The sequence below is a fragment of the Pontibacillus salipaludis genome (assembly GCF_014642405.1).
In the GTDB taxonomy this organism is placed as follows: domain Bacteria; phylum Bacillota; class Bacilli; order Bacillales; family BH030062; genus Pontibacillus; species Pontibacillus salipaludis.
Map to the genome: position 1 here is coordinate 1 of NZ_BMIN01000007.1, position 182,599 is coordinate 182,599.

Here is a 182,599-nt window from a genome sequence, read left to right on the forward strand (position 1 = left end):
TAGGGCTTCGTAGTTTATCTCATCGATATAAATTTCTACGTCAAACTTAGGGAAACCGCCGAGTACGGGTCCGTACGCTCGGTGGTGTGAGAGGACGGAGGTTAGTCACCTCCTCCTACTCGATTATCACATGTGATTTTTCACACAATATTATAAACAAGCAAGAAAGAGGTGCAACAACATGAATATAAACAAAGGGAATCCAATCGCCCTGTTACCCTTGTTCATTTTCTTAGTTATCTTTGTAGGGTCTGGTATAGTAACAGGTGATTTCTATTATATTTCAATTTTAATCCCAGCCCTAATTGCAGCCATTGTAGCAATCCTACAAAATCGAAAGAAGCCAACCTTCGAAAAAGTTGAGCAATTTGCGAAAGGTGCAGGCCACCCTGACATTATGATTATGGTCTTCATTTTCATATTGGCCGGTGCGTTCTCATCGGTGGCAAGCAGTATTGGTGCAGTAGAGTCTACAGTAAACTTGGCATTAACCTATCTTCCTGAGAATTTAATAATTGTTGGAGTCTTCATTATTGCTGGCTTTATCTCACTTTCTATGGGAACATCAGTTGGAACAATTAGTGCACTAGCACCAATTGCTGTCGGAATTAGTGCTGAAACAGATTTCTCTGCGGCATTATCGCTCGCAGCAGTTGTTGGCGGCGCAATGTTTGGTGACAACCTTTCCATTATTTCTGATACGACAATTGCAGCTGTGCGAACACAGAAAACGGAAATGAAAGACAAGTTTAAAGCGAACTTCTTTATCGTTCTTCCTGCAGCGATTGCGACTATTATAGTATTAATTGTGATCACTTCAGGTGGAACATCTTCTATTGATGCAGAAAATTTCAATTGGTTAAAGGTGATTCCTTATATTGGCGTTTTAGTGGGTGCGTTAGCAGGTTTGAATGTTATGGCCGTGCTCATTGGCGGAATTCTGCTATCTGGAATTATTGGAGGAGTTAGTGGAAATTACTCTCTTGATGCTTTTATGTCGAACATAACATCAGGTATTAACTCGATGTCGGAATTAATTTTCCTTACTATTATTATTGGTGGAATTGTAGCCATGATTCAACACAATGGCGGAATTCAATTTCTTCTTCACACACTTACAAAAGGAATTCGTTCTAAAAAAGGTGCTGAAGGCAGTATCGCTGGTCTGGTAGCAACTACAAACCTAGCTACAGCAAATAATACAATCGCTATTATTACTACAGGACAATTAGCGAAGAACATTGCTGACGAATATGAGATTGATTCCAGAAAGTCAGCAAGTTTACTTGATATCTTCTCTTGTACGGTTCAAGGTTTAATTCCATATGGAGCACAGTTATTAACTGCAGCCCAAATCGGAAGCCTATCACCAATAGAATTACTGCCGTATTCTTTCTATCCTATATTAATAGCTATATCCGGAATCATTGCAATCGCAATTGGATTTCCACGTTTCAAAAAAGCAGCATAACTAAAAAAAGACGGGATCCTCGATCCCGTCTTTTTTTTAGGCTCTGTTAATGTCTAATGTTAATCTTATTTCATAGAAGCCCTCTTATATGGAATACACAAAACTGAGACACTTTTTTTGTAAATGGACCGTTTCGTTTGTTGAGTGCTTGGGGGTGTCGCTGGAACGACTCGCTATCCGAACCCCCTTATGCTCTATCTCCTATAACGGAAATATCCTCTCAATATCAATTGTCGCGTATAAACGCTAAAAGGAGGCTTACATGAAATTCTCTACAACGATGATTTGCCTTGCAAATGTCTCCCTTTTTGTGAAAACAAATAATAGAAATAAAAAGAAAATCGTAAATAATGGAATGCTCATCCACTTTCCCATGTGACTCCCTCCTACACATCACGTTTTCGGAATAGTATGATCGCTACTGCGAGCGCAATACACCCGTACATAATGGTATAAAGAATCATCACATTATTAGGAGCGGATGCACTTGCAAACATCCCCTGCTGAGCAAGACTGACGGGGTTGTCTGCTGTATCAAATAGAAACACGGTCATTTTACGGTACATAGCGTCTACAGGAAAAATGAGGCTTGAAATAATACCTATATTCACAAGCGCTCCCTTTTCCATTATGGTTCCAATTTGTTCTACAAAGCCTCCTATGAAGGCAGAGCCGTAAAGGATTATTAATACAATCCCTGCATTTAGCGTTGTCATTCGACTACTTAACATGACACCTAATGTCACTAGAACAAGGGGTTGTAACATATATGTTGCTGAGGCACTTACAATTTGGCTAATGGAGAAATCAAGTGATACAACTTCGCCTCCTATGCCTTGATGCAGAATAATGATGCCCGCAAACAAAAAAGCCGCGTAAGCAATTAACAACCCTCCAAGACCAATTACTTTCCCAAACAAAAACTGTGTACGCGTTATAGGTCGCATTAGCCACGTATCGATTTGATGACTATCTATTTCACTAGCGATAGCACTTACACTAGATAAAATAGAGAGCAAAGCAACAATGAACGATGAGAAATAAAGCCCTATACTTAATAATTGAGAGGAAAATAGCTGTTGCTGCATCATTTGGTCTACGGTAGAGGCTCCAAAACTTTTCCAATCTTTAACTGCATAGTGTATAGCTACTCCATATAAAATAAGAAAGACGGCTGTCATCATCATTGTAATAAGGAAAATGCGTTTGGATACAATCTCTTTAAACGTTAACTTAGCGATGGTCCACATATCGACGCTCCTTTTCATTTACCCAATGCATAAACACATCTTCTAAATGAGGGATAACGGGTGTTACTTCATAGATTGGAAGCTTATGATTTGCCAAGAAATCAACAAGTCTTGGAATATCTTCTTCCCTCTTCAATTGATATAATGCTTTAGATCGGCCATTCACAGCTTCCTTTCTTTCTACGTTACGCACAAAGTCAGGAAAATCAAGTTTTGTAGATTCAGCTTTAGCCGAAGACATAATTTCAACCTGTGCTTCCACCATCATGAGTTCACGCCATTTCCCCTGAACGATTAGTTCACTCTTATGTACAATAGAAACATGATCACAAACTGACTCTACCTCATTGAGTAAATGACTATTCAAGAAGATGGTTTTCCCTTGATCTTTTAAATGAAGCATTAAGTCACGGACATCTTTCCTTCCAATTGGGTCAAGAGCTGATGTAGGTTCGTCTAAGAAGATCAGTTTCGGATCATTAATAAGCGCACAGGCAAGTCCAATGCGTTGTGACATCCCTTTTGAATACCCTTTAATCTTTTCTTTATCACGTCCTGTCATCCCAACGAGGTCAACCACTTCGTCGATCCGCTTCTTTCTTTCACGTATTGGCACCTTACACAATTCTGCATGACTTTCAAGTAATTTTCGACCTGTGAGCCAATCTGGGTATCGAAATAGTTCTGGCAGATAACCTACTTTTTCTCTTGATTCTGGTGTGCCAATTGGTTTCCCTAAAATCTTTCCTTCTCCACTTGTAGGGTTTAGAAGTCCTAACATGGTTCTTACAAATGTACTTTTCCCGGCACCATTTGGACCAAGGAATCCATAAACCATGCCCTCTTCTATTTCCAAAGACACATTACGTATACCAGCCTGGCCATTGTAGGTTTTCGTCAATCCTTTAGCTTCCATAACATTCATAACCATATCTCCTTTCAACAGACACGCACAAAATGGGCTGCATATAAGCAGCCCTTTATGATTATTGTGCTAAATGGTTGGCAATTGATTTTAGTTCTTGATTTGTTAGTCGAGGTTTTTCAACACCATTTTTTCCGTGAACCGTATAGGAATCTACTATATGGATGTACTCCCCTTCTTGCCACATGATTGTAGCTCCGCTATCGCTATTCATTAAATATCCTTTGTTTCCTGCGATATTCAACTCTTCTAACTCTTCATCTTCATGTTCAATGTAAGGAAGAGGTAAGGTTTCTTCTATGCTTTGAATCTGCTGAATTTGGCGCTTTACATTATAAGGAACAAACGGAAGTTCTAGTAATGTATCCTTCAGCTCTTCAACCGAAGTACCTTTAGGAACCGCAAAGGTGGGAGCGTCAACCTTTGAATAACTCACCTGTTTCTCTTCTTTTCTAAAATCGAAATTCCGTGATTCTCCAACTTGTAACGAAAACGTTTTTCCATCTAATGCTTGATCAAATTGTCGTTCCACACCGAACTGCGTTAATAAATTATTGGCTTTTGTTACATCAAGATTAAAGCTCATCTTATACCCTGGATCAATGTTTAAGCTTTCAAATGTAAATGAATCGATTTCCGGAACATCATATCCAGCTTCCTCCGCTTCTTGCACTCGGTTAAATCTAGATTGTTCACTATAACTGTTAAAGTCAGTTGTTCTATCTGAAATTCCTATTTCACCAAGCCCTTTTAATTCATAGGTTCCTTCTTCTTCCCGGCTTAGCCATTGGTCAACTTCGTTCATATCCTCTTGTGTCAATTTAACCATTTCAACCTGATTGACGCGGAACATAGATAGGAATTGATCGGCAGCAACTTGAACTTGCGGGAAAGCAAGAGATCCAAAAATTGTAGCCGCTGCCATCCCAGAAGCAATAAAACGTTTGGTTTTCGTAGTCAATTTAAACACTCCTTTTTGTTTCTGTGGTTTTTCACTATCTTGGATTACGATCGAATCATTCTTCATTTCCTTCTCCTGAATCTTGCTTTCAAATGAACGCCAGGCGGCATCTACATCGATGGGGAGATCTGATTCTTGAAACGAGGGTTCGATTTCAGACTCCAGTGCTTGTAATTCTTCTAATTCTTCACGACAAGAAGCACAGGTCTCTAAATGTTGCATGACAACCTTTTTCTCATCACGGGTTAATTCATCGTCTAGGTATGCTTGTAACATTCCGTTCTCAATACATGCCATCCCGGTCATCCCCTTTCATTTGAGAATATACATGTTTAAACCGCTTCTTTGCCCTGGCAATCAACGTGCCAACGGAGGTACGCTCAACGTTTGCTGTTTGAGCAATCTCCCCGTACTTAAAGCCTGAGAATTTCATCATTAGTAAAAGTTGGTCCCTTTCATTTAATTGAGCTAGCGCATCTTTTACTTCTTGACGGTCTTCTTTTTTCATATAAGACTCTTCTACTGAAGCCAATAAATCATTGCTATATTCGGCTTGTTTCTCTGCTTTTTTCATCTGTCTTTTTTCAGTTCGTATGTAGTTGTAAGATAAACGAACAGCAACTTTCATGAGCCAGGCCGGAATAGACTCAATGTCTTGCCAGTCAGAATGATAAAATTTCAGAAATACTTCTTGAGCAATTTCTTCTGCTGTTTGTCGATCGTGTACGATGCTTATCGTTTTCCGAACGACATTTGGATAGTATTGTTTAAATAGTTGTTGAAACTGAGCTCCTGTTGGCTCCGTTTCATTGGAGTAATTCGAATCGAACAAATTTGCTCTCACCTCCAAAGCGGCCCCTCCTTTCGAACAGCTTTCATAATAGAGACACCAAATTTATTATTTTTGTGACAGATCTATAGAAAAAAATTCAAGTAATTTCTTTTTATGTAAACCTTCATATGTCCTATTTATTATAATTCAAAAGGGTAGAGTTTTGAGCCGTTCCTGTTAACTAAAAACCCATACCCTTCTCTCTCCAGTCAATATGCTTATCTCGAATCGGGGGTTCCCCAAAAAAATCTGCTCCCTTTTCAAAAGGAGCAGATTTTCTATAGCTTTAGACTTGCTTATGTTTCATAAACTCGAGAACCTCTAAGTCAAGTTTACCATGTTCAAGAGCACGTTCCTCAAAATTCTCTCTGTGTAGAAATGAGGTAAAGGCCTTATACATAATAGATTCTACAACATTCACTGTAGGTAAGTATCCAAGCCTTTTCAATTGAAGTAAAAGTTCTTGCTTAACCTCTCCTTGGATTAAGGCAACATTCTCTTCTTTCGTAGCCCCAAAGTAAAGTTGCTGAAGGTGATAAATCCTCACTAGCTCATGAATGGGTTCGTCATGTTCATCTACTCGCAGATCAATGAAACGATCGTTAAATCCCCCATATCCCCCATTTTCTTTAACCACAAGAAGGGCTGCAGATTGCTTCCCTCGTTTATCTCCACCCGCCATCTGCCCAGCTTGGAGCGCCTGTAACAACCGATCAGCTAAAGACCCTTTACTCGATTCGAACGTAGAAGCCATTTCAGTTATGGTTTCTTCATTGACCAATATGTTTCCTTGAGCAGCAAAATTGGGGCCTGTTAAACCTCCCGCCCATTCGTAACAGGCGTCACCTGTGTAGGTAGCTGACTTTCCCTTTGCATCCACAATTCCAACTTGACGTAATCCCCTTTCAGGATCAGCTTCCGTTAGTTGTTTGACTACTTCATCAGGAGCGTAACCTTCTTCTAACAAGCGAAGCCCCTCAGGTCCAAAGGAAGGATTAGCCAGGGATTGAGTAGCAACAGCGCCAACACCAGCTTTCGCCCAGGGAACGACAGAGCCAGAACCTAAGAACTTAGACTGAACGGCAACTCCTAGCTCATTTGTTTCAGGATCGTACCCAACAATCGAAAACGTTGCAACAATAGGATTAGAAACTCTGCTCATTATTACTTCTCCCCTTCTCGTACCATAAATTAATCTAACTATAATAAATAAAATGGTCTTCTAGCAAGCACAATTTTTTAAGTATTATGTAAATTCGTAACCTTGTGACTTACATTTTAAACATTTGGTTTACGTTCTAGTAAGAATTTAAATAACAAAAGCCTGAAGCACCATGTGCCTCAGGCTTAATGTAACACTAATCCTTTTTCTCATCTGGATGGTCCTTATCCTTTTCCTCATCTTCAAAATGAGCATCGATTGGACCTTTTTGCTGTTGTTCTTTTTTCTTCTTCCGCTTCAAGCGCTGCACAATCTTCTTATAATTCAATGTAAACGTCTTCGGTTCATAATGCTCTGAAGCACGGATGTCTTCAGACGAAGCACGCATAAAGGACCACGCTAGCATAACCATAATAAATAGTAGCGGAAACCCTCCAACTATGGCAGCTGTTTGCAATGTTCCTAGTCCACCAAGGAACATTAAGACGAGTGGCATAAGACATAGAGCAAATGCCCAGAAGAGACGGTTCCATCGTAAAGGCTCGTCTTCTACCTCTTTTTGAACAACAGATGCTAAAATGTAAGAACTTGAATCAAATGTCGTTGCTAAGAATATAATCGCTAAGATGGTGAAGATAAAGATCATAAACCACGCCATTGGAAGCTGACCAATGATCTCAATAATCGCTTTTGGCGCACCTTCTTCATTCAATACATTAATAACATCAAACTCTCCTGTAAGTTGCATATGCAGGCCGTAGTTTCCTATGATTCCAAAGAATAGTATACTCCCAATCGTTCCATAAATGATGGTGCCAAGAATCATTTGTCGTATAGAACGACCTCTTGAGATCTTAGCTACAAATAGACCAACGAAAGGTGCATACACAAGCCACCATGCCCAGTAAAAAACAGTCCAGGATTCAGGGAAGCTTGTTTGTTCATATGGCCCGAGCGCATTATATGGCTCAGTCCATGTACTCATATGAAAGAAGTTATCAAGCAATAACCCAATGCTATTCGTAGTCGTTTCTGCCATAAACCTCGTAGGACCGAACATAAACACAAATGCTAATAGAAAGATTGATAACCATAAATTAAGATCACTTAAAACCTTTATCCCTTTTTTCAACCCACTATATGCACTGATTGCAAAAATAAGCGTAACAATGGCCAGGATAGCGGTCTTCATGACCATGTTTACAGGTATCCCTGTTAATTCATTAATTCCTTCAGCTATCATTGGAGTACCTAGAGCCAACGTAGTCCCTGCTCCACCTAACAACCCAAACATAAATAAGATATCGATTGCTGTCCCCACAGGACCGCTGGCAAGATTCCCTATAAGTGGTCTTGTGGCTTCACTAACTTTTAGCACAGGCTTCTTACGTACATAGTAAAAATAAGCCATTGGTAGTGCAGGAAGTGTATAAATGGACCATGCAATCGGTCCCCAATGAAAGATTCCATACGTACTTGCCCAGGCAATTGCTTCTTGTGTCCCTGGTTCCACACCGAATGGAGGGCCTTGATAGTAATACGCCCATTCAATCGTACCCCAGTACAGAATACTTGATCCAATCCCGGCACAGAACAACATACCCGCCCAAGAAAAGTTATTAAATTCAGGCTTTTCCCCAGCATCACCTAATTTAACACGCCCATTGTCGCTAAAAGCAACATAGATAAGAAAGAAGAAAATACCTAATCCGACAAGTAAATACAACACCCCAAAATTAGTCGTTACAAATGTATTCGCCTGATTAACGTACTCGGCTCCTTTTTCCGGGAATAGAACTAGCGGAATCGTAACTAATAACAATAGTATAAAAGCCCCTAAAAACGTAGGCCAATCCATTATTCCTTTTTTCATGGTCGTATCTCCTTTGATGTTAGACTTTCACACTTAAGATGTTCTAGGTATGAAAGTTTCATGCGTGGATCTATTTACTCTTCACGGTCCTGCTCCACATGGGTTTCATCTGGCCCTTTTTTCTTCTTCTTTTTCTTTCTAACTCTTTTCACATCCTCAAAGTCAATATGGATGGCTTTGGGTTCATATTCTCCTGCATCCTTAATATCCCCTGTTGAAGCCCTCATGAAGGAAATCGCAAGTAAAATCATAATAAATATGAGCGGAAACCCTCCCACAATACTTGCAGTTTGAAGCGCAGATAGGCCCCCTAAAAACATAAGGACAAGAGGCATTAAGCATAGTGCAAATGCCCAGAATAAGCGATTCCATCGTAAAGGTTCACCTTCTACCTCATTTTGAACAACAGAAGCTAGAATATATGAACTCGAATCAAATGTAGTAGCTAGGAAGATCACAGACAGAATGGTGAACAAAGCAACCATAACAAATGATAATGGTAAAGTGCCTATTACATCGATAATCGCTTTAGCTGGTTCATTATTTTCAAGAACAGATATGACGTCAAACTTTCCGGTTAATTGCATGTGTAAGCCGTAATTTCCGATGACTCCAAAGAAAAGAATACTCCCTGTAGAACCGTATGCAATCGTTCCGAGCACCATTTGCTTCAGCGTACGTCCTCTAGAAATTTTGGCAACAAATAACCCGACAAATGGCGCATACACAAGCCACCATGCCCAGTAGAAAATCGTCCAACTCTCCGGAAATCCTGTACGTTCATAAGGACCCAGACTGTTATAAGGCTCTGTCCATGTGCTCATTCTAAAGAAATTATCAAAGATTAACCCAATACTATTAAGTGTGGTCTCGGCGATGAACTGAGTAGGACCAAAAACGAATACAAAAGCAATTAGGAAAATTGATCCCCATAGGTTTATATCACTTAACACTTTGATCCCTTTATTTAACCCGACATAAGCGCTGACAGCGAAAATCGTTGTACACACTAGTAAAACAATTGTTTTAACAAACAAGCTTACTTGAAGACCGAATAAATTCTCTAATCCATAAGCAATCATAGGAGTTCCAAGAGCAAGTGTTGTAGCTGCTCCCCCTATTAATCCAAACATAAATAAAATATCAATCAGGTTCCCAATGGGTGTATCTGCCAATTTACCAATAACAGGCCTAGTTGCTTCACTAATCTTCAATACTGGCTTCTTACGCACATAATAGAAATAGGCAATTGTTAAAGCAGGTAGCGAATACATCCCCCATGCAATCGGACCCCAGTGAAACATTCCATAAGAGCTTGCCCATAAAACCGCTTCTTCTGTTCCTTGTTCTATACCAAATGGAGGACTCTGATAGTAATAAGCCCATTCAATTGTTGACCAATATAAAATACTTGCTCCGATACCCGCGCAAAAAATCATGCCCGCCCATGAGAAATTATTAAACTCAGGCTCTTCATCCATGTCACCTAGTTTGATTTTGCCTTTTTCACTAAAAGAGACATAAAGCATAAAGAATAAGATTCCAAGGCCTGCTATTAAATAGACAACTCCAAGACGTCGAGTCATAAATTCATTCGCTATATTAACAACCTTGTTTCCTGATTCCGGAAAGACAACTAACGGGACTGAAACTGCTAATAATAAGACAAGTGCACCAATAAACGTTGGCCAATCAATTTGTTTGAATTTCATGTACACGCTCTTCCTTTCGAAACTGTTTGCCTTTATCTTGAGCGAAGGAGGTTTTTTTATTCTCTCGCTAAACGATAACGAAAATCATTCTCATAATGTTTGCGCATGCGGGTTTACACATACCTGCTACCGTGTTACCTTATCATGTGGAAGGAAAGACACCTTGAATATTCAACATTTAGAAGTAAACGAGTGGAACGAATAGATTTGCGCATTTGCATAAAAAAAGCCATTTATCCCTTATAGGTGAACATGGCTTTTTTTCATGCCTTCCAATGAAATTTAAGGAGGAACTTATATGAATACCATCATCAAGTCATTGGTAGCGCCCCTTATCGCTTTAGGAATCTTTGCATTTGGCTTACCTTCTGTACACGCTGAAGAAATTGCAAATGTTGAGGAGAAACAAACAGACCTACAAGAGGAACGTGCTGTTAATGGCGCTTCTCTTCCTATAAAGAAATTAGAAGTAGACAAGAAGAAAACCGAATTTGCCCGTTATCATACAACAAAGCAAGAAGAGCAATCCCCTTCAAACGTGGAACGCACTGTTCACGTTGAGGCTACAGCTTATACCGCTCACTGTGATGGCTGCATCGGAATCACAAAGACAGGCATCAATTTACTCGAAAACCCTAATAAGAAAGTGATCGCAGTAGACCCAAATGTTATTCCATTAGGATCAGAAGTGTACGTTGAAGGCTATGGTCGTGCCATCGCTGGTGACATCGGCAGTGCGATCCAAGGCAACCGTATTGACTTATATATGAAAGACCACAATGATGCTATGGACTACGGACGTCGTCAAGATATTAAAGTAGAGATTCTATCCTCATAATAAAAAGCTCCCTAATAAGGGAGCTTTTTTTGATACATATTTATTTTTATGAGATCCATCCTATAATTTAGGAGGTGCTACTATGAATGATCACCAGAAAGATACAAATCAACCGACATTCGATGAGCTGAGTGACCGTTTCATCGGAGAAGCAAATGAGCAACCATCCCTTTCTATGAAGACCAACTTAGACCCAAAAGATGTCACCAAAGACAACCCTTATTTCGATAAAACGAAAAAGCACACGCCAGAAGAAATCGAGTCATTTAAGAAATTCTTTCAGTAAAAAAGGTTGTAAAGTTAAGAAGACGCCCACTAAGTAAAATAATGACTTCTTTCCTTAAACATCATGCAAGCACAAAAAATCCCGTCACTATGGACGGGATTTGGATTAATCGATAATTTGAAGGTCTTTAGGGTACTTGGTCAATGTTTCAAAACCATTTTCAGTAATGAGTACATCATCTTCTATTCGAACTCCACCTACTGTAGGGTCATAGATTCCAGGTTCGAGGGTGTAGGTCATTCCGATCTTCAGTTCATCTTCATTTAGATGACTCATAGAAGGGAATTCGTGCACGTTTATGCCGAGTCCATGTCCGATACGGTGAGGGAAAAGATGACCGAATCCTGCTTCTTCAATGACATCACGAGCGATTTGATCCAGGTCTCCGATTCTAGTACCCGGCTTACTGATGTTAAGAGAGGCAAGTTGAGCTTCTAGAACCGTTTCGTAGATCGTTCGCTGTTGTTCGGATACGGAGCCATACACGACGGTTCTTGTTATATCAGATGTGTAACCTTCTAACACCACTCCTAAATCAAATAGAACAAAGTCGCCTTTTTGAAGCGTACGATCTCCAGGATTTCCGTGTGGCTGACCGGACTTCTCTCCGAAAAGGACCATTGTGGAGAAAGACATTTCACGAATACCTTTTTTCTTTAATTCATACTCGATTTTAGCGAGAACTTCCATCTCAGTAATGCCTTCTTGTAAGGCTTCAACGCCAACTTTAACGCCATAGTCAGCCATTTCAGCTGCACGACGCATGATGTTTATTTCGTTCTCATCTTTTACAACACGCATGTTGTTAATCGCCTTTTCAACAGATTGCGATGTAGCATCTGGGAATAGATTGAAAAGAGCCTGGCTTCTACTAAACGTTAAAACTTCTTGCTCAAAAGCGATCCGTTCAACCGATTTTAGTGAGCGTTTTAGAAGGGCAGCTTTAACCATTTCCCACGGGTTTTCATGATCGGCATAGCCAAGTACTTCATAAGGCCATCCCGCATCTTTCACTTGACCTACTTCCATTCCTGGAACAATAAAGAGAGGTTCAGCTTCCTTAAATACAAAAAGCCCCATTAATCTCTCATGTGGATCTGTATGGAAATCCGTAAGATAAAACACATTTTCTGTAGAGTTGAAGAAAGTGACATCTACCGACTCTACTTCCATCCACTCTGTTAATTGTTGTAAGCGTTGCTTCATTTTTTCACTCTCCCTAAGCTGATTTTGCAAGGTCAGATGAATGCTTCTGTGTACTCAAAGTAACGATGATTAGAAATAGAATCGCTACCGGTACAGCAATGACTACACTATTTAGCTCAAATGGCTTTTGCAAGACAACTTCCCAAACCAGTGTCGATGTTACCCCGGCGATCATGGATGAAATACCACCCGCTGCTGTGACACGCTTCCAGAAGAATACAGCAAGAACTGCAGGTGTTATACCTGCACCATATACGGTATAAGCATACATTTGAACAGCTAGTACACTTGGGAAGTACGTAATTATGACAAATGCCAGAACTCCTAATAGAACAATAAACCCTTTTGTAATACGCAATTGCTTCTCATCAGACGCTTTAGGATTGATATAGTTTCTATATATATCATACGTTAGATTAGTCGCTGCCGAAAGTAAATAAGAGTTCCCTGTTGTGATAATGAAGGAAGCTGCTGCAGCAAGTAAAATTCCCCCGATTGCTATAGGCATGACTGTAGTTGTTGCCATCAATGCCATACCCGGATCAATTTCAGGGAAAAGTGACCTGGAAGCAAATGCGATAAGAGAAATGGCAGGTGAAATGACAATCATCGCTATTAGCCAACCAATTTGGGCTTTTTTAGAGGATTGATCACTCTTAGATGAAGCCAATCGTTGGTACATGTTCTGATCACCCAATAATAAGAAAAGCGACGGAAGTAAGTAACCGAGTAATTGGATTGTAGATAGTCCACCTGTATTGCTCATATGTGTTTCAGGTACATTTTGAACAATTTCATCCCAGCCACCAGCTATGATAAAGATCGTTGGAACCGTAATGAGTAATCCGCCTACCATAAGAAATCCACTTAACGCATCCGTTTGTGAAACAGAACGTAAGCCACCGATCATGGCTAGGAAGATAATCAAAGCCGCACCGATCATGGTACCTGTTTCAACCGTCATTCCTGTTGTAAGATTTAAAATGAAACCGAATCCCTTCATCTGATAAGAAACGATTCCTACATAAGCTAGAATAATAATGACACTTGCTATATTACGTGCTGACTTTCCATATTTCGCTTCCAAAATTCCTGATACCGTATATTTACCGAACGCTCGGATTTTCGGAGCTACGATGTATAGCATAATGATACCAAATAGTGTCGGAACCATTAGCATAAAGGATGGAATAATGCCATAGCTGAATGCCATGGATGTTTCTCCTCCTGAGATACTTCCACTTCCCGTCCAAGTAGCCAGAAGTGTCCCCATTAGCACAAAGGGTCCCAGACTCTTACCTGCGAGAACAAAATCCTCTGTTCCAGAGACTTTCTTAGACATGAATACCCCAATTCCTATCATAAGAAGGGCATATAATCCAATAAACCATAATAATGTTGGATCTTGTTGTAGTTCCATAAGTTTAGTTTCCTCTCCTGCTTGATCATTTTGATTTGACTAAATCTGTTAGCTTTAAGCGTATACTTACGCGCGCTACTTATGTGAACTGTGTGGAAATTAAGAATTGCTGTTTTCCGATCCGGATCTGTAGAAAACAAAACGAAGATTAATAATTAGAGGAATCAGGTTCATTTACCCTGATTAAAGCGGTACTCTTGCTTATGTCTTCGCTTCACATAAGAACAATTGCTATTAAATCTACCATAATTTTTTGAAAAGCAAAAATGCCTTTATATCAACGTTTTTTGTGATATTAGACCAATTTTAAAGAGTTCCCATTTATTTACACGACTGTTGATTTCATTCATTATGCACACTCCAGGAGTTTTTTTACTGATAGAAATATTCTGAATTATGTTCTGTTGCAACATAAATAAATGATTCAAATTACCCACAAACCGAAAAACTATTTGCGGCTTATTTACTATTAACTGAAACTTAATTTAACAAGGATCAACAGAGCGGCTAGGGAAAACTAGTCGTTCAGAATCCTCCCATTCTCTCCATTACGATAAATGTCACTAAATTCAGGCATTTTTTGTTACAAATCTGACATGTTTGACATATCTTTGACTTATAAATGTCATCGTTCTTTAATGGGTTTTTAGAACTAGCCCTGCTATACTCATCTCAGATACTAAAGGAGGATGATTGATGATGAAAAACATCATGACGACAACGGTCTTGTTCCTCATTGCCTTTGGATTTATCAGTATTCTTATTTCAAATCATCAAATAGTACAAGCCCAGTCAGCTGAGATCAAAGAACAAAGTAAAAACGATAACAACCTACTTTACCAAGATCATGACATAAATAAGCAAATCACCTTACAAAAGAAAAATGGAGTTTCTAGGTTCCTACAAACCTCGGCAGAGACACATACCTCTTCGAAAAAGGGGAAAGCCATTGAACAAAAAAAGGCATACACAAAAGAAATTACAGTAGAAGCAACAGCCTATACAGCTCATTGCGAAGGTTGCAGCGGCATAACTAGAACTGGAATCAACTTATTAGAAAATCCAAATTTAAAAGTCATTGCCGTTGATCCAAATGTCATCCCATTAGGTACTAAAGTTTATATAGAAGGTTATGGAACGGCTGTGGCAGGAGATATCGGAAGTGCAATTAAAGGAAATCGAATAGATATCTATATGAAGGATAGACAGGACGCATTGGACTATGGAAGAAGAACAATAAAGATTAAAATCATATCTTAACTTAGGGAGGACATTTATATGTTCTCCTTTTTTTATTCTATTTTGGAATTTAACTTCGTACATACCAAAACTCATTAAAGAATCGCACAAAAAAACACCCTTCTCTTGAACGGTGGTAAGGTTAAAACAAATTATGTAAAAGAAAGTGCCTGCTTGATCTTATACTGGTATAACGAGCAAGATGTAACTTTCTATGAATCGAGTTCATTGCTACACAGGCACTTCTTTAGATTTCGTAAGCATGAATGTAGAATCCTTCCTTATTGGTTACTTATTTCTTCTTTTTCTTTTTTGCTCTGGCTCCCATCTTTCCTTTTTTAGCAGCGTTTGTGTTCTGAGTTGTTGTGTTGCTTGCTGTTAGCTCTTGGCTGTTTTGATAGTCTTTCTCGAATAGCTCGCGAGCTTTTGAAAACATGATGGTCATAGTGTGACCCTCCTTAATAATTTCTTACAAAAGCATTTCCCTGCATTTCCAGAGCTAAAACTTCCGTTTACAATTTTCATTGTACTCCCTGAAACCTACGTTTGTAAATGATAAAACTACATTTTTATTAATAATCATTTTAAACTGTACAGATTAAATTACGTGTATAACCTGATTTTTTTAACCCTCGTATCCACTGTCATTTCAACGGTTATAGGTACTTTCTCAATTCGTAATATTTTTGTCATAAATGTGTGAAACTATTCTCAATTAGAATAACCTTTTTCCGCGTTAAAGCATTAAAAAAACAAGGCAATATTGGACTCATTTTTTATAAAATTAAAAGAACCTGACATCCAAATTATGACAGGTTCTTCCATTTTTATAATTGAATCGTTTGAGGGTCTTCCCCTTCCACATTCATTAAGCGAATTTGCGTGGGTTGAATATCTAAGACAATATAATCTGGATCCTCTGGTCCTTTAAACCAATGCTTCATGTATTCGTTCCATAACTTTTCTTTTAACTCTTTTGAATCATTAATAACTGCTTTACCCTCTACCTCAAGGTATGGATCTTCAAACCCTTTCCCATCATATCCTAGCAAGACATGCACATAAGGATTTTGTTCAATCTCCTCAGCTTTGTGTGTATCCTTATCCGTCGCTGTATAAAGGTGCAAGTCTTCATTATGGAATGTCATATAACGTGAATGTGGTTTATTTTGTTGGACCGTAGCAAGGGTGCCAACTTTATGATGCTCCAGAACCTCTAGAATTTTATCTTTTACTTGTTTTTCATTCATTTCCAAGGACTCCCTTCATCATTTGCTTCTTAGGTAGTGTTCCTGATTTTTAGTTAATTTAAACAAGTCAGTTGGCTATTTAAGTATGATTTCATTCTTTTAGAACACCCTAATACCAAATGATGAACGAAGGAGTGGAGAAATGAAATTTCTATTATCACGTCGGTTCAGAATAGGCTTAATTGTGTTTAGCTTTATTCTATTCCTAGCTAGTTCTTGGATAAATGCTCAAACGATCCCTGAGGATTATGGAGCTAAAGGAGCATTAAAAGATCCTCGTTTAACTTACGAAAAAGCACTAGAATATGCCATAGAAGACGAATACTTAGCCCAAGAGAGATACACTAAAGTCATTCAGAAATATGGGCAAGTCTTCCCCTTCCCAAAAATTCAAGAGGCAGAAAAGAAACACATCGAAGCACTCAAGCGCCTTTATACTAAAGCAAACTTGAGTATCCCAGAAAATCAAGCAAAACAATATACCGTTATGCCAGCCTCTATTAAAGTAGCCCTTCAACAAGCCGTACAAGCTGAAATCGATAACATCGCTATGTATAACCGTTTTTTAGAAATTAAGAACTTACCTCCAAATGCTACGAAGGTTTTTACTAATTTACGAGACGCTTCAAAGAAACATCTCGTAGCTTTTAACTTTGGGCTCTCTCAGCAGCAATAACGTTGAGGACAAACTTGTAATAAAGTTTGTCCTCTTTTTATTCCAAATGTCTATTAAGTCTGTTCTTTCCTATAAAACTTATTAGAAAAGGGATATAGAAGAATAATCATTTTTTGTCACATTTTGTCGAATTCATGGTATAGTTATATCAGGAAAAGCATAGGTCTTATGCTCTATTAACTATTTGATTTAATGATGGAGGATGTTTACATGTATAGTGTCATGTTAGTTGATGATTCGAAGCTTACCCGGTCTTTTTTAAAGGACCAGCTTACTAACTCTAACTATCATGTTATTGCCGAGGCTGCTGATGGACTTGAAGCTATCGAATTATTCCGATTACATAAACCGGATGTAACGATTTTAGATATCATTATCCCCTATTACTGTGGGATGAGCTGTTTACGTAAGATGTTAGAAATAGAACCAAAGAGCTCCATTATAATGTGTTCATCTATCGGACAACAGTATCACATTAAACAATCGCTCTACCTTGGAGCTAAAGATTATATTGTGAAACCTCAATTTAAATCCTTAAAACCTGTTCTAGACAACGTAATCTCTTCTGTATAAAAAGAGCTTGGAATTCCAAGCTCTTTTGTTTGAATAAAGAAAGATTAATTGTTTTGTCTTTGTCTGAATTGAGCTCGCACTCTCTCTAAAGTTAGATACGATGTCTGCCTGATTGTCCAATCGGCTGCACTTAAGTAAGAAGATGTTCCCACTCCAATAGAAAACATTTGGGTTGAAAGAATTGCCTTGAGTCCGGCTTCTCCATCTTCAATAGCCACGCAATCTTTATGCGCTATCCCTAACCGATCGGCTGCTGTAACAAATATTTCAGGGTCTGGCTTTCCATTCCTTAAGGACTTCGGATCCATAATGACATCAAAGTATGAAGTTAAACCTAATTGATGAAGTACAAATTCTGCATTTGAACTTGCTGACGCTAAAGCCATGGGAGTTCTATCATTTGCTAATTCCTGAATGAAATCTTTCATACCAGGCATCAAGTCATCTTCTGTCAATTGAGCAATTAATTGTTGATAATTTCTATTTCTCCATTCACCAAGCTCAACCATCTCTTCATTCGTAAAAGACTGATCAGAACGTTCTGCTAACATTTGAATTAACTCCATTCGAGGTCTTCCTTGGTAAAGAAGGTTATCCTCTTCTGTAAATGAAATGTCGAGCTTTTCAGCAATGGGTAGTGTCGCCTTATGATAAAGGGGGACCGTGTTCACAATCACACCATCCAAGTCAAAGATTACTGCTTTAAATGTCATATATGAAACTCCTTTACTGCCAATAACTAATCTTGAAGTAGCGTACAGTAACTTTGATAAAAACGCAAGAAGAACATGAGCCATGCTTATTACTCACACATGGCTCATGTTCAATAAAATGTAATCAGTTATATCGTTTAAGTTACCTTAAAATTCAGCACAATTGCATTGTTTCAGGGCAAATACTTAAGTAGGTCTTCTATTGCAATAGTAGTAGATTCATCATGTACAGCTGTTTCCTTTGTAAGGTCTATAAGATCTACAGCGCTCAGGACGGTCTTTTTGAAGGGGAATAGAATCATTACAGATAGGAACATAAAACATAATCCAACTCTGAACATTTCTTTCATACATAACCCTCCTCCACATCCTTTTTATATTAAATGCCCCTTATATAAAAGGATAAAACCTTTAATTTAGCCTTTCCACATCCTCAGATAACTTCACCACTAAAGCATCACAATAGTTTCGCCACGAACTTACGCTGTCTTGGTCCATCGAACTCGCAAAAATACACTCCTTGCCAAGTACCAAGGACTAACTCTCCATCTGATATGATCATTATTTCAGAAGAGCCAACTGTACTTGTTTTTAAATGCGAAGCTGTATTGCCTTCCCCATGAAGGTCTTCCGGATGTTCCCAAGGGTACACTTCATCTAACCTTCTAAGAAAATCAGTCTTCACATCTGGATCTGCATTTTCGTTCACTGTAATCCCTGCTGTTGTATGTAAAGAAGAAACGACAAGTACTCCTTCTTTTACTCCAGATGCTTTTACATAGTTGTTTAGTTCGTTTGTTATATCAACCATCTGATCATGTTCAGTCGTTCTTACTGTAAATGTCTTCATCCATTATCACTCCTTATTCTTTATGTAACCGTTATTCCCAAAAAGAAACCTCGAAGTTTTTTCGTGACTTCCGATAGAATTTCTCAGGATTTTATTTCACCCTTAAATGCAAGGAAGGCTATAAGTTTTCATGATTTACAAACACATTCATTCATATTATTATACGAAAAGGATTTAATTCATAGTAAATAGATGAGAATTGAGGTGTATCGCAAAATGGAAACAATGACAGCTAAGAGTCGTCCTTTCACAACCGTGACTTCTACACTAAACCCAGTTCAAAAGCCACTTGTGACGCTAGGACTTCTTGTTTCTATAATTCTATTCATAACTTCTGTATCGATCGGAGGATGGGCGCAGGGTGTTCTTTATGTTGTTGGGATGGCCCTTGGACTGACGTTATTACATGCCCGTTTTGGATTTACGTCAGCTTTTAGACGATTAACATCAGTCGGGAATGTTCAGGGGCTGCAAGCGCATATGGTCATGCTTGCAGTTGCAACAACCTTATTTGCCATTATCTTGGCTACAGGATTCAGCTTCACTGGAGTTACGCCATCAGGATATGTCTTTCCTGTTGGGATGAGCGTTGTCTTCGGGTCTTTCCTATTTGGTATCGGGATGCAACTTGGAAATGGCTGTGCTTCTGGTACACTTTATAATGTCGGAGGCGGAAAAGCTTCCTTATTTGTTACGTTAATAGGATTTATTGCTGGTTCAGTACTTGGCGCGTATCACCTTCCTTGGTGGACAAGCGAAGCAATGCCTGGGCTCCCCGCTATATCATTAGCTGAATCAACCGGTTTTGGTTATTTTGGAGGCTGGTTGTTCCAAATTGTCCTTTTTGCAGGAATTTACGGACTGACTGTACGCTATGCTCGTAAGAAAAACCCACCGCAAATGAAACCACTCCCAACCGTAAAGGGATGGAAGAAACTTGTGCGAGGTTCATGGCCTTTACTTGTAGCAGCCGTTGTATTAGCAATTTTAAATGCCATTACCCTTTCTGTCCGTGGTAACCCATGGGGTATTACATCAGCCTTTGCTCTTTGGGGTTCAAAAGCCCTTATGGCAATTGGAGTAGATGTAAGTAGTTGGGGCTATTGGTCTGGTAAAACAGATCAACTCACTAATAGCGTCTTTCTAGATTCTACAAGTGTTATGAACTTTGGCATTATCATCGGAGCGTTCATCGCAGCAGCTGCTCAAGGTTCATTTAAACCACAACGCTTCAAACCCGGTATTTTCTTCGCTTCCTTAGTAGGTGGCGTTATGATGGGATATGGTGCACGACTTGCTTTTGGCTGTAATATCGGTGCTTACTTTGGAGGCATTGCTTCTATGAGCCTTCATGGTTGGGTATGGATGATTATGGCCCTTGCTGGGACCTTCCTAGCATTATTTATTAGACCACTATTTGGATTGAAGAACCCAAATCCTAAAGATTCTATGTGTTAAAGAGAGTGAGCTAAATCATGGGCGATTTAGCTCACTCTATTGTGTGTGTGACCGTTACGATTATAAGTGCTAGGGCAGGCTTGGGGACCACTCGCTTTCCTGCGGGGAGCTGGGAAGCCTCCTCAATCGCTACGCGCTTTCCGGGGTCTCCCCTAGGCTCCTTACCCCGCGGGAGTCTCGCAGTCCCCAAGCCTGCCCTGACGCTAATTAGGTGAACGGACCAGCTTATTATAGTTGCTCTTGAGCCCCCTACCTCACAAATTTGGGGCGTTTCCGTCTCTCCCCATTTGGCAAAGGTGGGCCTGGAAATTGCGAGACTCCTGCGGGAGAAAGAGGTAGCCGAGACCCCGCAGGGTGGTTTTCCCGAGGAGGCTCGACAGCTCGCCCGCGGAAAGCGAGTGATTTCCAGGCCCACCTTACTCTCTATTCAAGCTGACGGAAACCTCTCTCCATCCGTCGCAAAACATCTCTGTCTCAACTTCAATCCTTCCATATAAAGCGGCTTATATGGAACAACACTAAACATTAACAGAGCCTTTTGTTAAAGATTCGAGATTAATAAATAGGGGTAGGATACTTCCAAGTACCTTAGGCACCTATAAGTGCGTACTTTATCGCACATTAGATTAATGAGATAATAATGGACAAAATGATAATTAATGGAGGTTCTGTACATGAAAGCTCTTTTGTTAGAAGGAAAAAATCAGTGGCAAAACATGAAGGTTGAAGATATAGAAACCCCTACTCCTCAAAAAGGAGAAATACTTGTTCGCAATAAAGCTGCTGGCTTAAACCCAGTTGATTATAAAACGGCAACGAATGGACTTTCAGCATGGGAATACCCTCACATTCTAGGTGTTGATGCGGCCGGAATCGTAGAAGAAGTTGGCGAAGGTGTGACTACAATTCAAAAGGGAGATCGTGTAGTGTATCACGGTAATATGTCGAAAAAAGGTACATTTGCAGAATACACCGTTACCCCAGCCCATACAGTCAGTCATCTTCCTGAGTCCATTTCGTTTGAAGATGGAGCTGCTGTACCGTGTGCGGGTTATACAGCTTATCAGGCACTCATGCGTAAAATGCATGTACAACCAGGGCAAACAATTTTAATTCATGCTGGCGCTGGTGGTGTTGGTGGCTTTGCCATTCAACTGGCTAAACAAGCCGGATTAACAGTTATCACAACTGCTTCTGCCTCTAATCATGAATTTGTACAATCACTCGGTGCAGATTACGCTATTGATTATAAGCAAGAAGACTTTGTAAAGAAAACTCTTGAACTTACTCAAGGGAAAGGCGTTCATGCTGTTCTTGATACCGTAGGTCGTGATAACGCAACACGTTCACTTGACACCCTACGTTTCAACGGTCAGATTGCCTTTATCGCAGGGCCTCCTGACATTACAAGTGCACTTGATTTCACGAAATCATTCTCGTTCCACCAAATTGCACTTGGCGGAGCTCACTTAGTCGACAACATTGAAGAGCAACAAGACCTCGCCTTAATGGGTCAAGAAATGTTCCAACTTATTGAAGAAGGATCGATTTCAACATTACTTGAGAAAGCTGTCCCGCTTGAAGATGTCCCACAAGCACTAAATGATCTATCAAAGCGTCACGTAACAGGAAAGATTGTCGCATCTATTTAATCGCAAAAGGCCAGTCTCTTTAGAAGAGACTGGCCTTTCTTATATTCTTTTTAATTTTTTTAAGATCAATTTCTCTAATGCGCTCCACGGTAAAATAGTCTTAGCCTTCACCATTCCTTTAACACCTTTACCGACTGGATAACGCAGATTTCTAATCATCTTCCTATCGGCTAACTGTGATATGAGATCAGCTACCTCTTGAGGGTCACCAAGTGAATCTTCCCCGTTTTTTAATTCTTGCTCAATGCGTTCCATGTAATCAAAATAAGGTGAATCTTTCTTCAGGGACTGCTCAGTTACCACTCTACCTGAAGACCAAATGTTCGTCCGATAAGACCCGGGCTCAACCAAAGCCACATCGATACCAAACGGCTTCACCTCAAGACGCAAACTTTCACTATACCCTTCTAGTGCGTACTTAGATGAAACATAGGGAGACAAACCAGGGAAACCAAACAGTCCACTAATGCTGCTTACATTAATGACTTTCCCAAACCTTTGCTGTCTCATAAGAGGCAACACCGTTTGAGTGACTCCCATAACACCAAATACATTCGTCTCAAACTGGTCTCGGTATTCGCTCATTTGAATTTCTTCACTAAAACCACCAAGAGCGAATCCCGCATTGTTAACAAGAACATCACAGCGCCCTATTTTCTCTATGTAATATTGAAAGTCTCGGATCGATTCTTCTTTCGTTACATCCAAAGGCACAGGAATAATCTGTTTATACCACTTTTCATTTTGAAATGGTTCAAAAACTGACACCTTGCTAACATCCCTCATTGCCGCAAGCACAACGTATCCCTGCTTAGCTAAATTGACAACCGTCAAAGAACCAAATCCACCAGAAGCTCCAGTTACAACAGCCACCTTTGATTGAACCATAATCACCATTCCTTTCTACTATTTAATGTGCAGGCGTGGTGCCTAGGACCGTACGGATAAGACAGCTTTTTGGAAAAGGCGATTAGCCTTTGAAAAAAGCTGTCTTATCTCGCTAGGTCCTCCATGCCGGAACTGGATAGGCTCCCCAGCTCCCCGCAGGAAAGCGAGTTGTCCCCAAGCCTGCTCAAGCACACTTTACAATAACAGACACACAAACTCAGCTACTAGTATCAAGAATACTACTCTTTTATTCAGCAGATATAGAAAAAGAGGTTGTTCTACCAACCTCTTTTTCTCTCATTTATGGATTCATCATGTCTGTAACTTTACCTGTCTTCTTATCTACGTAATACCATCCCATAGTCGCGGTATGTGAGGTCCCGTCCTGTTTTACGAGTTCGTATACGTGAACAAGATATTTACCGCTTTCTTCATGGTCAATTTGCACTTTAACACGATCATCACTAGATTTGATACCTAAATGGTTTCTTACTGCTTGAATAGCTTGTTCCTCAGCTACCTGTTTTGCCTCGGCTGAGTCTTCTTGAATATAAGTGGTTTGAATATCATCCACGACCCATTGAGTTCCGTCATGAACCACAATATAGTTCACTTTGCTATTCCCTTCCATCTCATCTGATTGATTCTGGATTACATGAGAGGTCGTATCATTAACACGCTCAATCGATACTGGCTGATCCGGGTTTAAGAAACTTGGGGCGCTTGAAGGGACCACATAAAGCTTCCCATTTTCTTGCCGTATGTAGTACGACATGAATTCATCAGTCAGTGATTGTGACATCGCCGTCTTAAACTCTTCCTCAATCTCCTGAAGAGAGGAATAATCTTTGATCATTAAGTTATCGTCTGTATTTTTAATGACGTCGAAGAATACTTGTTTATATTCATTGACAACAGCTTTTGCTTCTTGTGATGTTAAGTCTGCAGGCACTTGTTTTTGGTCGGGCTCATCTTTGGCTTGATCCGTCTGTTTATCTTCATCAGTGCCCGATGATCCGTTATCCTGGTTTTTCTCCTGCTTTGTATCATCTATTTTATCTTCTGAAATTTCTTTGTCAGCTTCCTCACTGTCTTTTGAAGCATCATCATCTGCTTTCTCTTTCGGTTCTTCTTTGTCTTTTTCCGAATCTTTGTCGGCTTCCTTGTTGTTATCTTCTTGTGTTTCTTCTTGCTCCACTTCTTTTGAATCACTATCTTTTGTCTCTGTTTCTTGGTTAGCGTCAGATGTACACCCAGCTAAAATCATCATTAAGGCTAGGCTTGTTGCCCATATATATTTCATTTTCATTCTCCCTTTACCTGGTCTTAAAATAAAGGCTCTGTTAATGCTTAGTGTTGATTTCATTCCACATAAGCCCCCTTATTTGGAACACTCGAAGCTGAGACACATTTGTGAAGATGGGTCCGTTACACTTGTCGAGTGGTTGGGGTGTATGGGGAACGACTCGCTTTCCGCGGGCGAGCTGTCGAGCCTCCTCGTTCGCTAGCGCTCTCTGTGGGGTCTCGTCGACCTCTTTCTCCCGCAGGAGTCTCCCCGTTCCCCATACACCCCTGGCTATGTTTATACGAACGGCCCTGCAGCTTGAGAGAGATTGGGGGTGGAGAGCAACTTTATATGGCATGCTTCCGTTACTCCATATATGGCAGAGGTGGTTCGGGAAATTACGAGACTCCTGCGGCAGTAGGAGCCTCATTAGTAAAAGAGGAAGTTCGACTAAGACCGTCACGTCCTGTGACAACGTCGAACGACCCCACGTCGTGTGGGGCCGCGGAAAGCGAGTGATTTCCCGAACCGCCTTACTCTCAAATAACGCAAACGGAAACATTCTCTCAGTTTCGAGTCTTCAACAATTCTGCCCTATTCTTGAACAAGCTTATTTTAAAGAATAGCAACAGCAAACTTTAACAGAGCCAAAATAAAAATAGCGAGGCGAGATCATCGCCTCGTTTCTTTATCCGAAGAAGAAGTCTAGTATGTTTCCACCTGCTGAAGCTTCTTTATTATAAAATTCAGAGTAACCACAGTTCTTGCAGTAAACGACTAAGAATTTATTATTTTGAACATCAAACATCTTCGCAAGTCCAGCTCCTGTCATGGCTACTTCTTTCTTCCCTGCATCTGTACTTCCACATTTAATACAACCTTTATCACTCATATAGCTGCACTCCTTCATTTTAGTTTAATCTACTTGTATGTACGATTACATCCTTCGTTGGTTTCATCTTTTAGATATTTTAATAGAAAAAGCCTTAAGGAAGGATCCCTCAAGGCTAATTCATTAAATTGAACTCTTTAAATTACTATCGCGATGATGGCGATCCATTGCAAGCTGAAGCAGTTGGTTAATAAGTTCAGGATAAGGAATACCGCTTAAGTCCCAAAGTTTAGGATACATACTGATTTTTGTGAAACCTGGTAATGTATTCACTTCGTTAACGACAAGTGAACCATTCTCCTTCAAGAAGAAATCAACACGTGCTAACCCTTCACACTCTAGAGCCTGAAACGCATCGACAGCCGCTTCGCGTACTCTCTCCGTTGTATGGTCATCAAGTTTTGCAGGTAATTCTAACAGTGCTCCACTCTCACTAATGTACTTCGTCTCATAAGAGTAGAAGTCATCTCCTTGTGGGAGGATCTCACCCGGAACAGAGGCTTTTGGATGATCATTACCTAACACGGCAACTTCGATCTCCCGACCATTGACAGCTTCTTCAATAATTAATTTCGTGTCATATTGAAAAGCTTCTTCGATCGCTTCGTAAAATTCTTTCTCATTACGTACTCTACTTACACCAACAGATGAGCCTTGATTAGCAGGCTTTACAAACATCGGTAAGCCTAAGCGCTCTTCTACAGCTTCGAAAGAGATATCTGGCTGCTGCGGTTGTTTAAACGTAACCCAGTCTGCAACTTTAATATCTGCATCACGAAGCAGACGCTTCGCTATATCCTTATCCATACATAGCGCTGAACTAAGTACATTAGGTCCTACATAAGGAATGTTTGCAAGACGAAGCATCCCTTGCATACTTCCATCCTCACCCAGCGTACCATGTACAATCGGAAATACAACGTCTAGTTCTCCAAGGCTCTCTACCGTTGAAGTGCGGATTAGCTGATCATGATCTTGCCCTGGTACAAGAGCAATGCCTTCATTAGTTTTATTCAAAGCAATATTTGCCGGGTCTTCTTCATTCAATAAATAGTGGCTTGGCTCACTTAAATGCCATTGGCCGGTTTTATCGATTCCGATAAGCGTTACATTATATTTATCTTTGTCGATTGCATCAACGATATTTTTTGCAGATTGTAAGGATACTTCATGTTCAGAGGATTTCCCTCCGAAGATTACCCCAACGTTTAGTTTGTCACTCATCAAAATCGCTCCCTTTTTATGAATTTCTTACGTTTATTCTATTCCCTGAAATGATCGGATATGTAACACCGCTTTTCTATTATAGCCTATATAGGTCCCTGAACATGAGATGCCAGTTCAAATGATAAGAAAGCAAGCGGAACATAGCAGTCGCCCCAAAAAGCACATACAATTGGAACGTACTCTCATAGTCAATAATTCCAATCGCTAATAGTACACCGGCCATCATGGCCCAGACCGCATAAATCTCTTTATGTAATACCATTGGTCTTCTTTGAGCTAATACATCACGCGCTACTCCTCCACCAACACCTGTAATAATGGCTGAAAATACAACAGCACCAAATGGAAGATTCGCTTCAAGTGCAAACATTGCACCTTGAACAGCGAAGGCAGAGAGTCCAATAGCATCTAAGTAGACGTTCCATCTGTCCCAAAACATGACCCAGCTTTTTGGAAAGAAATAGACGATTGCAATGGTTCCAAGAGCCACATATAGAAACATACCCTGTTCCCACACATGTACAACATCAATTTGTAAAAATAAATTTCGAGCAATACCACCAACGAACGGCGGTGCAAGGCCCAAAATGAAAACACCAAAAATATCATATCGCTCACTTAGTGCTACAATCGCCCCACTAAAGGCAAACGCAGCAACTGCGATTACATTTACAATCTCCCAAGCCATTCACCTAAATCTCCTTCCACAAACGTACCTCAATCATAGAAAAACCAGCATAAAAATTCAATAAAAACTTTTTATGCTGTCTCTGTTACCATTTAGTGTGGAAAAGATCGTTACAAAGAGAATAGGGATGAGCAAGGCCCAAAACACATAGGGAACGCCGAAACTTCCAGCTCCCCACCCTAACAAAGGACCACTGATGACAACAGAACCTTGATTAAAAAACATGCGGAAGCTCGCCATTCTACCATGGTACTGTGATTCGGTTGCGAGCTGTTGAACGGTTTGCAACAAAACTCGGATCCACGTTGTTCCTATTCCAATGGCGAACACACCAATAAAAGCTCCTACCATATACGAAGACGAGGCTAGAACAGAAAGACCAGCTCCGACTACAAGTAAAGAGATACTCGTTACATAAGATCCAAGTTTTCTTAAAATAAAGGCTCCTCCAAATCCAGCTACAACCCCTCCAATTGATAAGGTAGCATCAAGCCAGCCGTAAATAGTGGCAGAAACTCCAAGGACGTCTTTTGCATAAACAGATAAGAACGCAATCGTGGAATGAAAGACCAATTGACCGACAAACATGATAACAAATAACCTTTTTAAAAGAGCGTGTTGTTTAAGGTAGAGTAGCCCATCTTTAAAGTCTTCCCATCCCGATTGAGTAGACGTTTTTCTCTTTTCTCCTATTGCAGAAACTGTACCAATGGCCAGTAAAGCTATCCCATACGCTACACCATTCCACATAAGAGCGCCACTTGTCCCTATCCATCCGGTTACCATCCCACCGCTAGCGGCTCCAGCCATACTGCCTATAATCGCATAAGAAGCTGAAAGAGAATAAACCCGAGGAAGTTCTCCCTGAGAAAACAACTCCGCGACAAACGCCTGGATAGCAGGTCTTAGCAACGACCCCATCGCTTGTAAAATCATATGAATCATAAAGATCAGAGGCACAGCTATCTCTTCTTTCGCAACAGCTCCTCCTAGCACAAGGACAGCAATCAGGGATATGAATAAAGACAAAATAATAAGAGATTTTCGATTAAACCTGTCAACGAGGACACCAAATACCATATTTAGTAACAAACCAGGCAGGAAACCTAAACTGACGAGAAGACCAGTGTAAAAGGCATCCTCTGTAGCCTGGTATAAATACCACGTAATAATGACAAAATACATGGTTCTTCCAAATTCCGCTCCAAAATAAGATAGATAGATTTTGCCTTTTACCATTCCTCCCCCTCCCTTTACTCCTTAGTACAAAGCACCATCCACTCATCTATAGCAAAGGACATAAGTCTATTTTCTTCCACTTTCATTTCAAAATACTTTTTCACCTCTTGATCTGCCCCAACCATCATCTGATGAATTTCCTCTCTCTCATACTCATCATCTATCATGCGACTCACCCATTCATTGAAAGGGAGTGTTTTCTTTCTTAACGACTGCTTTTGAATTTGTAAAAGAGAATGTTTCATAAGCGACTTCCATTCTGAAATAGGAAGCGCACGCTGGTGACTGCAGTCCCTCTTCTTCTCAAAATTATTATAAAAGTCCGCTATCTCATCGTGTTCAGAAGAAACATTATCAATAAGAACAAAAGCTCCTCCTTTCTTTAACACACGAGCTACTTCTTGAATAAATCGTTCAGGGTTAGGAAAATGGTGGGCCGCAATCCGGCATATAACACTATCAAATGATTCATCCAAAAAAGGTAACTCTTCTGCATCTGCTACGACCGCATCAACATTTTCATATGCTTTTAGATAAGTCGCTGCAGCATGTAGCATAGGCTTTGTAAGGTCGCTAATCACTACACTTTTTACCAATGGAGCTAAAGTACGGGCAACATGTCCTCCTCCTGTCGCGATATCGAGAACTTTATCTGTCTTATGAGGCTGCAACCAATCCACCATCATGGGAAGATCTTCACCTGTCGCGTGGGTAGTACTGGTAACATAGCGGTTTGCATACTTCCCAAATTGTTCTTGCACATTTCGTTTCGTGTCCATCATCATTCCCCCTTTGTTCTATACTTTTACTATATTCAATTTATCGAATTAGGAATAATACTAAGTTATAATAAAAAGTGATAACGATTTCTTATATCATCCTAGGAGGTGAACCTATGAAGCTAGAAGATTATGAATTAATTGTTCATCTATCCACAATCGGGACTGTCCGAGGCGCTGCCAAGCACTTATATGTATCTCAACCAGCCATCACACAACGTCTCCGCTATATAGAATCTTATTTTCAGCACCCTTTATTTGTACGAACTTCAAAGAAGCTATTGCTAACACCCGTTGGTGAGCAAGTTGTAGAACACGCACAAAAAGTAATGGAAAGAGAAACTGAACTTCAAACCCTTCTTCAATCATATGGAGATCAGATTTCCGGGACGTTATCGATCGGAGCTTCATCTATTGTGAGTCAGCAATTTTTACCGAGCTTACTCGAAACGTACACCGCCCTTTATCCTGATGTAAAAATTGATTTAGTTACAGGATTAAGTGAAGACCTTAGGAATCCTAATCAGAACTTTCATGTCCGCCTTATTCGTGGCAAAGAGATGAAAGATGGAGAAAACATTCACTTATTAAGCGACCCCCTTTACCTGTATGACACAAAGCCATTTGCATCTGGAAAAGAACGTCCTCTTATTGCATTCAAAAGTGATTCAACATTTCATAATCTAGTGGATGAGTGGTTCTTGTCTCAGCCCTCTTTTAAACCAATTAAGAGCATCCAAGTGGATCAAATTGAAACGTGTAAACAGTTCATGAAGAAAGGACTCGGGATGGCCGTTCTACCAAAAAGTGTCGTTTCAGAAGAACTTCATCAGTATCCACATCTCCCGTTGACACTTGATAACGAGCCTCTTAGCAGGGAAACGTGGTTATGTTTTCAAAAAAATGTCCGTACTTTACCTCAGGTGGATCGGTTCATCCAACTTGTTCAAGAATCAAATTTTACATAAGCTCCTTCCGTTCTAAGAAGACTTTCTATAACAAAACTCAAAGTTAGAGTTTGATGACTAAACAAAAAGGCAGCACCCCAATACTAGGGATGCTGCCTTTTTTAAATGAAATATGCGACTGTCTATAGTTTGAATCCAGACAAATTGTAGTTCACTGACTCAAATCATTACAGATCTGTCTTTGAAATATACCAATCAATGTATTCTATGCCTTCTTCTTGAGATCGTTTGGCTGCTTCTTCTTGTGTTTTCGGTGGTGAAACGACCGCTTTATCCCCTTCTGTCCAGTTAGCAGGTGTTGAAACACCATGCTCATCTGTCGTTTGCAGGGCTTTCACAAGGCGAAGAATTTCTTGCATGTTGCGCCCAGTTGTCAATGGATAATAAATAATAGATCGGATCTTTTGCTTATCATCAATGACGAATACAGCGCGGCTCGTTTCCACTTGGCTTTCCCCCGGCATAATCATGCCGTATTTCATAGCAACTTGCTTATCCAGATCAGCTATAACCGGGAACTCGATCGTGGTATTGAAGTTTTCTTCGATACTTCTAATCCATGCTATGTGGGAGGGAACGCTATCGACACTTAAGCCAAGCAATTCTGTGTTCATTTCTTTTAATTCTGGATAGATCTCTTGGAATGCTACAAATTCTGTTGTACATACGGGAGTAAAGTCAGATGGGTGAGAGAATAGAACAACCCATTTTCCTTTATAATCTTCAAGACTCAGGTTCCCCCGGCTCGTAGCAGCCTGAAATGATGGCGCCTCATCGCCAATTCTTGGCATCGTATACGTTTGTTCTTGATTTTCTTGTTCCATACATGGAAACCTCCTTTACTATGATTACAACCACTGTACTCATTCCTCAACAAGGCCTCATTAAACCTATTCCACCAAAAATAAACAATTATACCCATACACCTATGAGCATAATCAGTCATAAGCTTTCATTTACGAGTAATTTCTATTACACTAATCCTATACAACGAAGAGAAAGGTCGTTTCAATATGAAATCTACTACACGTTTTTTCTGGACACTCGCCCTAGCATTTTTACTAGGGATTTTCACATCAGCTTTTGAATCTCCATGGTGGGTAAATCTAATCGGGGTGATTATCATCGTTATGGTGATGTCGTTTATTTCGAATCGGATGAATCGTAACGAACAATAGATTGGTTTACACATGCTATATCTCTGAGGAAATAGGGGCCGTTACGTCAATTGAGTGGTTGGAGTGGCTTGGAAACGACTCGCTTTCCGCGGGCGGCCCCACACGATGTGGGGTCGTTCGACGTTGTCACAGGACGTTACGGTTTTAGTCGAACTTCCCCTTTCTTTTTAGAGCCTCCTCGTTCGCTGGCGCTCTCTGCGGGGTCTCGTCAACCTCTTTCTCCCGCAGGAGTCTCCCCGTTTCCAAGCCACCCCTTACTATATTTCGTACTAACGCCCCCACTGCTTGAGCGCTACATAGAAAACCATGTGCATGCTTCCGTTACTCCTGATATGGCAAGGTGGGCCTGGAAACTGCGAGACTCCCGCGGGCAGAAGGGCCTAGTCTAGTTCTGGCGTGGAGGACCTAGCGAGTGGTTTCCAGGACCACCTTCCGCTCAACTGCAAACGGAAACAAAAAACGAGTATGAAATCTCCAGGATTTCATACTCGTTTTTTTACGGATTGATTAATCGATTGATGTTTTTAAACTCAAGCTCATTAAATTTATGATGCATAAGGTCTTCGTTAATGGAAAGTACAGCTTCTTCAAGAGAGCATGTGACGTCGACTTCACAGTGGATGCGGGCTAGTTTTCTTGATAAGTGAAGCATGTCTAGGTCTTGTTCGATCTTCGTGCGCTGTGCTTTCGTTAAGGTATCGAGATTTTCAAGCAGTCCTTCAATTGTTTCGTGCTTTTGCAGTAATTTTAACGCTGTTTTCTCACCGATTCCTTTAACACCAGGGTAGTTATCGCTACTATCGCCCATAAGTGCTTTTAAATCAATCATTTGCTGAGGTGAGATGCCTTTTTCATCACTAAACGTTCCATGCTCATATTCTGCAAAGTTGCCGTAGCCTTTCTTCATAAGAATGACTTTTACGTTATCCTTTAGAAGTTGTAAAGTGTCCTGGTCTCCGGTTAGAATAAGCACTTCATTCTCCTCACTATATACGTTAGCAAGTGTGCCCATTAAGTCATCAGCCTCATAGCCTGTGATACCAACATTTGGAATGTCCATTGAAGCTGTAACTTCTTTAACAAGTTCAAACTGTGGGATCAATTCAACAGGAGCCTCTCCCCGATTTGCTTTATATTCTGGATATAAATCGTTACGGAACGTATGACTTCCCATATCCCAGCAACAAATGACGTGACTTGGTTTATATTCGTTCGTCGCTGCAAATAAGTGCTTCACAAATCCGTACACGGCATTGGTCGGCACTCCTTTACTATTGACCATGTAATATCCACTCATCGCAGTTGCATAAAAGGCCCTAAACAATAACGCCATTCCATCTACGAGCAATACTTTGTTCTTTTCCATGTAACCGTACTCCTTCTACTCATTTCTAATTTACTAGTATAACAAAAAATAAGTTCGTGCGGACAAGTACGTTGTGGAAATGGCGCTGGCATAATTCTCCCTTCGTAATCATATTTTACAGTAACATCATGAAAGAAGGAGGGAGTTTGTTGAGAGTTCCCGTCATACCAGTCCTTCTGTTTGCTATTTATGTATCGTTGCTTGGAAACCATATTGTGCAAAGTTTTTTTAACCAAAGTGTAGCTCCGCAAGAAGAACAGCAACTGTTCCCTTATTTATGGGATGATGATAAGAAGATGCAAGGTCAAGAACCTGAAGAAGGTTCTTTTTTTATTTTTTTTAAGGACGAGATCTATAATTCTAGTAAACGGAATATTGGAATTATTTGTAGTGTCTTGTATACTTCTAAAGAATCTTCCTTTACGAAAGGATGAAAGTAAATGTGGACTAGGCAACGAATCATGTTTTTTTCTTTCCTCATCCTGATCTTTATAATGATATTTTTCTACGCTGAACGTCAGGAAGACACCGAGGTAATGAGGGCAGCATCAGAAGGACGTGCACAGATCCACCTTCATGCTCTCGCAGCAGGCCAACATCTTTATACCGCCCTCCATCATACAGACGATGAAAAACGGTTCCTAAAAGAGATCGAAAACGGAGCGATCTATTTAAAAGAGACTAAGGTGTGGACGGCGTTTTATAACAAGTTTTATAGGGGACAAATAGATCGTTTTAATGTGAAAGAATTCAACACATATTTAGAATCCCTTAAACTGGACAATCTCTTTAATATGGAATCTAATCACCCTCAACACACAGAGTTAGTTCAAGACCTATACGAACAATTTATTAATCAATACGGAGACTTTATGTACGGAGGACAAGTAAATGATTTTGAAGATCTGATTCAACATAACTATGAAACTAAACATAGTAATGTAACACACTAATGTGATGAAGCGTGCCAGACACCCTTTCTTGCTCTAAAGCATTAACGGGTGTCTGGCACGCTTTTGTTGTTTAAAGCATTCACTTCCCCCTCATGCTTAGGCCTGTTAGGAAGGAGAGCATGGTGTGGACGGCGGCTTTGATAGTGAAGTCACCGACGTCTTTTGTAGGATCGAGACAGACGATGTCCATGGCTTTTACATGGGGAGATGTTCCGGCTAATGTGACCGCTTCGAACAGTTCATCCGTTCTCATACCTCCTGGCGTAGAGGCTGGTGCTGCAGGTCCTTGTGTCATGTCTAGGACATCCATATCGACCGTCATATAAATCGTATCGACTTTTTCTGAAAGCTTTTTAATTGCTTCATTGACCACTGACTCCACCCCTCTCCTCCTTGCTTCCCTCATCGTCACATATTGTAAGCCAACTTGATCGGCATATGTTTTTAATGACTTCACATTAAAGAATCCGTGCAGCCCAATGTTATAAACATCTTCCCCTTTAACCGTCCCACTTTCGATTAAGTTCCTAACAGGAGTGCCATTAGCTGGTCCAAACGTTTCGAGATCCCTCAAGTCAAAATGAGTATCAAATTGGAGGAGGCCAATTCGATTATGAGGTTCAGCTCGTTTCAATCCTTTAATAAGCATGGCTGTAATGGAATGATCTCCCCCAAGGGTCAGAGGGATCGTATGAGGATGAATTTTTCGCCCCGATTCCATAGCTTCTACAACATGCCTATGGCACGTTTCAATATCCGTGACATGTTGACGTGTATCACCAAGGTCGACAACCCTTAACGCTGATAGATCTATGTCGTAATCAATATTATAGGTTGAAAACGACTTCCAGGCTCTCCGCATAGCATCAGGATTTTCGCTCGCCGCAGAAGCACTAATCGAAGATCTGCTAAGGGGTACCCCGAGAATCGTCACATCAACATTGGACCAGTCCATATCGCCTTCGTCTGGAATCGTTTGGATCCATTCATGGACTTTAGGATCTTCATTTACATTCCTGTTCCATTTAAAAGACGGACGCTCTAACTGAGGATACGGGTAGTTCATCATACGAGAGCTCCTCCTTTCACAACCACCTCCCCAGCTTTAATGACTGTATCTGTATGATTCACTCCATAGCGATACTGTAATTGCATAAAGTTAGGCGTGTTATGAAGGACTACATCTGCTTTTCTACCTTCTGAGAGGCTCCCTGCTAGATCCCCCCGACGAATCGCATGCGCGGCATTCACAGTTGCTGCATTTAACACTTCAGCAGGAGTCATTCCCATCTTCAAGCAGCCAAGGTTCATAATAAGAGGAAGAGAAACCGTCGGAGAGGAGCCTGGGTTGCAATCGGTTGATAGTGCTACAGGTACCCCTCTGTCAATCATGGCTCGACCATTTGCGCTATCGGCCATTAAGAAAAAGGCTGTACCAGGTAATAACACACCAATTACACCGCTCTCAGCCATCCTCCTTATCCCTTCATCAGAAGCACGAAGCAAATGGTCAGCGGAAACGGCACCTACTTCAGCAGCAAGCTCAGCCCCTTTGTAAGATTCAATCTCATCTGCATGAATTTTAGGATGAAGACCATACGCCTTGCCTGCTTCTAAAATGCGCTTTGATTGTTCCGGTGTAAATACCCCACGTTCACAGAATACATCATTGAATTCCGCTAACCCTAATTCAGCAACTTTCGGAATCATATGATCTATAACGAGGTCTACAAAGGCGTCCGTATCCTCTTTGTATTCGGGTGGTACAACATGAGCCCCCATAAACGTACGAACGATATCAATTGGATGATCATTGTCTAGCTCGCTAGCCACTTTAAGCTGACGCATTTCCACCTCAAGGTTCATCCCATAGCCACTCTTAGCTTCCACTGTCGTCACTCCATGCAACAGGAATTGATCTAATCGCTTATAACTTTCCCTATATAGTTCTTCCTCACTGGCTTCCCTTGTTGCTCTTGTTGTGGCGTGGATGCCTCCACCTGCGTTCATAATTTCCATATATGTCTTTCCATTTAAGCGCATATCAAATTCATTCTCTCTCGTCCCCGCGTGAACAAGATGCGTGTGAGGATCAACAAGGCCTGGTGTAACGAGTTTGCCTCGTGCGTCGATTACATCCGCTTCTTCCATACGGCTACCGAATTCCTCCACCAATTGTGCATCAGTCCCGACACGTTTTATGACCCCTTCTTCGATCCACACACTTCCGTCCTCGATTACATTCAGGACATTCATGGCCTCTTGAGTGAGGGGGTCTCCTTGACCTTTCTGACCTGCGATTACTTGGCTTGCACGTCGAATAAAAATCGGTTTCATATCCGTTCCTCCTTCTATTGATCTAGCATTGGGATGTGTATACCTTTACCTTTTGCCGTCTGAATGGCCAGATCGTATCCTGCGTCAGCGTGTCTCGCTATGCCCATGCCAGGGTCTGTTGTTAACACCCGCTCTAATCTTGCTTCTGCGTCTTTCGTTCCATCAGCAACAATGACCATACCGGCGTGGATGGAATATCCCATTCCTACCCCACCCCCATGATGAACAGATACCCAGCTAGCTCCGCCTACACTATTAATCATTGCATTTAAGATTGGCCAATCTGCTACAGCATCACTTCCATCTTTCATCCCTTCTGTTTCTCTGTTAGGGGAAGCTACAGACCCTGAATCTAAATGATCTCGACCTATCACAATTGGAGCTTTTAGTTCTCCACACCTGACCATATCGTTAATGATTTTGCCAAATCGCGCTCGTTCGCCGTAGCCAAGCCAACAAATCCTTGATGGCAGACCTTGAAACTGTATTTTCTCCTGGGCCATTTTAATCCAATTACACAAGTGTTTATTTTCACTGAACTCCCGTAAAATTACTTCATCTGTTTTATAGATATCTTCAGGGTCACCAGATAACGCCACCCACCTGAAAGGACCTTTCCCTTCACAAAATTGAGGACGAATATAAGCAGGGACAAAGCCAGGAAAGTCAAAGGCATTCTCTACACCTTCCTCTTTGGCCACTTGTCTGATGTTGTTTCCGTAATCAAATGTGATAGCTCCCTTGTTCTGCATCTGAAGCATCGCTTCCACATGCTTCGCCATCGATTTCTTAGAAGCCGCCACGTATGTCTTTGGATCATCTTTACGCCATGAGTTCGCCTTATCAAGAGAAGTAAATTCGGGGACGTATCCATTCAGTGGATCATGAGCGGATGTTTGATCAGTCAGAAGATCCGGGATGAATGAACGATTAAGCATAGTAGGAAGGAGTTCACACGCATTCCCAAGCACCCCAATTGACATAGCCTCCCCTTTTCTCTTGGCTTCCTGTGCCATTTGAATCGCTTCATCCAATGTTTCAACCATTGTATCGACATAGCCTGTATTAAGGCGTTTTTGAATCCTTGAGCGATCCACTTCAATGGCAATACAGACGCCACCGTTCAACGTCACAGCCAGAGGTTGCGCGCCCCCCATGCCACCAAGGCCAGCTGTCACCGTAATGGTTCCTTTTAAAGATCCACCGAAATGTTGCTTAGCAGCTTCCGCGAATGTTTCATACGTCCCCTGCACAATCCCTTGACTCCCAATGTAGATCCAACTGCCAGCTGTCATTTGCCCGTACATCATGAGTCCCTTTTGGTCTAACTCATGGAAATGGTCCCAATTTGCCCAGGCTGGAACGAGGTTAGAATTCGCGAGTAAAACGCGAGGCGCGTCTTTATGGGACTTAAACACTGCCACAGGTTTCCCTGATTGAATGAGCAACGTTTCATCGTTCTCTAATTGTTGAAGAGTTTGTATGATGGCGTTAAACGACTCTTGATTTCTGGCTGCTTTTCCAATCCCTCCATAAACAACAAGGTCTTCAGGTCTCTCTGCTACATCTGGGTCTAAATTGTTCAACAGCATTCTAAGTGCCGCTTCTTGAATCCACCCTTTTGTATGAAGCGTCGACCCTGTCGGACTTTTGATGGGCTGATTTCCTTTTAATCGTTCCATTATAATCATCCTCTTCTCGTAATTTTCTGTCTAATTACACTATATCGAAGGAAAAGGCTAGTTAGAATGTATGGAATACATAAAAAAATACACATACATTAGGTGTATGTGCATCTCACTCGGCTATCCTCATCCTATAAATGGTCAATACATTAGATTATGATCTGTACTTTAGATTCCGGTATGTACTAGGACTTATCCCTATTACTTCCTTGAACTTTCGGCTAAAATGATTGGCTTGCGAGAAACCTACTTGTTCAGCAATTTGCTGAATGGGTTCTTTTGAATATTCTAATAAAACTTTTGCTTCACTTATACGAATGTGTAGCAAAATTTCCCGGTAAGTCCTTTCTTTTTGGACCTTAATTAACGTGCTAATATAAGACGGATTTCGATTAACGGCTCTAGCCACTTCCTCTAAAGATAAACCAGGATGACTAAAATGTTCATTCATATAAACCAGGCATCGTTCTACCACATCATAGTAATCAACTCCCTTTTCCTCTACCCTTTCTATAACTATACTCATAAACAACAGCATATCTTGCACAATTGTATATAGAAGGCGGTGATGAAGAATTGAATCAAACACGCCCTGATATCTCTCTTCTAATAAATCGTCCTCATCAAGATGGTGAGTTTTCATGTAACGTCTCACTTGGGCTAGTATGCTAGTAAGGCGAGTTTTTAACAATCCAGGTTCAGGATAGGGAGGGGTAACATGAAGAAATGACCCATACATCCATTCTTTTATGCGCTTTTGATCCTTATTCTTAAGCATATCTTCCCACTCGGCTTGGTCATTAGGACTAAGAAACGGATCTAAATAACGCCAATGTACTGGTTCTTCAAGAGCGATCACGTGACGAAAACCCTTATAAAAAAAGAGTTCAATCCCCTTCTTAACATCTTGGTACTGATGATAGATACTATTCCCTTTTAGCGCGAAGGCGGGCAAGGAAATACCGATGGAGCTTTTCGAGCTATCTTGCCATTCCCTCAGAAAGCGTCGGGCTTCATCAATGACAAGAGTGCGATCCAAAGAGGGGTAAAGACAGACGATTCGATCACTTAAAGGCAATACTGTGATTGGTTGGCGAAAAGAATAGGACTGGATCGAGTGGTGTAAAGATGTAAGACAACTGGAATTCTCAGGTTGTACTAAGAAAAGAGTTCGCTTTTCCTTCAAATCAGGGGAATCTTTTACAAAAAGAGCATGGTAAAGAAAGTGATGATCCTCAAGATTTTCAACACTTAATTCTTTCGATCATTGAGACTCTATTTCTAACAAACTTTTCTTTAATGTACTCTGAAGTTGCATGGGCGATAAAGGTTTCATAAGTAGCTTCTCGACCTGAAGATCGATCCCTTCCATCGCCCGAGCGAAAGTTGCTTCTGTCGTAATAGCGATTACCTTTTTAACATAGTCCGCTAGACGCCATTTCATTTCACTAAACGAATCCTCTTTCATCATATCAAGTTCGAGTATAACGACGTGTGGACGTTCAGACTCAATGATCTTCAAAGTTTCCTCTAACGTACTTGCTAGTAAAACAGAAGTAAAGGGTAGAGAAGACGACGTGACAAGCCAACGTATCCCGAGCCTTTCGGTTTCATCACGATCTGCAATTAACAGTTTCATCGACTTCCCTCCCTCTTATTTTTGCTTTTGAATGTACTTCATAATTTCATTATATTGAAACGACCATTTGGGGTAGGTGCGGATAGACCTTGAGAAGGCTTGCTCCACATACCCCTCTTTGCGTTTGATAACAGGAGATTCATAAATAGTACCAAACGGATCATTATAATAGATTACAAGCTCGATCTCATTAACACTTGAGTCAGACATATCTTCTCCTAACGGTAACTCAAGGCCTATTGTGAAGACACCCGTCAGTGAAGTGACAAATTGCTTTGGGACTGCTTTCTCTATACGTTCTCTGCCCTCCCATTTCCCCAATAGATAAACTTCAGGCGCCACAGTATCTCCATAAGCATGGCAGGTCACCTCTATATGTAAGTGGCGATCCCCTTCTTCAACCTTGTAATCTTCTACGATGATGATCGGAACTCCGTCTTTCACTGTCGCCATTCTAATTCGGTAATAAATGTACCAAAAAAGAATGATAAGAAGAGCAACGAAAAATAGAAATAGGAACGCGTTCATTTGAACCGACACCAGCATCCTCCTTCCCAAGCCCCCTTATACAGAAGGGGCAAAAAGTTACTTTAAACATGGCACATCAAAAACGATTAATTGAGATGATCTTTCAAAAAGGATACAATGCCAGCCATTAACCCTTCAGCTAAAGGGATTTCAGGGTCCTCGTAGGCCTTCAAATTTCCTTCACGGTCTTTAGGGGCATCTTTTAGAACATGATTCATCCCCTCTATTAAGAGAAGTTCCGCTTCTGGTTGAGCTTCAGCCAATATTTCTGCTTCCTCAGGTGGAACTTGCAAGTCATGTGTGCCGTTTACAATAAGAGTTGGAATGGAAAGCTCTTGGATTTGTTTAGCAGGGTCATACTGCATCCAAGATCGTAGAAAGGGCTGGACGGATGGTCTAAACGTGGTTTGCAAAGACTCAGGTATATCTTTAACATCTTCCCCTTTTTTGATGTCTTCAACGATTCTCTCACTCTCTTTATACAATTCCTCTGGTATTGCTCGTTGGAGCTGGTCAAGGAGGGCCTGATCAAAGGATTTCCCTACCCCTGCTAAGGATACATAAGCCCCTACCTCTGTGTCCTTAGCTGACAGCATCCCCACGAGAGAACCTTGACTATGCCCAATGACACCAATGCTTGTAAAACGGTCATCCTGGGCAAGTTTCTCTATCCATAGGCCTGCATCATCCACAAACTGCTCAAAGCGAAGGTCGGTTTCGTTCATGACGGAAGCATTTTTCCCTGCCCCGCGTTTATCATAACGAAGGCTTGCAATCCCCTCTTCTTTAAGAGATTCAGCGACCTTAAGAAGACTATTATTTTTCCCTGGAATCTGGGTTGAGTTTCCATCTCTTGTTGTAGGTCCTGACCCAGGAATAATGAGTACCACCGGAAATTCTGATTGATCATCTGGCGTCATTAAGGCACCACTAAGAGTACCCATTTCTGTTTCAATCGATAAAAAGGTTTCGTCTTGAATCGCTCCAGAATTACTTGTTGCTTCCCCTTTCTGAAGAGTGAAAGGGAAACTTTGTCCTGATTGGACAAATGTACCTGATATGGTATCCTCTTCAACAGTTCCGTCAAACGTCATTGGCGTACCGGACAACGGCATTTGGAATTTAACCCCACTTCCATTTAATTCAATGTTTTCTAATTCAAAGTCTTCAATTTGTTGCTTAGGTATATCAATCGTGCCGTTTAGTTTTTCATCCTTTTTAAATTCGACAATAATTTGAAGTGCTCCATCGGGAACTTCAATCTCACCATTCCATGTTCCTTCTACTTCTTCTGCTTTAACGGTCTCCTCTTTATCCTCAGTGGGTGGCTCTTCTTGTTTATCTTCATCAGAACAAGCCACCAGAATACCAAGCATCATCCCTAATGCCATGACGAAAACCTTTTTCAACATGGTTCTCCTCTCCCTTCATCTATTCATTTTTACTATTATTTAATCTCCATAAATTCTTTTAATAAGTGATTCATCATCTCAGGACATTCTATAAAACTCCAGTGCCCACATTCATCTAATCGGATCACCTGAGCATGTGGAATCACGTGTTTTATTGTTTTCAAAACTTTCTCAGGTGAAAGAAGATCATGACTTCCTTGGACAATGCGAATAGGAATCGATTGTAGTTCATGTGTAAATGGCCTAAGGTTAAAATGTTTTGCGATATCTTTATCGATCTGTTCATTCGCTTGGTTATTAAAAGCCATCGGTTTTTTTCTTTTTAAAGAAGTTGACTTATAAACGTAATAAGGCTCAATTAAATCCATGACTTGATCTGAATGTCCTTTTCGCTCATGATAGAGAAACTTTAAACGATCCTGAACATTCATACGTCTGATTAACTGTTTAGGAAATTCCTTATATCCCCTAGCGTCAACACCAATTGCTGCTGTCAAGAAGAGCTTCTTAACGCGCGTGGGGTACATGCTAGCGTATTGTAATGCGAGTATCGAGCCCCAGGACTCACCGACAAGCGTCACTTGTCCATATCCCCACACCTTACGAAGCGCTTCAAGCGTTTCTACCTCTTCATCTATACTGTAATGGTCATCAGCAGGAGAATCTGAACGCCCGCATCCTTTTTGATCATACATCAGAAGGTGATAGTCTTCTGATAATGGTTCAATATGTGGAAGAAAAACTCTATGACTTGCACCTGGCCCTCCATGCAAGAATACAATCGGCTCTCCAGAACCAAATTGTTTCGTATAAATATTACACCCTCGCACGTGTTCAAATTGTTTTAACACTTGTGATTCACTCCTCGTATTTCTGGTCATAAGAATGAAGCCATCTGACTGCAAAATCAACACCTGGCTTCATAGGGAATAGCTTCGATTCCGCTGAACCGATCCAACCTTTCGTAACAGAAATATGATTTTCTAAACTGTTACCGATTCCTTCGAATAACTCCTCACGAAAGACGATATCTTCATAGACTTTCCAAATCCTCTCCCCTTGAACCATCACCGGAGCACCTTTACGTACTTTAGTCTGTTTAGGTATACGGTACTCAGCCAGGTGAAAAGCTGTCGCTGTATCATAGCCTGTTCCGATAAAAAGGATATGAGCGTCTTCATCATACAACTTCCGAAGCGGAGAGCATTCCCCTAAACCATTATGTAAAGAGTGGTCTGCAAGAATAGCACCGGGACGTTCGCCCCAAGCTATAAAAGATAAAGCAGGATGACCACTTCGTTTCACACCAGGAAACGTTTTGAATAGTTCTACTATACTCCCCATCCCTGACGTTGGAGTGATGACAGGGTCATAAGCAGGCATCGTATCTCGAATGGTTTGCCACCATTCTTCTGGTACTGGTGGGTTCACCCATTCAGATGGATCAGATAGAACAGGAGATTGGGACGGCATAACAATGGTCCCCTTTTCGGTAACAACATCCATCAATGCTTGAACGACCGATACCGCCCCTCCACTTGTCCAACCAATTTCAGATAAGGATGAATGCACAAGAATTGTCATCCCTTCTTTAACTCCCATATTAATCAAATCTTTCTTTATCGTTTCCCTTGTTCTTGGTTCTTGCGTGTGTTCAATAATGATTTGTTCCTTAGACATACCACGATCTCCTCTATATTGAAATCTCCATTATTTTCTCACAATTCACTCATTTAAAAAAGAAGCTCTGTTAAACTCAACCGTTATAATCTTCCATAGAATATAAGACTGTTTACAAGCTATGTGAAAGGGTAAACCATTAGGAAAAGACAAATGTAAACACGTTTATACTAGGAGGTTAGCCACTTGATTTTCCAAGGAACCAAACCATCAGATTTCTCAAAGAAATCAATTATTATTCTTTTAATAGGATTTGTCACAATTGGCATGGCCGTTTATTTATTTGCTGAATTAGCTGAGCAAGTAATTGAAGAAGAGAAGTTCGCCTTCGACCAAATGGTTACAGATTGGGTACGAGACATTCAAGCTCCTTGGCTTGGGACGGTGTTTGGCTGGATCACGGAACTTGGCTCCGTCATATTACTTACTGTAGCATCTGTACTGTTTGCTTTATTCATTTACTTCTTCACTAAAAAGAGTCGATGGGTTATTGTCTATTTCGCCATCAACATGCTTGGCATAAGTCTACTTACAAAAGTCTTAAAGCTACTATTTGAAAGACAACGACCTGAAGTATTGCAGCAGTATGACGGTACAGGCTTCAGCTTCCCAAGCGGACATTCTACCGGGTCTATGGTGTTCTACGGATTCCTCATCTATATGGTTTCAACCACACGATGGAAAAAGTCGATTCGTTATGCATTAAATACCATTTTAGGCCTATTAATCTTTCTAATCGGATTCAGCCGGGTATATCTCGGAGTCCATTTCCCAACAGATATATTAGCCGGATTCGCGTTCGGGATTTCTTGGCTCTTTGTTTGTATCTACGGCTTAGAATTAACCCTTTGGCGTCAAAGAAGAAGACAAAAGAGAGCATAAAAAAAACGACACTCTAATTCTTAGAGTGTCGTCTTTTTTATGAGGTTTGTTTTAAATCCTTAATCTCTGATTTCAGTTGATCTACGTCATATTTCTTCCCTACTGATTTCTTAATGATCAATCCAAGAGATACCATAACAAGTAGAATAATACCTAAAACGATTAGATTCTCAAGTTTCAGGGAGAGAAGACTTGAACCAAAGAAGCCAAACATCATCGACCCTGGAATCGTCCCAACAAATGTAGCAAGCAAGAACTTCAGTAAGTTCACTTTCGTCTTCGCACAAATGTAGGTGATAAAATCAAAATTCAAGCCCGGTATTAAGCGAATGAATAATACAGATTTAAAACCATGTTCCTCTAGATCATTCTTTAATGCTTTCAGGTTCACTTGACCTTCTTCTTTCATATGCAGTTCTTTAAAGAAATATTTCATGGCGATGAAAGAAGTGAAAGCTCCTAAGGTGGTGCCTAAAATAATGTAGATCGTCCCATTAATAGAACCGAACATAATCCCACATGAGATCGCAATTATAGAGAGTGGTACTAGAGTAAATGGGCGCACTGCAAAGATTAATAGAAAGATAAATGGCGCCCAAAAGCCAAATTGATCAACCCACTCTTTAATCTGTTTCGGCTTTATTTGAAACACATAATGGTTTAAAGCTACGATTATACCCGCCGCAATGAGTACAATACTGATTTGAATAATTACACTTTTCACTTTTGGATGCATAAGAATCGACCTTTCTTTTTATAGGACTTATAAGGGCGTATATTTCTTATCCCCTAGTGAAATAGATATTAAACCGCTGCTACTCCCTGTTATCTAAAATATAACGATACCTGGAGAGGGAAACTTTTCCGTTTTGAACCTGAACGCCCTCCTCTTCTAATGTATCTTTTTGTGTAAAGATGGCTTCTTCGCCTCCAACCACAATCTCTCCTTTGGCGTTCACTACTCTATGCCAGGGTAAATTTTCTTTACGACTCATGGAGTGGAGAATTCGGGCTACTTGGCGAGCGGCCCTTGGGTTTCCTGCTACTTCGGCAATTTGCCCGTAGGTCATGACGTGCCCTTCTGGAATCCCTTTTATAATTTTTATTACTTCTTCTGTGAAGGGTTGCATAGTATCCCTCCTTTCATTAACTCAACCGATCAAAGTTTTAGGGAAATTTATTTTGAGTCCGTTTTAATCATAGTTTACCATAAGCTCACAAACCCAACCGCCCCCACGCTTTATCACTGCATACAATTAAATGGTGTCTGGCACCCTTTAGTACTGTAGTTTAGCGCATATCTGGAAACCTTTTTAACTGGATAAATTCGGAACTTTTATTTGGTGTAAACGTACATGTAAAGGTAGAATAATTAAACAAAGGTGGGAATTAGTGTGGGGGGTACTTCAAAATTAATATTGAAAGTTTTAGGACTCGAGTTATTGATTATTTTGTTTTTCACTATAAATGGAGCTTATGTGACATTCACAAAACCTTCTAATGCAGGGATGCAATACGTTGGTCTTTTGCCTTTGGCGTTAGGTATAGGCTTTTACCTTTTTAAAACTAAAAAATGGCGGAAGTTCTTTTCTAAAAATCGTTTTCCTTTACATTGGAAGCGTCTTATACACTTTTCTCCTTTAGTGGTCATTCTAACTTTATTATGTATTGGCAATGGAGGCATTCGTCTCACATCCATTCCCGATTTGCTACTGGTACTAGGAACGCAACTCCTTCTCGTTGCTTTCATTGAGGAGATGGTCTTTCGAGGATTCATGGTAAATATCTTAATGGCTAAAGGCTTTAAGGTTGCAGTACTCACATCAAGTACGCTTTTTGCTTTAACTCATTCCCTGCAACTTCTTGGTGGCCAATCCCTCGAGGATACATTATTGCAAGTTACATATGCGTTCTTTATAGGAACTGTTCTTTCATTATTAATAGTGAACAATCACTCGCTCATCATCCCTATGGCTTTCCACGGCTTAAACAACTTTCTGATTATAATGGGACAGAATAACGGATCTTCCCTTTATAATTATTTGCTTATTTCCATACTATTAGTACATTCTCTATTTTTATGGTCCAAAGCGCTTAAAACAAATAATCCGGAAATAGGCACCACTCATGAACCAGCATTGTAATAAAGAAAAAGATTGTTTTGAATGCGAATAAAAAAGAAAAAGCAGCCCTCTAAAGAGCTGCCTTTTCTTTTTTATTTTGTTCCTTTTTTCCAACTTTCATCGATTAGCATCTTACCTGGCCAGGTGTAGGCTAGAATACCACCGTCTGCTGTAATATCCTCCCCTGTTACATAAGAAGCATCGTCAGAAGCTAAGAATAGAGCTACTGATGCCATTTCACTGGGGTCGCCTAAGCGTCCCATTGGGGTAACCCATTTCTGAGCTTCACGGAAGTCTTGACCTTCTTGATCGTCTTTAGAACCTGCTAATTTATCAATTAGAGGCGTTTCAATCGTTCCTGGTGAAATAGAGTTCACTCGAATACCATCACGTGCATAGTCAATCGCCATCGCTCTTGTAAAGTTCGTTATACCACCTTTAGCCGCATTATAGCCAGAACGGTCTAAATCAGCAGCTTGTCCTGACATGGAAGAAGTGTTAATAATAGAACCTCCTTCTTCTAGCATGAGAGGAATAAGAAACTTACTAGCTAAGAATGTCCCACGCAGGTCAACGCTTATGATACGGTCGAACAGCTCGATTGGATATTCATGTACTTTTCCACCTTCTTGATCCACGCCTGCGTTATTGAAAAGGATATCAATTTTTTTATATTTCTCTTCTATTTGATTCGCAAACGTTTGGACACTCTCTACGTTTGATACATCTAAATGATAAGCCTCAGCATTTCCCCCATTATCGCGAATTTGCGATACTGTTTTGTCCATTTTTTCCTGGTCCACATCAGCACAAATCACTGTTGCACCTTCTTCTGAAAAACGTTCTGCTGTAGCCTGGCCAATTCCTGTTGCAGCGCCTGTAATAACAGCAATCTTATCTTGTAATCTAGTCACTATAAAACCTCCTGTTCATCATCTACTCTTCTATACCTGATATTAATATTTTTAAAACATTTCAATAATCGACACGATCCTTTTACTAAGCAATTTCATTAAAACCTTCCTTCAAAGGAGAATTTTGGTATAATAGGACTATATATGACATAGAGGAGGCTATCCCCCCTTGTTCCGAACGTTTCAACGTAAAATGCTACTAAACTATATCATTGGCTCCTTCATAGCCGTTTTTGGCGTGGGGAGTATGTTCATTTTCCATACATTAGACCTTACCACAGTAGAGATGAATTACTTACTATTTATTATGAGTGTGTCCGTCATTATCATGCTTTACAGTGAATTCTTACTTTATTATAAGCACGTCACTCCCATCCGTAAGATTTTCTCTAGTCGTCGTAAGACAACTCAAGCTGATTTGCAGCTCGCTTATAGAACGGCACACCGATTTCCTTTATTAACTGTACAACGCATATTAGGTCCACATTTACTCGGTTTTTCAATTCCTGTCTCTCTGCTCGCTTCTGTTCTTATTAGCTTAGGAGTGCTGAATCTACCAATCTATTACATCGCATTAGCGTGGTGCGGAGCTATTCTCATTGCGCTTATGCATGCCATGATTGAATTCTTTTTAACCTATCGCTCTATACGCCCTGTTATTCAGCATATTACAAATGAGAGTATGGAGCGCTTCGGTATGACTTTAAAGATCGATCCAAGGAACCAAGTTAGTATACGTGCCAAACTCTTAGCTAGCGCTGTTTTTACTGCGTTATTTCCTGTTCTGTTATTTATATTAGCTTCTCAAATCCGCCTTGTTGAAAACGAAGGCCAGATGCTTTCTAACTACTGGAGCTGGGCTTCCATAATTGTTGTGGTCGTTCTCATTGTTTCTTTAGCTGGTGCGATCTTGTTATTTAAGAATATCCAGCACCCTATTAAGGAACTAGAAGAACGCTTTGATTCAGTTTATGAAGGGAGTTTCCAGTCTATGGATAACTTATATGATGACGAGTTCTCCCATCTAGTAAGTGGATTTAATCATATGGTTGAAGGTATAAAAGAACGCGATCAACAGAATGAGCAACTAATCGAGAGTTTCTTTACGGTATTTGCAGCTACTTTAGATGCAAGAGACCCTTATACAGCTGGACATTCTGAACGAGTCGCCGACTATTCCGTACGAATAGCAACACGGGCTGGTTTCTCTTCTGAGAAAATAGAATTGTTAAGAAAATCAGCTCTTTTGCACGATATAGGGAAGATTGGTGTTCGTGACTCCGTTCTTCTAAAAGAAGGCAAGCTCACAGACGAGGAATTCTCTAAGATACAAGAACATCCGGTAATTGGTTATAACATCTTAAAACAAGTCGGTCTGCCAGAGGATCTCCTCCCTATTTTGCCAGGTGTCAGGTCACACCATGAACGTTTCGACGGGAAAGGTTACCCTGACCAATTAAAAGGAGAAGATATCCCTGAATTTGGACGGTTAATGGCTGTAGCCGATGCGTTTGACGCCATGACCTCAGACCGTCCTTACCGCAAGGGGATGCAGGTGGAGAAAGCGATGCTAATCATTGAAGATGGAAGCGGAACTCAGTGGGACCCCTACTTTGCCTCCTTATTCTTAGAAGAGATAAACTCTGCTATTGCTGTTAATGAAATAGCAGCAACAAAGCCCCTAAAATCCTGATATTGATGAGACTATATAGGTTAAAAAGCATGGAATCCTTCAAAGGTTCCCATGCTTTTTTTTAGCTAAAACTGCTTGCTTACACCAGCTATTTCTTTTGTTGATCATTCATTTGTTTTTGAGCCATCTTTACCAACTCTCGTACCATCTTGCCACCCATATTGCCCCCGACTTTCCCAGCTTCTTTGGATGTTAAATCTCCGTTATACCCTTTGTTTAAGGGAATACCTTGTTCACGTGCCACTTCAAATTTTGTTTCATTTGGATTATTTGATTTAGATAACTGATCTTTTAATTGATCTAGTCCTTGTCTTGCTTCAGGAACTAATAACTTATTACGACGAGCCATTTGTTAGCCCCCCTTCTTTCTTGGTATGCCTCTTTTACGCCTCCTTATTCTTAAGAATGCTTTCCACTTATCCCAATTTAAAGCACATATTTCCCCCTTTTGAATGTAATACAGTAGTACGATATGAAGGGGAATAGATATGTCGAAAATGAAACTGATACCGTTTCAGTTGCAAGAATTATTAGGGTTACGAGACGAAACTCCAAGAGGCATTGAGATGATCGGGGCTGACACGTTATGGAAAGAGGGGTTCGAAGGTGAAGGTTCTGTAGTGGCCGTTATTGATTCTGGTTGCCAAATCGACCACCCTGATTTGGAGAACTCCATTATCGATTGGCATAATTTCACGAACGGAAGCCGGAGAAATGTCACAGATGAGAACGGACATGGAACACATGTAGCTGGAACAATTGCAGCTTCATTGAATCGAAAAGGAGTTGTAGGAGCCGCACCAAAGTCAAAGCTACTGATCTTGAAAGCATTTGATGCTAACGGAGAAACTTCTTATCAAACCATCATTCAAGCAATTCAGTACGCAACGAAGTGGAGAGGGCCAAGAGGTGAAAAAGTCCGCATCATTTCCATGTCTTTCGGTGGAAGCAGGGACTACTCTTTGCTTCATAAAGCCATAAGACGTGCGGTCGACCAAGATATTTTAATTGTATGTGCCGCTGGTAATCAAGGCGATGGCAATGCCAGAACTTCAGAACAGATGTATCCAGGCTTTTATAAAGAAGTCATTCAGGTAGGTGCAGTGGATTACGAGGGAGCGATGGCCAATTTCACCAACACCAACGATGAGATTGATCTTGTAGCACCTGGTGTAGATATTATCTCCACCTATCCCGGGAATCAATACGCCAAACTCTCCGGTACTTCTATGGCCACCCCTCACGTAGCGGGCGCTGCAGCACTTTTACTTGAAAAAGGAAACAAAGAATTTGGCCGCACACTTACAGAACCAGAGCTCTATGCTTTATTAGTGAAGCACACAAGAGACTTAGGCCTCTCTAAAAGTATTGAAGGGAATGGGTTGATCGATTTACGTAGGTGAGGAAGGCGTTGTCCCTCCTCTCTTATACTCGAAGTGGGACAAGTTTTTTCTGCAAATCAGTTAACCTATTTCCCAGGCAATGATTCGACAATATTTAAAGTACAAAATGGACCAAAAAACCCTTGTTGGCTTATATGGAACATGATATCAATACTAAGCCATAATAGAGCATAAAAAAGAGACAGCTCATAACACAAGCTGTCTCTTCTTTATATTTAGGCTTTTTCTTTTGTCCAGTTAATAAGTCCACCTTTTAGCATCATATCAACTTGACGACTTGATAATGTGTGGCGTAATTGTACTTCATGATTCTTATCTTTTAGTTTCGCTGTAATGGTTTCTCCATTTTTCATCGCTTGACGCAATCCACTAAACTGAATCACATCACCTTGCTCAATTTTCTCTACTTCTGAACTTTCAGAGAATGTGAGCGGAAGAACGCCAAAGTTAACTAGATTTTGCCAATGAATACGGGCAAAGTCTTGCACAATGGCTACTCGAAGCCCCAGATAACGAGGAGCTAGAGCTGCGTGCTCCCGACTTGAGCCCTGACCATAGTTGTATCCTCCAACGATGGCATGTCCACCTTTCTCCTTCGTTTCCATTGCTCTGTCGTAGTAAGTGTCATCGACAATTTCAAACGTGAATTTACTAATTTCAGGCAGATTACTACGATAAGGAAGAACGCGCGCACCGCCTGCTAAAATCTCATCAGTGGAGATATTATCGCCCATTTTTAGTAAGATCGGCAATTCAAGCTGGTCTGGCAACTCATCCATTTCAGGAATGGATGCAATATTTGGACCTTTTACAAGTTCTACATTCTTCGCCTCATCTTCTGGCAATGGATACTCCAGTAAGCTTGTATCCACCGTTGGATGGGCTGGCTCTTCTACTTTCGGATACTCGCCAAGGTCTCTTGGATCCACTATTTTTCCATATAGCGCTGAAGCTGCTGCTGTTTCCGGTCCACAAAGGAACACACTGTCTTCTTTCGTACCAGAACGACCAGGGAAGTTACGCGGTGTTGTACGAAGGCTGTTTCTTCCCGTTGCAGGTGCTTGTCCCATACCAATACATCCGTTACAACCTGCCTGGTGCAAACGGCCTCCGCTAGATAAAAGACTAGCGATATGGTTATCTTTCACTAAGTCTTGAAGCATTTGACGAGAAGTTGGGTTAAGGTCAAACGAAACGCCTTGCGCAACGGACTTTCCTTTTACAATCTCAGCAGCTATAGCAAAATCACGGTACCCCGGATTAGCTGAGGAACCTATATAAGACTGATAGATTGGCTCGCCTGCAACTTCACGGACAGGTACCACATTACCAGGGCTTGAAGGTTTAGCGATTAATGGTTCAAGCTCTGACAAGTTGATGGTTTCGTGTAAGTCATAGTCAGCGTCCTTATCAGCTACTAGTTCAATCCAGTCTTCTTCTCGCTCTTGACGTTTTAAGTAATCCTTTACAACTTCATCTGAAGGAAATACAGTGCCTGTCGCTCCTAGCTCTGCTCCCATATTTGCAATAACATGGCGGTCCATGGCGGATAATTCTTTTAAGCCTGGTCCATAATATTCAATTACTTTACCAACACCGCCTTTTACATCATGGCGACGAAGCATCTCAAGAATAACGTCCTTTGCACCTACCCAATCAGGAAGTTCTCCTTTTACATACACGCCCCAGACTTCAGGCATTTTTACGTAAAATGGTTCACCTGCAATGGCCATGGCTACATCAATTCCGCCAGCTCCCATCGCCAGCATTCCCATACACCCATTGGCACAAGTATGGCTGTCTGAGCCAAGTAACGTTTGTCCTGGTTTTGCCAGGCGCTGCATATGGACCGGGTGACTGACACCATTTCCTGGACGACTGAAATGCAGTCCAAATCGCTGAGCTGCACTTTCTAAGAATAAGTGGTCATCAGGGTTCTTACTATCTTCTTGAATTAAGTTATGATCCACATATTGCGCGGAAGCTTCCGTTTTACGATAATCAAGACCCATTGCCTCAAGTTCAAGCATAACCATCGTTCCTGTAGCATCCTGGGTTAACGTTTGGTCGATCTTTAGCCCGATCTCTTCACCAGGCTTCATTTCTCCTTTTACAAGATGATCCTGAATAAGTTTCTGGGTTACATTGTATCCCATCATTGGCCTCCTTCATGTACTTGTTCCTATTCTTCTTAATTTTCTATTTATTCTTTACCCTGTAATCGATACCATCAATCTAATCTTTACTGTAAAATTACAATATTTGTACTATTTGAAAATGCTTTGTGTTAATGGCAAAAAAAAAAGACCCTTTAGAGGGCCTTCTATAAATTATTATTCTGATGTCTGACTCACTTTTAAAACCTCATTGATTAATGAATCTAAAAAATCAAACATGAAGGCTGGAGACTTGCTCTTTATCCGCTCTCCAATTTCAGTCACTTCAATCCCTTCAACTTGATCCACTTCCTTCAGAAAGCTTCGCAGCCCATCTATGGTTGGAATACTTAAAGCATACTGTACGATATCCTCCATTAACTGACTTCGAAATGCATGACGCTCCAGATGGTCTCCTATGGATTGATAGAGGAGTTGTAGGTGCTCTAGCGTTAGAGACACCAATTTTTGATTCTCACCCTTCCCAATAGCGATCTGATAATCGCCGTTAAAGGAAAAGGTTATATGTAAGGAGTTATGTATAGAATCCGTGTAGTCTTCGAACACTCTAGTAAATGCCTCTAGCTGCATCTTTCCCACCTCTTTTTCTTGATATATTACTTAATCGCTCCCTGACCCGGGCTAAGATTTTGCAGACAAGCACCAAAAAACTGCTTCCATCCGAAAGCAGCTTCTTAATTATTGTACCATTTTACTTTTTGACGCAACACTTCAAGTACAATTTCATCGAATAATGTCCACCAAACGTGCATTCCACTACTCTCTGGATGGAGAGCTTGAAAGTACTTAGAACCTCGTATTAACACGATATTATTATGAGCTTTTGCTTTTTTCCAAAACTGCCATTCTTTAAGAATCCAAGACCATACCTCTTCCTCGTCTTGTTTCCAGTCGAAACGCATTAACTCATATAAGCCCTCCGCTTTCATTGGATCCCAATTCTTAACCTTAGGCTCTTTTAATGCATTATGTTTTTCAGCATAATTAACTAGCTCTTCATCAAAGCGTGCACTTAACATTTGAATAAAAGAGATCCGCTCCACCTATGTCACCCTCTTTCGATGTCCCTGCTATTTGAAATCATTACATCAACAGTACGTTCTCCCAATTAATATCCCTATTTTAACTGATAATAAAACCTATTACCAAAAAAAGCAACCCCCCTCAAAAAATCCCAAAGCATCAACACTCAAACGTTTATCGCATTAACGCATTAAACGGTGCCAGACACGCTTCAACACGTTAAAGTACTCCATGGTGCCTGGCACGCTTTAGTGCTTTACTATATAAAAAAACCTCTGGCTTTTTGGCCAGAGGTTTTTTATTGATTAAAATAATGGTAAATTAGCTAAATTGTTCGTTGGGTCGCCGTCTGGTTCGCTTCGCAGATGTTCTTCGTTGTCCTTGCCACGGATTAAATTCACATGCTCTAGCATGCCATCGCGAGCCATTTGTTGGGCTTCTTTATAACCTACAACCTGACCTGAAGATAACTTCATCTCTACGATCGAACCCTGGTTGTTTTTTCGGACTGCTACGATTTTTTCACTCATCTACATCGCCTCCTACACATAGTATGAGGCAATACGCCGGACTTTATGAATCCTTCACAAAAGGAGACTTCTCTTCGACTGGGATAAACTTTGTGAAGTACGCTCCTAATAGAATAAAAATAAGCGTAAGCACCCAGCTCACGATCCCGAGAGATTCCATATGAGCGGCAATCAAATTTACTACAGCAACCGCATACAAACTGATTGAGGTTAAGTAACTCTTAAATCCCCCAACTTTTCCATATTTTCTTTTGCGTCGAATAGCTCGAAAAATTGTAATAACAATACTGACGATGAGTGCGACCCATAATAAAGTTGTAATCATAACAACGCTCCATATATTAATAATTTCATGATCATTATATCATTGCATCTGTTTAATTTGTAAGAAAAAGCCTCCCTTTGTTTAGGGAGGATCTCTCACTTATAATGTAATTTGCTCCTGTGCGTATGACTGCATTTTAGCATATGCATGATTCTCAGCTTCAAACAACGTACGATCCTTTACTTCTTTAATTTCACTTGATGCTACATCAAGCTGGATTGTTGATGAATAGACATACGTAGCATTCCCACGAAGTTTAATGACATAATCATCTCCATCTTTTAAGGCCGTACAAATAACAAAACCACCTCGGTTGAATACGAAGATTTCTTCATTCAATTGATTCATTTCAACAATGACCGTGGTAAGTGCAGAAGCTGACATCGCTGTTCCACACGCATTTGTAAGCCCGACGCCACGCTCATAGGTGCGCACAAAGACCTTCTGATCACCAAGTGGTTGAACATAACTCACATTAACTCCATTTGGAAGAAGTTCCTTGTCCTGATTGGCCACCTTTCCTAACCAAGAAAGATTTTCATCATGCACTTCTGGCACTACTGTAATTAAGTGAGGATTAGGTACACTTAAAGCCGTAAACGTTAAATCTTTAGATAAAGCAGGGATTGGTTGTTCGATATGGATATGATGCGGAGAATGTAGAGGCAATGAATCTGCACTAAAGGATACAGGCTCAATGTTCACTTCGAATGAAGGGATGTCTTCGTACATTTCCTCTCGCTTTACAACAGGTAAATTCGCTTCTGGAGTTTCAATCACAACTTCATCTTTTCCTAATTTCTCAGTCACATAACGAGCTACACAACGTAGTCCATTTCCGCACATTTCCGCTTCTGACCCATCCGGATTAAACATGCGCATTTGAGCTTCTGCCACATCACTATTTAATACAAAAAGGATTCCATCAGCGCCAACAATTCCTTCTCGATTGCATAACGCCTTGGCAATCGTAACTCGATCTTCTTCACTAAAGGAATAAGCTCCTGTCATTTCATCTATTAATACAAAATCATTGTTTGACCCATGACATTTTAAAATTTCAATATTCAATCCAAAACACTCCTTCACAGTTAACTACATTACCTCTCATTCTCCCCTTTTCTCAACTATTTTTCAAGAAAAGTCGCCTGAACTTCATCAAAACTTTACAGCACTAAAGGGTGCCAGACACCCAGCATTACTTTAAAGCACTAAATGGTGTCTGGCACGCGGTGTCTCTTCACAGTGCTAAAGCGAGCGATATTTCAATCGTACGTAGGGTGTGATACAATGGAAGTGTTTTCATAGTATTATAGATTAAGTATAAGGAGGTCATGTCGTTGGTAGGAGTTATTGTTATCTGCCTTATCATCATGATCGCTGTATTAGCACTCACAATGGCCACCATCTCAGCTGGCTATAATCATAAAGAAACCGTCGATCCGTTACCAGATAATCCGTATGAAGACCACACCAATAATGATACGACTCATAAGACTGCAGACTAGCGAATTCTTCAAAGAATTGCAATTCAGGAATGAAACACCTTCATTCAGGGAAAACCACCCAAAAAGGAGGGTTCCCCTATGACTTGGAATAATTCACTCGCAAACAACCTTAACTGGTCAAGCGAGATTTCAAATAAGGATGCAAAACAACAAGTGGCCAATAGAATAGCAGAACGTGTTAAAGATGGTGATGTAATCGGAGTAGGATCAGGATCAACAGCTTTCTTAGCCATTCAATCCATTGCACGGAAGATTAAAGACCAACAGTTGAAGGTCCAAGCTATCCCAACCTCCCATGAAGTCGCCTTAACGTGCAGCATCCTCGGTATACCTACTACCTCTCTTGCATCAGCCAAACCTGACTGGGCTTTTGATGGAGCAGATGAAGTCGATCCTATTCATCACCTTATAAAGGGACGCGGAGGTGCGATGTTCCATGAGAAGCTGGTTATCGCGAGTAGTGATGAAACCTACATCCTTGTTGATGAATCTAAATTTGTTGATGTACTAGGCTCAAAACACCCCGTTCCTCTTGAAGTGGACCCAAGAGCCATCCACTTAGTTGAATCTCGTCTAGAGCATCTTCCTGTAAAATCCGTGACCCTAAGGACAGCGAAATCAAAAGATGGTCCTGTTCTAACAGAAGCTGGCAACGTGATTTTAGATGTTCATTTTACAACGATCGCACCCGACCTAGAGGACACTCTCTCAAAGCTACCGGGTGTAATTGAGTCTGGACTGTTTCAACATTACAAAGTCAACATTTTATCCTAACCAAAAAAAGCGCTTTGCTCTGGCAAAGCGCTTTTTCTCTATTCAATCTCAATCTTTTTACCTCTTCTTTTTGGAAAGGATACCTCAAGAATACCATCTTGATGCTTAGCCTTCATGTCGCGGACAATTATATTATCTGGAAGGGAGATATTCCTTTCAAAATGGGATTTTGAACGCCTGAAATAGCCGGTTGTTGATTCAGAAACCGATTCGTCATGCTCAACTGCAATGCGCAGACTTTGGTCATACAGTTCAATATCAATGTTTTCTTTCGCTACACCAGGAAGCTCTACCCACACCGTAAACCTCGACTTTGTATCGTCTATCTTCACCCCAGATCCACCCTGAAACGATTCTGTAAAGAAATCATCAATCGCATCTAAAAAAGAACGGTTGGGGTTAATCTGAAACAGCTCATCGAACATACTCTTCCCACGAGCTCCTTTTTTCGATTGACCCATAACTAAACTCCTCCCTGCAATGCTCTATGCTTTAGCCTATGCACAAGTAAGAAAAGTGACTAGACACTTGCCCAAGAAACGCATAAAAAAAGAGCACCCTATCAAGGTGCTCTCCTAAACGTCTATCTTTATTGATCTTCCGCCGCTTCATCAACAGCTTTTTCTAGATCTTCAAATGAAGCCCCTTCAAAGATTTCTCCGTCCACAACAAGTGTTGGCGTTGATGTAACACCTAGATCAGATACGATCTCCTTATCTGTGGATAAAGCTTCTTCACCAGCTCCATCTTCATAGGCCGTCATGACCTTTTCAATTTTTGAGTCATCTTCCACAACTGTACCTAAAGCGTCTTTAAGGTATTCATCAGTGAAAATACCTGCTTCTTGAACTTTCTCACTCATAAGGTGTTCATGGAACTTATAAAAAGTGTCGTTTCCTAATTCTTGATAGACAACTTCAGCAAATGTTGCTGCTTTATCAGAGTCACCAATAAAAGCGTGGTTAATTAAATAAAGTTTTGCCTTCCCTGTATCCACTAACTTCTGTTTAATTTCAGGAATAGCTACTTCCTGATAATCATGACAGTGCGGACATAAATAGTCATAAAACTCAATCATTGTTACGGGAGCATCTTCTTCACCAATGTACGGTTGATCTTCATAAAAGACGGACTCTCCGCTATTATCAGACATTTGTCGATCGATGACTACAATAATAACGACCGCTGCTATAACAATTCCGATCATCCAATAAATCCAAGCATTGCTACTTTTTTGTTGTGTCTTCGCCATGTTTCTCACCCTTCTTGGTTTCACGATAATATCGATCTATATGTATAATTTTCATACTATACTCGAGGCTATTATAGGAACACTTTGAGCTAAGAGTCAAGGTATCATACTTCTAGCTTTGTTAGCTTTATAGCAGTCCTATTACGTCTGCTCTTCTTTTCGACAATTGTGTGACACTTCACCCCATGAATAAAGCCCCATATAAAAGCGATCCACCAATTACGAAAGCCGGATGAACTTTAACCCTCTCAAGTAACACGTAACTCAGAGCGATTAAAAAAATCGTATGGAAGGTTCCTCCTCCCTCAAAAGATGTAACGAAAAAGCGAAAAGCAATGACACCAAGCAGTACAGCAATTGTTGGTCGCACATATAGAGTCATACGCTTCACTTTTGGGGAATCTTTATATTTATACAACAACCCAAGTAGTGCAATCATTAAAATAAGTGACGGTGCCACGGCTGCAAATACTCCTACAGCGGCGCCAAGAACACCACCTACCTCAAAGCCTATAAATCCTGCCATCTTTGTCGCAATCGGACCTGGTAACGCATTCCCCATTGCCAGTACTTCACTAAATTCATTAACGGTTAACCATTCATAGCGGCCAACTACTTCATTTTCAACAAGAGGAATCGACGCAGGGCCACCACCATAACCGAGAATTCCAGGGATAAAGAAGGCTAAAAAGATTTCCCAGTAGATCATTGTGCATCCCCCTCTTTCTCATCTTTCTTAAAGATCGCTCCAATGAGGAGTGCTGCAATAATAATTCCAGGATGAATGCCTGCCACTTCCATTAGAAGTCCCGTTACAACGGCCATTACAAGCGTCACGGTCCAACCAAGACCACTCTTTGACTTCTTCAAAAATTGCCACGTTAACACAGCTAACATCACGCCAACTACTGGAACAACAGCCTCTGTCATCCCCTGAACCCATGCTTGATCCTTAATAGAAGAGATCGACGTTAACAAAACAATCATAAGAACAATCGTTGGCCCCATCACTGCTAGAGTTGCATTCAACATCCCCCTTAAACCTTGAACGCGGTATCCAATATAACCCGCTAGCTTCGTAGCAATTGGACCCGGAAGTGTGTTTGCCAACGCTAGAACATCTGAGAACTCCTCATCATTCATCCACTTATATTTATCAACCACTTCTTTATGTACTAGCGGAATCGAAGCCGGTCCACCGCCATAACCTAATATACCTACCCGAAAAAATGCCAGAAATAGATGCACTGCTTTCATAGTTAGTTCCTTTCTATACTTGATTATATATAATTTCATATGTATTGGTCCGTTACCATATTAGAGCGAGGGCTTACTGGGGGACAACTCGCTTTCCTGCGGGGAGCTGGGAAGCCTCCTCAGACGGCAAGCCGTCTTCCGGGGTCTCCCCTAGGCTCCTCTTCCCGCGGGAGTCTCGCAGTCCCCCAGTAAGCCCTGATAAAATTGGACTAACGGCCCAGAGCTTGAATAGCAATATCGCATACACATAGTGTTGTACATAAGTTCACCAAATCCATACTCTCAATGTGGTGATGTTTTTGATTAGCCCAACTCCAGTAAAGGTGGGCCGGGGAAAATGCGAGACTCCCGTGGAAAAACGGGCTTCCGAGATCCCGCAGAGAGCGAAGCGAACGAGGAAGCTCATAATTAATAGAAGAAGTTCGACTAAAACCGTCACGTCCTGTGACAACGCCGAACGACCCCACATCGTGTGGGGCCAAAGGAAAGCGACTGTTTTCCCCGGACCACCTTCCTCCTATCAAAGCAAACAAAAAGCATTATACTTTATACACCTATTACTAATATTCTCAGCTCCTAGTCTTCCATATAACCTCCTTATATGGAAGACCAAAAAACAAAAGAAGAGGCACAAGGATGCCCCTTCATTAGTTTACCAGGCTGCGATGGTTCCGTCAGTTCTTGCTTCTGTTCCACCTTGCAAGACACCTGTTTCAGGATTTCGCCATATAATCTGCCCACGTCCAAATCCGCCGCCATCTAGTGCAACTTTAATGTGATGCCCTTTACGAGCTAATAGCTGAGCAATTGAATTTGGAAATTGAGGTTCTACCATAACCGTTTTCCCTTCCATCCACTGCCAACGCGGGGCATCAAGAGCTGCTTGTGGGTTTAAATGAAAATCAACTGTATTCATAACGACTTGAAGGTGCCCCTGAGGCTGCATGAAGCCACCCATTACACCAAATGGCCCAATCGCCTCATCTCCTTTTGTAAGGAAGCCTGGGATAATCGTGTGATACGTTCGCTTTCCACCTTTTAAGGCATTATCGTGTTCAGGGTCCATGGAGAAATTGTGGCCTCTGTTTTGCAGTGCAATTCCCGTACCTGGTACAACTAAACCAGAACCAAATCCCATGTAATTACTCTGGATAAAGGATACCATATTGCCTTCGTTATCCGCTGTTGCTAAATATACCGTTCCACCTTTTGGAGGTGTACCTGCTTCAGGGGTGATTGCTTCTACTCCAATCAGCTTTCGTCGTTCATCCGCATACGATTTCGATAACAAATCTTCAACAGATACAGCCATTTCTTTCTCTTCCGTGACGTACTTCTGTGTATCTACGAATGCAAGCTTCATAGCCTCTATCATTTTATGATATGTCTCAGCAGATTCTTTTTCTCTAAAATCATAGTCCTCAAGTGTGCGAAGCGCCATCAGTGCAGCTAATCCTTGTCCATTCGGCGGGATCTCCCAAACGTCATACCCTTTGTAATTGACCTTAATCGGCTTAACCCATTCTGGTGAGAATGCTTCTAAGTCCTCTTTTCTTAAGAACCCGTCATAGTCCTTTGAAAACTTATCGATCTTATCAGCTATTTCCCCGTGATAAAAACTTTCTGCTTTAGTTTCTGCGATTGATCGAAGCGTTTCAGCGTGTCCTTTAGACTTCCACACTTCACCGATTTCAGGGGCTTTCTCTGATGGAGCAAATGTATCAAACCAATATGTAAATTCTTCATCCGTTAACGTTTCTTTAAATTTCTTATACGCTCCTTGCCAAAACTTACCTAGAACCGGAGAGATCGGAAAGCCATTCTCTGCATATTCAATTGCTGGTTGAATCACCTCTTTAAAAGGCAATTTCCCGAAGCGCTTTGAAAGTTCTGCCCAACCTGCTGGGACTCCTGGAACCGTTACGGGTATAAAGCCAAAAGCAGGAATTTCTTTGTACCCTTTCTCTTTAACAGCATCAATGGATATATTCTGAGGAGCTGGTCCGCTAGCGTTGAGACCATGTAATTCCCCTTTCGTCCACACAAGGGCAAACGCGTCTCCCCCAATTCCATTTGATGTCGGTTCAACGACCGTTAAACATGCCGCTGTTGCAATCGCTGCGTCAATAGCGTTACCACCTTGCTTCATTATATCTAATCCAGCCTGCGCTGCTAAAGGCTGAGACGTGGCTACCATACCGTTTTGAGCAAATGTCGTCATTCGTTGTGATTCATATGGATAATGATTATAATCTGTACTCATTGTATACCCCACCTATCCCCATTCTAGTAAATATTCTCCTTCTTATTATAAAGACTCTCCTGACAATTTTCTATATATTCGGACAAATTATTTAGATTAACGAAATAATGAATATCTACAATTTTGTTAAGAATGTGTTTTCGTGCACATGTCCTTCAAAATTCGAATATACTATAAATAGCACCGATAAAACTTAATTTGAGGTGAAAAGATTATGGAATACTCCACCTTTTACAACCAATCCAAACAACACATGACTATAGAAGACGTACTACAATCCATTGAATCCTTTATCGCCCAAGACCCCGCAAATCAGTATCGCTTGTCCATTGGTACAGACTCCCACGTACACAAAAGCCATACCCGCTTCATCACAGCGATTCATATCCACCGAATCGGTAAAGGAGCCTGGGGAGCCCTAAGAAACCACACCGTCTCCAGAAAAATCATGAGCTTAAAAGAAAAAATCTCCATCGAAACATGGTTAAGTCAAGAGATCGCGTTTCACTTTACACCTGAATACTTATCAGGTCTCGGACAACTCTTAGCCCCTTACGAAAAAGAGGGTGCTTCTCTTCAATTTGAAATCCATCTCGACATCGGCACAAAAGGACGTAGTAAAGGCCTAATCAAAGACATGACCGAACGGATCGACGCGATGGGGATTGATGTTAAAATTAAGCCTGAGGCCTACGCCGCTTCAAGTTATGCGAATCGCTATACCAAATAACCCTACCTTTCTAGTAAAGGAGTGACTACATGAAAACAAAACCAGCAAATGCTATTACAGGCTTGATCTTTGTCATAACCGGAATGTTCATTCTCCTGGCGAACTTAGAAATCATTCCAATGCCAAGGGCTTCTGTTGCTTGGCCGGCTTTTATTCTACTCCCTGCTGTCGGTTTTCACGCTGGCTTTTTCTTATCGGGACGAAAAAGAGAATTAGCCGGTCTACTTGTACCAGGTGGCATTCTGCTTGTTATCAGTCTATTATTCTTCTTTGAAACAGCAACAAGCTTTTCTTATTCAGGGCACACATGGCCTGTCTATTTACTAGCTCCAGCCTTTGGATTATTTGAACTTTGGTACTTTGGTAAACGCGAGAAGGGACTCTTAATTCCCATTAGCATCCTTACTGGTATCGCAGTCTTCTCCTGGGGCGAGATGCTCATGTCTGCAGTTGGACGATTATGGCCTGTCATCTTTATTTTAATAGGGGTTTACTTACTGTTTGGAAGAAGAAAAGCGAAAGGCATTGACTAAGAAATAAGAAGTAAAGCTACCATTTCAAATGAAAACACAAATGAACCAAAACGCATGGTATTTCCCCATTGGAAATCACATGCGTTTTGGTTTAACGATTTAAGCTAAACTTGGTTAAAAGAATAATTTTGGTTTAGAAGAAGTGTTCGTCTGTTTCTTATCAGATGTAGGTTGAGCTTCTACTAATGAATCGCAGGTCGTATCAAATTGAAAAGGAATCGCTTGTTTGTATGGAGGCGGAAGCAGTTTAGCATTTCTGTTCTCTCGGTAGTGAATGTCTACAGGGTCCCCTTCTGAGTTATAGTCCTGTTGAAGCTGGTTTACTACGATATGACCGATTTGTCTTCCGAGTCTTAGCCCTTCATCATTATCAATCGGAAAGTGAACCCCTGCATATAACCTGGATACTGCACATTCTTCTGCTAGCTTACGGAGGCGGCGTTTTTCTGCTGGAAAGAAGTAGCTAAGAATCGCTTCAGCTGCCCCTGCCACAGCCGCATGTCCTGATGGGTAGGATGGGTGTCTTGGTGTACATATGACTGTAACTAGTTCGTCATCTAGTTGATTTGGACGGGCCACAAGCCACTTGAATTTCAGGTACCATGCGATCACAAACGCATCATTAATTCCAGCTTGAAGAGCAGCTAAAATTCTACCAGCTCGAGGCGCTTCTACACCATACGTATCAATTAGAATGTCTGCAATCGGAGTCCATTGTTTCGTAGCAGGACCTCTCGACCAATAATAAGCAATTTCTTCTTCCTCTTTGGTCAGTTCAGCCAATGTTCGTTTCACTTTGTTTAATTGAGCATTCCAATTAATCGTGTTTGGATGACGAATCTCTAAATCTATAGGTTTTCCATCTATTGTTGAAAAACCACCTTCATCATTGTGCTTCACATAATAGGTGCTCCATGATCCGGAGTACGGTGTTTCGGGGTTAAGAGGTGGGTGTTCTTCGCCAGCATAGGGCAAATCCGTCCATAGTTCATAACCATGTTTATTCATCTTGATCCTCACCTTTTCCATAGATTTTCTTATAATTACTATATGGATGTGAGGTAAAAGCGTATAGTTCAGTGACCCATTTCTTTATATAATTGAGGGGCAATTATAAAGTTCATCTATTGAATAAAATGGAAATTAAAGATAAAGTGATGCATATAGGAAGTGTGTAGCCACATAGCTACATGCTTTTTTGAATGATTTTCGAAACGGACCCTACCCTTACAAATTATTTTTAGAACCCTCTATACAAAGACTTATAAATAAAGGATTTCCTCAAGTTTTGTCGTAATGAGGATATATGTTCTGATTCTAACACGACGATCAAAACGTACATTGAAAGGGTAGATAAAAAAGGAATGAAAAGAAAAGGTGTGTGGAATATGAAACGATTGTTGTCATTCGTTGCAGCAATGCTCCTATTAAGCGTAAGTCTAACTCAAGCCGTATCCGCTTCTACATCAGGAGGCGAGGGGATTAACGAGAAACTAGGCGTGCCCATTGTGGTGTACGGAGAAACATTGACGGATGCGCAGGAAGAAGAAGTGAGAAACCAATTAGATGTAGAAAACCAGGATACCGTTGATGAATATAGTGTAAACGGTCAGGATATCGCTAATTACATTGGAGGCAATCCCAATTCAAGAATGTATTCTTCTGTAAAAATCACGCCCGAAGAAGAAGGCACAGGGGTAACCGTAAATTTAATAACACCTGACAACATTACACAAGTTACAAAAGAAATGTATAAAAACGCCCTTTTAACAGCAGGCGTATCAGATGCGACAGTCGACGTCGCTTCACCCGTTAAAGTAAGTGGACATTCGGCATTAACAGGAATCTATAAAGCATATGATGAAAAAGGAGTTAAATTAGACTCTGATCGCATGAAGGTGGCTAGTGAGGAACTTGATGTAGCTACTAAACTCGCAGAAGAGTCTGGAATGAGCAAAGAAGAAGTAAGTCAGCTCATCTCTCAAATTAAGAAAGAAATCGCAGAGCAAAATCCAGCCACACGAGAAGAAGTTGAAAGAATCGTTCAAAACCAGTTGGATTCACTAAACATCAACTTAAGCCCTGAAGATGTAGAACTGCTCACCAACCTATTTGATCAAATACGCTCACTCAATATTAACTTCGATGAACTCCAAAAGCAGTTAGAAGATATTACAGCAAGTGCCAAGGAACTATTAAATGACGAAGGATTTTGGAACAGCGTTCAGAACTTCTTCGAAAAGATCTTAAATGCAATCAGTGATCTGATTAGCTCGTTAATTAATGGAATTAGAAATATTTTTGCTTAAAATAAAAAGGACGCTTAAGCGTCCTTTTTATTTTATTTGACCATCCATGTATTGTCTCCTTGTGTTATTTGCATCTCTCAACCATTCATTAAGAAGAGACTTTTTAATAATAAGTTCATCTTCTACCTTCGTATAAGGAAAACGTTTCCCACTGATCATGTGAGGATACTTCTCTTCTAGTCTTATAACCCTCTCTAGTGAGGCATTACTAATTCTTAAATAATCAGCAGCCTCAGAAAGTGAGAGGACTTCACCAAATTCTTGCGTTTCTTCCTCCTCGTAAGCTAATGCCTTATTGTTCCTATTTCCTTCTATAGATTTCCCAATCCACAAACTACTGAAAACGATTGATACAGCTATTATGATGATGGAATACTCTTTTTTCACCTTACTCCTCCCATAATCAACTTAAAATTTTCATAAACAATTCCACTCGAAAAATTGCTAATTAAATCACCAATATTTGAGCAGATCCTTACTTCAAAAACTCTTACACTCATATGTAGAGGTGATCCTATGTATAAACTCATTATAAAAAAACAGCCTATCCGAAATTATATGTTAGCTGGTGGCATTTCCCGGTTAGGTGATGTCCTTGCTGGAATGGCTTTTCTATTCTTAGCTTATGAGCTCACGGAATCAACATTACTTACATCTGTGATGGCAATGGCCGAAACTGTACCGTATTTACTGTTTGGATTAGTTGGTGGAGCGATCGCAGATGTTTGGCCAACGAAGAAATTATTAATCTTTTCCGATATGGTCAGAATCCCTTTAGCCCTTGCTGTTGTCTTGCTATATGAAATCGACCTACTCTATTATCCTACTTTACTCGTTATTAGCTTTCTTATACAAAGTGTAAGTTGCTTCTTTAACCCGGCTCATCGTTTAGTCCTTCCTCAAATTACTAATCTATCTGAAAGAACAGCTGCTAATAGCCTTTACGATACACTTACGAGGGGAGTCACTGTTTTAAGTCCAATCTTATCCATTTGGCTTATCGATACATTTGGATTTGTCCATTTTTTTACGGTTGATGCAATTACATATGCGGTGAGCGCTGTACTAATTTACAATATTCCCATTCATAAAAAAACTCAGAGAGGTTTTTTTTCCTTGCAAATGATCCACGCACACATTCGCGAATTTGCCAATTGGAGCATGTCATATGCTGTGTTAAAGCGCTTATTTCTATCTACATTTGTCATTGTATTGTTAAATACGTGGGTGTGGGACGTTGGATTACTACTCGCTTTAAACGAGATGAGTCAGCAACCTGAAAAGATTTATACAACTTTGCAAGGAGTTTATGGAATTACGGTTATTCTTACCAATATCTTAATCCCCTTCTTTTTTAGAAAAATGAGCTTAAAGACATATTTCACAGGAACCATCATTTGGGGAGTTGGGCTTACGTATTACGCGTTGTTATACGATATCCAACATTTTTTTATTGGTGTAATCATTGTTGGAATAGGTTTACCGCTAGCAGGATTAACCCGCGTATATCTGTTACAAACCATTGTCCCCGAAGATAAGCTAGGAAGAGCGTTTAGCTTTAATGCAGTGCTTTTGTACTTAGCAAACACGATGGCATTATTCATCTTTGGCTTTCTCGCAACCCTATTCTCTGTTCAACTCATTATGATTGTAAATGGAGTGCTTATTCTAATCGTTTCGATACTGGGCTTACTTCATGCTTTTGTGTTGTCTTCGAAACATAGTCGGCGTTTTATGGTAAACCTTTCTAAATAGAGCATTGTACGAAGAGACACTATGAAAACCATGCCTTAGAGCTATCTCTAAAACTGGTTTAGTTGTAACCATTAAGTCTGTTTGACTACGTAAGAGACGATAAGTTTGCAACCATGAATAAGGGGCCATTCCCGTTGTTCTCTTAAATTGATGAGCAAACTGATACTTATTTAAGCCGTAAACAGAAGCCATTTCATCTAAGGTCCAATCAAACGTGTAACTTTCTCTTAAAGCATCGATTACTCTTTGTAAATTCTCCTCAGACTTTAATGACGGAAACTCGTCCATATGAGAGCCATTCCCGTATTTTACAAGCAAAAGCGCCAGCTGGGGAATACTGTGATCGAGAAAGTATTTTATTTCCTTTTCATCATTTGCTTCATCTATATAATCTCTTACAAATGTAGTCCATTGGGTGATACGGGGATGCTTATAGGAAAACCTCGCAAATTCTATATCTGTATTTTGCCCTAAATCATACTGACACTCTTCTATAGTGTCAGTATTTAACTCAATCAAAAACTTCTCTTTTGTTACTTGAAGTTGTTTATGAGAATCGTTCGGGTTAAACACCATAAAACCATCTTTTGGTATGGATATATCCCCTATAAGCGTTTGGTACTTACCTTTTCCTAAAGGAGAAAAGATAACTTTATAACATGGATCTATTCTCCAATCTCGTTCACCCAGTCTTTCATTTCGTTTTAAAAGTACTCCGTTCTTATGTTCTATAAGCAACTTCTATTCCCCTTTATATCATTGTGATGCCATTAAAGAAGGCGTGACTCCGTCCCCTTCAATGACAATAGCGATTAACCCTTTTTCTGTACGGGTCTCATGCTTCTCCCCTTTCCCCCAAAATACGGCCTCACCTTCAGAAATCGATACATACTCTTGCTCCTCTCCGCAAACCGTTCCTTCACCTTTAATAACAAGAAGCAATTGGTTGACAACAGCGGGGTGATACCCTATTCTCCCGCCCTCTTGTAAATGCATACACGTTACATATGTTTTTTCCTCTGTCACCACTACCTTAGACATAATGAAATCTGAGCCAAATTCTGTAATCGGCTTCCCTACCCTTTCATCAAACCGAAACCACTCCATACCTATCCCGCCTTAATCGATTAGTGTGTCTTCTACTGCTTTCATCACATCATACGCGTCATCACTATGGTTAGAAGGGACAGCTAGTACAATATCTGCATTTGGATAATAAGCCGAATGAAAACTTACACCAGGATCATATCCCATGACATGGTATTTGTAGATTTGTTCTTCCTTGTTGTGAATCCATAACCCATACCCATAGTAAACATCTTTCCTCACATCAACATGGGCTGTAAACATTTCGTGCTGTGTTTCTTCTCCTAGAAGACGCCCTCCAGTAAGTGCATTCCAAAGCCTCCCCATATCAGGTGCGGTTACGTATGCCCCGCCGTCAGCTCCCCCAATAACAGGAATAGAATACTGGTTGGTTTTCCATGAGCCATCATCTAACTCCACATAACCATAAGCCACATTACTTGGAAGCTGATCAAGAGCAAAGTATCCCGAACTCATCATCCCAGCTGGTTTAAATACGTGCTCTTCTATGTATTCCTGAAACTTCATACCTGTCTGAGCTTCTACCACAAGCCCAAGTAAGATATATCCCGCATTGTTATAATGAAAATCGTCACCGGGTTGAAACTTCATTCTCCCTTTTTCAAACATTGGTAAGAAATCACTACAATTCCTGAGTGTATACATAGGAACAGTCTTCCATAGTGCTTCAAAATCATCCATTTCTTCTTCATCAAAATAATCAGGAATGCCCGATGTATGAGTGAGTAAATGATGGATGGTTATTCCCTCATCAAAGGTAGGGAAAGATTGATCAACACAATGGGATAGTTTTGAATAAAATGTTATGACCCCTTTATCAACAAGCTGACAGATTGCAATAGCTGTAAATAACTTACACCCAGAAGCGATCCCGAACCGAGTATCTATGGTATTCTTTCTTTCTTCTGAACGATTGGCATCTCCCCCTGCTGCTTCAAATAAGACTTCATTCTTTTGCTCTATATAGATCGATCCAGAGAAATGTGTCCGTAGCATCTGATCCTCAAGCTTCTGCCGAATCGCAATAGCTGATCGATTCATATTCATCCGCACCCCTTTTTTTACATTTATCTACACTATTTCCTTCTAATGTTATTTCAAGCTTAACAGAGAATATCCTTTATTTTCTAGAAGAATGGTCCTTTTAAAGTTAAATGTTGACATTTACATTTACAAATCGTACCATGTTTGTAAATAATTGATTTGCATTTGCAAATCAATTTGCAAACGCAAATAAGAAAGGTGATTATAATGAACAAAAAACATGAGATGAAAAAAGAAGTCATGAACGTTAATTGGGAACAACAAAAAGTACTATCTAATCCGCTAAGATCAAGATTGGTAGCTTTACTGTACGAACAATCCATGACCCCTAAACAAGTAGCCGATTTAGTGGGGAAAAACCCCGGAACTGTTTACTATCACATTCAGCAGCTTGTAAAGCACGATATCCTAGAAATTGAAAGCATTAATACCGAAAAAGGGATTGTAGAAAAATATTACACATCTAAAGCTAATGTATTTAAGAACCCAGAAGAAGTCTCTCCCTCAGGCCACGTTGATAGTAAGGCTGCAAATATTTATTTATCGAAGAAACTTTTAGATCAATTCAGTGAAGAGTTAGAGGAACTTCTTTTTAGATATGGACACTTATCTTATAAAGAAAAGGGTCATGAAGAGCAGTTACCATATGCTATTGAATTCCTTATAAAAGAATCTGGTGAGGAGGAATAATACAAATGAAAAAAATACCCCCATTTGTAATGGAAAGAAATTTTTTGATACTTATGTTAGGTGTTTTTGTTAATGGACTAGGAAGCGGGATATACTACGTCGCAGGGATGTTGCTCGTTTTGAATGTAAGCGGAAGTGTTCTTTATTCTGGATTTGCATTTTTCGCACTAACTTTAGCAAACACAATGTCTTTTTTAATTGCTCCATTAGCAAACTATGCTAAATATAAGAATAGTTTAGTTTATAGCAACCTTATTAAAGCGATTATTTTATTCACCATACCATTAGTAAACTACACAATTGGATTAAATGTATGGTATGTCATTACCTTGCTATTCATCACTGCTCTCTTTACTCAATTTACATATCCAATCGAATCTACCATCTTACCTATAATCGTAGGAAAAGACCATGTCATTGAAGCAAACTCCTATTTACAAACAATCCGTGAATCAATGGATATTGCTTTCATTGCAGGGGCAGGTATACTCATTTCCCTTATAGGTACGATTCCATCTATCACGATTACCGCTCTATGCCTAATCCTCGTATCCACCCTATATGCCTTTTTTAACTTCCAACAACCAGAACAGGACAGAGAAAAATCAAAGTCTATTGGATCTGCTGTGACGAGCTATTTTACAGACCTAAAAGCCGGATTTACCTATATAAGTAATTCGTTAGTTACACATATGATTTTTTCATTAGTCTTTATCAACATGTCCATGGTAATCATGACAACCAACTTACCTGCCTTTTCACTTTTAAAGGGGAATGGTATTGAAGCGGTGTATGGCTTTTATTTAGCTTCTATGTCGCTAGGAGTGTTGCTAGGTTCAATTCTTTCTCCTAAACTAAAACATATCGATTTCGGAAAGTTGATTATCACTACATTTGCAGGTACAGGTTTTATGTGGATTGGGACCTCCCTTTTACCATTAATCCCGTCCATGATTTTATTCTCTACTGGTGCCATTTCTCTTGGGATCATTAACATCCTTGTCTTTTCATCTATCCAGAAACAAGTAGAGACAGCTTATATCGGAAGAGTCATTACTGTCTTAACTAGCGCAGCAGGTTTAGGAATGCCTATAGGTTCTCTTATCGGTGGAGTTTTGGGTGAAACTTTTGCTCCAGAAATCCCTGTTATGATCTGTGGCATTTCGATGATTATCTTCAGTCTGTTTTGGTTAAGTAGCTCTGTATTACGTAAACTTCCTGGGATCGATCATGTACATCTATTTAGTTCATAAGTTGTTTTAATTAAGAGGTGTATAGCTTAATATAGCAAGTATGTAAACAAGTCAAGATCATAAAAAAGTGGCGTGGGAATCTATTAATAGATTTCCACGCCACTTTAAACGGTTTAGTTTATAAGTAATCATACCATCATGTCTTCCGAATAAGAAGATATATAAAGTAAGGAGCTCCAATAAGAGCGGTCATAATACCTGCTGGAATTCCCTCAGGGTCCATCACATTTCGTCCTACTGTATCAGCAATTAACAAAAGGAGACCTCCTAAGAGAATTGATATAGGGATGAAGCTTTGAGCTCTTGGGCCGATCAGAGCTTTTGCCAAATGAGGAGCCAATAGACCTATAAAGGCGATTCCACCCGTCACTGATACTGAAGCTGCCGCTAGAGCAACGGCTGCGATGAGAAGCGTAACGCGTTCTCTTTCAATGGATACCCCTGCTCCGATGGCAACAGGCTCACTTAAGCTCAACAAATTCATCCGATTTGCCTTGTAAAGTGTATAAGGAATAAGGAGGATGAGCCACGGCAGTAAGGCCAGAACAAAAGGCCAGTCCGTTCCCCATATGTTTCCCGCTAACCAGTTAGCAATAAAATCAACTTTCTTACGTTCAGCAGAGGAAATAAGAATGATCATAGATCCTGATAAAGCCATGGCAAATCCAATTCCGACAAGGACTAATCGAACGGGCTGGAAACCAACGTGCTTTTGATACGAGAAGAAATAAATAAGAGCAGATGTAACAATCGCACCTAGGAAACCAACAGCCGGAATCATGTATACAAAAGTGTCTACTTGTACCGGAAAGAACAAGAAGTATACGGCGATCCCAAGCCCAGCACCTGCATTAATACCAATAATGCCAGGGTCAGCGAGATCATTTCTCGTAATACTTTGTAAGATCGCACCCGACAGAGCAAGAGCCATTCCTGCCAACACGGTGATCACAATCCTTGGGAGTCTAACGGAGAATATCACAAACGATTCTTTAAAAGTCCCTTCCCCCATAAGTGTGGGAAGAATTCGATCAAAGGACACCGAAGAGTATCCAAGACCCGTTGCTACAAATGCTGTACCAATCATGAGAAACGTAAGGAAAGCTACTAATAGACGTTGTTTACGTACAAGTTTTGGATGAATCATGAGAAGACGCCCCCTCCCTTTTTCACAATATATAAGAAGAAAGGCAGTCCAAGCAGCGCAATAATAGCTGCTACAGGTGTTTCGTAAGGCGCGTTAATTGTTCTTCCTGCCGTATCCGCTACTAGCATAAACGCCGCCCCAATAAGAACCGATAATGGAATAATAAACCTATAATCTGTTCCTACCATCGCTCGGACGATATGTGGAATCATTAGTCCGATAAATACCATATTTCCAACTAACGCAACGGCTGATCCCGCTAGTATAATCACAACGGTAAATAAGGCTAATTTGATAAAGGTTACCTTCTGACCTAAGCCAACCGCTAGTTCTTCGTTTAGACTTAAAATGGTGAGCTGCTTCGATAAGATAAGAGCCACGAAAATTCCGATAACAATAATAGGGATAATCAGCTGAAGCTGACTCCAAGAGGTTCCCATTAAACCACCTGCAGTCCACATCGTAATATCTTTTGAAACGTGAAAATATAAGCCAATGAATTCTCCAATCGCTGTAAGGAAAGCCGACACCGCAGCTCCTGCTAACACGATTCGAAATGGAGAGAAGCCACCTCTTTTCATAGAGCCAATCCCCATAACGAGACCTGCACCAATCGCTGCACCGATAAAGCAAGCAATCGTGATCCAAATGTAATTTGCACCCGGTAGTAACGCAAGTGCAATCGCTAGTGCCATATTCGCGCCTGAGGTTAATCCAAGAAGACCTGGATCGGCAAGGGGGTTTTTGGTGAGTCCCTGCATAATCGCACCGGAAACAGCAAGTGCTGCCCCTACCACGATCGCGCCCACTTCACGCGGGATACGGATTTCCGACAAGAGAAGGGTTGCTTCATTTTCTCTATCTGTCATAAACGTCATCCATATGTCTTTAAAGGAAAGATCCGCTGCTCCTAAGCGCAAAGCGATCAGGAAGGAGAGAACACAAAGGATGCTTCCGACAGTGAGTTGAATAGGAAAGGATAGTTTTTTCATTCTCATCATCTTTCTACAATAAATTGTTGGCTATGTAAAAAAAGAGGATCACTGGGTGATCCTCTTTTTTAATTATTCACCTAGGAAGGCTTCTTTAAAGTAATCAAGCTGATAATCTAGCGTATTTGGATCATTAAAGTAGAATTCTTTTGCATCTACTTCAAATACTTGATCGTTCTTTACAGCTGGAATGTTTTGATACGTTTTGGTTTCCTGGAATGAGTTGTCCTGGTCACTGTTCTTACTAAAGATTACATAATCTCCTGCGTACTCTGGAAGTACTTCAGGTGAGATCGCGTAGTAGCCTGGTTCAAGTGCCATTTCCTTAACTTTCTCAGGCATTTTCAGATCCATAGCTTGATAGAGAATTTCTGTACCGCGTCCCCAGTTATCTCCGAATACGTAGATTTGCTTGTCGAACTTCTCGATAACAGAAACCGTTGTGTCTTCGCCAATCTTATCCTTAATTTTCTCCCCTGCTTCCTGGGCGCGTTTCTCAAAATCTTCTACCCATTCACGAGCTTGTTCTTCTTTATTTACAAGTTTCCCAATCTCAATATGTTGCTCAAGATAATCCGCTTTTCCATACGTATATGTAACCGTCGGAGCGATTTCTTTTAACTTATCAATATTCTTCGTTGTAGATAATCCAATAATAAGGTCAGGATCCATCTCAATAATTTTCTCTAGGTTATCAGCTGTTACAGCCTCCACCCCTTCTAGCTCATCCTGGAATCTTGGATTGTTCTTTGACCAAGAATCAACACCTACCATATTCACATCAAGGTTCATTAAGTTCCCTGCAAAAGAGGATAAAACGACAACACGTTCAGGATCTTTCGGAACTTCTACAGGTCCATTTTCCGATTCGTATGTAAAGGTTTCTGAACTTGCCTCCTCTTTCTTAGTTGTGTCTTCTTCTGTATTCCCTCCTGCACTATTGGAGCAAGCACTAAGAACAAGCGCTAGCATAAGAAGCAGTGTGATTTGAATCTTCTTCATTTTGTTGTTCTCCCTTCCATAAGTTGTATGTTACACACATTGGTTTATCTGTTCTCGGATCGCGCCCTATGTCTGCATCTATACTGAACACGTCTCTTAGGACGTCACGTTGAATGACGTCTTCCGGGCTCCCAGCCTTCACAATCTCTCCGTCTTTCATAGCCACTATGTAATCGGCAAAACGAGCGGCTTGATTCAAGTCATGAAGGACCATCACGATCGTCCGTCCTTCTTCTTGATTCAGCTTTTGCAACAGTTCAAGCACCTCAAGCTGGTGAGCCATATCAAGGTACGTTGTTGGCTCGTCGAGGAAAATCATATCCGTTTCCTGAGCGAGTGACATCGCAATCCAAACCCGTTGGCGCTGTCCACCTGATAAGGAATCAACTGCCTGGTATTTAAATTCCGTTGTGCCTGTTACATCCAATGCCCACTCGATGACTTCCATATCTCGCTTCGTTAAACGACCGAATCCTTTCTGATAAGGAAATCGACCATAGGAAACAAGTTCACCAACCGTTAACCCACTAGCTCCTTCAGGATTTTGAGGTAAAATAGCGAGCTTCCGAGCGAGTTCTTTCGTATTCTGTTGTGTAATGGATTCACCATCCAATATAATCGAACCGGATTGATGGGAATGAATACGGGTCATCGCTTTTAAGAGCGTTGACTTCCCACAGCCATTCGAACCGATGATAGTGGTTATTTGTTGATCAGGGATCTCTACGTGTAAGTCCTTCACAATTGTTTTGTCCCCGTATCCTACATTTACGTTCTCAGTAAAAAGGCGAGTCATATGGATCCTCCCGATTCGATATTGTGCACATTTTATGTTGATAATGATTATCACTAGCAGTACAATGTAACTATAATGGGAATGAGAATCGATGTCAACTACAAGTTTGCTGATTGAATAAAGGAGTGGAACGAATGCACAATGAAGAATGCTTTGACGTAACGATTATCGGCGGCGGACCTGCAGGCCTATACTCCGCGTTCTATAGTGGGTTGCGGGAACTGAAAACGAAAATTATAGAATTCCAACCTCAACTTGGCGGGAAGGTTCACGTCTACCCTGAGAAAATTGTGTGGGACGTAGGAGGCTTGCTCCCGACTCCTGGCGAGAAACTGATTGAGAATCTGGTAGAGCAAGGACTCTCTTTTGATCCGGAAGTTGTATTAGGAGAAAAAGTAGAATCGGTACAGAAAAACGAGGAAGGTATCTTTGAACTAACCGTTTCTTCTGGAGTCGTTCATTATTCTAAAACGGTCATCATTGCGGTAGGCAGTGGGATTTTACAGCCTCAAAAACTTCAGATTGAAGGTGCTGAACGATTTGAAGTATCAAACCTTCACTACACTATCCAGTCATTAAAAGAATTTAAAGGTAAAACCGTTCTTATATCAGGCGGCGGTAATTCAGCCATCGATTGGGCGAACGAACTGACTCCAATTGCTGAGAAGGTGTACGTATCTTACCGCAAAGGAGAACTAAAAGGACACGAGGCCCAAGTATCTCAACTGCTTGAAAGTTCAGCAACTTGTTTGTTACATACAGAGATTACGAAACTATGTACAGATGATGGACATCACATAGAAACCGTCGAGCTCCTCGACCATAAAAATGGTGAGTCAGTCTCAGTTGATGTAGATGAAGTTCTGATCAATCATGGCTTCGACCAGGATGCATCTCTTCTCGATCATAGTCCTCTCCCTGTTGAGCGGAAAGGTCATTATTTTATTGCAGGGAATGAAAACAGTGAGTCTTCAATACCTGGGATGTATGCTGCTGGTGATATTTTGGCTCACGAAGGGAAATTGAATCTCATTGCCGGTGCCTTCCAGGATGCTGCAAATGCTGTGAATAAAGCGAAGCAATACATTGAACCAGACGCAACGGCTAAAGCGATGGTTTCTTCTCATAATGCGATTTTTAAGGAAAAGAACAAGGATATTGTGGAGAGTCTTGTGAGGTAGCTCTGTGAACCTTCTTATAAGACCTGGCCGTATTAGTGGAGTGGCCTTGGCCCTGCTTCGCTGCCGAGCTAGCGGCTCAAGTTGTAATTTTATGACCTAAGTCCGTGCCACATTGGCGGAAGAGCGGCTCAAGTTACGAGTTTATGGCTCAAGTCCGTCCATACCGGCGGACGAGCGGCTCAAGTTACGAGTTTCTGACTCAAGTCCAGTCCATACCGGCGGACGAGCGGCTCAAGTTACGAGTTTCTGACTCAAGTCCGTCCATACCGGCGGACGAGCGGCTCAAGTTACGAGTTTCTGACTCAAGTCCAGTCCATTGTGGCTCTACTTTTTAAGAAAACGACTCATGTTTGATTTTTTACGACTCAAGATAACCATTTCTGGCTCATGTCACACTTCACTGGCTCATGATTCTCTATACTGGCTCTTGTTTTCGCAAATCCGGTTCAAGCAAGTGCCATGACGCTGACAAGTGGCTCAAGTTTAGGGTTTCCGACTCGAGTTCTCCTCCATGCCCCGAACAAGTGACACAAGCTCCAACAAGTCCAACAAAAAAGACCCGGCCGCAAAGCCAGGTCTTATCGAATCATATGGATGAACGAACGGAGTACACGGGCGGTTAACCCCCAGATGATCCGTTCGTTATACTGATAGAAATATTCTTCATACTTCCGGGCTTGCCATTCGTAATCTTCCCCATTACTAATTAAGTGATAAGGGAAGTCTGGGTCAGGTTTGATCTCCATTTGGACATGATGGACAGTCGGTTCATGCTCTAAAAAGTATTGAAGAGGTACGGTAAATACTTCGGCTACTTCATCTGGATTGGGTTTTAGCTCTTTTTCTTCACAGTGTAGCAAGCCAACATACGCTTCAATCTTCATACCAAATGGCGAGATCATTTGACCAAAGGAATAGACATCGCTCATCGCACCAGGACGAACGCCGAGTTCCTCGGATGCCTCTCGTACTGCTGTATGCATTGGACCTTCATCGTCACGATCCATTTTTCCTCCAGGGAAACAAACTTCACCAGGCTGCCGTCTCATCGTATGAGAACGTACTTCAAACATAAGGTGGAGTTCATTTTCTTTTTCTATAATCGGTAAAAACAATGAATACTTTTTCATTGATTCTTCCCCGATAATAGCTGGGGTGTGTTTCTCTAATTTGTCTTGTATGGCTTTCAGGTTCATGAATTCTCCCCTTTCCTTACACTTTTACTATATCAGGTTTCAATGGATTCCCCATTCTTTACGCTTAAAGCAAAAGGTGAAAGCCAATAGGGCTTTCACCTTTTATAAAGCAATTACGACAACAAAGGTAGCCGCTACAAGTCCAAGAATAGTCCCCGTTACTTTCCTTCCACCGCTTCCCTTAAAGAAGCTTGCCACTAGTACGAAGTAAAGAATAGTTGCTGCAGCACTAAATATCAATCCTTCAACGATATAATGCGTCTTGTAATGAGAGTAGTAAGCTACAAAATAAAGTACCCACGAAACGATGGCAACGCCACCAATCATATACAGAAAATTACGATCCTTCATGATAAATTTCCTCATTTCTTCTCTTGGTTACTTCCGTTATTTTACCCATTTTCGTCACGAATGTCCATTCTCGTTCGTTTATGAAGAATCCTTATTCTGTCTTTCCTCAAGCTTAGTCGTAATATAAGCTACATCTTAGAGATCCCATGAATAAAGTATGTAAATAAAATACTGAGCGTCGAAAAGCAACTAAGCCCAATAGCCACAAACCGATTGTGATTCACTTCTCGAATAGCACTTAGGTTCCCGAGTATACCTAAAGTAAAACTGATCGGAAGAATAAAATCCTCAGCTACTTGTTCAGGGAGGTATGGGTATCTATTTATAAAGAATAAAACCCAATGTACCCCTAAAAAACAACAGACTAACAGCGTCAACTTCATCGGGAAATGTCCAAATCCTCTTTCTTGAATCGTCTCTAAAAGCATATTAAAAATAAATATAGAAATCACAATGAGTATTATAAGGAACAAAATCGAGAGGCTCAAGTGAAGACACTCCTTCCTCTATTTGCATTTCAAAAGCTATGGCATCGACGTAACAGCTCCATAGATAAAGATGGTTGCCACTACTAAGAACACCATAAAGAAATTCGATCCACGTAAAAGCAAACCTATTTTAATTTCTGTTCCTATCCTTTGCTGAACAATAAATCCCGCTACGATTGAAAGTGACCAACTCACAATACCCCACGCGGTATGAAAGATGATCGAATCCATTATCCAGCCAATAAAATAAGCGATATGTAACAAAATAAGCAACACAGCAACCCTTACCATAGCAGCACCACCTTTTTACTTATATACCTTTATCCAACCACTTTATTTCAACCCTTTTCTTTATTATAATTTGATACTTATTTATTGTAAATCAATAAACTAAATATTATAATGAGGACATCATACATAAAACGAGGTGCATTATGAAACGAGGAACGACAGTATTTTTAAAAGTGTCCCTTATCTTGTTTGGAATCATTGTAGTTTCTTTAAGTTTATTCGCTCTTCCCCGGTTAGCTTCATATGCAGCACAATCTTATCCGGAGTTCAGCCATTTGCAGTATCCTGTATTAGTAGGGATAAATTTAACGGTTGTTCCCTTTTTAATGGCTCTTTATCAGGCATATCAACTTTTACAACTAATTGAAGAGAAAACAGCTTTCTCAAAGCGAGCTGTTGAATTACTTCGGAAGATTAAATACGATGCCCTAATTATTTTAGGAATGTATATTGTAGGAATGGTTATACTCATCACTCAAAGCGCTCTACAACCTGGAATTATCTTGATGTGGCTTGCCATAATCTTTGCCTGCCTCATTATTTCTGTCTTCTCCACCGTCTTACAAGAATTGCTACAAAGTGCTGTAGATATAAAATCAGAAAACGACCTAACAGTTTGAGGTGAAATGACATGGCGATTATTATTAACATCGATGTGATGCTAGCGAAGCGAAAGATGAGTGTAACGGAACTCTCTGAACGGGTCGGAATCACAATGGCGAATATGTCCATTTTAAAGAACGGGAAGGCCAAGGCTATACGCGTAACAACGCTTGATGCGATTTGTAAAGCACTTGATTGTCAGCCTGGTGACATTTTGGAGTACCAAGAAGATGAAGCGGAATAAAACAAGAGCCACTCGCTATACGAGTGGCTCTTTCTAACCTATGTAATCATCTTTAGCAAGAATTCTTGATCCTCTTTAAAGGCTAGTGGGAGAATAGCCAGTTCTTCCTTGGTCTTCCATTCAATGGCATGGATTAACTGATCAGGGTCCTGAAGTTTTCGGGTACCCCCAATTACTTTCACCTTAAAATAATGAACTTCATAATCTATCTGATGGTTCTCATTACGTCCTTTTTTTACGTTTACTTTTTCAATAATTTCAGCCTTATTTCCAGTTTCTTCATTAAATTCTCTCAAACAACATTCGTCATATGTTTCTCCTTCTTCCACGCCTCCTGAGGGTGCAGTCCATTTCTTCACTTCTTCTGGCTTACCTTGCAACACCATCAGCAATTCATTATTTTCATTCACACATACTCCGGATGCTCCCTTCCATTTATGCATGTCTAATCCTCCATCCACATTCGTTCTACTGTTCTTCTAAAAGGTTTAATCCGATACACATCTGGGTTACTCAATCTTTTCCACTCTTCAAACCCAAAGCTTTGATCGAATTCTCCTAATATTAGCGACATCAAGTTCCCATGTGTGACAAGAATAATTATTTCTCCTTCTCCATGAAGCACTTCTTCTAAAACAGACATAGCCCGTTCCGATGCTATACGACTAGTTTCGCCTCCTTCATAGGCAAGCTCCATGTCATAGTAGGTACGTTCTAACTTTTCTAACCAGTCTGTGAGAGGCTCACTACTTAACCGTCGTTCTTCAAGTCTTATCTCCTCTTCAATGGCGACACCTTTCTCTAGCCCAAGAGGTTGGATTGACTGAATCGCTCGTTTATAGGGGCTAGTCACAATTCGATCAACTTCTTTACCTTGGAAAAACACCCGTAACTTCTCCGCATGGGCCATCCCTTCTTTTGTTAGCGAAGCTCCTGGCTCTTGCCCTTCAGCTTTACAATGTCGGATGATATAAACTTCTTTATTCACGTCACTGCACCTCCCGAATTTCCTACTACATACTTCTACTCTTCCATACGATTACCTCCACAAACATACTTTTTCTGACAAAAAATGTAGTTCCTTTTACTCCAACCGAAAGAAGGATATTCTGTTAATTGCTCCATTTATAACCAAGACTTTTCATTCATTCTGCTAGTGAATATGAACGAATTCGCAAATTTCTGAAAGGAAATGATCCAGAACAAGAAGAAGTGAACGCGTACAGAATTAAAGGAGGAATGAGAAATGAAACGACAATTAGTGACACTTACTTTAGCAGGAGCTTTAATAACTTCAACAGGTGCTTTCGCTAACACCAGCACCATTATTGCAGGAGAAAACGGACCAAACGGACCGAACTACAACGGGAACGAAACCATTAAAAATGAGCGTCTGCATTCATATGAAGAAATGTCTGACCTTCTTCAAAAACTTGATCAAAAATCAGAAGCACTAGAATTAGAGGTATTTGGACAATCTGTCAAAGAGCGAGATTTGTATCTTGCGAAGTTTGGTATGAATGAAGATAATCCAACGATCCTCTTCCTTACACAACAACATGGGAATGAAACCTTAACCACTGAGGGAGCACTTCAACTGATCAAATACTTAACAAACAACAGTAAGGAAGTGAAACATATCATAGAAAACGTGAATATTCTTGTAGCCCCAAGGCTAAATGTTGACGGTGCTGAAGGAGACGTTAACTTCTCATTAGATGATTACGTTTCAGGTACGCATACAAGATACAATGCAAATGGGGTAGATTTAAACCGCGATCATGTTGACCGTGAACAACCAGAAACGAAAGCATTACATGAAAACGTTTTGCAAAAATATAGTCCAGACTATATGATTGACCTTCACCATCAAGGTACACAAACAACCCTTGGTGACACAGGTGAGCTTGTATCAGGTTCAATCCTTTATCCAACGAATTCTGAAGTAGATGAGGAAGTTAGAGAGCAATCTAAGAAACTAGGTGCGGTCGTTTACAACGCTGTTGATTCCAAAGGATATGGGTTACTATCGAAGTACCCTGGTGGAACTGCCCAAACAATTAGCCGAAATGGGCTGGCTGCTGAATACGGAATTTCCACTTTATTATTTGAGATGAGAGGCATGGCTGATCATTACCGTGAAGATTACGTATTAGGCCAGAAGAGTAACGGATACTTGATTCAACAAGCTGTTGTAGCCATGAAATCTACTTTGGAGGCTTTAGCTGATGATACATTAGAATCCGCTGACGCTTCCTTTTGGGACACACTACCTGAAAGCAACTATTCTGGCGAATAACCCCTATCAAGACGAGCCCTTATGAATAAGGGCTCGTTTTACTTTCTCTCACTCGAATTGTCATCTTTCCCCTTCCAATAAAAAAGCAAGCACTCATCATGGAGTGCTTGCTCTATTTATCTATTATTTCATAAATACGTGGTCACCAATAACCGTTGTCACTTCTTTTTGACTTAAATAGTCACTTTGTGCTTTATCAGGGTTATAGAAAAAGAGAGAGTCATTGTCATATCCTTGATAATCAAGAGCTTCTTGAACAGCACGCTTCGATTCAGCGCTAGCTGCCTCTTTAATCGTTCCATTTAACACAGGAGAAAACTGGATCCCGTCATGAATAACGCCATGAATGGAATTAGGGAAAAGATCACTTTCAACACGGTTTAAGACTACCGTAGCCACAGCTACTTTCCCCGCATAGCTCTCACCCTTAGCCTCCGCTTCAACAAGACGACTCAATAAATCTCTTTCATAATTGTTAGGAACGACAGGAAGCTTCAACTGATCTCCTGGATGAATAGTAGATTCACCCTTATCATTCATCTCCTGAAGTTGTTTATAAGATAATCCATATTTCGTAGCGATTTTATATATAGATTCGCCCTTTTGGACGGTATGAGTATTGGCATGAGCTTCACTTTGGCCTGGAAATGAAAAAGCGAAAATTGAACAAGTAATAGTTGCAATCATTCCTAATTTCTTTAACACGTTGCATCGACCTCCAAGTTGCTGTTTTCTGATATTAAGGTAACACATGAGTGAACTCATTTTCACTATTAATTGTTGCCACTACTGGAAGAGATAGCCGAAGATAGCAAGGATGGGAACCCATCGCCCACAAGTTGCATAGTGTATATGGACATTGGCCTAAGGAGGAAATCGAATGTATTATCAACACACAGGCTGGCGTGAAGGGTGGATGGACCCACAATACCAGACATTAGTTGACCCATTTGTCATTCAGCGCCTTCAATCCGTAGTGGGAAATGAATTAATCATCGAAACAACAAAAGATACGACAAGAGGAACCTTAACAGAAGTACAGCCTGATCATATTGTACTTCAGATCGGAGATTCAACATTTTTCATACGCATTCAACAAATTGTCTCGATTATGCCTTTATAACTGCAGAGTATATAGTAGAAAATCACCGTATTGCAATCCCCCACAGACACCTCGAACTACGAGTTTAAAGCTTTTTTGAGTACGCTGTTCAGTTCAAGTTTAGCCCGCTAATCTTAATTACTACAATTTGAGACCTTGAAATGCGGAAGTGAACGTTACAGTATGAAGACTAAGACAGACTTGGCAAAAACTCGATTCCCTGCGGTGAGACCGATCCATTATTAATATGGCGACGTTTTTGTTTACTCTATAACAACGGAGGTGGTCTTGGGAAAATGCGAGACTCCCGCGGAAAGACGGGCTTCAGAGATCCCGCAGGGAGTGAAACGACTGAGGAAGCTCTGGAGTTCGTCCGCAGGAAAGCGAGCGTTTTCCCAAGACCACCTATCCCTCACTATAGCAAACAAAACGTTATACTATACCGATTCAGTACCTATTTTTCTCATGTTCAATAAAGGTCAAAATAAAACTTTTATAGAACTACTTCGTAGAACACATGACTAAAGACGCTCCCTATACATAGAGAGCGTCCCACCCGAGTTATGCCGTGCGTAAGAAAGAAGCCACAATTGAAACAATACCATATACCCCAAATGTTAACGCATATCCTATACCGCCTACTAATCCACCAGCAAGAATGGAACCCATCACTTGGCCGATCGATAGCATTAAGAATGGAACCCCTATACCAAGGGAAGCGTTTGAAGAGAAAACGCGAATACCCCAAACAATAAGCAATCCACACATAAACAAGTTTGCAATACCGAATAAAGCCGCTGCTGTATAAGCTAAGAATAGATTTCCAGGAGCCACAGCAAGCAAAATAGGAGCAACCCCCATCATGACGCCAAATATGGTATAGGTCGCTTGTAAACCAATCTTCTCAATAACGGCACCCCCAAGGCCACTCAATGTGCCAAAAAGACCGATGACGATCCAAAATAGAGAGAGTTCTAGATTGGTATAATCACCTGAAACTTCAATATAAGAACGCGAGAACGTCCAAAAGCAAGCGCTAGAAGCCCCCATTAAGATTGATCCTATTACAATAGAAGGACTCCCTTTTAAAGCACTAAGCGACAAGCGTCCTTGTTCAAATCGAAGCGACGATTCTTCTTTTGGAATAATTTTGTAGTTCCAGATTAATACGATTAACGCTATGGCCGCATAGATTAAATAGGTCATGCGCCAATGGGGCGTCAGCAGAATCGCAGCCATTCCTGTTACCACAATTCCAATACTCGTTCCGGAGTTAATCCATGTGTTGGCTTTACCTTGTAAAGGCTCCTTAATCCATAAGGAAATGGCTGCCCCATAAGGTGGAGATACGAGCCCCGTACTGCCCCCTGCCAACAAAACCCCGAGCGCAAGTGTCCACTCCGATCTGGCCCCACTAATAATAAGTAAACCAAACAAAGCAAACGAACCCGCAAGTAAGATCATTTGTCGTGGACCTTTCCTCGACGTCTTTACTGTCGAATAGAGAATTGTAAAACAATATGCGAGATAAAATAGAGAAGATATAATACCAGATACTAGATCTGACATGCCGAAGGTGGCATGAATGTTTGGAAGCAATAAGCCATAGCTATAACGGGCTAGTCCGTACGTGACCGCGATCATCGTTACGCCAGGAAAAACGAGTTTCGTAAATTTCATTATCCATTCCACCTTTTCATGAAATTTAGATAGAACGTTCTTTCTACTTTGTGTAAAAAAAGATACGCTCACCGGTTGGGCAAGCAGATCGTCGCAGTCACGCTTTTGTTCCTATTGGTTTATGAGCTTATACGAAAAACGGTACCCAAAGTTCGGATGCCGTTTTTAGTGATAGGTCTCTAGTAATCGTTTTGTCATGGTTATGGCGTGTGCGGTTGCTTGCTCCGAATCTGTTATCTGTGTCATCGAGGTTGCACCTTCTAAAATCAACAGGAATTGATAAGAGAAATCCTTATGTTCCTTGATTCCTATGCTCTCCCCAAGTTCTTCAAAAAATCGGAGTAGCTTCGCTTTATGATCACGTGCAATTTGAGCGATCTCAGGATTGGTCTCTGCATATACTTCAATTGCTCTTAGAAACATACAACCTTGAGGAGATACGTCACTCAAAAATCGTCCGTGCTGTTCAGCTAATGTAACAAAGGGTATATCTGTATGTTGGTCAACCGTACCCATATACGCCCAATACCGCTCCTCACGGTGTCTTATGGACTCCTCGACTAACTTGTCCTTTGATGAGAAGTGATTATAAAGCGTCATGGTAGCGACATTGGCCTCTTGTATAATCTGTTTCAGACCAACACCGTGAAATCCGTAATCGTAAAATAATTGTTCAGCTACGTTTAAGAGTTGTTCCCTCTTCTTACTCAATGGCAAACCTCCAGTTTAGATAGAACGTTCATTCTACTTTAAAATTAGCACGGTAGGTTTGCTAAGTCAAAGATAAATTTTAAAAAAATAAGACTTTGTTACATTTCAATTTTATAATAGAACTGTTCAAGATTCGGCAGGATTATTGAAGACTCGAAAATGAGAGAATGTTTCCGTTTGCGTTATTTGAGAATAAGGCGGTTGGGGAAATCACTCGCTTTCCGCGGCGAGCTGGGGAGCCTCCTCAGTCGCATTCGCTCCCTCCGGGGTCTCCCCTAGGCTCCAACTGCCGCAGGAGTCTCGCAATTTCCCCAACCACCTCTGCTATATATGGTGTTACAGAAACATGCCATATGAGGAAACATATCAGCTCTCACCACTCTCAAGATGCAGGGGCCGTTCTGAAAACTACAGCATGGGTGTCTGGGGAACGGGGAGACTCCTGCGGGAGAAAGAGGTCGACGAGACCCCGGACTGAACAAAGTGAAGGAGGAGGCTCGACAGCTCGCCCGCGGAAAGCGAGTCGTTCCCCAGACACCCCAAATACTAAACAAATGTAACGGCCCTATCCACACAAAAGTGTCTCAGCTTCGATTTTCCATATAAGGGGGCTTATGTGGAACAAATAAAAATCAACTATACACATTAACAGAGACATAAATAAATACACATGCAGTCATGGGACTGCATGTGTATAACAAGGTTACTTCTCTAAGTTAGAAGAGATATATTCTTTTACAACTTCAAACACATATTCCTGGTTAGAGCTAGCTGTCTCAGGGTTATACTGACCGCCGTTTGTCTTGTTGTTGGAAAGAATGCGTATACCTAGGAATGGGACATCGTAGGCTTTTGCAATTTGTGCTCCTGCTGCGCCTTCCATTTCTTCAACAGACGTTCCGTAGTTTTCATGGAACCATTGAATGCGGTCGACTTCGTTATTCCATACATCCGCTGATCCGATTGTACCTTCGACAACTTTTCCTTCTGTATGCACGTCCTTAACCGCCTTCGCTGCTTCAAGAAGTTCTTCGTCCCCTTCATAGAATCGCGCTTTCTCCGCATTCGGGTCTTCACCAGCACTTCCTTCAGAGGCCATTAAGTCCATCGGGATCCAGTTCGTTGGCTCAATCCCTTCACCATCCGCGCGGTCTCCCGTTTTAAGAGATCCGATGTTGGTGGTTTTTTCACCTAATACAATATCAAATACATTTAAATTCGGATCATGTCCTCCAGAAGTACCCTGGTTGATGATTGCTGCTGGATTGTAGCGTTCGATTGCAACGGCTGTTGCAGCTGCTGTATTTTCCATTCCCTTACCTGTCTTGGCAACGATGACAGGATATCCATCGAGCGTTCCTTTATAAAATACAAACGTTCCTGACGTTTCTTCTTCCACATCTGATAATTTCTCAGCAAAATTTTCAGCTTCAATAGGCATTGGTCCTTGAACAAGGATCGGTTGAGCCGTTTCTTCCTCTGTTGTTTGTGACTCTGCTTTTGAACTACATCCTGCTAGTAGAATAAGAAATAATGCTGCAATGATGGCTACTTGCTTTGTGAATAGATTTTGCTTCATCTGTAATCGCTCCTCTTTTGAGTTCTCTTGTTGTCCCTTAAATCATTCACCGATCCTCCTGTAACTCGATCTACTGAATTAAAAACCTCCATTAAAAAAGGCCTGGAATATGTAGAATCATTCTACCTTCCAGACCAGCAAGTTAAAGTATGAGAAAACTATACAGACGTACATATAGCATTCCCTTTGAACGGCAACTAAAAAAGAAGAAGCCGTACATGTCTATACTTCAACTCGTAGTCTAGTTCTTTCAATGGGAACCAGGTAGAAACGCTCAGACCTTATTACTGAGAATATACGAGTGATATAATTTTTAGGTTGTTACAAAGCAACTGTAACAGATGCATACAACCATTTCAACAAAAACACGAATGTTTTTTATTTACAATCAATTATCGTTCGTATTTTTAACGCTAAAAAATCTCTCTCCCAAAACGGGAAAGAGATTTTAAATAAGTGGTCTACCAAATCTGATCTACGTATTCAGGGTGATCAATAAATGGATTCCGATTTCCTTGATAGTCTGTAAAAATGATTTCATTTCTATTTCGTTCAAAGGAATCAACCGGGTCACTCTCATGCCATTCTTTTAACGTCGATAGCTTTCCTAAGTACGGTCCACTTGTGCCTACGCTATCTGCAATCTCTAAATCCAATTCACCACTATCTCCTTCATAGCGTACGGCCATATAAAAGATCATCCGAGCTACGTCACCTTTCACCTCGTCACGAGGTTCCCATGAATCTGAATCATAATAGGTGTCTGGTGCTTCTGAATGGAGATTTCCTCCGTTGTCAAAATCCAAATTTCCTCTTGTTGAATTGACAGAGACATCTGTTGGTCTAAGGTGATGAATATCTGTCCCTGCTCCCATAGAAGTACCGAAGTCACCGTGGGATTTAGCCCAAACGTGCTCACGGTTCCACTCATCAACAAGACCACCGTTTTCATATTTTGAAATGGAATCACCAGTGTATAAAAGCAGTACATTATTTGAGTTCGTTGGATCCTCATCTGTGTGACGGAGTGCATCCCATACCTGATCATATGATAATTCCGCATGATCATCTATTATCGTGTGAAGTTCTTCTTTCAGGTTGCTTCCTGTTAGTCCTTCAGCCGATCGGTAATAGTCACCGATCGTTTCCCCGCCATCACCCGAATCACCATCATCTCCAGAATCCGTTTCTAAGGTGATCGATGTAACGGATTCCACACCTTCATGATTAAAGTAATCATCACGCGTACCATCTACACGTATGATTTCTCCGAACTTATCAGGATTGGTTTGGAGACCAAATTCACTTCGGTAGTCAGAATCAAGTTTAACGAAGAGCATGTTCGAGACATCAGTCTCACTTGGATCATCAGCTAGTGCTAAGGCGTAGTCACTTGAGAAGTTACTCTGCTCCACGTAATCAATCGCTGTTGGTACTCCGACGATATAACCTTCTACCGTAACTTTTGTTCCGTTCGGAGTCCCTATCCCCTCCCCTACCTCAAGAAAGGACTTAACTCCTGAATCACACCCACCTAACAAGAGCAACAGGCTGATTAGGCAAATTATCGATTTCCTCATGCGTTGACACTCCCTTGGAGGACAGTCTTATTTTTATGAACAGTTTCGTGCTTCACACATGATTTCCTTCTCTTTTGAGTAAACACAGTTTTCTATAATAGAGGCTCAACAAAATTTCCGTATTTACGTAAGAGAACGTATGTATTGAATGTAATCCGTTATCACGATTTTAACTTTCTTATTATTAGATAAGTTAAAATGGCTATGACGATTATAAAAACACCAAACTGAATAAGCATGTCTCCAAAGTAAACGCCTTCTATATTTTCAGATTGATCCATTTCCATATACCTCCTATTCATATCACTTTACTTTCTTCCATTTATTTTAAACTCTTTAAAATAAAATCGGCTACCATGAAGCAATCAATTTCTCGCCTATTGGATTTTTCTTCGTTCTTTTTAATGAAAATCACGCTTACATAACAATTCCTATTGCATGCTCGCTCATTTTTATGTAAATTAGCTAAGTATGTTTAATAGGAGGTATCATCATGAATGAACAACAATCGACTCAACGTGTTCAACTAGCAACAGCAGATCCATCTGCGATTGGGCTATTTGGTCTTGCGATGGTGACGCTTGTGGCGTCTTCAGCTAAATTAGGATGGACAGACGGTGTATCCTTTGTCTTGCCTTGGGCTATTTTCTTAGGAGGAATTGCGCAGCTTATCGCAAGTATGCTGGATTCAAAACACAATAATACATTTGGTACAACCGCCTTTGGGGCGTTCGGGTTGTTCTGGCTCGGCGTTGGAACATCGTGGTTAATCGACTTCGGCGTATTTGGCGAAGCAGCCGCGGCAGCTGTAGACCCTAATCAATTAGGTATTGCCTACATCGGATACTTAATCTTTAGCCTATTCATGACAGTCGGTGCTATGGAAACCCATAAAGTATTATTCTCTATCTTTGTCTTTATTGATTTCTTATTTATTGGATTATCGCTCTCCACTTTAGGAATTATGCCACACGCTATGCACTTATTAGCCGCTATTGCAGAATTCTGCATCGCGCTCTTAAGCTTCTACGGCTCCGCTGCAAGTGTACTCAATACCCACTTTGGCCGCGTAACCCTACCTGTAGGAAAGCCATTTGGCATCTTCAAAGACTAAAATTAAGAATCACCTAAAGCCCTGAACGGTTACCGTTCAGGGCTTTAACGTAATGAAGCGTGCCAGACACCCTGCAATGCATTACAGCAATGAAGGGTGTCTGGCACGCTTTACTCTTTTACCCCACTAAAGGGTGGGTTGTTTTTTTGGGTGAGACGTGTCAGACTAGGTATAGTTTATAGAATGCGTGGTGATACACATGATAGAAATTAAAACATCAAGTCTCTCAGATGGAGAGTATAACAGAGGAGTTTTCGCTACGCGTGATATCCAAAAACGTGAGCTGATCCATGAAGCCCCAGTCATTCCTTATCCAAACGAGGACCATGAGCATATTGAGAAAACACTACTTGCTGATTATGCTTTTGAATATGGCGAGAATCACACAGCCCTTCTTCTAGGGTACGGCATGCTCTTTAACCACTCGTATCAACCAAATTCAAATTACGTGATTAACTTTGATAATGATACGTTTGAGTTTTACGCATATACGGATATTAAAGCTGGTGAGGAAATCCTCATTAACTATAACGGTTTCGTTGATGACCAAGAACTTCTATGGTTCGATAAAGAATAATCTTTAAAATACGTCCCTTAATGGGGCGTATTTTTTATTTCTAATACTTTGTGAAAGAGCCAGCAATCATGAGGGCTCAAAATCTGAGAAAATGTTTCCGTTTGCTTTGGTTAAGCGTAAGGTGATTCGGGAAATTACTCGCTTTCCGAGGCGAGCTGGAAAGCCTCCTCAACCGCTACGCGCTTTCCGGGGTCTTCCCTAGGCTCCTACTGCCGCAGGAGTCTCGCAATTTCCCGAATCACCTTTGCCACATGTGGAGTAACGGAAAACATGCCATGTCCGGCAATGTAGCAAGTTCCACCGCCCTTAGTCCTTCGCATAACTATAGTCAATGGTAGCTGAGGAACGGGTAGATTCCTGTTGGAGAAAGAGGTGTACAAGACCACATAGAGAATGCCAGCGAACGAGGGGCGAGGAAGTTCGACTAAAACCGTCACGTCCTGTGACAACCTCGAACGACCCCACATCGCGTGGGACCGCCCGCGGAAAGCGAGTCGTTCCCCTACCGCTCAACCTTGGTAACGTCCCTGTTCTATATCTAGCGCCTGAGCTTCTAGTCTCCTACATAAGGAGTATGTGGAACAATAATCGGTTTCTCAGCGGGTTTATCCTTCCATTATGAGGGAATACGTGCACTATCTATGTACTTATAAGGAGTGTTAGGATGTCTCATTTTATTGAAGTAGAACCTGGGGTTAAGCTTTTTGTGGAAGATATAGGAGAAGGACAGCCCATTGTCTTTATTCATGGCTGGCCTTTAAATCATAAGATGTTCGAGTATCAAATGAATGAACTTCCTCAGAAAGGGTACCGTTTTATCGGTATTGATCTACGCGGGTTTGGACAATCAGATAAGCCCGCATTCGGGTATGATTATGATACACTCGCTCATGATATTAAAGTCGTTGTGGAATCATTAGATCTCAAGAATTTCTTCCTAGCAGGCTTTTCAATGGGTGGACCGATTAGTATTCAGTACGCTACGAAGCATGCGAACGATGAACTCGCACAACTTATTTTAATCGGAGCCGCTGCACCGAGCTTTACAAGCCGCGATGGTTTCCAGCACGGTATGGCTCAAGAGGAAGTGGATGGTCTCATTAACGCTTTCCAACACGATCGTCCAAACGCACTGAAAGACTTTGGTGTGAACTTCTTCCATAAAGCTACATCAGCTCCATTCAATGAATGGTTTTTCCATTTAGGATTAGAGGCAAGTGGACATGCGACAATCGAGACGGCAAAATCCCTACGCGATGAAGACTTACGCCATGTACTAGAGTACATTAACGTGCCCACACTAATTATGCACGGAGAAGATGACAACATTTGTGACTATGCTTTCTCAGAAATTTTGCACGAAGAGATTAAGGACTCTACATTTGTTTCCTTTGAAATTAGTGGTCACGGCCTAATTTATGATGAACGCGAGAAATGTAATGAAGAATTATTGAAGCTTTTGAAATAGGTTGACGTATTCCAAGGACTAATCACTCCCGCAGTGATTAGTCCTTTTTTCTATCCCATCCTAAAGCACTTTTTCATGTATGTTCGAACGTCCCTCGGGGTAAACAAAAGAAGAATGAGGAGGTGTTTTAGCATGAGAAAACCGTGGATTATGAAACAAGAATGGAATGACTTAGTATTTATCCATTGGCCTGTTAAAGTGAGTGACCTAAGGCCCCACGTTCCAAGTTGCTTTGATATAGATACATACGAGGGCTGGGCATGGATCGCAATTGTACCGTTTCAAATGGCAAATATTCAACTTCGTGGGCTGCCTGTCGTTCCAGGCTTTAGTCAGTTACTTGAACTAAACGTCAGGACATACGTTAAATACAAAGGAGAACCAGGTGTTTATTTTTATACATTAGATGCGAATCATCTTACGGGTGTCAGTATCGCAAGGTATCTTTTTGGTTTGAATTATGTGACAGCCAGGATGTCTTTACATCAACAAAAAGACACCTATCACTTTTTAAGCCGTAGAACGCATATTGGCTTAACGAAAGCCCATTTTCACGCAAGGTATCGTCCACTGTCACCAGTACTTAGAGCTCAACCAGGATCATTGATGTACTGGCTCACAGAACGTTATGCGCTCTTTGTAAAACGAGGAAAACGCATATACAAAGGCCCGATTTTTCATCAAAACTGGCAGCTACAAAAAGGAGAGGTTGAGATACCCATGAATGGGTTAACAGACTTTCTCCCCTCTTATGTATTTGACCAGAAACCTGTCGTGTATTTTTCGAAAACCCTTCATACAAGTATCTTCCCATTTGAACGCTATGATTAAAATGATGTTCTAAACTCCCCCTCCCCTCTCATTTACTAGTTATAGACAAGCTATTTGGAGAGGGTTAGATTATGTTTCCTATGATGATTAGTTCAATCGTACTTGGTTTATCCATTGCTGCACCTGTTGGACCTATTAACATCGAAATCGTGAAAAGAGGGTTACTTTATGGATTCTGGCCTGCCTTTTTAGTTGGGCTTGGAGGCATGTCTTCAGACTTGATCCTCATGGGGGCGATGTATTTTGGACTATCGCAAGTCTTAGGATTTATATGGGTGAAGATCGCCCTGATGGGACTCGGATGTTTCATTCTCCTTCACTCAGGATGGGCTAACTTTTTTACGAGCTTTGAACCTGAAGAGCATGATGAAAACGACCAACGAAATCTCCCAAGCGTAGGTTGGAGATCCTATGCAACAGGCATGACGATCGCTGGGACGAACCCGATGAATTTATTATTTTGGATTAGCATTTATGGCTCTGTTTTAAGCTCCAGTTTACAGCAGGAAAATCACCTTTACGCCTTTTTTACGAGTAGTTTGGTTTTTGTAGGAATCGGTCTTTGGAACGCAAACCTTGCGTTGACCGTTCATTTTGGTCGCACCTTAATGAACGCAGTCGCTATGAAGATGATTTGCATCATAGCAAGCTGTGTGCTGATGGGATTTGGGGTATATTTCGGGTATCAGTGTTTTCTTTTAGTTCTAAAAGCACTATAAAAAAGGCGCCTCCTATATAGTAAGGAGACGCCTCTTTTTTACGTGAGTGGACTTAATTGTTTCTTTTGATTTACGGCAAAAGAAAAGTAAAGCATCGATCCAATCATAATTCGAACAACCCGGATCGGTACGTGGTCGTATTTGGCTTGTATATGGTCAATGGCTTGTTTCTTTATAAAAGCTGTCATTTCATCATCAATGTACTTAAGCAGTTGTTGCTTGTTAATCGTCAAATAAATTTCGTAATGCCCGTTGTCGGCTTTAATGTCTTCTTGTATAAAAAGCCTCATTGTTTCTGTTTCACCTCTCCTGAAAAAATAACTCTTGTTCTTATCGTTACCCATATCACAGCAAGATAATCTTAATAATATGCATAAATGGATTTTGGGTGAGAGATTTCCCAAAGGATGAGATGATAACATGAACAGATGTTTAAAGGAAAGACTAAAAAGGTAAAAAAACTAAAGAGCTTCCTCTCTAAGCAGGAGCCATACATGATTTTATAAATATACAAAAGCAGGTGATGAATAATGGCAGCATATACAGAAGAAGAAATTCAACACTCTTTACGAGACGTACCAGAATGGGAACGAAATAAGGGTTCAATCGAACGTACCTTTACGTTTAGTGAATACTTAGATGGCATCCAATTTGTGAATAAATTAGGCGCAATTGCAGAAGAAAAAGACCACCATCCACACATTGGTGTCGACTACGGTAAAGTAACTGTATCGTTAACTTCCCATGACGTAAAAGGATTGTCAGCAAGAGATTTCGATCTAGCCCAGCGCTACGACGAAGCCTACACAAACCTAGAAGACTAGACATGTTTTAAAGCAAAAGCTGGACCCAGACACCCTTTATAGCATTAAAGCACTAATGGGTGTCTGGCACGCTTCATTGCTCTAAAGCGCTAGCGCGTGTCTGGCACGCTTTAACACAATAAAGAACCGCATGCTCATCGGAGCATGCGGTTCTTGTTTATTTAAGTTGACCTTTGTAGATTTCTGTTTTCTTAATCGTTAGGTTTAGGTCTTTGGCTAACTTTTTCATTTGTTTCTCTTCGTCAGGGGTAACGATTGTAATAACCGTACCAGATGAAGAACCGAGTCTCCCCGTCCGTCCTGCTCTGTGAGTGTATTCCGTTGCCCGTGGAAGATCAACGTTGATAATATGATTAATATCAGGCATATCAATCCCGCGTGCGGCGACATCTGTTGCCATGACTAGTCTGAACTCGTTACGTTGAAATTTCTTTAATACTTGCGCACGATTTTGCTTTTTCGTCTCTCCGTGAAGTGTACCAACATCAATGCCACGGTAGTCGAGCTTTTCAGCAAATACAGTTAAATTGCCAATATCGCGCATAAACGCAAGCCCTTTAAATTCTTTTAAATAAACAAGTTTACGAAGCGTATCGGCTTTCTTGCGGCCTTCGCTCACAATATAGTAATGATCTACATCAGGCTGTTCTGATTCCTTATCTTCTACTTTCAACACTTCCGGATCTTTCATCATGCTTCGTGCATCTTCCACCGCAACTTCAGAAAGTGTAGCTGAGAAGACTAGAAGTTGACGTTCTTTGAGTGTTGTTTTGACAATGCTTTGGACCGTTTTCATATGTTCTGGCACAAGCAACTGATCTCCCTCATCAAGAACGATCGTCTTCACTTCATGCATTTTTAGCTTCTTCTTCTCGATTAAGTCATTCACACGCCCCGGTGTTCCCACGATTACGTGAGGTTTCTTTTTCAATTTCTCAAGCTGACGTTTCACATTCGCTCCCCCGATTAGGGACGCGCTTCTAATGCCGCTTCCTTCTGTCCACTTCCTGACTTCGTCGAAAATCTGCATCACAAGTTCATGAGAAGATGCTAAGATCAACACCTGCGCCTGCTTCGCTTCTGGATCAATTTTTTGTAGTACAGGCAAGAGATACGCTAATGTCTTCCCACCCCCTGTTGGAGCTTCTGCAATAACGTCTCCACCTTCCACAATAATTGGAGCTGTTTCGTTCTGAACTGCAGTCGGTTGATCGAACCCTGCTTTATTCCATGCTTCCTGAATGAAAGGTTTTAAGCTTTCAAAAAATGGTGATTGTTGTTCCATTATACAAATCCTTTCTAATCTACCGCTCTTACGGTTACTTGTTCTATTATAGCCGTTACAAGGCAGGGCTATCTACATTTTTTATGAAGAAGAAGTATAAATAAGTTATTTAAAATGCATATCTGCTATTAAAAGAGTCGTTATTAACATTTTTCGTCCCTGCTAGTTCCTCTATCGTAACTCCACACCCTCTTTTAGTCATTCCTCTACTTTCTTTCGTATCTTCGCACCGTTCTTTAGTCACTCGGACTCCTCTTTTCGTAACTTCAGACCTCCTTTTAGTAATTCCCCTGCTCCTTTTCGTAACTTCAGACCCTCTTTAGTCAATCCCTCGCACTCTTTCGTCACCCCTCCGCACCTTTAGACAATCCTCGCTCAATGACTAAATAAAATTAGAAAAAAATGAATAAAACCTTTACTTTCACACTCGTTTCTACTCCTCTCAAACCAAGAATTAACCTCATCAAAGAAGCCTTTAAACCACCATACTTTTTTTCTTTATTTTCTCCATTTCTTCTCGTTTTTCCCAATCTCAACGCTCTCAAGGATGTAAGCGTTTTCTAATTGACTGATTTATCACAACTGTCAGAAAAGTTAAGAAATAGCTGTTGACCTTGCCTTCAATACGGCTTATGATTATCCATAATTTAAATCATTCATAGAAAAGCAAATGAGCTTTTTCCAAATGATTCATGAACCAGTTGCCCCTTGTTTCAAGTTAAAAATTTAGATGAAGCAATCGGGCTACATTTTTACCGATCATACTTTACTGAGTTTAAGCATTAATACATTAAAGGGAAGGAGTGTAAGTATGAGCAGTCAATGGATTTTCCTAAACGGCCAATTTGTTAAGAAAGAAGAGGCGGTTGTTTCAGTCTACGACCATGGATTTTTATATGGAGACGGGGTGTTCGAAGGGATTAGAGCTTATAGCGGCAATATCTTCAAACTAGACGAACACGTAAACCGCCTTTATGACTCCGCGAAGTCAATCTTGCTTGAATTACCATACGAAAAGGAGGAATTTAAGCAAGTCATTGTGGATACAATCCGACAAAATGAATTGTCTGATGCATACATCAGAGTTGTTGTATCACGCGGACCTGGCAACCTTGGCTTAGATCCAGCAAGCTGCCCTACACCACGCGTTGTTGTCATCGCAGAAGCACTCGCGCTTTTCCCTAAGGAATTATATGAACGAGGTTTACGCCTTGGATCCGTTGCTTCAAGACGCAATCGCCCAGACGTACTAAGTCCACAAGTAAAATCATTGAATTACTTAAATAATATCCTAGTGAAATTAGAAGCGAACCAAGCCGGTGTAGACGAAGCTCTTATGTTAAACGATCAAGGGTACGTAACAGAAGGATCTGCCGATAACATCTTTATCGTGAAAAACGGCACGATCTATACCCCTCCTGTTTACCTCGGAGCATTAGAAGGCGTAACGCGAAATGCGATTATCGACCTTGCTGAGGAACATGGATATGAACTGAAACAAGAACCTTTCACACGCCACGATGTATATGTGGCTGATGAGGTCTTCTTAACAGGAACAGCTGCTGAGGTAATTGCTGTTGTTGACGTCGACAAACGACAAATTGGGAATGGGTTGCCTGGTGAAGTGACGAACGAATTACTCCAGTTATTCCGCGACCTTGTGGTACGTGACGGTGTTCAGTGTTACCCAGAGAATAAAAAGGATGTTGCTGTTAGTTAGGTGGAACGAATTATGAGAAGTGATATGATCAAAGTTGGAATCGACCGCGCTCCCCACCGCTCGCCATGGGAGGTTCCACAGATACGGTCCTTCACACATTAGCCATCGCTCACGCAGCAGGCATTGAGTATGATTTGAGTCGAGTAAATAGCATAGCCGAGAAAACGCCTTATTTAGCCAAGATTAGCCCAGCATCCGATTACTCTATGCAAGACGTTCACAATGCAGGTGGCCTCAGCGCCATTATCCGTGAACTGTGTCACCAGAAGCTGCTGAAGGTGGCCCGATCGGCTTAGTCGCTGACGGTGTCCCAATTCAGATCGACCTAGAAGCAAGAACGATTAAACTTTTGCTAAATACCAGAAGCTCGTTACGTCCGCAAATACAGGCGGCGTCATGAAAGTATAAAAAGTGGATATCGACAAATCTACGACGGGAATAAAGGAGTAAGAACCTGTATTTACAGAGAGCCGGGGTTGCTGGAAGCCCGGAAATACACCTTACTCTGACATCCTCCCTGAGTGCTTGGCTGAACGACTTTGTTTAGTAGGCTCAAGTCAGGTGTACAATGAGCACCTGTTATCGAAAGAGACGAAGCACACCTTTGTGCCTCCGTCTCATAAGGCAGTGAGCAACATGCTGCGAAATCAGGGTGGTACCGCGAAAATAACCATTTCGCCCCTAACTCTTCACAACACGTGGAGTTTATATGGGGTGAGGTGGTTTTTATTATGAAAAAAATCAAGGAATGACTAGCTTTAAGCTAGCTCTTACTAAACAAATTCGAATGAAATGGAGGGATTACAGGTGAAGGTAGAAGCAAAACATCAAGCGCAGCAACCCGCTGCGTCGCACACAAAAGCTCCTAAAACAGGAGCAGACCTTCTCGTTGACACACTTCAGCAAGTTGGTGTTGATACGTTATTTGGGTATCCAGGAGGAGCCGTTTTACCCATTTATGATGCCATTTATCGGGCAGGAGACGCATTTGATCACATCCTCTCCCGCCATGAACAAGGTTCCATTCATGCAGCGGAAGGCTACGCCCGCGTTTCAGGCAAACCTGGCGTTGTGATTGCAACCTCCGGACCAGGAGCTACAAATTTAATTACCGGAATTGCTGATGCGATGATGGATTCTCTCCCACTCGTCGTTTTCACAGGCCAGGTGGCTAGCAACGTTATTGGAACAGATGCTTTCCAAGAAGCTGACGTAATGGGGCTCACAACACCGATCACGAAACACAATTACCAAGTTCAATCCTTAAGCGACCTGCCTCGCATTGTGAAAGAAGCGTTCCATATTGCTTCTACTGGCCGGCCTGGTCCTGTCGTTGTAGATATTCCAAAAGATATCTCCTCAAGCATTGCAGAGGAATCCTATGATACTACCTTCTTCCTGCAAGGGTATCAGCCGACGGTAAAGCCTAATCCTCTTCAGCTAACGAAGTTGAAAGAAGCTCTATCACAAGCCAAAAAGCCTGTCATTCTTGCAGGTGCAGGCGTTATTCATGCAGGTGCATCACAAGAGTTGAAAAACTTTGCTGAAAAGCACGCACTTCCTGTAACAACAACGCTACTAGGGCTTGGCAGCTTCCCTGGCGAGAATGAATTAAGCCTTGGAATGGCCGGCATGCACGGAACCTATGCTGCAAACATGGCTCTTTATGATTGTGATCTGCTTATTAATATCGGTGCTCGCTTCGATGATCGTTTAACTGGAAACCTTAAGCACTTTGCACCTAAAGCAACTGTTGCTCATGTTGATATCGATCCTGCTGAAATCGGTAAAAATGTACAGACGCACATCCCTATTGTTGCAGACGCCAAGAAGGCGCTCACAGAAATCGAGAATATGGACGTTGATATGAAAAACCATGGAGACTGGTTGAAAGAAGTATCCGGGAACAAAGCGAACTTCCCTCTTTGGTTCGATAACCCTGAACAAGAAATGGTGCCACAATGGCTTATCTCAGCTCTTCACAGGGTTACAGACGGAAACGCAATTGTGACTACAGACGTAGGCCAGCACCAAATGTGGGCTGCTCAGTATTATTCCTTTAATAAACCGAACCGCTGGGTCACATCAGGTGGGCTTGGCACAATGGGCTTTGGCTTCCCTGCTGCCATCGGTGCCCAAATTGCCTCCCCTGACGAGCCAGTAGTCGCAATCGTTGGAGACGGTGGTTTCCAAATGACACTACAAGAACTGTCTGTCTTAAAAGAGAAAAAACTACCTGTCAAAATTGTGATCGTCAACAACGGCGCACTTGGCATGGTTCGCCAGTGGCAGGAGAAATTTTACGACGAGCGATTCTCAGAATCCCTTCTTCAAACACAACCAGATTTTGTAAAGCTTGCAGAGAGTTACGGCATTCGCGGGGAACTTGTTCAGTCACAAGACGAACTTTCTCAAATCTTGCCGGATGTGTTTGACTACGATGGGCCGGTTCTTCTTGATTGCCGCGTCCTTCAACAAGAAAATGTCTATCCAATGATCGCCCCAGGCAAAGGGCTACACGAAATGATTGGGGTGAAACGATGAAACGGATTATTACGGCAACCGTGCAAAACCGAAGCGGCGTATTAAACCGTGTTACTGGCCTCTTGCACAAACGCCAATTCAATATCGAAAGCATTTCTGTTGGCAGAACGGAAACAGAAGGCATTTCCAAAATGACCTTCGTCGTAGAGGTCGAAGATAACCAAAAGCTTGAACAATTAACTAAGCAGCTTAATAAACAAGTCGATGTTTTAAAGGTATCAGACATTACCGATAAAGCGATCGTAGCGCGGGAACTGGCCCTTATTAAAGTGGGCAGCAACATTCAAAACCGCAACGAAATCCAGACGATTATTGAGCCTTTCCGGGCCAACGTCATTGATGTCAGTAAAGAGAGTATGACGGTTCAGGTCACTGGAAAATCAGAGAAAGTCGAAGCGCTTATTGATCTCCTCCGCCCTTATGGTGTTAAGGAGTTAGCGCGAACAGGGCTCACTGCCTTCTTACGAGGACAACAGCCACAAGTCACTGAGTTCACCCCACAATCCCTATTACAGTAAAGGGACTAGGGAACTTTTATACCTTTAGTAGTTTGAATATTCAATGAATAAATCAAAAACCAAAACCTGAAAGGATGGATTAACAATGGCAGAAGTACTTTACAACCAAAACATTGACGAAGAGGTTTTAAAAAATAAAAAGGTTGCAGTCGTAGGTTATGGCTCTCAAGGTCATGCACACGCACAAAACCTTAAAGAAAGCGGATTTGACGTAGTCGTTGGCCTTCGCCCGGGGAAATCTTGGGATAAAGCAGAACAAGACGGTGTTGAAGTAAAACGCGTTGCTGACGCCGTTAAGGAATCAGATGTTGTCATGGTTCTTCTTCCGGACGAATATCAACCTTCTGTTTACGAAGAAGAAATCAAACCAAACCTGGATGCAGGCAATGCTCTTGTATTCGCGCATGGTTTTAACGTTCATTTCAACCAAGTGGTACCTCCAGAAGATGTGGATGTATTCCTTGTAGCACCAAAAGGACCAGGACATCTTGTACGACGCACATTCGAAGAAGGCGCTGGGGTTCCTGCACTATACGGTGTGTATCAAGATTACACGGGTCAGGCTGAGAAGCTCGCTCAAGCATACGCAAAAGGAATCGGCGCAGGTCGCGCAGGCGTTCTACAAACAAGCTTCCAGGAAGAAACAGAAACGGATCTGTTCGGTGAGCAAGCCGTTCTTTGCGGTGGCCTTACAAGCCTTGTGAAAGCTGGTTTCGAAACGCTAACTGAAGCCGGTTACCAGCCAGAAGTTGCTTACTTCGAATGTATGCACGAGCTGAAGCTAATCGTTGATCTTATGTACGAAGGCGGTCTTGAAGGTATGCGCCACTCTATCTCTGACACAGCTCAGTGGGGTGACTTCGTATCCGGCCCACGCGTTGTGAACGAAGATACGAAAGCACGCATGAAAGACGTTCTGACTGACATCCAAACAGGTGCATTTGCTAAGGGCTGGATCCTTGAGAACCAGGTAAATCGCCCTCAATTCAACGCCATCAATGTAAAAGAAAACCAGCATCAAATTGAACAGGTTGGAAAGGAGCTCCGTGAATTAATGCCTTTCGTGAAAGAGCAGGCCAAATCTAAAAAAGAAAAGGAAGTGGTCGCAAATGGCGCACGTTAAGGTATTCGATACAACCCTACGAGACGGAGAACAGTCCCCTGGAGTCAATTTAAATAAGTTAGAGAAACTAGAGATCGCTAAGCAACTCGAGAAACTTGGAGTAGATATTATGGAAGCGGGCTTCCCCGCTTCCTCCCAAAACGAATTTGAATCCGTTCAAGAAATTGCAAGAACGGTTAAGAATAGCTCTGTAACCGGTCTTGCACGTGCGAAGAAATCGGATATTGATACAGCTTGGGAGGCATTGAAAGACGCTTCAGAACCACGTCTTCATGTATTTCTAGCTACCTCCCCTATTCACATGACGCATAAGCTGAAGAAGACTCCTGATGAAGTCATTGAAACAGCTGTTGAAATGGTCCGTTACGCAAGGGAACGATTCCCACAAGTTGAGTGGTCAGCAGAGGATGCATGTCGATCTGATAAAGAGTTTCTTGTTCGAATCATCGAGAAAGTCATTGACGCTGGAGCAACGGTTGTTAACCTACCAGATACTGTTGGATATACAACTCCATATGAATACGGAGAACTTTTCCGATACGTGAAAGAAAACGTTCCTAATATTGATCAAGTATCTCTATCCGCTCATTGCCACGATGACCTTGGCATGGCGGTTGCCAACTCGTTAGCAGCTATTGAAAACGGGGCCACTCAGATTGAAGGTACGATCAACGGAATCGGTGAACGCGCTGGGAATGCTTCTATTGAAGAAGTGGCTGTAGCCCTACAGATTCGCAACAATTTCTACGAGCACTCTACCAATCTCGTATTAAACGAAATCAAACGTACAAGTGATCTAGTCAGTAAGTTTACAGGAATGGTTGTCCCTGGCAACAAAGCCATTGTAGGAAAGAACGCCTTCGCTCATGAATCTGGTATTCACCAGGATGGCATGATGAAGAACGCATCCACCTATGAGATCATCACGCCTGAAATGGTTGGCATCGGGGCTAGTAATATGGTTCTTGGGAAACACTCCGGTCGTCACGCGTTCGAAGATAAAGTGAAATCCCTTGGGTATGACCTTTCTGAGGCGAAACTTAAAGAAGCGTTCAAAGCCTTTAAGAGTTTAACAGACCGTAAGAAAGACGTAACTGATGAAGATTTGTTTACGATTTTGACAGATGTTCAAACCGACTCATCCGATGCGGCTAAATATAAATTAGAAGCTTTCCAAGTACAATATAGCTCAGCTAATATTCCTACTGCCACAGTAGCTATGACGACGCCGGAGAATACACGCGTTGAAACAGCTGGCACAGGTCAGGGAAGTGTTGAAGCCATCTATAACACGCTTGAGGCTTTAATCCATGAAGATATTCACTTAGAAGATTATCGCTTGAGTTCAGTTGGTGAAGGACGCGATGCCCTTGCCGAAGTACATGTAAGGCTAACCGTTAATGGAACTGCAGCAAGTGGCCGCGGGGCTGCCCAAGACGTGCTTGAAGCTTCGGCTAACGCCTTTTTAAACGCAGTCAATCGCGTCATTTTAAATCAACAACTACTAAACAAACAATCAGCGCCCGTATAAGGAGGTTCTACTATTGGAAAAACAAATCGTATTGTTACCTGGTGATGGGATCGGTCAGGAAGTCATTGAATCTGCTAAACAAGTTCTAGAAGCCGTTACTGAACGGTTCCACCACACGTTCACGTATCATACACACGATATTGGTGGTGTGGCCATTGATAAACATGGCACTCCCCTACCAGAAGATACAATCCGAGCTTGTCAGCAATCCGATGCTGTTCTGCTAGGAGCTGTTGGTGGACCAAAGTGGGACCAGAATCCTTCTCACCTTCGCCCTGAAAAGGGACTGCTTGGAATCCGAAAGCAGCTTGGTCTTTTCGCAAATCTTCGTCCGATTAAAGGGTTTGATCAACTTCTTCATGCTTCTCCTTTAAAGCACGATGTTGTTGCTGGTAGCGATCTTCTCATCGTTCGTGAGCTAACTGGTGGCCTTTACTTTGGTACCCCGAGTGAGCGACGTAACAACGGTAAAGAAGTCGTAGATACCCTCTCCTATCAGCGTGACGAGATTGAGCGAATTGTAGACAATGCGTTCCAAAGCGCTCGCTTGAGACGCAAACACCTAACAAGTGTTGATAAAGCAAACGTCTTAGAATCTAGTAAAGTCTGGCGCGAAGTCGTTGAGGAGAAGAAAGTAGATTATCCGGATGTTGAAGTGGAACACCTGCTAGTCGATGCAGCTGCGATGAAGCTAATTACGAACCCAAAACAGTTCGATGTCATCGTGACCGAGAACATGTTCGGCGATATTTTGAGTGATGAGGCTTCTGTATTAACAGGATCACTAGGCATGCTTCCTTCTGCTAGCCTAAGAGAAGACGGTATGGGCTTATACGAACCGGTTCACGGTTCAGCACCAGACATCGCGGGTCAAGGAGTTGCAAACCCACTTGCGACAATCCTTTCAACCGCGCTTATGCTTCGTCACTCATTTGGACTAGAAAAAGAAGCAGCCGTGATTGAAGAAGCTGTTCAACAAGTATTAGAGGATGGCTACTGCACAGGCGATTTAGACGTTAAAGGCGGTAAACAAGTCGGTACTAAAGAAATGACTCGCCTCGTCCTAGAGCGAGTGACTACACAAGATGCAACTCACAGTATTATGACTTGTTACGTCTAGTGAGGTGGACGTAAGGTAAAGGAAAACCTTACGTCCCCTCCCCTATTTTTTTCATAAAGGAGTGAGACCATGACCCAGCCCAAAACAATCGTTGAAAAGATTTGGGATCAACATGTTGTCCATCTAGAAAAAGGAAAGCCAGACCTACTTTATATCGATCTGCATTTAATACACGAAGTCACATCACCACAGGCGTTTGAAGGCTTACGCATGAACGATCGTTCCGTTCGCCGTCCAGAACGCACCTACGCCACGATGGACCATAACGTACCGACGCGTGAACGTCATATCATTAAAGATGCCGTCTCTAAGAAACAAATGGAGACATTAAAGCAAAATTGCGATGAATTCGGCATCCCTTTAGCTGATATTGATCACCCTGACCAGGGAATTGTTCACGTTATCGGTCCTGAGCTTGGTCTTACTCAGCCAGGCAAAACAATCGTTTGTGGAGATAGTCATACTTCCACTCATGGTGCATTTGGCGCTTTAGCATTTGGTATTGGAACAAGTGAAGTTGAACATGTATTAGCCACTCAAACCTTGTGGCAAGCCCCTCCTAAAACTTTGAATGTGAAAGTAAACGGAGAACTTGGCACAGGTGTTACAGCGAAAGATTTAATCCTTGCTGTTATCGGTAAATATGGCGTCCGCTTCGGAACAGGTTATGTAATTGAATATACAGGCGATGCAATTCGCTCCCTCACAATGGAACAGCGTATGACAGTATGCAACATGTCGATTGAAGCCGGTGCCCGTGCTGGTTTAATTAGCCCGGATGAAACGACAGTTGAATACCTTCGCGGTAAACGCCATGTTCCAGAAGGTCAAGCATTCGATGAGGCTAGAGACGAATGGCTGGCTCTGGCTTCTGACGAAGGTGCTGTATATGACCATACACTTGAGATCGATGCTTCTGAAATCGAACCACAAGTTACATGGGGAACAAACCCAGGCATGTGCCTGCCTGTTTCAGCATCAGTTCCAGACCCTGCTGAGGCTACTACAGACAATAAACGTGCAGAGATTGAACACGCTTTAAACTATATGGATTTACAGCCTAATCAGCCCATTTCAGATATTGCGATTGAGCATGTCTTCATTGGCTCTTGCACAAACTCACGCATCAGTGATTTACAAAAGGCGGCAGAAATTGTTCGTGGCAAAACCGTTCACTCCTCTGTAACAGCTATTGTCGTTCCTGGTTCTCAATCCGTAAAACAACAAGCTGAAGCAGAAGGATTAGATGTCGTGTTCAAACAGGCAGGATTCGAATGGCGGGATGCCGGCTGTAGCATGTGTCTAGCTATGAATGATGACGTCATCCCACCAGGAGAACGCTGCGCTTCCACATCGAACCGTAACTTCGAAGGTCGACAAGGAACAGATGCCCGTACTCACTTAGTGAGCCCAGAAATGGCCGCAGCCGCAGCCATCACCGGCCACTTCACAGACGTCCGCCAATTCACAAACGCTTTACAACACTAAAGCGTGCCTGGCACCGTTTACTACACTAAAGCAACACAGCGTGTCTGGCACCATTCATCACGCTAAAGCAATAAAGGGGGACTGGCACGCTTTTCTGCTCTAATGTAGGAGAGCGCCCTCTCCCCTTTTACCAGGAGGGAATAGACAATGGAACCGATACGGAAGCATGAGGGTTTGGTTTATCCGTTAAACCGATCGAATGTGGATACTGACCAGATTATACCGAAGCAATTTTTAAAACGCATTGAACGTCAAGGTTTTGGCCAGTTTCTCTTCTACAACTGGCGCTTTCACCATGATGGATCTCAGAAAGAAGATTTCTCATTAAATCAACCGAAATACGACGGGACTTCCATACTTGTTGCAGGCGAGAACTTTGGTTGCGGCTCTTCTCGTGAGCATGCTCCTTGGGCGCTTGAAGATTATGGCTTCAAAGTCATTCTTGCCCCAAGTTTTGCTGATATCTTTTTTAATAACTGCATAAAAAACGGCATTCTTGCTGTCACGCTACCAGAAGAAGAGATTAGCCAGCTCATTCAAAAAGCAGAAAACGAAACGTATCACTTGACCGCTGACCTTAAAAATCAGGTTATATACGACAATGAAGGATTCAAGACGTCGTTTGAAGTCAATGATTACCAAAAAGAAATGTTGATCAATGGGTGGGATGACATATCCGTCACCCTCACCCATGAAAATAAGATCAAGCAATACGAATCTAAAAAAGTAGGAGTGTGAAGACATTGGGAATTGCTTAACCGGAACCAAAATCACGGAGGCGATGGAGCATCTTAAAGACGTGGTCCACCGCACCCCACTAACAACTTCAACATCAATCAACGAACTAACAGGAAAACAAGTTTATTTCAAGATGGAAAACATGCAGAAAACAGGCGCTTTTAAAGTTCGGGGGGCCAGCTTTAAAGTTTCTCAACTTACCAAAGAAGAAGCTAAAAGAGGTGTCATCGCTGCATCTGCAGGAAATCACGCACAAGGTGTCGCCTTGGCCGCTTCCAAAAGAGGAATCAAGGCGAAAATCTTTATGCCTGAGCATACGCCAGAGGCTAAAGTCAAGGCAACAGAGAGCTACGGAGCTGAAATCGTGCTGACCGGCGAATCTTTCCAAGAATCATTTGAGGCAGCATGTGCCGACCAGCGCCGAAATGGCAGCGTCTTTATTCATCCATTTGATGATTATGACGTGATGGCCGGCCAAGGTACGATTGCTCTTGAAATGCTTGAACAAAATCCATCCCTTGATACGCTAGTCGTTCCAATCGGAGGAGGCGGACTGATTAGTGGTGTCGCCGTTGCTGCAAAATCTGTTAAGCCGTCTATCAAAATTGTCGGCGTGCAGTCTGCAGGCGCGAGTGCCATGTACAATCAGTATTACAAACAAGGACCTTCCACCTTAAAGAGTGTTTCCACCATTGCAGATGGAATCGCCGTGAAGAAACCTGGTCAAAACACGTTCCCACTCATCAAGCAGTATGTCGATGAGATCGTAACCGTGTCAGAAACACACATCGCAAAAGCCATCGTCACGATGCTTGAGCGAAACAAGTCACTTGTCGAAGGAGCTGGAGCCTCAGCACTGGCAGCTGTTCTAGAGCACGGTTCCAACATCCAATCGAATCATACGGGTATTATCGTAAGCGGGGGCAACATGGACCTTGCACGATTACCCATGATTCAAAACTTGAGCCAGCAGGAGGAACCACCCCCTGTATCAGCAGCTCAAAAAAGCACAACGTTTGTAGCTTCTTGAAAGCTATAACAAAAGCGGAAGCGCCAGGTTAGCATCTGGATGAAAACAAGTGAAAGAGAAGTCCAGTCCAATATGGTCTGGGCTTCTCTTTTGATTTAGGCCATCCACTGACTGATCTCTTACCTTTTCTAAAACTCCCACTGTAAAACGTCACTGATTCAGGTTATCTCTGACCTTTTGAAGCACTTATCTTTCAAAAGGTCGTAGATCGTGTTGTTCTATGACTTTTTACCTTTTTCTGGCAATCATAAGGTCACAGATCAAGCCTTTCTCTTACCTTTTCATTCCTCATTGACTATAAAAGGCCATAGATAAATATAGCTATACTTAAAAACCGAGTTGCATCACACCATACACTTCAAACCCTACGAACACTCAACCTCTCCCCAACTCTCGACAGCACAAACCACCCAAGAAAAGCACCTGACACACTACTTACGAAAAAAGGTGGTAAAAACGCTAGAGCCCCTACGGAAGTACCCATAAATAATTGCGCATAAGGGACTGCAAACAACGCACCAATCACACCTGTGCCCAACACTTCTCCAACAACAGCAAACCCTTTTCTCTTGGAAAACTTATAAAGAATCCCCGCCAGAAAAGCCCCAATCATCCCTCCTGGAAAAGCTAAAAGCGTCCCTAATCCTAGAAGAACGCGCAAGACGCCAATCATAAACGCTATAGCTACAACCGGTAGAGGTCCTAAAGTCACTGCTGCCATAACATTGACAACATGCTGTACGGGATAGGCTTTAGCGATCCCAGCTGGAAACCATAACATTTTCGCCCCTAACGTCCCAATCGCTACAAAGATTGCCATTGTCGTGATCATTCTTGTTTTGTTCATTTCATTCCTCTCCCTTTCTAAATAAGGGGAAACAAAAAAGCCAGGTCCTATAATAGACCTGACTTCGAATGGTAGAGTATACAGACGTATCGCCTGACTACTTCCCTCCGCTGGTATGACCCAGATCAGGTTCGTAAGAGTCAGGAAGCTCCATTGCTCCCCTCTCAGCCCATTCAGGCTCCCCTAGTAGTATCATTAAATCTTGTAAACTTTGTTTATTAGACTAACACAACCTTCCAACTTTGCAAATCTCCTAATCTTTTAGCTAGAAAAATAGTCTATTAATCCTGGAAGGCTTTAGTTCGAGAAAAAATTCCTCCGTTGCTTTCTTAACATAAGCCGTGATACATTCCTTTTTCTGTGGGTCCGTTTTTCTATTAACAGCCAGGGCTGGATGGGGGACTGCGAGACTCCCGCGGAAATATGAGCCTAGGCAAGACCCCACAGTGAGCGACAGCGAACGAGGAGGCTTGCCAGCTCTCCGCAGGAAAGCGAGTTGTCCCCCATCCAGCCCAAACCCTTTTAAAGTAACGGACCCTTTCCAATGTAGACAAATCCAGGAAACCTATGTTAAGGTATCGGTACAATATAGGAAGTCCACTAGGGGCGCCCATTTTTTGGCTGAGATAAGGAGAAATCCTTGGTCCCTTTGAACCTGATCTGGTTAGTACCAGCGAAGGGAAGTGGAGTCGGTTGGATTTGTTATACCTATGTTTTGAGGGCGTATATTCTCATATGACCTCTCAATCTATTATTTTATAATCCAGAAACCGCTCCAGTTCTAGGAGCGGTTTTTTTATGTTCAACACCCCCAACCCCCTCCCTCCTCACTACCTGGTTCACTTCCTATAAATAAAACCAGGAGGTAACTACTATGTCATTTACTGAACAACTTCGTCACGATGCAAAGCCGATTTTTCAAGCGATTTTCAACCATCCTTTCGTGAAAGGAATTGGAGAAGGTGATCTTCCAAAAGAAGCTGTAGCTCATTATGTGAAAGCAGATGCCGAGTACCTTCATGCGTTCATGAATGTATACGGAATTGCGATTTCCAAATGTACCGATCAGGAGGATATCGCCTTTTTCAAAGAAAATATCGAATTTGTCCTAGACAGTGAAATTCACCCCCATCACAATCTATGTACGTATATCAATACTCCGTATGAGGATTTGCAAGGATACCCCCTTCCCCCTACTGCGGATCACTACATTAAACATATGAAGACCCATGCTCACGAAGGATCGCTCGGCCAAATCTTAGCTGTACTCCTTCCATGTCCATGGACGTACCTTGAAATTGGGGACTATTTAATGGAGCACGTGCAACCAACGCCTGATCACCCTTTCTATGAGTGGATTACCTTTTATGTGAATGATGAAATCAGAGCTACTACCAACCAACTTCGAACAAAATTGGACTCATGGGCAGAAACCGCTTCTCCCCGAGAAAAGAAATCTATGAAAGACGCGTTTATAAAAAGCTGTCAGTTAGAGTGGGCATTCTGGGAAATGGCATACCGCCAAGAAACATGGCCAACTTCAGCCATTAAGGAGGTCACGCATCATGTGTAGTGTGAAAGGAGCTTTAACCATTGCTGGCACAGACCCAAGTGGCGGCGCAGGTATTCAGGCAGATCTGAAAACGTTTCAAGAATTAGACGTATACGGTATGTCTGTCATCACTTCAGTTGTTGCCCAAAACACGCTCGGTGTAACGGGAGTTCGCCATTTAGAAGCTAGTTTTATAAAAGAACAGCTTCAATCCGTTACGAGCGACATGCCGGTTCACGCTGTCAAAACTGGCATGATCGCCAACGCGGAAATGATCAAGGCCATTGCGGATCACCTCCGCCCTCTTAGCTTGCCCCTTTGTGTAGATCCAGTCATGATCGCTCAAAGCGGAGATGCCCTTGTCGATCGAAAAGCGCTCCAAACGATGCGTGATGAGCTACTCCCTCTTGCAACAATCGTCACACCCAATATCCCTGAAGCCGAGGCGTTAACGGGACAACATTTGGAGTCAGAAGAAGATCGATACAAAGCTGCGAAAAGCATCGTACACGATTTTGGTTCTTCTTCTGTCGTCGTTAAAGGGGGCCACCTTGACGGAGAAGCCACAGACCTTTTTTACGACGGAGAAACATTTGAGACCTTTTCATCTCCTCGCTTTGATACATTGCACACTCACGGGACAGGGTGCACCTATGCAGCTGCGATTACAGCTGAGCTGGCAAAAGGAAAAAGTGTAAAAGAAGCCGTAAATGTTGCTAAGAAGTTCATCTCTGCTGCAATTGAACACACGCTCGAGATCGGGCATGGACAAGGCCCTACAAACCACTGGGCTTATAAAAAGAAGCAACGGAAAGGAGAATATGTGTAATGTCTTACTTACAAACCTTAAGAGAAACGACGCCACTTATTCATAACCTTACAAACGAGGTCGTGATAAATTTTACCGCAAATGGATTATACGCCATTGGAGCAGTGCCGGTCATGTCTAAATCTCTAGACGAAGTTTCCGATATGGCCAGTATAGCAAGTGGTGTTCTATTAAATATCGGGACCGTTACCTCTACTGATATAGAAGCCATGCTCTTGGCAGGAAAAGCTGCCAACGAAAAAGGTATTCCTGTTGTCTTAGACCCTGTTGGCGCTGGTGCTACTCCGTTCCGTCTCAAAACTTGTCACAGACTTCTAGACGAACTGGAGATTACTGCAATCCGGGGAAATGCTAGTGAAATTGCAGCCTTGCTTGGTGAGGATCAGTGGCAATCAAGAGGTGTAGACTCAACAGGAGATGGGAACGTCGTGAAGCTTGCCCAACAAGCAGCCGCCTCCCTCACCTGCTTAATCGTTCTTACCGGGGAAACAGATGTGATCGCCACTAAGGATGAAACCGTAGTTTGCCAAAATGGTATCCCACTTCTAGGGAGTATCACAGGGACAGGCTGCTTATTTAGTTCTCTTCTTACGGCTTTTCTTTCTCTTGAAGGACCAAGTGTTGAGAAAGCCACAGAGGCTATATCCGTCTATACGATCGCAAGTGAAATGGCCGCTGAGCACGCAAATGTTCAGGGGCCCGGAACTCTTCACCCTTACTTCCTCGATGCCCTTTACAACATCAGACCTGAAGATGTTAGGAAGCGTCAGAAAGTAGAAGCAAGATGAAAGGTGAAATGAAATCCCTATTAAAACTCTATTTCATTATGGGTAGTCAGGATTGTCAAAGAGACCCAAGAGACATATTACGTGAAGCCATTCATGGTGGGATCACTTGCTTTCAATATCGGGAAAAAGGGCCTCATTCTCTTAAAGGATTTCAGAAAATCCAATTAGCAAAAGATCTGCAACTCATCTGCAAGGAGCACCAGATCCCGTTTATCGTTAACGATGACGTAAACCTTGCTCAAAGGCTTAATGCTGATGGAATTCATGTAGGTCAGGATGACTTAAATATTAGAGAAGTTGTGAATCGATGTAAGGGAATGATTATAGGCCTCTCTGCCACTTCTGTAGAAGAAGCCATTCGCGCACCATTCGATTCTATCGATTACCTTGGAGTGGGTCCAATCTATCAAACCTCTACAAAAAGAGACGCAAAAAGACCCATAGGATTAGCGGGCTTAACTAAAATTAGAGAAGTAGCCCTCGACTTCCCAATTGTCGCTATCGGAGGCATTAACACACGTAACCTAAAAGATGTGTTACAAGCAGGCGCAGACGGGGGCTCATTCATATCCGCTATCACCGCTTACCCAAACGGCACACAAGCAGCCAAACAACTGTATAATGCCTCAATGTAGCAAAAGCCAGGGATCTTTCCCTGGCTTTTTATATCGAATTTTGATAGTTGATTTAATTTTCTAACATTTTCGTCTATTTTAGTTAAAATCGTTACATAATGACCGATAAAAAGGAGGATAGGATTTTTTACCCACACATTTGGAAATAGAGGGGTTCTTACGAGAAGTGTATAGTAAACTAAAAAGAAAGGACGAGTCACTTGAAAATATCCAAGTTAGTAAAAGTTATCGGTCTGACCGTTACGTTGCTGGGCGCTGTTGCCATCATTAGTTTATCATTGCTTTTTATGAGTATCAGCAACCGAACGGAAGCAGTCGAACAACAGATGAAGTTCCAAAACCTCGGACGCCAAGTCCAAGAAGCATCAGATTTTTTAACCAATCAAGTACGCATTTATTCCCAATACGGAGCGCCTGAAAATCTCGAAAATTATAACACTGAAGTAAAGGAAACAAAGCGCAGAGAAAGCGCCTTAAACGAATTATCTACATACAATGTTCCTGGAGATATCATGGCTCATGTAGAAGAAGCGGTAACGAAATCAAATGAATTAGCTAAAATTGAGGAGAAAGCCATTACGTTCGTAGAGAAGAATAATATGGAGATGGCTCAAATGAAAGTATTTGACCAGAATTATCAAAGTCGAAAAGCTAGTATTGATGAGAATTTAGCAACATTCCAAAGTCAGCTCTTAGCACTTGGAGAAAGGAAAGCCTTACGTGCAAAGCGTCAAATGGAAACCTTTTTATACTTAACGATTGGTTTAGTAGGTTTAATGGTTCTTTTAAGTGCTTCTACATATTGGACCCTCTACCGTCGCATTAAGCCATTAGGGAAAGTCACCAAACTAGCCAACGAAGTAGCCGAAGGACGGTTGAATTCTGAAGACATTGATCACCAATCAAAAGACGAGATCGGTTCGCTCACAACAGCAATCAATGGAATGAAAAACGATTTAAAGGACATGATTTCAAACATCGCAAGCGTTTCCTCTACTGTTACGAAACAAAGTGAAGAATTCACACAATCCTCTTATGAAGTAAAAGAAGGAAGTGAACAAATCGCAGTAACAATGGAAGAATTATCGTCTGGCGCTGAAACACAAGCCACTAGTTCCTCTCGCCTTGCGGTCATGATGGAACACCTCCTCCAAGACATTCAACAAGCACATAAGAGCGGTGAAACGATTTCTAACACATCCAAAAGCGTGTTAACGATGACGAAAGAAGGTACCGAGTTAATGAATCAATCTGTTGACCAAATGAAGCGAATCGATGAGATCGTGAAAACATCAGTTGATAGCGTAAAAGGACTAGATGCTCAGTCGAAAGAAATATCAAAACTTGTCAGAGTGATCCGAGACATTGCAGACCAAACCAACCTCTTATCTTTAAATGCAGCGATTGAAGCAGCACGTGCTGGAGAACACGGTAAAGGCTTCGCAGTAGTGGCTGACGAAGTCAGGAAGTTAGCTGAACAAGTTTCCCATTCTGTCGTCGAAATCACAGGGATTGTTGAAACAATTCAGACGGAATCATCCACGGTTGTGCAGTCTCTTGAAGAAGGATATGTTGAGGTGGATAAGGGATCTAAACAAATTAAAGTGACTGGCGACACATTCGAAAATATTTATCAGTCCGTTACAGGTATGGCCTCAAACATCCAGGAAGTCACCGCGACTCTAACTGGAATTGTCGATAACAGCCAAGAGATGAATTATTCTATAGAGGAGATTGCTTCTGTTTCAGAAGAATCTGCCGCAGGCGTTGAACAAGCCGCAGCTTCTGCAGAGCAGTCGAGCAGTTCTATGGAAGAGATCTCTAATCGTTCTAGAGAGTTAGCTGAACTTTCCGAGCGATTAGATGATGAAGTAAAACGGTTCACCCTATAAAAATAGCGCCCTAGCTTATAATAGCTAGGGCGCCCATTCCTTATTTACAAGAAATCTTATCCTCTTCTTCATTAATTAAATCATCTAACTTCTGAATAAGTAGATCAATATCTTCTTTAGTAATTCGGTTTTGTGTGTTATTTTCCATAGTTGATCGATTCCTCATATCCAATGTATTCTATTTTGGTATGCGATTGTCTCATAACTAGAGCCTTTATATGCTTATGAACAATCCTATCCCCTATACCCTATCCTTAGAACTTTAATCCTTTAGCGAAAAATTCACGTTCTTCGTTTTGGTCCCCTCCAAGTAAACATAAAAGACACAATGAAAAGGAATAGATTAAAAAAAGAAGCCTCAGAACAGAAGACCTCTCGAAAGTTGCAGCCCGACGACCGTGTTCCTTAAGACTTTAGGCTCGTGGCTTTGCGTCCATACCTTTCGATATATTTGCCTATTTACGATGTAATCTAGTATTAAAAGTACCATATATGTGACTTTTTTTCTATATATTTCTTGGCCTCTGTGACTGATTATGATGGATGTATAATTCCCCAAATATAGAGAAGCCTCTATTTAATCATCGTCCGAATGAATCCAATTTATTGGCTAAACATATAACAAAAAGAAGATTAGGGTGATGACGATCAAAAAGTTTGTTTATCTTTCATTTATTATTTTCGCTTATTTTCACACATTCCAAAACGGAATCGTTCAAGGGCAGGCGAGTAATAGCTCTCGGCCTTTAGAAGATGTTTATACAGAGATTGGATACAAGACACCTGAAGAGGCTATTGAGGAGATCGAACAACATTTCAAGCGCGATTTGAAGCTCCCCCTTAGAGTTCCACCCGTATCGTTCACACATAATTTTGGCAGATTTAATAACTTAGAAGGAATCCAAAATGACTCTTTAGAAATCGAGTATATACATGAAGGTTCCTCTAAATATCACTACAAAATAGATGTTCGACCGATAGAAGCTAAAATCCAGATTAAAGATAACTACATTGCTAAAAGACTAAAACTTCATAATGGTAGCGAAGCTTTGCATGTATACCTTAGCGGAGATTGGAATGCATTAGTCTTCGAGAAAGGTCATTGGCAATATTGGATCAGTGTAGATAATAGGCTTTCTAAAAAAGTTACCCTTGAGTCGCTAATTGGAATAGCGAATTCCATTCATTATGACAGCAAATAGTTACCCTCACTATGAATGAAAGGAGTGCATCTAGTAGATCAATGCGCTCCTTTCATATGCTACGTCTTATAACGAACGATGAAGAATATCAAGGACACTAGCATGATCCAACTCTTTGTACGTCCCTACTCCTGGCTTGATAAATGTCTTCTCAACAATGTCATCGAAGTGTGTATCATCAATATCATAATCGCTTAATCGATTGGGAGCACCGATTGAGTTCCAGAAGTTTCGTAAGGATTTTGCCCCTTCTCGTGCGACTTCTTTATCCCCTTTTCCTTCTGGTGGAATCCCAAGGACTCTCACAGCTAACTGCTTCACTCGTGTTGGATCTTCTTCAAGCACGTGCTCTAACCAGTAAGGGAATAATATAGCCAGTCCGCCACCATGAGGAATGTCATAGACTGCACTTATTGCATGCTCAATGCGATGTGTGGCCCAATCTCCGCCATCCGTTCCGTTAGAGAGCGTTCCATTAAAAGCAGTCGTACTAAGGTACATCATAGTTTCTCGGTGTTCAAAGGATTGTTGATCTTCAATAAGCTTCGGTCCTGTTTCAATGGCTGTTCTTAATAAGGACTCGATAAACCCGTCAATCATTGGCGTGTTCTCTGTACGGTGAAAGTAATGCTCTAACGCATGGGACATACTGTCAACAATTCCATATACCGTTTGATCTTCAGGTAAGGAGAACGTATAGGAGGGATCAAGGATAGAGAATGCTGGATACACATGTGGTGAACCCCAGCCGATTTTATCTTTCGTATCCCAATTCGTGATGACGGATACAGGATTCATCTCAGATCCTGTGGCAGCCAATGTAAGTACAGTGCCAAACGGAAGCGCTGATTCAATAGGAGCTTTTTGCGTAAATAAATCCCATGCCTCACCGTCATATTGAGCAGCAGCTGCAATTCCTTTTGTACAATCAATCACACTTCCGCCCCCAACAGCTAATAGGTAGTCAATTTGCTCTTCTCTACAAATTGCAACTCCTTTCTCTACCGTTGTTAAGCGAGGATTTGGCTCAACGCCCGCTAATGCAAAAACAGTCGCGTTTAAGCTATTTAGCTGCCCCACAACAGCATCATAGACACCATTTCGTTTAATACTTCCGCCTCCGTATACAAGAAGGACCCTGCTGTTTTCAGGAATTTCTGTTGCAATATGTTCCACTTGGCCTTTGCCAAAATAAAGTTTAGTTGGATTGTGTTGCAAAAATGTATTCATATTATCACCTCAACGGCCATCATACCATTAGAAGGGGCGAACCAATATGCAAGGTTTTTAATGAACGATATCAATAAAAGTGATGGCTATTCTGCCTGATCTGTTATGAGGGTCAATAACTGTTTAATTGGAGGTGTGATCCATTTCTTCTTTTGGTACACAAGCTGCGTCCATAAAGTTAATTTCTCATGGTGAAGTGGTAGCTCAACCAGCTTACTCTGCTTCAATTCCTCTTCCACCGTAATCTTAGGTAGTAGCGCAATTCCAAGACCATCTGCTACACATTGTTTGATTGCTTCTAGGCTAGTAAATGATATAACAGAACGAATTTCCACCCCTTCTTCACGAAGCAAGTCTTCAAACAAAGTGCGGTATGAACAGCCTTGTTCTGTTAATATTAGCGTTTCCGTTGCAAAGTTCTGAAGATCCAGATGAGACTCATACGTTAGGGGATGACCAGATGGTGCAATAACGACGAGTTCCTCTTTTCTTATTGGAATTGTAGTTAAGTTTGGATGATTTACATACCGATCCAAAAGGATGGCTACATCGAACTTGGCATCGATTGTTCCTTGTTTTAAATTCGGGCACAGGCCTGCTTCTAACTGAATCATAAGCTCTGGGTGTCTCTCTTTTAAAGCTTTTATATATGGGGTTATGAAGTAGGCAGCGAGTGACTCAACTGTTCCTATTCGGATCGTTCCTCGTACTGAATGGGCTTCTGATAAGCGTACTTCTGCTTCATCTAACAGATCCACAACTTGTCTTGTGTAATAGAGAAGTTCTTCACCTGAAGAAGTAAGGCGCATTCGTTGTCCTACTCGTTCAAACAACTTCACTCCATAATAATCTTCTATCTTTTTAATTTGTGTCGTTACGCTTGATTGCGCATAGCCTAAAGTGTCTCCGGTTTTCGTATAACTACCGGTTTTGACTACTTCGTGAAACGTTTCAAAGAGCTTAAGATCCATTCTGAACCTCCATCATTTTTTATAATATGTAGTATCATTTATTATAGATAACATCGATAGTTTTAACAATGATACACTTTAGTATAAAGGAGTGAAACGATGAAGATTTTAACGATTCTAGGAAGTTCGCGACGCGGTGGTAATACCGAATATTTAGTAAATGAAATGATGGATGGAATTCAACATACTGAGCTTTTTTTAGGTGATTATAAGCTCGATCCGATTATCGATGAGCGTCATAGCGAGAAAGGATTTACTCCTTCTTCAGATGATTATGAATTGGTTTTAGAACAGCTGCTATCTCATGACATCATCGTGTTTGCAACGCCGGTTTATTGGTTCGGAATGTCTGCTCAGATGAAGATTTTCTTTGATCGGTGGAGTCAGTATTTAAGAGATGAGCGCTTTAACATGAAAGATTCATTGAGGGAAAAGCAAGCTTATGTAGTAACTGCTGGTGGAAGCAATCCTCATATCACGGCCCTTCCTCTAATTCAGCAATTTGGACATATCTTTGATTTTGTAGGGATGAATTATACGGACTATGTGATTGCCAAAGGTGTAAAGCCAGGGGAAATTAAATCAGACATTCTTGCACTAGAAAAAGCGAAACAGTGGAACGAACATTTTAAGAGCTTAGCGTAAAGAAGCCTCTCCCGCTTAGTGGGAAAGGCTTCTTTTTTAATATATGAGATTCTTATAAACGATTAAAACAGTTTTGAGGCCATTTTCGCTAACCAGGCTGTTATAACAGCAGCATACGTACCAACGACGTTACCTAAAATCCCCATAAGTTAGCCTACCGGAGCAAGAGCTAGTTAGAAGTCTGAGGCGACAACCGGTGCTGAGCTTGTTCCTCCAATACTGCCTTAATCATTGGTCTCAATCCATAACTAAAGATCTATAACGATTATCCTTCCTCTTCAAACCTCTCTTTTACTTCTATCCGTTTATCCAAAGCTTCTATAAGGCCATTTGGATCTTTTACCTGATTCAAAATAATATTATACATAGGATATCCCATTTTCATGTTTAATCTAGACATACGTTTTACTTTGTTGGGCATTTGCTCCTCATATTTCTCTTCATTTGCCAACTCCAGACCGAGGAACTTATTTCTATGAATTTCATAAGGAAGAACTCCAACAATATCCTCCCATGAGATGTGAACCGCCTCTTGATTCGTCACATATAAAGTTAGCTCTTGATCCGTCATAATGACATAAGGATTCGGGTTTACTACTTTCTTGATGTAAAGTACACCAACAAATAACAAAAGTAGAGCCCCTAGAAGAACGATAGACCCAATTAAGCCATCACCATCTAAAAAGACAGAGTATGACACCGCTGCACATACGGCGCTAATTAAGAAGCAAGCAAAAGTTAAAGCAATCAGTTTTCCTTTTGAATAGTAAAAATAAAGTTCTTCCATCTTCAACACAAACCCTTCTTGGAATGTTTTGGTTATGAATCACTTATCAATACCCGAATCCTTCAATCAGAAACACATTTTTTGTAAATTTCCACACAAAAGCCCGGCAGAGACAACTCTCTCTACCGGGCTTTTTGGACTTTCACACTGTAAAGCACCACTGCGTGTCTGGCACCCTTCACCTCTTTACCGCACTGACGCGTGCCTGGCACGCTTTACTCTACTAAAGTTCATCAAGAAGGTGGCAGGCGGCGGTATGGCCTGTTGTTTCGGCTGTTTGGAGCTGTGGGGTTTCGCTCGCGCAGCGGTCCCAGGCGAACGGGCACCTTGTATGGAATGGGCATCCTGATGGAGGATTTGATGGGCTTGGAAGATCTCCCTCCAAGACAATACGCTCCCGCTTCGCTCTCGGATCTGGTACAGGCACAGCGGATAAGAGTGCTCGTGTATAGGGGTGCTGAGGATTCTGGATGATCGACTCACGATCCCCAATTTCCACTAGTTTCCCTAAGTACATGACGCCAATCCTGTCTGATATAAAATCAACTACGCTTAAGTCATGGGCTATGAACAAATACGTTAAGTCGAATTCATCCTGTAGATCTTTCAATAGATTTAAGACCTGTGATTGAATTGACACATCTAATGCAGATACAGGTTCATCGGCAATAATCAATTTCGGCCTTACTGCTAAAGCACGAGCAATACCAATTCGCTGTCGTTGTCCCCCACTGAATTCATGCGGATAGCGTTCTGCAACCTTACGAGGCAACCCAACTGTATCTAATAGCTCGTATACTCTTGCATCAATGCCGTTAGCTGTTTCCATTTCATGAACGATTAACGGCTCAGCAATAATATCTCTAACCGTCATACGAGGATTCAAGGAAGCATAAGGATCCTGAAAGATCATTTGAAAATCCTTCCTAGCTTTCTTCAATTCCTTGCCTGACAATTGATCCATCCTCTGGCCATCAAAGGTGATCGTCCCTTCTGTCGCCTCAAGCATTTGCATAATCATTCGACCTGTTGTTGATTTTCCGCAACCCGATTCGCCAACAAGCCCAAATGTTTCACCAGGCTTAATATCAAAAGACACACCGTCTACGGCTTTAACAACTTGTTTCGAGCTCTTGCGAAATCCTTTTTGACTAACGAAATGCTTCTTTAAACCATCAACTTGTAATAGCGGTTCCTTCATTCTCAAGCCTCCTCTCGCTCATGCAACCAGCACCTGTTCTCACCATCGAATAATGGCGGTTCCTCTTCCCAGCAATGATCCATGACAAATGGACACCGGTTCGCAAACTTACACCCTTTTGGTCGGTCTTCCACTGTAGGCACTTGACCTTGAATAGAATCTAAACGATCTTCTTTTGCCCCAAGCTTTGGAATTGAGCCAAGAAGCCCTTTTGTATAAGGATGCTTCGGATTCTCAAAAATTTCATAAACGGTCCCCTGTTCCACAATGCGGCCTGAATACATAACTGCCACTCGGTCACACATCTCAGCAATGACACCTAAGTCATGCGTGATAAAAAGAATCGACGTGTTGTGCTCCTTTCTCATGTTGCGCATCACGTCTAAGATCTGCGCCTGAATCGTTACATCAAGTGCCGTTGTCGGTTCATCAGCAATTAACACTTTCGGATCACACGACATCGCCATTGCAATCATCACGCGCTGACGCATTCCTCCTGAAAGCTGGTGAGGGTATTCATTCATAATTTCCTCTGAACGAGGAATCCCTACCTGATTCAGCATATGAACAGCATGTTTCCTCGCCTCCGTCTGACTAATACGCTGATGCTCTCGAATCGCTTCGATCAGCTGCTTCCCTATTTTTAATACCGGATTAAGAGACGTCATCGGTTCCTGGAAGATCATCGAAATGTCATTCCCTCGAACTTTTCTCTTTTGACGATCGGTGAATTTCAATAGGTCTTTTCCTTGGAATAGAACCTCTCCACCCGTTACTTCTCCTGGCGTTTCATCCAGCAGTTGCATTACAGATAAGGAGGTTACACTTTTACCACTTCCGGACTCCCCAACGAGACCAACGATTTCACCAGGATACAAGGATAGATCAATCCCCTCCACAGCCGGAATCGTTTCGCCGTCAACGCGGAAGCTTGTATACAGTTGATTAATGGATAAAATGGGTTCTGTCATCGTACTTCTCTCCCTTCGCTACGGCTAATCACGTATTTTTGGATCGAGCGCATCACGCAGTCCGTCCCCTAGTAAATTAAAAGCAAGCACCGTTAGGAATATCGCAAGCCCAGGGAAAAACGTAACATGCGGTGCATTATTTAAATAATCACGTCCATTACTAAGCATCGCTCCCCACTCTGGTGTCGAGGGATCAGCACCTAGTCCCAAGAAACTAAGTCCAGCCGCAATTAAGATGGCAGATCCAATACGCATCGTGAAATATACAATGAGTGTCGACACGGTACCTGGGAAGATGTGTTTCATAATCACTCGAAAGTGAGAAGAACCGATGGATTGGGTCGCTTCCACATAAAGCGTTGATTTAATGGCTAGTGTGCTACTTCTGATAATACGGGCAAAGACAGGTACACTGAAAATTGCCACGGCCATCACAACATTAAAGAGTCCAGGCCCTAATATCGCAATGATCCCAATTGCAAGCAGCATACCAGGGAATGCGAGCAAGACGTCCATCACACGCATAATGGCACTATCCACCCATTTGCCAAAGTAACCACTAATAATCCCTAAGATCGTACCTAACAAAGCGCCTATAAATACAGACGATAATCCAACTGATAGAGAGATCCATGCGCCATGAAGAATACGACTGAAGATGTCCCTACCGAAGTCATCCGTACCAGCGAGATGTTGCCACGAAGGTCCTGATAGAAGATTGTCATAATCGTATTCTTGGGGGCCATAAGGAGCGATCCATGGGCCAATAATGGCAACGACAAATAATAAAAGCAAAAAGATCCCTGCTGCGAAGGAGACTTTTTGTTTCTTAAATGATTTCCAAAATTGTTGGGTCGGTGTCACTTTCTTCTCCTGCTGCTCTTCCTTTTGAGTCGCTGCTTCCGCCATTATGAACCCTCCTCGTAACGTATTTTTGGATTTAAGAAGCCATATAACAAATCAACTAATAGATTAATAAGCAAGAACTCGAGCGAGAATAATAGAATCTCTGACTGAATCACAGGATAATCTCGAGCTGTAATGGAATTGATTAATAGTCTTCCAAGGCCTGGCCAGCTAAAGATCGTTTCCGTAATAATGGATCCACTCAATAAGAAACCAAACTGTAATCCAGACATGGTGACAACTGGAATAAGTGCATTTCGGACTGCATGTCGATTAATCACTTTAAATTCGGTCAGCCCTTTTGAGCGCCCAGTACGAATGTAATCTTCTTTTAACACATCCATTAAAGAGGATCTGGTGAAGCGAGCGATAATGGCCGCCACCCCTGCACCTAGCGTAAAGGACGGAAGAATATACGTTTCAAAACCACCAATCCCTCCTGTCGGGAACCAGCCTAGCTGAACAGAGAAGAGTTGAATCATCATAAGTCCAAGCCAAAAGGACGGGATTGAAACACCAGATACCGCAAGAAACATAGACAGGTGATCTGGCCATTTGTTTCGTTTAACAGCAGAGATTACACCAATTAAAAGGCCAAAGATAAGCGCCCAGGCCATGCTCGCTAAGGTGAGGCTAAGAGTTGGACCAAAGCGCTCGACTAACATGTCTAAAACAGGACGTCCTGTCACAATGGACTGTCCTAGATCTCCTTGAAAGAGATTGGCCATATAGTCAAAATACTGCTGATACAGGGGTTGATTTAATCCATACTTTTCACGAATATTTTCTATTTCTTCTATGGTGGCGTCCGTTCCGGCAATCAGCCTAGCCGGGTCACCAGGTATTAAGTGAACGAACATAAATGCAATAAGAGATATAACAAACAACAACGGAATCATACCCAATATCCGCTTCACACTATACTTCAGCATGAGCTCCCCTCCTTTTTTTACGCATATAAGCAATGAAAGAGGCTGAGCTAATCGCTCAACCTCTTCTTGGTTATTCCGATACGATTTCTGCTTGTTTAAGATCCATTACGCCTGAAGAAAGCATCGTTAAGCCTTCAACATAATCTTGCTTTCCGTAAAGGATGTCTGGTACTGCAAGAGGTACCCAAGGGGACTCATCCCAAATAATTTTTTGCGCCTCAGCGTAGTATTCACCGCGCTCTTTGTCATCAGCAGTGGATAATCCTTTTTGAAGCAGTTCATCCACATTTTCATTCTTATAGTAAGCTGTGTTATAAGCGTCAGGCGGGAAAGAATTGCTGCTAAATAGCGGGCGCATACCCCAGTCTGCATCTGCTGTAGATGGAGACCAGCCTCCGTTATAAAGTTCTAATTCAGCATCTTCAGGGTTGTCCACTCCCCAAATTTTGTCGCCTAATGTTCCGCCTTCCATTGGTACAACATTTAATGTTACGCCAACTTGGCTAAGCTGCTGTTTATAGAAGGACATCATTTTTTGTTTCAATGAGCTTGTGCCGCCCCAGATCGTTGTTTCAAAACCATCCGGATAACCCGCTTCAGCTAATAATTCTTTCGCTTTTTCTGGGTCATATTCGTAAACCTCTTGTTCTTCGTAGTGCTGTGTATTCGGTGCGATGACTGATTTCGTCTGAGTTGCATAGCCATCGTAAACCACTTTAATGTATGCTTCTTTATCGATTGCATAATTCATTGCCTTACGAACTTTCGGATCTGTAAATGGTTCTTTCATTGTGTTCATTGAGAAATACTTCACAACAAGAGATGGTTTCGTTTCGATGGAAACGCCCTCTTCTTCCTTCAATGTTTCAACCTGGTTTGGTGCTACAGGGAATGCAAAGTCTGCTTCTCCTGTTTGAAGCATCGCTACGCGAGAACCACTTTCAGGTACTGGTTTAAATTCGATCTTGTCTACCTTTGGCAGTCCTTCCTCGCGGTACTCTTCGTTCTTCTCAACCGTTAGATGATCGCCACTTTTCCACTCTACGAATTTGAATGGTCCCGTACCTGCTGGGTTACGAGCAAGATCCTGATTGCTTTGTTCTAAAGCTTTCGGACTAATCATACCGGCAGCCGGGTGTGCAAAGTTATTCGGCATCGCTCCAAATGGTTCTTTTAATGTTACTTTTACTTCATATTCACTAAGGACTTCTGTTTTCTCAACGAGTTCAAATAAAGACGCACGGCGAAGCTGGCTCTCCGGATCTGATAAACGATCTAAGTTTGCTTTTACAGCTTCTGCGTTGAACGGCGCTCCGTCATGGAACGTAATGCCTTCTTTTAATGTAAATGTAAATTCTGTGGAGTCTTCATTTGCACTGTACTCTTTCGCTAGCACAGGAACGATATTCAAATCCTTATCAAATCCTAGCAACCCTTCGTATATAGCAGACTGCGCAGAGTATGATTGGTTGTCGTTCGTGTCATGCGGGTCTAAACTAGTAAAATTACTCTCCACCGCAATCGTTAATCCTTCTTCACTAGAAGGAGGTGTTTTTTTGTCATTATTTTTTGATGATGATGTGTCTTCCTCCGTGTCTCCACCGCTGCTGCAACCTGCTACAACGAGTACTAGAACAAGAGATAAGACCGTAAGTAAGCGTGATAACTTCAAAAATGACTCCCCTTTGTAATTTTTTAATTGATTATGAACCATTACACTAGCTATACTTAATAGTATGTAATTCTTATCAAATTACTTGGATTTTATAATAGAAGTTTCGAGTTGTCAAAACAAAAGTTTTAAAAAAAATGAACAAAAGGAGTTTACTCCCTATGAAACCACTTATTGGAATATCAGGAAGTATTATTATAGACCAGGGTGGCCGGTTCCCTGGTTACGACCGCGCTTATGTAAATAATGATTATGTTCAATCCGTTCTACGTGCAGGTGGAGTGCCATTTATTCTTCCAGTTCTTGAAGACGACGAAACCGTTCGAGCGCAAGCTTCAGCCATGGATGGGCTAGTTCTTTCAGGAGGACAAGATATAAATCCACTGCTTTACAATGAAGAGCCTCGTCCAAAGCAAGGCTCCCCTTTCCCAGAACGTGATCACTCTGAAGCGATCCTTGCAAAAGAAATGATCCGTCAAGGAAAGCCAGTGTTCGCTATATGCAGAGGCGTTCAAATCTTAAACGTCACTTATGGAGGTTCGTTGTATCAGGACGTATCGTATATGGACGGGGAACCATTAAAGCATGATCAGTACAACAAACCGTGGCAAGAGTCTCATACAATTACAACAGAACCAGACAGCGTAATGCGGGAACAATTTGGCGAGAAAACCATTACCAACTCCTTTCATCACCAATCGATTAAAGATGTCGCACCAGGGTTTAGAGCTACAGCATTCGCAGCAGACGGTGTCATCGAGGCGATTGAAAAAGAGGATGGAGAAGGATTTGTGATCGGCGTTCAGTGGCACGCGGAAATGATGACTAGAAAGCATGAACGAATGCAAAAGCTTTTTAATCGTTTCGTTCAGGAAGTCATTCAAGTTAAAAAATTCTGATACCTTATTGCATGATGACCATATTTTAGGTATAGTATAGAGAAAATTATATTTAAACACTTTCTTATTTCTTATTCAGAGAAGCCGAGGGATCTGGTCCGTTGACGCTTCAGCAACCTATCTTAAATGATGTGGTGCTCCTTCCAGCAAGTGATGCGTCACTTGAAAGATAAGAAGAAGTGCACCTTACCCATAAAAGGCTCTTCTTCTGAAGAGCCTTTTTTTAATGCCATGAATACGTTTATGCACTAAAGCACTGAAAGGTGTCTGGCACGCTTTCACCCACTAAAGCATTGATGGGTGTCTGGCACGCTTTACTATACTAAAGGAGTTGAAGGATACTTATGAGACGCTATCAGGTAGAAACAGAATTTGCACAGACGGGTAACCGCAGTGAGAGTACAACAGGAACGGTTAATCCTCCATTATATTTGTCAACGGCTTACCGTCATGCCGGTGTCGGTCAATCAACTGGATATGATTATGTTCGTACAGGAAACCCGACTCGTAATCTATTAGAGGATAAAATCGCTCAGCTTGAAAGCGGGCGTGAAGGATTCGCTTTCAGCTCAGGCATGGCTGCAATCCAAGCTGTCTTTTCAACCTATGAACCAGGTGATCACTTCATCGTAACTCAAGATGTGTACGGTGGTTCTTATCGTTTATTCGAAACACACTTTAAGAAGTTTGGACTTTCTTTCTCTTATGTGAGCGGGAGTAGCAAAGAAGAATTTGAAGCCTGTATCAACTCGAATACAAAAGGCTTCTTTATTGAGACACCAACCAATCCCCTTATGCATCAAGTAGATATAGAAGAAATGTCTGAGGTTGCTAGGAAGCACGAGCTTCACCTCATTGTAGATAACACATTCTATACACCCTATATCCAGCGACCAATTGAACTGGGGGCCGACCTTGTCATTCATAGCGCGACCAAATATATCGGTGGTCATAATGATGTTTTGGCGGGACTTGTAGTCGCTAAAGATGAAGACATTTGCACTTCTCTTCGTCTTGAACAAAATGGTTCCGGAGCTGTTTTATCTCCATTCGATAGCTGGCTTCTCATGCGCGGGCTGAAGACACTTCCCCTTCGAATGAAACAGCATGAGCAAAATGCGAAAGAACTCGCCTCATTTCTATCGGATCATCCGCTTATTCAAGATGTGCTTTACCCAGGGCGAGGTGGTATGATTTCCTTCCGTGTTACTGAAGAAGCATTAGCTCCTAAGCTACTAGAATATTTTGAGCTTGTAACATTTGCTGAGAGTCTTGGTGGCGTTGAGACCTTCATTACCTATCCAGCTACACAAACACATGCAGACATACCAGAAGAAGTTCGTTCAAGTTACGGAGTCTGCAACCGATTGCTACGTCTTTCTGTAGGAATTGAAGCGATCGAAGATCTAACAGCTGACTTCCAACACGCTCTTGAAAAAGCAAACCAAAGCCTAACTACAACAAACTAACCAAAAAAAACGTGCCAGACCCACGTCATCACTTTAAAAGAATGACGCGTGTCTGGCACCCTCTATGTCTTTAGAGCAGTGAAGGGTGCCAGACACCCTTCACTGCTTTAATGCATGAAATCCACCTGTTAGATTTTTCCGATCATGGTGGTTGCTACTTCTGTTATAAATGCAGGGTAATCGATGTCTAGTAATATTTCACAATAGTTATTAAAGTCTTCGTTTACTTGAGGTTGATCCCGGAAATCTGCAACACTTACCCCGGTGGTCAGGTAGGAAGACTCTTCAACGGTGACGTTACGCTTCACACTTTTAAATAAAGAGGGATTTGTAACGTAAACAATTGTTAATAAATCATGCATAGGAGCTCCGTTTAGAGAAGGCTTTTGCTTCTTATAAAAATCATAGTAAGGCTCGTATAATTGCCCAATTAAGGAGCCGATCTCTGTTATAGATTCACTTTGAATACTCTCGACAAGACTAGGCGTTATAATTCCTTTCTTAGAAACATTTAAGGGGATTAGCACAATTTTATTCGGCCCTGTATTATCTAAAACGACGTTTGCTGCCACAGGATCTCCGAAGAAATTTGCCTCAGCATAAGGAGTCACATTGCCTGGCACTAAAAAAGCTCCTCCCATTATCACAACTCTTGCTATCTTCTTCATCCTCTCAGGAGAAGTAATATAAGCCATTGCTAAAGACGTAAGACGCCCCATATTCACAATGACCAAATCCTCTATTTCATCGATGATTTCAAATACTTTATCAAAGTTTGATAACGTGAATTTCTCGATTTCCGTTTGGATATTTCCCAAGCCGCTTAATCCATGAATCTCCTCATAATACGTAGGCTCATCCCCAGAAAATGACCGTGCAGCCCCACTAATCAGAGGGATATTCTCTTTGTTCATTTGCTTTAATACGTAATAAGCGTTCCGTGTAACCTTCTCTTTAGAAACGTTCCCAAACCCTGCCACAACTCCAACGACACGAATATCTGGATGATTAAATGCATACAAGAGCGCAAACGTATCGTCCACTCCTATATCAGTAAAGATCAGCACATTTCTCACACCAGACCACCTTCTTTTCATCTTTTTACACTGTATGTTCATATATAAAAATCGTGATAACCGCCCAAGTGTTAAACATAAATTAAAAATCATTTCAAGTAGTAAAAAAGAACCATTTTATACAATAACTCACACGGATATGTTTCTAATATACCTTTTAAGGAAATGAGAGGATTAAGTTATTATTTCAAAAAAGGATGGATGCGTTATGCAACAATCAGGACTTTGGCTTACAATCGTTTCTTGTATTTTATTCATGGCTTTGGTCGCTTACATATCTTACAAGAAGACAAAAGGTAGTACTTCAGATTCTGCTGGTTATTTCTTGGCTGGGCGTGGCTTGACCGGAACAGTTATTGCTGGTTCTCTCCTCTTAACAAATCTTTCAGCGGAACAGCTTGTTGGTCTTAACGGACAAGCCTTTCGTACAAACTTAACGAACATGGCATGGGAAGTTACAGCTGCTTTTGCCATTGTACTTCTTGCTCTCTATCTTTTACCTAAATATATGAATGCGAATATTACAACACTGCCTGAGTTTTTAAGTAAACGTTTTGATGAAGGGGTACGACGCTATACCGTTATACTCTTTATGTTAGGATATGTGTTTGTCACAATCCCTTCTATGCTTTACTCTGGCGCTCTAGCTGTATTGAAACTGTTTGACATCCCTTCATTATTAAACTTATCTTATACACAATCGGTGTGGTTAATCATTTGGGTGATCGGAATCATCGGTGCCATTTACGCGATTTTTGGTGGATTAAAAGCGGTAGCAGTCTCAGATACGATCAATGGAATCGGTCTCTTAATTGTCGGCGCAATTGTGCCAATATTAGGAATCATCTCATTAGGGAATGGTGAGTTCTTTAGCGGAGTCCAAACTCTAACAACAGAAAATCCTGAAAAGTTAAACGCAATCGGCGGCCCAAATGATTCTGTACCATTTGGCACCATCTTCTCAGGGCTACTATTTGCGAACATGTTCTACTGGGCAACAAATCAATATGTAATCCAGCGCACATTAGGTGCAGGAAGTTTAAAAGAAGGACAAAAAGGGGTCATCTTCTCTGGTTTCTTTAAACTATTAGTTCCTTTCTTTATGATGATTCCTGGTGTAATCGCCTTCCATCAATATGGAGGCGAGCTGCAGTCAGTCGATTTAGCTTATCCGACACTTGTAGCAAATGTACTTCCTTCTTATATGAACGGCTTTTTCTTAGCCGTATTACTTGGAGCTGTGTTAAGTTCCTTTAACTCTCTATTAAACAGTGCGTCTACAATGTTTGCTTTTGATATCTATAAAACAAGCATTAATAAAAATGCTACAGATCAACAAATGATTCGAATTAGTAAATGGGTTGGAACTGTTATCGCATTAGCGACCTTCTTTATTTCACCTATGCTTTTAAATGCACCAAATGGGTTATGGGACCTGATCCGCAAATTTACTGGGTTCTTTAACATCCCCATTATCACGATTGTATTAATGGGTGTTTTAACGAAGAAGATTCCGGCCTTAGCTGCTAAATCTGTGGTGATCTTCCACGTATTTGCGTATTACTTGATGGTATGGGGCTTCGAACAGTTATTCGGACTAACGGTATCCATTCACTTTATTCACATCTACGGCATTCTATTTGCTACTGAGCTAGCAATCATGCTCATCATTGGATTCGTCAAACCAAGAGAAACTGCCTATGAGATGCCACACAACCCTAGCGTAGAGATGACACCATGGAAATATGCCATGCCTACTTCCATCTTCTTGTTCGCCTGTGTCGGCCAAACCTATATTGTGTTCTCTCCTGTTGGAGTAGCCTATACAGAAGGCATTGTTTCCTCTTACTTCTGGCCAGCAACCGGAGCTCTCGCAGCGCTCACCGTTGTTTGCATGTTGTTCAGCTTAAGAAGCTGGAACGAGAAGTATATGAAGTCCACATCTTCTACTAGCTCTCTAAAACAAAAAGGTAAAAACCTTAAGGAACAATGGGGAACATCATCCTCAAGCGACGGAGTCTATTCCTCCTCTCAGGAACAGTAAATAATCGTTGAACAAAAAAGAGCGCTGATCCCGCAAGGATCAGCGCTCTTTCTACTTAGATAAAGGTGAAGCATCCGCAACAGAAGACGTAACGTCCTCTTTCCTACTTAAATAAACACCTGCGATTAATAAGAATGTAGAGATGAGGAAGATGTACATTCCCGTTGATGCCATATTAACTCGTTCCCCTAACATATTCCCCGTCCTACTTATCATATAGGCTATGATGGATACTGAGCCTCCGATTGCGCTACCATACCCAGTGAATAAGCGAATCGATCCCCTTCTAATTACTTGGAAGACAGGATACATGAAAAAAACTAAGAATATATATCCCTGCTGCTGAAACCCATTTTGAGATAAGATCCCTGCATCTACCCATGTAAAGAAAAATGATAGAACCGCCATTGCTAATGCTAGTAAAATAAGCTTATTACCCCTATTTATCGCATTCATGCTCACCTTGCCCCATCTCCTATTCATTCAGTTCCTTTTGCCCATTATACCTAAGTTTTCATTAAATACAAAATACACCCTACTACTAGACGTTTTAATAGGGTACAACCGTACATTTTAAGTGGTACTAGAGACAATCTCCTATACCAAATACATTGACCAACATACTCTATTAGTACCTTCGGGTAATCTAAAAAAGGAGTTGAAATTATGAGTTGTTGTGGTAAATCTGGTAAGGATCGTTGTGTATGCGATAAGGTGAGAGAAATTGCAAGAGTACAAGACGCTGTAGACAATAACTGCTGTGAGAGCGGTTCATGTCACCGATCTATTCAAGACCTTGTCTCTCCTACAGGGGGAGACGGAAGAGACACGATTCCGTTCGTCCTTCTATGTGGATGTGAAAACACGTTTGCAGGTTTATTGCCTTACTTTGCGTGGGGAGTTAAGAAGTATAACGGCTGTTCTGGCCTTTACCCTTCTCCATTCTTCCGTGTTAAGCGATTCGTTGAAGGCAAACGCTGCTGTGCGATTTTAGAACTTCTATACCCTGAACGTTGTGGTAGTTCTTACTTTAAGTATAGCAACTTCTTCCGTACAGGGATCTGTGTTGAAGTTGATTTGAGTAAGTTTACAGGCATCACTTGCTTCCATCCTGTAGCTGCATTAAATGCTAGCGAAGCAGACATGGATGCTGGTGCCGAGTTGGTTCAACAATTAAAGTCCGACCCTTCCATGATGGGTTCACTATCTTCAGAAGACTAATTTAACCCCCATGTTCTCCTTTCTTTATATACGGATCGGGCAAACCACTCCCCTGGTTTGCCCTTTTTTAATTTATAGAATACCAGACCACTTCTACACACTAACGCAAAGAAGCGTGCCAGACACCCTGCTTTGCACTAAAGCACTAAACGGTGTCTGACACCCTTCTCCGCTTTAAAGCTGCACATACTAAAAGCCTGTCCCAAATGGGACAAGCTTTTAGGTTGATCTTTATTTATGCGGTTTGTGTTTCTTCGTTTGGATCTTCTTTCTTCCACATAAACTTGCCCGTGTAACCATAAATAAGCGCAATGATGATCGAAACAAAGCTCATCCACATAAATGGAAGATAGGAAAACGTTGAAATGCCTAGTGTTGCGGCCATGTAAATACCGTTATCTGACCAAGGCACCATGCTTGAAGTCATTGTTCCGCCTACTTCTGTGTTACGACTCAATGTATCGCGTCGATATCCTAAAGAATCATAACTTCTTTCCATAATCTTAGGGGTTAAGATCAGCGATACATACATAGCACAGCCAAATACGTTCGAGAAGAACCCAACAAGTAGCGTAGAAGAAGTAAGACTACCACCAGATTGAATCTTATTAATGAACGCATCCATTATAACTTGAAGTACTCCAATCTTCTCAAGCAAACCTCCAAATCCTAAACCAAAGATAATCACAACGATGGAACCTAGCATACCGCTAATTCCTCCGCCAGCTAGTAGCTCATTGATGAAATCAATATCTGACGTAATATTGAAGCCACTGTACGCTGTGCTAATCGCATCAGCAAGCCCCATACCCTGAAAACCAATCGCCCAAATAATACCAAGCAATGCACCGAACGAAATGGTAGGAATAGAAGGCTTCTTCATCACCAATAAACTAATAACAATAACCGCCGGTAGTAACATAAAGCCGTTAATGTTAAATACATCATTTAATGAAGCCATAATAGAATTTACTTTATCAAGGTCAGCTTCACCGCCCCCATACATAAATCCTGCAATCGTAAACAAGATGCCTGTAATGACAAAGGCCGGAACGTCTAAATAAAGCATTGATTTGACGTGTTGAATGACGTTTACTTTCGACATCGAAGCTGTCAAAACTGTACTATCCGATAACGGAGATAGTTTATCTCCGAAATAAGCACCAGAAAGAATAGCACCAGCAACCATCGGAAGAGGCATTCCAAGACCTTCACCGATTCCCATCATGGCAATTCCAGCTGTACCTACTGTTCCCCAAGATGTTCCTGTCGCAAGGGCAGTAACAGAACAGATTACGAGGGTTGCTAATAAGAAGATCGCAGGATTAATAAATTCTAAACCATAATAAATGAGTGTCGGAACAACACCACCAGCAATCCACGTTCCAACTAACGCCCCAACAGCCAGCAGAATAAGCACTGCTTCAAGACCATTCGAAATTCCTTTAATCATCGCAGCTTGCAAATCATCATACGTGTATCCAACTAGTAACCCTAGACCAATGACAACAAATAATGAAATAAATAAGGCCAACTGAATCGGCAATTCATAGATTGTAAATGAAAATACAATCGCTAGAAAGATCGTCAATACACTAATAACCTCAAGCAACGAGGGTAATCTTGCTTGCCCCATTTTCATCCTCCTTCACAAAAAAAGCCTATCCCTATTAATGAAGAATGGCAGTTTCGTATAAAAATTCATTCATATCGAGGAATTATACCATAAGTTAGAACGACAAGAATCTATTTTTTTAAGGAATTAATAATTTTTATCATTGAAAGCACTTACATTTGCCAGGACTTCCCCCTCCTCCCGAGAAAAATAAGAGAAAAAATAAAATATTCAGAAAAAGGGTTGTTTATGTATAACAATCCGTATAGAATACATCTTACATTCAATTTTCGAGAGGAGGCTAGGCGATGGTTACATTTTTTGCATCCATCATGTTACTACTATTAGGTTATTTCGTTTATGCAAAGGTGGTGGAACGAATTTTTGGGATCAATGACGAATCCCAAACCCCCGCTTACGCAAACAACGATGGCCTTGACTATATGCCGATGAGCTGGTGGAAAGCGAGTTTAATTCAACTCTTAAACATCGCCGGCCTTGGACCCATCTTCGGCGCAATAATGGGAGCTCTTTACGGACCAGTTGCTTTTATCTGGATCGTAGTGGGATCTATTTTTGGAGGAGCCGTTCACGATTATTTCTCAGGTATGTTATCCATACGACATAACGGAGCACAGTATCCTACAATTGTCAGAAAGTACTTAGGAGAATACGCAAGTTCTATCATAAACATCCTATCAATCGGACTTATGATTTTAGTGGCTGCGGCTTTCACAGCAGGCCCAGCCCAACTTATGGCTGAAGTGACACCACTTGGATTTATGGCATCACTACTTGTCATCTTTGCTTATTTCTTACTAGCAGCCGTTTTGCCAGTAAACAAAATCATCGGGAAAGTTTATCCAATATTCGGTGCCATCTTAATCTTCATGGCTGTATCAATCGGAATCGGACTATTTTTCTTTGATAATCCAATTCCAAACCTAACCGTACAAAACTTACACCCAGGCGAACTACCAATGTGGCCACTTCTTATGGTTACCGTTTCTTGCGGTGCAATCTCAGGATTCCATAGTACACAAAGTCCGATCCTAGCACGCACACTGAAAAAAGAAAGCGAAGGTCGTAAGGTATTCTTCGGCGCAATGATTGCAGAAGGCGTAATCGCTCTAATCTGGGCAGCTGCTGGTATGACATTCTTCGGTAGTACAGGCTCGCTACAAGCCGCTCTTGACGCCGGTGGCCCAGCAGGTGTTGTAAACGAAATCAGTACTTCAACTCTTGGAGTATTTGGCGGGGTACTTGCCGTAATTGGCGTAATCATCCTTCCTGTTACAACAGGAGACACAGCACTACGCTCTTCTAGAATGATGCTTGCAGATTTAATTGGAAGGATTCGCAAGAAGGAGCTAGCAGGTGGTAAACTAAGCACACTGTTCTTAATCGTCCCTGTCGCTCTTCCTACATTCTTCTTAACACAAATTGATTACAGTTTCCTTTGGCGATATGTAGGCTGGTCTAACCAGGTTGTTGCAACCGTCATGCTTTGGACCGCGGCCATGTATTTGTTACAAAATCAAAAGTTCCACTGGATCTGCTCCGTCCCAGCCTTGTTCATGACAGCTGTAGTAAGTACCTACATCTTCTACGCACCAGAAGGTTTCGGATTACCTTACACTGCGTCCATGATCATCGGCTCCGCCATCTGGTTAGCCGTTGTAGCCTGGTTCGTCATCCAGATCTTGAAACAAAAAATGCACAAACCTGCCGTAGACGTAAACCGTCACGCAAGCTAAAAAAAGCCCACGGCGCTCCATTAACAAAGCATAGACTAGACTGAGCTAGAGTAGAGAAAAAAGGTGTCAGATTCCCTATCGAATTAAGGAATTTGGCACCTTTATTATGGCAAGTTTAACACCGCTCCTTAAGTTTGTTAGGAACTCTGCAGATATTTCGTATGTTTTCGTTACTGCAAATATGGAAAAGGTGGGCCTGGAAACTGCGAGACTCCCGTGGGCAGAAGAGCCTAGGTGAGCCACAGGAAAGCGAGTGGTTTCCAGGCCCGCCTTATACTCACCCAAAGTTAACGGAAACAATTCCCCCCTATCACGGCAATAGATCAGACAAGGGAACAAGATCTGCCTTACTTTTAAAAATCGGAATAAATTCGCTCAGAACAGAAACCATTTTCTCACCAGCAATCCCCACATGCCCAATAGCAATAAGATCCTGTTCCTCCACTAACTCCTTCTCTACTCTCTTCGCCTGCTTCTTCATATGCTCAATCGAATACACATGATCTAAAAAGATTTCATTCTCTAAATAAGGCACACCTAATTCAGTCGCCAATTCCGGGATTACACTACTTCCTGTAGTTTTACTATCCAAATAGTAAAGTCCATGATTCTTGCATTCTTCAAGGACAATCCGCATGACCCGTTCGCTTGCTGTTGCTTTAGACCCCATATGGTGGTTCATTCCTACCGCGTGTGGCACAGCATGAATCGCATCATGAACGCGCTTCCTGATTTCTTCATCGGAAAGGTCTGTCGTAATCGCACCAGGCCCTAGCCAACTTCGCTTTCCTTTCATAGGCTCCATCGGCATATGAACGATGACTTCATGACCCAAGTAATAAGCACGCTCCGCATCCTCAGCAGTTGTCGGCATAAACGGCATTACAGCAACAGTCAACGGCACTGGAAGCTCTAGCATTGCGTCAGTTCCTCCCATATCATTCCCAAAATCGTCGATTACAATGGCAAGTTCTTTCTTAGAATCCACCGCCCACCCGGTGGTCATACTACCCCATACGACTAACAACACCAAAGCACATAAAATTACTCTCATAACCATCTCGCCTTTCCAGGTATAGTTCCTTTATCTTTTGCGAGATGGTTCAATTACATTCACTACAGAACGAGTAGATTTCACTAGGGGACTCTGCTTAATTCCTAAAGAGAATACAAAAAGACCGCTCCAAAAGCGGTCTTTTCATGTTACATATTCACTTCTTGATAAAGGACACGCTCACCGGTTCGGTCTTTATGAATCTTGTCCACAAGAAGTGTAATGAGCAATCGGTTAGAAGGTTTTTGTTCAAATACGTGTTCAGGGCATTCTAGCCAATGCGAAAATAGACTTGCACTGCCTCGTTTCCATGCTTGTTCGATCGCATGACGAATGGCGCGCTCGACTCGACTCGATGTCGTTCCATAAGCGTTGGCGATCTCAGGGTAAAGAGCCTTTGTCATCTTCTGTAAGTAGATGGGATCCTCGAAGACCAGTAAAGCAGCCTTTTGAATATATTTGTATCCCTTGATATGAGAAGGAACCCCTATCCGTTGCAAGTAATGAATAATAAGCCCACTTACCGGAACACCTTCTAGCTCCTCTTGAGACTCTCGATTCCTTGATTGATTATGTTTAAGACTTTCTACTTCGTCTTCTAATTCTCTAACTTTAGTTTTCAATCCTTGCATATCGTATAATAGCTGTTGTACAACTGTGCGAATTTGTTGTTCTGTCATAATCTAACCCTTTCTAACCTCTTTGTACACTAGTTCAAATGTTTTAGATACGATGTATGATGAATTTCCTCAATGTTCCATTATGCAAAACCGTTACTATTTTATCATATTTTATGTAAATAGAGTGTTGTTTTTCCATTATAATTGCAAATTTACACTAAAAAACATCTTAGAGTATATTCACCCACCTGTATATACGACATTGGGACCAGTAAGTTTCAGATAAATCAAAAAAAGAGCTCATCAAGAGCTCTTTTTTCAAAAGTTAGGCAAGGTAGACCGTAATCGATGTCGCCTTCCCTTCTCTTATTGCTTTGGCATGTGACCCCTCAATTTCTTGTCCTTCAAGGGTTACACGTTCACCATCCTCATACACAATCACACTTTGTTTGACGGTTACTCTGTCATCACCAAATGTATCTTTTCGCTCAGGGTTGATATAGGTCACTTTTGTCTGACCTAAGAACGTAAAGGATACTTCCCCTTCATCAGTAAACAAATCACCTTGAAGAATTGGAGAGAACGCTAAACATAATTCGCCTTCCCTCATAGTGAAAGGACCTTTCCCCATCATCATGTATTTCCACATACTTAAGAATTCAGCCGTTGATCCGCTTAACCTGGCCACAAACCCTTGCCCATGCAAGGTAGGATCAGGATTGACGGAACTTGCAATGAAAGAAGAGTTCTCGAGTGTGCTTCTTCCATAAACTGCTGGATCTAAGAAAGGTACTAAGCTATCATGCATTTCTTCATAAAACTTGTCGTTTAATCCAGCCTTTAGTAAAGATAGCAAATATTTATACGACATATGAAGGAAAATAGATTCCCGTTCTAGCCAACCTGGTGTGAAAGCTTTAATACGACCAATTTCATTCGATTGTCCCTCTAGACTCACAGAAGTCTTAAACATATGAATGTCTTGATCATACAGGTCACTCTGACGAACGAGATCGTGGATGTCCTTTGCATCGTTCATTACTTTCATGGCCCTTGCAGGTCCTTCAAGGAAAGCTGGCAACACGTGTGTATCCCACTTTTTCACGTCAACACGGTCGTAACCGTCTTCACCTTTTGCTCCTTCTATAACCTCATAATCTGAAGCTTCATAATAGAAGTAAGTTGGATAAAGACCTTCACCGAATTCCTTAGCCTTTTCGATCCCTTTTTCAACTTTATTTAAGAAATGAGTAAGTGCTGTAAGGAGATTCTCATGGTCTACAGATTTTTCTTGTCCATCAATTCCGAAGTGGATAGATTCTCTGTATGCCTCACGAAGGGAAGCAACACGATCCCAATATTGGATATCCGTTATCTCTCCATCTTCCCACAGGCGCACATTCTCATATACTCCATGCAGAAGTGTATGCATCTCTACTGGAATCAGAATCCCTTTGTCCACATGTTTTAATGAAGAAACGAGGAATGTTAGGAGTCTTTTCAGTTCATATGTTTCGCTCATGCCAGAACCTACTAAACCAGGTAATCCATTAAGTGCATCATTCCACCCTGGCTTGTTCGCCTCCATCTCAATGCCCATTCCCTCAGCATCTAATAAAGAGAATTTGTTAAGCGCTAATGATGCGAGCTTCACGATTAACGTTGTTTCATAAATTTCGCCTTTGCCATTGTTTGTTCTCAACCAGTTCGTGTCATTACGACTAATGCCTAATTGATTTTCTTTCTCTTCATCTTCATGAACAGCTTCGTATTGTCTTACACCCTTAGGCGTTAACACATACTTCTCTTTTCTTGGAGCAATACGAACCGGGCTATCAAAGAAACGATAACGATCTTCTTCAAACAGCAGTGTGTCTGCTTGATCTGGATAAATCGATAGGTAGTTATCGATCAAGTCCATGTTATACGTCCAGTGATCTACCCAGTATCCTTCACCGAAGCTTGCTTCCATTCTTTGTTCAGCATACTTTAGAACAGAGGTAAACACATCTTCTACATCACCCTTCAGTTTGACCTCTTCGTCTTTTAGGAAGGTCATTAACTTCCCAGGGGTGAAAGGTTGATCTAGTAGAGCATCAAACTCTTCTTGCTTGTTTGCAACGTTTTCTTGTATGATCTTGTCTTTATCTTCAGCTTTAACCTCAAATTGACATCCTTCTACTAACAAAGGATTGTATCCGTCTGCTTGAATAAAGTTCATAAACATGCGAACGTTGAACGATCCGACTTTCGGGTTGAAGTAAAGGTCGTTACGACGGTTTTGATTCATATCCCTGAAGTTTCCGTTCCCTTGTGAATAGTACTCAGGAGCTAGCTTAAAGAAGTTATAGTCCCTTTCAAGATCTCCATGCTTTCTTGAATACACATGATAAATGAAGCCATCTCCTCCATTATCTAAAACAAGAGGTAAGCCGCCCCGAAGAACATTATCAAGGTAACTTTGGCGGCAATACTGATCAAATATTGGGGATGAGGTCTTCGTTTGAATTGCACTCGTTAGATCTTCGGCAAGTAGTCTTGCTTCTTGTTGCTTCTGATCGATAAACTGTGTTTGCGTTAGAGTATCTTGTTTTCGATGAATCTTTTCAGCATCGGATACGTGTCCAATCAACGTATTAAGAGGTAATGTACCTCCCTGATCCAGCGTTTTCTTCACAGCTGAGAAACCACACGGAACTTTATTGGTCGCACGCTGAACGGTGCTTAGAAGTTCATCAACGGACTCCGTTAAGAATCTTTCAGGAAATTGAAGGGACTGTTCACTTCCAAAGATGACATTCGCATCAATAATTGGGGATAAGAGGTGCTCATCTTCTGAAAATGATAGATAAAAGTGGCCTCCCTGTACCTCACGTACCTCGGCAACGTCTTCCATACTTGCACGAACTTTATAGTAAGGAATGCGACTCTCCAGGTTAAACACTTCCATCCAACTGCGAGTCAGATTTCCTACTTCTTTATAAGCAGCGTTCGTAACTCCGTATGGGAGAATTTCAGGTAAGCCATCAATGACTTCAATGTCTCGCTTCTCAGATCGCAAATTCACAATCTCCACTCGTCGTACTAGGGCGGCAAAGTCCTCTCCAGGCATCGTGAAGTACACAACATTGACTTCGATTCCATGCCCGGTGTGAACCTCCTGGATCCGAAGCTCATTCGCTTCGACTGTCATTTTTCGCTCGACAGTATCCATCCCTGCTCTAGGGGAGAACGGCTCATAGACCTCACCGTCACATTTAATAAACGTACGAAAACCCGTATTCGTCACATTTTTATAAGCAATGGAAGCTGGTGAGAATTCCATAATCGGGGTATCCTTATCCTGTATACCAAAGCTACAAATCCCCTGCCCTCTGTTTACATAGAAAGCCCACATTGGAATCCCATCCAAACCAGCTATGCCAGGTAAAAAGCTTGAGAAAGGCTTTGCTTTATCATATTGACCAATTTCGAATCGATCCTTCTCATCAAAGCCATACGTTATACCTTCCATGATCCTTTCCATGAAAACCTCTCCTTTACTGTGCATCTTGTTCCCAAATGTACGTCGCTATGGAATGAGCGGGGAGTTCTCCTTGGAACGCTTTTTGTTCCCGAGTAACCGTGAATTCCTCTTGATCATCGGATTCATTCATCACAACCATTACAAGGGACCCATCCTCATTCAAGAAAGCTGTAGACTGTAATGATTTATGACTTATATCAAGCCCCACTCTTACAGCTCCGGGACGTATGTACTTGCTAAAATGACCAATATAATAGAAGGAACTGTTGTAATGAACTTCACCTGTTTTCGTATCAGCGATAATGGGAGCATCACACAGATTCCCTACATGGTTTGGCCCACCTTCTTCATTTAAGACCATATTCCAATCGATATATCCTTCTGTCCAATTGTTAAGGTCGCCAATCATATTGCGGCCGTAACGCTCACCTGTAAACCATTCTCCAAGCTTCACGCCACCTTCCTGGCATCCTTCTGTGAACAATAAATGCTTATCTGGGAATCGATTGTGCACTTCCCCAACATTTTCAAACGCTTCGCTTACGTACCAATGAAATCCTGTGCCCCATACATACTTAGCAGCTTCAGGATCTTCTAATATTGTGGAAGCTCTCTCGACCATAATATCGCGATTATGGTCCCAAATAACAAGTTTCAAATCTTCTAACCCTTCACTTACAAGAGTTGGTCCTAGGTGATCTTTAATGAAATCACGCTCTTCTTCTGCAGAATAAATACAAGAGTCCCACACCTGGACAGCTGCTGGTTCGTTTTGAACCGATAAGCCCCATATATCAACTCCAGCTTCGCGGAAGGCATGAACAAACTTTGCATAATACTTTGCCCACGCATCTCTGTACTGTGGCAAAAGCTTTCCGCCGTTATTCATCTCTCCGTTACTTTTCATCCATGCAGGAGGGCTCCACGGGGAAGCTAGCAGCTCAATGTCTCCGCCTTTTTCCTTCATCGCATCTTTAACAAGGGGAAGGACCCATTTATGCTCTCTTTCGATCGAAAATGTAGTAAGGTCCTCGTCTCCCTCTTCTACATACGTATAGTTCCCAAGAGCAAAATCACAACTGTGGATTGCCACTCTTCCGATCGTATACCCTAGTCCTTCTTCTGGATGGAAGTAGTTCCTAATGACTTCATCCCGTTTTTCTGGAGAGATTTGACTTAATGTGTAGGCTGCTGCCTCTGTGAACGCTCCCCCGAAACCGAGAATCTTTTGATACTGTTCTGTTGTTTGAACAGTAAGATCCCCCTCCTCGTTAAAATCAACGAGAGGGAGAAGTTCTTTTTCAGTTAATCTGTCTCCAGTGTCTTTAGAAGTTAAAATCGTTCGAACCTTTGACATGTTTCTCCTCCTTATATAGTTCTTGATCGCACAATATCCGTATAGCGCTTTGCACTATCTTTGACGTAACGGTTTTGTGTTTCAAAATCAACGTATGTGATCCCAAATCGCTTATCGTACCCAAACGCCCATTCAAAATTATCAAGAAGAGACCATAAGTAATATCCTTTAATGTTCATTCCTTCTTCGTTCAGTTCTGCAACGGCTGTCAGGTGCTGTTCCACGTACCCTTTTCGGCCTTCATCGTGAACACTTCCATCTTCTTCGAGCACATCATCGAACGCAGCGCCATTTTCTGTGATAAAAATCGGCAATGTTGTGTATTCTTCACGCACGCGGTAAATCAGTTCTTTAAATTCATTTGGCGAAATGTCCCATCCCATTCCTGTTTTTTCATAGTCAGATGGAGCCGCCTGGAATGTTAAAGGATTTTCACTGGACGCTTCAATTAAAGCACGGTTGTAGAAATTAATTCCAAAGAAGTCACAAGATATTGAAATCGATTTCAAATCGCCTTCTTTTATGAAATCAAACTCACAGCCGTTGTTGCCGTATAACGTCTTCATGTCTTCAGGATAGCTCCCTTTGAAGACAGGATCGATAAACCATCGATTCAGATAACCATCATAATGTTGAGCCGCTGTGTAATCATGAGTCTCCATGCTCGCAGGGTAAACAGGCGACATGTTCAATGTAATGCCAATTGGTTTTTCTTTTTGTAAGGTTTCTTTATACAAATCAACCGCTTTTCCGTGAGACAGAAGCAGGTGATGCGCAACTTGAATAGATTCTTGCAAGTTCTGATGTCCTGGTGCATGAACGCCTTCATAGTAACCTAGCATCGCTACACACCATGGTTCATTATGAGTAATCCACATATCTACTACATCATCTAATTCTTCAAAACATTTCTCCGCATATTCTAAGAACCAATCGATACTTTCACGATTTGTCCAACCGCCTTTTTCATATGCCCATTGAGGTAAGTCCCAGTGGTAGAGCGTGACGAAAGGACGAATGCCTTCTTCTTTTAAACGAGTAGCTAACCGTTTGTAAAATGCCATTCCCTCAGGATTGTACTGACCTTCATATGGGAAAATACGAGGCCAGGCAATCGAGAAACGATAGGAATCTACGCCAAGACTTTTAATAATTTCAATATCTTCTTCGAAACGGTGATAGTGATCACATGCAACTTCTCCTGTATCTCCGTTGTGAACCTTGCCAGGTGTTAAGGAAAATGTATCCCATATGGAAGGAGTACGTCCCCCAACTGATGCGGCTCCTTCAATTTGGTAGGAAGATGTCGCTGTTCCAAAGATGAAATCTTCTTTAAATCGCTGCATAGTGTAACCCCTCTTCTTTATCCTTTAATTGATCCTGCTGAAATACTGCTAATAATATATTTAGAGAAGAATAGAAACGCGACCATGATCGGTACAACAGAAATCGCAATTCCTAAATACATTGAACCTAAGTTTGTAGCTACTTGAGAGCCTTTTAAGAATCCCATTAATACAGGTAGCGTATACTTCTCTGGTGAGAATAAGACAACTAATGGAACGATATAGTTGTTCCAAGATCCGATAAATGTGAAGATCGACATCGTCGCAACCGCTGGCATCATAATTGGCAATGCTACAGTGTGGAAGATTTTTAATTCTCCTGCTCCGTCCATACGAGCTGCTTCAAGTAAAGAAGGATGAAGCGTCGTAGATAAGTACTGACGAAGGAAGAAGACCACAAATGGACTTGCAATAGCCGGTACAATTAACGGAATGTACGTATCAAGTGTTCCAATCGCATTGTTTAGCTCATAGAAACCGATTAACCCTAGCTGTCCAGGTACCATCATCATAAGTAGCATGAAGATGAATAATAGATTCTTTCCTTTAAATTCATAAACCGCAAATCCAAATGCTGTTAAGGCTGAGAAATAACCACTTAGAACCGTAACGGATACAGAGACGATTAAACTGTTTTTGAATCCGTTCCAAATGTTCACATAATCCATCATGGTGCGGTAGTTCTCAATAAGAGCACTCCCAGGAAGGAAAGAGAACCCACCTAATATGGCTTGGTTTTCACGTGTTGCGTTGATAATCATCATATAGAAAGGAACAATGCTGATAAGCGTTAACAAGATCAACAGTGTATAAATCGCCTTTCTGGAGAAACTTCTTTTCTTCTTCAACCCTTGTTTGTTAACGGGCACGTTTAATGACTTTTTCTCAGTTTTCATCTCGTTACCCCTCTTTCTTCGCGTTAGTTCGATACATGGATCGGAATGTAACTACAGAGAATAATACAGTGATCAGGAACAGTGCATAAGCAATTGTTGCTGCATATCCGTAGTTGTTATAGCGGAATGCTTGGTTATACAGATAAAGTACCATTGTGTTTAAGGACCCTTCAGGTGCCCCAAGACCATCTGTTATTAACATCGGTAGATCAAACAACTGCAGTCCACCAATAAGTGATGTAATCATGACATAAAGCATAATAGGTTTAAGTAAAGGTAATGTAATATGAACAAATGTCTGCCATCTGTTCGCTCCGTCAATAAGAGCCGCTTCATAAAGTTCACCAGGAATCCCTGATACACCGGCCATAAGGACGATAAAGGTGTAACCAAACCACATCCACGTTAAGATCAGCGCTACTGAAATTTGAGCTGTTGCGGGTTCGTTCAACCAATTAATAGGATCAGAGATAAGACCAATTTTCATTAAAAACATATTGATCGAACCATGCTGCCAATCAAGCATTATGTTAAATAGAATCGCTACTGAACTAATCGTAATCAAGTTCGGTAAGTAAAATACGGCCCGGAAGAATCCGATCCCTTTAATGCGGTATCGTAAATCGGAGAATAGTGCTGCTAGGAACAATGCGATTCCAAGTTGCAGCGCAAAGTTTAATCCCCAGATCTTCCAAGTATTGATGAAGGCTTCTAAGAAGTAGCCATCGGTTAAAATTCGTGTATAGTTCTCGAGTCCAATGAACTCCGGTTTTCCATACCCTTCATACCTTGTAAATGTGTAATAAAAGGTCAGCAAAACAGGATAGATATTAAAAACGAGAAAGATCGCGAAAAATGGTGCGATAAAATAATACCCTTTGTGGTTTAACTTCTTCATTGGTATCCCTCTCTCTATCAGACTATCTACATAAGTGCCTTAAATAGAATAGAGGTAGTCGCAGTCCACTCGGGAGACCGGACTACCTCTTCTATCATTGCTCTTTATGGTGTCTTAATTTCCGGATAAGCATTTTTCACTTGCTTGTAGAATTCTTCAATCGCTTCTTCTTTTGTCTTCTTACCATCAACATACTCAATGACCTGACCGCCAAGTAATGTATCTAGCTGCTGGTCATACTTCGTTACGATGCCAGGCTCGATCTTTTTCGCCTGATCTAGGAAGAACGTGTAGTTGTTCTGTCCATTAAGGAAAGGCTCGCTGAATTCGTCTTTGATCTTCTCATTAACAGGTTTGTAAGATAACACGTCGCCTGTTTCTTTCGCCCAATCTGTTAAGAATTCTTCATCATGAGTCATCATTTTCACAAAGTCCCAAGCTAAATCTTTCTTCTCAGATCCGCTATAAATACCAATCCAAGTTCCACCCCAGAAGTAAGGTACTGGACCAGTTGTTACGCCCCAATCGCCTGAAGTGTCTTCAGCGTTAGGTTTCAACACACTGTGAAGACCCCAAGTTGGTAGCGCGTAAGAGAATACTTCTGTCTTGTCGCTTGCTGCTGCATCCTCATCTACTTCTTCCCAACCGCCGTTATATGCGATAGGACCACTCATAGAAGCATTCCAAGATGGAGACCATTCTGGAGCAAAAGCTGTGTAATCTTTCTCTCTTAATTTCTTCGCGTGATCAAAGTAGTTTAATTTCGCATCTGTCATAACCAATTCATCATCTTCATTTACCCAAGGTTCTGGATCTTCACCTTTTGCAAACCAACGAATCGCACCTTCATCAGGGAACAAGCGGTAACCTTCAGCTTTTAACTGCTCGCCCACTTCGAAAAGCCCGTCCCAAGAAGACATCATTTCACCTAACTGACCTGGATCATCTGTACCTAGAACTTCTTTAGCAATACTACGTTTGTAGAAAATACCACCTGGTGTTGTTTGCCAAGATAACGCTTTCACATTACCTTCAGAATCTTTTCCTAAGTCGTATACATAGTCAATGTAGTCGCCTTCCAACTCATCCGCATTATAAGGCTCTTGAGATAAGTTTTCCCAGTAATCACGATCTGTCCATTGCTTTAAGAATGCAACCTCACCTGTGAAAACATCCGGTGCTCCAACTCCGCTTTCTAAAACAGGCTTAAGCTTCGTAGGATAGTCCGCAATCGGAACAATCGTTAATTCAACTTTTACGCCATTTTTCTCTTCAAACGTCTTGATCGGCTCTTTCAATTCATCCGTGAATGACCATACTTTCAATACGTCATCATCTTCTTTTTCCCCATCACCTGATGCAGATCCTGAATCAGAACATCCAGCAAGTAGTGCAATACCCATAATCAAAGTCAACAACAAAGACCAACTTAACCTCTTTTTCATCTTACTACCCCCTATAAAGATTTTATTAAAAAGGTACAATGACCTTCTCCTAACAAGATCGCGAAACCGGTTTCGAAATGTTTAAAAAAATATAAATCCACTTGCAGGCGAAACCGCTTTCGAAAAAGCTAAAAAAATATAAGTTCCTTACACGAAACCGCTTTCGTTTCATTTTACAAGAGCTTCTAATGAATTCATTAAAAGCCTCCCTTGCTTATGCAACAGGACCAGTACTCTTGCGAATGATTAACTCTACCGGAACCTGGGTACATGCTATATAACTCTCTTTACAATCAATTTGCTTTAATAATAGTTTCGCAGATTCTTGACCTATTAAATCGGTCTGTTGTCGAATCGTTGTTAAGGCAGGATGGATATACTGAGCAAGTTCGATATCATCATATCCGACTACGGATAGATCTTCTGGAACCCGGAGTCCTTGCTCGTGAATGGCGTTCATGGCACCCATGGCCAAGCTGTCTCCTGCTGCATATACAGCAGTGGGTCGCTCTTCGAGTTCAAGCAACGACTTCATAGCTTTAGCGCCGCCTTCTATTGAAAAGTAATCCCCATTCACAACGTACTCATCAGGTACATCAAGATTAAATGCTTTCATAGCTTGATAGAACCCTTTCTTACGCTGTTCCCCTGCAAAAGTTGACTCATGCCCCGCTATGTGGGCAATTCGAGTGTGTCCTAGCGAATGCAGGTGGTCAACCGCAAGTCGACTTCCTTCATAGTTATCAGAATAAACGACGCTCGATTGATCACTACTCATATCTATGACGACGGTTGGAATCGGATCTTCAATCAATTCCTTCACTTGCTCGTCATCATATGTTGAACAAACAATGACTACACCGTCTACACCTCGATACCTGAAATGATCTAAGTAACTTTTCTTCTGATTACTAATATTTCTTGAAACAAACAGAAGATCGTAACCTTCTATTTCTACCTCTTGCCTGAAGCTTTCGATTACTGCATTAAAGAACGGATGTTTTACACCGATCCCTAACGATTCGATGAATACTACGCCAATCGTCCAAGATTTTTTAGTCGTTAACGTTCTCGCATGAGAGTTTGGTAAATAGTCCATTTCCTCAACTGCAGCTTTAATCGCTTTCTTCGTCTTTTCGCTTACATCTGAATAATTGTTTAATACTTTTGATACAGTTGTGACAGAGAACCCTGTCTTTTTTGCAATATCATAGATTGTAACCATAAGGTCCACCTCTTACTTTCGAAAGCGCTTTCGTTACTTGTATTATAACCACCGTAGTCTTCTAAAAGCAACCCATTTTCCAGAAAATTTTTTAGGCTTTTTTCTACTTGTCACTATTTAGACGTTTTTGTTGATAGTGGGAGATTAGACTTATTGGGTGATGGTGAGCTGGTTTTGAGTGTTGCTTTTTATATAGGGAGCCTTACTGGGGCGGGCGGTGGCGACTGTCCAGGTCTTGCGTCGGGCCGGGGTGTGGAGCTTGAGCGGGTTTCGGCCCAACTTTAGTCATCAGCTGTAGAACTTGAGCCGTTCTCGCTTCACTTAAGTCGCTGTGCCCTTACTTGAGCTGTTATTTTCGCTTCTTGAGTCGCTTTTTTCTTTACTTGATCCTCTTTACCTCCTACTTGAGCCGGTGACAGCCGGACTTGAGCCGTCCTCGCTTCACTTGAGCCGTTGCGCCCCTACTTGAGCTGTTATTTTCGCTTCTTGAGCCGTTTTTTTCTTTACTTAAGCTAGTTCGTCTCCTACTTGAGCCGGTGACGGCCGGACTTGAGCCGTTCTCGCTTCACTTGAGCCGGTGCGCCCTTACTTGAGCTGTTATTTTCGCTTCTTGAGTCGCTTTTTTCTTCACTTGAGTCGGTTCGTCTCCTACTTGAGCCGGTGACGCCCCAACTTGAGCCGTTTCCCGCCTAACTTGAGCCGCCGCGCCCCAACTTGAGCCATCCCCCCCACTCGAGCAGCCACCAAGCTTCACCACTCTCCCGCCCCCACAAAAAAAGCAGTTCCCCTTAGAGCGTACTCACCCTAAACAGAACTGCTTCAAAAATCTATTTCGCTTCAGCATGCACATCAGATGTAACTTCTTGCTCTGGAGCAGCGCGTTTTACAAATAGCGTAACGAAAAATGCTGCAATGGCAAAGAAGAAGACAACCCAGTACACCAATTCAACCCCTGATACAAGAGCTTCTGCTTGGGTACCTGCAGTAGACGGATTCGTGGCATTTTCTAGATAGGCATTTTTACGTGATGTCATAATACCGATGAAGACCGAGATCCCAATTGCGCCTGATACGGGTTGAAGTGTGTTCATGATGGCTGTCCCATGTGGGTACAGGTGCTTCGGTAATTGGTTTAGGCCGTTTGTTTGGGCTGGCATCATAATAGCCGACACCGACAGCATCAATAGTAAATAACACACGACAATGTAAGGAATGGATGTATCAAGACCGATGCGGCTGTAGGCAAACATCGTTCCGCTTAATACAACAGTCGCTGGGATCATGAGTTTTCTTGGGCCGTACTTATCAAATAATTTGCCCATAATCGGCGACATTAAGCCATTCAAAAGGGCGCCTGGTAGTAAAATAAGACCAGCGGTAGCCGCCTGTAGACCAAGTGCTCCTTGCATATACATAGGCAATATAATTTCTGAAGAAAACATAGATACCATAATAATGACAAACATCGTTAAGCCGAGAGTGAACATCGGATATCGGAAAACGCGTACGTCTAAAATGGGTTCTTCTAATTTCAATTGACGGAATGTGAACACGATAAGTGAGATTACGCCAACAATAATAGATAGATAGACTTTCGGAGCAAGGAAGCCTGCATCTCCTTCACCTGCTAGACTAAAGCCTAACACGACGCCGCCGAAACCGACTGTCGATAAGACAATGGATAGGATATCAAGTTTTGGCTTCGTCACTTCGCCGACATTTCGCAGGAATTTAAGTGCAAAGGCGATTGAGAACAACGAGAATGGAATGACAGAAATGAATAAGTATCTCCATCCTAAATGTTCAACGATGATTCCTGATAGTGTCGGACCAATCGCTGGTGCGAACATAATGACAAGGCCCACTGTTCCCATAACCGCACCGCGTCGTTCCGGCGGGAAGATTAATAGGAATGTGTTAAATATAATCGGGATCAGCACACCTGTGCCGACTGCTTGTAGCAAGCGTCCTCCAAGCAAAATCGGGAACGTTGGGGCTATTGCACAAATGGCTGTACCTATTGTGAAAATAGTCATGGTTCCGATAAACATTTTTCTTGTTGTGAACGATTGTATCAATAAGGCCGAAATGGGCGTCATAATCCCCATAACAAGCATAAAACCAGTTGCCATCCATTGAACGGTCGGTTCATTCACAGAAAAACGGTCCATGAGCGTTGTCAGGGCAATGTTCAGTAACGTTTCATTTAATATCGCAAAAAACGCCCCGATGATTAGCGTAACCATCACGGGCATGACTTTAAAGTTCGGGTCATTGGCCAGAAACTCATAGCGCTCGTTTTGTTTCGTTTCATCCATGATGTCGGGTCTCCTTTTATCTTTTGTATTCCAAGAGACTATTCTATTACAAATAGGAGCTTTTGTGTTCTCTGACGCATTCAATTTCGCAAAAACGTAATCCTTTTTTACGCAGTTGTCATCTTTAGTCCAACAATTCCTATTATAATCATCGAGATAAACAGAAGTCTTAACCACTCTTTTGATTCACGGAAAAAGATCATTCCAACCACAACCGTTCCAATCGATCCGATTCCTGTCCAGACCGCGTACGCTGTTCCAATCGGCAATGATTGTATCGCTTTTGATAACAAATAAAAATTTATAATTCCTGCAATCAACATTAAGAATACATATCCTTTATGTTTAAATCCATCTGTTAACTTCAGGAACGTAACACCAGATACTTCTGCTATTCCTGCAAACATTAATTGAATCCATGCCATTAGTGACTCACCTCACTTGTTTCAGACTCTTCTTTCTCTGTTATTTTGAGTCCTACTATTCCTGTAAGAAGGACTAAGATAAAGAACACTTTTATAGCACTAACCAGTTCGGGCTCCATTACAAATTCAACTGTTACCGCACCAACTGTACCAATTCCGGTGAAGACAGCGTAGGCTGTTCCAACTGAGATATATTCCATCGCCTTAGAGAAGATGTAGAAACTGACAACCAATAGGATCACCGTAACGATACTAGGAACCATTTGGGTAAATCCTTCTGATTGTTTCATCGTAAAGATCCAGATGATCTCTAGAAGTCCAGCGACAATTACATAGGTCCACCCCATCATTCAGCCTCCTTTCCCGCAGGAAGAAACGCACGCCACGTCATGACTTTGACTGCTTCCACACGTTTGTTGAATTCTTCATCATCATAATAGCTGTATTCAACGAACAGCCCATCCAAAATGCAATTGATCATAGCAAGGCCCGTATCCCGGTTCACTTCTCTAATTTCTCCTGACTGAATCGCTCTATCCAAATCTTGTTCCAACATTTCATTAAATTGTTGCTCATATTCGAGTAATTTTGCCTTCAGACCCTCTTTGAAATCTTGAGGAGGAAACAGAGTCATCCGTCTCCATAAGTTAGCATTTTCATCATTTTCCTTATAAAAATGAACATGCTGATCCATCATATTATGAAGTCGCTCGCGGAAAGCGAGATGCTGAACTTCTTTCATACCTGTTGACAATTTAGCGATTTCTTCTTGGTAGGCACAGTCAATAACGGCCCAGAAGATCTCTTCTTTATTTTTATAATGAGAATAAATCGAAGCCTTCTTCATTCCCACGCGCGAGGCTAACTCTGATAATGTTGCTCCTTCATATCCTCTTGAAGCAAACAAGCTAAGCGCTTCTGTTAGAATTTTATCTTTACTCACCTAAAAACCCCCATTACTACCTAACGTTCGGTAGTTAAATTGTATATCGCTCTATTCATTTGGTCAAGTTACTCGTTTTATGGTTTATTTTTCTAGAAAAAAGGTAAAGTCCTAAAGATACACTATACCAAAAAGAACGCGAGTGACACTATGACAGAGATCTTATTAAACCACATTCCTTCTTCATTGCTACATATCTTAACAGCTATGATTCTGACTCATTTATTCTTTTACCGACACACCATGTCATACGGCCGACGAATCGCAACCATTTTCCTTGGTGGTGCGCTAGTGATGATCATAGATGTGCCGAAATTAATAGGCAATGTGTCTACTCACTCCCTATTTTTACTTCCATTCACAAGTCTTGCCTTAGCCCTCTTAACATACAAACTCTTGCCTTTCACCTTTTTTAGAAGGTGGATTGGGATTGGGCTTCTATTACTTATAGCAGGAATCGGAATTGATTATTTAGGAAACGGGGCTCACCTTTTCTATCCTGTAAACGAACATAACCTAGAGTATTCTCTTATTAAAAGGGATCTTTGGCTTCTAGGTGGCTTACTCTTGCTCACTCTCTTTTCCCTGTCGCAAAAGCTTTACGGGTGGAAATGGGTCGTAAGCGGACTTATGATTCTTTGTCTATTACTAGGGTGGAAAGCCTACTCGAAGCAACAGCTCCAACAAACTCTAGATCAACAATACTCAGAGGATGAAGTGGTCAGAATTACGACACAACCTGCTGCTTATGTTGGTTACAAATGGCGTTTCACCGTCTACACCGTAAATGATGTATCCTACGGAGAAGCCATTGGTGGAGAAATTACTGAACTACACGAATAAAAGCGAGTATACTTCCCGCTTTCCAGGGAAAATACTCGCTTGTTTTCTGATGCATTCCATATTTAAAAGAAGCCATCCTTCAAGAGAATGACTTCTTTCGGTCATCTTATTATTTAATAACCATAACCGGCGCGTCTACTCGCTTCACCACTTTGTGACTGACGCTGCCAAGGATCATTTCTTGTAGGGCATTGTGACCACGGCTTCCGATTACGACACAGTCATAGTCGTTTTCGTTTGCAAACTCTACAATTGTAGGCCCAGGTTCACCGTGCAGAATGTGGGTCTTAAAGGAAACGTCTTCTTGTTCTAATACCTCTTGGACCGATCTAGTCTTTTCTTTTCGCTTTAATTCAATTTCATATTCGCTCATATTATGAAGAACGTCTTGTTTTGATTTGTTTCCATCTACAACATAGACAATCTCAACCGTTCCATCGAACTGTTTGGCTAAGGCTGCCGCATGCTTTGTTGAGCGTATGGAATGTTCTGATCCATCAGTTGCTAGTAATATTCGTTTATACATTGTCGTCACCCTTTTTACGATCAAGTTTAGTGAGTCTATTATATGAACAATCCTAGTGGTAAGGTACCTCAATGATAAGTAGGTGAAACATAGATCTGTAGTCGTTAGACAAATCCCCCCTTCTACATGTATAATGTTTCTGTTTCTCAAATTCTGTGAGATAAACGAGTTTTGAAACCTAAGACTTTTGGTAAAATGTAAATAAGAACACAATTGACTCAAAATTATGATAGTTCACTTGCTGGTTGTTTACTACCCGCAAATGGACTACTATAGGAATAGCGATTTTTTTAAAAGGAGTTTACTATATATGAAACAATCCATTTACGGATTAACGTTTGAACAACTGACGGATTGGATTATGGAACATGGTGAGAAGAAGTTCCGTGCAAAACAAGTATGGGACTGGCTTTATCAGAAACGTGTAACGGACTTTTCTCAAATGAAGAACGTCAACGAGTCTTTGATTAATTTGTTAGAATCTCACTTCACACTCGGAACGTTAACGGAAGAGATTAAGCAGGAGTCACAAGACGGCACCATTAAGTTTCTATTCAAACTAGCCGACGGAAACGTCATTGAAACGGTTCTTATGCGCTTTAACTACGGCCTTTCTGTCTGTGTGACAACGCAGGTTGGTTGTAATATCGGCTGCTCATTCTGCGCAAGCGGAATTTTAAGTAAGAGCCGTGACCTTACAAGTGGTGAGATCGTTGAGCAGATCATGCAGGTTCAGCATCACCTCGACAACCAGGGCAAAGATGAGCGCGTGAGCCACATTGTCGTTATGGGTATTGGTGAACCATTTGATAACTACGATAACTTAATGGACTTCTTAAGAGTTGTAAACGATCAAAAAGGTCTTTCCATCGGAGCTCGTCACATTACCGTCTCCACAAGCGGAATTGCACCGAAGATGTACGACTTCGCAGACGAAGGCATTCAAGTGAATCTGGCGTTATCCATTCACGCACCAAACAACGATTTACGTTCTAAGATTATGAAGATCAACAAAGCTTACCCATTAGAAAAACTAATGCCAGCTATTGATTACTATCTAGAGAAAACGAATCGACGCATTACGTTTGAATATATCTTACTGAAAGACGTCAATGACCATAAAGAAGAAGCTGAACAACTCGCTAACTTGTTGAAGGATAAGCGTCACTTATCTTACGTGAACTTAATTCCTTACAACCCAGTAGCCGACCACCCATATGATCGAAGTGAGAAGGAAGCGATCCTTACGTTCTATCAAACCCTTATGGATCGCGGCATTAAATGTGGTGTCCGTACAGAACACGGAACAGACATTGACGCGGCTTGTGGTCAACTTCGTAGTAAGCAAATTGAGAAAGAAAAAGCACGCAAAAAGAAAAAGCTACAAAACAGCTAACCAACACGAGGCCATGTGCCTCGTGTTTTCATTTGCATTTTTGTTGACGTATGACACCGCGTCATATATAGTAGATCAGGTCGTCATGTGACACGTTGTCATATGTAGGCACAAGGAGGAGAAGAATGCCGAAACCAACGTTCTATAATTTGAATGAAGAGAAAAGAGAAAAGCTGATCGAAGCGGCTAAAGAGGAATTCTCTCGCGTTTCTCTATATGAAGCATCTATATCTAATATTCTTAAGAAAGCTTGCATTCCAAGAGGAAGCTTCTATCAGTATTTCGAAGATAAAGAAGATGCGTTCTTTTACTTACTGAATGAACACGCGAAAGACCAGCATGAGAACTTTTTACAACGCTTGAAAGATCATGAAGGCAATATGTTTAAAGCGATGGAGGATCTCTTCCAATCAGCTCTTCATCATTCGCAAAAAGAAGGTCAGAATAACTACCTTCGAAACGTTCTTTTAAATAAAAACTATAAGATTGAAAAAGAAGTGACCAGATACATTCGTAAGGGATCAGATGATTCCAGATTTACACAAGTGAGTGAGCTCGTAGATATGGATCGTCTGAACATTAAAGACACCGAGCAGCTCTATCACGTCTTCGAAATTGTCATTGCGATTACGTTCCATAACCTTGTGCAGTGTCTTTCAAATGACTATACGATAGATGAAGCCATGTCGAAGTACAAGAAAGAAATAACCATTATTCAAACAGGGCTTCATTAGAAGACTTTAACGAATCACTTAGAAAAGAAAGAAGGGAACATTGTGGTTAACACACAAGATACAACACAAAAAGAAGAACCAATTAATAAAGTCCCCCTTATTATTGTGCTTTTATCAGGCGCATTTGCTGCCATTTTAAACCAAACACTACTTGCCACTGCCCTGCCAAATATCATGGCAGACCTTAATTTAGAAGCGAGTACAGCTCAGTGGCTTACGACGATCTTTATGCTCGTAAACGGCGTGATGATTCCGATCACCGCCTTCTTAATTGGGCGTTTCACAACAAGGGGTCTCTTCCTAACAGCTATGGGACTCTTCGCATTCGGGACACTCATTTGCGCCATTGCGCCAAACTTTCCGCTCTTAATGGTAGGACGGATTCTGCAAGCATCTGGTGCAGGAATTATCATCCCATTAATGCAAACCATTCTATTTATGATTTTCCCAATTGAAAAGCGTGGTGCTGCAATGGGGATGTTTGGCCTCGTGATTTCATTCGCTCCTGCGATTGGTCCTACATTGTCAGGATGGCTAGTCGACCAATTCCCATGGAGAAGCCTATTTTACGTGATTTTACCGATCGTCATTATAGATTTTATTATTGCGTATTTCATTCTTAAAAACGTAACGAAACAGACATTCCCTAAACTTGATATCCTTTCGATTATTTTATCTACATTCGGTTTTGGTGGGATTCTTTACGGATTTAGTATTGCCGGGGGAGAAGCTGGGTGGAGTAACCCTCAAGTCCCTATATCCATGCTGATTGGAGCCGTTACTTTAACCTGGTTCATCTTACGCCAAAGACGATTACGTGAGCCAATACTTGAATTTAAAGTCTTTCAGTATAAAACATTCACACTTACAACGGTTCTTGGTATGGTCGTATTTATTGCCTTGATCGGTGCTTCTACTGTACTACCGTTATATATGCAACAGATGCTAGGATTTACAGCACTAGAATCTGGGTTAATGCTCTTACCTGGCGCACTCATTATGGGCTTCAGTAATCCAATTACAGGTCGATTATTTGATAAATTCGGCGCTAAATGGTTAGCCATCACCGGATTAATCATCCTAGTCGTTACAACGTTTATGTTTACGGACTTAACAGCTCAGACATCATTCATGTACCTGACAATCGTCAATGCTTTCCGTATGCTGAGTGTGGCCTTGGTTATGATGCCTGTTACAACAGCCGGTATTAACCAACTGCCAGACCATCTCATTTCACACGGAACAGCCATGAATAACACCATGCGCCAAGTATCAGGCGCTGTCGGTACGGCTCTACTTGTAACCGTAATGAGTACAGCAGCACGACCGAGTAACGGAATCGAAGGTCTTGTTCACGGCGTGAACGTCTCCTTCATCGTTGCCGGGATCTCTGCTATTATTGGCTTAGTGTTGTCGTTCTTTATTAAGCGACCGAGCGTATTAGCAGCTTCATAAAATATAACAAAGCCCGAATCGTTACCTGTAGACGGTTCGGGCTTTTTTGTGAGTTTTATTTAGTTTTAGGGCGTGAGGGGGGATTCGTGCGTTTTCTGGCCGTCGAGGGGGTTTTTCGGACGTCAGCATGTGTTTTCTGGCCGTCGCTTGGCTTTTTTCGGACGTCAGCATGTACTTTCTGGCCGTCCACAGGCTTTTTCCCGACGTCAGCATGTACTTTCTGGCCGTCGCTTGGCTTTTTCCGGTCGTCAGCTCGTTCTTTTTGGCCGTCGCATAGCTTTTCCTGACGTCGGCATTCGCTTTCTGGCCATCACGAGGCTTTTTCCCGACGTCAGAATCCGCTTTCTAGCCGTCGACACTTATTTTCCAGACGTCTTCCCCCATCTTCTCCTAACTTAAAAACCCTCAACTATTCATCCAACTTCCACTCAAACCATCTTCCGTGCCCATCCGTATCCCCAATCACCTCATGCGTTTCAACACCGTTTCGAATTGAGTCTAAATGAAGTTTTCGGTCATTCATATTATTGTAAATATGGAAAACATCGCGCTCTTTCCCAATGTCTCTTATCCGCTTAAGAAGTTCAGCCTTTTTCATCTCAGGGATTTGGTTGGCTACGTGAGTATGGAAGATACAAAGTGCACTGTTTCGAGGAGCAAGGTGAGCTTGTTCAGTAATTAGGGAAACCCCGTCGCCTTCAATCATCGGTGGTGGATTTTCAATGAGTTGATGTACTGCTCCTTCAAAAAGCTTTCTACGTTCTTTATGTTCGGGCCATATGAGAGCTTTTAGCCATAAACGCTCTTTTTCATCAGTGAGATCACTAACGTTCACATCAATACCCACTTTTGAAACAACAGGAGGACTTGTTCTGAAGACAAAAGGTTCACTTTCATTTCGCACTTCTGCAGTAAGATGTACTTTTGCATCGTCATTCCCTACCCACTCCTCGCCCTCATATGAGTATGCATACTGATCCCACAGCAATTGAAGACCTGCACTAGTCCCGATTTCTATAATTGATAAAGGAATAGCCGTACGTTTATAAATCTCGCAAAATACAGGATACAAATAAGCACAACGCCTCACTTCATTTGTTTGCACTCGTCTCTCTTCAAGGAGTTCAATGATCGCTTGACGATTCTCCATACAAAAATCGCGAAACACCGGATACACCCCCTCTATAGAATTAGGATGGTCCGCGATGCTTGGATAAAAGTTCTTCAACTCGTGTTCTTCGCCATTTAATAATATGTAGTGTACGGCCCCAAACAAAAGGTTCGGCACGGGCTGTCCTTCGCTCGCATATGATGAGATCCTCAGTATCTCATCATCATAAGAAACCTGCCGCGATAGATGTGCATAAAGCGGACTAGATCCATCACATTCTTGTTCTGCGAAATCTTGAAACCTTTTTGATAAATGATTCATTCTTACCTCTCCCCTTTTATTGCTTATCTAGCTTTTATTCATCCTGAACAAGACTAAAGAAAGTCCGTTATAGCCGCAGCAGAGCATGTCACAGCTGCAACGATTTGCAGATATCCTCCCCAACCATAATGACCTTCTTTTATATTTTGAATCCCATTTAGCAAAAGGACGACCGACAAATAGAAGAACACCGCAGAATCGGGTAAAGATAGGTTCTCGATAAAAAAATGATAGATAGCAAGACTAACTGATACAATCGCTAAAATGATATTTAGTTTCTTTAAGAATTCCAAAAAACGCCCCTCCCGTTTTCTCACTAGTTTTGTATGTTTATTTCTTGGCTAAAGTGAGTTGAATAATAAAGTAGAGAATTTCTGTTAGGTAATCAACGTTAGATCGTAAACGTAAATAACAACATTGTAACATATACTTCCATAATTAGGATATAACATCCCCTACCACCACTTCCATATCATTCAAAGGCACTTAGGGAACAAAAAGGCCCCAATGAGCTTATCAAAACTCACCAGGGCTACTATCGTTACTTTACAATCGATTTATATCCAGAATAGGTCGCAAGGAAGTACCCGCCATACACGATAATAATGACACCAGCTGTAATAAATGATGGCAGGAGGACGCTTGATTGACCAGCTGTCAAGAGTGCGTCGTTGACTACCTTTATGCCAAAAATAGAGTGAATGATAGCAAGGGCTAGAGGCATCATGAAATAAACAAAGACTTGCTTGAATATGGACTGATGAACGCCTTTTTGGGTCACCCCAATCTTCTTGAGCATAGAATAGCGTTCCATATTTTCACTTGCTTCTGATAGTTGCTGAAGAGCGAGTATGGCTGCGCTGGAAATGAGGAAGACGATACCAAGGTAAACTCCAATATACACAGCTACAGCCGATGTGCCAGTCGATCGTTCATAGGCTCCTGTCTTTGTTGTACCTAGGACGTGAGTCGATAGATCACTTCTTTGGTTTAACATTCTCCTTGCTTCTTGAACTTTCTCGTCTGCCACCCCTTGTTTCCCTTCTTCATATTGTACGTTCAACGTAACAGAGAAAACAGGAAGTTGTTCGGCCATTTCGTCAGGTAAAACAGCTGTCATAAACTCCATTGCTACACTATCCGTTTTGGTAGAGAGCATTTGCATACCCTTAGAAGTAATTGGATAACTCTCACCCCTAATCTTGATCTTCTCTTCTTGTTCAACAAAGTGCCTAATACTCTCTTTCAAGTTTGTTCGGTTCGTGAGGAGGAGCACTTCTTCCCCTTTTAAACTTATAGGCTCTTTCCCTTGCATTTTAACCAATTCTTCATAATCAGATCGTTTCATAACTTCTAGGTCTACCCCACGATCTTGATCGAGAAATTTATTCGAATCTCGAGTGGAGTAAGGCTTCAAATAGTTTATAATTCGTTCATCAGTACGGTGGCGAGTAAATACAATCGTATCCCCATACTCGTTAAGTTCCAAATTGTTAAACGCTTCTTTTAAGGTACCTACTTCCTCCCCGTCTACATAGTCATACAACGTCGCATCATAAGGGGTAGTCTGATCAAGCTCCTTTTCTAAACTCTCTTTCAAACTGAATCCAGTCGATAAAACCCCAATCGTGAAGAACAGCATCAAGCAAATAATTGTCATCGAAATAAACGTGGAATTTACTTTACTATTGATTTGGCGCAAGACAAACATATTAATATGGTTATAGTACAACTTTTCGTTCTTCTTCAAGACGTTTAGAAGGAACCCGGAAAGTGAGAAGAAGAAAAGAAAGGTTCCGACTGCACCAAGTGCAATACTTACCCAAAACACAGCAATATCATAGAACAATCCATACTCAAGCATCATTCCATAAGCGATTCCTAGAAGGATAAGAGAACTGATAAAGACAATGACAGCAGTTGAGGTCTTTCGAAGTTTTAACTTCTGATTCTTTCTAGAAGCTGTTAATAAATCAATCAGTTTATACCTACTCATCACAAGGATATTAGTCACCATCACCACCAGGAATATAATTCCAAAATAAATGACCGTCTTGATCATCGCCTCCGTTGAGAAGACGAACTCATACGCATTCATATCTACCTTAAATAAGGCACCAGTTAGAACCGATAACCCTTGTGATAATAGCACACCAAGCCCAAGACCCACTGCTAGTGACATTAAACCAATGAAAAAGGTTTCCATTACAAGAATCCTTGAGATGTGGTACTTACTCATTCCTAATGTCATGTACATGCCTAATTCTTTTTGGCGCCTCTTAATTAAGAAACGATTCGCAAATAAGATTAAAAAAGCTAACACGACTGAAATGAAAACAGAGATGGCCCCAATCATGCGCATAAGTACATCTATCATATCCGACTGAGTTGAGGATAAATCAAGCATTGCTTTTTGAGCTGATATCGAGTTGAAGCTGTAGAAAAGACAAACGGCAAATGTAATCGTTAAGAAATAGATCGCATAGTCTTTGAAGCTTCGCTTTACGTTTCGTAAGGATAATTTAAAATACATCGTCCGCGTCACCTCCGAGTAACGTCACGACTTCCATAATTCGATTAAAAAACGCTTTCCTCGTATCCTGACCCTTAACGAGTTCATTAAAGATCTTACCGTCCTTAATAAACAAAATTCGATTGGCATAGCTTGCTGTGAAAGCATCATGCGTGACCATCAAAATCGTCGTATCTAAATCCTGATTGAGCTTCTCAAATGATTCCAACAAGAGTCGTGAGGACTTTGAATCAAGCGCTCCTGTTGGTTCATCAGCTAAAACAAGTGATGGATTTGTAACAATGGCACGGGCTGAGGCTACACGCTGCTTTTGACCACCTGACATTTCATATGGAAACTTGTTTAACACAGAAGTAATTTCTAATTTTTCGGCTGTGGCTTGTACTTTGGATGTAATCTCAGAAGGTTTTTCCCCTTGAATGGTAAGAGCTAGAGCAATGTTCTCGAAAGCTGTTAGCGTATCTAGTAAATTAAAATCCTGAAAGATAAACCCCAGTTCATCACGACGAAATTTCTCCAAGTGTTTCTTCTTTAACTTCGTAATATCTTGAGAGTTAATGGTAATATGGCCCGTCGTTACCGTATCAATTGTTGAGATACAGTTTAAGAGCGTCGTTTTCCCACTCCCCGAAGGTCCCATAATCCCAACAAAGTCTCCCTTTTCCACATCAAACGATAAATCATCAAGCGCCTTGGTCACATTCCCTTTATTTCCAAAGTATTTCTCGATATGTGAAGCTTGCATAATGGATGGCATCGAATCTCCCCTTTGTTGATTTCTGTCTCAATGGTACACTCTCTCCCCTATCATCACCTATCGCATTACGTGACAGGAAGCTTACAGTTTTGTAAGATTCATAAAAAAATGGAATCGCCTACTACGATTCCATTAGGAACACTTTACTTTTTGGGAAGATTACATGAACTGTAGTGCCTTGATTCTGTTTTGATTCGAGCTTGATTCCAAGATTCAATTTATCCGCAAGGCGCTTACATAAATAGAGTCCCATTCCGGTAGATTTACTATAGTTACGACCGTTCTCACCAGTAAATCCTTTATCGAACACACGACTCACATCTTTCTCGCTAATTCCGATCCCATTATCCTCAAGGCTTAAAACAACACTGTTCTCTTGGATTGTCGTGTACACCTTCAGGTAAGGTTGGTCTTCCTTAGAATACTTAATAGCGTTGATGACAATTTGGTTCAAAATGAACTCCACCCACTTCATATCACTATAAACAACGTCATTCATATCTCCAACCTCTAATTTAATCCGATTATAGATAAAAGCTTTAGCGTTTCGCTTAGCTACCTTATGGACAGCTTCTTTGATTGGAAACTCGCGAATCATATAATCTTCACTCACATAACGACTTCTGGCAAAATATAAAACCTGCTCCACAAACCGCTCTGTCTTATCCAACTCTTCTAAAACTCCTTCATCAAACTTCCCGTTATGGATCATTAACTTGGCTGAAGCGATTGGAGTCTTAATCTCATGCACCCACATTTCAATATAGTCCTGGTATTCTTCTTCCTCTCGCTTATAAAAGTTCACATGTTCATGCATCTGCTTATAAGCATCTTCAATTACATCTTGAACAATTCTCCCTTCTAAGAACCCTGGACTCTCCGTTAACTCTGGCAGTAAATATTTCTTATCTAAGGCCGCTTGAGCCTCCACCAGCTCGCTGTAATATCTTTTTTTCTTTAGAAATTCTAGTAAATAAGAAAGGAGTAATGGAATAAACCAGGCAAGGCCTACAACAAAGATCATCCACGCACTCACCTGAACTTTCGCCAAGAAGATCATAAACAGGGTGTGTAATAGAGCATTTGTTGAGAGAAACACAACTTTCTCGCGTAAGAAGGCATGTATACTCATATTAAAATGTACCCAAGCCCTCTTCTTGTTTCAATCGGTTTGCCAAGCCCGATCTCTTCAATCTTCTTTCGCAAACGGGTCATGTTAACAGAGAGCGTATTATCATCTACAAAGAGATCAGATGACCACAAGTACTCCATCAACTGCTCTCTCGAAACAATGACACCTTGATTCTCCATTAAATAGTGTAAGATTTTAAGCTCATTCTTCGTCAACATATGCTCATCGCCTTGATATCGGATGGTCCCCTTGGCCACCTCAAGCTCCATTCCTTCATATTCTAAGGTGCTTAATGACTGATGGACATACGCTCTCTTAAGGACAGCTTCAATACGCGCCATGAGAATCTGCAGATTATATGGCTTCGTTACGAAATCATCCGCCCCAAGGTTCATACTCATCAGCTCATCCATTTCATGGTCACGACTTGTCACCACTATGATCGGTACGTTTGACTCTCTACGAATCTCCCTGCAAAGTGTATAACCATCAACATAAGGTAAATTAATGTCCAGCAAAATCAGGTCTGGTTTCGATTGTTGTATGTATGGAATCACCTGTTGGAACTCCGTAACAGCGTCAACTATGTACCCTAAACTTTGCAAATACCCCTGCAACTCTTCTCTAATCCGAACTTCGTCTTCAATAATTAAGATGTCATGTTGTTTCATCAGCAACCACTCACATATTCATAAGATTTCTTCTATGTAAAATATATAGAAAAATAAGGATTTACACAAACTCAATTTAAAAAGGCTTCCTGTAGTAAGAAAGCCTTTTTAATGAATCTATTAAAATGATTTGGGTTACGGCGCAACAGCTTCTTGCCTTCACGTAAGAGAATTATATGGTAAGCCCTAAAATAAAAACATCCCAGCAATACTAGCAGATAGCAAGTTTGCAAGCGTTGCAGCAATTACCGCACGTAAGCCTAAGTTCGCTACGTCTTTACGACGATCAGGGGCCATGCCACCTAAGGCTCCAATCTGCACGCCGATACCGGAGAGACTACCGAATCCTGTAAGCGCGAAGGTTGTGACAATCTCAGCTTTTTCACTGAGCTCCCCTTTGACTTCTCCGAGGCTTGAGAAGGCAACAAATTCGTTTGTTACGATCTTTTGGCCAATGAAACTAGCAGAACGAACGGCTTCGTCCCATGGGACACCGATGACAAACGCGAGTGGCGCAAGCAAGTAGCCGAGTAGCTTTTCAAGCGTAATCGCTACATCAAATAAGTTTCCAACCCAGCCAATGATGCCATTTAGTAGAGCTAATAAAGCAATAAATGATAGCAAGATCGCACCAATGTTCACAGCTAACTTAAGCCCTGTCACAGCACCACCTGCAATCGCGTCAAAGACGTTCGTCGTGTCACTTTCTTCAGGAGCAACGTCCTCAATCACTTCATGATGCGGCTCTACTTCTGGCACAAATAGCTTCGCGAGCACTAGCGCTGCTGGAGCAGCCATGAAGGATGCAGCTAGAAGATACTCTACTTCAATGCCTAAAAGCGTATACCCAACTAGTGTTGAACCGGCAATAGAGGTGAAACCTCCTGTCATGACGGCGAAAAGCTCAGATTTTGTAATACGGGAGATGAATGGACGAATGAGAAGTGGCGCCTCTGTTTGCCCAACGAAAATATTCCCCGCCGCGTTGATGCTCTCGACTTTTGTCGTACCTAACACTTTCGATAACAGACCACCAATTAACATAATGACCTTTTGCATAATGCCTAAATGATACAATACGGCAATGAGTGAACTGAAGAAGATGATCGTAGGCAGTACTTGGAACGCAAACATCATCCCCATGTTTTCATGATTAATGAGCGGACCGTACAAGAATTCAATTCCTTCTGTTGTATAGCCAATTAAGTTATTGACACTTTGGGACATATACTGTAATATATTTTGTCCCCAAGTTGTTACAAATACAAGAAAGGCGAATGTAATTTGAATCGCTAGCCCGCCAGCTACGGTTCTCCAATTAATCGCCTTTCGGTTTGTTGAAAATAAAATTGCAATTAAGAAGATGGTAAGCATACCACCTAATCCCCAAAGTATGTTGCTCATGATGTTCTTCCCTCTCTCTAAATCTACTGTTCTTTTAGAAATCCATTTTTGAATCACATTTAAACAAAATACCACCATCCGAATTAGATTTCAAACCCTTTTCGACCGGCGCAATCGCTTACAATTCCTCGAGACGCTTCCCGACGCGCACGAATTTTTTATGAACCGGCCACTATTTAAACGAACAGGGAAACGAGTTAATTGAATTTATTATAGAAGAAATGAAAGGGTGTGAATGGCTGTGAGCAAAAAAAGAACAAGTACTTTTCTAGGTGCTGGGGTTGCAATAGGTGTTGCTCTTGGAGCCGTATTTGATAATGTAGCTCTTGGTATTGCTTTAGGGGTTTCTATTGGAGTAGGTATGGATTGGTTTAAAAATAAGAAGAAAAAAGACTAATTACACAAAAAAACGTTCAGATGATCTGAACGTTTTTTGCTGTAACGCGATTATCTTTGGTACGACTATCTATACTTCCAGCGTCCCTATTTTTGCGATTGATTCACCTTGTTTGCTACTTCCGCTTCATATTTTTTAATCAGTTCATTATTTGATAGAACACCGTACTTCTTTTCTAGTTTTGGTTTTAATTTCATCCATAAAACATTCTTCTCATAAAGATCTCTGTCATAGTTGTGATTAAGTTCTTTCAACGAAAATCCCAGGGCCTCTGCATAGGCTAAGTGCTGCGGAACATCACTCTTATCTGGCCCTTCTGTAATAAACTGATCTATTTCTTCATCGCTCACCTTAACACCATAGTCATTTTCTGCAATTGACTTCCACACTCGATCTTCTTCCATGGCTTGATTGGATACTTCTACTACTTCTTCTTTCGTTAAATCTGTTTCATAGTAAAGTTTTTCTTGAGCTAATGTTCTTATGATCCATTTATTTAACTGGTCATCTTGGTCATCAAATTGACTTGATTCAGAGATCGCTTCATCAAAAACCCTTCTATAATCTTCAAAAGTATACGTATTCAAGATTTCTGTTTGCTCTTCTTCACTTATCATCTTGATTTCAACTTGCGAATCCGAGGGGGACTGGCACCCTGTTAATAAAGCCATACCCATTAAACCTATAACAACCAGCTTTCTACGTGTAAGCATGATTCACTCCCTCTCCTTTATATATCCCCCATCATTTTAACAGATTATTACAATTCACCGATCAAGAGTCTTCTAAATGAACAAAAAAGAGACACTAGACTCCATATAGGGAGAGTGTCTCTTAGATTCATATTATTTTTTTCTTCTAAAGTAGCTTGTATAGACCCTTATCCTCAAACCGTCTTCCGACAACGGTAATCTTGATCAAAATAAGCATTAACAACATCCATTTCAGAATAAGGAACGCGCTCATCACCTATAATTTGATAGCCACCAAATCCGATCCCCGTTAACAGTACAAGGTCGCCTGGCTCAGCTAAATCAAATGCGTAGTGGATGGCATCTTCACGGTGTAATTGGGAGTGAATGTATGGTGAGTTAGGCGCCTTAAACCCTCTTAACACATCGTTAACGACTTCCTGACGATTGGCATGTCCAGGCTGGTCCACGCTTACGACAATCTCATCACCAATGCCCTCGGCAACTTCGGCCATTAATGGGCGTTTCTTCGGATCTCTGAGTCCGACTCCTGTAATCATAACAATCAATCTTCGATGCGGCACTTGCTTAACCGTGTTTAAAACAGTCGCCAACGCATCAGGAGTGTGAGCATAGTCTAATACAATTTGGAACGGTGCTTCATTATCAACAAGCTGATAGCGACCTTCAGGACATGTAATGCCCCAAACAACCGATAATATATCATGAAGCGAATGACCCATCTGGTAACAAGTTGCAATCGCAGCAAGCAAATTAGATATATTATATTCACCAAATACCGGTGCATCCACACGGTAATGAAGATCATCAAAGATCAGTGTGAAGGATGTCCCTTCTATAGTCGTTCGGATATTATCAGCACGGAAATCGGCTGATTCATGCGTTCCGTACGTCATTAGAGAGCCGTCAAACCGTTTGATAATGTCAGGCGACATGACAGGGTCATCCAAATTGACAACCGCTCTTTTCGCTTGATCAAACAACTTCAACTTAGCTTCTTTATAGGCTTCCATTGTGCCATGGAACTCTAAATGTTCAGGTGTTAAATTCGTATGAACCGCTACATTGAAATCAATTCCAGCCAAACGCTTCTGTTCAATGGCAATGGAGGTCGATTCAATGACAGCCGCTTTCAAATCACGTTGTTTGAAATAATCTAAGACACGATGAATATCGGGGGCTTCAGGTGTCGTAGGGACCGTTTGTTTAAAATCAGTCTTTCGTTCTTCATCCCAAATCCCAGCAGTCCCAAGACACCCTGTACGGCAGGATAAATCATTGAGGAGAGAATGAATAAAAGTAGACACAGTGGTCTTCCCATTTGTTCCGGTTACCCCAATTGTATATAACGATTCTGATGGAGATCCGAATAGTAGAGAGGAAACGTGGGCCAACGCTAGTCGACTGTCTTCCACAAGGATAAAGCTAACACCAGGAAACTCTTTAGAATATGTATGAAGTGAGTCAGATTCTGTACCAATAATCGTGGTGGCCCCGTTTTTTATGGCTTGTTCTATATAAAGGTGACCGTTGTGGTGTTCACCGGTAATACACACAAATGCATCATCTTCACTAATTTCACGCGAATCATAGGTAACAGAGGAAATAACCTGGGATTTCGGGCCCCAAACGCTTCCATTAACTAGGTCCTTCATCAGGTATTCATTACTGTTCATGTCATCATCCTTTTACAAATTTTTACTTTATCGTGCTAAAGTGTTGATTCTTCTTTCCCATTCCCCCGTAAAATTAGAGGTAAACATTTCTAAGCATACTCATTTGTAAAAGAAGTTTACTTTAATATATTAAGTGGAAAATACCGGGCTGTTTTAAAATCAAAAAAAAATCCGCCTCCCTATTAGGAGACGGATCCTTTCCTTTTTATAAAACCCGTTGCCTATGTAGTTTTTAGGAATAATGAGGCTCTTCCCTAGCTGCAAAAGTCCAAATCGCAAGAGCAATAAACCCAAGCAAAATATAGAGATCAGCTATATTAAAAATCCCTGATCGTCCCTCAATATGAATAAAGTCGATGACATGACCAAGGAATAATCGGTCTATAAAGTTCCCAAGACCACCACTTATCACCAATATAAAGGCCAGGTTCCGGAGTTTTTTCTTTGAATCATGAGGAATACTCCACCAAAGGAAGATCCAACTTAAAATGATGGTTTGGAGCGGAATGATAACCCAAGAAACAGAACTGAGCCGTCCTCCCGTAATTCCTTCGTTATAGAGCAAGTTCCATTCTAACCATCCAGGAATCACCTGAATCACTTCATCCAGATCCATCTGGGCATCCATCCACCGCTTGATCACCAAATCAAACAAGACAAGAATAACCACAACAAACAATCGCTTCACGACTTCTAATCTCCCTCTCTTACACTTCACCGTACGAAAGCGTGCCAGACACGCGTCAATGCTTTACATAAGTGAAGGGTGTCTGGCACGCGTCTATACTTTACATCATTAAAGCGGTGGAATTCAAGGGGGTACATTTTCTTTTAGGTTGTTTCTTGAATATAGGGGACGGCTTGATCCGTCAGGGCGAACCCTTTTTGCAACTTTCTTAGAAAGCCTTGTTTCTCTAATGATTTCAGTGCCTTCATCGCATCCTTCTCCTGCCAATCCTCCATAGCACCAAACTGGATGGCCTTGTCCAACTGTTCAGAACGGATTTTATTTGTTGCCTTACCAATCAAGACTTGAGTGATGGTATGCGCCGGATAGACGCCACTTGTGTCATGAACGAATTGAAGCACTTGTTCTACCTCGCCCCAGTAGAACGATTGTTTGTTCACTTTGGTGAATTCTTCTTCTCGTGTCATTGTATTTCCCTCAAGGTAGGATACTAACTCCATTTTAAGGTCATCTAGTTCGCTTGAAACGTCTTGATGGAGAAGGCCCTCCCACTCGTCAACTCGCTTCAGCATGGAAACATGAGGAAGTTCAACATCAGATAGCCACACAAGTGGTGACGCGTGCTTGACTTTAGGCAGCTTCATTGCCTCCATTCCTCGAAACAAGTCAATCCATGGGCTTGATGGTTGATTTCCTTTATGTTTAGGTAATGCTTGAATTTTTTTGAGTAGAAGTAGGATCTCGTTCCATTCCATCTCATACCGAGAAGACTTTTGTTGAATTCCCTCAAGGCGTTTTATTTTATCCAGGACGACGTCGTTCTTCTCTGCGATTTCATTAAACTGACGCTCAATGGTATGAATGCGTTTCTTTGCTTTTTCAATGTCAAATTCCTCTTCTAAACGTAATGTTTCTTCTTTCAAAAAGACGCTAAAATCACAAATTTCGCAGTATAACTCAAGCTCTTCTTGATCCGAATAGACATACATTTCCTTATCGTGTTCACAAGCACACCCTTCTGACCAAAGCCAATCAGAAGGAATCGACCGAAATGGCCTCATCACAATCTCGACCCGGTGACGCCAAAAGGAGATATCTTCAGGATACTTCAGCTGCGATAACAGATTCGATCGGTTCATCCTCTCTACAGCCTGAAGCTCCTCCCTCTTAGAATGGGCAAATAGAACAAGAGGATGCTGTTCAAAGCGCTCCTCTAAATCACGAATCCACTCTGCATGGGATGTCTCATGTATATAAGCACAATACGTGTATTGTTGAATTAAGGACTCCACCAGCTTCTCTAGCTGTTCATTCGACATCATCGAAATCTTGGTCTCAAATACGTATTCTTTATGAATGGGAATGCCATGTTCCCTACTGAATGTCCTAAACAGAAACAGCTCTGGCTTCACTAAACCACCATGATCGAGTTCCCCTTCTTTGTCTAACAATACAGGCAATAAACTTCGCCCATCTAATTGTAAAAACCGCTGCAATGAATCGATCTCTTTAATGGAGAGCCTTCCTACTAGCCTTTCTATGATTGTGTGTATACGGGATAAGGATTCTTTTCGAACTTTGTTCGGAATCGAGCGCACTGCCTTATTCTTTTTTCCACCTGGATAAAACACCAGATAAGGAAAATCGCTGTGTGTATAAGCAAGGTCTCGTAAAGCCATCGTGTCATCACCCAACTCGTCAGTTTAGTTTATCGCCTTTACAAGACGATGATTACAGTACACTTTACAATAAACGAATGATCCACAAAAGTTTCAACCCTCTATTCGCTATTATAGATCCATAGGAGACAACGTTCGCCCTGTCTCCAAATACGTCTTCAAATTACTCAAAATCGCAGGCCACCCATTATTCAATCCATAAAACGTGTCTTCCTCGTCGCTTAGATCTGTGCTTAAAAGGTTTTCATGAAGAAGCGTTAGTTTTACCGCTTCACCGAATTCTTTCACTTTAAAGGTCACAACGAGCGGCTTCTCTCTTTCTTGATCATCAACATGTTTCCATGTAAAGGCAAGCTTCTCATAAGGAACAACTGTTAAGATATCCCCATCCACATCAAGCTCGCCATTTCCTCTGAAATACTGTATGGATGAGCCTTCCCTCCAGTCAGACTGTACTTCGCAGCCAAAGAAATAGTGCTTTGTATGTTCCGCTCTCGTTAACGCTTCCCACACTTTTTCCTTAGTGGCTAAAATATATGTAGTATAGATAAAAGAATCGTCTTTCATAGGAATCCTCCTTATGTGTATTGGCTGATCTAAGTAAACATGTACCTTAAAATCCTAATTCAATAAAAGGCTTCTTTTTTCCTCTTTTGCTCCATGAAAACACCTTTATCTGAGTAATTATGTTATGATATAACGTACATTTGGAAATATAAGGGAGGTTGAACAGAAGGTGCAACTCATTATTCCGATGATCTTTGTGCTCGCATTGGTCTCCATTTCATCCATATTTTTTAGAAACAGCTCTAAAACAGACCAAGGCTTTGAAGTCATCTACTTTAAGCTATCTTACAGGAGAAAGATGATCAGAACGCTTATAACCCTTCCTTTTGCTATCGTTGTTATGGCTCTTCTTTACGTTTATTCAGATATCAGCACCTCATCGAGCATTCTTGCTGGATCCCTTATTTTAATTGTCTTTTTCATTCAACTCCTATACAACTTCTTTATGTGGAAAGAAAAAGAAATCAAACAAAGCTAATACAACCAAGTCATTGTTGTATTAGCTTCAGAAGAACTAAGGCTATTCTCGTTTTGCATTCTTCCGTTTAGTAGAAGAATCAATCTTCCCAATCCCCAACTCTTTTCCTTCTTGATACACCGTCTTTACAAAACTAAACGACATTAACAACATAATAATCGAAAAAGGTAACGCTGCTATAATCATGGTGTTTTGTAAAGCTTGAAGCCCGCCTGTGTATAAAAGCGCAAGAGCCGTCACAGATAGCAGGACACCCCAAGTTAATTTGACGAACTGACTCGGGTCCCCTTTCCCACCTGTGGTCATGAGCCCTAAGACAAAAGTTCCAGAATCCGCTGAAGTGATAAAGAATGTACTAATTAAAAGAATCGCCACAATCGAGGCCACCATACTCAATGGATAATTCTCAAACACTCCAAACAACGACTTCTCTGTTGCAAGCTCTGATATAACAGCAATTCCGTTATGTTCAAGGGAGATTGCCGTCCCACCGAATGTTGCAAACCACAAGAATCCTATTAAAGAAGGTAGCAGCAGGACAAAGAAAACAAATTCGCGAATACTACGTCCTCTAGACACACGAGCTATAAAGATTCCCACAAACGGAGACCAAGCAATCCACCAGGCCCAGTAGAAGATGGTCCACGAATTAATCCAGCCTCTGATTTCTTCATCAAGTGGTGCAATACGGAAGCTCATTTGAGGTAGATTCTGAATATAAGCACCTAATGAATTTGTAAATAAATTTAATTGAAAAAGCGTAGGACCCAGTATAAACATCATCAGGAAAAGTACGGCTGCCAGAATCATGTTGGCATTACTTAAATATTTAATTCCCTTACCAAGACCCGACCATGCTGAAATCATAAACAATACCGTTACAATCGCAATAATGATCAGTTGCACCCAGAAGTTACTCGGGATATCAAAAAGGTAAGACAGCCCTCCATTAATTTGCACAGCACCGAATCCAAGCGTAGTGGCAACACCAATTACTGTCGCGATAACAGAGAAGATGTCGATCAAACGCCCTGTATTTCCATTTGCTTTTTCACCAATAATCGGTTGTAACGTCGCGCTAATTAAGCCAGGTGTTCCCCTTCTGAAACTAAAATAAGCTAACACTAATGCGACAATTCCATATATGGCCCAAGCATGGATGCCCCAGTGGAAGTATGTAAACCTCATGGCATCTTTAATCGCCTGATCTGTACCCACTTCCCCGGTCGGTGAATTGACTGCATAGTGACTGATCGGCTCAGCCGTTCCCCAGAAGACAAGCCCAATTCCCATACCTGCACTAAAGAGCATCGCAACCCAGGTAGGCCTTGTGAATTCAGGTTTCTCATCTTGCTTTCCAAGTCGGATTTTCCCAAGTGGTGTAATTAAGAACACTAAAGCGACGATTGTGAATAAGGTCACGACAATTAAATAATACCACCCTAAACGATTGGCTATAAACGATTTCACATTTGACGTGACCATTTCTAACCAGTCAGGAGCCAAGACCCCAACAAGGGATAACAGGATCATAACTGCAGCTGATATTTTAAATACAGGATTCAATTTTTGAAGCATCTTGCGAACGACTCCTTTCAAAAGCACAGAAATTCCTTTATTTAGATAAGGATTATTCTCTTCTATCAGAGTCGTTATTATTCAGCTTAATAACTGAAAGAGATTGAATGAAAAAGGAAAGAATGAAACGTTTTCTTTCATCATGCGTAGAAAGAATAAAAGGAAAAAACATACACAGTTTGAAAGGATTATAAAGAGGAGGATTATATGTCGATTTGGTTATATGCAGCAGTATACTACATACTCCCAATTGCTTTGCTTATCAGGTTGTGGAAAGGTGATTTGAAGAGCCGTCTACTCGGGGCGCTTGAAGTTGGGCTTACAACCAGCTTTTTTGGGTATCTCTTCGTTGTCATCCCGTGGCACGTGTATTCACATTACATCCGGTTCCTGTGGGTGCTATTGTTCCTGCCTGTCTTATTTATAGCGATCAAGAGATTAAAGCCACTGCCCTTAAAGAGGCCATCAGGAGAACGAAGTGGAATGTTCTCGAACTTGCTTAGTTTAGCAGTGATGATCTTCTTCACTTTTATGGCAGTGAGCGGACTTGTGGGCTACTCTCCTTCGACTGGAAAGGCTATTGGATTGGAATTCCCGCTAAAAGACGGGGTTTACGCGACAGGGCAAGGCGGTGCAACTACGATCATCAATTACCATAATGAACACGAACCCCAGCAGTATGCGATTGATATTCTCGAACTGAATGGCGCAGGGCTCCGAGCAAATGGACTAACCCCATCTGAATTGAAAGCTTATGAAATATACAACGCTTCCCTCTACAGTCCTTGTAATGGTGAGGTCATCGGGGCCGTCGATCAATATGAAGACATCCCCCCGCTTGAAAGCCCTGAAAACGTAGAGGAAGCAAAAGGAAACCACGTTACCCTTCGTTGTCAGAACACAGACGTCATTCTCGCACATATGAAGCCTGGATCCGTGCAAGTGACAAAAGGCCAGACCGTTAAAGCGGGTGACCTGCTTGGACTTGTTGGGAATACCGGAAACACAACAGAACCTCACCTGCACATTCACGCAGAACGAGATGGCGTCGGGATACCGATTACGTTCGATGGACGTTTCTTAAAGCGGAATAGTTTAGTGTTTCAATGATCGATACCTGAACAAGGATCATTCTTCACATTTAAGAATCCCTGCTTAACAAAGAGCAGGGATTCTTTTCATTGTAGCCAAGAGGAGAAAATTCAATATAAATGTATGCGATTTTATTTGATATGGAAAATAAATGATTTATTTTCCTTTTTATGTGATATAGTCCATATATAGAGAATTATTTATAAAAGGGGAATGCTACATGACGATTCGTACAGAAAAAGAACAAACGATGTTCCCGCATACAAGCAACCGCATTGTGACTGAAGATCGTGTTATACCTATTCTTTCGAGGTATGAGGAACCGCTTGTTGTTGTACTTGATAACGTGGCAAGTGAGGAAGAATGTGAGGGGCTAATCGCTCTTAGCCATGATCGCTTGAATCGCTCCAAAATCGGACAATCCAGAGATACAAATGATATGAGAACAAGCAGCGGCATGTTCTTTGAAGAAAACGAAAATTCGCTCGTCGAACGTATTGAAAAACGACTCTCTACTATTATGAATATTCCTACCCAACACGCAGAAGGCCTTCAAATCTTACACTATCAACCTGGACAAGAATATAAAGCACATCACGATTTCTTCAAACAATCCGATAACAATCGAATCTCAACGCTAGTCCTCTATTTGAATGATGTCGAAGAAGGCGGAGAAACCTTCTTCCCTGAGCTCGGCTTATCGGTTACGCCTAAGAAAGGAATGGCTGTTTATTTTGAGTATTTTTATCAAGATAACGAGTTAAACAACCAGACACTTCACAGTGGGAGCCCTGTTGTGAAGGGTGAAAAATGGATTGCGACGCAGTGGATGAGGCGGAAGCCCATTCGTTAAAAGAGGTATTACCAAACCGAAATATAGCGGCCATGAGACACCTCTGTCTCATGGCCGCTTATTTATTATTAGAAACTTGTTCGAATCTCCTTCATCTTGTCTACAACTAGTGCAGATCCACAGGGACAGGTACCTTGTCCCTAAAGTACGGAAACAGATCAATTGTTTCATAAATAATAGTCAACAAAATTATCTCCACCCACTATCCTGAAGATACAGCGGGACAAGGTACCTGTCCCCCATATCCCAAGCTACATCCGACCCTTCACTAACTGAAACAATCGCTTCGTTTGAGGAAGCACTTCAAATTGGGATGCGATCCAGTCATACTCTTCATCGATTAACCGTACGAGTTTCTTTCCAGCTACTTGGTGACAAGATGGAGTTATATGCTCGTAAATCTCTAGCATTTCATCCTTTTGCTTCTGCGGTAAATCATTATGTAACGCCTTTATGCCAAGCATCGAACGTTCCTTCGCATATCGATAAAGAAGCAGATTCCCCAAATATCTCATACTATGACGCAACATCTCTGTCGCCCAAATATCATTCCCTCGATCTTTCGCCTTCGTATACTGAAACAAAAACCAAATAACATCATTTGCATTGTCTCTTCCTTCTTCAATTGGTAACGTTAAGTTTTGAGTAGGGATATATTTCTCCATTACTCCGTCTCGATCATAAAGAACTGTGAAATAATCCTTTTCCTGTATCTTCTTGTTCGTTACGGTAAACAAATCAATATGAATACCATCTTCATAGACACCGAGGATCTGAGGAGCGATGATAAAAATATCTTCATAGAATAATAGGTCCTTATAAGCTAGTAAATGATCAACTCTTCTCGTTAAAAATGACGCCTCTTCTTCTTCATCAACGAGGGCATATAAATCAATATCTGAGTGCTCATCATGCTCATTTCTTCCCATAGATCCTTTTAAGAACAAACTTTGTACGCATGATTCTTCCCTAAGACTCTCGACAATCTTCTTTACAGCTACTTCCTGACGCATTCTATCCCCCTATTCTTAAACAGATAAATATTACGTCAGATTACTATAATATAGAAATAAAATCAAATGTTTTACAATTTATTCTAATAAAGAAGTAGCTCTAACGTTCAAATTGCTCATAAACTTTTTATTTTCTACCTTATCTTTCTTTAGAGTTGAACTCTTCTTTTAATATGGAGTACATTTTCAAATCTTGATATTTTCCCTTTACCAACATACTTTTTCGAAGGATCCCTTCAAAAGACATCCCCGCTTTTTCCATAACTCGTTCGGAACCTCTATTCTCTTTTAAGCATCTAGCTTGAATACGAACTAAATCCATACAGGTGAAACCAAACATAATCACTTCTTTTACAGCTTCTGTTGAGATACCTTTCCCCCAATAATCTTTGGAAAGGGCATAGCCGATCTCAGCTACATTATGGTTTACTTCCCAATAGACAAAATCAATCGTCCCAATAAATTTGCCGCTTTCTTTATATTCGATCCCCCACGGTGAAAGGTCTTTATTCTCGTATTGAGTAAGTGCATATTCAATAAATTCCTTTGTATCAGATATGGACTTATGCGCTTCCCATGTAACATATTTTGTTACTTCTTCATTAGAAACATAATGATACATATCGTCTACATCTTCTAACGTAATCTTTCTTAATAGCAGACGCTTTGTTTCTAATTTGGGTAAATTACCGTATATGTCTTCAATTTCCACAAAACCACCCCCTACCACTATCTTATTCAGCATTCTATGATTACACACCTCCATATTTCCAACCCCTCCTTACTCAACGGGACAATGTACCTGTCCCTAAGTCCCGAATTTTATTACAAATTTAAACAAATTATGAGACTTTTCGACAAAAGAAGCGTAAAATGGAATATGAAAGATAGAGAGGAGAGAAGTTATGAAACTAGAAAACAAAGTAGCTATTGTCACAGGTGGCGTAACAGGGATCGGAGAAGCAACGGTAAGAGACTTTTGCGAGCAAGGGGCAAAAGTGGTTATTGCCGATGTGAATGAAAACGGGGAAGCATTCGCACAGGAGTTACGAGATCAAGGATTTGAAACGTTTTTTGTTAAGACTGATGTTACGAGTGAAGAAGACATTAAGAATGTGGTCAATCAGGCGGTCCATACATACGGTTCTCTTGATGTGCTTTTTGCCAATGCAGGAATTGGCGATGTGACTCCTGCTCATGAGTTAACTTATGAGGCGTGGAAGAAACTCATCGACGTGAACTTAAATGGTGTTTTCCTTTCGAACAAATACGCAATCGAGCAAATGCTCACTCAAGAATCAGGTGGTTCAATAATTAACAACGCCTCTGCCCTTGGTCATGTAGGTCAACCGAACATGACTTCTTATCCAGCAGCAAAAGGTGGGGTCGTGAACATGACACGTACGCTTGCCATTACATACGCTAAGAAAAACATTCGCGTCAATTCTGTTTGTCCTGGATATGTAGACACAGCGATTATGAAGGACGCAGATGAAGCAGCACGCGAACGTCTGACAAGCCTCCATCCAATCGGGCGCCTTGGAAAACCATCTGAAATCGCTAAGACAGTGACCTTCCTGGCGAGTGATGATGCATCCTTTGTTGTAGGTTCAAGCATTTTGGTCGATGGTGGGTATACAGCTCATTAATTCCATAAACAAAACGGACATGAAGCACCTTATGCTTCATGTCCGTTTTTATAGATAGTGTTTCCGTGGCTTTAGCCCGAGTGAAAGGAGGGCCTTGAAACTACTCGCTTTCCTCAGCAATCCGGAAAAGGCTGAACAAAAAAGACATGAGAATTTATTCCTCATGCCCCACAGATTAAGATAACATTCCAAAAATCCACAGCATATCATGTTAGACAGTAATATGTTCAAGATTACTTAGCTTGTTTATAATAACCTCTTCTTGATTTTCCCCTAAAGCGATCGTTTCGTCCGAAAAAGGAGCGAGGGACTCAAGCTCGCCAATTTGAATGGCGTGTGCAGCGTGTTCAAACATGGTGATATCATTCGCGTCATTCCCGAATGCGATATATTCCCCTTCCTTCACACCGATCTGCTGCAGTGCCGACCATTTATGAATGCCCTTAGGATTAATATCGATCAGATCTTCCTTATGATGACGATGAATCACTACATCAAGGCTCTCGACTTTTTCTGTTAACTCATCCATGTGAGAAGCCGTTAAGATCAGGACTTTCACGATACTAGGTAAATCTCCAACAGGCACACGTGATGCCAGCTGATTGGGATCGAGATTGTTTAAAATAGGATGATCAGCCGGGCCGGTGTAAGCATAGTCCCATTCACTGTCGATTAGATAAGTAGCTTGATAAGTTTCGATCAGCTCTTGTAACGCATTCAAGCTTTCAGGCTGAAATGATGTTTCAGAAACGAGCTCCCCTTCCCTATAGACCATGGATCCATTCCCACCAATTAACGTCCCATTATGGAATTGTTCATCCAGAACCGGAAGCATATCACGAACAGGCCGTGCTGAGGCGAAGATCACGTCAAAACCCTTATGTTGTACCTCTGCGATCGCTGATGCAATCTTCTCTGAAAGAGGTTCCCCTTTAAAAATAATCGTGCCATCTAAATCAAATACTAGTTTCATAGTCAGCTCCTTTATGGAACCTTCTTCCCACATCTATTAGTTTACAAACACTAATGAGCCCCTTCAAATATAAGGTGTTCGTAGTGAAACCCTAAAAGGAAACGTTAAAAGGACCATAGGGACAGCTAGGCTTTCCCTTTGCCTCATTTTTGTATTCTCTTAATAGCTTCATTTCCTAATTCACCTTCTCTACTTCAAAATCTAATCGATCTAAATCCCAGACATCTTCTTCATAATTTTTGATCACTTTCACCTGTACCTCATGGCCCTCCTCATAATCTGTAGGGTTGGAAACTCGAATGGTTTGTGAGTTTGGCCTACTTTCAAAATCATAAGACTCCGCAGAAGACCCTGATCCAGACTCGCTAACCGTGGACCATGCTTCGATTTCGATTTCCATATCTCCACTTTCTTCGTTAATTTCCGTTATGTTCCCTTGAATAAATGTCCCTTCTTCACCCTTCGGCCGATAATGGCGACAATGAAAAATAGTTTAGCTTTCGGCATTTAATCATCTCCTTTGCAGTTATACAACAATCCAACTCCGCTCGCACAAGGCGCGATTAAACTGAGCTGTCCGAGTCATTTCCATGGTTCATATGATGGATCGCACTGTGGGCATAAATATCTTCTGAAAAACTACCATTTTTAATTCCATCCTCTTCATCTCCATTGATGCTATTCTTTTTAGCTATGAAATCAATAACCGCTCCAAACGCGAGAAGACTTAAGATCCCAATTAACCAGACCATATTTTCCTCCTAGTTATAGACTAGAGTTCCTCCACAACATCTTACCATTTATAACCAAACCACACCAAGTAGCTTTCCTATATCCTTCCTTACAGAAACAGAAGAAGAACCACCCTTTCCACTCACTTTATACACAAAAAAAGACAAGCCCTATAAGGACTTGCTATGGGACATGGGGATAGGTGCCTGTCTCCACCCGATTTGTTCTTAAAGAATAGTTAATATAAATAGAACCAACGCTACAAAGATCAATTGAATCATAGCATCCCTATATTTTTTCTTAGAGAAGTAATAGAATGATTCAATCATAGCGCCAAAGCCCAAGAAAACTAGAAGAAATAGAACAAAAGCGTCCTTATCATCCCAATAAAATGATCCGATACCAATAAAAACAATAAGAAGGATCCCTTTTTGGATCCACCACGACTTCTTCATTCACTCTTCACATCCTCCAAATTGCTTTTATCAGCAAACCCACCCATTTTCCATTATATTACCAAATAATAAAGGAATTCCATACATTTGGCACGGAAATAGGGACAGGTACCTTGTCCCAGATATACGGAGGTGGATCAGTACTTCGTTGTTAATTCATAAAATGAAAAAGGAACTATAGGAAAGACATAGTGGGACAAGGTACCTGTCCCCCCCTTCCACACAAAAAAGACAAGCCCTATAAGGACTTGTCTCTTCGTCTTACTTCTTTCGAATACCAATCGTTCTCCCAGCCTGCTTCGGTCGCTCATGCTGTTCATCCGTTTCTAACATGACGGCTAACTTATCTGCTACTTCACCTGGGAAAGCTGCACCTCGTCCTTCTTTACGATCAATGCCCATAAGCATTTCCTCTAACGTAGCAACCGTTTCACCTTGTTCATTAAACATCGTTAAGAACAAGTGTATGCGCTTCGCGTCTACATCAAGGATCTGACCCTTAATTGTAAAGGTGTCTCCTTCATGCATCTCTTGCATGTAGCAAATATGCGTCTCAAGAGTATAGACAGTATAGTCATACACTTCACGGGTGCGCTCATCAAGACCAATGTGGTCAATAAAAGCGTCTGTCGCTTGACTGAATGCTTTATTGTACTCGGCATCATTCATATGACCGTTATAGTCGACCCATTCATGAAGAACGGTTCCTTGATAAGAAAAGGATTGTTCCATTTTAACCTCTCCTTTACACATGCGTTTTCGTTGTTTCTTGTGGCCAGTATTCCTGCACAAGGTCGTACAACTTAATTAAGAATTCGTTGCGGTTCTGGTCAAGCTCTGCCATCGTCATGCCGCTTGATTGTTCTTCACATCCAGAAACAACTTTCTCATATAGTTCATCTGTTAGTTCTGGTGCTTCAAGCTTCGTCCATGGCTTCTTAAGCGCCGGGCCGAACTGCTTCAGCATGTGGCGCATGCCGCCTTCGCCTCCAGCTAAGTGGAACGTTAAGAACGGACCATACTGCGCGTAACGAAGACCTGCTCCGTGTGTGAACGCTTTGTCCACTTCTTCTGTTGTGGCAATGCCTTCATTCACAATATGAAGAGACTCGCGCCAGATCGCTTCTAGTAAACGGTCTGCGATGTGGCCTTCAATTTCATGGCGAACAATGAGTACGCTCATGTTAATGCCTTCATAGAATTCTTTCGCTTTTGCAACGAATTCCTTCGTCGTCTTCTTCCCTGGCACAACTTCAACAAGTGGCAGGATATAAACCGGATGGAACGGGTGAGCAACAACGACACGCTCCGGGTGCTCTAAGTTCGCCTGTAATTCTGATGGCATAATACCAGAGGTACTCGATCCGATTAAGGCATCAGATTTCGCATGTTTATCGATATTTTGTAGAACCGTTTGCTTCAATTCCTCAATTTCAGGTACGTTTTCCTGAATGAAGTCGGCTTCTTTCACTGCCTCGGCAAGATCTGCTTCAAACGTTAGACGTTCTTTCGAAGCTCCTTCCGCTAAGCCTAGTGCTTCAACGTGAGGCCAGGCATGGTCAACCGCACGACGCATGCGCTCTTCAGCACCTTCAGCTGGGTCTGTTGCGACAACGTCATACCCTTGAGCGAGCATGCGTGCGATCCATCCATTTCCGATAACTCCTGTTCCGACTACTGCAATTTTTGTCATGATTACTTCCCTCCATGTGGATTTCGTAGATTAAGATATTGGCGTGCTTCTTGTGGTGTCATTGGCTCTAAATCTAGTCCACCTAGCATGTTTACAGCCTTCTCAACAAGCTGTTCGTTCGTTGCTGGTACACCTTTTGATAGATAAATGTTGTCCTCTAGTCCAACGCGGATGTTTCCACCTAACATCGCTGTTTGAGAAGCGATTGGCATTTGCATACGTCCAATACCAAATGCCGACCAGTGCGCATTGTCCGGAATGCGATTCTTCATATAAAGCATTGTTTCCGCATCCGCTGCAGCTCCCCAAGGAATGCCTAAGCAGAACTGATACATCGGATGGCCGTCGATTAGTCCTTCTTTCACCAACTGATTGGCAAAACGGATATGGCCTGTATCAAAACATTCAAGCTCTGGCTTCACACCACTATCTTGAATCATCTTCGCCTGATCCCGCAGCCAATCGGTCGGGCTCATGTAGATCATGTTGCCAAAGTTCGTGCTGCCGCAGTCTAATGTACACATTTCAGGAAGCAATTCGCCTACTGGTTCATGACGCTCCGCTGGCGTTTGAATATCCGTGCCGTCTCCACCAGCAGCTGGCGTTTGTAGGCTCGGGATAAAATCTCCCCCGCCCCCTGACGTAATATTAATGATGACATCTGTTTCAGACTCACGAATGCGGTCAACAATTTCACGGTAGTGGTCTACATCGTGGCTGATGCCTCCAGTTTGCGGATCGCGAGCGTGAACGTGGGCAACCGTCGCCCCGGCCTTTGCTGACTCAATCGCTGACTCTGCGATTTCCTTTGGCGTTATAGGAACATTAGGGTTTTTCTTTATCGTGTCTCCCGCACCTGTTACAGCGGAAGTTAATAGTACTTTATTGTTCATTCAAAAGTTCCTCCTCTTGAATTCGTTTTTTGTTTTGTTGTGATCAACTAGTCAAAACTATACCATCTGGACTGTTTAGTTTCAAACCGTTTTTCAATAAAAACAATCCTCTAACACCTCAAAAACGTCTTCAATTCGGCATTTAAAGTAAGATTAAAAATTTTATTTTATACAAAACAAACTGTACAATCAGTCTAATGCATATAAATTTTACGAAAATCAGTTGAAATCCCACTTGAGTATGTCTTTTTCTCGTATAATCTCTTAAATACTTTCATTTTCTACCCAATCTCCTTTTTGAAAGGTAAACCGTCTGGATAGTACAGTTTTCAGTGGCAAACAAACGAATACGTAATAGAAGACATTTGAGGAGGAATTTTTGTGACGAATAGATTAATGGATTGGAAAACCTTTTGGGGTGCTTTATCTTTACTGATTTTCGTATCGGTACCTCTAATGGTCTTTCCGGAGCAAGGGAAGAAACTTGTGTTAGCGGCTAATGATGTTGTAACACAAAACTTAACTTAGGATTCTTATTCTTAACGGTAGGATTATTGATGCTTATGTTCTTACTCTTTGTAGGGGTGAGTCGATATGGAGATATCAAACTTGGAGATGTGGATACGAAGCCTGAGTTTAAAACAAGCTCCTGGGCAGCGATGCTCTTCACAAGTGGAATTGGTACAGGAATTCTGTACTGGGGCGTAATTGAGTGGGCCTACTATTATCAAGGACCTCCATTTGGTCTTGAGCCTGGCTCAAAAGAAGCCATTCAGTGGGCGTCTACGTATGGATTCTTCCACTGGGGACCGATTGCTTGGGCGATGTTCGCGATACCAGCCCTGCCGATTGGCTATATGTTCTTTGTTCGTAAAACCAATGTATTCAAAATCAGTGAAGCCTGTCGCCCTGTACTAGGGAAACACACGGACGGATTTCTCGGACGACTCGTTGACATCCTATTTATGTTCGGTCTACTAGGCGGAGGCGGTACAGGTCTTGCCCTCTCTGCACCGATTATTTCAGAAGGATTGAACCACCTCGTTGGACTTCCAAACAATATCATGACGAAATCAATTATCTTATTTGGTTGTACGTTGATCTTTGGACTAAGCGCTTATTCCGGACTACAAAAAGGGATTCGCGTACTAAGTGATATTAATTTATGGTTAGCATTCGCACTATTAATCTTTATCTTTAGCGTTGGACCGACAACGTTTATGACAGAATCAACGGTTACATCCCTTGGGCGCATGATGGACAATTTCTTCAGTATGAGTACATGGGCAGAACCGTTTAATGACTTAGGATTATTCGAACGCTCCGGATTCCCTGAAGGCTGGACGGTCTTCTACTGGGCATGGTGGATTGTATACGCTCCGTTCGTCGGCTTATTCATCGCCCGCATTTCAAAAGGACGCACCATTCGCCAGGTTGTATTCGGCACAGTCCTATTCGGTAGCCTTGGAACCGTTCTGTTCTTCGGCATTCTAGGAAACTATTCCATGTATCTTGAGTTAAGCGGGCAGTATCCGGTTATCGAAACGTTAAACAACCAGGGAGCACCGGCTGCGATTATCGGAACGCTCACACAGTTGCCGTTATCTACATTTGCGATCATTGTCTTTGTTGTGCTCGCAATTATCTTCTTATCAACAACGTACGACTCCGGTTCTTACGTCATCGCATCAGTTGTACAGAAGCACGTTGAAGGCGAACCGCTTCGCTGGAACCGTCTATTCTGGGCCCTTGCCCTTTCCGTTCTGCCAATGATCTTCATGTATTTAGGCGGCCTGAAGACGCTCCAGACAATTAGCATTATCGGCGGATTCCCACTGCTTGTCATCCTGCCGATCCTAGGATGGTCGTTTATTAAGATGGCTAATGAAGATAAAGAAAAGAGACTTAAGAAGAAGAAAGACGAAGCTGCATAAAAAGGAGACTACACCATGACAACACGCTATGAAAAAGGATTAGAAGCACTAAACTCATACACTGATCAGGAAAAAGGAACAAGCCACTTTGATTTGATGAAAGACTTAGACTCCATTGCCCCTGATATCGGTAAATATATTGTAGAATTCGCCTACGGTGACATCTACAACCGTGGCCACCTGGACCAGAAGCAACGGGCACTAACGGTACTTTCAAGCCTGATTACTCAAGGTGAAGGAAGCTTGCCGCAACTTGAACTGCACATTAACACGGCGTTAAACGCGGGACTATCAGAAGAAGAGATTGTCGAAGCGATGATTCAGCTCATCCCTTACCTTGGCTTTCCTTCTGTTATTAATGCGGTTAAGCAAGCGAAGCGTGTATTTGCTGAGCGTTCGGAAGAGAAAGTGTTTGCTTAGAACATGGAAAGAGAATGTTCCCTTTTACTTGAATAGAGTGTAAGGTGGGCCTGAAAACCACTCGCTTTCCTGTGGGGAGTTGGTGAGCCTCCTCGGCCAGCAGAGCTGGCCGAGGGGGTCTCACCTAGATTAAAAGTGTAGGCGTGGTGCCTAGGACCGTACGGATAAGACAGCTTTTTGGAAAAGGCGATTAGCCTTTGGAAAAAAGATGACTTATCTCGCTAGGTCCTCCACGCCGGAACTAGATAGACTCCTTATCCCGCGGGAGTCTCGCAGTCCCCAAGCCTACCCTAACCTAGATAGATGAACGGCACCACAGGTTAAATGACGCAGAATCCCTCCAATCTACTATATATGATGATGTTTTGTTTAACCTAAGATAACCTTAAGGGAGAAGACAAAAAAATCGAGTAGGAGGAGGTGACTAACCTCCGTCCTCTCACACCACCGAGCGTACGGGTCCGTACTCGGCGGTTTCCTTAAGTTTGACGTAAAAGTTTATATCGATGAGATAAACTACGAAGCCCTAGA

Annotated in this window: 187 protein-coding genes, 2 pseudogenes and 5 riboswitches; of the genes and pseudogenes, 70 read left to right on the plus strand and 119 right to left on the minus strand. The window is 41.5% G+C overall.

What is annotated here, in order from left to right; translation table 11 throughout:
* Positions 1–160 precede the first annotated feature (160 nt).
* Positions 161–1,471 (plus strand): annotated as a pseudogene (locus tag IEW76_RS09055) (Na+/H+ antiporter NhaC family protein); the annotation flags it as partial.
* A 386-nt stretch (positions 1,472–1,857) separates the two neighbouring features.
* On the opposite strand, the gene IEW76_RS09060 reads toward IEW76_RS09055, so the two are convergent.
* From IEW76_RS09060 to IEW76_RS09090, 7 genes are all read right to left on the minus strand, one after another.
* Positions 1,858–2,721 carry an ABC transporter permease gene (locus IEW76_RS09060; RefSeq protein ID WP_188653051.1) on the minus strand — a complete coding sequence of 288 codons (864 nt, stop codon included), beginning with the start codon at positions 2,719–2,721 and terminating at the stop codon, positions 1,858–1,860.
* Positions 2,705–3,646 (minus strand): ABC transporter ATP-binding protein, encoded by a 942-nt coding sequence (locus IEW76_RS09065; protein ID WP_229721184.1) that lies wholly within the window; start codon positions 3,644–3,646, stop codon positions 2,705–2,707. Before IEW76_RS09065 ends, IEW76_RS09060 begins: the two co-directional genes overlap by 17 nt.
* A gap of 61 nt (positions 3,647–3,707) precedes the next feature.
* Positions 3,708–4,904 (minus strand): zf-HC2 domain-containing protein, encoded by a 1,197-nt coding sequence (locus IEW76_RS09070; RefSeq protein WP_188653055.1) that lies wholly within the window; start codon positions 4,902–4,904, stop codon positions 3,708–3,710.
* Positions 4,891–5,451: an RNA polymerase sigma factor SigX gene (locus IEW76_RS09075; protein WP_229721192.1), complete on the minus strand. Its 561-nt coding sequence runs from the start codon at positions 5,449–5,451 to the stop codon at positions 4,891–4,893. The genes IEW76_RS09070 and IEW76_RS09075 overlap by 14 nt, the downstream gene beginning before the upstream one ends.
* A gap of 274 nt (positions 5,452–5,725) precedes the next feature.
* Positions 5,726–6,601, minus strand: a complete 876-nt coding sequence (locus IEW76_RS09080) for a DUF1028 domain-containing protein (protein ID WP_188653059.1) — start codon at positions 6,599–6,601, stop codon at positions 5,726–5,728.
* Between the two features lie 196 nt (positions 6,602–6,797).
* Positions 6,798–8,474, minus strand: coding sequence for a BCCT family transporter (locus IEW76_RS09085; RefSeq protein WP_188653061.1), 1,677 nt, complete (start codon positions 8,472–8,474; stop codon positions 6,798–6,800).
* 74 nt (positions 8,475–8,548) lie between these two features.
* A complete protein-coding gene (locus IEW76_RS09090) occupies positions 8,549–10,186 on the minus strand; it encodes a BCCT family transporter (RefSeq protein ID WP_188653063.1) in 1,638 nt (545 codons plus the stop codon).
* A 298-nt stretch (positions 10,187–10,484) separates the two neighbouring features.
* Here IEW76_RS09090 and IEW76_RS21025 point away from each other — a divergent pair, with 298 nt between their 5' ends.
* Together IEW76_RS21025 and IEW76_RS09100 are read left to right on the plus strand one after the other, a co-directional pair.
* A complete protein-coding gene (locus tag IEW76_RS21025) occupies positions 10,485–11,024 on the plus strand; it encodes a 3D domain-containing protein (RefSeq protein WP_188653065.1) in 540 nt (179 codons plus the stop codon).
* Positions 11,025–11,106: 82 nt separating this feature from the next.
* Positions 11,107–11,310, plus strand: a complete 204-nt coding sequence (locus tag IEW76_RS09100) for a hypothetical protein (protein WP_188653067.1) — start codon at positions 11,107–11,109, stop codon at positions 11,308–11,310.
* A 105-nt stretch (positions 11,311–11,415) separates the two neighbouring features.
* Here IEW76_RS09100 and IEW76_RS09105 read toward each other — a convergent pair whose 3' ends face one another.
* Both IEW76_RS09105 and IEW76_RS09110 read right to left on the minus strand, forming a co-directional pair.
* Positions 11,416–12,516, minus strand: coding sequence for a M24 family metallopeptidase (locus tag IEW76_RS09105; RefSeq protein WP_188653069.1), 1,101 nt, complete (start codon positions 12,514–12,516; stop codon positions 11,416–11,418).
* 13 nt (positions 12,517–12,529) lie between these two features.
* Entirely contained in the window at positions 12,530–13,936 is a 1,407-nt protein-coding gene (locus IEW76_RS09110) for a sodium:solute symporter family protein (RefSeq protein WP_188653071.1), read from the minus strand.
* Between the two features lie 696 nt (positions 13,937–14,632).
* Between IEW76_RS09110 and IEW76_RS21030 the strand changes: the two genes are divergently transcribed.
* The gene (locus tag IEW76_RS21030; protein WP_308422060.1) at positions 14,633–15,196 is read left to right on the plus strand and encodes a 3D domain-containing protein; all 564 of its coding nucleotides are present in this window, start codon (positions 14,633–14,635) and stop codon (positions 15,194–15,196) included.
* A gap of 271 nt (positions 15,197–15,467) precedes the next feature.
* Here IEW76_RS21030 and IEW76_RS09120 read toward each other — a convergent pair whose 3' ends face one another.
* Both IEW76_RS09120 and IEW76_RS09125 read right to left on the minus strand, forming a co-directional pair.
* A complete protein-coding gene (locus tag IEW76_RS09120) occupies positions 15,468–15,620 on the minus strand; it encodes a hypothetical protein (protein ID WP_156969084.1) in 153 nt (50 codons plus the stop codon).
* 382 nt (positions 15,621–16,002) lie between these two features.
* Positions 16,003–16,425 carry a pyridoxamine 5'-phosphate oxidase family protein gene (locus IEW76_RS09125; protein WP_188653073.1) on the minus strand — a complete coding sequence of 141 codons (423 nt, stop codon included), beginning with the start codon at positions 16,423–16,425 and terminating at the stop codon, positions 16,003–16,005.
* A 142-nt stretch (positions 16,426–16,567) separates the two neighbouring features.
* Here IEW76_RS09125 and IEW76_RS09130 point away from each other — a divergent pair, with 142 nt between their 5' ends.
* Together IEW76_RS09130 and IEW76_RS09135 are read left to right on the plus strand one after the other, a co-directional pair.
* Complete coding sequence (locus IEW76_RS09130; protein WP_188653075.1) at positions 16,568–17,101, plus strand: ferritin-like domain-containing protein; 534 nt, start codon at positions 16,568–16,570, stop codon at positions 17,099–17,101.
* Between the two features lie 210 nt (positions 17,102–17,311).
* Positions 17,312–17,674 carry a response regulator gene (locus IEW76_RS09135; protein ID WP_188653077.1) on the plus strand — a complete coding sequence of 121 codons (363 nt, stop codon included), beginning with the start codon at positions 17,312–17,314 and terminating at the stop codon, positions 17,672–17,674.
* Positions 17,675–17,718: 44 nt separating this feature from the next.
* On the opposite strand, the gene pgmB is transcribed toward IEW76_RS09135, so the two are convergent.
* The 3 genes from pgmB to IEW76_RS09150 form a co-directional block, all read right to left on the minus strand.
* Positions 17,719–18,387, minus strand: a complete 669-nt coding sequence (gene pgmB, locus IEW76_RS09140) for a beta-phosphoglucomutase (RefSeq protein ID WP_188653079.1) — start codon at positions 18,385–18,387, stop codon at positions 17,719–17,721.
* A gap of 173 nt (positions 18,388–18,560) precedes the next feature.
* A complete protein-coding gene (locus IEW76_RS09145) occupies positions 18,561–18,737 on the minus strand; it encodes a hypothetical protein (RefSeq protein WP_188653081.1) in 177 nt (58 codons plus the stop codon).
* Positions 18,738–18,844: 107 nt separating this feature from the next.
* Positions 18,845–19,237, minus strand: coding sequence for a secondary thiamine-phosphate synthase enzyme YjbQ (locus IEW76_RS09150; RefSeq protein WP_188653083.1), 393 nt, complete (start codon positions 19,235–19,237; stop codon positions 18,845–18,847).
* A gap of 216 nt (positions 19,238–19,453) precedes the next feature.
* Between IEW76_RS09150 and IEW76_RS09155 the strand changes: the two genes are divergently transcribed.
* Positions 19,454–20,695, plus strand: coding sequence for a YeeE/YedE family protein (locus tag IEW76_RS09155; protein WP_188653085.1), 1,242 nt, complete (start codon positions 19,454–19,456; stop codon positions 20,693–20,695).
* Positions 20,696–21,369: 674 nt separating this feature from the next.
* The gene (locus tag IEW76_RS09160) at positions 21,370–22,347 is read left to right on the plus strand and encodes a zinc-binding dehydrogenase (protein WP_188653087.1); all 978 of its coding nucleotides are present in this window, start codon (positions 21,370–21,372) and stop codon (positions 22,345–22,347) included.
* Between the two features lie 39 nt (positions 22,348–22,386).
* On the opposite strand, the gene IEW76_RS09165 is transcribed toward IEW76_RS09160, so the two are convergent.
* The 7 genes from IEW76_RS09165 to IEW76_RS09195 form a co-directional block, all read right to left on the minus strand.
* The gene (locus IEW76_RS09165) at positions 22,387–23,235 is read right to left on the minus strand and encodes an SDR family oxidoreductase (RefSeq protein ID WP_188653089.1); all 849 of its coding nucleotides are present in this window, start codon (positions 23,233–23,235) and stop codon (positions 22,387–22,389) included.
* 301 nt (positions 23,236–23,536) lie between these two features.
* The gene (locus tag IEW76_RS09170; RefSeq protein WP_188653091.1) at positions 23,537–24,601 is read right to left on the minus strand and encodes a hypothetical protein; all 1,065 of its coding nucleotides are present in this window, start codon (positions 24,599–24,601) and stop codon (positions 23,537–23,539) included.
* Positions 24,602–25,208: 607 nt separating this feature from the next.
* A complete protein-coding gene (locus IEW76_RS09175; RefSeq protein WP_036781246.1) occupies positions 25,209–25,412 on the minus strand; it encodes a zinc ribbon domain-containing protein in 204 nt (67 codons plus the stop codon).
* A 123-nt stretch (positions 25,413–25,535) separates the two neighbouring features.
* Positions 25,536–26,636: a D-alanine--D-alanine ligase gene (gene ddlA / locus IEW76_RS09180; protein ID WP_188653092.1), complete on the minus strand. Its 1,101-nt coding sequence runs from the start codon at positions 26,634–26,636 to the stop codon at positions 25,536–25,538.
* Between the two features lie 79 nt (positions 26,637–26,715).
* Entirely contained in the window at positions 26,716–27,327 is a 612-nt protein-coding gene (locus IEW76_RS09185; protein WP_188653094.1) for a trimeric intracellular cation channel family protein, read from the minus strand.
* 57 nt (positions 27,328–27,384) lie between these two features.
* On the minus strand, positions 27,385–28,566 hold the full coding sequence (locus IEW76_RS09190; RefSeq protein WP_188653096.1) for an MFS transporter: 1,182 nt from the start codon (positions 28,564–28,566) through the stop codon (positions 27,385–27,387).
* A 14-nt stretch (positions 28,567–28,580) separates the two neighbouring features.
* Positions 28,581–29,345, minus strand: a complete 765-nt coding sequence (locus IEW76_RS09195) for a class I SAM-dependent methyltransferase (RefSeq protein WP_308422061.1) — start codon at positions 29,343–29,345, stop codon at positions 28,581–28,583.
* 116 nt (positions 29,346–29,461) lie between these two features.
* Here IEW76_RS09195 and IEW76_RS09200 point away from each other — a divergent pair, with 116 nt between their 5' ends.
* On the plus strand, positions 29,462–30,313 hold the full coding sequence (locus tag IEW76_RS09200) for a LysR family transcriptional regulator (RefSeq protein ID WP_188653100.1): 852 nt from the start codon (positions 29,462–29,464) through the stop codon (positions 30,311–30,313).
* A gap of 167 nt (positions 30,314–30,480) precedes the next feature.
* Here IEW76_RS09200 and IEW76_RS09205 read toward each other — a convergent pair whose 3' ends face one another.
* Complete coding sequence (locus IEW76_RS09205) at positions 30,481–31,137, minus strand: peroxiredoxin (protein ID WP_188653102.1); 657 nt, start codon at positions 31,135–31,137, stop codon at positions 30,481–30,483.
* Positions 31,138–31,326: 189 nt separating this feature from the next.
* On the opposite strand from IEW76_RS09205, the gene IEW76_RS09210 reads away from it, so the two are divergent.
* A complete protein-coding gene (locus tag IEW76_RS09210; protein WP_188653103.1) occupies positions 31,327–31,491 on the plus strand; it encodes a hypothetical protein in 165 nt (54 codons plus the stop codon).
* Between the two features lie 496 nt (positions 31,492–31,987).
* Here the strand turns inward: IEW76_RS09210 and IEW76_RS09215 are convergent, their stop codons facing one another.
* Positions 31,988–32,857, minus strand: coding sequence for a 5'-3' exonuclease (locus IEW76_RS09215; RefSeq protein WP_188653105.1), 870 nt, complete (start codon positions 32,855–32,857; stop codon positions 31,988–31,990).
* 149 nt (positions 32,858–33,006) lie between these two features.
* Here IEW76_RS09215 and IEW76_RS09220 point away from each other — a divergent pair, with 149 nt between their 5' ends.
* Positions 33,007–33,291, plus strand: coding sequence for a hypothetical protein (locus IEW76_RS09220; protein ID WP_188653107.1), 285 nt, complete (start codon positions 33,007–33,009; stop codon positions 33,289–33,291).
* Positions 33,292–33,297: 6 nt separating this feature from the next.
* Complete coding sequence (locus tag IEW76_RS09225) at positions 33,298–33,810, plus strand: hypothetical protein (protein WP_188653108.1); 513 nt, start codon at positions 33,298–33,300, stop codon at positions 33,808–33,810.
* A gap of 79 nt (positions 33,811–33,889) precedes the next feature.
* Here the strand turns inward: IEW76_RS09225 and IEW76_RS09230 are convergent, their stop codons facing one another.
* The 9 genes from IEW76_RS09230 to IEW76_RS09270 all read right to left on the minus strand — a co-directional run bounded on the left by IEW76_RS09230 (position 33,890) and on the right by IEW76_RS09270 (position 43,091).
* Positions 33,890–34,876, minus strand: a complete 987-nt coding sequence (locus IEW76_RS09230) for an agmatinase family protein (protein WP_188653381.1) — start codon at positions 34,874–34,876, stop codon at positions 33,890–33,892.
* Complete coding sequence (hutI, locus tag IEW76_RS09235; RefSeq protein WP_188653110.1) at positions 34,876–36,147, minus strand: imidazolonepropionase; 1,272 nt, start codon at positions 36,145–36,147, stop codon at positions 34,876–34,878. Before hutI ends, IEW76_RS09230 begins: the two co-directional genes overlap by 1 nt.
* Positions 36,148–36,161: 14 nt before the next feature.
* On the minus strand, positions 36,162–37,829 hold the full coding sequence (gene hutU, locus IEW76_RS09240; RefSeq protein WP_373285971.1) for a urocanate hydratase: 1,668 nt from the start codon (positions 37,827–37,829) through the stop codon (positions 36,162–36,164).
* 157 nt (positions 37,830–37,986) lie between these two features.
* A complete protein-coding gene (locus IEW76_RS09245; RefSeq protein WP_188653114.1) occupies positions 37,987–39,018 on the minus strand; it encodes a helix-turn-helix transcriptional regulator in 1,032 nt (343 codons plus the stop codon).
* Between the two features lie 78 nt (positions 39,019–39,096).
* The gene (locus IEW76_RS09250; protein WP_188653116.1) at positions 39,097–39,471 is read right to left on the minus strand and encodes a response regulator transcription factor; all 375 of its coding nucleotides are present in this window, start codon (positions 39,469–39,471) and stop codon (positions 39,097–39,099) included.
* 15 nt (positions 39,472–39,486) lie between these two features.
* The gene (locus IEW76_RS09255) at positions 39,487–40,011 is read right to left on the minus strand and encodes a hypothetical protein (RefSeq protein ID WP_188653118.1); all 525 of its coding nucleotides are present in this window, start codon (positions 40,009–40,011) and stop codon (positions 39,487–39,489) included.
* Positions 40,012–40,085: 74 nt separating this feature from the next.
* Positions 40,086–41,411, minus strand: coding sequence for an alpha/beta hydrolase family protein (locus IEW76_RS09260; RefSeq protein WP_188653120.1), 1,326 nt, complete (start codon positions 41,409–41,411; stop codon positions 40,086–40,088).
* Between the two features lie 35 nt (positions 41,412–41,446).
* Positions 41,447–42,262, minus strand: a complete 816-nt coding sequence (locus IEW76_RS09265; protein WP_188653122.1) for an alpha/beta fold hydrolase — start codon at positions 42,260–42,262, stop codon at positions 41,447–41,449.
* A gap of 7 nt (positions 42,263–42,269) precedes the next feature.
* A complete protein-coding gene (locus tag IEW76_RS09270; RefSeq protein ID WP_188653124.1) occupies positions 42,270–43,091 on the minus strand; it encodes an AAC(3) family N-acetyltransferase in 822 nt (273 codons plus the stop codon).
* A 186-nt stretch (positions 43,092–43,277) separates the two neighbouring features.
* Between IEW76_RS09270 and IEW76_RS09275 the strand changes: the two genes are divergently transcribed.
* The gene (locus IEW76_RS09275) at positions 43,278–43,973 is read left to right on the plus strand and encodes a phosphatase PAP2 family protein (protein ID WP_188653126.1); all 696 of its coding nucleotides are present in this window, start codon (positions 43,278–43,280) and stop codon (positions 43,971–43,973) included.
* Positions 43,974–44,010: 37 nt separating this feature from the next.
* Here the strand turns inward: IEW76_RS09275 and IEW76_RS09280 are convergent, their stop codons facing one another.
* Together IEW76_RS09280 and IEW76_RS09285 are read right to left on the minus strand one after the other, a co-directional pair.
* Complete coding sequence (locus tag IEW76_RS09280; protein ID WP_188653128.1) at positions 44,011–44,709, minus strand: TVP38/TMEM64 family protein; 699 nt, start codon at positions 44,707–44,709, stop codon at positions 44,011–44,013.
* Between the two features lie 79 nt (positions 44,710–44,788).
* Entirely contained in the window at positions 44,789–45,103 is a 315-nt protein-coding gene (locus IEW76_RS09285; protein WP_188653130.1) for an MGMT family protein, read from the minus strand.
* A gap of 264 nt (positions 45,104–45,367) precedes the next feature.
* Between IEW76_RS09285 and IEW76_RS09290 the strand changes: the two genes are divergently transcribed.
* Entirely contained in the window at positions 45,368–46,117 is a 750-nt protein-coding gene (locus IEW76_RS09290) for a CPBP family intramembrane glutamic endopeptidase (protein WP_229721185.1), read from the plus strand.
* Between the two features lie 71 nt (positions 46,118–46,188).
* On the opposite strand, the gene IEW76_RS09295 is transcribed toward IEW76_RS09290, so the two are convergent.
* Positions 46,189–47,010 carry an SDR family oxidoreductase gene (locus IEW76_RS09295; protein WP_188653132.1) on the minus strand — a complete coding sequence of 274 codons (822 nt, stop codon included), beginning with the start codon at positions 47,008–47,010 and terminating at the stop codon, positions 46,189–46,191.
* Between the two features lie 169 nt (positions 47,011–47,179).
* Here IEW76_RS09295 and IEW76_RS09300 point away from each other — a divergent pair, with 169 nt between their 5' ends.
* On the plus strand, positions 47,180–48,703 hold the full coding sequence (locus tag IEW76_RS09300; protein WP_308422062.1) for an HD domain-containing phosphohydrolase: 1,524 nt from the start codon (positions 47,180–47,182) through the stop codon (positions 48,701–48,703).
* 88 nt (positions 48,704–48,791) lie between these two features.
* On the opposite strand, the gene IEW76_RS09305 is transcribed toward IEW76_RS09300, so the two are convergent.
* Positions 48,792–49,052: an alpha/beta-type small acid-soluble spore protein gene (locus IEW76_RS09305; protein ID WP_188653134.1), complete on the minus strand. Its 261-nt coding sequence runs from the start codon at positions 49,050–49,052 to the stop codon at positions 48,792–48,794.
* A 139-nt stretch (positions 49,053–49,191) separates the two neighbouring features.
* On the opposite strand from IEW76_RS09305, the gene IEW76_RS09310 reads away from it, so the two are divergent.
* Positions 49,192–50,106, plus strand: a complete 915-nt coding sequence (locus IEW76_RS09310) for a S8 family peptidase (RefSeq protein WP_188653137.1) — start codon at positions 49,192–49,194, stop codon at positions 50,104–50,106.
* Between the two features lie 215 nt (positions 50,107–50,321).
* Here IEW76_RS09310 and IEW76_RS09315 read toward each other — a convergent pair whose 3' ends face one another.
* From IEW76_RS09315 to dapF, 6 genes are all read right to left on the minus strand, one after another.
* Complete coding sequence (locus IEW76_RS09315) at positions 50,322–52,262, minus strand: aconitate hydratase (RefSeq protein WP_188653139.1); 1,941 nt, start codon at positions 52,260–52,262, stop codon at positions 50,322–50,324.
* Positions 52,263–52,439: 177 nt separating this feature from the next.
* Positions 52,440–52,853 carry a hypothetical protein gene (locus tag IEW76_RS09320; RefSeq protein WP_188653142.1) on the minus strand — a complete coding sequence of 138 codons (414 nt, stop codon included), beginning with the start codon at positions 52,851–52,853 and terminating at the stop codon, positions 52,440–52,442.
* Positions 52,854–52,957: 104 nt separating this feature from the next.
* On the minus strand, positions 52,958–53,326 hold the full coding sequence (locus IEW76_RS09325; protein ID WP_188653144.1) for a hypothetical protein: 369 nt from the start codon (positions 53,324–53,326) through the stop codon (positions 52,958–52,960).
* Positions 53,327–53,611: 285 nt separating this feature from the next.
* Positions 53,612–53,836, minus strand: coding sequence for a DUF3892 domain-containing protein (locus IEW76_RS09330; protein ID WP_036781308.1), 225 nt, complete (start codon positions 53,834–53,836; stop codon positions 53,612–53,614).
* 43 nt (positions 53,837–53,879) lie between these two features.
* Positions 53,880–54,161, minus strand: a complete 282-nt coding sequence (locus IEW76_RS09335) for a hypothetical protein (RefSeq protein ID WP_188653146.1) — start codon at positions 54,159–54,161, stop codon at positions 53,880–53,882.
* Positions 54,162–54,260: 99 nt separating this feature from the next.
* Positions 54,261–55,232 (minus strand): diaminopimelate epimerase, encoded by a 972-nt coding sequence (gene dapF, locus IEW76_RS09340; protein ID WP_188653148.1) that lies wholly within the window; start codon positions 55,230–55,232, stop codon positions 54,261–54,263.
* 269 nt (positions 55,233–55,501) lie between these two features.
* On the opposite strand from dapF, the gene ytzI reads away from it, so the two are divergent.
* Together ytzI and rpiA are read left to right on the plus strand one after the other, a co-directional pair.
* Positions 55,502–55,669 carry a YtzI protein gene (ytzI, locus tag IEW76_RS09345; protein WP_188653150.1) on the plus strand — a complete coding sequence of 56 codons (168 nt, stop codon included), beginning with the start codon at positions 55,502–55,504 and terminating at the stop codon, positions 55,667–55,669.
* Between the two features lie 78 nt (positions 55,670–55,747).
* Positions 55,748–56,443, plus strand: coding sequence for a ribose 5-phosphate isomerase A (rpiA, locus tag IEW76_RS09350; protein WP_188653152.1), 696 nt, complete (start codon positions 55,748–55,750; stop codon positions 56,441–56,443).
* A 38-nt stretch (positions 56,444–56,481) separates the two neighbouring features.
* Here the strand turns inward: rpiA and IEW76_RS09355 are convergent, their stop codons facing one another.
* The 5 genes from IEW76_RS09355 to ggt form a co-directional block, all read right to left on the minus strand.
* Positions 56,482–56,904, minus strand: coding sequence for an Hsp20/alpha crystallin family protein (locus tag IEW76_RS09355; RefSeq protein WP_188653154.1), 423 nt, complete (start codon positions 56,902–56,904; stop codon positions 56,482–56,484).
* A gap of 128 nt (positions 56,905–57,032) precedes the next feature.
* Entirely contained in the window at positions 57,033–57,695 is a 663-nt protein-coding gene (locus tag IEW76_RS09360; RefSeq protein ID WP_188653156.1) for a DsbA family protein, read from the minus strand.
* 178 nt (positions 57,696–57,873) lie between these two features.
* Complete coding sequence (locus IEW76_RS09365) at positions 57,874–58,404, minus strand: chromate transporter (RefSeq protein ID WP_188653158.1); 531 nt, start codon at positions 58,402–58,404, stop codon at positions 57,874–57,876.
* The gene (locus tag IEW76_RS09370) at positions 58,401–58,952 is read right to left on the minus strand and encodes a chromate transporter (protein ID WP_188653160.1); all 552 of its coding nucleotides are present in this window, start codon (positions 58,950–58,952) and stop codon (positions 58,401–58,403) included. Before IEW76_RS09370 ends, IEW76_RS09365 begins: the two co-directional genes overlap by 4 nt.
* Positions 58,953–59,604: 652 nt before the next feature.
* Complete coding sequence (gene ggt, locus IEW76_RS09375) at positions 59,605–61,215, minus strand: gamma-glutamyltransferase (RefSeq protein ID WP_188653162.1); 1,611 nt, start codon at positions 61,213–61,215, stop codon at positions 59,605–59,607.
* Between the two features lie 214 nt (positions 61,216–61,429).
* On the opposite strand from ggt, the gene IEW76_RS09380 reads away from it, so the two are divergent.
* A complete protein-coding gene (locus IEW76_RS09380; protein WP_188653164.1) occupies positions 61,430–61,945 on the plus strand; it encodes a ribonuclease H-like YkuK family protein in 516 nt (171 codons plus the stop codon).
* A gap of 29 nt (positions 61,946–61,974) precedes the next feature.
* On the plus strand, positions 61,975–62,478 hold the full coding sequence (locus IEW76_RS09385) for a LiaF transmembrane domain-containing protein (RefSeq protein ID WP_188653166.1): 504 nt from the start codon (positions 61,975–61,977) through the stop codon (positions 62,476–62,478).
* Positions 62,479–62,592: 114 nt separating this feature from the next.
* Here the strand turns inward: IEW76_RS09385 and IEW76_RS09390 are convergent, their stop codons facing one another.
* Positions 62,593–63,486 (minus strand): vanadium-dependent haloperoxidase, encoded by an 894-nt coding sequence (locus tag IEW76_RS09390; protein WP_188653168.1) that lies wholly within the window; start codon positions 63,484–63,486, stop codon positions 62,593–62,595.
* Between the two features lie 380 nt (positions 63,487–63,866).
* Here IEW76_RS09390 and IEW76_RS09395 point away from each other — a divergent pair, with 380 nt between their 5' ends.
* Entirely contained in the window at positions 63,867–64,787 is a 921-nt protein-coding gene (locus IEW76_RS09395) for a DUF1002 domain-containing protein (RefSeq protein WP_188653170.1), read from the plus strand.
* A 27-nt stretch (positions 64,788–64,814) separates the two neighbouring features.
* Here IEW76_RS09395 and IEW76_RS09400 read toward each other — a convergent pair whose 3' ends face one another.
* On the minus strand, positions 64,815–65,174 hold the full coding sequence (locus tag IEW76_RS09400; protein ID WP_188653172.1) for a helix-turn-helix domain-containing protein: 360 nt from the start codon (positions 65,172–65,174) through the stop codon (positions 64,815–64,817).
* A 129-nt stretch (positions 65,175–65,303) separates the two neighbouring features.
* Between IEW76_RS09400 and IEW76_RS09405 the strand changes: the two genes are divergently transcribed.
* Positions 65,304–66,542 carry an MFS transporter gene (locus IEW76_RS09405; protein ID WP_188653174.1) on the plus strand — a complete coding sequence of 413 codons (1,239 nt, stop codon included), beginning with the start codon at positions 65,304–65,306 and terminating at the stop codon, positions 66,540–66,542.
* Here IEW76_RS09405 and IEW76_RS09410 read toward each other — a convergent pair.
* Genes IEW76_RS09410 through IEW76_RS09420 form a run of 3 tightly spaced genes read right to left on the minus strand, consistent with a single transcriptional unit; the run spans position 66,477 to position 68,690 of the window.
* The gene (locus IEW76_RS09410) at positions 66,477–67,280 is read right to left on the minus strand and encodes a helix-turn-helix domain-containing protein (RefSeq protein ID WP_188653177.1); all 804 of its coding nucleotides are present in this window, start codon (positions 67,278–67,280) and stop codon (positions 66,477–66,479) included. The two genes, IEW76_RS09405 and IEW76_RS09410, sit on opposite strands and share 66 nt — an antisense overlap.
* Positions 67,281–67,298: 18 nt before the next feature.
* Complete coding sequence (locus tag IEW76_RS09415; protein WP_188653179.1) at positions 67,299–67,649, minus strand: cupin; 351 nt, start codon at positions 67,647–67,649, stop codon at positions 67,299–67,301.
* A gap of 12 nt (positions 67,650–67,661) precedes the next feature.
* Entirely contained in the window at positions 67,662–68,690 is a 1,029-nt protein-coding gene (locus IEW76_RS09420; protein WP_188653181.1) for a serine hydrolase domain-containing protein, read from the minus strand.
* 210 nt (positions 68,691–68,900) lie between these two features.
* Here IEW76_RS09420 and IEW76_RS09425 point away from each other — a divergent pair, with 210 nt between their 5' ends.
* Positions 68,901–69,383 carry an ArsR/SmtB family transcription factor gene (locus IEW76_RS09425; protein ID WP_188653183.1) on the plus strand — a complete coding sequence of 161 codons (483 nt, stop codon included), beginning with the start codon at positions 68,901–68,903 and terminating at the stop codon, positions 69,381–69,383.
* Positions 69,384–69,388: 5 nt separating this feature from the next.
* On the plus strand, positions 69,389–70,636 hold the full coding sequence (locus IEW76_RS09430; protein WP_188653185.1) for an MFS transporter: 1,248 nt from the start codon (positions 69,389–69,391) through the stop codon (positions 70,634–70,636).
* Between the two features lie 136 nt (positions 70,637–70,772).
* On the opposite strand, the gene IEW76_RS09435 is transcribed toward IEW76_RS09430, so the two are convergent.
* The 4 genes from IEW76_RS09435 to IEW76_RS09450 form a co-directional block, all read right to left on the minus strand.
* Positions 70,773–71,783, minus strand: a complete 1,011-nt coding sequence (locus IEW76_RS09435; protein WP_188653186.1) for a FecCD family ABC transporter permease — start codon at positions 71,781–71,783, stop codon at positions 70,773–70,775.
* Positions 71,780–72,775, minus strand: a complete 996-nt coding sequence (locus IEW76_RS09440) for a FecCD family ABC transporter permease (RefSeq protein WP_308422063.1) — start codon at positions 72,773–72,775, stop codon at positions 71,780–71,782. The genes IEW76_RS09435 and IEW76_RS09440 overlap by 4 nt, the downstream gene beginning before the upstream one ends.
* Positions 72,776–72,847: 72 nt before the next feature.
* Positions 72,848–73,777, minus strand: a complete 930-nt coding sequence (locus tag IEW76_RS09445; RefSeq protein WP_188653190.1) for an iron-hydroxamate ABC transporter substrate-binding protein — start codon at positions 73,775–73,777, stop codon at positions 72,848–72,850.
* Positions 73,728–74,573 (minus strand): ABC transporter ATP-binding protein, encoded by an 846-nt coding sequence (locus IEW76_RS09450; RefSeq protein WP_188653192.1) that lies wholly within the window; start codon positions 74,571–74,573, stop codon positions 73,728–73,730. Before IEW76_RS09450 ends, IEW76_RS09445 begins: the two co-directional genes overlap by 50 nt.
* A gap of 134 nt (positions 74,574–74,707) precedes the next feature.
* On the opposite strand from IEW76_RS09450, the gene IEW76_RS09455 reads away from it, so the two are divergent.
* Positions 74,708–75,754: an NAD(P)/FAD-dependent oxidoreductase gene (locus IEW76_RS09455; protein ID WP_188653194.1), complete on the plus strand. Its 1,047-nt coding sequence runs from the start codon at positions 74,708–74,710 to the stop codon at positions 75,752–75,754.
* 578 nt (positions 75,755–76,332) lie between these two features.
* Here the strand turns inward: IEW76_RS09455 and IEW76_RS09460 are convergent.
* The 4 genes from IEW76_RS09460 to IEW76_RS09475 all read right to left on the minus strand — a co-directional run bounded on the left by IEW76_RS09460 (position 76,333) and on the right by IEW76_RS09475 (position 78,080).
* On the minus strand, positions 76,333–76,950 hold the full coding sequence (locus IEW76_RS09460; RefSeq protein WP_188653196.1) for an NUDIX hydrolase: 618 nt from the start codon (positions 76,948–76,950) through the stop codon (positions 76,333–76,335).
* A 102-nt stretch (positions 76,951–77,052) separates the two neighbouring features.
* A complete protein-coding gene (locus IEW76_RS09465; protein WP_188653198.1) occupies positions 77,053–77,301 on the minus strand; it encodes a hypothetical protein in 249 nt (82 codons plus the stop codon).
* Positions 77,302–77,429: 128 nt separating this feature from the next.
* Positions 77,430–77,789 carry a hypothetical protein gene (locus tag IEW76_RS09470; protein WP_188653199.1) on the minus strand — a complete coding sequence of 120 codons (360 nt, stop codon included), beginning with the start codon at positions 77,787–77,789 and terminating at the stop codon, positions 77,430–77,432.
* Positions 77,790–77,825: 36 nt separating this feature from the next.
* A complete protein-coding gene (locus IEW76_RS09475; protein WP_188653201.1) occupies positions 77,826–78,080 on the minus strand; it encodes a hypothetical protein in 255 nt (84 codons plus the stop codon).
* Positions 78,081–78,223: 143 nt separating this feature from the next.
* On the opposite strand from IEW76_RS09475, the gene IEW76_RS09480 reads away from it, so the two are divergent.
* Together IEW76_RS09480 and IEW76_RS09485 are read left to right on the plus strand one after the other, a co-directional pair.
* The gene (locus IEW76_RS09480; protein ID WP_188653203.1) at positions 78,224–78,700 is read left to right on the plus strand and encodes a DUF2975 domain-containing protein; all 477 of its coding nucleotides are present in this window, start codon (positions 78,224–78,226) and stop codon (positions 78,698–78,700) included.
* An 11-nt stretch (positions 78,701–78,711) separates the two neighbouring features.
* Positions 78,712–78,927 (plus strand): helix-turn-helix domain-containing protein, encoded by a 216-nt coding sequence (locus IEW76_RS09485; protein WP_188653205.1) that lies wholly within the window; start codon positions 78,712–78,714, stop codon positions 78,925–78,927.
* A 38-nt stretch (positions 78,928–78,965) separates the two neighbouring features.
* On the opposite strand, the gene IEW76_RS09490 is transcribed toward IEW76_RS09485, so the two are convergent.
* Both IEW76_RS09490 and IEW76_RS09495 read right to left on the minus strand, forming a co-directional pair.
* A complete protein-coding gene (locus IEW76_RS09490; RefSeq protein WP_188653207.1) occupies positions 78,966–79,370 on the minus strand; it encodes an NUDIX hydrolase in 405 nt (134 codons plus the stop codon).
* Between the two features lie 2 nt (positions 79,371–79,372).
* A complete protein-coding gene (locus tag IEW76_RS09495; RefSeq protein ID WP_188653209.1) occupies positions 79,373–79,915 on the minus strand; it encodes a histidine phosphatase family protein in 543 nt (180 codons plus the stop codon).
* Between the two features lie 258 nt (positions 79,916–80,173).
* Here IEW76_RS09495 and IEW76_RS09500 point away from each other — a divergent pair, with 258 nt between their 5' ends.
* On the plus strand, positions 80,174–81,226 hold the full coding sequence (locus IEW76_RS09500) for a M14 family metallopeptidase (protein WP_188653211.1): 1,053 nt from the start codon (positions 80,174–80,176) through the stop codon (positions 81,224–81,226).
* Positions 81,227–81,349: 123 nt separating this feature from the next.
* Here the strand turns inward: IEW76_RS09500 and IEW76_RS09505 are convergent, their stop codons facing one another.
* A complete protein-coding gene (locus IEW76_RS09505; RefSeq protein ID WP_308422064.1) occupies positions 81,350–81,931 on the minus strand; it encodes a cell wall hydrolase in 582 nt (193 codons plus the stop codon).
* Positions 81,932–82,106: 175 nt separating this feature from the next.
* Between IEW76_RS09505 and IEW76_RS09510 the strand changes: the two genes are divergently transcribed.
* Positions 82,107–82,349: a YuzF family protein gene (locus IEW76_RS09510; protein WP_229721186.1), complete on the plus strand. Its 243-nt coding sequence runs from the start codon at positions 82,107–82,109 to the stop codon at positions 82,347–82,349.
* A 540-nt stretch (positions 82,350–82,889) separates the two neighbouring features.
* Here IEW76_RS09510 and IEW76_RS09515 read toward each other — a convergent pair.
* The 4 genes from IEW76_RS09515 to IEW76_RS09530 all read right to left on the minus strand — a co-directional run bounded on the left by IEW76_RS09515 (position 82,890) and on the right by IEW76_RS09530 (position 87,878).
* Positions 82,890–84,008: an MFS transporter gene (locus tag IEW76_RS09515; protein WP_188653214.1), complete on the minus strand. Its 1,119-nt coding sequence runs from the start codon at positions 84,006–84,008 to the stop codon at positions 82,890–82,892.
* A gap of 165 nt (positions 84,009–84,173) precedes the next feature.
* The gene (locus IEW76_RS09520) at positions 84,174–84,719 is read right to left on the minus strand and encodes a TetR/AcrR family transcriptional regulator (RefSeq protein WP_188653216.1); all 546 of its coding nucleotides are present in this window, start codon (positions 84,717–84,719) and stop codon (positions 84,174–84,176) included.
* 703 nt (positions 84,720–85,422) lie between these two features.
* Positions 85,423–86,298 carry a 5'-methylthioadenosine/S-adenosylhomocysteine nucleosidase gene (locus IEW76_RS09525; protein ID WP_188653218.1) on the minus strand — a complete coding sequence of 292 codons (876 nt, stop codon included), beginning with the start codon at positions 86,296–86,298 and terminating at the stop codon, positions 85,423–85,425.
* Positions 86,299–86,515: 217 nt separating this feature from the next.
* Positions 86,516–86,619, minus strand: a riboswitch (purine riboswitch).
* Positions 86,620–86,759: 140 nt separating this feature from the next.
* Positions 86,760–87,878 (minus strand): endonuclease, encoded by a 1,119-nt coding sequence (locus IEW76_RS09530; RefSeq protein WP_188653220.1) that lies wholly within the window; start codon positions 87,876–87,878, stop codon positions 86,760–86,762.
* A gap of 493 nt (positions 87,879–88,371) precedes the next feature.
* Between IEW76_RS09530 and IEW76_RS09535 the strand changes: the two genes are divergently transcribed.
* The 5 genes from IEW76_RS09535 to IEW76_RS09555 all read left to right on the plus strand — a co-directional run bounded on the left by IEW76_RS09535 (position 88,372) and on the right by IEW76_RS09555 (position 92,587).
* Positions 88,372–88,992, plus strand: coding sequence for an acetate uptake transporter (locus IEW76_RS09535; protein ID WP_188653222.1), 621 nt, complete (start codon positions 88,372–88,374; stop codon positions 88,990–88,992).
* 199 nt (positions 88,993–89,191) lie between these two features.
* Entirely contained in the window at positions 89,192–89,569 is a 378-nt protein-coding gene (locus IEW76_RS09540) for an SET domain-containing protein (RefSeq protein WP_188653224.1), read from the plus strand.
* A gap of 664 nt (positions 89,570–90,233) precedes the next feature.
* The gene (locus IEW76_RS09545; protein ID WP_188653226.1) at positions 90,234–91,037 is read left to right on the plus strand and encodes an alpha/beta fold hydrolase; all 804 of its coding nucleotides are present in this window, start codon (positions 90,234–90,236) and stop codon (positions 91,035–91,037) included.
* A 132-nt stretch (positions 91,038–91,169) separates the two neighbouring features.
* Positions 91,170–91,868, plus strand: a complete 699-nt coding sequence (locus IEW76_RS09550) for a YqjF family protein (protein ID WP_188653228.1) — start codon at positions 91,170–91,172, stop codon at positions 91,866–91,868.
* A gap of 71 nt (positions 91,869–91,939) precedes the next feature.
* Positions 91,940–92,587 (plus strand): LysE family translocator, encoded by a 648-nt coding sequence (locus tag IEW76_RS09555; protein WP_229721187.1) that lies wholly within the window; start codon positions 91,940–91,942, stop codon positions 92,585–92,587.
* A gap of 38 nt (positions 92,588–92,625) precedes the next feature.
* Here IEW76_RS09555 and IEW76_RS09560 read toward each other — a convergent pair whose 3' ends face one another.
* Positions 92,626–92,877: a hypothetical protein gene (locus IEW76_RS09560; RefSeq protein WP_188653230.1), complete on the minus strand. Its 252-nt coding sequence runs from the start codon at positions 92,875–92,877 to the stop codon at positions 92,626–92,628.
* Between the two features lie 240 nt (positions 92,878–93,117).
* Here IEW76_RS09560 and IEW76_RS09565 point away from each other — a divergent pair, with 240 nt between their 5' ends.
* Entirely contained in the window at positions 93,118–93,411 is a 294-nt protein-coding gene (locus tag IEW76_RS09565; protein ID WP_188653232.1) for a 4a-hydroxytetrahydrobiopterin dehydratase, read from the plus strand.
* Between the two features lie 157 nt (positions 93,412–93,568).
* On the opposite strand, the gene IEW76_RS09570 is transcribed toward IEW76_RS09565, so the two are convergent.
* The gene (locus IEW76_RS09570; RefSeq protein ID WP_188653233.1) at positions 93,569–94,696 is read right to left on the minus strand and encodes a DEAD/DEAH box helicase; all 1,128 of its coding nucleotides are present in this window, start codon (positions 94,694–94,696) and stop codon (positions 93,569–93,571) included.
* A 109-nt stretch (positions 94,697–94,805) separates the two neighbouring features.
* Entirely contained in the window at positions 94,806–94,940 is a 135-nt protein-coding gene (locus tag IEW76_RS20975) for a hypothetical protein (RefSeq protein WP_268235059.1), read from the minus strand.
* A gap of 567 nt (positions 94,941–95,507) precedes the next feature.
* Between IEW76_RS20975 and ilvE the strand changes: the two genes are divergently transcribed.
* The 11 genes and pseudogenes from ilvE to ilvA all read left to right on the plus strand — a co-directional run bounded on the left by ilvE (position 95,508) and on the right by ilvA (position 106,508).
* Complete coding sequence (gene ilvE, locus IEW76_RS09575) at positions 95,508–96,416, plus strand: branched-chain-amino-acid transaminase (RefSeq protein WP_188653235.1); 909 nt, start codon at positions 95,508–95,510, stop codon at positions 96,414–96,416.
* Positions 96,417–96,475: 59 nt separating this feature from the next.
* Positions 96,476–96,685 (plus strand): annotated as a pseudogene (locus IEW76_RS09580) (dihydroxy-acid dehydratase domain-containing protein); the annotation flags it as partial.
* The gene (locus IEW76_RS21080) at positions 96,673–96,816 is read left to right on the plus strand and encodes a dihydroxy-acid dehydratase domain-containing protein (RefSeq protein ID WP_188653237.1); all 144 of its coding nucleotides are present in this window, start codon (positions 96,673–96,675) and stop codon (positions 96,814–96,816) included. The pseudogene IEW76_RS09580 and the gene IEW76_RS21080, both read left to right, overlap by 13 nt.
* A 407-nt stretch (positions 96,817–97,223) precedes the next feature.
* Entirely contained in the window at positions 97,224–98,960 is a 1,737-nt protein-coding gene (gene ilvB, locus IEW76_RS09590; RefSeq protein WP_345241062.1) for a biosynthetic-type acetolactate synthase large subunit, read from the plus strand.
* On the plus strand, positions 98,957–99,478 hold the full coding sequence (gene ilvN, locus IEW76_RS09595; protein WP_188653241.1) for an acetolactate synthase small subunit: 522 nt from the start codon (positions 98,957–98,959) through the stop codon (positions 99,476–99,478). Before ilvB ends, ilvN begins: the two co-directional genes overlap by 4 nt.
* Before the next feature lie 85 nt (positions 99,479–99,563).
* Positions 99,564–100,601, plus strand: coding sequence for a ketol-acid reductoisomerase (ilvC, locus tag IEW76_RS09600; protein WP_188653243.1), 1,038 nt, complete (start codon positions 99,564–99,566; stop codon positions 100,599–100,601).
* Complete coding sequence (locus IEW76_RS09605) at positions 100,588–102,132, plus strand: 2-isopropylmalate synthase (RefSeq protein WP_188653245.1); 1,545 nt, start codon at positions 100,588–100,590, stop codon at positions 102,130–102,132. The genes ilvC and IEW76_RS09605 overlap by 14 nt, the downstream gene beginning before the upstream one ends.
* Positions 102,133–102,145: 13 nt before the next feature.
* Positions 102,146–103,252: a 3-isopropylmalate dehydrogenase gene (gene leuB / locus IEW76_RS09610; protein WP_188653247.1), complete on the plus strand. Its 1,107-nt coding sequence runs from the start codon at positions 102,146–102,148 to the stop codon at positions 103,250–103,252.
* Positions 103,253–103,321: 69 nt separating this feature from the next.
* Positions 103,322–104,740, plus strand: coding sequence for a 3-isopropylmalate dehydratase large subunit (gene leuC, locus IEW76_RS09615; RefSeq protein WP_188653248.1), 1,419 nt, complete (start codon positions 103,322–103,324; stop codon positions 104,738–104,740).
* 147 nt (positions 104,741–104,887) lie between these two features.
* Entirely contained in the window at positions 104,888–105,478 is a 591-nt protein-coding gene (gene leuD, locus IEW76_RS09620; protein WP_188653251.1) for a 3-isopropylmalate dehydratase small subunit, read from the plus strand.
* 43 nt (positions 105,479–105,521) lie between these two features.
* Complete coding sequence (gene ilvA / locus IEW76_RS09625) at positions 105,522–106,508, plus strand: threonine ammonia-lyase (protein WP_188653252.1); 987 nt, start codon at positions 105,522–105,524, stop codon at positions 106,506–106,508.
* Positions 106,509–106,866: 358 nt separating this feature from the next.
* On the opposite strand, the gene thiW is transcribed toward ilvA, so the two are convergent.
* Positions 106,867–107,355, minus strand: coding sequence for an energy coupling factor transporter S component ThiW (gene thiW / locus IEW76_RS09630; RefSeq protein WP_188653254.1), 489 nt, complete (start codon positions 107,353–107,355; stop codon positions 106,867–106,869).
* 85 nt (positions 107,356–107,440) lie between these two features.
* Positions 107,441–107,550: riboswitch (TPP riboswitch) on the minus strand.
* 397 nt (positions 107,551–107,947) lie between these two features.
* A riboswitch (TPP riboswitch) is annotated at positions 107,948–108,054 on the plus strand.
* 175 nt (positions 108,055–108,229) lie between these two features.
* Here thiW and tenA point away from each other — a divergent pair.
* The 6 genes from tenA to IEW76_RS09660 all read left to right on the plus strand — a co-directional run bounded on the left by tenA (position 108,230) and on the right by IEW76_RS09660 (position 114,253).
* On the plus strand, positions 108,230–108,928 hold the full coding sequence (gene tenA / locus IEW76_RS09635; protein ID WP_188653256.1) for a thiaminase II: 699 nt from the start codon (positions 108,230–108,232) through the stop codon (positions 108,926–108,928).
* Complete coding sequence (gene thiD, locus IEW76_RS09640; protein ID WP_188653257.1) at positions 108,921–109,736, plus strand: bifunctional hydroxymethylpyrimidine kinase/phosphomethylpyrimidine kinase; 816 nt, start codon at positions 108,921–108,923, stop codon at positions 109,734–109,736. The genes tenA and thiD overlap by 8 nt, the downstream gene beginning before the upstream one ends.
* Entirely contained in the window at positions 109,736–110,524 is a 789-nt protein-coding gene (gene thiM / locus IEW76_RS09645) for a hydroxyethylthiazole kinase (RefSeq protein ID WP_188653258.1), read from the plus strand. Before thiD ends, thiM begins: the two co-directional genes overlap by 1 nt.
* An 8-nt stretch (positions 110,525–110,532) precedes the next feature.
* Positions 110,533–111,159, plus strand: a complete 627-nt coding sequence (gene thiE, locus IEW76_RS09650) for a thiamine phosphate synthase (RefSeq protein WP_229721188.1) — start codon at positions 110,533–110,535, stop codon at positions 111,157–111,159.
* A 200-nt stretch (positions 111,160–111,359) separates the two neighbouring features.
* Positions 111,360–113,051: a methyl-accepting chemotaxis protein gene (locus IEW76_RS09655; RefSeq protein WP_229721189.1), complete on the plus strand. Its 1,692-nt coding sequence runs from the start codon at positions 111,360–111,362 to the stop codon at positions 113,049–113,051.
* Positions 113,052–113,431: 380 nt separating this feature from the next.
* Positions 113,432–113,517, minus strand: a riboswitch (cyclic di-GMP riboswitch).
* A 175-nt stretch (positions 113,518–113,692) separates the two neighbouring features.
* Positions 113,693–114,253 carry a hypothetical protein gene (locus tag IEW76_RS09660; RefSeq protein ID WP_188653260.1) on the plus strand — a complete coding sequence of 187 codons (561 nt, stop codon included), beginning with the start codon at positions 113,693–113,695 and terminating at the stop codon, positions 114,251–114,253.
* 66 nt (positions 114,254–114,319) lie between these two features.
* On the opposite strand, the gene IEW76_RS09665 is transcribed toward IEW76_RS09660, so the two are convergent.
* Complete coding sequence (locus tag IEW76_RS09665; protein WP_188653261.1) at positions 114,320–115,483, minus strand: iron-containing alcohol dehydrogenase; 1,164 nt, start codon at positions 115,481–115,483, stop codon at positions 114,320–114,322.
* Positions 115,484–115,569: 86 nt separating this feature from the next.
* Complete coding sequence (locus IEW76_RS09670) at positions 115,570–116,454, minus strand: LysR family transcriptional regulator (RefSeq protein ID WP_188653262.1); 885 nt, start codon at positions 116,452–116,454, stop codon at positions 115,570–115,572.
* Positions 116,455–116,553: 99 nt separating this feature from the next.
* Here IEW76_RS09670 and IEW76_RS09675 point away from each other — a divergent pair, with 99 nt between their 5' ends.
* On the plus strand, positions 116,554–117,099 hold the full coding sequence (locus IEW76_RS09675) for a flavodoxin family protein (RefSeq protein WP_188653264.1): 546 nt from the start codon (positions 116,554–116,556) through the stop codon (positions 117,097–117,099).
* Between the two features lie 265 nt (positions 117,100–117,364).
* On the opposite strand, the gene IEW76_RS09680 is transcribed toward IEW76_RS09675, so the two are convergent.
* From IEW76_RS09680 to IEW76_RS09705, 6 genes are all read right to left on the minus strand, one after another.
* Positions 117,365–117,886, minus strand: coding sequence for an STM3941 family protein (locus tag IEW76_RS09680; protein WP_308422065.1), 522 nt, complete (start codon positions 117,884–117,886; stop codon positions 117,365–117,367).
* A gap of 223 nt (positions 117,887–118,109) precedes the next feature.
* A complete protein-coding gene (locus tag IEW76_RS09685) occupies positions 118,110–119,087 on the minus strand; it encodes an ABC transporter ATP-binding protein (protein WP_188653268.1) in 978 nt (325 codons plus the stop codon).
* Positions 119,088–119,089: 2 nt separating this feature from the next.
* Complete coding sequence (locus tag IEW76_RS09690) at positions 119,090–120,058, minus strand: ABC transporter ATP-binding protein (protein ID WP_188653271.1); 969 nt, start codon at positions 120,056–120,058, stop codon at positions 119,090–119,092.
* Positions 120,059–120,082: 24 nt separating this feature from the next.
* On the minus strand, positions 120,083–120,967 hold the full coding sequence (locus tag IEW76_RS09695; protein WP_188653273.1) for an ABC transporter permease subunit: 885 nt from the start codon (positions 120,965–120,967) through the stop codon (positions 120,083–120,085).
* Positions 120,967–121,896 (minus strand): nickel ABC transporter permease, encoded by a 930-nt coding sequence (gene nikB / locus IEW76_RS09700; protein WP_188653275.1) that lies wholly within the window; start codon positions 121,894–121,896, stop codon positions 120,967–120,969. The genes IEW76_RS09695 and nikB overlap by 1 nt, the downstream gene beginning before the upstream one ends.
* Positions 121,897–121,966: 70 nt before the next feature.
* Positions 121,967–123,568: a glutathione ABC transporter substrate-binding protein gene (locus IEW76_RS09705; RefSeq protein ID WP_188653277.1), complete on the minus strand. Its 1,602-nt coding sequence runs from the start codon at positions 123,566–123,568 to the stop codon at positions 121,967–121,969.
* 161 nt (positions 123,569–123,729) lie between these two features.
* On the opposite strand from IEW76_RS09705, the gene IEW76_RS09710 reads away from it, so the two are divergent.
* Both IEW76_RS09710 and IEW76_RS09715 read left to right on the plus strand, forming a co-directional pair.
* Positions 123,730–124,467, plus strand: coding sequence for a gamma-glutamyl-gamma-aminobutyrate hydrolase family protein (locus IEW76_RS09710; RefSeq protein WP_188653279.1), 738 nt, complete (start codon positions 123,730–123,732; stop codon positions 124,465–124,467).
* 68 nt (positions 124,468–124,535) lie between these two features.
* Positions 124,536–124,643: riboswitch (SAM riboswitch) on the plus strand.
* Between the two features lie 168 nt (positions 124,644–124,811).
* On the plus strand, positions 124,812–125,936 hold the full coding sequence (locus IEW76_RS09715) for a methionine biosynthesis PLP-dependent protein (protein ID WP_188653281.1): 1,125 nt from the start codon (positions 124,812–124,814) through the stop codon (positions 125,934–125,936).
* Between the two features lie 128 nt (positions 125,937–126,064).
* On the opposite strand, the gene IEW76_RS09720 is transcribed toward IEW76_RS09715, so the two are convergent.
* Positions 126,065–127,012: a nucleoside hydrolase gene (locus IEW76_RS09720; RefSeq protein WP_188653283.1), complete on the minus strand. Its 948-nt coding sequence runs from the start codon at positions 127,010–127,012 to the stop codon at positions 126,065–126,067.
* A gap of 208 nt (positions 127,013–127,220) precedes the next feature.
* Between IEW76_RS09720 and IEW76_RS09725 the strand changes: the two genes are divergently transcribed.
* A complete protein-coding gene (locus tag IEW76_RS09725) occupies positions 127,221–129,056 on the plus strand; it encodes a solute:sodium symporter family transporter (RefSeq protein WP_188653285.1) in 1,836 nt (611 codons plus the stop codon).
* A gap of 51 nt (positions 129,057–129,107) precedes the next feature.
* Here the strand turns inward: IEW76_RS09725 and IEW76_RS09730 are convergent, their stop codons facing one another.
* Entirely contained in the window at positions 129,108–129,518 is a 411-nt protein-coding gene (locus IEW76_RS09730) for a hypothetical protein (RefSeq protein ID WP_188653287.1), read from the minus strand.
* Between the two features lie 204 nt (positions 129,519–129,722).
* Here IEW76_RS09730 and IEW76_RS09735 point away from each other — a divergent pair, with 204 nt between their 5' ends.
* Positions 129,723–130,277 (plus strand): CotY/CotZ family spore coat protein, encoded by a 555-nt coding sequence (locus IEW76_RS09735; protein WP_188653289.1) that lies wholly within the window; start codon positions 129,723–129,725, stop codon positions 130,275–130,277.
* Between the two features lie 235 nt (positions 130,278–130,512).
* Here IEW76_RS09735 and nhaC read toward each other — a convergent pair whose 3' ends face one another.
* Positions 130,513–131,913, minus strand: a complete 1,401-nt coding sequence (gene nhaC / locus IEW76_RS09740) for a Na+/H+ antiporter NhaC (RefSeq protein WP_188653291.1) — start codon at positions 131,911–131,913, stop codon at positions 130,513–130,515.
* Between the two features lie 287 nt (positions 131,914–132,200).
* On the opposite strand from nhaC, the gene IEW76_RS09745 reads away from it, so the two are divergent.
* A complete protein-coding gene (locus IEW76_RS09745) occupies positions 132,201–133,649 on the plus strand; it encodes a carbon starvation CstA family protein (protein ID WP_188653293.1) in 1,449 nt (482 codons plus the stop codon).
* Between the two features lie 310 nt (positions 133,650–133,959).
* Here the strand turns inward: IEW76_RS09745 and IEW76_RS09750 are convergent, their stop codons facing one another.
* The 14 genes from IEW76_RS09750 to IEW76_RS09815 form a co-directional block, all read right to left on the minus strand.
* Positions 133,960–134,703 (minus strand): divergent polysaccharide deacetylase family protein, encoded by a 744-nt coding sequence (locus tag IEW76_RS09750; RefSeq protein WP_373285974.1) that lies wholly within the window; start codon positions 134,701–134,703, stop codon positions 133,960–133,962.
* Positions 134,704–134,852: 149 nt separating this feature from the next.
* On the minus strand, positions 134,853–135,383 hold the full coding sequence (locus IEW76_RS09755; RefSeq protein ID WP_188653297.1) for a sporulation initiation factor Spo0A C-terminal domain-containing protein: 531 nt from the start codon (positions 135,381–135,383) through the stop codon (positions 134,853–134,855).
* Positions 135,384–135,648: 265 nt separating this feature from the next.
* On the minus strand, positions 135,649–138,849 hold the full coding sequence (locus IEW76_RS09760; RefSeq protein ID WP_229721190.1) for a cellobiose phosphorylase: 3,201 nt from the start codon (positions 138,847–138,849) through the stop codon (positions 135,649–135,651).
* Between the two features lie 13 nt (positions 138,850–138,862).
* Positions 138,863–140,206 carry a glycoside hydrolase family 30 protein gene (locus IEW76_RS09765; RefSeq protein ID WP_188653299.1) on the minus strand — a complete coding sequence of 448 codons (1,344 nt, stop codon included), beginning with the start codon at positions 140,204–140,206 and terminating at the stop codon, positions 138,863–138,865.
* Between the two features lie 11 nt (positions 140,207–140,217).
* Positions 140,218–141,552: a GH1 family beta-glucosidase gene (locus IEW76_RS09770; protein ID WP_188653300.1), complete on the minus strand. Its 1,335-nt coding sequence runs from the start codon at positions 141,550–141,552 to the stop codon at positions 140,218–140,220.
* Between the two features lie 17 nt (positions 141,553–141,569).
* Complete coding sequence (locus IEW76_RS09775; RefSeq protein WP_188653301.1) at positions 141,570–142,448, minus strand: carbohydrate ABC transporter permease; 879 nt, start codon at positions 142,446–142,448, stop codon at positions 141,570–141,572.
* Positions 142,449–142,452: 4 nt separating this feature from the next.
* Positions 142,453–143,346 carry a carbohydrate ABC transporter permease gene (locus tag IEW76_RS09780; RefSeq protein ID WP_188653302.1) on the minus strand — a complete coding sequence of 298 codons (894 nt, stop codon included), beginning with the start codon at positions 143,344–143,346 and terminating at the stop codon, positions 142,453–142,455.
* A 104-nt stretch (positions 143,347–143,450) separates the two neighbouring features.
* Positions 143,451–144,791, minus strand: coding sequence for an ABC transporter substrate-binding protein (locus IEW76_RS09785; RefSeq protein WP_188653303.1), 1,341 nt, complete (start codon positions 144,789–144,791; stop codon positions 143,451–143,453).
* A gap of 214 nt (positions 144,792–145,005) precedes the next feature.
* Positions 145,006–146,016 (minus strand): LacI family DNA-binding transcriptional regulator, encoded by a 1,011-nt coding sequence (locus IEW76_RS09790; protein WP_188653304.1) that lies wholly within the window; start codon positions 146,014–146,016, stop codon positions 145,006–145,008.
* 565 nt (positions 146,017–146,581) lie between these two features.
* A complete protein-coding gene (locus IEW76_RS09795; protein ID WP_188653305.1) occupies positions 146,582–146,773 on the minus strand; it encodes a hypothetical protein in 192 nt (63 codons plus the stop codon).
* 70 nt (positions 146,774–146,843) lie between these two features.
* Positions 146,844–148,334, minus strand: coding sequence for an MDR family MFS transporter (locus IEW76_RS09800; protein ID WP_188653306.1), 1,491 nt, complete (start codon positions 148,332–148,334; stop codon positions 146,844–146,846).
* Between the two features lie 107 nt (positions 148,335–148,441).
* Positions 148,442–148,759, minus strand: a complete 318-nt coding sequence (locus IEW76_RS09805; protein WP_188653307.1) for a DMT family transporter — start codon at positions 148,757–148,759, stop codon at positions 148,442–148,444.
* Complete coding sequence (locus IEW76_RS09810; protein WP_188653308.1) at positions 148,759–149,106, minus strand: DMT family transporter; 348 nt, start codon at positions 149,104–149,106, stop codon at positions 148,759–148,761. Before IEW76_RS09810 ends, IEW76_RS09805 begins: the two co-directional genes overlap by 1 nt.
* Positions 149,106–149,702 carry a TetR/AcrR family transcriptional regulator gene (locus IEW76_RS09815; protein ID WP_188653309.1) on the minus strand — a complete coding sequence of 199 codons (597 nt, stop codon included), beginning with the start codon at positions 149,700–149,702 and terminating at the stop codon, positions 149,106–149,108. Before IEW76_RS09815 ends, IEW76_RS09810 begins: the two co-directional genes overlap by 1 nt.
* 150 nt (positions 149,703–149,852) lie before the next feature.
* Between IEW76_RS09815 and IEW76_RS09820 the strand changes: the two genes are divergently transcribed.
* Entirely contained in the window at positions 149,853–150,545 is a 693-nt protein-coding gene (locus tag IEW76_RS09820) for a hypothetical protein (protein ID WP_188653311.1), read from the plus strand.
* Positions 150,546–150,654: 109 nt separating this feature from the next.
* Here IEW76_RS09820 and IEW76_RS09825 read toward each other — a convergent pair whose 3' ends face one another.
* Positions 150,655–151,071, minus strand: coding sequence for a universal stress protein (locus IEW76_RS09825; protein WP_188653313.1), 417 nt, complete (start codon positions 151,069–151,071; stop codon positions 150,655–150,657).
* A gap of 310 nt (positions 151,072–151,381) precedes the next feature.
* Between IEW76_RS09825 and rlmN the strand changes: the two genes are divergently transcribed.
* From rlmN to IEW76_RS09840, 3 genes are all read left to right on the plus strand, one after another.
* Positions 151,382–152,467 (plus strand): dual-specificity RNA methyltransferase RlmN, encoded by a 1,086-nt coding sequence (gene rlmN / locus IEW76_RS09830; protein ID WP_188653315.1) that lies wholly within the window; start codon positions 151,382–151,384, stop codon positions 152,465–152,467.
* A 125-nt stretch (positions 152,468–152,592) separates the two neighbouring features.
* On the plus strand, positions 152,593–153,201 hold the full coding sequence (locus tag IEW76_RS09835; protein WP_188653317.1) for a TetR/AcrR family transcriptional regulator: 609 nt from the start codon (positions 152,593–152,595) through the stop codon (positions 153,199–153,201).
* Between the two features lie 42 nt (positions 153,202–153,243).
* On the plus strand, positions 153,244–154,656 hold the full coding sequence (locus tag IEW76_RS09840) for an MDR family MFS transporter (protein ID WP_188653319.1): 1,413 nt from the start codon (positions 153,244–153,246) through the stop codon (positions 154,654–154,656).
* 409 nt (positions 154,657–155,065) lie between these two features.
* Here IEW76_RS09840 and IEW76_RS09845 read toward each other — a convergent pair whose 3' ends face one another.
* From IEW76_RS09845 to IEW76_RS09875, 7 genes are all read right to left on the minus strand, one after another.
* Positions 155,066–156,088: a DUF2332 domain-containing protein gene (locus IEW76_RS09845; protein WP_188653321.1), complete on the minus strand. Its 1,023-nt coding sequence runs from the start codon at positions 156,086–156,088 to the stop codon at positions 155,066–155,068.
* Positions 156,089–156,141: 53 nt separating this feature from the next.
* The gene (locus IEW76_RS09850) at positions 156,142–156,381 is read right to left on the minus strand and encodes a hypothetical protein (protein WP_188653323.1); all 240 of its coding nucleotides are present in this window, start codon (positions 156,379–156,381) and stop codon (positions 156,142–156,144) included.
* Positions 156,382–156,629: 248 nt separating this feature from the next.
* The gene (locus IEW76_RS09855) at positions 156,630–158,621 is read right to left on the minus strand and encodes an ABC transporter permease (RefSeq protein ID WP_188653325.1); all 1,992 of its coding nucleotides are present in this window, start codon (positions 158,619–158,621) and stop codon (positions 156,630–156,632) included.
* Positions 158,611–159,378, minus strand: a complete 768-nt coding sequence (locus tag IEW76_RS09860) for an ABC transporter ATP-binding protein (protein WP_188653327.1) — start codon at positions 159,376–159,378, stop codon at positions 158,611–158,613. Before IEW76_RS09860 ends, IEW76_RS09855 begins: the two co-directional genes overlap by 11 nt.
* 121 nt (positions 159,379–159,499) lie before the next feature.
* Positions 159,500–160,510 carry a sensor histidine kinase gene (locus tag IEW76_RS09865; protein ID WP_188653329.1) on the minus strand — a complete coding sequence of 337 codons (1,011 nt, stop codon included), beginning with the start codon at positions 160,508–160,510 and terminating at the stop codon, positions 159,500–159,502.
* Positions 160,507–161,181 (minus strand): response regulator transcription factor, encoded by a 675-nt coding sequence (locus IEW76_RS09870; RefSeq protein WP_188653331.1) that lies wholly within the window; start codon positions 161,179–161,181, stop codon positions 160,507–160,509. Before IEW76_RS09870 ends, IEW76_RS09865 begins: the two co-directional genes overlap by 4 nt.
* Before the next feature lie 186 nt (positions 161,182–161,367).
* Positions 161,368–162,585 (minus strand): NupC/NupG family nucleoside CNT transporter, encoded by a 1,218-nt coding sequence (locus tag IEW76_RS09875; RefSeq protein ID WP_188653333.1) that lies wholly within the window; start codon positions 162,583–162,585, stop codon positions 161,368–161,370.
* Between the two features lie 241 nt (positions 162,586–162,826).
* On the opposite strand from IEW76_RS09875, the gene IEW76_RS09880 reads away from it, so the two are divergent.
* Complete coding sequence (locus IEW76_RS09880; protein ID WP_188653397.1) at positions 162,827–162,982, plus strand: glycine zipper domain-containing protein; 156 nt, start codon at positions 162,827–162,829, stop codon at positions 162,980–162,982.
* Between the two features lie 86 nt (positions 162,983–163,068).
* On the opposite strand, the gene IEW76_RS09885 is transcribed toward IEW76_RS09880, so the two are convergent.
* From IEW76_RS09885 to IEW76_RS09905, 5 genes are all read right to left on the minus strand, one after another.
* On the minus strand, positions 163,069–163,695 hold the full coding sequence (locus IEW76_RS09885) for a hypothetical protein (RefSeq protein ID WP_188653335.1): 627 nt from the start codon (positions 163,693–163,695) through the stop codon (positions 163,069–163,071).
* 173 nt (positions 163,696–163,868) lie between these two features.
* Complete coding sequence (locus IEW76_RS09890; protein ID WP_188653337.1) at positions 163,869–165,371, minus strand: UDP-N-acetylmuramoyl-L-alanyl-D-glutamate--2,6-diaminopimelate ligase; 1,503 nt, start codon at positions 165,369–165,371, stop codon at positions 163,869–163,871.
* Between the two features lie 232 nt (positions 165,372–165,603).
* Complete coding sequence (gene lspA / locus IEW76_RS09895) at positions 165,604–166,059, minus strand: signal peptidase II (RefSeq protein ID WP_188653339.1); 456 nt, start codon at positions 166,057–166,059, stop codon at positions 165,604–165,606.
* A gap of 143 nt (positions 166,060–166,202) precedes the next feature.
* Positions 166,203–167,738 (minus strand): RQC-minor-2 family DNA-binding protein, encoded by a 1,536-nt coding sequence (locus tag IEW76_RS09900; RefSeq protein WP_188653341.1) that lies wholly within the window; start codon positions 167,736–167,738, stop codon positions 166,203–166,205.
* Positions 167,739–167,849: 111 nt separating this feature from the next.
* Complete coding sequence (locus IEW76_RS09905; RefSeq protein WP_188653343.1) at positions 167,850–168,305, minus strand: SRPBCC family protein; 456 nt, start codon at positions 168,303–168,305, stop codon at positions 167,850–167,852.
* Positions 168,306–168,474: 169 nt separating this feature from the next.
* Between IEW76_RS09905 and IEW76_RS09910 the strand changes: the two genes are divergently transcribed.
* Positions 168,475–168,783 (plus strand): hypothetical protein, encoded by a 309-nt coding sequence (locus IEW76_RS09910; protein ID WP_188653345.1) that lies wholly within the window; start codon positions 168,475–168,477, stop codon positions 168,781–168,783.
* Positions 168,784–168,825: 42 nt separating this feature from the next.
* On the opposite strand, the gene IEW76_RS09915 is transcribed toward IEW76_RS09910, so the two are convergent.
* Positions 168,826–170,361 (minus strand): glycine betaine uptake BCCT transporter, encoded by a 1,536-nt coding sequence (locus IEW76_RS09915; RefSeq protein WP_188653347.1) that lies wholly within the window; start codon positions 170,359–170,361, stop codon positions 168,826–168,828.
* 207 nt (positions 170,362–170,568) lie between these two features.
* Between IEW76_RS09915 and IEW76_RS09920 the strand changes: the two genes are divergently transcribed.
* The gene (locus tag IEW76_RS09920; protein ID WP_188653349.1) at positions 170,569–171,471 is read left to right on the plus strand and encodes a M23 family metallopeptidase; all 903 of its coding nucleotides are present in this window, start codon (positions 170,569–170,571) and stop codon (positions 171,469–171,471) included.
* Positions 171,472–171,673: 202 nt separating this feature from the next.
* Complete coding sequence (locus IEW76_RS09925; protein ID WP_188653351.1) at positions 171,674–172,306, plus strand: 2OG-Fe(II) oxygenase; 633 nt, start codon at positions 171,674–171,676, stop codon at positions 172,304–172,306.
* 251 nt (positions 172,307–172,557) lie between these two features.
* Here IEW76_RS09925 and IEW76_RS09930 read toward each other — a convergent pair whose 3' ends face one another.
* Together IEW76_RS09930 and IEW76_RS09935 are read right to left on the minus strand one after the other, a co-directional pair.
* A complete protein-coding gene (locus tag IEW76_RS09930; protein WP_188653352.1) occupies positions 172,558–173,319 on the minus strand; it encodes a nucleotidyltransferase domain-containing protein in 762 nt (253 codons plus the stop codon).
* A 139-nt stretch (positions 173,320–173,458) separates the two neighbouring features.
* On the minus strand, positions 173,459–174,031 hold the full coding sequence (locus IEW76_RS09935) for a GNAT family N-acetyltransferase (RefSeq protein ID WP_229721191.1): 573 nt from the start codon (positions 174,029–174,031) through the stop codon (positions 173,459–173,461).
* Between the two features lie 193 nt (positions 174,032–174,224).
* On the opposite strand from IEW76_RS09935, the gene IEW76_RS09940 reads away from it, so the two are divergent.
* Positions 174,225–174,968 (plus strand): SDR family NAD(P)-dependent oxidoreductase, encoded by a 744-nt coding sequence (locus IEW76_RS09940; protein ID WP_188653356.1) that lies wholly within the window; start codon positions 174,225–174,227, stop codon positions 174,966–174,968.
* Positions 174,969–175,179: 211 nt separating this feature from the next.
* On the opposite strand, the gene IEW76_RS09945 is transcribed toward IEW76_RS09940, so the two are convergent.
* From IEW76_RS09945 to IEW76_RS09975, 7 genes are all read right to left on the minus strand, one after another.
* Positions 175,180–175,941 carry an HAD-IIB family hydrolase gene (locus IEW76_RS09945; protein WP_188653358.1) on the minus strand — a complete coding sequence of 254 codons (762 nt, stop codon included), beginning with the start codon at positions 175,939–175,941 and terminating at the stop codon, positions 175,180–175,182.
* Between the two features lie 175 nt (positions 175,942–176,116).
* Positions 176,117–176,341 carry a hypothetical protein gene (locus IEW76_RS09950; protein WP_188653360.1) on the minus strand — a complete coding sequence of 75 codons (225 nt, stop codon included), beginning with the start codon at positions 176,339–176,341 and terminating at the stop codon, positions 176,117–176,119.
* A 163-nt stretch (positions 176,342–176,504) separates the two neighbouring features.
* Positions 176,505–176,693 (minus strand): hypothetical protein, encoded by a 189-nt coding sequence (locus IEW76_RS09955; RefSeq protein WP_188653362.1) that lies wholly within the window; start codon positions 176,691–176,693, stop codon positions 176,505–176,507.
* Positions 176,694–176,900: 207 nt separating this feature from the next.
* Positions 176,901–177,128, minus strand: coding sequence for a hypothetical protein (locus IEW76_RS09960; protein WP_188653364.1), 228 nt, complete (start codon positions 177,126–177,128; stop codon positions 176,901–176,903).
* Positions 177,129–177,389: 261 nt separating this feature from the next.
* Complete coding sequence (locus IEW76_RS09965; protein WP_188653366.1) at positions 177,390–177,860, minus strand: thioesterase family protein; 471 nt, start codon at positions 177,858–177,860, stop codon at positions 177,390–177,392.
* A gap of 13 nt (positions 177,861–177,873) precedes the next feature.
* Positions 177,874–178,821, minus strand: coding sequence for a 3-hydroxyacyl-CoA dehydrogenase NAD-binding domain-containing protein (locus IEW76_RS09970; RefSeq protein WP_188653368.1), 948 nt, complete (start codon positions 178,819–178,821; stop codon positions 177,874–177,876).
* Between the two features lie 2 nt (positions 178,822–178,823).
* The gene (locus tag IEW76_RS09975) at positions 178,824–179,714 is read right to left on the minus strand and encodes a beta-keto acid cleavage family enzyme (RefSeq protein WP_188653370.1); all 891 of its coding nucleotides are present in this window, start codon (positions 179,712–179,714) and stop codon (positions 178,824–178,826) included.
* A gap of 381 nt (positions 179,715–180,095) precedes the next feature.
* Here IEW76_RS09975 and IEW76_RS09980 point away from each other — a divergent pair, with 381 nt between their 5' ends.
* The 3 genes from IEW76_RS09980 to IEW76_RS09990 are packed head-to-tail and all read left to right on the plus strand — an operon-like array spanning position 180,096 to position 182,068.
* Positions 180,096–180,242 carry a hypothetical protein gene (locus tag IEW76_RS09980; RefSeq protein WP_188653372.1) on the plus strand — a complete coding sequence of 49 codons (147 nt, stop codon included), beginning with the start codon at positions 180,096–180,098 and terminating at the stop codon, positions 180,240–180,242.
* 29 nt (positions 180,243–180,271) lie between these two features.
* Positions 180,272–181,648 (plus strand): BCCT family transporter, encoded by a 1,377-nt coding sequence (locus IEW76_RS09985; protein WP_188653374.1) that lies wholly within the window; start codon positions 180,272–180,274, stop codon positions 181,646–181,648.
* A 15-nt stretch (positions 181,649–181,663) separates the two neighbouring features.
* Positions 181,664–182,068 (plus strand): carboxymuconolactone decarboxylase family protein, encoded by a 405-nt coding sequence (locus tag IEW76_RS09990; protein ID WP_188653377.1) that lies wholly within the window; start codon positions 181,664–181,666, stop codon positions 182,066–182,068.
* Positions 182,069–182,599 lie beyond the last annotated feature (531 nt).

What these genes read in the sequence shown, in the direction of transcription:
- IEW76_RS09060 (WP_188653051.1), bottom strand. Translation starts at nt 2,721, where the DNA reads ATGTGGACCATCGCTAAGTTAACGTTTAAAGAGATTGTATCCAAACGC.
- IEW76_RS09065 (WP_229721184.1), bottom strand. Translation starts at nt 3,646, where the DNA reads ATGAATGTTATGGAAGCTAAAGGATTGACGAAAACCTACAATGGCCAG.
- IEW76_RS09070 (WP_188653055.1), bottom strand. Translation starts at nt 4,904, where the DNA reads ATGGCATGTATTGAGAACGGAATGTTACAAGCATACCTAGACGATGAA.
- IEW76_RS09080 (WP_188653059.1), bottom strand. Translation starts at nt 6,601, where the DNA reads ATGAGCAGAGTTTCTAATCCTATTGTTGCAACGTTTTCGATTGTTGGG.
- IEW76_RS09085 (WP_188653061.1), bottom strand. Translation starts at nt 8,474, where the DNA reads ATGAAAAAAGGAATAATGGATTGGCCTACGTTTTTAGGGGCTTTTATA.
- IEW76_RS09090 (WP_188653063.1), bottom strand. Translation starts at nt 10,186, where the DNA reads ATGAAATTCAAACAAATTGATTGGCCAACGTTTATTGGTGCACTTGTC.
- IEW76_RS21025 (WP_188653065.1), top strand. Translation starts at nt 10,485, where the DNA reads ATGAATACCATCATCAAGTCATTGGTAGCGCCCCTTATCGCTTTAGGA.
- IEW76_RS09100 (WP_188653067.1), top strand. Translation starts at nt 11,107, where the DNA reads ATGAATGATCACCAGAAAGATACAAATCAACCGACATTCGATGAGCTG.
- IEW76_RS09105 (WP_188653069.1), bottom strand. Translation starts at nt 12,516, where the DNA reads ATGAAGCAACGCTTACAACAATTAACAGAGTGGATGGAAGTAGAGTCG.
- IEW76_RS09110 (WP_188653071.1), bottom strand. Translation starts at nt 13,936, where the DNA reads ATGGAACTACAACAAGATCCAACATTATTATGGTTTATTGGATTATAT.
- IEW76_RS21030 (WP_308422060.1), top strand. Translation starts at nt 14,633, where the DNA reads ATGATGAAAAACATCATGACGACAACGGTCTTGTTCCTCATTGCCTTT.
- IEW76_RS09120 (WP_156969084.1), bottom strand. Translation starts at nt 15,620, where the DNA reads ATGACCATCATGTTTTCAAAAGCTCGCGAGCTATTCGAGAAAGACTAT.
- IEW76_RS09125 (WP_188653073.1), bottom strand. Translation starts at nt 16,425, where the DNA reads ATGAATGAAAAACAAGTAAAAGATAAAATTCTAGAGGTTCTGGAGCAT.
- IEW76_RS09130 (WP_188653075.1), top strand. Translation starts at nt 16,568, where the DNA reads ATGAAATTTCTATTATCACGTCGGTTCAGAATAGGCTTAATTGTGTTT.
- IEW76_RS09135 (WP_188653077.1), top strand. Translation starts at nt 17,312, where the DNA reads ATGTATAGTGTCATGTTAGTTGATGATTCGAAGCTTACCCGGTCTTTT.
- pgmB (WP_188653079.1), bottom strand. Translation starts at nt 18,387, where the DNA reads ATGACATTTAAAGCAGTAATCTTTGACTTGGATGGTGTGATTGTGAAC.
- IEW76_RS09145 (WP_188653081.1), bottom strand. Translation starts at nt 18,737, where the DNA reads ATGAAAGAAATGTTCAGAGTTGGATTATGTTTTATGTTCCTATCTGTA.
- IEW76_RS09150 (WP_188653083.1), bottom strand. Translation starts at nt 19,237, where the DNA reads ATGAAGACATTTACAGTAAGAACGACTGAACATGATCAGATGGTTGAT.
- IEW76_RS09155 (WP_188653085.1), top strand. Translation starts at nt 19,454, where the DNA reads ATGGAAACAATGACAGCTAAGAGTCGTCCTTTCACAACCGTGACTTCT.
- IEW76_RS09160 (WP_188653087.1), top strand. Translation starts at nt 21,370, where the DNA reads ATGAAAGCTCTTTTGTTAGAAGGAAAAAATCAGTGGCAAAACATGAAG.
- IEW76_RS09165 (WP_188653089.1), bottom strand. Translation starts at nt 23,235, where the DNA reads ATGGTTCAATCAAAGGTGGCTGTTGTAACTGGAGCTTCTGGTGGATTT.
- IEW76_RS09170 (WP_188653091.1), bottom strand. Translation starts at nt 24,601, where the DNA reads ATGAAATCAACACTAAGCATTAACAGAGCCTTTATTTTAAGACCAGGT.
- IEW76_RS09175 (WP_036781246.1), bottom strand. Translation starts at nt 25,412, where the DNA reads ATGAGTGATAAAGGTTGTATTAAATGTGGAAGTACAGATGCAGGGAAG.
- ddlA (WP_188653092.1), bottom strand. Translation starts at nt 26,636, where the DNA reads ATGAGTGACAAACTAAACGTTGGGGTAATCTTCGGAGGGAAATCCTCT.
- IEW76_RS09185 (WP_188653094.1), bottom strand. Translation starts at nt 27,327, where the DNA reads ATGGCTTGGGAGATTGTAAATGTAATCGCAGTTGCTGCGTTTGCCTTT.
- IEW76_RS09190 (WP_188653096.1), bottom strand. Translation starts at nt 28,566, where the DNA reads ATGGTAAAAGGCAAAATCTATCTATCTTATTTTGGAGCGGAATTTGGA.
- IEW76_RS09195 (WP_308422061.1), bottom strand. Translation starts at nt 29,345, where the DNA reads ATGGACACGAAACGAAATGTGCAAGAACAATTTGGGAAGTATGCAAAC.
- IEW76_RS09200 (WP_188653100.1), top strand. Translation starts at nt 29,462, where the DNA reads ATGAAGCTAGAAGATTATGAATTAATTGTTCATCTATCCACAATCGGG.
- IEW76_RS09205 (WP_188653102.1), bottom strand. Translation starts at nt 31,137, where the DNA reads ATGGAACAAGAAAATCAAGAACAAACGTATACGATGCCAAGAATTGGC.
- IEW76_RS09210 (WP_188653103.1), top strand. Translation starts at nt 31,327, where the DNA reads ATGAAATCTACTACACGTTTTTTCTGGACACTCGCCCTAGCATTTTTA.
- IEW76_RS09215 (WP_188653105.1), bottom strand. Translation starts at nt 32,857, where the DNA reads ATGGAAAAGAACAAAGTATTGCTCGTAGATGGAATGGCGTTATTGTTT.
- IEW76_RS09225 (WP_188653108.1), top strand. Translation starts at nt 33,298, where the DNA reads ATGTGGACTAGGCAACGAATCATGTTTTTTTCTTTCCTCATCCTGATC.
- IEW76_RS09230 (WP_188653381.1), bottom strand. Translation starts at nt 34,876, where the DNA reads ATGAACTACCCGTATCCTCAGTTAGAGCGTCCGTCTTTTAAATGGAAC.
- hutI (WP_188653110.1), bottom strand. Translation starts at nt 36,147, where the DNA reads ATGAAACCGATTTTTATTCGACGTGCAAGCCAAGTAATCGCAGGTCAG.
- hutU (WP_373285971.1), bottom strand. Translation starts at nt 37,829, where the DNA reads ATGGAACGATTAAAAGGAAATCAGCCCATCAAAAGTCCGACAGGGTCG.
- IEW76_RS09250 (WP_188653116.1), bottom strand. Translation starts at nt 39,471, where the DNA reads ATGAAACTGTTAATTGCAGATCGTGATGAAACCGAAAGGCTCGGGATA.
- IEW76_RS09260 (WP_188653120.1), bottom strand. Translation starts at nt 41,411, where the DNA reads ATGTTGAAAAAGGTTTTCGTCATGGCATTAGGGATGATGCTTGGTATT.
- IEW76_RS09270 (WP_188653124.1), bottom strand. Translation starts at nt 43,091, where the DNA reads ATGTCTAAGGAACAAATCATTATTGAACACACGCAAGAACCAAGAACA.
- IEW76_RS09280 (WP_188653128.1), bottom strand. Translation starts at nt 44,709, where the DNA reads ATGCATCCAAAAGTGAAAAGTGTAATTATTCAAATCAGTATTGTACTC.
- IEW76_RS09285 (WP_188653130.1), bottom strand. Translation starts at nt 45,103, where the DNA reads ATGCAACCCTTCACAGAAGAAGTAATAAAAATTATAAAAGGGATTCCA.
- IEW76_RS09305 (WP_188653134.1), bottom strand. Translation starts at nt 49,052, where the DNA reads ATGGCTCGTCGTAATAAGTTATTAGTTCCTGAAGCAAGACAAGGACTA.
- IEW76_RS09310 (WP_188653137.1), top strand. Translation starts at nt 49,192, where the DNA reads ATGTCGAAAATGAAACTGATACCGTTTCAGTTGCAAGAATTATTAGGG.
- IEW76_RS09315 (WP_188653139.1), bottom strand. Translation starts at nt 52,262, where the DNA reads ATGGGATACAATGTAACCCAGAAACTTATTCAGGATCATCTTGTAAAA.
- IEW76_RS09320 (WP_188653142.1), bottom strand. Translation starts at nt 52,853, where the DNA reads ATGCAGCTAGAGGCATTTACTAGAGTGTTCGAAGACTACACGGATTCT.
- IEW76_RS09330 (WP_036781308.1), bottom strand. Translation starts at nt 53,836, where the DNA reads ATGAGTGAAAAAATCGTAGCAGTCCGAAAAAACAACCAGGGTTCGATC.
- IEW76_RS09335 (WP_188653146.1), bottom strand. Translation starts at nt 54,161, where the DNA reads ATGATTACAACTTTATTATGGGTCGCACTCATCGTCAGTATTGTTATT.
- rpiA (WP_188653152.1), top strand. Translation starts at nt 55,748, where the DNA reads ATGACTTGGAATAATTCACTCGCAAACAACCTTAACTGGTCAAGCGAG.
- IEW76_RS09355 (WP_188653154.1), bottom strand. Translation starts at nt 56,904, where the DNA reads ATGGGTCAATCGAAAAAAGGAGCTCGTGGGAAGAGTATGTTCGATGAG.
- IEW76_RS09360 (WP_188653156.1), bottom strand. Translation starts at nt 57,695, where the DNA reads ATGGCGAAGACACAACAAAAAAGTAGCAATGCTTGGATTTATTGGATG.
- IEW76_RS09365 (WP_188653158.1), bottom strand. Translation starts at nt 58,404, where the DNA reads ATGATCTACTGGGAAATCTTTTTAGCCTTCTTTATCCCTGGAATTCTC.
- IEW76_RS09370 (WP_188653160.1), bottom strand. Translation starts at nt 58,952, where the DNA reads ATGAAAGCAGTGCATCTATTTCTGGCATTTTTTCGGGTAGGTATATTA.
- ggt (WP_188653162.1), bottom strand. Translation starts at nt 61,215, where the DNA reads ATGAGTACAGATTATAATCATTATCCATATGAATCACAACGAATGACG.
- IEW76_RS09380 (WP_188653164.1), top strand. Translation starts at nt 61,430, where the DNA reads ATGGAATACTCCACCTTTTACAACCAATCCAAACAACACATGACTATA.
- IEW76_RS09385 (WP_188653166.1), top strand. Translation starts at nt 61,975, where the DNA reads ATGAAAACAAAACCAGCAAATGCTATTACAGGCTTGATCTTTGTCATA.
- IEW76_RS09390 (WP_188653168.1), bottom strand. Translation starts at nt 63,486, where the DNA reads ATGAATAAACATGGTTATGAACTATGGACGGATTTGCCCTATGCTGGC.
- IEW76_RS09395 (WP_188653170.1), top strand. Translation starts at nt 63,867, where the DNA reads ATGAAACGATTGTTGTCATTCGTTGCAGCAATGCTCCTATTAAGCGTA.
- IEW76_RS09405 (WP_188653174.1), top strand. Translation starts at nt 65,304, where the DNA reads ATGTATAAACTCATTATAAAAAAACAGCCTATCCGAAATTATATGTTA.
- IEW76_RS09415 (WP_188653179.1), bottom strand. Translation starts at nt 67,649, where the DNA reads ATGGAGTGGTTTCGGTTTGATGAAAGGGTAGGGAAGCCGATTACAGAA.
- IEW76_RS09420 (WP_188653181.1), bottom strand. Translation starts at nt 68,690, where the DNA reads ATGAATCGATCAGCTATTGCGATTCGGCAGAAGCTTGAGGATCAGATG.
- IEW76_RS09425 (WP_188653183.1), top strand. Translation starts at nt 68,901, where the DNA reads ATGAACAAAAAACATGAGATGAAAAAAGAAGTCATGAACGTTAATTGG.
- IEW76_RS09430 (WP_188653185.1), top strand. Translation starts at nt 69,389, where the DNA reads ATGAAAAAAATACCCCCATTTGTAATGGAAAGAAATTTTTTGATACTT.
- IEW76_RS09435 (WP_188653186.1), bottom strand. Translation starts at nt 71,783, where the DNA reads ATGATTCATCCAAAACTTGTACGTAAACAACGTCTATTAGTAGCTTTC.
- IEW76_RS09440 (WP_308422063.1), bottom strand. Translation starts at nt 72,775, where the DNA reads ATGAAAAAACTATCCTTTCCTATTCAACTCACTGTCGGAAGCATCCTT.
- IEW76_RS09445 (WP_188653190.1), bottom strand. Translation starts at nt 73,777, where the DNA reads ATGAAGAAGATTCAAATCACACTGCTTCTTATGCTAGCGCTTGTTCTT.
- IEW76_RS09450 (WP_188653192.1), bottom strand. Translation starts at nt 74,573, where the DNA reads ATGACTCGCCTTTTTACTGAGAACGTAAATGTAGGATACGGGGACAAA.
- IEW76_RS09455 (WP_188653194.1), top strand. Translation starts at nt 74,708, where the DNA reads ATGCACAATGAAGAATGCTTTGACGTAACGATTATCGGCGGCGGACCT.
- IEW76_RS09460 (WP_188653196.1), bottom strand. Translation starts at nt 76,950, where the DNA reads ATGAACCTGAAAGCCATACAAGACAAATTAGAGAAACACACCCCAGCT.
- IEW76_RS09465 (WP_188653198.1), bottom strand. Translation starts at nt 77,301, where the DNA reads ATGAAGGATCGTAATTTTCTGTATATGATTGGTGGCGTTGCCATCGTT.
- IEW76_RS09475 (WP_188653201.1), bottom strand. Translation starts at nt 78,080, where the DNA reads ATGGTAAGGGTTGCTGTGTTGCTTATTTTGTTACATATCGCTTATTTT.
- IEW76_RS09480 (WP_188653203.1), top strand. Translation starts at nt 78,224, where the DNA reads ATGAAACGAGGAACGACAGTATTTTTAAAAGTGTCCCTTATCTTGTTT.
- IEW76_RS09485 (WP_188653205.1), top strand. Translation starts at nt 78,712, where the DNA reads ATGGCGATTATTATTAACATCGATGTGATGCTAGCGAAGCGAAAGATG.
- IEW76_RS09490 (WP_188653207.1), bottom strand. Translation starts at nt 79,370, where the DNA reads ATGCATAAATGGAAGGGAGCATCCGGAGTATGTGTGAATGAAAATAAT.
- IEW76_RS09500 (WP_188653211.1), top strand. Translation starts at nt 80,174, where the DNA reads ATGAAACGACAATTAGTGACACTTACTTTAGCAGGAGCTTTAATAACT.
- IEW76_RS09510 (WP_229721186.1), top strand. Translation starts at nt 82,107, where the DNA reads ATGTATTATCAACACACAGGCTGGCGTGAAGGGTGGATGGACCCACAA.
- IEW76_RS09515 (WP_188653214.1), bottom strand. Translation starts at nt 84,008, where the DNA reads ATGAAATTTACGAAACTCGTTTTTCCTGGCGTAACGATGATCGCGGTC.
- IEW76_RS09525 (WP_188653218.1), bottom strand. Translation starts at nt 86,298, where the DNA reads ATGAAGCAAAATCTATTCACAAAGCAAGTAGCCATCATTGCAGCATTA.
- IEW76_RS09530 (WP_188653220.1), bottom strand. Translation starts at nt 87,878, where the DNA reads ATGAGGAAATCGATAATTTGCCTAATCAGCCTGTTGCTCTTGTTAGGT.
- IEW76_RS09535 (WP_188653222.1), top strand. Translation starts at nt 88,372, where the DNA reads ATGAATGAACAACAATCGACTCAACGTGTTCAACTAGCAACAGCAGAT.
- IEW76_RS09540 (WP_188653224.1), top strand. Translation starts at nt 89,192, where the DNA reads ATGATAGAAATTAAAACATCAAGTCTCTCAGATGGAGAGTATAACAGA.
- IEW76_RS09545 (WP_188653226.1), top strand. Translation starts at nt 90,234, where the DNA reads ATGTCTCATTTTATTGAAGTAGAACCTGGGGTTAAGCTTTTTGTGGAA.
- IEW76_RS09550 (WP_188653228.1), top strand. Translation starts at nt 91,170, where the DNA reads ATGAGAAAACCGTGGATTATGAAACAAGAATGGAATGACTTAGTATTT.
- IEW76_RS09555 (WP_229721187.1), top strand. Translation starts at nt 91,940, where the DNA reads ATGTTTCCTATGATGATTAGTTCAATCGTACTTGGTTTATCCATTGCT.
- IEW76_RS09560 (WP_188653230.1), bottom strand. Translation starts at nt 92,877, where the DNA reads ATGAGGCTTTTTATACAAGAAGACATTAAAGCCGACAACGGGCATTAC.
- IEW76_RS09565 (WP_188653232.1), top strand. Translation starts at nt 93,118, where the DNA reads ATGGCAGCATATACAGAAGAAGAAATTCAACACTCTTTACGAGACGTA.
- IEW76_RS09570 (WP_188653233.1), bottom strand. Translation starts at nt 94,696, where the DNA reads ATGGAACAACAATCACCATTTTTTGAAAGCTTAAAACCTTTCATTCAG.
- ilvE (WP_188653235.1), top strand. Translation starts at nt 95,508, where the DNA reads ATGAGCAGTCAATGGATTTTCCTAAACGGCCAATTTGTTAAGAAAGAA.
- ilvN (WP_188653241.1), top strand. Translation starts at nt 98,957, where the DNA reads ATGAAACGGATTATTACGGCAACCGTGCAAAACCGAAGCGGCGTATTA.
- ilvC (WP_188653243.1), top strand. Translation starts at nt 99,564, where the DNA reads ATGGCAGAAGTACTTTACAACCAAAACATTGACGAAGAGGTTTTAAAA.
- IEW76_RS09605 (WP_188653245.1), top strand. Translation starts at nt 100,588, where the DNA reads ATGGCGCACGTTAAGGTATTCGATACAACCCTACGAGACGGAGAACAG.
- leuC (WP_188653248.1), top strand. Translation starts at nt 103,322, where the DNA reads ATGACCCAGCCCAAAACAATCGTTGAAAAGATTTGGGATCAACATGTT.
- leuD (WP_188653251.1), top strand. Translation starts at nt 104,888, where the DNA reads ATGGAACCGATACGGAAGCATGAGGGTTTGGTTTATCCGTTAAACCGA.
- ilvA (WP_188653252.1), top strand. Translation starts at nt 105,522, where the DNA reads ATGGAGCATCTTAAAGACGTGGTCCACCGCACCCCACTAACAACTTCA.
- thiW (WP_188653254.1), bottom strand. Translation starts at nt 107,355, where the DNA reads ATGAACAAAACAAGAATGATCACGACAATGGCAATCTTTGTAGCGATT.
- tenA (WP_188653256.1), top strand. Translation starts at nt 108,230, where the DNA reads ATGTCATTTACTGAACAACTTCGTCACGATGCAAAGCCGATTTTTCAA.
- thiD (WP_188653257.1), top strand. Translation starts at nt 108,921, where the DNA reads ATGTGTAGTGTGAAAGGAGCTTTAACCATTGCTGGCACAGACCCAAGT.
- thiM (WP_188653258.1), top strand. Translation starts at nt 109,736, where the DNA reads ATGTCTTACTTACAAACCTTAAGAGAAACGACGCCACTTATTCATAAC.
- thiE (WP_229721188.1), top strand. Translation starts at nt 110,533, where the DNA reads ATGAAATCCCTATTAAAACTCTATTTCATTATGGGTAGTCAGGATTGT.
- IEW76_RS09660 (WP_188653260.1), top strand. Translation starts at nt 113,693, where the DNA reads ATGACGATCAAAAAGTTTGTTTATCTTTCATTTATTATTTTCGCTTAT.
- IEW76_RS09665 (WP_188653261.1), bottom strand. Translation starts at nt 115,483, where the DNA reads ATGAATACATTTTTGCAACACAATCCAACTAAACTTTATTTTGGCAAA.
- IEW76_RS09670 (WP_188653262.1), bottom strand. Translation starts at nt 116,454, where the DNA reads ATGGATCTTAAGCTCTTTGAAACGTTTCACGAAGTAGTCAAAACCGGT.
- IEW76_RS09675 (WP_188653264.1), top strand. Translation starts at nt 116,554, where the DNA reads ATGAAGATTTTAACGATTCTAGGAAGTTCGCGACGCGGTGGTAATACC.
- IEW76_RS09680 (WP_308422065.1), bottom strand. Translation starts at nt 117,886, where the DNA reads ATGGAAGAACTTTATTTTTACTATTCAAAAGGAAAACTGATTGCTTTA.
- IEW76_RS09685 (WP_188653268.1), bottom strand. Translation starts at nt 119,087, where the DNA reads ATGAAGGAACCGCTATTACAAGTTGATGGTTTAAAGAAGCATTTCGTT.
- IEW76_RS09690 (WP_188653271.1), bottom strand. Translation starts at nt 120,058, where the DNA reads ATGACAGAACCCATTTTATCCATTAATCAACTGTATACAAGCTTCCGC.
- IEW76_RS09695 (WP_188653273.1), bottom strand. Translation starts at nt 120,967, where the DNA reads ATGGCGGAAGCAGCGACTCAAAAGGAAGAGCAGCAGGAGAAGAAAGTG.
- nikB (WP_188653275.1), bottom strand. Translation starts at nt 121,896, where the DNA reads ATGCTGAAGTATAGTGTGAAGCGGATATTGGGTATGATTCCGTTGTTG.
- IEW76_RS09710 (WP_188653279.1), top strand. Translation starts at nt 123,730, where the DNA reads ATGAAACCACTTATTGGAATATCAGGAAGTATTATTATAGACCAGGGT.
- IEW76_RS09715 (WP_188653281.1), top strand. Translation starts at nt 124,812, where the DNA reads ATGAGACGCTATCAGGTAGAAACAGAATTTGCACAGACGGGTAACCGC.
- IEW76_RS09725 (WP_188653285.1), top strand. Translation starts at nt 127,221, where the DNA reads ATGCAACAATCAGGACTTTGGCTTACAATCGTTTCTTGTATTTTATTC.
- IEW76_RS09735 (WP_188653289.1), top strand. Translation starts at nt 129,723, where the DNA reads ATGAGTTGTTGTGGTAAATCTGGTAAGGATCGTTGTGTATGCGATAAG.
- nhaC (WP_188653291.1), bottom strand. Translation starts at nt 131,913, where the DNA reads ATGGGGCAAGCAAGATTACCCTCGTTGCTTGAGGTTATTAGTGTATTG.
- IEW76_RS09745 (WP_188653293.1), top strand. Translation starts at nt 132,201, where the DNA reads ATGGTTACATTTTTTGCATCCATCATGTTACTACTATTAGGTTATTTC.
- IEW76_RS09750 (WP_373285974.1), bottom strand. Translation starts at nt 134,703, where the DNA reads ATGAGAGTAATTTTATGTGCTTTGGTGTTGTTAGTCGTATGGGGTAGT.
- IEW76_RS09755 (WP_188653297.1), bottom strand. Translation starts at nt 135,383, where the DNA reads ATGACAGAACAACAAATTCGCACAGTTGTACAACAGCTATTATACGAT.
- IEW76_RS09760 (WP_229721190.1), bottom strand. Translation starts at nt 138,849, where the DNA reads ATGGAAAGGATCATGGAAGGTATAACGTATGGCTTTGATGAGAAGGAT.
- IEW76_RS09765 (WP_188653299.1), bottom strand. Translation starts at nt 140,206, where the DNA reads ATGTCAAAGGTTCGAACGATTTTAACTTCTAAAGACACTGGAGACAGA.
- IEW76_RS09770 (WP_188653300.1), bottom strand. Translation starts at nt 141,552, where the DNA reads ATGCAGCGATTTAAAGAAGATTTCATCTTTGGAACAGCGACATCTTCC.
- IEW76_RS09775 (WP_188653301.1), bottom strand. Translation starts at nt 142,448, where the DNA reads ATGAAAACTGAGAAAAAGTCATTAAACGTGCCCGTTAACAAACAAGGG.
- IEW76_RS09780 (WP_188653302.1), bottom strand. Translation starts at nt 143,346, where the DNA reads ATGAAGAAGTTAAACCACAAAGGGTATTATTTTATCGCACCATTTTTC.
- IEW76_RS09785 (WP_188653303.1), bottom strand. Translation starts at nt 144,791, where the DNA reads ATGAAAAAGAGGTTAAGTTGGTCTTTGTTGTTGACTTTGATTATGGGT.
- IEW76_RS09790 (WP_188653304.1), bottom strand. Translation starts at nt 146,016, where the DNA reads ATGGTTACAATCTATGATATTGCAAAAAAGACAGGGTTCTCTGTCACA.
- IEW76_RS09800 (WP_188653306.1), bottom strand. Translation starts at nt 148,334, where the DNA reads ATGGATGAAACGAAACAAAACGAGCGCTATGAGTTTCTGGCCAATGAC.
- IEW76_RS09805 (WP_188653307.1), bottom strand. Translation starts at nt 148,759, where the DNA reads ATGGCATGGATTCAATTAATGTTTGCAGGAATAGCAGAAGTATCTGGT.
- IEW76_RS09810 (WP_188653308.1), bottom strand. Translation starts at nt 149,106, where the DNA reads ATGGGGTGGACCTATGTAATTGTCGCTGGACTTCTAGAGATCATCTGG.
- IEW76_RS09820 (WP_188653311.1), top strand. Translation starts at nt 149,853, where the DNA reads ATGACAGAGATCTTATTAAACCACATTCCTTCTTCATTGCTACATATC.
- IEW76_RS09825 (WP_188653313.1), bottom strand. Translation starts at nt 151,071, where the DNA reads ATGTATAAACGAATATTACTAGCAACTGATGGATCAGAACATTCCATA.
- rlmN (WP_188653315.1), top strand. Translation starts at nt 151,382, where the DNA reads ATGAAACAATCCATTTACGGATTAACGTTTGAACAACTGACGGATTGG.
- IEW76_RS09835 (WP_188653317.1), top strand. Translation starts at nt 152,593, where the DNA reads ATGCCGAAACCAACGTTCTATAATTTGAATGAAGAGAAAAGAGAAAAG.
- IEW76_RS09845 (WP_188653321.1), bottom strand. Translation starts at nt 156,088, where the DNA reads ATGAATCATTTATCAAAAAGGTTTCAAGATTTCGCAGAACAAGAATGT.
- IEW76_RS09855 (WP_188653325.1), bottom strand. Translation starts at nt 158,621, where the DNA reads ATGTATTTTAAATTATCCTTACGAAACGTAAAGCGAAGCTTCAAAGAC.
- IEW76_RS09860 (WP_188653327.1), bottom strand. Translation starts at nt 159,378, where the DNA reads ATGCCATCCATTATGCAAGCTTCACATATCGAGAAATACTTTGGAAAT.
- IEW76_RS09865 (WP_188653329.1), bottom strand. Translation starts at nt 160,510, where the DNA reads ATGAGTATACATGCCTTCTTACGCGAGAAAGTTGTGTTTCTCTCAACA.
- IEW76_RS09870 (WP_188653331.1), bottom strand. Translation starts at nt 161,181, where the DNA reads ATGAAACAACATGACATCTTAATTATTGAAGACGAAGTTCGGATTAGA.
- IEW76_RS09875 (WP_188653333.1), bottom strand. Translation starts at nt 162,585, where the DNA reads ATGAGCAACATACTTTGGGGATTAGGTGGTATGCTTACCATCTTCTTA.
- IEW76_RS09885 (WP_188653335.1), bottom strand. Translation starts at nt 163,695, where the DNA reads ATGCTTACACGTAGAAAGCTGGTTGTTATAGGTTTAATGGGTATGGCT.
- IEW76_RS09890 (WP_188653337.1), bottom strand. Translation starts at nt 165,371, where the DNA reads ATGAACAGTAATGAATACCTGATGAAGGACCTAGTTAATGGAAGCGTT.
- IEW76_RS09900 (WP_188653341.1), bottom strand. Translation starts at nt 167,738, where the DNA reads ATGGCTTTACGAGACCTTGCTTATACACACAGCGATTTTCCTTATCTG.
- IEW76_RS09905 (WP_188653343.1), bottom strand. Translation starts at nt 168,305, where the DNA reads ATGAAAGACGATTCTTTTATCTATACTACATATATTTTAGCCACTAAG.
- IEW76_RS09915 (WP_188653347.1), bottom strand. Translation starts at nt 170,361, where the DNA reads ATGCTTCAAAAATTGAATCCTGTATTTAAAATATCAGCTGCAGTTATG.
- IEW76_RS09920 (WP_188653349.1), top strand. Translation starts at nt 170,569, where the DNA reads ATGTCGATTTGGTTATATGCAGCAGTATACTACATACTCCCAATTGCT.
- IEW76_RS09925 (WP_188653351.1), top strand. Translation starts at nt 171,674, where the DNA reads ATGACGATTCGTACAGAAAAAGAACAAACGATGTTCCCGCATACAAGC.
- IEW76_RS09930 (WP_188653352.1), bottom strand. Translation starts at nt 173,319, where the DNA reads ATGCGTCAGGAAGTAGCTGTAAAGAAGATTGTCGAGAGTCTTAGGGAA.
- IEW76_RS09940 (WP_188653356.1), top strand. Translation starts at nt 174,225, where the DNA reads ATGAAACTAGAAAACAAAGTAGCTATTGTCACAGGTGGCGTAACAGGG.
- IEW76_RS09945 (WP_188653358.1), bottom strand. Translation starts at nt 175,941, where the DNA reads ATGAAACTAGTATTTGATTTAGATGGCACGATTATTTTTAAAGGGGAA.
- IEW76_RS09950 (WP_188653360.1), bottom strand. Translation starts at nt 176,341, where the DNA reads ATGGAAATCGAAATCGAAGCATGGTCCACGGTTAGCGAGTCTGGATCA.
- IEW76_RS09955 (WP_188653362.1), bottom strand. Translation starts at nt 176,693, where the DNA reads ATGGTCTGGTTAATTGGGATCTTAAGTCTTCTCGCGTTTGGAGCGGTT.
- IEW76_RS09960 (WP_188653364.1), bottom strand. Translation starts at nt 177,128, where the DNA reads ATGAAGAAGTCGTGGTGGATCCAAAAAGGGATCCTTCTTATTGTTTTT.
- IEW76_RS09965 (WP_188653366.1), bottom strand. Translation starts at nt 177,860, where the DNA reads ATGGAACAATCCTTTTCTTATCAAGGAACCGTTCTTCATGAATGGGTC.
- IEW76_RS09970 (WP_188653368.1), bottom strand. Translation starts at nt 178,821, where the DNA reads ATGACAAAAATTGCAGTAGTCGGAACAGGAGTTATCGGAAATGGATGG.
- IEW76_RS09975 (WP_188653370.1), bottom strand. Translation starts at nt 179,714, where the DNA reads ATGAACAATAAAGTACTATTAACTTCCGCTGTAACAGGTGCGGGAGAC.
- IEW76_RS09985 (WP_188653374.1), top strand. Translation starts at nt 180,272, where the DNA reads ATGCTTATGTTCTTACTCTTTGTAGGGGTGAGTCGATATGGAGATATC.
- IEW76_RS09990 (WP_188653377.1), top strand. Translation starts at nt 181,664, where the DNA reads ATGACAACACGCTATGAAAAAGGATTAGAAGCACTAAACTCATACACT.